185 protein-coding genes and 4 tRNA genes (2 of these 189 cut by a window edge) are annotated in these 230686 nt (G+C 71.3%); 74 read left to right on the top strand and 115 right to left on the bottom strand.

Annotated features, from left to right (window positions below; translation table 11 throughout):
• From ACFYPA_RS11980 to ACFYPA_RS11970, 3 genes are all read right to left on the bottom strand, one after another.
• On the bottom strand, positions 1 to 705 hold the 5' portion of the coding sequence (locus ACFYPA_RS11980) for a deoxyguanosinetriphosphate triphosphohydrolase (RefSeq protein ID WP_359081641.1). The gene continues 624 nt to the left of window position 1, outside the view; 705 of the gene's 1329 nt are visible here — the first part of the coding sequence; its start codon is at positions 703 to 705; its stop codon lies beyond the left edge, outside the window.
• Between the two features lie 36 nt (positions 706 to 741).
• The gene (locus ACFYPA_RS11975) at positions 742 to 1527 is read right to left on the bottom strand and encodes a sirohydrochlorin chelatase (RefSeq protein ID WP_359081643.1); all 786 of its coding nucleotides are present in this window, start codon (positions 1525 to 1527) and stop codon (positions 742 to 744) included.
• An 89-nt stretch (positions 1528 to 1616) separates the two neighbouring features.
• Entirely contained in the window at positions 1617 to 2435 is an 819-nt protein-coding gene (locus ACFYPA_RS11970; protein ID WP_359081670.1) for a Cof-type HAD-IIB family hydrolase, read from the bottom strand.
• A gap of 113 nt (positions 2436 to 2548) precedes the next feature.
• Between ACFYPA_RS11970 and ACFYPA_RS11965 the strand changes: the two genes are divergently transcribed.
• Entirely contained in the window at positions 2549 to 3280 is a 732-nt protein-coding gene (locus ACFYPA_RS11965) for an ElyC/SanA/YdcF family protein (protein ID WP_359081645.1), read from the top strand.
• A gap of 107 nt (positions 3281 to 3387) precedes the next feature.
• Complete coding sequence (locus ACFYPA_RS11960) at positions 3388 to 5508, top strand: molybdopterin oxidoreductase family protein (protein ID WP_359081647.1); 2121 nt, start codon at positions 3388 to 3390, stop codon at positions 5506 to 5508.
• Between the two features lie 132 nt (positions 5509 to 5640).
• Here ACFYPA_RS11960 and cutA read toward each other — a convergent pair whose 3' ends face one another.
• Together cutA and ACFYPA_RS11950 are read right to left on the bottom strand one after the other, a co-directional pair.
• Positions 5641 to 5973, bottom strand: coding sequence for a divalent-cation tolerance protein CutA (gene cutA, locus ACFYPA_RS11955; RefSeq protein WP_359086407.1), 333 nt, complete (start codon positions 5971 to 5973; stop codon positions 5641 to 5643).
• A 68-nt stretch (positions 5974 to 6041) separates the two neighbouring features.
• Positions 6042 to 6665 carry an NAD(P)H-dependent oxidoreductase gene (locus ACFYPA_RS11950; protein WP_359317626.1) on the bottom strand — a complete coding sequence of 208 codons (624 nt, stop codon included), beginning with the start codon at positions 6663 to 6665 and terminating at the stop codon, positions 6042 to 6044.
• A 76-nt stretch (positions 6666 to 6741) separates the two neighbouring features.
• Between ACFYPA_RS11950 and ACFYPA_RS11945 the strand changes: the two genes are divergently transcribed.
• The 4 genes from ACFYPA_RS11945 (at position 6742) to ACFYPA_RS11930 (ending at position 9984) form a co-directional block, all read left to right on the top strand.
• The gene (locus tag ACFYPA_RS11945; RefSeq protein ID WP_359317629.1) at positions 6742 to 7542 is read left to right on the top strand and encodes an aminotransferase class IV family protein; all 801 of its coding nucleotides are present in this window, start codon (positions 6742 to 6744) and stop codon (positions 7540 to 7542) included.
• Between the two features lie 73 nt (positions 7543 to 7615).
• A complete protein-coding gene (locus tag ACFYPA_RS11940; RefSeq protein ID WP_359086410.1) occupies positions 7616 to 8077 on the top strand; it encodes a DUF5990 family protein in 462 nt (153 codons plus the stop codon).
• Positions 8078 to 8475: 398 nt separating this feature from the next.
• Positions 8476 to 9261, top strand: coding sequence for a hypothetical protein (locus ACFYPA_RS11935; protein WP_389131718.1), 786 nt, complete (start codon positions 8476 to 8478; stop codon positions 9259 to 9261).
• A gap of 99 nt (positions 9262 to 9360) precedes the next feature.
• The gene (locus ACFYPA_RS11930; protein WP_389131350.1) at positions 9361 to 9984 is read left to right on the top strand and encodes a class F sortase; all 624 of its coding nucleotides are present in this window, start codon (positions 9361 to 9363) and stop codon (positions 9982 to 9984) included.
• 15 nt (positions 9985 to 9999) lie between these two features.
• On the opposite strand, the gene ACFYPA_RS11925 is transcribed toward ACFYPA_RS11930, so the two are convergent.
• The gene (locus ACFYPA_RS11925; RefSeq protein ID WP_359317632.1) at positions 10000 to 10788 is read right to left on the bottom strand and encodes a TSUP family transporter; all 789 of its coding nucleotides are present in this window, start codon (positions 10786 to 10788) and stop codon (positions 10000 to 10002) included.
• A 183-nt stretch (positions 10789 to 10971) separates the two neighbouring features.
• On the opposite strand from ACFYPA_RS11925, the gene ACFYPA_RS11920 reads away from it, so the two are divergent.
• The 10 genes from ACFYPA_RS11920 to ACFYPA_RS11875 all read left to right on the top strand — a co-directional run bounded on the left by ACFYPA_RS11920 (position 10972) and on the right by ACFYPA_RS11875 (position 22223).
• Entirely contained in the window at positions 10972 to 12186 is a 1215-nt protein-coding gene (locus ACFYPA_RS11920; RefSeq protein ID WP_359317635.1) for an FAD-dependent oxidoreductase, read from the top strand.
• A 1-nt stretch (position 12187) separates the two neighbouring features.
• Entirely contained in the window at positions 12188 to 14782 is a 2595-nt protein-coding gene (gene nirB / locus ACFYPA_RS11915; protein ID WP_389131347.1) for a nitrite reductase large subunit NirB, read from the top strand.
• The gene (gene nirD, locus ACFYPA_RS11910; RefSeq protein WP_389131344.1) at positions 14782 to 15153 is read left to right on the top strand and encodes a nitrite reductase small subunit NirD; all 372 of its coding nucleotides are present in this window, start codon (positions 14782 to 14784) and stop codon (positions 15151 to 15153) included. Before nirB ends, nirD begins: the two co-directional genes overlap by 1 nt.
• A gap of 603 nt (positions 15154 to 15756) precedes the next feature.
• On the top strand, positions 15757 to 16941 hold the full coding sequence (locus ACFYPA_RS11905) for an ATP-binding protein (protein WP_359086396.1): 1185 nt from the start codon (positions 15757 to 15759) through the stop codon (positions 16939 to 16941).
• A complete protein-coding gene (locus tag ACFYPA_RS11900) occupies positions 16938 to 17792 on the top strand; it encodes a roadblock/LC7 domain-containing protein (RefSeq protein WP_359351121.1) in 855 nt (284 codons plus the stop codon). The genes ACFYPA_RS11905 and ACFYPA_RS11900 overlap by 4 nt, the downstream gene beginning before the upstream one ends.
• Positions 17785 to 18168, top strand: a complete 384-nt coding sequence (locus ACFYPA_RS11895; protein ID WP_359086394.1) for a DUF742 domain-containing protein — start codon at positions 17785 to 17787, stop codon at positions 18166 to 18168. The genes ACFYPA_RS11900 and ACFYPA_RS11895 overlap by 8 nt, the downstream gene beginning before the upstream one ends.
• Before the next feature lie 3 nt (positions 18169 to 18171).
• Positions 18172 to 18732: an ATP/GTP-binding protein gene (locus tag ACFYPA_RS11890; protein WP_359086392.1), complete on the top strand. Its 561-nt coding sequence runs from the start codon at positions 18172 to 18174 to the stop codon at positions 18730 to 18732.
• 10 nt (positions 18733 to 18742) lie between these two features.
• Positions 18743 to 20116 carry a cytochrome P450 gene (locus ACFYPA_RS11885; RefSeq protein ID WP_389131340.1) on the top strand — a complete coding sequence of 458 codons (1374 nt, stop codon included), beginning with the start codon at positions 18743 to 18745 and terminating at the stop codon, positions 20114 to 20116.
• Between the two features lie 92 nt (positions 20117 to 20208).
• Complete coding sequence (locus ACFYPA_RS11880) at positions 20209 to 21456, top strand: cytochrome P450 (protein ID WP_389131337.1); 1248 nt, start codon at positions 20209 to 20211, stop codon at positions 21454 to 21456.
• Positions 21453 to 22223 carry an enoyl-CoA hydratase/isomerase family protein gene (locus ACFYPA_RS11875; RefSeq protein ID WP_359351132.1) on the top strand — a complete coding sequence of 257 codons (771 nt, stop codon included), beginning with the start codon at positions 21453 to 21455 and terminating at the stop codon, positions 22221 to 22223. The genes ACFYPA_RS11880 and ACFYPA_RS11875 overlap by 4 nt, the downstream gene beginning before the upstream one ends.
• Positions 22224 to 22310: 87 nt before the next feature.
• Here the strand turns inward: ACFYPA_RS11875 and ACFYPA_RS11870 are convergent, their stop codons facing one another.
• The 4 genes from ACFYPA_RS11870 to dusB form a co-directional block, all read right to left on the bottom strand.
• Positions 22311 to 22730 (bottom strand): VOC family protein, encoded by a 420-nt coding sequence (locus tag ACFYPA_RS11870; RefSeq protein ID WP_359086385.1) that lies wholly within the window; start codon positions 22728 to 22730, stop codon positions 22311 to 22313.
• A 156-nt stretch (positions 22731 to 22886) separates the two neighbouring features.
• Positions 22887 to 23903: an ArsR/SmtB family transcription factor gene (locus tag ACFYPA_RS11865; protein WP_389131334.1), complete on the bottom strand. Its 1017-nt coding sequence runs from the start codon at positions 23901 to 23903 to the stop codon at positions 22887 to 22889.
• A gap of 714 nt (positions 23904 to 24617) precedes the next feature.
• Entirely contained in the window at positions 24618 to 27329 is a 2712-nt protein-coding gene (ppdK, locus tag ACFYPA_RS11860; RefSeq protein ID WP_359086382.1) for a pyruvate, phosphate dikinase, read from the bottom strand.
• A gap of 552 nt (positions 27330 to 27881) precedes the next feature.
• Positions 27882 to 29030 (bottom strand): tRNA dihydrouridine synthase DusB, encoded by a 1149-nt coding sequence (gene dusB / locus ACFYPA_RS11855; RefSeq protein WP_359086381.1) that lies wholly within the window; start codon positions 29028 to 29030, stop codon positions 27882 to 27884.
• A gap of 130 nt (positions 29031 to 29160) precedes the next feature.
• On the opposite strand from dusB, the gene bla reads away from it, so the two are divergent.
• Both bla and ACFYPA_RS11845 read left to right on the top strand, forming a co-directional pair.
• On the top strand, positions 29161 to 30123 hold the full coding sequence (gene bla, locus ACFYPA_RS11850) for a class A beta-lactamase (protein WP_359086379.1): 963 nt from the start codon (positions 29161 to 29163) through the stop codon (positions 30121 to 30123).
• Between the two features lie 15 nt (positions 30124 to 30138).
• Complete coding sequence (locus ACFYPA_RS11845; protein WP_359086378.1) at positions 30139 to 31638, top strand: MFS transporter; 1500 nt, start codon at positions 30139 to 30141, stop codon at positions 31636 to 31638.
• A 131-nt stretch (positions 31639 to 31769) separates the two neighbouring features.
• On the opposite strand, the gene ACFYPA_RS11840 is transcribed toward ACFYPA_RS11845, so the two are convergent.
• From ACFYPA_RS11840 to ACFYPA_RS11830, 3 genes are all read right to left on the bottom strand, one after another.
• Positions 31770 to 32012, bottom strand: coding sequence for a DUF6243 family protein (locus ACFYPA_RS11840; RefSeq protein ID WP_359086377.1), 243 nt, complete (start codon positions 32010 to 32012; stop codon positions 31770 to 31772).
• Between the two features lie 179 nt (positions 32013 to 32191).
• Positions 32192 to 32398, bottom strand: coding sequence for a hypothetical protein (locus tag ACFYPA_RS11835; protein WP_359317654.1), 207 nt, complete (start codon positions 32396 to 32398; stop codon positions 32192 to 32194).
• Positions 32399 to 32507: 109 nt separating this feature from the next.
• Entirely contained in the window at positions 32508 to 33890 is a 1383-nt protein-coding gene (locus ACFYPA_RS11830) for a glycine--tRNA ligase (protein WP_359086373.1), read from the bottom strand.
• Positions 33891 to 34098: 208 nt separating this feature from the next.
• Between ACFYPA_RS11830 and ACFYPA_RS11825 the strand changes: the two genes are divergently transcribed.
• The 4 genes from ACFYPA_RS11825 (at position 34099) to ACFYPA_RS11810 (ending at position 37332) form a co-directional block, all read left to right on the top strand.
• Positions 34099 to 35052 carry a metal ABC transporter substrate-binding protein gene (locus ACFYPA_RS11825; RefSeq protein WP_389131327.1) on the top strand — a complete coding sequence of 318 codons (954 nt, stop codon included), beginning with the start codon at positions 34099 to 34101 and terminating at the stop codon, positions 35050 to 35052.
• A gap of 89 nt (positions 35053 to 35141) precedes the next feature.
• Positions 35142 to 35924 (top strand): metal ABC transporter ATP-binding protein, encoded by a 783-nt coding sequence (locus tag ACFYPA_RS11820; RefSeq protein WP_359086369.1) that lies wholly within the window; start codon positions 35142 to 35144, stop codon positions 35922 to 35924.
• A gap of 2 nt (positions 35925 to 35926) precedes the next feature.
• Complete coding sequence (locus ACFYPA_RS11815) at positions 35927 to 36832, top strand: metal ABC transporter permease (protein ID WP_359086367.1); 906 nt, start codon at positions 35927 to 35929, stop codon at positions 36830 to 36832.
• A gap of 65 nt (positions 36833 to 36897) precedes the next feature.
• Positions 36898 to 37332: a Fur family transcriptional regulator gene (locus ACFYPA_RS11810; RefSeq protein WP_359086365.1), complete on the top strand. Its 435-nt coding sequence runs from the start codon at positions 36898 to 36900 to the stop codon at positions 37330 to 37332.
• Positions 37333 to 37409: 77 nt separating this feature from the next.
• Here ACFYPA_RS11810 and ACFYPA_RS11805 read toward each other — a convergent pair whose 3' ends face one another.
• The 4 genes from ACFYPA_RS11805 to leuA form a co-directional block, all read right to left on the bottom strand.
• Complete coding sequence (locus tag ACFYPA_RS11805) at positions 37410 to 38237, bottom strand: isoprenyl transferase (RefSeq protein ID WP_359086363.1); 828 nt, start codon at positions 38235 to 38237, stop codon at positions 37410 to 37412.
• Between the two features lie 21 nt (positions 38238 to 38258).
• Positions 38259 to 39005 (bottom strand): DNA repair protein RecO, encoded by a 747-nt coding sequence (recO, locus tag ACFYPA_RS11800; protein ID WP_359086361.1) that lies wholly within the window; start codon positions 39003 to 39005, stop codon positions 38259 to 38261.
• Between the two features lie 231 nt (positions 39006 to 39236).
• Positions 39237 to 39941, bottom strand: coding sequence for a TerB family tellurite resistance protein (locus ACFYPA_RS11795; protein WP_359086359.1), 705 nt, complete (start codon positions 39939 to 39941; stop codon positions 39237 to 39239).
• A 215-nt stretch (positions 39942 to 40156) separates the two neighbouring features.
• Positions 40157 to 41953, bottom strand: a complete 1797-nt coding sequence (leuA, locus tag ACFYPA_RS11790; RefSeq protein WP_359086357.1) for a 2-isopropylmalate synthase — start codon at positions 41951 to 41953, stop codon at positions 40157 to 40159.
• 291 nt (positions 41954 to 42244) lie between these two features.
• On the opposite strand from leuA, the gene ACFYPA_RS11785 reads away from it, so the two are divergent.
• Together ACFYPA_RS11785 and ACFYPA_RS11780 are read left to right on the top strand one after the other, a co-directional pair.
• A complete protein-coding gene (locus tag ACFYPA_RS11785; RefSeq protein ID WP_359086355.1) occupies positions 42245 to 43321 on the top strand; it encodes a M4 family metallopeptidase in 1077 nt (358 codons plus the stop codon).
• A 43-nt stretch (positions 43322 to 43364) separates the two neighbouring features.
• Complete coding sequence (locus ACFYPA_RS11780; RefSeq protein WP_359086353.1) at positions 43365 to 43631, top strand: protealysin inhibitor emfourin; 267 nt, start codon at positions 43365 to 43367, stop codon at positions 43629 to 43631.
• 30 nt (positions 43632 to 43661) lie between these two features.
• Here the strand turns inward: ACFYPA_RS11780 and era are convergent, their stop codons facing one another.
• The 5 genes from era to ACFYPA_RS11755 all read right to left on the bottom strand — a co-directional run bounded on the left by era (position 43662) and on the right by ACFYPA_RS11755 (position 48685).
• Positions 43662 to 44636: a GTPase Era gene (gene era / locus ACFYPA_RS11775; protein WP_352121480.1), complete on the bottom strand. Its 975-nt coding sequence runs from the start codon at positions 44634 to 44636 to the stop codon at positions 43662 to 43664.
• Between the two features lie 62 nt (positions 44637 to 44698).
• The gene (locus ACFYPA_RS11770; protein WP_359086351.1) at positions 44699 to 45652 is read right to left on the bottom strand and encodes a WxL protein peptidoglycan domain-containing protein; all 954 of its coding nucleotides are present in this window, start codon (positions 45650 to 45652) and stop codon (positions 44699 to 44701) included.
• Between the two features lie 127 nt (positions 45653 to 45779).
• Positions 45780 to 47162 (bottom strand): beta-xylosidase, encoded by a 1383-nt coding sequence (locus ACFYPA_RS11765; RefSeq protein WP_389131320.1) that lies wholly within the window; start codon positions 47160 to 47162, stop codon positions 45780 to 45782.
• 221 nt (positions 47163 to 47383) lie between these two features.
• Positions 47384 to 47737, bottom strand: coding sequence for a cytidine deaminase (locus tag ACFYPA_RS11760; protein ID WP_359086349.1), 354 nt, complete (start codon positions 47735 to 47737; stop codon positions 47384 to 47386).
• A gap of 54 nt (positions 47738 to 47791) precedes the next feature.
• A complete protein-coding gene (locus ACFYPA_RS11755; RefSeq protein WP_359086347.1) occupies positions 47792 to 48685 on the bottom strand; it encodes a helix-turn-helix transcriptional regulator in 894 nt (297 codons plus the stop codon).
• Between the two features lie 105 nt (positions 48686 to 48790).
• Between ACFYPA_RS11755 and ACFYPA_RS11750 the strand changes: the two genes are divergently transcribed.
• Positions 48791 to 50221 (top strand): MFS transporter, encoded by a 1431-nt coding sequence (locus ACFYPA_RS11750; protein ID WP_389131316.1) that lies wholly within the window; start codon positions 48791 to 48793, stop codon positions 50219 to 50221.
• Between the two features lie 148 nt (positions 50222 to 50369).
• On the opposite strand, the gene ACFYPA_RS11745 is transcribed toward ACFYPA_RS11750, so the two are convergent.
• A complete protein-coding gene (locus tag ACFYPA_RS11745; RefSeq protein ID WP_359086344.1) occupies positions 50370 to 50912 on the bottom strand; it encodes a helix-turn-helix domain-containing protein in 543 nt (180 codons plus the stop codon).
• 57 nt (positions 50913 to 50969) lie between these two features.
• On the opposite strand from ACFYPA_RS11745, the gene ACFYPA_RS11740 reads away from it, so the two are divergent.
• The gene (locus ACFYPA_RS11740) at positions 50970 to 51617 is read left to right on the top strand and encodes a dihydrofolate reductase family protein (RefSeq protein WP_359317672.1); all 648 of its coding nucleotides are present in this window, start codon (positions 50970 to 50972) and stop codon (positions 51615 to 51617) included.
• A gap of 19 nt (positions 51618 to 51636) precedes the next feature.
• On the opposite strand, the gene ACFYPA_RS11735 is transcribed toward ACFYPA_RS11740, so the two are convergent.
• The 5 genes from ACFYPA_RS11735 to ACFYPA_RS11715 form a co-directional block, all read right to left on the bottom strand.
• Positions 51637 to 51990, bottom strand: coding sequence for an MmcQ/YjbR family DNA-binding protein (locus ACFYPA_RS11735; protein ID WP_359086341.1), 354 nt, complete (start codon positions 51988 to 51990; stop codon positions 51637 to 51639).
• Complete coding sequence (locus ACFYPA_RS11730; protein WP_359086339.1) at positions 51987 to 53279, bottom strand: hemolysin family protein; 1293 nt, start codon at positions 53277 to 53279, stop codon at positions 51987 to 51989. Before ACFYPA_RS11730 ends, ACFYPA_RS11735 begins: the two co-directional genes overlap by 4 nt.
• Positions 53276 to 53773 carry an rRNA maturation RNase YbeY gene (ybeY, locus tag ACFYPA_RS11725; protein ID WP_389131311.1) on the bottom strand — a complete coding sequence of 166 codons (498 nt, stop codon included), beginning with the start codon at positions 53771 to 53773 and terminating at the stop codon, positions 53276 to 53278. Before ybeY ends, ACFYPA_RS11730 begins: the two co-directional genes overlap by 4 nt.
• 9 nt (positions 53774 to 53782) lie before the next feature.
• Entirely contained in the window at positions 53783 to 54832 is a 1050-nt protein-coding gene (locus ACFYPA_RS11720) for a PhoH family protein (protein WP_359086336.1), read from the bottom strand.
• Positions 54833 to 54964: 132 nt separating this feature from the next.
• Positions 54965 to 56071: a PfkB family carbohydrate kinase gene (locus ACFYPA_RS11715; RefSeq protein ID WP_359086334.1), complete on the bottom strand. Its 1107-nt coding sequence runs from the start codon at positions 56069 to 56071 to the stop codon at positions 54965 to 54967.
• A gap of 368 nt (positions 56072 to 56439) precedes the next feature.
• Here ACFYPA_RS11715 and ACFYPA_RS11710 point away from each other — a divergent pair, with 368 nt between their 5' ends.
• Positions 56440 to 57795 (top strand): MFS transporter, encoded by a 1356-nt coding sequence (locus ACFYPA_RS11710; RefSeq protein WP_359086333.1) that lies wholly within the window; start codon positions 56440 to 56442, stop codon positions 57793 to 57795.
• Here ACFYPA_RS11710 and ACFYPA_RS11705 read toward each other — a convergent pair.
• The 9 genes from ACFYPA_RS11705 to hrcA form a co-directional block, all read right to left on the bottom strand.
• Positions 57759 to 58751 carry an adenosine deaminase gene (locus tag ACFYPA_RS11705; protein ID WP_359086331.1) on the bottom strand — a complete coding sequence of 331 codons (993 nt, stop codon included), beginning with the start codon at positions 58749 to 58751 and terminating at the stop codon, positions 57759 to 57761. The two genes, ACFYPA_RS11710 and ACFYPA_RS11705, sit on opposite strands and share 37 nt — an antisense overlap.
• Positions 58752 to 58790: 39 nt before the next feature.
• Positions 58791 to 59699 (bottom strand): ribonuclease Z, encoded by a 909-nt coding sequence (locus tag ACFYPA_RS11700; RefSeq protein WP_359351151.1) that lies wholly within the window; start codon positions 59697 to 59699, stop codon positions 58791 to 58793.
• A gap of 30 nt (positions 59700 to 59729) precedes the next feature.
• The gene (locus ACFYPA_RS11695; protein WP_359086327.1) at positions 59730 to 60089 is read right to left on the bottom strand and encodes a histidine triad nucleotide-binding protein; all 360 of its coding nucleotides are present in this window, start codon (positions 60087 to 60089) and stop codon (positions 59730 to 59732) included.
• A 145-nt stretch (positions 60090 to 60234) separates the two neighbouring features.
• Positions 60235 to 63450, bottom strand: a complete 3216-nt coding sequence (locus ACFYPA_RS11690) for a S41 family peptidase (protein WP_389131306.1) — start codon at positions 63448 to 63450, stop codon at positions 60235 to 60237.
• Between the two features lie 111 nt (positions 63451 to 63561).
• Entirely contained in the window at positions 63562 to 64125 is a 564-nt protein-coding gene (locus ACFYPA_RS11685; protein WP_359086324.1) for a hypothetical protein, read from the bottom strand.
• A gap of 72 nt (positions 64126 to 64197) precedes the next feature.
• Positions 64198 to 64944, bottom strand: a complete 747-nt coding sequence (locus ACFYPA_RS11680; protein ID WP_359086322.1) for a 16S rRNA (uracil(1498)-N(3))-methyltransferase — start codon at positions 64942 to 64944, stop codon at positions 64198 to 64200.
• Positions 64941 to 66014, bottom strand: coding sequence for a nitronate monooxygenase (locus ACFYPA_RS11675; protein WP_359086321.1), 1074 nt, complete (start codon positions 66012 to 66014; stop codon positions 64941 to 64943). The genes ACFYPA_RS11680 and ACFYPA_RS11675 overlap by 4 nt, the downstream gene beginning before the upstream one ends.
• A 111-nt stretch (positions 66015 to 66125) precedes the next feature.
• Positions 66126 to 67265: a molecular chaperone DnaJ gene (gene dnaJ, locus ACFYPA_RS11670; RefSeq protein WP_359086319.1), complete on the bottom strand. Its 1140-nt coding sequence runs from the start codon at positions 67263 to 67265 to the stop codon at positions 66126 to 66128.
• A complete protein-coding gene (gene hrcA, locus ACFYPA_RS11665; protein ID WP_359086318.1) occupies positions 67266 to 68282 on the bottom strand; it encodes a heat-inducible transcriptional repressor HrcA in 1017 nt (338 codons plus the stop codon).
• Between the two features lie 185 nt (positions 68283 to 68467).
• Between hrcA and ACFYPA_RS11660 the strand changes: the two genes are divergently transcribed.
• Positions 68468 to 69199 carry an MBL fold metallo-hydrolase gene (locus ACFYPA_RS11660; protein WP_359351157.1) on the top strand — a complete coding sequence of 244 codons (732 nt, stop codon included), beginning with the start codon at positions 68468 to 68470 and terminating at the stop codon, positions 69197 to 69199.
• A 25-nt stretch (positions 69200 to 69224) separates the two neighbouring features.
• Complete coding sequence (locus ACFYPA_RS11655; RefSeq protein WP_359351160.1) at positions 69225 to 70070, top strand: DUF3097 domain-containing protein; 846 nt, start codon at positions 69225 to 69227, stop codon at positions 70068 to 70070.
• A gap of 56 nt (positions 70071 to 70126) precedes the next feature.
• On the opposite strand, the gene hemW is transcribed toward ACFYPA_RS11655, so the two are convergent.
• The 4 genes from hemW to lepA all read right to left on the bottom strand — a co-directional run bounded on the left by hemW (position 70127) and on the right by lepA (position 77593).
• A complete protein-coding gene (gene hemW, locus ACFYPA_RS11650) occupies positions 70127 to 71359 on the bottom strand; it encodes a radical SAM family heme chaperone HemW (RefSeq protein ID WP_359351162.1) in 1233 nt (410 codons plus the stop codon).
• A gap of 67 nt (positions 71360 to 71426) precedes the next feature.
• On the bottom strand, positions 71427 to 73340 hold the full coding sequence (locus tag ACFYPA_RS11645) for an ATP-binding SpoIIE family protein phosphatase (protein ID WP_359086408.1): 1914 nt from the start codon (positions 73338 to 73340) through the stop codon (positions 71427 to 71429).
• A gap of 204 nt (positions 73341 to 73544) precedes the next feature.
• On the bottom strand, positions 73545 to 75434 hold the full coding sequence (locus ACFYPA_RS11640) for an AMP-binding protein (protein ID WP_359086314.1): 1890 nt from the start codon (positions 75432 to 75434) through the stop codon (positions 73545 to 73547).
• 284 nt (positions 75435 to 75718) lie between these two features.
• A complete protein-coding gene (gene lepA / locus ACFYPA_RS11635; RefSeq protein WP_359086313.1) occupies positions 75719 to 77593 on the bottom strand; it encodes a translation elongation factor 4 in 1875 nt (624 codons plus the stop codon).
• Between the two features lie 214 nt (positions 77594 to 77807).
• Between lepA and rpsT the strand changes: the two genes are divergently transcribed.
• Entirely contained in the window at positions 77808 to 78074 is a 267-nt protein-coding gene (gene rpsT / locus ACFYPA_RS11630; protein WP_266778644.1) for a 30S ribosomal protein S20, read from the top strand.
• Between the two features lie 350 nt (positions 78075 to 78424).
• On the opposite strand, the gene holA is transcribed toward rpsT, so the two are convergent.
• The gene (holA, locus tag ACFYPA_RS11625) at positions 78425 to 79411 is read right to left on the bottom strand and encodes a DNA polymerase III subunit delta (protein WP_359085141.1); all 987 of its coding nucleotides are present in this window, start codon (positions 79409 to 79411) and stop codon (positions 78425 to 78427) included.
• An 84-nt stretch (positions 79412 to 79495) separates the two neighbouring features.
• On the opposite strand from holA, the gene ACFYPA_RS11620 reads away from it, so the two are divergent.
• The gene (locus ACFYPA_RS11620; RefSeq protein WP_389131297.1) at positions 79496 to 79741 is read left to right on the top strand and encodes a hypothetical protein; all 246 of its coding nucleotides are present in this window, start codon (positions 79496 to 79498) and stop codon (positions 79739 to 79741) included.
• 58 nt (positions 79742 to 79799) lie between these two features.
• Here the strand turns inward: ACFYPA_RS11620 and ACFYPA_RS11615 are convergent, their stop codons facing one another.
• Together ACFYPA_RS11615 and ACFYPA_RS11610 are read right to left on the bottom strand one after the other, a co-directional pair.
• A complete protein-coding gene (locus ACFYPA_RS11615; protein ID WP_359085143.1) occupies positions 79800 to 80684 on the bottom strand; it encodes a YceI family protein in 885 nt (294 codons plus the stop codon).
• A 186-nt stretch (positions 80685 to 80870) separates the two neighbouring features.
• Positions 80871 to 81701 (bottom strand): arylamine N-acetyltransferase, encoded by an 831-nt coding sequence (locus ACFYPA_RS11610; RefSeq protein ID WP_389131294.1) that lies wholly within the window; start codon positions 81699 to 81701, stop codon positions 80871 to 80873.
• 101 nt (positions 81702 to 81802) lie between these two features.
• On the opposite strand from ACFYPA_RS11610, the gene ACFYPA_RS11605 reads away from it, so the two are divergent.
• Complete coding sequence (locus tag ACFYPA_RS11605) at positions 81803 to 82261, top strand: pyridoxamine 5'-phosphate oxidase family protein (protein WP_359319592.1); 459 nt, start codon at positions 81803 to 81805, stop codon at positions 82259 to 82261.
• 98 nt (positions 82262 to 82359) lie between these two features.
• Here the strand turns inward: ACFYPA_RS11605 and ACFYPA_RS11600 are convergent, their stop codons facing one another.
• The 5 genes from ACFYPA_RS11600 to leuS all read right to left on the bottom strand — a co-directional run bounded on the left by ACFYPA_RS11600 (position 82360) and on the right by leuS (position 91026).
• Positions 82360 to 84921 carry a ComEC/Rec2 family competence protein gene (locus ACFYPA_RS11600; protein ID WP_389131291.1) on the bottom strand — a complete coding sequence of 854 codons (2562 nt, stop codon included), beginning with the start codon at positions 84919 to 84921 and terminating at the stop codon, positions 82360 to 82362.
• Entirely contained in the window at positions 84918 to 85622 is a 705-nt protein-coding gene (locus ACFYPA_RS11595) for a helix-hairpin-helix domain-containing protein (RefSeq protein WP_389131288.1), read from the bottom strand. Before ACFYPA_RS11595 ends, ACFYPA_RS11600 begins: the two co-directional genes overlap by 4 nt.
• A gap of 726 nt (positions 85623 to 86348) precedes the next feature.
• Complete coding sequence (locus ACFYPA_RS11590; protein ID WP_389131285.1) at positions 86349 to 87194, bottom strand: DegV family protein; 846 nt, start codon at positions 87192 to 87194, stop codon at positions 86349 to 86351.
• Positions 87195 to 87288: 94 nt separating this feature from the next.
• A complete protein-coding gene (locus tag ACFYPA_RS11585; RefSeq protein ID WP_359085149.1) occupies positions 87289 to 87996 on the bottom strand; it encodes a hypothetical protein in 708 nt (235 codons plus the stop codon).
• A gap of 156 nt (positions 87997 to 88152) precedes the next feature.
• Positions 88153 to 91026 (bottom strand): leucine--tRNA ligase, encoded by a 2874-nt coding sequence (gene leuS, locus ACFYPA_RS11580; RefSeq protein WP_359319587.1) that lies wholly within the window; start codon positions 91024 to 91026, stop codon positions 88153 to 88155.
• 395 nt (positions 91027 to 91421) lie between these two features.
• Between leuS and ACFYPA_RS11575 the strand changes: the two genes are divergently transcribed.
• Complete coding sequence (locus tag ACFYPA_RS11575) at positions 91422 to 92807, top strand: hypothetical protein (RefSeq protein ID WP_359319586.1); 1386 nt, start codon at positions 91422 to 91424, stop codon at positions 92805 to 92807.
• Complete coding sequence (locus ACFYPA_RS11570) at positions 92804 to 94381, top strand: ferredoxin (RefSeq protein ID WP_359085152.1); 1578 nt, start codon at positions 92804 to 92806, stop codon at positions 94379 to 94381. Before ACFYPA_RS11575 ends, ACFYPA_RS11570 begins: the two co-directional genes overlap by 4 nt.
• A 60-nt stretch (positions 94382 to 94441) precedes the next feature.
• Here the strand turns inward: ACFYPA_RS11570 and ACFYPA_RS11565 are convergent.
• From ACFYPA_RS11565 to ACFYPA_RS11525, 9 genes are all read right to left on the bottom strand, one after another.
• Positions 94442 to 94514: transfer RNA gene (locus ACFYPA_RS11565), tRNA-Ala, on the bottom strand.
• Positions 94515 to 94644: 130 nt separating this feature from the next.
• Positions 94645 to 94878, bottom strand: a complete 234-nt coding sequence (locus ACFYPA_RS11560; protein ID WP_148018647.1) for a hypothetical protein — start codon at positions 94876 to 94878, stop codon at positions 94645 to 94647.
• A 291-nt stretch (positions 94879 to 95169) separates the two neighbouring features.
• Positions 95170 to 95242, bottom strand: a tRNA-Ala gene (locus tag ACFYPA_RS11555).
• A 128-nt stretch (positions 95243 to 95370) separates the two neighbouring features.
• Positions 95371 to 96024, bottom strand: coding sequence for a histidine phosphatase family protein (locus tag ACFYPA_RS11550; RefSeq protein WP_359085219.1), 654 nt, complete (start codon positions 96022 to 96024; stop codon positions 95371 to 95373).
• Complete coding sequence (rsfS, locus tag ACFYPA_RS11545; RefSeq protein ID WP_359085153.1) at positions 96021 to 96452, bottom strand: ribosome silencing factor; 432 nt, start codon at positions 96450 to 96452, stop codon at positions 96021 to 96023. The genes ACFYPA_RS11550 and rsfS overlap by 4 nt, the downstream gene beginning before the upstream one ends.
• Positions 96453 to 96728: 276 nt before the next feature.
• Complete coding sequence (locus tag ACFYPA_RS11540; RefSeq protein ID WP_389131281.1) at positions 96729 to 98516, bottom strand: LCP family protein; 1788 nt, start codon at positions 98514 to 98516, stop codon at positions 96729 to 96731.
• A gap of 19 nt (positions 98517 to 98535) precedes the next feature.
• Complete coding sequence (nadD, locus tag ACFYPA_RS11535) at positions 98536 to 99153, bottom strand: nicotinate-nucleotide adenylyltransferase (protein ID WP_359085155.1); 618 nt, start codon at positions 99151 to 99153, stop codon at positions 98536 to 98538.
• A 38-nt stretch (positions 99154 to 99191) separates the two neighbouring features.
• The gene (locus ACFYPA_RS11530) at positions 99192 to 99353 is read right to left on the bottom strand and encodes a hypothetical protein (protein ID WP_187285139.1); all 162 of its coding nucleotides are present in this window, start codon (positions 99351 to 99353) and stop codon (positions 99192 to 99194) included.
• Positions 99354 to 99437: 84 nt separating this feature from the next.
• Entirely contained in the window at positions 99438 to 99590 is a 153-nt protein-coding gene (locus ACFYPA_RS11525; protein WP_359085156.1) for a hypothetical protein, read from the bottom strand.
• 110 nt (positions 99591 to 99700) lie between these two features.
• Between ACFYPA_RS11525 and ACFYPA_RS11520 the strand changes: the two genes are divergently transcribed.
• Positions 99701 to 100849, top strand: a complete 1149-nt coding sequence (locus tag ACFYPA_RS11520; protein ID WP_389131277.1) for a M48 family metallopeptidase — start codon at positions 99701 to 99703, stop codon at positions 100847 to 100849.
• Here ACFYPA_RS11520 and ACFYPA_RS11515 read toward each other — a convergent pair.
• The 5 genes from ACFYPA_RS11515 to proB all read right to left on the bottom strand — a co-directional run bounded on the left by ACFYPA_RS11515 (position 100773) and on the right by proB (position 106070).
• Positions 100773 to 101903: a hypothetical protein gene (locus ACFYPA_RS11515; RefSeq protein ID WP_359085158.1), complete on the bottom strand. Its 1131-nt coding sequence runs from the start codon at positions 101901 to 101903 to the stop codon at positions 100773 to 100775. The genes ACFYPA_RS11520 and ACFYPA_RS11515 overlap by 77 nt on opposite strands.
• A gap of 401 nt (positions 101904 to 102304) precedes the next feature.
• Positions 102305 to 102895: a hypothetical protein gene (locus ACFYPA_RS11510; RefSeq protein ID WP_359319581.1), complete on the bottom strand. Its 591-nt coding sequence runs from the start codon at positions 102893 to 102895 to the stop codon at positions 102305 to 102307.
• 65 nt (positions 102896 to 102960) lie between these two features.
• Positions 102961 to 104244, bottom strand: a complete 1284-nt coding sequence (locus ACFYPA_RS11505) for a glutamate-5-semialdehyde dehydrogenase (RefSeq protein WP_359319579.1) — start codon at positions 104242 to 104244, stop codon at positions 102961 to 102963.
• Positions 104245 to 104341: 97 nt separating this feature from the next.
• Positions 104342 to 104842 (bottom strand): hypothetical protein, encoded by a 501-nt coding sequence (locus ACFYPA_RS11500; RefSeq protein ID WP_359085161.1) that lies wholly within the window; start codon positions 104840 to 104842, stop codon positions 104342 to 104344.
• Between the two features lie 142 nt (positions 104843 to 104984).
• Entirely contained in the window at positions 104985 to 106070 is a 1086-nt protein-coding gene (gene proB / locus ACFYPA_RS11495) for a glutamate 5-kinase (RefSeq protein ID WP_359085220.1), read from the bottom strand.
• A 241-nt stretch (positions 106071 to 106311) separates the two neighbouring features.
• Between proB and ACFYPA_RS11490 the strand changes: the two genes are divergently transcribed.
• Positions 106312 to 106935, top strand: coding sequence for a dTDP-4-dehydrorhamnose 3,5-epimerase (locus ACFYPA_RS11490; protein ID WP_359085162.1), 624 nt, complete (start codon positions 106312 to 106314; stop codon positions 106933 to 106935).
• On the opposite strand, the gene rfbD is transcribed toward ACFYPA_RS11490, so the two are convergent.
• From rfbD to galE, 4 genes are all read right to left on the bottom strand, one after another.
• Positions 106916 to 107785, bottom strand: a complete 870-nt coding sequence (rfbD, locus tag ACFYPA_RS11485) for a dTDP-4-dehydrorhamnose reductase (RefSeq protein ID WP_389131714.1) — start codon at positions 107783 to 107785, stop codon at positions 106916 to 106918. The genes ACFYPA_RS11490 and rfbD overlap by 20 nt on opposite strands.
• A gap of 32 nt (positions 107786 to 107817) precedes the next feature.
• The gene (rfbB, locus tag ACFYPA_RS11480) at positions 107818 to 108804 is read right to left on the bottom strand and encodes a dTDP-glucose 4,6-dehydratase (RefSeq protein ID WP_389131272.1); all 987 of its coding nucleotides are present in this window, start codon (positions 108802 to 108804) and stop codon (positions 107818 to 107820) included.
• Positions 108801 to 109871: a glucose-1-phosphate thymidylyltransferase gene (locus ACFYPA_RS11475; protein WP_359085164.1), complete on the bottom strand. Its 1071-nt coding sequence runs from the start codon at positions 109869 to 109871 to the stop codon at positions 108801 to 108803. Before ACFYPA_RS11475 ends, rfbB begins: the two co-directional genes overlap by 4 nt.
• A 275-nt stretch (positions 109872 to 110146) precedes the next feature.
• Positions 110147 to 111118 (bottom strand): UDP-glucose 4-epimerase GalE, encoded by a 972-nt coding sequence (gene galE / locus ACFYPA_RS11470; protein WP_389131269.1) that lies wholly within the window; start codon positions 111116 to 111118, stop codon positions 110147 to 110149.
• Between the two features lie 320 nt (positions 111119 to 111438).
• Here galE and ACFYPA_RS11465 point away from each other — a divergent pair, with 320 nt between their 5' ends.
• Together ACFYPA_RS11465 and ACFYPA_RS11460 are read left to right on the top strand one after the other, a co-directional pair.
• The gene (locus ACFYPA_RS11465) at positions 111439 to 113670 is read left to right on the top strand and encodes a bifunctional glycosyltransferase family 2 protein/CDP-glycerol:glycerophosphate glycerophosphotransferase (protein ID WP_359085166.1); all 2232 of its coding nucleotides are present in this window, start codon (positions 111439 to 111441) and stop codon (positions 113668 to 113670) included.
• Between the two features lie 22 nt (positions 113671 to 113692).
• Entirely contained in the window at positions 113693 to 117277 is a 3585-nt protein-coding gene (locus tag ACFYPA_RS11460; RefSeq protein ID WP_359319575.1) for a CDP-glycerol glycerophosphotransferase family protein, read from the top strand.
• Between the two features lie 69 nt (positions 117278 to 117346).
• Here the strand turns inward: ACFYPA_RS11460 and ACFYPA_RS11455 are convergent, their stop codons facing one another.
• From ACFYPA_RS11455 to ACFYPA_RS11355, 21 genes are all read right to left on the bottom strand, one after another.
• Positions 117347 to 119380 carry a glycosyltransferase family 4 protein gene (locus ACFYPA_RS11455; protein ID WP_359085168.1) on the bottom strand — a complete coding sequence of 678 codons (2034 nt, stop codon included), beginning with the start codon at positions 119378 to 119380 and terminating at the stop codon, positions 117347 to 117349.
• A 338-nt stretch (positions 119381 to 119718) separates the two neighbouring features.
• Positions 119719 to 121158: a GTPase ObgE gene (gene obgE, locus ACFYPA_RS11450; RefSeq protein WP_359085169.1), complete on the bottom strand. Its 1440-nt coding sequence runs from the start codon at positions 121156 to 121158 to the stop codon at positions 119719 to 119721.
• A gap of 141 nt (positions 121159 to 121299) precedes the next feature.
• Entirely contained in the window at positions 121300 to 121557 is a 258-nt protein-coding gene (rpmA, locus tag ACFYPA_RS11445) for a 50S ribosomal protein L27 (RefSeq protein WP_018103204.1), read from the bottom strand.
• Between the two features lie 14 nt (positions 121558 to 121571).
• Positions 121572 to 121892 (bottom strand): 50S ribosomal protein L21, encoded by a 321-nt coding sequence (gene rplU / locus ACFYPA_RS11440; protein ID WP_018551604.1) that lies wholly within the window; start codon positions 121890 to 121892, stop codon positions 121572 to 121574.
• A gap of 210 nt (positions 121893 to 122102) precedes the next feature.
• Positions 122103 to 123164: an iron-containing alcohol dehydrogenase family protein gene (locus ACFYPA_RS11435; protein WP_359085170.1), complete on the bottom strand. Its 1062-nt coding sequence runs from the start codon at positions 123162 to 123164 to the stop codon at positions 122103 to 122105.
• Positions 123152 to 123904, bottom strand: a complete 753-nt coding sequence (locus tag ACFYPA_RS11430; RefSeq protein ID WP_389131264.1) for a sugar phosphate nucleotidyltransferase — start codon at positions 123902 to 123904, stop codon at positions 123152 to 123154. Before ACFYPA_RS11430 ends, ACFYPA_RS11435 begins: the two co-directional genes overlap by 13 nt.
• 74 nt (positions 123905 to 123978) lie before the next feature.
• Positions 123979 to 124869 carry a UTP--glucose-1-phosphate uridylyltransferase GalU gene (gene galU, locus ACFYPA_RS11425; RefSeq protein ID WP_359085172.1) on the bottom strand — a complete coding sequence of 297 codons (891 nt, stop codon included), beginning with the start codon at positions 124867 to 124869 and terminating at the stop codon, positions 123979 to 123981.
• Between the two features lie 109 nt (positions 124870 to 124978).
• On the bottom strand, positions 124979 to 129025 hold the full coding sequence (locus ACFYPA_RS11420) for an Rne/Rng family ribonuclease (RefSeq protein WP_359085173.1): 4047 nt from the start codon (positions 129023 to 129025) through the stop codon (positions 124979 to 124981).
• A 232-nt stretch (positions 129026 to 129257) separates the two neighbouring features.
• The gene (locus ACFYPA_RS11415) at positions 129258 to 130040 is read right to left on the bottom strand and encodes a TIGR03936 family radical SAM-associated protein (RefSeq protein ID WP_359085174.1); all 783 of its coding nucleotides are present in this window, start codon (positions 130038 to 130040) and stop codon (positions 129258 to 129260) included.
• A gap of 123 nt (positions 130041 to 130163) precedes the next feature.
• The gene (locus tag ACFYPA_RS11410) at positions 130164 to 131354 is read right to left on the bottom strand and encodes a hypothetical protein (RefSeq protein ID WP_359085175.1); all 1191 of its coding nucleotides are present in this window, start codon (positions 131352 to 131354) and stop codon (positions 130164 to 130166) included.
• A 106-nt stretch (positions 131355 to 131460) separates the two neighbouring features.
• On the bottom strand, positions 131461 to 133386 hold the full coding sequence (locus tag ACFYPA_RS11405) for a TIGR03960 family B12-binding radical SAM protein (RefSeq protein ID WP_389131260.1): 1926 nt from the start codon (positions 133384 to 133386) through the stop codon (positions 131461 to 131463).
• A gap of 50 nt (positions 133387 to 133436) precedes the next feature.
• On the bottom strand, positions 133437 to 134957 hold the full coding sequence (locus ACFYPA_RS11400) for a CYTH and CHAD domain-containing protein (RefSeq protein WP_359085177.1): 1521 nt from the start codon (positions 134955 to 134957) through the stop codon (positions 133437 to 133439).
• Positions 134958 to 135008: 51 nt separating this feature from the next.
• A complete protein-coding gene (rodA, locus tag ACFYPA_RS11395; protein WP_359085178.1) occupies positions 135009 to 136199 on the bottom strand; it encodes a rod shape-determining protein RodA in 1191 nt (396 codons plus the stop codon).
• A complete protein-coding gene (gene mrdA / locus ACFYPA_RS11390; protein WP_359085179.1) occupies positions 136199 to 138364 on the bottom strand; it encodes a penicillin-binding protein 2 in 2166 nt (721 codons plus the stop codon). Before mrdA ends, rodA begins: the two co-directional genes overlap by 1 nt.
• Positions 138365 to 138422: 58 nt before the next feature.
• Entirely contained in the window at positions 138423 to 139088 is a 666-nt protein-coding gene (gene mreD / locus ACFYPA_RS11385) for a rod shape-determining protein MreD (protein WP_359085180.1), read from the bottom strand.
• Between the two features lie 11 nt (positions 139089 to 139099).
• Positions 139100 to 140152 carry a rod shape-determining protein MreC gene (mreC, locus tag ACFYPA_RS11380; RefSeq protein ID WP_359085181.1) on the bottom strand — a complete coding sequence of 351 codons (1053 nt, stop codon included), beginning with the start codon at positions 140150 to 140152 and terminating at the stop codon, positions 139100 to 139102.
• Positions 140153 to 140251: 99 nt separating this feature from the next.
• Entirely contained in the window at positions 140252 to 141271 is a 1020-nt protein-coding gene (locus ACFYPA_RS11375) for a rod shape-determining protein (RefSeq protein ID WP_073723157.1), read from the bottom strand.
• 290 nt (positions 141272 to 141561) lie between these two features.
• Positions 141562 to 141975, bottom strand: a complete 414-nt coding sequence (gene ndk / locus ACFYPA_RS11370; RefSeq protein ID WP_359085182.1) for a nucleoside-diphosphate kinase — start codon at positions 141973 to 141975, stop codon at positions 141562 to 141564.
• 108 nt (positions 141976 to 142083) lie between these two features.
• Complete coding sequence (locus ACFYPA_RS11365; RefSeq protein WP_359085183.1) at positions 142084 to 142440, bottom strand: DUF4233 domain-containing protein; 357 nt, start codon at positions 142438 to 142440, stop codon at positions 142084 to 142086.
• 3 nt (positions 142441 to 142443) lie between these two features.
• Complete coding sequence (locus tag ACFYPA_RS11360; RefSeq protein WP_359319563.1) at positions 142444 to 143967, bottom strand: folylpolyglutamate synthase/dihydrofolate synthase family protein; 1524 nt, start codon at positions 143965 to 143967, stop codon at positions 142444 to 142446.
• A gap of 114 nt (positions 143968 to 144081) precedes the next feature.
• Complete coding sequence (locus ACFYPA_RS11355; protein WP_359085185.1) at positions 144082 to 146703, bottom strand: valine--tRNA ligase; 2622 nt, start codon at positions 146701 to 146703, stop codon at positions 144082 to 144084.
• Positions 146704 to 146853: 150 nt separating this feature from the next.
• Between ACFYPA_RS11355 and ACFYPA_RS11350 the strand changes: the two genes are divergently transcribed.
• On the top strand, positions 146854 to 147831 hold the full coding sequence (locus tag ACFYPA_RS11350; RefSeq protein ID WP_389131253.1) for a hypothetical protein: 978 nt from the start codon (positions 146854 to 146856) through the stop codon (positions 147829 to 147831).
• Between the two features lie 1155 nt (positions 147832 to 148986).
• Here the strand turns inward: ACFYPA_RS11350 and clpX are convergent.
• The 5 genes from clpX to ACFYPA_RS11325 all read right to left on the bottom strand — a co-directional run bounded on the left by clpX (position 148987) and on the right by ACFYPA_RS11325 (position 153694).
• A complete protein-coding gene (gene clpX / locus ACFYPA_RS11345; protein ID WP_359085187.1) occupies positions 148987 to 150285 on the bottom strand; it encodes an ATP-dependent Clp protease ATP-binding subunit ClpX in 1299 nt (432 codons plus the stop codon).
• A gap of 157 nt (positions 150286 to 150442) precedes the next feature.
• Positions 150443 to 151126: an ATP-dependent Clp protease proteolytic subunit gene (locus ACFYPA_RS11340; protein WP_306070064.1), complete on the bottom strand. Its 684-nt coding sequence runs from the start codon at positions 151124 to 151126 to the stop codon at positions 150443 to 150445.
• 80 nt (positions 151127 to 151206) lie between these two features.
• Complete coding sequence (locus tag ACFYPA_RS11335; protein ID WP_168713553.1) at positions 151207 to 151812, bottom strand: ATP-dependent Clp protease proteolytic subunit; 606 nt, start codon at positions 151810 to 151812, stop codon at positions 151207 to 151209.
• A 265-nt stretch (positions 151813 to 152077) separates the two neighbouring features.
• Positions 152078 to 153466 carry a trigger factor gene (gene tig / locus ACFYPA_RS11330; protein WP_359085188.1) on the bottom strand — a complete coding sequence of 463 codons (1389 nt, stop codon included), beginning with the start codon at positions 153464 to 153466 and terminating at the stop codon, positions 152078 to 152080.
• A gap of 151 nt (positions 153467 to 153617) precedes the next feature.
• Positions 153618 to 153694, bottom strand: a tRNA-Pro gene (locus tag ACFYPA_RS11325).
• Positions 153695 to 153859: 165 nt separating this feature from the next.
• On the opposite strand from ACFYPA_RS11325, the gene ACFYPA_RS11320 reads away from it, so the two are divergent.
• A tRNA-Gly gene (locus ACFYPA_RS11320) sits at positions 153860 to 153933 on the top strand.
• Between the two features lie 114 nt (positions 153934 to 154047).
• On the opposite strand, the gene ACFYPA_RS11315 is transcribed toward ACFYPA_RS11320, so the two are convergent.
• Positions 154048 to 154242 carry a hypothetical protein gene (locus ACFYPA_RS11315; protein ID WP_359085189.1) on the bottom strand — a complete coding sequence of 65 codons (195 nt, stop codon included), beginning with the start codon at positions 154240 to 154242 and terminating at the stop codon, positions 154048 to 154050.
• Positions 154243 to 154728: 486 nt separating this feature from the next.
• On the opposite strand from ACFYPA_RS11315, the gene ACFYPA_RS11310 reads away from it, so the two are divergent.
• Positions 154729 to 155877 (top strand): acyltransferase family protein, encoded by a 1149-nt coding sequence (locus tag ACFYPA_RS11310; protein WP_359085190.1) that lies wholly within the window; start codon positions 154729 to 154731, stop codon positions 155875 to 155877.
• An 81-nt stretch (positions 155878 to 155958) separates the two neighbouring features.
• Here the strand turns inward: ACFYPA_RS11310 and ACFYPA_RS11305 are convergent, their stop codons facing one another.
• Entirely contained in the window at positions 155959 to 156444 is a 486-nt protein-coding gene (locus ACFYPA_RS11305) for an HD domain-containing protein (RefSeq protein WP_359085191.1), read from the bottom strand.
• Between the two features lie 161 nt (positions 156445 to 156605).
• On the opposite strand from ACFYPA_RS11305, the gene ACFYPA_RS11300 reads away from it, so the two are divergent.
• Complete coding sequence (locus tag ACFYPA_RS11300) at positions 156606 to 157769, top strand: cation:proton antiporter (protein ID WP_359085222.1); 1164 nt, start codon at positions 156606 to 156608, stop codon at positions 157767 to 157769.
• Positions 157770 to 157819: 50 nt separating this feature from the next.
• Here the strand turns inward: ACFYPA_RS11300 and ACFYPA_RS11295 are convergent, their stop codons facing one another.
• Positions 157820 to 158965, bottom strand: coding sequence for a PP2C family protein-serine/threonine phosphatase (locus ACFYPA_RS11295; protein ID WP_359085192.1), 1146 nt, complete (start codon positions 158963 to 158965; stop codon positions 157820 to 157822).
• Between the two features lie 106 nt (positions 158966 to 159071).
• On the opposite strand from ACFYPA_RS11295, the gene ACFYPA_RS11290 reads away from it, so the two are divergent.
• Positions 159072 to 160304, top strand: coding sequence for a GNAT family N-acetyltransferase (locus ACFYPA_RS11290; protein WP_359319555.1), 1233 nt, complete (start codon positions 159072 to 159074; stop codon positions 160302 to 160304).
• Between the two features lie 96 nt (positions 160305 to 160400).
• On the opposite strand, the gene ACFYPA_RS11285 is transcribed toward ACFYPA_RS11290, so the two are convergent.
• Together ACFYPA_RS11285 and ACFYPA_RS11280 are read right to left on the bottom strand one after the other, a co-directional pair.
• Positions 160401 to 161210, bottom strand: coding sequence for a DNA-formamidopyrimidine glycosylase family protein (locus tag ACFYPA_RS11285; RefSeq protein WP_359319554.1), 810 nt, complete (start codon positions 161208 to 161210; stop codon positions 160401 to 160403).
• A gap of 83 nt (positions 161211 to 161293) precedes the next feature.
• On the bottom strand, positions 161294 to 161782 hold the full coding sequence (locus ACFYPA_RS11280) for a ribose-5-phosphate isomerase (RefSeq protein ID WP_148018694.1): 489 nt from the start codon (positions 161780 to 161782) through the stop codon (positions 161294 to 161296).
• Between the two features lie 231 nt (positions 161783 to 162013).
• Here ACFYPA_RS11280 and ACFYPA_RS11275 point away from each other — a divergent pair, with 231 nt between their 5' ends.
• Together ACFYPA_RS11275 and ACFYPA_RS11270 are read left to right on the top strand one after the other, a co-directional pair.
• Positions 162014 to 163474 carry an amino acid permease gene (locus tag ACFYPA_RS11275; protein ID WP_359353578.1) on the top strand — a complete coding sequence of 487 codons (1461 nt, stop codon included), beginning with the start codon at positions 162014 to 162016 and terminating at the stop codon, positions 163472 to 163474.
• A 99-nt stretch (positions 163475 to 163573) separates the two neighbouring features.
• The gene (locus ACFYPA_RS11270; RefSeq protein WP_359085196.1) at positions 163574 to 164872 is read left to right on the top strand and encodes an FAD-binding oxidoreductase; all 1299 of its coding nucleotides are present in this window, start codon (positions 163574 to 163576) and stop codon (positions 164870 to 164872) included.
• Here the strand turns inward: ACFYPA_RS11270 and ACFYPA_RS11265 are convergent.
• The gene (locus ACFYPA_RS11265; protein WP_359085197.1) at positions 164853 to 165449 is read right to left on the bottom strand and encodes a biotin transporter BioY; all 597 of its coding nucleotides are present in this window, start codon (positions 165447 to 165449) and stop codon (positions 164853 to 164855) included. The genes ACFYPA_RS11270 and ACFYPA_RS11265 overlap by 20 nt on opposite strands.
• 390 nt (positions 165450 to 165839) lie before the next feature.
• Here ACFYPA_RS11265 and ACFYPA_RS11260 point away from each other — a divergent pair, with 390 nt between their 5' ends.
• The 3 genes from ACFYPA_RS11260 (at position 165840) to ACFYPA_RS11250 (ending at position 168915) form a co-directional block, all read left to right on the top strand.
• The gene (locus tag ACFYPA_RS11260; protein WP_359085198.1) at positions 165840 to 167261 is read left to right on the top strand and encodes an amino acid permease; all 1422 of its coding nucleotides are present in this window, start codon (positions 165840 to 165842) and stop codon (positions 167259 to 167261) included.
• Positions 167262 to 167462: 201 nt separating this feature from the next.
• Positions 167463 to 168104 (top strand): superoxide dismutase, encoded by a 642-nt coding sequence (locus ACFYPA_RS11255; protein WP_326736190.1) that lies wholly within the window; start codon positions 167463 to 167465, stop codon positions 168102 to 168104.
• Between the two features lie 277 nt (positions 168105 to 168381).
• On the top strand, positions 168382 to 168915 hold the full coding sequence (locus ACFYPA_RS11250; protein ID WP_359085199.1) for a DUF4240 domain-containing protein: 534 nt from the start codon (positions 168382 to 168384) through the stop codon (positions 168913 to 168915).
• A gap of 45 nt (positions 168916 to 168960) precedes the next feature.
• On the opposite strand, the gene ACFYPA_RS11245 is transcribed toward ACFYPA_RS11250, so the two are convergent.
• A complete protein-coding gene (locus ACFYPA_RS11245; RefSeq protein ID WP_359085200.1) occupies positions 168961 to 169611 on the bottom strand; it encodes a DsbA family protein in 651 nt (216 codons plus the stop codon).
• 132 nt (positions 169612 to 169743) lie between these two features.
• Here ACFYPA_RS11245 and pepN (ACFYPA_RS11240) point away from each other — a divergent pair, with 132 nt between their 5' ends.
• From pepN (ACFYPA_RS11240) to ACFYPA_RS11225, 4 genes are all read left to right on the top strand, one after another.
• Positions 169744 to 172341 carry an aminopeptidase N gene (pepN, locus tag ACFYPA_RS11240; protein ID WP_359085201.1) on the top strand — a complete coding sequence of 866 codons (2598 nt, stop codon included), beginning with the start codon at positions 169744 to 169746 and terminating at the stop codon, positions 172339 to 172341.
• A gap of 266 nt (positions 172342 to 172607) precedes the next feature.
• Positions 172608 to 173684: a hypothetical protein gene (locus ACFYPA_RS11235; protein ID WP_359085202.1), complete on the top strand. Its 1077-nt coding sequence runs from the start codon at positions 172608 to 172610 to the stop codon at positions 173682 to 173684.
• Positions 173685 to 173862: 178 nt separating this feature from the next.
• On the top strand, positions 173863 to 177174 hold the full coding sequence (locus tag ACFYPA_RS11230; RefSeq protein ID WP_359085203.1) for a S8 family serine peptidase: 3312 nt from the start codon (positions 173863 to 173865) through the stop codon (positions 177172 to 177174).
• A gap of 188 nt (positions 177175 to 177362) precedes the next feature.
• The gene (locus ACFYPA_RS11225; RefSeq protein WP_359085204.1) at positions 177363 to 178391 is read left to right on the top strand and encodes an aspartate-semialdehyde dehydrogenase; all 1029 of its coding nucleotides are present in this window, start codon (positions 177363 to 177365) and stop codon (positions 178389 to 178391) included.
• A gap of 54 nt (positions 178392 to 178445) precedes the next feature.
• On the opposite strand, the gene ACFYPA_RS11220 is transcribed toward ACFYPA_RS11225, so the two are convergent.
• Positions 178446 to 178946 (bottom strand): DUF1203 domain-containing protein, encoded by a 501-nt coding sequence (locus ACFYPA_RS11220; protein WP_359085205.1) that lies wholly within the window; start codon positions 178944 to 178946, stop codon positions 178446 to 178448.
• 113 nt (positions 178947 to 179059) lie between these two features.
• Here ACFYPA_RS11220 and pepN (ACFYPA_RS11215) point away from each other — a divergent pair, with 113 nt between their 5' ends.
• On the top strand, positions 179060 to 181636 hold the full coding sequence (gene pepN / locus ACFYPA_RS11215; protein ID WP_359085206.1) for an aminopeptidase N: 2577 nt from the start codon (positions 179060 to 179062) through the stop codon (positions 181634 to 181636).
• 174 nt (positions 181637 to 181810) lie between these two features.
• Positions 181811 to 183511 carry an FG-GAP repeat domain-containing protein gene (locus ACFYPA_RS11210; RefSeq protein ID WP_389131240.1) on the top strand — a complete coding sequence of 567 codons (1701 nt, stop codon included), beginning with the start codon at positions 181811 to 181813 and terminating at the stop codon, positions 183509 to 183511.
• 135 nt (positions 183512 to 183646) lie between these two features.
• Here the strand turns inward: ACFYPA_RS11210 and alc are convergent, their stop codons facing one another.
• The 5 genes from alc to ACFYPA_RS11185 form a co-directional block, all read right to left on the bottom strand.
• Entirely contained in the window at positions 183647 to 184786 is a 1140-nt protein-coding gene (gene alc / locus ACFYPA_RS11205; protein WP_389131237.1) for an allantoicase, read from the bottom strand.
• A gap of 58 nt (positions 184787 to 184844) precedes the next feature.
• Complete coding sequence (locus ACFYPA_RS11200; RefSeq protein WP_389131234.1) at positions 184845 to 185765, bottom strand: LysR family transcriptional regulator; 921 nt, start codon at positions 185763 to 185765, stop codon at positions 184845 to 184847.
• A 115-nt stretch (positions 185766 to 185880) separates the two neighbouring features.
• The gene (locus ACFYPA_RS11195; protein ID WP_328898272.1) at positions 185881 to 186093 is read right to left on the bottom strand and encodes a hypothetical protein; all 213 of its coding nucleotides are present in this window, start codon (positions 186091 to 186093) and stop codon (positions 185881 to 185883) included.
• Positions 186094 to 186131: 38 nt separating this feature from the next.
• On the bottom strand, positions 186132 to 188477 hold the full coding sequence (gene malQ / locus ACFYPA_RS11190; RefSeq protein WP_359320945.1) for a 4-alpha-glucanotransferase: 2346 nt from the start codon (positions 188475 to 188477) through the stop codon (positions 186132 to 186134).
• Complete coding sequence (locus ACFYPA_RS11185; protein ID WP_359085211.1) at positions 188478 to 188750, bottom strand: hypothetical protein; 273 nt, start codon at positions 188748 to 188750, stop codon at positions 188478 to 188480. It lies immediately after the preceding gene.
• A gap of 310 nt (positions 188751 to 189060) precedes the next feature.
• Here ACFYPA_RS11185 and ACFYPA_RS11180 point away from each other — a divergent pair, with 310 nt between their 5' ends.
• On the top strand, positions 189061 to 192060 hold the full coding sequence (locus ACFYPA_RS11180) for a beta-N-acetylglucosaminidase domain-containing protein (protein WP_389131231.1): 3000 nt from the start codon (positions 189061 to 189063) through the stop codon (positions 192058 to 192060).
• A 42-nt stretch (positions 192061 to 192102) separates the two neighbouring features.
• Here ACFYPA_RS11180 and ACFYPA_RS11175 read toward each other — a convergent pair whose 3' ends face one another.
• Positions 192103 to 192639, bottom strand: a complete 537-nt coding sequence (locus ACFYPA_RS11175) for an HNH endonuclease (protein ID WP_359085213.1) — start codon at positions 192637 to 192639, stop codon at positions 192103 to 192105.
• Positions 192640 to 193005: 366 nt separating this feature from the next.
• Between ACFYPA_RS11175 and ACFYPA_RS11170 the strand changes: the two genes are divergently transcribed.
• The 19 genes from ACFYPA_RS11170 to ACFYPA_RS11080 all read left to right on the top strand — a co-directional run bounded on the left by ACFYPA_RS11170 (position 193006) and on the right by ACFYPA_RS11080 (position 221464).
• Positions 193006 to 194076: a mechanosensitive ion channel family protein gene (locus ACFYPA_RS11170; protein ID WP_359085214.1), complete on the top strand. Its 1071-nt coding sequence runs from the start codon at positions 193006 to 193008 to the stop codon at positions 194074 to 194076.
• Between the two features lie 295 nt (positions 194077 to 194371).
• Complete coding sequence (locus tag ACFYPA_RS11165; protein WP_359085215.1) at positions 194372 to 195595, top strand: ROK family transcriptional regulator; 1224 nt, start codon at positions 194372 to 194374, stop codon at positions 195593 to 195595.
• 110 nt (positions 195596 to 195705) lie between these two features.
• Positions 195706 to 197043, top strand: coding sequence for an ABC transporter substrate-binding protein (locus ACFYPA_RS11160; RefSeq protein ID WP_389131227.1), 1338 nt, complete (start codon positions 195706 to 195708; stop codon positions 197041 to 197043).
• Between the two features lie 10 nt (positions 197044 to 197053).
• Positions 197054 to 197995 carry a carbohydrate ABC transporter permease gene (locus ACFYPA_RS11155; protein WP_389131225.1) on the top strand — a complete coding sequence of 314 codons (942 nt, stop codon included), beginning with the start codon at positions 197054 to 197056 and terminating at the stop codon, positions 197993 to 197995.
• A 1-nt stretch (position 197996) separates the two neighbouring features.
• Positions 197997 to 198899, top strand: coding sequence for a carbohydrate ABC transporter permease (locus ACFYPA_RS11150; RefSeq protein WP_359085218.1), 903 nt, complete (start codon positions 197997 to 197999; stop codon positions 198897 to 198899).
• A 3-nt stretch (positions 198900 to 198902) separates the two neighbouring features.
• Positions 198903 to 200168 carry a 6-phospho-beta-glucosidase gene (locus ACFYPA_RS11145; RefSeq protein WP_389131222.1) on the top strand — a complete coding sequence of 422 codons (1266 nt, stop codon included), beginning with the start codon at positions 198903 to 198905 and terminating at the stop codon, positions 200166 to 200168.
• Positions 200159 to 201133, top strand: a complete 975-nt coding sequence (locus tag ACFYPA_RS11140) for a BadF/BadG/BcrA/BcrD ATPase family protein (RefSeq protein WP_359085932.1) — start codon at positions 200159 to 200161, stop codon at positions 201131 to 201133. Before ACFYPA_RS11145 ends, ACFYPA_RS11140 begins: the two co-directional genes overlap by 10 nt.
• A 336-nt stretch (positions 201134 to 201469) precedes the next feature.
• Entirely contained in the window at positions 201470 to 202870 is a 1401-nt protein-coding gene (locus ACFYPA_RS11135; RefSeq protein WP_389131219.1) for a hypothetical protein, read from the top strand.
• Between the two features lie 11 nt (positions 202871 to 202881).
• Complete coding sequence (locus ACFYPA_RS11130) at positions 202882 to 203931, top strand: glutamate ABC transporter substrate-binding protein (protein WP_359319275.1); 1050 nt, start codon at positions 202882 to 202884, stop codon at positions 203929 to 203931.
• Between the two features lie 98 nt (positions 203932 to 204029).
• Positions 204030 to 205364, top strand: coding sequence for a hypothetical protein (locus ACFYPA_RS11125; RefSeq protein ID WP_359085930.1), 1335 nt, complete (start codon positions 204030 to 204032; stop codon positions 205362 to 205364).
• A 94-nt stretch (positions 205365 to 205458) separates the two neighbouring features.
• Positions 205459 to 208284 carry a tetratricopeptide repeat protein gene (locus tag ACFYPA_RS11120; protein ID WP_359085929.1) on the top strand — a complete coding sequence of 942 codons (2826 nt, stop codon included), beginning with the start codon at positions 205459 to 205461 and terminating at the stop codon, positions 208282 to 208284.
• Positions 208281 to 209579 (top strand): PP2C family serine/threonine-protein phosphatase, encoded by a 1299-nt coding sequence (locus ACFYPA_RS11115; protein ID WP_359085935.1) that lies wholly within the window; start codon positions 208281 to 208283, stop codon positions 209577 to 209579. Before ACFYPA_RS11120 ends, ACFYPA_RS11115 begins: the two co-directional genes overlap by 4 nt.
• A gap of 100 nt (positions 209580 to 209679) precedes the next feature.
• Entirely contained in the window at positions 209680 to 211032 is a 1353-nt protein-coding gene (locus ACFYPA_RS11110; protein WP_359085928.1) for a VWA domain-containing protein, read from the top strand.
• Positions 211033 to 211139: 107 nt separating this feature from the next.
• Positions 211140 to 212531: an FHA domain-containing protein gene (locus tag ACFYPA_RS11105; RefSeq protein ID WP_389131215.1), complete on the top strand. Its 1392-nt coding sequence runs from the start codon at positions 211140 to 211142 to the stop codon at positions 212529 to 212531.
• 123 nt (positions 212532 to 212654) lie between these two features.
• Complete coding sequence (locus ACFYPA_RS11100; protein WP_359085926.1) at positions 212655 to 213059, top strand: globin; 405 nt, start codon at positions 212655 to 212657, stop codon at positions 213057 to 213059.
• A gap of 184 nt (positions 213060 to 213243) precedes the next feature.
• Entirely contained in the window at positions 213244 to 216564 is a 3321-nt protein-coding gene (locus tag ACFYPA_RS11095; protein ID WP_389131212.1) for an FtsX-like permease family protein, read from the top strand.
• Position 216565: 1 nt separating this feature from the next.
• Complete coding sequence (locus ACFYPA_RS11090) at positions 216566 to 219379, top strand: FtsX-like permease family protein (protein ID WP_389131209.1); 2814 nt, start codon at positions 216566 to 216568, stop codon at positions 219377 to 219379.
• A complete protein-coding gene (locus ACFYPA_RS11085) occupies positions 219376 to 220362 on the top strand; it encodes an ABC transporter ATP-binding protein (protein ID WP_389131206.1) in 987 nt (328 codons plus the stop codon). The genes ACFYPA_RS11090 and ACFYPA_RS11085 overlap by 4 nt, the downstream gene beginning before the upstream one ends.
• Before the next feature lie 52 nt (positions 220363 to 220414).
• The gene (locus ACFYPA_RS11080; RefSeq protein ID WP_389131204.1) at positions 220415 to 221464 is read left to right on the top strand and encodes a DUF2804 domain-containing protein; all 1050 of its coding nucleotides are present in this window, start codon (positions 220415 to 220417) and stop codon (positions 221462 to 221464) included.
• A 16-nt stretch (positions 221465 to 221480) separates the two neighbouring features.
• Here ACFYPA_RS11080 and ACFYPA_RS11075 read toward each other — a convergent pair whose 3' ends face one another.
• From ACFYPA_RS11075 to ACFYPA_RS11040, 8 genes are all read right to left on the bottom strand, one after another.
• On the bottom strand, positions 221481 to 222164 hold the full coding sequence (locus ACFYPA_RS11075) for a hypothetical protein (protein WP_359085921.1): 684 nt from the start codon (positions 222162 to 222164) through the stop codon (positions 221481 to 221483).
• The gene (locus tag ACFYPA_RS11070) at positions 222161 to 222583 is read right to left on the bottom strand and encodes a thioesterase family protein (protein ID WP_359085920.1); all 423 of its coding nucleotides are present in this window, start codon (positions 222581 to 222583) and stop codon (positions 222161 to 222163) included. Before ACFYPA_RS11070 ends, ACFYPA_RS11075 begins: the two co-directional genes overlap by 4 nt.
• Before the next feature lie 5 nt (positions 222584 to 222588).
• On the bottom strand, positions 222589 to 224253 hold the full coding sequence (gene ettA / locus ACFYPA_RS11065) for an energy-dependent translational throttle protein EttA (protein ID WP_359085919.1): 1665 nt from the start codon (positions 224251 to 224253) through the stop codon (positions 222589 to 222591).
• Positions 224254 to 224466: 213 nt separating this feature from the next.
• Positions 224467 to 224988: a hypothetical protein gene (locus ACFYPA_RS11060; RefSeq protein ID WP_359085918.1), complete on the bottom strand. Its 522-nt coding sequence runs from the start codon at positions 224986 to 224988 to the stop codon at positions 224467 to 224469.
• A 316-nt stretch (positions 224989 to 225304) separates the two neighbouring features.
• Positions 225305 to 226717, bottom strand: a complete 1413-nt coding sequence (locus ACFYPA_RS11055; protein ID WP_389131200.1) for an LAETG motif-containing sortase-dependent surface protein — start codon at positions 226715 to 226717, stop codon at positions 225305 to 225307.
• A 270-nt stretch (positions 226718 to 226987) separates the two neighbouring features.
• Positions 226988 to 227584: a single-stranded DNA-binding protein gene (locus ACFYPA_RS11050; protein ID WP_389131197.1), complete on the bottom strand. Its 597-nt coding sequence runs from the start codon at positions 227582 to 227584 to the stop codon at positions 226988 to 226990.
• 103 nt (positions 227585 to 227687) lie between these two features.
• The gene (locus tag ACFYPA_RS11045; RefSeq protein ID WP_389131194.1) at positions 227688 to 229583 is read right to left on the bottom strand and encodes a GTPase; all 1896 of its coding nucleotides are present in this window, start codon (positions 229581 to 229583) and stop codon (positions 227688 to 227690) included.
• On the bottom strand, positions 229580 to 230686 hold the 3' portion of the coding sequence (locus tag ACFYPA_RS11040; RefSeq protein WP_359354363.1) for a dynamin family protein. The gene runs 546 nt beyond the window's last position; 1107 of the gene's 1653 nt are visible here — the last part of the coding sequence; the start codon falls outside the window, past its right edge — the gene reads right to left on this strand; its stop codon occupies positions 229580 to 229582. The genes ACFYPA_RS11045 and ACFYPA_RS11040 overlap by 4 nt, the downstream gene beginning before the upstream one ends.

The raw sequence follows: 230686 nt of genomic DNA, 5'->3' as shown, positions 1-230686 counted from the left end.
CGCCACGTCGTCGGACCAGTCCATCACCTGGGCCTCGAAGCACTTGCGGCCCTGCGGTGCGCCCTCACGGAACCAGTGGAAGACGGGCAGGTCGTCCTCGTACACCCCGAACTTCGGGGAGCCCGGGTCGGTGGGGTGGGCGCCCCTGGGCCAGGGGTACTTGGTGGCGGCGTCGAGCGCGGCGCGGGTCAGGTTGAGCCCGACGCTGACCAGGTCGCCGGTGCGGGTGTCGGGGACGAACCGCTTGGGTTCGAGACGGGTCAGCAGCCGCAGCGACTGGGCGTTCCCCTCGAAGCCGCCGCAGTCGGAGGCGAAGTCGTTGAGCGCCTGTTCGCCGTTGTGCCCGAAGGGCGGGTGGCCCATGTCGTGGGAGAGGCAGGCCGTCTCGACCAGGTCGGGGTCGCAGCCGAGCGCGGCGCCGAGTTCACGGCCGACCTGGGCGCACTCCAGCGAGTGTGTGAGCCGGGTCCGCGGGCTGGCGTCCCAGACGTGGCTGCGGGTGCCCGGGGTGACGACCTGGGTCTTCCCGGCGAGCCGGCGCAGGGCGGCGGAGTGCAGCACGCGGGCGCGGTCGCGCTGGAAGGCGGTGCGGCCGGGCCGTTTGTCCGGCTCGGTGTCCCAGCGCTCGGCGTCGGCGGCGCCGTAGGGGGCCGTGCCGGGGTCCTGTGTGGCGTACGCGTGGTCCGTGCCGTCTGTGCCTTCCATGGGGCCGACACTAATCCGCCGCGCTGACAGGGGGGCTCAGGCGGAGGCGAGGAAACGTGTGTTCAGCAGGGTTTCGTGCGCCGGTGCGCCGGCTGCCCGTGCCCGGTCGTAGCGGTGGAGCAGCAGGCGCGCCATGGCCGGGTGGGCGCCGAGCGGTGCGGCGGCGATCCAGGGCGCCTGGGCCGCCGCGGCCGAGGCGAAGCGGCCCGGGGCGGTGAAGTACGAGGCGACGGCGACCCTCCGGCGGCCGCGGGCGGCCAGCGCGCGCAGGGCGGCCGGGACGGTGGGCGTCGCGGCGGAGGCGTACGCGGGCACGACGGGCACCCCGCCAAGCCGTTCGCTGAGCAGGTGCGCGGTGCGGCGGGTACCGGCGGCCGATTCGGGGTCGCGCGAACCGGCGGCGGCCAGGACCACGGCGCTGTCGCGGTTCCCGTCGTCCTCGGGCCGCCAGCCGGCCTCGGTGAGCCGGCCGTGCAGCGCCTCGACCAGCAGGGGGTGCGGGCCGAGGGGCGCGGCGGTGCGGGTGCGCAGGGCGGCGGCTCCCGCGACGGCCTCCGGGATGTCCTGCTTCACGTGGTACCCGCGGCCCAGCAGGAGCGGTACGAGGACCGCCTCGCCGGTGCCGAGGGCGTCCAGGGTCCGCGGGAGGAGCGGTTCGTTGAGCTCGATGTGGCCGAGCCGGACATCGAGGCCGGGCCGCAGCTCCCGCACCCGGTGCAGGAGCTCGGTCACCGTCCGCAGGGCCCGCGGGTCCCGGCTGCCGTGCGCGACGGCGACGAGGGCGGGGGCGGCGGGTATCAGGGGGCTCACGGACTCCGTCATGGACCGATGGTGCCGGGCGCAGGTTGCCGCCTCGTTGCGTGCCGGTCACGGGCGTTTTCCGCCGGCTCACCGGGAGCCCACGCCCACTGTCAGACGGCGGCCTCCGGCTGGGCCCGCTGCCCGGCGAACAGCCGCTCGAGGACGTCGGCGACGCCGTCCTCCTCGTTGGTGGCGGTGTGCGTCGGCACGGCGGCCAGCACGGCCGGGTGGGCGTTGGCCATGGCGTAACCGGTGCCTGCCCAGGTGAGGACGGTGAGGTCGTTGGGCATGTCGCCGAACGCGATGACTTCGGCGGCGTCGATGCCGCGTGCGGCGCAGAGCACCGCCAGGGTGCCGGCCTTGGTGACGCCGGGCGCGCTGATCTCCAGCAGTCCGCGCCCGCCCGAGTGGGTGAGCTGCACCTCGTCGCCCGCGCCCTGCCGGGCGGCGGCCAGCAGGGTGTCGGCGTCGAGCCGGTCCGACCAGGCGAGCAGTTTGGTCACCGGGGCCTCGGTCGACCAGAGATCGGCGAGGGTCGGTACGGGGAGCTCGGCGCCGGCGTCCTCGGACATCCGCAGCCGGTAGGCCGGTTCGTACAGCACCTGGTTGCCGGTCTCCAGGGCGAAGCCCACCTCGGGCACGGCGGCCGCCAGGGCGGTGGCGACCCGCTGGGCGGTGACCAGGGAAAGGAGGTGGGAGGAGACGACCGTGCGGGTCGCGACGTCGTACACGAGCGCCCCGTTGCTGCACACCGCCGTGCCCACCATGCCGGTGGCCTCGGCGAGCCGGTCGACGAACCGGGGCGGCCGGGCGGTGACGATGACGATCTCCGTGCCGGCGTCGGCGGCCGTGCGCAGGGCGCGCAAGGTGCGCGGCGAGAGGGTGCCGTCGTTACGGAGCAGGGTGCCGTCGAGATCTGAGGCGATCAGCCGGGGAAGCAACATCGGCCGATGCTACCGACGGTCGCGGAGAACCGTTTTGGCCGTCCGCTCGTCAAGCGGTAGAGGGCTGGGCACGGCACGAGGGATGCGGGGGGTCTGCGATGCGGAGGAAGCCTTGGGGAGGACGGGCGGTCGGGGCGCTGCGGCGGGCCGCCGCCCGGCTGCGGCCCCGGCTGCCGCGGACCCGGCGGGGGCGGCGCCTGGCCGTGCAGGGGGCGATGGCCGCCTGTGTGCTGGCGCTGGCCCCGGCGACCTGGATGCACACGGTGGCCGACGCCCGGGTCAGGACGGCGGCGGACGTGCCCGCGCAGGACGTCGCGGTGGTGTTCGGCGCGGGGCTGTGGGACGGCAGGCCGTCCCCGTACCTCGCGAACCGGCTGACGACGGCGGCGGAGCTGTACCGGGACAAGAAGGTCAAGGTCGTGCTGGTGACCGGCGACAACAGCCGGGTGGAGTACGACGAACCGGACGCGATGCGCACGTACCTGGTCGCGCACGGGGTGCCGGAGAGCAGGATCGTCAGCGACTTCGCCGGCTTCGACACCTGGGACTCGTGCGTGCGGGCGCGGAAGATCTTCGGCGTCGAGCGGGCCGTCCTGGTGAGCCAGGGCTTCCACATCCGGCGGGCGATCGCGCTGTGCCGGGCTGCCGGGATCGACGCGTACGGCGTCGGGGTGGAAGCCGTACACGATGCGACCTGGTACTACGGCGGCACCCGGGAGGTGTTCGCGGCGGGGAAGGCGGCCCTGGACGCCCTGTTCGAGCCGGATCCGCACTTCCTGGGGCCCCAGGAGACGGGGGTGACCGAGGCCCTCACGGCCGACGAACGGTGATCGCGCGGCGCACCTCACCGTCGGCTGCCGGGCGGGCTGAGGTGGGCGTACCGGTGGCGTAACCGGGAGCGGGCGCCCGTGTAACACCCGGATCGCAGGCTGGGGCCATGACCAGCACCGCTACTGCCGCGACCGCGACCCACTGCCCGTACTGCGCACTGCAGTGCGGGATGAACCTGCGCCCGGTCGCCGGTGACGCGGTCGTCGAGGTCGAGGAGCGCACCTCCTTCCCCGTGAACCGGGGCGCCCTGTGCGGCAAGGGCCGCTCGGCTCCCGCCGTCCTGTCCTCCGCCGTCCGGCTGACCGGCCCGCTCGTTCGCGATGCGGTGAGCGGGCGGCTGAAGCCGGCCGGCTGGGACGAGGCGCTGGCCCGGATCGCCGAAGGGCTCCGGGGGACGCGCGCGGAGCACGGGGCCGACGCGGTGGGTGTGTTCGGCGGTGGCGGGCTGACCAACGAGAAGGCGTACGCGCTCGGGAAGTTCGCCCGGGTGGTGCTCGGCACCTCCCAGATCGACTACAACGGGCGGTTCTGCATGTCGTCGGCGGCCGCCGCGCACCAGCGGGCCTTCGGCCTCGACCGGGGGCTGCCGTTCCCGCTGGAGGACATCCCGCGCACCGGGTGCGTGATCCTCGTGGGGTCGAACCTCGCGGAGACGATGCCGCCCGCGCTGCGCTATCTCACCGAGCTGCGGGAGAACGGCGGCCGGCTGATCGTCATCGATCCGCGCCGCACCAGGACCGCCGAGCAGGCGGACCTCCACCTCGCCCCCCGGCCCGGCACCGATCTGGCGCTCGCGCTCGGCATGCTGCACCTGGTGGTGTCGCAGGGGCGGGTGGACGAGGAGTTCGTACGGGAGCGCACCAGCGGCTGGGACGAGGCGCGGGCCGGGGTGATGGCCCACTGGCCGGAGCTGGTGGAGCGGCTGACCGGCGTTCCGGTGCCCCAACTGCGGGCGGCCGTCGAGATGTTCTGTGATGCGGAGAGCGGCATGGTGCTGACCGCGCGCGGTCCCGAGCAGCAGTCGAAGGGTACGGACACCGTCGGGGCCTGGATCAACTTCGCGCTGGCCACCGGGCGCGCGGGCCGTCCGCTGTCCGGATACGGCTGTCTGACCGGGCAGGGCAACGGCCAGGGCGGGCGCGAACACGGCCAGAAGGCCGACCAGTTGCCCGGGTACCGCAAGCTCACCGACCCGGCGGCGCGCCACCATGTCGCCGGTGTGTGGGGGGTCGACCCCGACTCGCTCCCGGGGCCGGGGCGCAGTGCCTACGAGTTGCTGGACGCGCTGGGCACCGAGGTGCGGGCGCTGCTGGTGATGGGGTCGAATCCGGTGGTGTCCGCGCCGCACGCGGGGCATGTGGAGGAGCGGCTGCGCTCGCTGGACTTCCTGGCGGTCGCCGATGTGGTGCTGTCGGAGACGGCCGCGCTGGCCGATGTGGTACTGCCGGTGACGCAGTGGGCCGAGGAGACCGGGACGACGACCAATCTGGAGGGCCGGGTGCTGCTGCGCCGGCGTGCGGTCACCGCGCCCGGGGGTGTCCGCAGTGATCTGGACGTGCTGCACGCCCTGGCCGGTCTCCTCGGGCACGGGAAGGGGTTCCCGGCCGACCCGGAGGAGGTGTTCGACGAGCTGCGCCGGGCCTCGGCGGGCGGCCCGGCGGACTACGCGGGCATCACGTACGAGCGGATCGCGGCCGAGGACGGGGTCTTCTGGCCGTGCCCGGACACGGAGCACGCCGGTACGCCCCGGCTGTTCCTGGACCGGTTCGCGACGGACGACGGGCGGGCCCGGTTCGTCCCCGTGACGCACCGGCCGTCCGCAGAGGAGACGGACGCGGAGTATCCGGTGGTGCTGACGACCGGGCGGGTCGTCGCCCAGTACCAGTCGGGGGCCCAGACCCGCCGGGTGCCGGAGCTGAACGCCGCCGCCCCCGGCCCCTTCGTGGAGCTGCATCCGCGGCTCGCCGAGCGGATCGGGGTGGTGGAGGGCGGCGCGGTGGCGGTCACCTCACGGCGCGGGCGGGCGGTGGCGCCCGCCCGGATCACCGTGGCGATCCGGGAGGACACCGTGTTCATGCCGTTCCATTGGGCGGGTGAGGGCCGGGCCAACACGCTGACCAACCCGGCTCTGGACCCGGTGTCGAAGATGCCGGAGTTCAAGGTGTGCGCGGTGCGGGTGGAGGCGCTGGCCCCGCTAGTGCCGCGTCAGCCAAGGTTCGCCCGGTAAGGAGCGGCGTCCGGTGCGTGCTCTCGGCGTGCCGGCCGGAAGTCCTCGTACTGGACGTACTCGGGCTTTCGGCCGGTGCGGCGAGAGTGCGGGCCGGGCGTCGCGACGGGGCGAACCTTGGCTGACGCGGCACTAGGTGACCGGGGCCGTCTCCGCGGAGACCCAGCCCAGGTAGCGGGCGCTCCCCCGGATCACCGGCAGGGCGATGATCTCCGGGGTGTCGTAGTCGTGCGCCTCCTGGAGGTACGCCTCCAGCTCGTCGTACCGTTCGGCCGTCGTCTTGAAGAACAGCTGCCACTCCTCGGTGGAATCGATGGCGTTCTGCCACCGGTAGACCGAGGTGACGGGCGCGGAGATCTGTACGCAGGCGGCGAGCCGCGATTCCACCGCGTCCCGGGCCAGGCGCCGGGCCTTCTCCTCGCTGTCCGTCGTGGTCAGCACGGTCAGCCATGCGGACGATGTCACCTTCGGTCTCCTCGGGTCGGCGGCGTGGTCCTCCTCCCGATTGTCGGGCAGAGCGTGGCGCCGCGCAGTCAGCCTCCGTACGGATGCTGGGCCCTGGCACCCCTCAGTGCCCGGCCCCACCAGACCAGTTGGTCCAGCAGCGTCTTCGCCGCCGCGTCGGGGCCGGCCGGGTCGCGGTGCCTGCCCTCGTCGTCGAAGAGGGCACCGGCGTTGTGGAACGAGACGGTGTCGCGGATCGAGACGGCGTGCAGCTCGGCGAAGACCTGCCGCAGGTGCTCGACCGCGCGCAGGCCGCCGGAGACCCCGCCGTAGGAGACGAAGGCGACGGGCTTGGCCTGCCATTCGGTGAAGTGCCAGTCGATGAGGTTCTTGAGCGGGGCCGGGTAGGAGTGGTTGTACTCCGGGGTGATGACGACGAAGGCGTCGGCGGCCGCCAGCCGGTCCGAGAGCTCGGCCAGCCGCGCCCGGTCCTCGGGTCCGTGGCTGTAGGTGAGGGCGGTCGGGAGGTCGAGTGCGGCGACGTCGACCAGGTCGGTCTCGATGCCGGCGTGCTTGTCGGTACGGGAGCGGAACCAGTCGGCGACGACGGGCGCGAACCGGCCCTCGCGGTTGCTGGCGAGGATGACCGCGACCTTCAGGGGGGCGGTGGTGGGCAGAGCGGTGGCCGTGGATCCGGCTGTGGTGAGGTCCATGCGAAGAGACTCGTACGTCAACCATGGTTGAGGTCAAGCGGCCGCCCGCCGCGCGTGTGGGCATACGGTGGACGGCATGACGACTCCCGTGGCCGCACCACTCCCCTACGCCGAGTTCGACGGGCACCCGGCCACCGAGGACGACCTGCGTACGGCGGCCTTCTTCGGCTACGGCCACTTCACGGCCATGCAGGTCAGGGACGGCCGGGTGCGCGGCCTGGCACTCCATCTGGAGCGGCTCGACTCCGCGAACCGGGAGCTGTTCGAACTCCCCCTGGACGGCGGCCTGGTACGGGAACTGGTCCGGCACGCACTGCGGGGCGCGGGGACGGCGGACGCCTCGGTGCGGGTCCAGGGACTTCGGCCGCCGGGCGCCGCCGCGACGACCGTCATGGTCACGGTCCGCGGGCCGGTCGAAATGGACCCGCGGCCGGTGAGCCTGAAGTCGGTCCCGTACGCGCGCACCGCGCCGCACCTCAAGCGCCCCGGCGAATTCGGCCAGACGTACTACGGCGAGCTCGCCCGCCGCGCCGGCTTCGACGACGCGTTGCTGACCCTGCCGGAGGGCGAGGTGACCGAGGGTGCGATCACCAACATCGGCTTCTGGGACGGCGCTTCGGTCGTCCGGCCGCTGGCACCCGCACTGCGGGGCATCACGATGGCTCTGCTGGAACAGGAGTTGCCCGGCGCGGGCGTGCCGTCGCTGCGCCGGCCGGTGCACCTGAACGAACTGGGCCCCTACCGGTCCGCGTTCGTCACCAACTCGCAGGGCATGGCACCGGTCGCCCGGATCGACGACACGGTGTTCACGGTCGACGAGGAGCTGATGAAGCGGCTGGCGGCGGCGTACGGAGCCGCCTCCTGGGACACCGTCTGACGACACGCAGGCCCGGCCGCGAGGATGAACCATGGAACCCGTGCAGCACCCGACCGAAGGACCCCCGCCGCGCATGCAGATCCACATCGAGGGCTCCCATCTGCCCGGCCGCGACTGCGGGCCCGGCACCGACTTCGCCGGCCGCGAGAACATCCACGTGGGTGTCCAGCGCAAGGACCGGCCCGATGAGCTGCTCGGGCTGCACCCCGGCGACGCCGCCACCGCCCGCTGGACCCTGGACTGCACCACGGCCGCCGGGCCGGACGGCATCGAGGTGAGCGGGCCGTTCGTGCAGGACCGGCTCGGCGGACGGTTCGTCTACCTGTCGTGGGGCACGGTCGACGGGGACGGGCTCTTCTCCATGTTCCGGCGGGCCAAGCTGATGTTCTGCGACATCGACGCGGACGTCCTCGAAGCCGCCGCGCGCTCCGGGCACCTCACCGCACGGCTGCCGCTGTCCGATGCCAAGGGGCAGCCGCTCTGCGCCAGGGTCCGGCCGCCCGTCATCACATGGTCCGCCGCCGCGCCCGCCTGAGGAGCGCCTGCCGGACGGGGAACCGCCCCCACCGGGCCCAGGGGGGGTGGGCCGGGTGGGGGCGGTGGCCGGGGGCGGCTGTGCACACCGTCCCGTGGGGGGTGTGGTTCGTGTGCCCGCGAACAGCCGGCCCACGCATGTGACGTATGCCACTTTCCCGGTGGCGGGCATCACCCGATCGGCACCGGACCCCCCAGGACGGCCTCCGCGCCGCACCATCACCGCTGTGACCTGCGCGCATGCGCGGTGGCAAGGAGGCGGCGCCGGTCCGATCGGGTGAGTGCTGACTCGGTGTCAGCAGGCATGGATGGCGGGAGGGCCGTTAGCTCGGACCCAGGACACACCAGCCCGCGCCGTCCCTGCTCGGAGGAACCCCCATGCGCAGTCCTGCTCGCCTCGTGACCGGCACCGCCGCCGCGGCCCTCGCCGCTGCCGCGCTCGGCCTCAGCGCCGCCGCCCCGTCCGCGTACGGGGATGAGCTCGGGCCATTGGAGATCGCCCCCGCGAGTGCCGCCCCGGGCTCCACCGTCACCGTGAACACCACCGCCTGCGGCAGCGACTCCGGCGCGACCGGTGACGCGAGCGCCCTGGACGCCTCCGAGTTCGCGCTGGCGCCGGCCACCCTCAAGGAGGTCCTGGCCGGTTCGTTCCAGGTGCCGGGCAACATCGAGCCCGGGCCATACAGCATCGACGTGGCCTGCGCGAACGGCAAGCGGGCCACCGGGGAGATCGAGGTGAAGGGGGCCGGCACCGAGGGCAAGGACGACGCCGCCGGGTCCTCCGAGGAGGACGCCCCCGCCGGTGCCGGTCTGCCCTCGGACCCGTACGACTCCGAGGAGTACGACGCCACCGCGCTCGACGAGGCCGAGGCCTCCGGGGCGGCCCTCGTGCCGGACGCTCCCGCCCTCCCCGGGCGCGGCACGCCCACCGCACGCCCGACCCCCTCCGCGCACGAGAGTTCCGCCGGGCACGACAGCTCGTCCGGCGGCTACGAGCCCCCCTCCGGCCATCACACCTCGGCCGCGCCCACCGCCCCCACGGGGCACGTGAAGACCGGAGTCGGCGGCAGCGTCGGACCGGACACCACCCAGATCGCGGCGGGAGCCGGCGTTCTCGCCGCGACCGCCGTCGGCGGAGCCTGGCTCCTGCGTCGCCGGGCGAGCGGCACGCAGGACGGCAGCTGACGGAGACTTCCACCTCTCCGTACCGCCCGGTGTCCGTCCCGGTGGCCCCGCGCCACCGGGACGGGACCGTATCCACCTCTCGTCACCCGGAGGACGACCGTGTCCCAGAAGGCCAAGGGCTGGCTGCTCGTCGTCGCGGCGCTGGCAGGTCTCTGGCTGGTCAGGAACGGCGCCCACACCCAGCTGACCCCGCCGGCCCCGGCCTCCGCCGACGCCTTCGCCGCCGGTCCCGGCCTGCTGCCCGGATCGCCGGTCGCCGAGCCGCTGCGGCCCTCCGCGCCCGTCCGCCTCACGATCCCCGGCATCCGGGTCGACGCCCCGATGATGCGGCTGGGCCTCGGACCGGACGGCAGCCTCGACGTACCGCCGGCCGGGAACACCGACCTCGTCGGCTGGTACGAGGACGGCCCGCCGCCCGGCGCCAAGGGCACCGCGATCATCGCCGGTCACGTCGACAACGCCCAGGGCCCGTCCGTCTTCTACGACCTGGGGTCGATGAAGAAGGGCAGCACCGTCGAGGTGCTCCGCCGGGACGGCCGCACCGCCGTCTTCTCGGTCGACGCGATCGAGGTGTACGACAACGACGACTTCCCCGACCGGCGGGTCTACGGGGCCTCGCAGCACGCCTCGCTGCGTCTGATCACGTGCGGCGGCGGGTTCTCCCCGGCGACGGGCTACGAGGGCAACGTGGTCGCGTACGCCCACCTCACCGGCGTGCGCTGAGGGGCTCTGTGCCGTTCAGGCCTGCCACTGGTCGAAGGCGAGCTTGGCGACCAGCGAGAAGACGACCACCAGCAGCACCCCGCGGACGAACTCGCTGCCCCGGCTCAGCGCCATCCGCGCACCGAACAGGCCGCCCGCCAGGTTGAACACCGCCATCAGCGCGGCCAGCTGCCACATCACGTTGCCCTGGTAGGCGAACATCGCCAGGGCCCCGCCGTTGGTGCAGACGTTGACGATCTTGGCGGTGGCGGAGGCGGTCACCAGGTCGAGGTGCAGCACCGCGGTGAGCGCCAGCACGAGGAAGGTGCCGGTGCCCGGCCCGAACAGCCCGTCGTACAGGCCGATGCCGCCGCCCACCAGGACGATCGCGGTGACCGTACGGGCCCGCGTGACCCGGGGCGCCGTGCCGTCCTCGGCGGACCGGCCGAACTGGGGGCGCAGCATCACGAACGCGGCGACGGCCAGCAGCACCACCATGATCACCGGGCGCAGCACCTCGCTGCTGATCCCGGCGGCGAAGAAGGCACCGGTCATCGATCCGGCGAGTGCCGCAAGACCGATCCGCACCGCCGTGCCGATCTTCACCGGCGCCTTGCGCGCATAGGTGACGGCGGCGCCCGAGGTGCCGACGATGGCGACGGCCTTGTTCGTGCCGAGGATCTGGGCGGCCGGGAGGTGCGGCAGTCCGAGCAGCAGCGCGGGCAGCAGGAGCAGCCCGCCGCCGCCGACCACCGCGTCGATCCACCCGGCCGCGGCCGCGGCGAGGCACAGCACGACGAGGGTGGTCAGGGTTATGTCAGGCATGATCGCGACCCTAGGGAAACGGCATGTGCCGCGTCCAACCGCCGCCGGATTCTTGAGCCGGCTCTGAGCTTGCCGCCGTCGCCCGGGCCTCACAGACGACGTCCGCCGACGCTGAGCGCAAGGTTCCTCCCGGGAAACAGTGGGGATCCGGACGGGTAACACCCTCCCGGCACGCTTCCTGTCATGAGGACACGGACGGAGAACACGGCGCGGGTGGTGGTGATCGGCGCCGGGATGGCGGGCGCACGCCTGGCCGCCCGGGTGCCCGATGTCACCGTCATCGGCGAGGAGTCGCACGCCCCCTACAACCGGGTGCTGCTGGCCGAGGTGCTGGCCGGGCGGTATGCGCCGGACGTGATCGCGCTGCCCCCGGCCGAGGTCAGGCGCGGGGTGCGGGTGGTGCGGATCGACCGGGACGACCGGCTGGTGCACTGCGACGACGGAAGCGTCGTGCGGTACGGACGGCTGGTGCTGGCCACCGGATCCAACCCGGTGCTCCCGCCGCTGCGGGGGCTCGGGAACACGCTGCCGGACGGGGTGCACGCCTTCCGCACCCTCGACGACTGCATGGCGCTGCGCGCCTCGGTGCGGCCGGGGGTGAGCGCGGTCGTCATCGGCGGCGGCCTCCTGGGCGTGTCGGCGGCCCGGGCGCTGGCCGAGTGCGGCGCCCAGGTGGTGCTGGCCCACCAGGGCGAGCACCTCATGGAGCGGCAGCTGGACGCGGAGTCGGCCGCGCTGCTGCGCAGCCATCTGGAGTCCCTGGGCGTCGAGGTGCACACCGAGTGCCGCGTCCGCGGGCTGCGCTGCTCCGACGGTGCGGTCGGGGCCGTGGAGCTCGCCGACGGCTACGAGCTGGCGGCCGAGATCACCGTCCTGGCCTGCGGGGTGCGGCCCCGCACGGGGCTCGCGCAGGCGGCCGGCCTGGAGGTCCGCAAGGGTGTCGTCGTCGACGACGAGCTGCGCACCTCCGACCCGTACATCCACGCCGTGGGCGACTGCGCCGAGCACCGCTCCACCGTGTACGGGCTCGCGGGCCCGGCGCTGGAGCAGGCCGATGTGCTGGCCGAGGTGCTGGCCGGGCGGCCCGCCCGCTACGACGGCACGCGGGCCCTGACCCGGCTGACGCTGAACGGCCCGGCCGACCCCGCTTCCGGATCGCTCGACCTCGCCGCCTTCGGTGACTCCCGGCCGCTGCCCGGCGACGACGTGATCCGGCTGGCGGATGCCACCCGGGGCGCGTACCGGACGGTCGTCGTCCGTGGCGACCGGCTGGCGGGCGGTGTGCTGCTCGGCGATCTCGCCGCGGTCGGCACCCTGGCCCGCACCTGGCAGGACGACGCCCCGCTCCCCGCCGAAACGTCCCTGCTCCACCTGCTCACCAACGACGGAGGCTTCTGAGATGCCGGTGTCCACTTTCCCGACCGCCCACACCTCCACCGCAGCAGCCGCGCCGACCATCGTGGTCGTCGGGCACGGCATGGTCGGCCAGCGCTTCCTGGAGGCCCTCGCCGACCGCGGGCTGACGGCCACCGCGGGCACCGCCCGGGTCGTCGTCCTGTGCGAGGAGCCCCGCGCCGCCTACGACCGGGTGCAGCTGACCTCGTACTTCTCGGGGAAGACCCCCGAGGACCTGTCGCTGGTCGAGCAGGGCTTCATGGAGCGGCACGGCTTCGAGCTGCGGGTCGGCGACCCCGCCGAGTCCGTGGACCGCGAGGCGCGCACGGTCACCGCGCGCTCCGGCGAGACCTTCCGTTACGACACGCTGGTGCTGGCCACCGGCTCCTACCCCTTCGTTCCGCCGGTCCCCGGCAAGGACAGCGAGGGCTGTTTCGTCTACCGCACGATCGAGGACCTGCTCGCGATCGAGGAGTACGCGAAGACGGCGACGACCGGCGCGGTCGTCGGCGGCGGACTGCTCGGCCTGGAGGCCGCGGGCGCGCTGAAGGGTCTCGGCCTCGAGACGCACGTGGTGGAGTTCGCGCCGCGGCTGATGCCGGTCCAGGTGGACGAGGGCGGTGGCGCGGCGCTGCTGCGCACCATCGAGAACATGGGGCTGAGCGTCCACACGGGCGTCGGCACGCAGGAGGTCACCGCGGGCGAGGACGGCTCGGTGAACGGGATGTCCCTCTCCGACGGCTCCTCGCTCGCCACGGACCTGGTGGTCTTCTCGGCGGGCGTACGGCCCCGCGACCAGCTGGCCCGGGACTGCGGACTGGCGGTCGGCCAGCGCGGCGGCGTCATCGTCGACGACGCGTGCCGCACCTCCGACCCGGCCGTCTTCGCGATCGGCGAGTGCGCGCTCGCCTCGGACGGCCGGGTGTACGGCCTGGTGGCGCCCGGTTACGAGATGGCGCAGACGGCCGCCGAGGTCATCGCGGGCAAGGAGGCGGCTTTCACCGGCGCCGATCTGTCGACGAAGCTGAAGCTGCTGGGTGTGGACGTGGCGTCCTTCGGTGACGCCCACGGGACCTCCGAGGGCTGCCTGGACGTCGTGTACGCGGACTCCCGCTCCGGCGTCTACAAGAAGCTGGTGATCGGCCAGGACGGCACGCTGCTGGGCGGGGTGCTCGTCGGGGACGCCGACCAGTACGGCACGCTCCGCCCGATGACGGGTACGGTCCTGCCGGTCGCCCCGGAGCAGCTGGTGCTGCCGGCGGGTGTGGGCGCCCCGGTCACCCTCGGCCCCTCCTCGCTGCCCGACGAGGCCGTGATCTGCTCCTGCCACAACGTCACGAAGGGCGCGATCTGCGAGCACACCACGCTGCCCGAGGTGAAGAAGTGCACCAAGGCCGGCACGGGTTGCGGCAGTTGTGTCAAGGTCATCGGCCAGCTGCTCCCGCAGAGCCAGGACAAGGGCCTGTGCGGCTGCTTCTCGTACACCCGCAGCGAGCTGTACGAGATCGTCCGCACCCTGGAGATCACGTCGTACGCCGAGCTGCTCGACTCGCACGGCCGTGAGGCGGCGCGCGGGGGCGACGGCTGCGAGGTCTGCAAGCCGACGGTGGGTTCGGTCATCGCCTCGCTGGCGCCGACGGTCGGCGCGAGCGGCTATGTGCTGGACGGCGAGCAGGCGGCACTCCAGGACACCAACGACCACTTCCTGGCCAACCTCCAGCGCAACGGCTCGTACTCGATCGTGCCGCGCATCCCCGGCGGCGAGATCACTCCGGAGAAGCTGATCGTGATCGGCGAGGTGGCCCGGGACTTCGGCCTCTACACCAAGATCACCGGTGGTCAGCGGATCGACCTGTTCGGCGCCCGCGTCGACCAGCTGCCGCTGATCTGGACCCGGCTGGTCGACGCGGGCTTCGAGTCGGGGCACGCGTACGGGAAGTCGCTGCGGACGGTCAAGTCCTGTGTGGGTCAGACCTGGTGCCGCTACGGCGTCCAGGACTCCGTGAAAATGGCGATCGACCTGGAGCTGCGCTACCGGGGCCTGCGCTCCCCGCACAAGCTGAAGTCGGCGGTCTCCGGCTGCGCCCGCGAATGCGCCGAGGCCCGCGGCAAGGACTTCGGGATCATCGCCACGGCCGGCGGCTGGAACCTCTACGTGGGCGGCAACGGCGGCGCCACCCCGCGCCACGCGGACCTGCTGGCCCAGGACCTGTCGGACGCCGAACTGGTCCGGCTCATCGACCGCTTCCTGATGTTCTACATCCGCACGGCGGACCGGCTCGAGCGCACCTCGACCTGGCTGGACCGGATCGAGGGCGGCCTGGAGCACGTACGGGACGTCGTCGTCCACGACTCGCTGGGGCTCTGCGACGAGCTGGAGCGGCTGATGGCCGACCACGTGCGCGGCTACCGCGACGAGTGGGCCGAGACCATCAACGACCCGGAGCGGCTGCGCCGCTTCGTCACCTTCGTCAACGCACCCGACGCGCCCGACCCGTCGGTGAAGTTCGTCCCGGAACGCGACCAGGTCAAGCCCGACCTGGACATCCTCGCGGGCCCGGTTCTCGCCATCCGCACTCTTGAAGGGACCGCCTCCTGATGACGACCCAGACGATGAACGGGACGATGGAGACCGCGCAGGACACCCAGGTCATCCGGCTCGCCTCCGGCGGAGACTGGCTGACGGTCTGCGACCGCTCGCTGCTCACGCCGGGGCGCGGCGTCGCCGCCCTGCTCCCGGACGGCCGGCAGGTCGCGCTATTCGTGGACCGGGCGGGGCGTACGTACGCGATCGACAACCGCGACCCGTTCACCGGTGCGTACGTGCTCTCGCGCGGGCTGGTCGGTTCGGACGAGGGGCAGCCGTTCGTCGCCTCCCCGCTGCTGAAGCAGCGCTTCGACCTGGCGACGGGCGCGTGCCTGGACGACGACGAGGTGTCGGTTCCGGTCTTCGAGGTCCGCGCGGACTGAGCGCGGGGGCGCGGGCGCGGCGAGGCGGCCGACCACCGTTCGCGGCCCGTGCGACCAGGGGCACTCCAGGCCGACGCCGAGGGGCGGCCGTCCGAGCGACAGCGCTGGGGCGGCCGCCCCTCAGGCGTTCGGCAGGGGACGGCGGCCCGGCGACGTCACGAGGTCACCCGGCGGATGAGCGACGCGGCGTGACGGCCGCCGCTGATGCGGTGCCGCGCCCGGCCCGCCGGCACAGGTTGTTCACAGCATCCGCACAAGTGAGGAGTTGTCACATCCCTTGCGCGGATCCCCGGGCCCCTGGTGACCGACCGCGGGACGAATACCCGGGCCGACCGCGCCAGAACCGGGGCGGAGCCTTGAACGCGGCAGCACAGGCCGTGCGTTGCCCGCCTCCGCCGCTCCGGCGGCCGTCCGGCGGAACCGGGGCCCGGTGATAGCATCCCCGCATCTGTGATCTTGATCCAATAGGCTCAGATGCTGATGTGCGACCGGCCCCCCTGTCAATCCGCACAACAGTGGCCGCGCCGTGCCGAGCGGCTGCTCGCGGATCCCCGCCAGGTGTGTCCATCGCCGTCCGCACACCATGCGCCGGGAAAGGTTTCCATGACTCAAGACGCACTTGTGTGGTGCTTGGTTGCGGTGGCGGCGATAGCCGTTGTCGCAGCAGTGGTACTCACCGCCCGTAATAGAGCCCTTGGGGCGAAGAAGAAGCAGACCGAGGCCGAGCTGCGGCGCCAGCTGCACACGTCCGACAGTCACCTCCACGTCTCGCGAGCCGAGTTGCACAGGTTCATGAGTCAGCAGGACAGCACCCTGCGGGAGGCCAAGGAGGCCGCGGAGGAGAACACCAAGGCGGTCCTCAAGGGGGCCGCCAGCTTCCTGCAGAGTCTCGCGGCGGAGCAGACGACGCTCCTGGACGGCGTGCAGCGGAAGTACGGCGGTCACGCCGTGCTCAGTGACCTGCTGGAGGTCAACCACGCCAACGCGCAGATGGCGCGCAAGGCGCAGGGCATCGCGGTCATGTGCGGTGCGCCGCTCGGCCGCCGCAACAGGCCCGCCAGCGTCTACGACGTGGTGCGCAGCGCCCAGGGCCAGATCCGTAACTTCCACCGGGTCGCCATCATGCAGCAGACCGGTCTCGCGCTGAAGGCCTCGGCGGTCGCCCCCGTCGCCCTCGCCGTGGCCGAACTGCTTGACAACGCTGCCAGCTTCTCCCAGCAGGACGCACCGATCGAGGTGACGTTCCAGAGGGTCCAGAACAACCTGTGCATCGTCATCGACGACGCCGGTGTCAGCATGAACGACGAAGACCGGCAGCGAGCGACCGAGCTGCTCTCCGGTGATGTCGCCCCGCGTCTGTCGCAGCTCGGGAACCAACCGAAGTTCGGCTTCTCGGTGATCGGCCTGATCGCGCGTCAGTACGGCTTCAAGGTGGACGTCACAGGAGTCTCCCGGTACGGCGGCGTCCGCGCCGTCGTCCTGTTGCCCGAGGAGCTGTGGACCATGGAGGAGACACCGCCGGCCCAAGAGGCCCCCGTCAGCAGCATCCTGCGCAACGAGGCGCGGCCGCAGAGCGGGGCAGCGCGCACGATGCACGGTCTGCCGAAGCGCGGAGCGCGCCAGGCGCCCATCGCGAGTGTGCCCGACCCCGACGCCGACCGGTCTGCCGCACGGGCTGCCGAGGAGAGCGGCCGCACCTCGGGCCGCAGCCTGGGAGCGTTCCAACGCGGCACGCTCTCGGGCCGCAACCTTGACGCCACGTCGCTCGAAGGGTCTGAGGACGTATGAGCGCAGACCTGTCGTGGATGCTCGAGGACATCGTGCGGAACGTGCCCCGGGCGCGGCGCGCCGTCCTGCTGTCCGCGGACGGCCTTCCTCGCGGGGCCACGGAGGGCATGGGTGAGAAGGAACTGCGCACCATCTCCGCCGCCATGGCCGGGATGCAGTCGCTCAGCCGGGCCACGGCTCACTTCGCCGGAACGGAGAAGGACCGCCAGTGGAACCAGACGATCATCGAGTTCTCCCACGGGTGGAGCTTCCTGATCGGAGCGGGGCAGGGCGCCTACCTGGCTGCCGCGGCGGCACCCGATGTGGACATGCAGCAGATCTCCTTCCGCATGCACCGCCTCGTCGCGCGGCTGGGCAACAACCTCACCTCGCCGCCGCGGGTGAGCGCCGAGGAGGACGCCGGTACGCGCAACACCGGTGCGGCCCGGGGCGGAAGCGCGGGCCAGGCGAGTGACTCGGGATTCGTGCTCGCCGAGCTCGACCGGGTGGTCGCCGGTGTGCGCGGCGCCCGGCACGCCGTACTGCTGGGGTCCGACGGGCTGCCCCGGGGGGCGACCAGCGGAATGAGCAGGGACCTGGCGGACACGATCTCCGCCGCGATGACGGGCATTCACGCCTACAGCCGGGTCACCTCCCAGTTCGCGGGTGAGCTGGAGAGCGCCGAATGGCGGCAGACGGTCATCGAGTACCAGCACGGCTGGATCTTCCTGATGGCTGCCGGTTCCGGGGCCTTCCTGGCCGCCGCCGCCGAGCACGACTGCGACATCGAGGAGTTCACCACGCGCCTGCACGAGCTGGTGCCCGGACTGACCACACCGGCCGCACGGAGGGAGGGGGCCGACCATGTCTGACGAGCCGGAGCTGGATCTGGAGCTGACGTCCCCGTTAGTCCCTCTCTTCGTGATCACGAACGGGCGGGCCCTGCCACCGGACCACGAGTACGAACACACCACCCTCGTCATGGCGGCTCAGGACACGTCCGCCGCGTCGCGCACGCTCACCCCGGAGGCGGGTCAGGTCATGGACCTGGTCGCCGAGGGCTTCCTGTCCGTGGCCGAAGTGGCCGGTCACACCCACCTGCCGCTGGGCATCGTGCGCATTCTGCTGGCGCAGCTGGAGGAGGACAGCCTCATCCTGGTGCGAAGGCCCATACCGCGTGCCGAGCGTGTCGACAGAGAACTGGTCAGCGCCGTGCTCGAAGGCCTGAAGAATCGATTCGGAGCGTAACGCGTGCACCTGGATCCACACGTCTCCAACGCGGTGAAGATCCTCGTCGTGGGGCACTTCGGGGTCGGGAAGACCACCTGTATCGGAAGTCTCTCCGAGATCGAGCCGCTGCGGACCGAGGAGGAGATCACCGAGGCCAGCGAGGGCTTCGACGACCTCTCGGGCACACCGCACAAGAAGACCACCACCGTGGCCATGGACTTCGGACGCCTCACACTCAGTGACACGCTCGTGCTGTACCTCTTCGGGACGCCCGGTCAGGAGCGTTTCAAGGAGATGTGGGAGGAGCTGTCCCGGGGGGCGCTGGGCGCGCTGGTCCTGGTCGACCCCGAGCGGCTGCACGAGTCCTTCCCCGTCCTGGACCTGGTCGAGAGCTTCGGCCTGACGTACGCCATCGGGGTGAATCACTTCGAGGGCACCACGGACTACCCGCTCGACGAAGTCCGTGAGGCGCTGAACCTGACGGCCGAGACCCCCGTCGCCAAGTGCGACGTACGGGACGAGAACTCCTCGGCCCAGGCACTCATCACCCTCGTCACCCACCTCATGTCCCTACTCGGCTAGGAGTGCCGGAATGCAACAACCGCTTGGCGCACAGGAGATACCCCCTCCCGGATGCCCCGCCCACGGCAACGTCCCGCTGTACGGGCCCTCGTTCGGGGCCGACCCCGACGGCCACTACGCGTATCTGCGCTCGTTCGGCCTGAGCGCCCCGGTGGACATCGCCCCGGATGTCGAGGTGGAGCTGGTCACCAGCTACGACGCCGCGCTGTACGTACTGCAGAACCCCGCGTCCTTCGTCCGCGACTCGCGCCGCTGGAACGCGCTGAACGAGGGGCGCGTCCCGGCGGACAGCCCGGCGCTCCCCATGATGGGCTACCGCCCCAACGCGCTGTTCAGCGACGGCGCGGCGCACGCCCGGCTGCGCCAGGCGGTGACCGACAGTCTCGCCACGGTCAACGAGACCCAGCTCATCCGGCAGACACAGCAGTCCGCCGACTACCTGATCAGCCGCTTCGGCGCCGAGCCCCGGGGCCAGGCGGAGCTGATGGCCGAGTACGCGCAGCCGCTGCCGCTGCTGGTCTTCAGCAATCTGTTCGGCTGCCCGCCCGAGATCGGCGACCGCGTGATCGCCGGGATCAGCGGCATCTTCGAGGGCACCGCCGGCGCCGATGAGCTGCTGGGCGGGGCGCTCACCGAGCTGATCGCCCTCAAACGGCGGCGTCCGGCGGCTGACCTGACGACCCGCCTGATGGAGCACTCGGCCCAGCTGAGCGACGAGGAGGTGCTGCACCAGCTCGTGACCCTGCTCTCCGGCGGTACCGCACCGCTGACCGCCACCATCGCGACCAGCAGCGCGCTGTACCTCGGCGAGGAGTGGCAGACCGGCCTGCCGGTCGAGGAAGCGGTGGCCCAGACCCTCTGGAACTACGCGCCGATCGCCAACTACGCGGCCCATTACCCCACCCACGACGTCGAGCTCGGCGGCCGGGTGATCCGGGCCAACGACCCGGTCCTGGTCTCCTTCGCCGCGGCCAACACCGACCCCAAGCTGACCGAGCACCGCCAGCAGTTCAGCGCCAAGGCCCACCTGGCGTTCGGAGCGGGCCCGCACGCCTGCCCCGCCAAGGACCCGGCGTTCATGATCGCGGTCACCGCTGTCGAGAGCCTGCTCAACCGGCTGCCCGACATCGAGATGCGCGTCCCGTTCAAGACCCTCGCCTGGGCCCCCACCCCGTGGAGCCGCTCGTTGGTGACCCTTCCGGTCCGCTTCACTCCGCGCGTGGTCCTGTCGGTCGCCGATGCCGCCCATCCTCAGTCGGCGCAGAAGCCCGCCCCGGCCGAACAGCGCACCTCCGCACGGCCCTCGGGCTCGGCGGGCACGTCTGCGTCCCATCAGAAGGGGGGCCTGTTCAGCCGCTTCCTGGCATGGACGAGAGGGGAGTGACCTAAGTAACCTCCTGATTTCTCTGTGTTATTGAATGCTTGAACGATCTTGAGGGTATGCATGGCGGCTGGTTCTAGAAAGGAGCCGCCATCATGAGCGTTGTCACCACGTCGACTGACGAGCGCAGGATGTCTGCCTCGCTGTTCTCCCGCCTGCGGACGGCGGGAGGGCAGGCCGACCCCTTCCCCATATACGGGGAGTTGCTGTCGAGGGGCGAGGTCATCCCCGCCCCTTGGGGCGGCACCGTCGTCACGAGCTTCGCCATGTGCGACCAGGTGTTGCGCAGTCGGGACTGGCTGGAGCCCGACAAACAGTGGCGTGGCAGACAGCCTCCCGGGACGCGGTGGAACGCTTCCTCCTCGCAGGAGATGAGCAACACCCTGGCCGCGCTCAATCCCCCGGATCACACCCGGGCCCGCCGGGCCGCCGGTACGTTCGACCGGTCCACCGTGGAGCAGATCAGCCGGACGGTGACCGCCACGACCGCCCGGCTTCTGGACACCTTCTCGGAGCGGCTGCGCGACGGGGAGGCGGACTTCGCCGCCCTGGTGGGCGAGGAACTCCCGGTCGCCACCATCGGTGGCTGGCTCGGCCTGCCGGCTGCCGACTGGCCCCGCCTGCGGCACCTGACCCATGACCAGGTCTTCACGCAGGAACTGCTGCCCTCGGCCAGCCAGCTGGCCGCGTCGGACGCGGCCACCGCCGAACTGCGCGCCTACTTCACCGCTCTGGTGCGCGAGCGCCGCGCCCACCCGGGCGATGACCCCGTGTCCCGCTGGACAAGGACGTGGGACGCCATGGAACCCGACCGCGACAAGGCCGACGAGGCGGTCTACTTCCTGGTTCTGTTTGTCCTCCTGGCCGCCCTGGAGACCACGTCCCAGCTCCTCACGACCATGACGCTCCTGCTCGTCGAGCGCCCGGACCGCTGGGACATGGTCGCCGAACGGCCGGACTCGGTGCCCGCGTTCGTGGAGGAGACCCTGCGTTACGACCCGCCCACCCATGTGATCAGCAGGGTCGCCGCCGAGGACCGCGTCCTGGGCGGAAGGGAGATACGCAAGGACGAGATGGTCCACCTCATGGTGGGGGCCGCACACCGCGACCCGGCCCGGCACAGCGACCCCGACCGCTTCGACCTCCGGCGCAAACCCGCCCACCTGGCCTTCAGCGGAGGCATCCACTACTGCCTGGGCGCTCCGCTGGCCCGGCTGGAGGCCCAGATACTTCTCCGTCACATCGTTCGACGCCTTCCCCGCCTCGCTCTGGTGCGCCGCCCCTCCATGGCGCCCCGGGTGGCGTTCCGGCGCCTGCTGAACTTGGATGTCGCCCTCGCATGACCGAAACAGCCCGTACCCCCACCAGACCCTTCCGCAAGGCGATACGCGTCGACCAGGAAGGTCCCGTCCTCCATGTGCGCCTCAACCCCTACGAGCAGGACGACGTCCTGGGCGTCGCCGTTCTCGACGAGCTCCTCCTGCTCCTCGACGACCTGCATGAACGCCCGGACATCCGGATCCTGACCCTGTCCTCCCTGGGCAGGGACTTCTGCCTGGGCGCGGACCGCAACGAGTACCAGGCAGCGGTCACCGCGGATCCCAGCGGCGCAGGACTGCGGCGCATGGCGGACAAGGCCCACCGCCTGTGCCAGGCCCTGGAGAACACCCACGCGGTCACGATCGCCCGGCTGCACGGCCGCGTGATCGGCGCCGGGCTCGCCCTCGCCTCGTTCTGCGACCTGCGCGCTGGTGCGGACACCTGCCGCTTCCGCATGCCGGAGGTCGGCGTCGGGCTCCCGCCCGCCTGGGGAGGGGCGATGGGCCGCCTGGTCTCCGAGGCCGGGGCCGCCAGGATCCGCGAGCTCATGCTCACCTGCGACGTGTTCGACGCCCCCACCGCCCACCGCATCGGCCTCCTCCACAAGACCGCCCCGCTCGACCGGCTGGACGAGGTCGTCGCCGCGTGGACGCGGCCGCTCGTCCGCCGCTCCCCCGAGGCCCTGATCCTGACCAAACGCATGCTGGCGGGATACGCCCGGGCCGACCGGACGGCAGACGCCTCACTGCTCGACTCCCATCTGCTCGCCGCCCACATCAGCCCCCGCTGAGACCACGCCGGAAGCCGGGCAGGGAACCACCGCCTCCGTGCCCGGCCGCGCGGCCCCCGTACAGGCGCCGTGCGGCCTCCGCCGCCGTCAGTCGGACCGGCCACCGGCCTCCACCGCCGCCGGGTCCATCCACACGACCTCCCAGATGTGGTGGTCGGGGTCCTGGAAGGAGCGGCCGTACATGAAGCCGAGGTCCTGGGTCTCGTTGGCCGGCGACCCGCCGGAGGCGAGGGCCGTGTCCGCCAGCTCGTCCACCTTCTCGCGGCTGTCGGCGCTCAGCGCCAGGATCACCTCGGTGTGCGTCGAGGCGTCCGTGATCTCCTTCTTGGTGAAGTCCTTGAAGCGCGGCTCCTCCAGGAGCATGGCGAAGATCGTGTCGCTGATGACGAGGCAGGCGGTGTGCTCGTCGCTGAACTGGGGGTTGAAGGAGTAGCCCAGCTTGCCGAAGAAGCCCTTGGTCGTCTCCAGGTCCTTGACCGGCAGGTTCACGAAGATCATCTGAGGCATGGCCGTCTCGCTCTCTCGGTGGTGTCCTCCGTGCGCTTCTCGCACGCGCTTACGACGGGTAGACGCCGGGGCCGCCGGAAACTCATCGGCGCCGGACGACAAAGCCCTTCCGCGCGGCGCCGCGCGGAAAACCCTCCCGGTCCCCCGTCCAGCGGTTCAGGACACGGCGAGCGGCGCCCCGCCCCTCAGCAGCGAGCCGCCCAGCGGGGTGAGCGTGTGCAGGACCGAGCTGCCGTGGCGCAGGGTGTGCACCAGGCCCGCCTCGCGCAGCACGCAGGCGTGCTGGCTGGCCGATGCGAGGGACACCCCGGCGCGGCGGGCGAGCTCGCTGGTCGTGCAGCCGTCGCCTATGACCCTCAGCACCGTCGACCGGGTGTTCCCGAGCAGCCGGCCGAGCCAGGGGCCCGGTTCGGCGAAGGCCGGGGCCGCGGCGTGGGTGACCGGGTAGACGAGCACCGGTGGCAGCAGCGGGTCGCGGTAGACGACGGGGGTGCCCCGGCAGAAGAACGACGGCTGGAGGAGCAGGCCGCGGCCGTCCAGGTGGAGTTCGCGGTCGACCGGGTAGTCGGCCTCCAGTACGGGCGCCCGCCAGCGGATCACGGGCGGGAGCGAGGCCAGCAGTTCCTCGGCGCCGCCGTCCAGGAGGGCGCGCCCGCGAAGGGCGCGGTCGGCCTCGACGCTGGCCTGGACGTGCGGCCAGTACGGCTCGACGGCGGCCCGGTGGTAGGCGCGCAGGGCCCCGATGAGCCGGCCCAGGGGCTCGGCGCGCCCCTCCCCCAGTGCCTCCAGCGCCACGGGCCGGACCGCCCGCCTCGCCACGCCGCGGCCGCCGGCCGCCGCCTGGGCGCCCAGCACCGCCAGATCGGCCCGCAGGCGGTCGGGCGGGGTGTCGCGCAGGGCTTCCATTGCCGTGGTGAGGTCCATCGGTTCGGCGCCTTCCTGAGAAGGCGTCAGGAAGTCCGGGAAATAGCCGCGCGGTGGAACCACGGAGGACAGCAGGCGTACTTCACCATTCAACCGCGACCGCGCTTCGGAGCGCCATTTCCCGAACACCATGGAGGCCCGCCGGTCTCTCAGCCGGTGAAAGCTGAGAATGGTCTCCCATAAGGCGTCCGGCCCGGTGGCCATCCGCACCTTGGAAAGGTCCCATCCGGAGACATGGATACGCAGCACCGAACCCCCACTCCTTGCACCTGCAATTGCCCCCGCGACAGAGTATGCGAAGGGTAACTGCACGTCACCACGGAGTTTCGGCCAGAGGTGAAACGTCTCGCCCCGACCCACCGTCACCCGAAAGGCTGTACGACGTCGGGTGCGATTCCGGAGCCACCGGAAGAGCGGGTGAAGGCCGTGGGGGGTTTTGCTCGCTCGGCGGCGGTTGGTGACGGTGCGGCTCCGCACTCGACGGGGTATGAGGGCCCGGTCATTGGGGGGTGGGTGAAGGAGCGGCGCCGGGTGCGTGCAGCTGCAAGGCGGAGGATTGAAGCATGGCGGAGCCATGGTGATTGACGACAACGCCACAGATGCGCGTGCCCGGCACCGCGACGCCACCCCCCAATGGCCGGGCCCTCCAAGCCGGGTGCGGCCCATGGGTGGGGATCCATGGGCCGCACCCCGGTCCCGTCCCCCTCCATCTCTTTGCGTATTAAACGAAGCAATGGACTGCCGGGCATGAACTGCCGGTGAATGCAGAAAGCGCTCACATTCCGGCGATCGCCCTGCGGGAGGTGCCACTCCCGTGAAGCGGTTACGGCAACCCGTGAACATGACAAGGCGGCGGCACCCCCGCACAGGGTGCCGCCGCCTCAGGGAATTCCGGGGCCGCCGCCGGACCGATGAGGGTCGTCCGGTCCTGCGGCAGCCCGCGGAATCAGTGGTCCTCCCGCCTCAGCGGCTGTCGCTGCCCCGCGACTCCGCGGCCGCCCTGCCTGCTTCCAGGCGGGCCACCGGAATGCGGAACGGCGAGCAGGAGACGTAGTCCAGGCCCACCTCGTGGAAGAAGTGCACCGACTCGGGGTCTCCGCCGTGCTCGCCGCAGACGCCGAGCTTCAGGTCGGGACGGGTCGCCTTGCCGGCCGCGACCGCGCTGCGTACCAGCGAGCCCACGCCGTCCTTGTCGATCGTCTCGAACGGCGACACCCCGAAGATGCCCTTCTCCAGGTACGCGGTGAAGAACGAGGCCTCCACGTCGTCGCGGGAGAAGCCCCACACCGTCTGGGTCAGGTCGTTGGTGCCGAAGGAGAAGAACTCCGCGGCCTCGGCGATCTGACCGGCGGTCAGCGCGGCGCGCGGCAGCTCGATCATCGTGCCGATCTTCAGCTTGAGGTTCGTGCCGGTGGCGGCCTGGACCTCGGCGATGACGCGGTCGGCCTCCTCGCGGACGATCTCCAGCTCCTGGACCGTACCGACGAGCGGGATCATGATCTCCGCGCGCGGGTCGCCCTTGGCGTTCTTGCGCTCGGCGGCGGCCTCGGCGATCGCCCGCACCTGCATGGCGAACAGACCGGGGATGACCAGGCCGAGCCGGACCCCGCGCAGACCGAGCATCGGGTTCTGCTCGTGCAGCTTGTGCACGGCCTGCAGCAGGCGCAGGTCGTTCTCGTTGGCGTCCTTGCGGGACTCCGCGAGCGCCACCCGGACCGAGAGCTCGGTGATGTCCGGCAGGAACTCGTGCAGCGGCGGGTCCAGCAGCCGTACGGTGACGGGCAGTCCGTCCATCGCCTCGAAGAGCTCGATGAAGTCGGCCTTCTGGAGCGGCAGCAGCTGCTCCAGGGCCGTCTCGCGCTCCTGGTCGGTGTCGGCCAGGATCAGTTTCTCGACCATCTCGCGGCGCTCACCGAGGAACATGTGCTCGGTGCGGCACAGCCCGATGCCCTGGGCGCCGAAGCGGCGGGCCCGCAGGGCGTCCTCCGCGTTGTCCGCGTTGGCCCGTACCCGCAGCCGGCGCACCCGGTCCGCGTACGCCATGATCCGGTGCACGGCGGCGACCAGCTCGTCGGCGTCGTCGGCGCCCGCGTGCATCCGGCCCTCGAAGTACTCGACGACCGGCGACGGCACGACGGGGACCTCGCCGAGGTACACCTTGCCGGTCGAACCGTCGATGGAGACGACGTCACCCTCCTCGATGACCCGCCCGCCCACCGTCATCCGGCGGCGCTTGGTGTCGACCTCCAGATCCTCCGCGCCGCAGACACAGGTCTTGCCCATGCCGCGGGCGACGACGGCCGCGTGCGAGGTCTTGCCGCCGCGCGAGGTCAGGATGCCCTCGGCGGCGATCATGCCGTCCAGGTCGTCCGGGTTGGTCTCACGGCGGATGAGGATGACCTTCTCGCCGGAGCGGGACCACTTGACCGCGGTGTACGAGTCGAAGACGGCCTTGCCGACCGCGGCGCCCGGCGACGCGGCGATGCCGCGGCCGATCCGCTCGGTCTTCGCCTCGTCGTCGAAGCGCGGGAACATCAGCTGCGCGAGCTGCGCGCCGTTGACGCGCTGGAGCGCCTCGGCCTCGTCGATGAGCCCCTGGTCGACTAGCTGGGTGGCGATCCGGAAGGCGGCACCCGCGGTGCGCTTGCCGACCCGGGTCTGGAGCATCCACAGCTGGCCGCGCTCGATCGTGAACTCGATGTCGCAGAGGTCCTTGTAGTGGGTCTCCAGCGTTTCCATGATCTGCATCAGCTGGTCGTACGACTTCTTGTCGATGGACTCCAGCTCGGCGAGCGGCACGGTGTTGCGGATGCCGGCCACCACGTCCTCGCCCTGCGCGTTCTGCAGGTAGTCGCCGTACACGCCCTGGTGGCCGCTGGCCGGGTCACGGGTGAACGCGACACCCGTACCGGAGTCGGGGCCGAGGTTGCCGAAGACCATGGAGCAGACGTTGACCGCGGTGCCGAGGTCGCCGGGGATGCGCTCCTGGCGGCGGTAGAGCTTGGCCCGGTCGGTGTTCCACGAGTCGAAGACCGCCTTTATGGCCAGGTCCATCTGCTCGCGCGGGTCCTGCGGGAAGTCGCGTCCGGCGTCCCGGGTGACGATCTTCTTGAACTGCTTGACCAGCTTCTTCAGGTCGGCCGCGTCGAGGTCCACGTCGACGGTGACGCCCTTGGCGTCCTTCGCGCCCTCCAGCGCCTCCTCGAAGAGGTCGCCGTCGACCCCGAGGACGGTCTTGCCGAACATCTGGATCAGACGGCGGTAGGAGTCCCACGCGAACCGCTCGTCGCCGGACTGGGCGACGAGACCGACGACCGAGGCGTCGGAGAGGCCGATGTTGAGGACCGTGTCCATCATGCCGGGCATCGAGAACTTGGCGCCGGAGCGGACGGAGACCAGCAGCGGGTCGTCGGCCTGGCCGAGCTTCTTGCCCATCCGGGCCTCGAGGGCGTCGAGGTGCGCACTCACCTCGTCGCGCAGCGCGGCCGGCTCCTCACCGCTGTCGAGGTAGACCTTGCAGGCCTCGGTGGTGATGGTGAAACCCGGAGGGACGGGGAGGCCGAGGTTGGTCATCTCGGCGAGGTTGGCACCCTTCCCGCCGAGAAGGTCCTTCAGTTCCTTGTTGCCCTCGGTGAAGTCGTAGACGAACTTCTGAAGGTCTTCGTTTTCCGACACGAGTCTCGACTCCTCGACGACGCGGTGGCTGCCCTGACGGCGAGGAACATACCCAGATCGAAGGTGCCTGGGGAGGTCCACTTGCGCGTCATGCGGCCTCAACCACCCGTCCGCCAGCAGATCGAAAGTATCCCCGGGGCGCGCCCGCTTCTGGGGCATGTTCAAGTCCTGTACGCATGACTACGGAGAGCGCGCACGGGGCGGACACTCGGAGACGGTGAGTAGCGGAAATGATCGATCGATCAAAGTGAGGGCACCTGGCACGCAGTGCCATCATTTGAGAAGTGCAGCCTGCTTTTTTGCGCTCATGTGAGCAAGATGTGGCTCAAGGTGGCGAGAATCACGCCGCAGACGCCGCTCAGATGTCACCATCCGGACGCCTCCCAGGTGGCTGGCGGTGGCCCATCGCTCACACAGGGGCAGCGAATCACGCCATGCGGATGCACCGAACGTCACTTCTCGGCCCGACGAGGCCGATTTTCGCTTGATTTCACGCTCAAATGAGCACGCCTGCCGAGGGGCACCGAGTGCCCCTCCCGGCGGGGAGGGCTGTCAGCCGCCCGAGGTGTCCAGTTCCGCGTCGGCACTGACGCCCGCGCAGTCGTACGGGTCCTTCAGCCAGCCGTCCGGGAGGACCACCCGGTTGTTGCCGGAGGTGCGCCCGCGGGGGCCGTCGGCGCCGTCCGGCCACGGCTGGTCCAGCTCCAGCTCGTGCAGCTGGGAACCGAGCTGCTCCAGCGACGAGGTGATCGCCAGCTTCTTGCGCATCTCTGAGCCGACCGCGAAGCCCTTCAGGTACCAGGCCACGTGCTTGCGGAAGTCGATCACGCCGCGGGTCTCGTCACCGATCCACTCCCCCAGCAGCGTCGCGTGCCGCAGCATGACGTCCGCGACGGTGCGCAGGGTGGGCGCCTGCCTCGTCCCCGTACCCTCGAACGCGCTCACCAGGTCGGCGAAGAGCCAGGGGCGGCCCAGGCAGCCGCGGCCCACGACCACGCCGTCGCAGCCGGTCTCGCGCATCATCCGCAGGGCGTCGTCCGCGCACCAGATGTCGCCGTTGCCGAGGACGGGGATCTCGGGGACGTGCTCCTTGAGCCGGGCGATGGCGTCCCAGTCGGCGGTGCCGCCGTAGTGCTGGGCGGCCGTCCTGCCGTGCAGGGCGACGGCCGTGACGCCCTCCTCCACGGCGATCCGTCCGGCGTCGAGGAAGGTGATGTGGTCGTCGTCGATGCCCTTGCGCATCTTGATGGTGACGGGCAGGTCACCGGCGTTCGAGACGGCCTGGTTGAGGATCGCGCGCAGCAGCGGCCTCTTGTACGGGAGCGCCGAGCCGCCGCCCTTGCGGGTGACCTTGGGGACCGGGCAGCCGAAGTTCAGGTCGATGTGGTCGGCGAGGTCCTCGTCGACGATCATGCGGACGGCCTTGCCGACCGTGACCGGGTCCACTCCGTACAGCTGGATCGAGCGCGGGGTCTCGCTCGCGTCGAAGCGGATGAGCTGCATGGTCTTCTCGTTGCGCTCGACCAGGGCCCGCGTCGTGATCATCTCGCTGACGAACAGCCCCTTGCCGCCCGAGAACTCCCGGCACAGGGTGCGGAAGGGCGCGTTGGTGATGCCGGCCATGGGGGCCAGGACCACCGGCGGCTGCACGGTGTGCGGGCCGATGCGGAGCAACTGGGGCGAGGGAGCGAGCGTGGTCATTCCCCCATTGTCGCGTACCCCGGGAACTGCTCCGGTGGCGCGGGCCGCCCGGGGGTGCGGGCCCGTTGTCGGACCGGCCACGTAGCGTGAGGAGCTCGTACCTCTCCAGCGAACGAAGGACACGATGACCATGAACTCCACCCGCCGCTTAGGCCGGACCGCATCGACGGCCTCGACGACCGCCCCGTCCCCCACCCGCCGCACCCTGCTCTCGATGGGCACCGCGGGCGCCGCCGGTGCGCTGCTCGTCGCCGCCGCGGGCCCCTCACGGGCCGCGTCGCGGACACCGGGGCCCGGGTCCGCCACCGCCCGGCTGCGTGAGCTGGAGCGCCTCCACGGCGCCCGGGTCGGCGCCTTCGCGTACAACCTGGCCACCGGGGTCGCCGTGCGGCACCGGGCCGATGAGCGGTTCCCCGTGCTCTCCACGTTCAAGACGCTCGCCGCGGCAGCGGTGCTGCGGGATCTGGACCGGGACGGCGAGGTGCTCGGCCGCCTCATCCGCTACACGAAGGAGGACTGCGTCTCCGATTCCCGGGTCACCGACACCCCGGAATGCCTCGCGAGCGGGCTGACCATCGCGCAGCTCTGCGACGCGGCGATCTGCGACAGCGACAACACCGCGGCCAACCTGCTCCTGCGCGAGCTCGGAGGCCCCCACGCCATCACCCGCTTCAGCCGCTCGATCGGCGACCCGGTGACGCGGCTCGACCGCTGGGAGCCCAAGCTCAATTCGGCCGAACCCGGGCGGCGTACGGACACCACCACGCCGGCCGCCATCGCGCGCGACTACGCCCGGCTCGTGCTCGGGGACGTGCTGGAATCCGGCGACCGCGAGCGGCTGACCGGCTGGCTGCTGAACTGCCGGACCAGCGGAACCCGTTTCCGGGCCGGGCTGCCTCCCGAGTGGACCGTCGCGGACAAGACCGGCGGCGGCTCGTACGGCAGTTGCAACGACGTGGGCATCGCCTGGACGCAGGAGGGGGTTCCCGTGGTGCTGGCGGTGCTGACCACCAAACCCGACGCGGACGCGCCGGGGGACCACCCGCTGGTGGCCGGGGTGGCGAAGGTACTGGCAGCGGAAGTCGTTAGTTAGCCGTACTATCCATGCATGCCCGAGCTCAGCCACCGGCGACGGATGCTCGTACTGGCGATCTGCTGCATGAGCCTGCTGATCGTCAGTCTCGACAACACCGTCCTCAACGTTGCCCTGCCCGCCATGCGCCATGACCTGGACGCGAGCGTCGCGGGGATGCAGTGGACGATCGACGCGTACACGCTCGTCCTTGCCTCCCTGCTGATGCTCGCGGGCTCCACCGCCGACCGCATCGGCAGACGCAAGGTCTTCATGGCCGGCCTCGTCCTGTTCACCGTGGGGTCGGCCCTCTGTTCTCTGGCACCCAGCCTGGAGGCGCTCATCGCGTTCCGGATGGTGCAGGCCGTCGGTGGCTCGATGCTCAACCCGGTGGCGATGTCGATCATCACCAACACCTTCACCGATCCCCGCGAACGCGCGCGGGCGATCGGTGTCTGGGGCGCGGTCGTGGGCATCTCCATGGCCGCGGGCCCGGTGGTCGGCGGCCTCCTGGTCGATTCCGTCGGCTGGCGGTCGATCTTCTGGATCAACCTGCCCGTCGGCATCGCCGCACTGCTGCTGACGTGGCGGTACATCTCCGAGTCCCGCGCCCCGAAGGCACGCCGCCCCGACCCGGTGGGCCAGCTGCTGGTGATCACGCTGCTGGGCTCGCTGACGTACGCGATCATCGAGGCGCCGCAGAAGGGCTGGACCTCGGTGGAGATTCTGCTCTTCGCCGCACTCGCGGCGGCCTCGCTGGCCGGTCTGCTGGTGTACGAGTCCCGGCGCACCGACCCGCTGATCGAGCTGCGCTTCTTCCGCAGCGCCCCCTTCAGCGGGGCCACGATCATCGCGGTCACCGCCTTCGCCGCCCTCGGCGGCTTCCTCTTCCTCAACACCCTCTATCTGCAGGACGTACGAGGTCTCAGCGCACTCGACGCCGGTCTCTACATGCTGCCGATGGCCGCTGTGGTGTGTGTCCTGTCGCCGCTCTCGGGCCGCATCGTCGCCAGTCGCGGGCCGCGCATCCCGCTGCTGGTCGCGGGCGGCTCGATCGCCGTGAGCGGGCTGATGTTCGCGGCGTTCGACGCGGAGACCGGCACGGCCTCGATGTTCACCGCCTACGTGCTGTTCGGCCTGGGCTTCGGCGCGGTGAACGCGCCCATCACCAACACCGCCGTCTCCGGCATGCCGCGCGCCCAGGCGGGCGTCGCCGCCGCGGTCGCGTCGACCAGCCGCCAGATCGGCCAGACGCTGGGCGTCGCCGTGATCGGGGCGGTGCTCGCGGCGGGGGTGGCCGACGCCGGTTCCTCGTACGGCACCGGGGCGGCGGACGACTTCGTCGCGGCGAGCAGGGCCGCCTGGTGGATCATCACCGGCTGCGGGGTGTGCGTCCTGCTGGTCGGCGCGGTGAGCAGCGGGCCCTGGGCCCGCAGCACCGCTCGCCGGACCGCGGAACGGCTGGAGGAGCCCGCGGCCGTGGCCCCGTCCGGGGCTCCCGCGGGTCAGTCCTCGGCGTCGGGCACCAAGGCCTGAGAGGCTGCCGGGTGACGTCGGGTGGCGTCCGGCCGTGAAGCGGACGCGGTGGGCCCGGAACACCTGAGGTGTTCCGGGCCCACGGTCGTACGGGTGGTGCGAACCGCTCTGTGCGATTCCTCAGCGAGGCGTCAGCTCTGCGCGGGCGCGTCCTGCTCCGGCGCGTCCTGCTCCGGGGCGTCCTGCTCGGCGATGGCGTCCGACGTCTCGCCGCCGGCGGCGCGCTCGCGCATCTTGCGCAGCAGCTCCGCCTTCTGCTCGGCGGCCGACTTCAGGTCGGCGTTGCGCTCGGGGCCGACGCCCTGCTGCTCGGCGCGGGACATCTTCTTGCGCTGTCCGCCGACGCCGAGGAGGTTGTTACGGCTCTTGGCCACGGGGTTCTCCCATTCGTGGTGAAAGTGAGGTCTGAAAAGACCTGGGACCGGTCCGGTGGGCGGCGGGTGGTCGAACCCGCCGCACTCTCACTCGTAGATCTGGAAGAACGAATACATGCGCAAACGGTACCCCGGCCCGTGCGGCCGCGGCACCGGGTTTTCTCCCCGCCGGGGGACCCCTACCCGGCCGTCGGGTCGACCGTCGCCTGATGGGCTTCGGCGAGGTGCTCCTCGGCCTTGAGCCAGGGCAGGAACTGCACCGCCCTGCGCCAGTCGCAGGTGTCGCAGCTCAGCTGCCGCCGGCCTCCCGACTTCCGCACGTGAACGACGTGTTCACGGCCGTGCTGGTCCCATCTGCTGACCTTGCTCGTGGTCATGGACGGCATCCGAGCCTCCTGAGGGCGAGTGTGCCCAGTCTGCACGAAGCCCCCGGTTCCGTACGGGAGTACGGGGAACCGGGGGCTTCGTCCAGCGGGTGCCGGCGGGTGCGACGTGTCAGCAGCCGAGCAGGCGGGCGCCGAGGTACGCCTGGATCTGGTCCAGCGAGACGCGCTCCTGCTTCATCGTGTCGCGCTCGCGCACGGTCACCGCGTTGTCGTCGAGGGTGTCGAAGTCGACGGTGACGCAGAACGGCGTGCCGATCTCGTCCTGGCGACGGTAGCGGCGGCCGATGGCGCCCGCGTCGTCGAACTCGATGTTCCAGTTCTGCCGCAGGTCGGCCGCGAGGCCCTTGGCCTTCGGCGAGAGCTGCGGGTTGCGGGACAGCGGCAGGACCGCGACCTTGACCGGCGCCAGGCGCGGGTCGAGGCGCATCACGGTGCGCTTCTCCATGACGCCCTTGGCGTTGGGCGCCTCGTCCTCGATGTAGGCGTCCAGCAGGAAGGCCAGCATCGAGCGGCCGACACCGGCCGCGGGCTCGATGACGTAGGGGGTCCAGCGCTCGCCGGCCTCCTGGTCGTAGAACTGCAGGTCGGTGCCGGACGCCTTGGAGTGCGCCTTGAGGTCGTAGTCCGTGCGGTTGGCGACGCCCTCCAGCTCGCCCCACTCGCTGCCGCCGAAGCGGAAGCGGTACTCGATGTCAGCGGTGCGCTTGGAGTAGTGGGAGAGCTTCTCCGCGGGGTGCTCGAACCACCGCATGTTCTCCTCGCGCATGCCGAGGCCGGTGTACCAGTTCCAGCGCTGCTCCATCCAGTACTCCTGCCACTGCTCGTCCTCGCCCGGCTTGACGAAGAACTCCATCTCCATCTGCTCGAACTCGCGCGTGCGGAAGATGAAGTTGCCCGGAGTGATCTCGTTCCGGAAGGACTTGCCCATCTGCGCGATGCCGAACGGCGGCTTCTTGCGCGAGGTCTGCTGCACCTGGCCGAAGTTGGTGAAGATGCCCTGGGCGGTCTCGGGGCGCAGGTAGGCGACCGAGCCGGAGTCCTGGGTCGGGCCGAGGTGCGTGGAGAGGAGGCCGGAGAACGCCTTGGGCTCGGTGAAGGTGCCCTTGTTGCCGCAGTTGGGGCAGTTGAGGTCGGCGAGGCCGTTGACCGGCGGCTTGCCGTGCTTCTCCTCGTACGCCTCCTCCAGGTGGTCCGCGCGGTAGCGCTTGTGGCAGGAGGTGCACTCGGTCAGCGGGTCGGAGAACGTGGCGACGTGGCCGGAGGCCACCCACACCTCGGGCGCCAGGATGACCGACGAGTCGAGTCCGACCACGTCCTCGCGCGAGGTGACCATGTAGCGCCACCACTGACGCTTCAGGTTCTCCTTGAGCTCGACACCCAGCGGCCCGTAGTCCCAGGCGGCACGCTGACCACCGTAGATCTCACTGCAGGGGTAGACGAAGCCACGGCGCTTGCTCAGGCTGACGATGGAGTCGATCTTGTCGGCGGCCACGGTGCTCTCTTCATTACGACGACGGGATGGGACAAGGCTGACGCGTAGCGCCTCGGTGGGGCGTGGTGGTCGGGAGACGGGTGCGCGGATGCCTCAGATTACCGGCGGGCACGCCCCTTCGATCAAATCGGTATCGGGACAGCCGCTTCCGAAGGCATCTCATCTGCCTTGTTGACAATCGTTTCCACTTTTGTTGAAAATGACTGTCATGAACGTACGCCGCCTCATACCCACGACCGCCGTCGCCGGAGCAGTCGTCCTCGGCCTCACCGCCCTCTCCGCCTGCTCGACCTCGGACGCCGCCGACCGCAGGAGCGGTGACAAACTGAACGTGGTGGCGTCGTTCTACCCGATGCAGTTCCTGGCCGAGCAGATCGGCGGGAACCACGTCTCCGTCTCCACGCTGACCAAGCCGGGCGTGGAGCCGCACGACCTGGAGCTCAGCCCGCGGGAGGTCGGCGGCCTCAGCGACGCGGACTACATCCTCTACCTCAAGGGCCTCCAGCCGGCCGTCGACGACGCGATCGAGCAGTCCGAGTCCAAGCACGGCGTCAACGCCGCGGCGCTCACCACGCTGGAGGACCACGGCGCCGAGGTCGGCGGCGAGGAGCACGCCCACGAGCACGAGGGCGAGGAGGCCGGCGCCGACCCGCACATCTGGCTGGACCCGGTGAAGTACGCCCAGGTCGCCAAGGGCGTGGGTGCGTCCCTGGCGAAGACCGACCCGGACCACGCCGCGGACTACCGCAAGAACACCGACGCCCTGGTCACCAAGCTCGACGCGCTCGACACCGCGTACGAAAAGGGGCTGAAGAACACCGCCACCAAGACGTTCATCACCACCCACTCCGCCTTCGGGTACCTCGCCGAGCGCTACGGCCTCACCCAGGAGGGCATCGCCGGCATCGACCCCGAGGCCGAGCCCAGCCCCGCCCGGATCAGTGCCCTGCACGCGATCGCGCGGGAGAAGAAGGTCACCACCGTCTTCTTCGAGACGCTCGCCAGCGACAAGACGGCGAAGACCGTCGCCCGGGACACCGGCCTGAAGACCGACGTCCTGGACCCGCTGGAGGGAATCACCGGCAAGTCCAAGGGCGATGACTACATCGGGGTCATGGAGTCCAACCTCGCCGCGCTCCAGAAGGCGCTCGGCGCGAAGTGAGCGCTCCCTCGGACCCCGCAGACCCCTCAGACCCCGCAGACCCCGCAGACCCGGTCGACCCGCACCGCGCAGCAGCACCGGAGGCGCTCATGCCCGAGCCCCATGGCTCCACACCCGAACCCGTGATCGTCGTACGCGACGCCGCGGCCGTCCTCGGCGCGCGCCCCGTGCTGCGCGGCATCGACCTGACCGTGCGCCGCGGCGAGGTCGTCGCGCTGCTCGGCGCCAACGGTTCCGGCAAGTCGACCGCCGTACGCTCCGTCATCGGCCAGGTCCCGCTCACGGGCGGCACCGTCGAACTCTTCGGCACCCCGCTGCGCCGCTTCCGCGACTGGGCCCGGGTCGGTTACGTACCGCAGCGCACCACGGCGGCCGGCGGCGTGCCCGCCACGATCCGCGAGGTCGTCGCCTCCGGGCGGCTGTCGCGCACCAAGCTGGGGCTCCCCCGCAAGGCCGACCGGGCCGCCGTCGACCGCGCCATCGCGCTCGTCGGCCTCGCCGACCGGGCCAAGGACTCGGTGGACGCCCTCTCCGGGGGTCAGCACCAGCGCGTACTGATCGCCCGCGCGCTCGCTTCCGAACCCGAGCTGCTGATCATGGACGAGCCGATGGCCGGCGTCGACCTGGCCAGCCAGGAGATCCTCGCCGAGACGTTGCGCGAGCAGGTCGCGGCCGGCACCACCGTGCTGCTCGTCCTGCACGAGCTCGGCCCGCTGGAGCCCCTGATCGACCGGGCGGTCGTGCTGCGCGACGGCTGCGTGATGCACGACGGCCCGCCCCCGAAGGCCCTGGGGCAGCACGCCCTGCCCGGCCACGACCACGTACACCCCCACGCGGCCTCCGAGCCCGTCCGGACGGGACTGCTGAGCTGATCATGGAATTCCTCACCCCTCCCTTCATGCAGCGGGCCCTGATCGCCGCCGTGCTGGTCGGCGTCATCGCCCCCGCCGTCGGCATCTACCTGGTGCAACGCCGGCAGGCCCTGATGGGCGACGGCATCGGCCACATCGCGATGACCGGCGTCGGCCTCGGCTTCCTGCTCTCCACCAGCCCGGTCTGGATGGCCACGGCCGTCGCCGTCGTCGGCGCCGTCACCATGGAACTGATCCGCTGGTACGGACGCACCCGCGGCGACATCGCCCTGGCGATGCTCTTCTACGGCGGCATGGCGGGCGGTGTCCTGCTGATCAATCTCTCCGACACCGGCTCCAACGCCAACCTCACCTCGTACCTCTTCGGCTCGCTGTCCACGGTCTCCTCCGAGGACATCACCGCGATCGCCCTGCTGGCCGCGTTCGTGCTGCTGGTGACGGTGGGGCTGCGACGGCAGCTGTTCGCCGTCAGCCAGGACGAGGAGTTCGCCCGGGTCACCGGGCTGCCCGTGCGCGTACTGAACCTGCTGATCGCGGTCACCGCCGCGGTCACCGTCACCGTCGCGATGCGGGTCGTCGGGCTGCTGCTGGTCAGCGCCCTGATGGTGGTCCCGGTGGCCGCCGCGCAGCAGATCACCCGCTCGTTCAAGGTGACGTTCGTGCTGTCGGTCGCCGTGGGGGTCGCGGTGACCCTGGCCGGCACCATCACGTCGTACTACCAGGACGTCCCGCCGGGCGCGACGATCGTGCTGCTGGCCATCGGGGTGTTCATCGCCCTGACGCTGCTCGCCACCCCGCTGGCCCGGGTCCGCGCCCGCCGCCGCCGCGAAACGGCGGACGAGCGGTGCACCCTGGAAGTACCGGCCACCCGCCGGGCCGGGGACGACGTACCCGTGAGGTCGGCCTGACCCCGCCGCCGGTGCGGACTGGCACAATGGCCCGACATACGTACGGGCGACACGAGGAGGCTCCTGTGGCGACGGCGCCGATCAGTGGAACGAACGCGGCACCGGTACGCGGCCGGTCGACCCGGCAACGGGCAGCGGTGGCGGCGGCGCTCGACGAGGTGGACGAGTTCCGCAGCGCCCAGGACCTGCACGACGTGCTCAAGCACCGGGGCGACTCGGTCGGGCTGACCACGGTCTACCGCACCCTGCAGTCCCTCGCGGACGCGGGCGAGGTCGACGTGCTGCGCACCACCGAGGGCGAGTCCGTCTACCGCCGGTGTTCGACCGGTGACCACCACCACCATCTGGTCTGCCGGATGTGCGGCAAGGCCGTCGAGGTCGAGGGCCCGGCGGTGGAGCAGTGGGCCGAGACCATCGCGGCGCAGCACGGCTTCGTGAACGTGGCGCACACGGTCGAGGTCTTCGGTACGTGTATGGAGTGCGCGAGCGCCAAGGGGTGACACCCCGGCCCCCGCCCCTCGCCCGCGAGGCGAAGGGGCGGGGGGCGAAAGGGCGGGGTGATCGTACCGGCGAGGGTTCAGGCCGTGGGCTCCGCCTCCTGGGCCGCCTCCACCGCACCGCCGAAGCGCCGGTCGCGCTGGGCGAACTCCAGGCAGGCCCGCCACAGGTCGCGGCGGTCGAAGTCCGGCCACAGCACGTCCTGGAAGACCATCTCGGCGTACGCGCTCTGCCAGATCAGGTAGTTGGACGTGCGCTGCTCGCCGCTGGGGCGGACGAAGAGGTCGACGTCCGGCATGTCCGGGTAGTAGGTGTACTTCGCGAACGTCTTCTCGTTGACCTTCGACGGGTCGAGCTTCCCGGCGGCGACGTCCTGGGCGATCCGCTGCGCGGCGTCCGCGATCTCGGCGCGGCCGCCGTAGTTGACGCAGAAGTACAGCGTCATCTTGTCGTTGTCCTTGGTCTGCTCCTGGGCGACCTGGAGTTCCTGGACGACGGACTTCCACAGCTTCGGCATGCGGCCGACCCAGCGGATGCGGATGCCGAGTTCGTCCATCTCGTCGCGCCGGCGGCGGATGACGTCCCGGTTGAAGTTCATGAGGAACTTCACCTCCTCCGGGGACCGCTTCCAGTTCTCCGTCGAGAACGCGTACAGCGAGAGGTTCTTGACGCCCATCTCGATGCAGCCCTTGAGCACGTCCATCACGACGCCCTCGCCGACCTTGTGGCCCTCGGTGCGCGGCAGACCGCGCTCCTTGGCCCAGCGGCCGTTGCCGTCCATGACGACGGCGACGTGCTTGGGCACCAGCTCACCGGGGATCTTCGGGGGCACGGCACCGGACGGGTGCGGCTCCGGGGTCTTGTGGTCGCGCCGGTTACGGCCGCCGAGGAATCCGCGTACTGCCATGAGCTTCTCAGTCTCCCTGTGTCACTTCTCTACGTACCGCAGTGAGCGCAGCCCGCGCTCCAGATGCCAGTGCAGATAGGCGGACACCAGCCCGCTCCCCTCCCTGACGTGACGCGGCTCGCACGCGTCCGCCGTCTCCCAGTCGCCGGAGAGCAGTGCGCTCAGCAGGGTGACGGCCTCAGCCGAGGGTACGACGCTGCCGGGCACCCGGCAGTCACCGCATATGACGCCGCCCGCCGCGACGGAGAAGAACCGGTTCGGACCGGGCATTCCGCACCGGGCGCAGTCGACGAAGCTGGGGGCGTAGCCGTTGACCGCGAGGGAGCGCAGCAGGAAGGCGTCGAGGATGAGGTGGGGCTCGTGCTCCCCCCGGGCCAGGGTGCGCAGGCCGCCCACCAGCAGCAGGTACTGCTGGACCGCGGGTTCGCCCTCGTGGTCGGTGAAGCGTTCGGCGGTCTCCAGCATCGCGGTGCCCGCGGTGTAGCGCCCGTAGTCGGTGACGATTCCGCCGCCGTACGGGGCGATGGTCTCGCTCTGGGTGCAGAGCGGCAGTCCGCGCCCGATCAGCTCGCTGCCGCGTGCGAAGAACTGCACGTCCACGTGGGAGAACGGCTCCAGCCGGGCCCCGAACTTCGACTTCGTGCGCCGCACACCGCGCGCGACGGCCCGTACCCGGCCGTGGCCGCGGGTCAGGATCGTGATGATCCGGTCGGCCTCGCCCAGCTTCTGCGTGCGGAGCACCACGCCGTCGTCCCGGAACAAGCTCATGGCTCCATTGTCCGGTACGCGGGGGGCCCGGCGTGCCCGCCCCCGGAACCCGGTGCGGTCGGTTCCCGTCCGCGCCGCCGCCCGCGGGCACGACGAGCCCCGATTCGTGGGCGACGATCACCGGCTGGGCCCGGTCGCGGGCACCCGGCTTGCCCATGATCCGGCTGACGTGGGTACGCGTCGCACCGGGGGCCGACTTCTCCGCTGCCGCCGGGAAGGGTACGGCGGCGTTCAGGAGGGCGTGCGCGCCGCCGCCGCGAGCAACCGTGCGGTGTCCTCGTCGCGCAGGCGCAGCGCGCCGCCGATCGTGGTCAGCACCTCGCGCTCGGCGGGGCTGTACGGGCCGTCGGCGAGGGCGATCCGGGCGCCCTGGAGCAGAATCGATTCGCGGCCCGCGGGCGCCAGGTGCGGGGCGAGGGGCTCCAGCGCCTCGTGGAGTTCGATGGCGAGGGCCGCGCCGCAGGCCTCTGCCGCGGGGTCGAACGGGGAGCCGTGGCCGATGTCGGCGGAGAGGATCTCGACGACGGTGGCGAGCTGCTCCCGCGTGCAGTCGTCGAAGCCGGCGCCGCGCACGGTGTCGACGGCCGTCTCCAGGACCGTACGGGAGGTGCTGCCGCCTGCGGCGAGGACTCCGAGGGTCGTGGTGTGGACGGCGTCCCTGAGCATCGCGGAGAACCGCGTCGTGGTGGGGTGGTCGAGCGCCTCGGTGTCGAAGTGGGCGTGGCAGGCGGCGCATTCGACGACCGGGCCCACGGTGCCGCGCCGCAGCAGCGGCACACCGAGGACGGTGAAGCGGCGGCGGCCGGTCAGCCGGCGGTAGTTGCGGTCGCCCCCGCAGCCCGGACAGAAGAACTCGCCGTCACCGACGGTGTCCCACCACGTACGGATGCCGCAGATACGCAGCTTTGTGGCGCTTTGTCCCAGGGCTGACCGCACGTCGCACACCTCCGTAATTCCCCCGTAGCCGGAAGGGCACGGGAGGCGCCCCCCTCGGCAACATTGCCGTGTTGGACGTGATGTTAACCACATCCATGAAGCGGCGTCAGCACCTCGATCGTCACAACCGCCCGGAGATGGCCGAACCCCGCCCCCCGGACGTGGGGGACGGGGCTCTCGGACCGTACGACTTCATGCCCTTCCGGGCGCCCGGGTCAGCGGGTGGCGCGGTTGACCGCGGAGACGACCGCCTTCAGTGAGGCCCGCGTGGTGTTGGGGTCGATGCCGATGCCCCACAGGACCTTCCCGTCGATGGCGCACTCGATGTACGAGGCGGCCTGCGCGCTCGCGCCCTCGCTCATCGTGTGCTCGGTGTAGTCCAGCAGCCGCGCGTCGATGCCGATGGCCTGCAGCGCTTCGAAGAACGCGGAGATCGGGCCGTTGCCGGTGCCGGTGAGCACGGTGTCCGCGCCGTCCACCGTCGCCTCGACGGTGATCGTGTCCCGGCCGTCCGAACCGGTCGTGCTCTGCCCGGAGCGGATCTGTACGCGCCCCCACTGAGCCGCGGTGTCCTCCGGGTTGGGCAGGTACTCGTCCTGGAACGCGGTCCAGATCTGCGCCGGCGTGACCTCGCCGCCCTCGGCGTCGGTCTTGGCCTGAATGATCCGGGAGAACTCGATCTGCATCCGGCGCGGCAGGTCCAGCTTGTGGTCGTTCTTCAGGACGTACGCGATCCCGCCCTTGCCGGACTGCGAGTTGACCCGGATGACGGCCTCGTAGGAGCGGCCGACGTCCTTCGGGTCGATCGGCAGGTACGGCACCGCCCACTCGATGTCGTCGACGGTCTTGCCCTGGGCGGCCGCGTCGGCCTCCATGGCGTCGAAGCCCTTCTTGATGGCGTCCTGGTGGGAGCCGGAGAAGGACGTGTAGACCAGGTCGCCCGCGTAGGGGTGGCGCGGGTGGACCTCCATCTGGTTGCAGTACTCGCTGGTGCGGCGGATCTCGTCGATCTGCGAGAAGTCGATCTGCGGGTCCACGCCCTGGGAGAACAGGTTCATGCCCAGCGTCACCAGGTCGACGTTTCCGGTGCGCTCGCCCTGGCCGAACAGGCAGCCCTCGATCCGGTCCGCCCCGGCCATCAGGGCCAGTTCGGCGGCGGCGACGGCGGTGCCGCGGTCGTTGTGCGGGTGGACGGACAGGCAGACGAACGCGCGGCGCGACAGGTTGCGCGACATCCACTCGAACCGGTCCGCGTGCGTGGACGGCGTCGAACGCTCCACGGTGGCGGGCAGGTTGAGGATGATCTCGCGGCCCTCCTCGGGCTGCCAGACGTCACAGACCGCCTCGCAGACCTCCAGGGCGAAGTCCAGCTCGGTGTCGGTGAAGATCTCCGGGCTGTACTGGTAGCCGAAGATCGTCTCCTCGCCCAGGATCTTCTCGGCGTACTCCATGACCAGCCGGGTGCCGTCCACCGCGATCTGCTTGACCTGCTCCTTCGAGCCGCGGAAGACCACGCGGCGGAAGGTGGGTGCGGTCGCGTTGTACAGGTGCACGGTGGCGCGGTGGGCGCCGACCAGTGATTCGATGGTGCGCTCGATCAGTTCCTCGCGGGCCTGCGTCAGGACGGAGATCGTCACGTCCTCGGGGATCGCGCCCTCTTCGATGATGGAGCGCACGAAGGCGAAGTCGGTCTCGCCGGAGGACGGGAAGCCGACCTCGATCTCCTTGTAGCCCATGCGCACCAGCAGGTCGAACATCTCGCGCTTGCGGGCCGGCGACATCGGGTCGATCAGGGCCTGGTTGCCGTCACGCAGGTCGGTGGAGAGCCAGCGGGGCGCGGTGGTGACCCGCTTACCGGGCCAGGTGCGGTCGGGGATCTCGACGGCCTCGTAGCGCCCGTACTTGTGGACCGGCATCCCGGACGGCTTCTGCAGGCCCGTGGCGTTGGTGATCGGCGTGGGGCGGCCCACGGCGTTCACGGCGGGGGTCTGCGCGGGGTTCACTTCGGTCATGGCGTACGGCTCCTCGGGGTCCTGCGGGGGACGGCCGACTGTGTTGCTGCAACACCAGACTCCGCGGGGAGGGGGTCGGCCTACGACTACAGGCCCTCGCCGCGGCAGCTAAGAAGAAGCAGCCCGAAACGCATGATGCGAAGAGACTAACCGAGGGGCGCCCGAGACGTCGGTGCCGTATCAGTATGCGGGATCGGACCCGCTAACCGTCGAACAGTGAGGGATCACTCTATTTCGTCAATCCTGGTAGCAACCAGTGACAAGGTGGTCACGCACTGCCACAGTCGATGTATGCAGCCTCGATCTCAGCACGAACCCCGTCCTGTCTTCTGCACCATCGTGCCGCCCCACGTCCTCGACAAGCTGTCGCAGTCCGACGATCCCGTCCTGGCGGGCCCGGCCCGCCGCACCCTGGAGGCCGACGCCGCCCGGCGCACCCGCCGCCAGGTGACCACCGTCGTCCGGCCCCCCGCCGCGCCCGCGCCGGAGAAGGACCGGTCCGGCAAACCCGACCGCACGCTCTACGACTGCCGCCACGGCACGGACCTGCCGGGCACGAAGGTCCGCTCCGAGGGCGAGGAGCCCACGTCCGACGCCAGCGTCAACCGCGCCTACGCGGGACTCGGCGCCACCTTCGAACTGCTGCTCACCGCCTACGGCCGGCGTTCGATCGACGGCAACGGGCTGCCGCTGATCGGCTCCGTGCACTACGACGAGAAGTACAACAACGCCTTCTTCGACGGCGAGCAGATGGTCTTCGGCGACGGGGACGGGGAGATCTTCCTGGACTTCACCGTCGCCATCGACGTGATCGCGCACGAGCTGGCGCACGGCCTGACCCAGTACACGGCCAACCTGAACTACTACGGCCAGCCCGGCGCGCTCAACGAGTCGGTGTCGGACGTGTTCGGCTCCCTGGTCAAGCAGTACTCACTGGGCCAGACCGCGGCGCAGGCCGACTGGCTGATCGGTGCCGGCCTCCTGGCGCCTCGCGTCCAGGGCGTGGCGCTGCGCTCGATGAAGGCCCCCGGGACCGCGTACGACGACGACGTGCTCGGCAAGGACCCGCAGCCCGCCTCGATGGACGACTACATCCACACCGGCGACGACAACGGCGGGGTGCACCTCAACTCCGGCATCCCCAACCGCGCGTTCTACCTGCTGGCCACGGCGCTCGGCGGCAGTTCCTGGGAACGGGCGGGCCAGCTCTGGTTCGATGTGCTCACGGGTGGTGAACTGACGGTGGACGCGGACTTCGCGTCCTTCGCCCGGCTGACCGTGGCTGCGGCCCGCAGCCGCTTCGGCGAGGGTGACGAGGTGGAGGCGGTCCTCAAGGCCTGGTCGGAGGTGGGCGTGCCGACCGCGTAACCGGCCTGGCCCGAAGGGCAGGCCCGTCGAGGAGGGACACCGTATGCGGATCCAGGTGAGCAGGACCGGCGGCTTCGCCGGTATCGCGCGCCACCGCGAGATCGACACCTCGGGACGGGCGGATGCCCCCGAATGGGAGGCCCTGGCCGAATCGGCGCTCGCCGAGGGCCGGGAGGCGTCGGGGACGGGCGTCCCGGACGGCTTCAGCTATCGCATCACGGTCGGCGACCGGTCCGTGCACTGCGCGGACCCTCGGCTGACCGACGCCCAGCGCTCGCTCGTCTCACGCGTCCTGAAGGAGGGCGCGTGAGACGGGCGGCGTACGTCTGACGGGTTCCGCTCAGAAACCCAGCTTGCGCAGCTGCTTGGGATCGCGCTGCCAGTCCTTGGCGACCTTCACGTGCAGGTCGAGGAAGACCGGCGTGCCCAGCAGCGCCTCGATGTGCTTGCGCGACTTCGTGCCGACATCCTTCAGCCGCTTGCCCTTCGGGCCGATGATGATGCCCTTCTGGCTGGGCCGCTCGATGTAGACGTTGGCGTGGATGTCGAGCAGCGGCTTGTCCGCCGGACGGTCCTCGCGCGGCAGCATCTCCTCGACGACGACCGCGATGGAGTGCGGCAGCTCGTCCCGTACGCCTTCGAGCGCGGCCTCCCGGATCAGCTCCGCGACCATGACCATCTCGGGCTCGTCGGTGAGGTCGCCCTCCGGGTACAGCGGCGGGCTCTCGGGGAGCAGCGGGGCGATCAGGTCGGCCAGCAGGCCGACCTGATCGTCCTTGACCGCCGAGACCGGGATGATCTCCGCCCATTCGAAGCCGAGCTCCTCGCCGAGGCGGGAGACGGCCAGCAGCTGTTCGGCGAGCTGCTTGGACTCGACCAGGTCGGACTTGGTGATGATCGCGATCTTGGGCGTCTTCTTGATGCCCGCGAGTTCCTTGATGATGTACTTGTCGCCGGGGCCGAGCTTCTGGTCGGCGGGCAGGCAGAAGCCGATGACGTCGACCTCGGCCCAGGTGGTGCGTACGACGTCGTTGAGACGCTCGCCCAGCAGGGTGCGCGGCTTGTGGAGGCCGGGGGTGTCGACCAGGATCAACTGTGCGTCCGGCCGGTGCACGATGCCGCGCACGGTGTGCCGGGTCGTCTGGGGCCGGTTGGACGTGATCGCCACCTTCTGGCCGACCAGAGCGTTCGTAAGGGTGGACTTGCCCGCGTTGGGACGGCCCACGAAGCAGGCGAAACCGGCCCGGTGGGGGGCGGTGTTCTCAGCCTGCTGCGCAGCAGCTTCTGGGTTAGGTCGAGCGCTCATGGCGCCCATTGTCCCCGATCCCGGCAGCCGCGGGGCACCAAGGAGCCCATCGCGGCCACCGGACCGGCTGATCAGGCCGTGCGGCGACGGTTGCGGCGTGACCGGATCCACAGTGCCGCACCCCCGGCGAGCGCGGCGAGGAGTACCCCGGCGACCAGCCAGGGCAGGGCGAAGTACGACACGGAGGCGGACTCGCGGGTGTCGCGGGCACTCGCGGTCAGCTTGATCTCGCCCCACTCCACCTGCGGCGCGCCCGCCCACTCCTCGGTGAGCCGGACTTCCTGGCGGGGCAGCAGTTCGGACGGGATGCGCTTGAGGTCGCGCGCGAGCAGGGTGCGGCCGAAGAGCCCCTCGGCCTTGAGGGCGACCTCGGGGCTGAGGGTGACGTTGCCGCGGTTGCGGAGCGTGTACGAGATGACGGCCCGGGACTTACCGGTGCCCGGGACCAGGGGCGCGGTGTGCTCGACCTCGACGTCCTCGACGGAGAGCGCGGGCATCGTCGGGCCGTTGACCCTCAGATAGATCCGGGCGCCGACCGCCTTCTGGATGCCCACGGCGACGGCCCCCGCGTCGGCGGGGTCGATGCGCTCGTCGAGGGCGACGAGCGCGCCGGGGTGGTCGCCCGGTTCGGCGTCCTCGGGCACCTTGATGGTGACGGGCACGGTGACCGAGCCGTGCGGCTTCACGGTGACCCGGTCGCGGTCGGCCTTCGCCCAGGCTCCGACGGAGCGCTGTTTCTCGTTCTGCGCCCGGACCGCGAAGCCGCCGTCGCGTGCGGTGTTGTAGGCGTCGGCCGCGTACAGCCGGAAGGTCAGGGGTTCACCGGTCTTGTTGGTGACGGTGACCTTGTCGTCGAGGGTGGCGCCAGGGTCGGCGGAGAGGTAGAAGTACGGCCGCGCGCCCGCGTCGGCGGTGGCGGGGAAGACCGACCAGCTGCCGTTGTCGGCGGCGCCGGCCGGGGGCGCGCCGATCAGGAGCAGGGCTCCGGACAGCAGGGTCGGCAGGAGTACGGAGAGTTTGCGCACGGTGCGGGCTCCCAGGTGCACGCTCGGGCGGGGTGGGCCGGCCGGGTGCGCGCCCGGCCCACCGGTTGACCGGTGGTACTCGCTCACGTGATCCGTCGTGCTCGCTCACGTGATCACTGGTGCTCGCTCACGTGAGGGTGAGCGTGAGCACGCCGGTGTACGCCCCGGGAGCGGTGAACGCCGGTACGTCCAGCGACAGCTGGGCGTCGACGGTGAACTCACCGCCGGTGAACGCGCCGTCCGGCGTGGACGCCAGGGTGGCTCCCGCACTGCCGACCGTTCCGTCGGACCCGGCCGCGCAGGTGCTCGGGCTGCCGGACTTCGTCGTGCAGGCCGGGCTCCAGCCGAGCGCGGACGCGCCGATCGTCGCTCCTTGCGGGCCCGTGAAGTCGGTGACCTTGCCGGTCAGGGACCAGCCCGCGGGTCCGCCGCGGAAGTCCTGGACCGTCACGGTCCGCAGGGCGCCGGTGGAGGCGCCGCCCTGCCCGAAGTCGACCGCCGACAGGGCGACGGAGTCCCCGGCCTGGGCCATGGTGAGCGTTCCCGGCTTGATGGACGAGGTCAGCTTCTGGCTGCCGTCCGGGATTTCGCCGCCGCCTGTGGTGACGGTGTAGGCCTGGGGCCCCGCCCCCTTGGCGGCGTCCCAGTCGGCGCCCTCGTAGGCGACGATGCCGGTGGTGGCCGGATCGTTGACGGTGAGCTGCCCGGTGAAGGAGCCCGCGCCGTCCGCCGTGACCGTGGCGGTGTCGCCGGTCGGGGCGTTCCCGGCCCGGCCGGCGAGCGTGACGGGCGCGCCCGCGGTGAACTTCGACCCGGTCACGGTGACCTGGTCACCGGCCGCGCCGGAGGCCGTACCGAGCTGGATGGCGCGTTCGTTGACCTGGCCGCCGCCGTCCGTGGCGATGATCGTCTGGGAGACGGGGGCGGGCGGATCGGTGACCGTGCAGGGCGTGTCCAGCTCCATGATGTAGCTGGTGTGGATGTTGTAGTCGCCGGGCGAGAGGGTGATCTCACCGGGCGCGGTGACGGTGAAGGTGCCGGTCATGGAGAACGAGGGGAAGGCACCCTTGCCGGGCACCGGTTCGTTCTTCTTCGGCCCCGCCACCGTGACGTCGGCGGACTGCGCACCGCCGACGGTGACCTTGCCGGTCGGCGTCATGATGTCGGCGGGCAGGGCCAGGTCGACCGGGTTGCTCGCGGCCGCCTCGACGACGGTGTACGTCACCGTGACCGTGTCGCCGGCCTTGGGCGCGGCGTTGTCGACGGTGATCTCGGCCGAGGTCGTCCCGTCGATCGGCGGGAGGCCGGCGATGGCGGGCGGGATGCAGTGGGTGGGGAAGTCCACCGCGGCCGAGGCCGTCGCACTGGCCTGGGCGGGCCCGGCGAGCAGCCCTCCCCCGGTGACGACGAGCGCACCGACGCCCAGCGCGGCGGCCCAGCGGCGGCCGCGGTCCGGACGGGCCCGGCCCCCGTATCTTCGACTGTCGGATCTTCGTACGGCTGAACGCATGGAGCCCCCTCCTGCGGGTTCCGGCGCGCGGCTCTCGCGCCGGCAGGGGGCCATTGATGACTGCGGTCCGGAAGAAGTCAATGGCGGCGAAACGCACCGACTGATGGGCCATCAGATGGTGTCAAGATCCGCGCTTTCCGGTGATCCGCAGCCTTACGCGCGGACGCCCCGCACCGGAGGGGCGCGGGGCGTTCGTACCCACGGTGGCGCTCCTGCCGGGTTCAGCCCGCCGTCACGGTGAGCCGCAGCGCCCCGTCGGGCCCCGCGAGCAGCACGGGCGTGTCCGCCCCGCCCAGGTCCCGTACCGCGGCCCGGTCCTCGTCGGACGGGGTCTGCGCCTCGGAGACGACCGCGGCCGCCTCCAGTGAGGTGGCCCCGCTGGCCACGGCCATCGCGACGGCCGTCCGCAGCGCGCTGAGCTTCAGCGACTCCAGCTCCACGGTGCCCGCCACGTACGTACGTCCGGTCTCGTCCCGCACGGCCGCGCCCTCGGGCACACCGTTGCGGGCGCGGGCGCTGCGCGCCAGCGTGACGATCTTGCGGTCCTCGGCGCCGAGGTCGGTGCTATCGGTCATGGGTCGAGCATACGAAGGCCGGCGAGGGACGCGGCACGCGGGCGTCCCGTCCCCTCAGGCCCGCACCTGGCGCATGGAGCCCCGCCGGCCCTCCGGCGAGGCCAGCCACCGCAGCTTCTCCTCGGTTCCGGTGCCCGGCCACGGGTTGTGCAGCACGACCGCGAGATCCGGACGGGCCGGGATGCGCAGCTGGGTCGCTTCCATGACCAGCGCGCCCACGGCCGGATGCGACATCTCCTTGCGCATCTGCCCGCCCGGCGCGACGTCCCGCCGGGCCCACAGCTCGGCGAACTCGGGGCTGCGCCCGGCCGCCTCGGCCACGATCGCGCGGAACCCCTCGTCGTCGGGACACTCCGAGCACGCGGCCCGGAACTGGGCGACGACCCGGGCAGCGGTTTCCCACCACTGCTTCTCACCGCCCCGGTGGACGGGCTCGGTGAAGAACGCGATCACACAGTTCTGCGGCCGTTCGGGCCCCAGACCCATCACCGTCGAGGCCGCGTCGTTGTAGAGGATGACGTTCCAGTACGCGTCCATGATGTGTGCCGGGAACGGCATCCAGCCGTCGAGCAGCCGTTGCAGCCCCTCACACATGTCCGTGTGTGCCGGATCGACCTCGGGGGCGGGCGGGTTGAGCCCCGCCAGTACATAGAGGTGACGGCGTTCGGCGCTGCTGAGCCGCAGCACCCGGGCGACGGAGTCCAGCACCTGGGGCGACACGGTGATGTCGCGGCCCTGCTCCAGCCACTGGTACCAGGAGACGCCCACCCCCGCGAGGACAGCGACCTCTTCGCGGCGCAGCCCGGGGGTTCTCCGCCGGGCCCCGCCGTCCGGCAGGCCCGCCTCGGCCGGGCTGACGCGCGCCCGCCTGCTCATCAGGAACTCCCGCAGCTCGCCGAGGCGGTGCGACTTGCCGGCGTCCGCCGCTGTCCGGGCCGGTGTGCCCACGTACGTGTTCCCCCTGGTGTCCGGGTCCGCGCCTGCCTGGTGGTGCGGCCAACAGGATAAGTACCGGCTCCCCATGGATATTCCGGCGGCCGCAGGCTCATGTCCATGGCGATCGATTCATCCTCCCCAGCAGCTGTCACCGCACCCGTCCCCACACCTCCCGCCCCGGACCGGCTCTCCGGCCGGGCCCGGCTCGTGCTCCTCGTGCTGTGCGCCGCCCAGTTCATGGTGTCGCTCGACTTCTCCGTGCTGAACGTGGCGCTGCCCGTCCTCGGCGACGATCTCGGCCTGAGCCGCTCCGGCCTCCAGTGGGCGATCACCGCCTTCGCCCTGCCGTCCGGCGGCTTCCTGCTGCTCTTCGGCCGGATCGCCGACCTCTACGGCCGGCGCCGGCTGTTCCTCACCGGCCTCGTGGTCTTCGGCGCGGCCTCGCTGCTGGCCACGCTCGCCTGGAACCCTGCCGTCTTCCTCACCGGTCGTGCGCTCCAGGGACTCGGTGCCGCGGCCATCGTGCCGACCGGGATGTCCCTGCTCACCACCACGTTCCCGGAGGGGCCGCTGCGGGACCGGGCTCTCGGCATCAGCGGCACCCTGCTCTCCCTCGGCTTCACGGTCGGCATGGTGGCCGGCGGCACCCTCACGGACACCCTCGGCTGGCGCTCCACGATGGGGCTGCTGACTCTGGCAGCGGTTGCCGTCCTCTCGGCGGCGCCCGCACTGCTCACCGAGTCCCGTACGCCCGACCGGCCGCGACTGGACATACCGGGCGCCGTGACCGTCACCGGTGGGCTCCTCGCGGTGATCTACGCCCTCTCCACCGCGGCCGAGCACGGCTTCGGGCGCCTGGACGTGCAGGTCTCACTGGCAGCCGGTGTCGTCCTGCTCGCCGCCTTCGTGGTCGTCGAGTCGCGTGCGTCCGCCCCGCTGGTCTCGCTGCCGATGCTGCGCCGGCGCACGGTGGCCTTCGGCAATCTGGGCGGGCTGCTCACCTTCTCGATGATGAGCACCATCGTCTTCGTCCTGACCCTGTACCTGCAGGAGGTCCTGCACCTGTCCGCCTTCGGGACCGGGCTGGTCTTCGGGGTACAGGGCGTCGCCTCGGTGGCGGCGGGTGTGTACGCCCCGAAGGTCATCGGGCGGTTCGGTGCCAGGCGCACCCTTGCCGCCTCCCTGCTGGGCCAGGGCCTGTTCATCGCGGCACTGCTGGGCCTCGGTACGGGTTCGGGGATCTGGCTGGCCACGGCCGCGGTCTCGCTCGCCAGCATGTGCCACCTCGGCGCGATCATCGCGTACGGCCTCACTGTCACGTCGGGGGTGCCGAACGAGGAGCAGGGACTGGCGACGGGCCTGGTCACCACGACCCAGCAGGTCGGACTCACGATCGGTATCCCGCTCCTCGGCGTGCTGGCGACGACCCACGGATCACTGTTCGACGGGGTGCGGACCGTGGTCGCGGTGGCCGCGGGTCTGCTGGTCCTCGCCGCGGGCGTGGTGGGCGCGGGTCTGCGGCGGGCCCAGCGCCCTTCTCAGGCGTAGTGGCGGAGTCCGGGCCACATCGTGGCCCAGGGGTGGCGGGGGCCGGTGCAGAGGCAGATGTGGCCGCCCGTTCCACGTGGTGAACGCCGTAGGGGCTGGAAATACACGGCCCGGGCATAGTGATCACCCGCGTCAACAGCCCTGCGGGTCAGTACGCCTGGGAAATCCGCGCTTCCCGGGCGGCCGCTTCCTCGTAGGCGGCGGTCAGTTCCGCCAGTACGCCGTCCGGGCGGGCGGGCGCGCCGGCCAGGTGGGTGGCGCGGAGTTCGGCCATGAACCGCTCCCACATCGGGGGGCCGCCGGCGGCCAGCAGTTCGGCCCGCACCGTCAGCTCCGGCGCCGTGTCCAGCCAGCGGGCACCCCAGGCGCCCAGCTGGGCCATCACCGGGACGAGTTGCACCGCCGCCTCGGTGAGGTGGTACGCGACCTTCTGGCGGTGGCTGGGGTCGTCGTCGCGGGTGAGCAGCCCCGCAGCGACGAGTTTCGCGAGCCGGTTGGCCAGGATGTTCGAGGCGATGCCTTCCATGGAGGCGTTGAGCAGTTCACGGAAGTGGGTGAGGCCTCCGAACATGATGTCGCGCAGCACGATCAGGCTCCAGCGGTCCCCGAGGAGCTCGACCGTCATGTTGATCGGGCACCCGGACCGGCCCGGCGACACGGGCAGCTTTCCGGCGGGAACTGGTTGCAACATGGGAGCAGCCTAGATAGCTTGCGGACCAGTTGCAGATTGCAACCGGAGAGGGTTTCGATGAAACAGCTGGTCCGCGTCCAGAACTTCTGTGTCTCCCGGGACGGTTACGGCGCCGGGGAGAACCAGACGCTCGACCGCCCGTTCGGCAACGTCGACCCCGGCGTGCTCGTCTCCTGGGCCGGTGCCACCGCCCACTGGCCCAACCGGACCGACCCCGGGGGCACCCTCGGTCTGGACGACTACTTCACCCGCGACTTCTCCCACAACATCGGCGCCGAGATCATGGGGCGCAACAAGTTCGGCCCGCAGCGCGGTCCGTGGGAGAACCACGACTGGGAGGGCTGGTGGGGCGAGGAACCCCCGTTCCACACCCCGGTGTTCGTCCTCACCCACCACGAACGCCCGTCGATCACGCTCGGGGACACCACGTTCCACTTCCTCGACGCGTCCCCCGAGGACGCGCTCGCCCGGGCCTTCGAGGCCGCCGAGGGCAAGGACGTACGCATCGGCGGCGGCGTCGCCACGGTCAGGGAGTTCCTCGACGCCGATCTCATCGACTCGATGCACGTCGCCGTCGCACCGGTCGACCTCGGCGCCGGCGAACAGCTGTGGAAGAGCCCCGACGAACTGACCGGCCGGTTCCATCTGGAGCGGATCCCGAGCCCGAGCAGTGACGTGGTGCACCACCTGCTCTGGCGCAAGTGATCGTCTGCCCGGACGGGCCCTACGCCCGGTCGAGCCGCAGCCGCTCCGCCCGCGGCAGCTTCGCCACCACGAGGTCGTAACTGTCCTCGATCAGTTCACGCAGCTTCGCGTCCGGCAGGCCGGACACCGTCACGGTGTTCCAGTGCCGCTTGTTCATGTGCCACCCCGGCGCCACGGCCTCGTACTCCTCGCGGAGCCGCACCGCGTCGTCGGGGTCGCACTTGAGGTTCACCGTCAGCGGCTTCCCGTCCAGCGCGGTCAGCGCGAACATCCTGCCGAGCACCTTGAAGACGGATGCCTCCGGCCCGAACGGGAACTCCTCCACGCTCGCGTTGAACCCCAGGCAGAACGTCCTCAGCTGCTGCGGTGTCATGCCGTCGCCTCCTCCTCGGGAGCCACCGGCTCCACCAGCACCGTGACGATCTTGTTCCGCCGGCCCGCCGGGGACTCCGCGGTCAGCCGCAGCCGTCGCCCGTCGGGCAGCTCCACCTCCGACGAGGCGCCGGCGATGGGAACCCGCCCCAGCGCCTTCGCGAGCAGCCCGCCCACGGTCTCCACGTCCTCGTCGTCGTACTCGTCGAGCCCGAACAGCTCGCCGAGGTCGCCGATGTCCAGCCGCGCGGTCACCCGGAAGCAGTCGTTCGCCAACGGCTCGACCGGCGGCAGCTCCCGGTCGTACTCGTCGGTGATCTCGCCGACGATCTCCTCCAGGATGTCCTCGATGGTGACGATGCCCGCCGTGCCGCCGTACTCGTCGATGACGACGGCGACGTGGCTGCGGTCCTGCTGCATCTCCCGCAGCAGATCACCGGCGTTCTTCGTGTCGGGCACGAAAGCCGCCGGACGCATCGCCGTGGAGACCAGATCGGCCTCGGAGTCCCGGTTGATGTGCGTCTTGCGGACCAGGTCCTTGAGGTAGACGATCCCGACGATGTCGTCCTCGTTCTCCCCGGTGACGGGGATCCGCGAGAAACCGGACCGCAGCGCCAGGGTCAGCGCCTGCCGGATCGTCTTGTAGCGCTCGATGCAGACGAGGTCGGTGCGCGGCACCATCACCTCGCGCACGAGCGTGTCACCGAGCTCGAAGACGGAGTGCACCATGCGGCGCTCCTCGTCCTCGATCAGCGACTCCTGCTCGGCGAGGTCGACCATCGCCCGCAGCTCGGCCTCGCTGGCGAACGGGCCCTTGCGGAACCCCTTGCCCGGCGTCAGCGCGTTGCCGATGAGGATCAGCAGCTGAGGGATCGGCCCCATGATCCGGGCCAGCGGAAGCAGCACGTACGCCGCCGCGGTGGCCGTGTTCAGCGGGTGCTGGCGGCCGATGGTGCGCGGCGAGACGCCGATGGCGACGTACGAGACGAGGACCATCACGCCCATGGCGACGGCCAGCGCCTCCCAGGTCTCCGGGAGCTCCTTCAGGCAGGCGTACGTGACGAGCACCCCGGCCGCCATCTCGCAGGCGACCCGCACCAGCAGGGCGACGTTGAGATAGCGCGTCGGATCGGCCGCGACCTGTTCCAGCTTGTCGCTGCCGCGCCGCCCCGAGCGGACCGCCTCGGCGGCCCGGAAGCTCGACGTACGCGCGATGCCGGCCTCGGCGCAGGCGGCGAGCCAGCCGACGACGAGCAGCAGGACGACCCCGAAGACGAGCGGCAGGCTCACGAGACGGTGGGGGCGGGGGACGGACCGGTGAGCCCGTGCTCGCCGCGCCAGCCGTCCACGATGGCCGCCTGGAGACCGAACATCTCGGCCTTCTCGTCGGGCTCCTCGTGGTCGTAGCCGAGCAGGTGCAGCACCCCGTGGACGGTGAGGAGCTGGAGCTCCTCGTCCATGGAGTGCTGCGTCTCGGCGTCCTCGCCCTGCTTCTTGGCGACCTCGGGACAGAGCACGATGTCACCGAGGAGCCCCTGCAGGGGCTCCTCCTCGTCCTTGGCCGGCGGACGCAGCTCGTCCATCGGGAAGGACATGACGTCCGTCGGGCCCGGCAGGTCCATCCACTGGATGTGGAGCTGTTCCATGGCGGCGGAGTCCACCACGATCACCGAGAGTTCGGAGAGCGGGTGGATCCTCATCCGCGCGAGCGCGTAGCGGGCGATGTCGAGGATCGCCTGCTCGTCGACCTCGGTTCCGGACTCGTTGTTGACGTCGATCGACATGGTGCGCTGCTACTGCTTCCCGTTGCGGCGGCCCCGGCCCTTGTCGGCCGGACCGTCCTGGTCGCCCTGGTTGTCGTACTTCTCGTACGCGTCGACGATACGGCCGACCAGCTTGTGCCGGACGACATCCTGGGACGTGAGCCGGGAGAAGTGCACGTCGTCGATGCCTTCGAGGATGTCCTGCACCTGACGCAGACCGCTCTTGGTGCCGTTCGGCAGGTCGACCTGGGTGACGTCACCGGTGACGACGATCTTCGAGTCGAAGCCGAGCCGGGTCAGGAACATCTTCATCTGCTCGGCGCTGGTGTTCTGCGCCTCGTCCAGGATGATGAAGGCGTCATTGAGGGTACGACCCCGCATATAGGCCAGCGGTGCCACCTCGATCGTCCCCGCGGCCATCAGCCGCGGGATCGAGTCGGGGTCGAGCATGTCGTGCAGGGCGTCGTAGAGCGGGCGCAGATACGGGTCGATCTTGTCGAAGAGCGTGCCGGGCAGGAAGCCGAGCCGCTCACCGGCCTCGACCGCCGGGCGGGTCAGGATGATCCGGCTGACCTGCTTGGACTGCAGGGCCTGGACCGCCTTGGCCATGGCGAGGTACGTCTTGCCGGTACCGGCGGGGCCGATGCCGAAGACGATCGTGTGCTTGTCGATCGCGTCGACGTACCGCTTCTGGTTGAGCGTCTTGGGGCGGATCGTGCGGCCGCGGCTGGAGAGGATGTTCTGCGTGAGTACCTCGGCCGGGGTCTCGGTGCCGTCCGCCTGGCCGTTCTCGCTGGCCTTGAGCATCGCGATCGAACGTTCCACAGCGTCCTCCGTCATCGGCTGACCGGTGCGGAGCACCAGCACCATCTCGTCGAACAGGCGCTGGATCAGGGCGATGTCCGCCGCGTCACCCGTCGCGCTGATGTCATTGCCCCGGACGTGGATGTCGGCCGCCGGGAACGCCGCTTCGATCACGCGCAGCAGCGAGTCGCCCGCTCCCAGGAGCATCACCATGGGGTGTGCGGCCGGGATGCTGATGTGGGCACGCGCGTGCGGCTGTGTGGGTGTCTGAGTCATGGGCCGGCCCTCGGGCCTGCACATACCTCCCGTTGCAGGGTTCTCGCTGCTCGAAAACCTCAGGTGTACCCAGCCTACGACCCCGTGCTGACAACACCGAGAGGTTTTCGCGGGTGAAAGGAAGACGCGGGGTTACGGACGGAAGCCGATCGTCGGGACGGCCCGGCGCAGCGGCCAGGGGCGGGCGGCTGCCGGGAGCAGGTCCTGGAGGAAGGCGTAGCGCTGGAGCGCGGCCGGGTCCTGGCCGGTGAGGGTGCGGATACGCTGCCACCAGGCGGCGATCTCCGCCCAGCCGGGGGCCGAGAGCGAGCCGCCGAACTCCTGGACCGAGAGGGCCGCGGTGAGGCCGGCGAAGGCGAGGCGGTCGGCGAGCGGCCAGTTGGCGAGGGTGCCGGTGACGAAGCCGGCCACGAAGACGTCGCCCGCACCGGTCGGGTCCAGGGCCTCGACCGCGATCGCGGGGACCTCGGCGGTGGCTCCGGTGGCCGCGTCGACCGCGTACGCCCCCTCCGCTCCGAGGGTGACGACGGCGAGCGGGACCCGCTCGGCAAGCGCGTGCGCGGCGGCCCGGGGGCAGTCGGTGCGGGTGTAGCGCATGGCCTCCTCGGCGTTGGGGAGGAAGGCCTGGCAGTGCTCCAGGTCGGTCAGGCCGTCGAGGTCCCAGCGGCCGGTCTCGTCCCAGCCGACATCGGCGAAGACCAGGGCGCCCCTGCGGGCCGCCGTGGCGACCCAGGGCTCGCTGCGACCGGGGGCGAGCGAGGCGATGGCGGCCCGGGCCCGCGGCGGACACCGGGGCGTGGCGGTGGCCCCGGTGGGTGCGAACGCGGGCGGGGGCGGGGCCTCGTGGCCGTGCGAGACCATCGTCCGCTCGCCCTCGTACGCCATGGAGACGGTCACCGGGGAGTGCCAGCCGCGGACGGTGTGCGACAGGGACAGGTCGATGCCCTCGCCCTGCTCGAGGGCGTCCCAGCAGTACTCGCCGTAGTGGTCGTCGCCGAACGCCGCCGCGAGCGAGGTGTGGAGGCCGAGGCGGGCGAGCGCGGTGGCCATGTTGGCGACACCGCCGGGGCTGGAGCCCATGCCGCGGGCCCAGGACTCGGTGCCGCGCACCGGGGCGCTGTCCAGGCCGGTGAAGATGATGTCGAGGAAGACCGTGCCGGTGAGGAAGACGTCGCAGTCGGGGTCCTGCGGTGCGCGCAGCCCGTCCAGTGGGTCGATGGCTGGAATCTCGGTGCTCACCCTGCGCTCCCCGGTCGTGGCGGTTCCGGCCAGTGTGCCCGATTCCCGTCCGCCGGTGCGGGGTCCGCGCCGGGCCTGCGACGGGTCTCCGTACACAGAGGCTGACCTGCATAAACATGCGCTGTTACCCGCATAGAAACACGGTAAACGCATAAGTGGCCCAGATCACAGCGTGGCGACTTTCGGTCGACCGGGAGCACTTGATACAAATTGGCCCGCGACCACCGTCGGGAATGCAACCGACGAGTGTGCCGAACCCCCGCGTTTTCAGCGTTTCACGTAGTTCTCGCAGTTCCTCATTCTTCGCATTTCTCGCCTTGCCCCCCCTCTGCCTTCCCGCCTCTTCTGGCATGTCTTCAGGAACGCCCATGTCCTCGCGCCCTGGCGCCGCGTGGCCTCTGGTCGCCGTGTTCACCGCCGGCTACCTCGCCTCCTACCTCCTCCCCACCATCGTGGGACGGCTCTCCGTCTATCTGGGCCTCACCACGGCACAGGCCGGCCTGGTCGGCAGCGCCCTGCTGCTGAGTTCGGCCTCGGCCGGCTTCTGCCTGGCAGGCCGCGTCGAAACGTACGGGCCACGCAGACCGGCGCGGCTCGGGCTGGCGCTGGCCGTGCTGGGGTACGGCTGCGCCGCGCTGGCGGGCTCCGTGCCGCTGGTGATCCTGGGCGCCGTGGTCGGCGGATTCGGTTCCGGTACGGCGACCGCGGTGGCCGCCGCCGGCATCGCCGCCCAGCGTGACCCGCACCGGTCGTCGTCCCTGGGGCTGTTGAGCGTGTCGGCGACCGCCGGCGCCCTGTATCTGACGATCCCGCACCTGGGCGGCGGCCACCGGCTGCCGTTCGCGTCGATCGCGCTGGTCGCGCTGCTCGTCTGGCCGGCCACGTCCCGGCTCGGCAGTCCGGTCCCGGCCGGTCCTGCCGTCCCGGCTTCGGGACGGCTGCCGCGGCGCCGCTCGGGGCTGGTGCTGGCGGGCGGCATGCTCGTCTGGTCGATGGCGCAGAACGCGCTGTGGGGGGTCAGCAGCCGCATCGGCGTGGACCAGGTCGGCCTCTCCGAGGTCACCATAGGTGCGGTGTTCGCCGCCGCGCTGGGCGCCGGTCTCCTCGGTGTGATGGGCGCCGGGGTGCTCGGGGCCCGCCTCGGGCGGGCGGTGCCGATCGGCCTGGGCACCGTGATCATCGCGGCGAGCATCGTGCTCAGCTCGTCGGCCGGGAGCCTCGGCTCGTTCGCGACCGGCGAGATCCTGTGGAACACCGTCTACCCGGTGGTCCTGTCGTACCTGATCGGCCTCGCCGCGTCCCTGGACGTGCGCGGGCGCTGGGCGGTCCTGGCGGGCTCGGCCTCGTCGGTCGGCGTGGCCTGCGGTCCGGTGCTCGGCAGTGTGCTGTCCGAGGGGGCCGGTTTCCCGGTGATGGGGCTGGTGCTGGGCGCCGTGACGCTGCTGGTCGCGGTCCCGGTGACGGGGGTGGCCCTGCACACCGGTGGCCGTCCGCTGGTGCCGGGTTCGGTGCGCCGCAGGGGCGGCGCTCCGGCGGCCCTGCTCGCGGTCACCACCGGTGCGGTGCCGGGCGCGGTGCCGAAGCTGGGCGCGCCCGAGCAGGCCGTCACGGAGATCAGCCTGCCCGCGCTGCGCCGCCGGCGCCTGGTCAGGAGTGCGTTCCGGACGGCCGGCCCCTCGGGCGGCGGTCAGTCGAACGCGTACGCCTCGACCTCGGACAGGTAACGGGCCCTGCGCTCCTCGTCGTGGTCGAGGAAGGCCGCCTCGAAGGAGTTGCGGGCCAGGGTGCGCAGCTGCTCGCGCTCCAGCCCGAGCGCCTCGTGTACGGCGTGGAAGGTGTCCCCGACGTACCCGCCGAAGTAGGCGGGATCGTCGGAGTTCACCGTGCAGAGCAGTCCGGCGTCCATCATGGCTCGCAGAGGGTGCTCCTCCAGCGTGTCGATGGCGCGCAGCCGTACGTTGGACAGCGGGCACAGGGTGAGCGGCACCCGGTCGGCGACCAGCCGCTTCACCAGGTCCGGGTCCTCCATGCAGCGCAGTCCGTGGTCGATGCGCTCCACGCCCAGTACGTCGAGCGCCTCGGTGATGTACGCGGGCGGCCCCTCCTCGCCCGCGTGGGCGACCTTGCGCAGTCCGAGCGCGTCGGCCGCCGCGTACACCTCGCGGAACTTGGCGGGCGGGTGGCCGACCTCGGCGGAGTCGAGGCCGACGGCGCTGATCCGGTGCAGATGCGGCTTGGCGGCCTCCAGCGTCTCCAGCGCGGACTCGGCGGACTCGTCGCGCAGGAAGCACATGATCAGCTGGGTGGAGATGCCGTGCTTCTCCTCGCTGCGCTCCAGCGCCCGGCCGAGTCCCTCGATGACGGCGGCGATGGGGACACCGCGGGCGATGTGGGCCTGCGGATCGAAGAAGATCTCCGCGTGGCGCACGCCCTGGGCGGCGGCGCGGGTGAGGTAGGCGTCGGCGAGTTCGGCGAAGTCGTCCTCGGTCCGCAGGACCGCCATCAGCGCGTAGTACAGGTTGAGGAAGCTCTGCAGGTCGTCGAAGAGGTAGGCGGTGCGCAGTTCCTCGGTGTCCGCGTAGGGCAGCGGCACGCCGTTGCGAGCGGCGAGCGCGAAGGCCAGTTCGGGTTCGAGGGTTCCTTCGATGTGGAGGTGGAGTTCGGCTTTGGGGAGGTGCACGGGTTTCTCACTTACGCAGGGGGTGCTGCTGTCAGGTCGTCAAGGGTGACGGCTCGGTACCGGGATCCGCGTCAGGTCCTGGGCAACGGTCAGTTCGCCCTCGAACCCCGCCGCCCGGGCCTGGATCCCGAAGGCTTCCGGGTCCGGGTAGCGCTGGGAGAAGTGCGTGAGCACGAGGTGCCGTACGCCCGCGTCCCGCGCGGCCCGGGCCGCCTGCCCGGCGGTCAGATGGCCGTGGTCGGTGGCCAGCCGTTCGTCCTCGTCGAGGAAGGTCGACTCGATGACCAGCATGTCGCAGCCCTCGGCGAGCGCGTGCACGCCGTCGCACAGTCTCGTGTCCATGATGAACGCGAACCGCTGCCCGCGCCTGCGCTCGGAGACGTCGTCGAGGGTGACCCCGCCGAGGGAGCCCTCGCGCTGGAGCCGGCCGACGTCCGGCCCGGCGATGCCGTGCTCGGCGAGCTTCGCGGGCAGCATGCGCCGCCCGTCGGGCTCGACCAGGCGGTAGCCGTACGACTCGACGGGGTGCGACAGCTTGTGGCTGCTGAGGGTGTACGTGTCCGTGGTGGCCAGCGGCCCGTCGGCGGCGACCGGGGCCTCGGTCAGCTCGACGGACTCGCGGTAGGCGGTGGCGTACCGGAGCCGTTCGAAGAAATGCTGTCCGCTCGCCGGGTAGTGCGCGGTGACGGGGTGCGGAACCCGGTCGAGGTTGATCCGCTGGATCACCCCGGCGAGGCCCAGCGAGTGGTCGCCGTGGAAGTGCGTGACGCAGATCCGGTCGATGTCGTGCGCGGCGACACCGGCCCGCAGCATCTGGCGCTGGGTGCCCTCGCCGGGATCGAAGAGGATGCCCTCGCCGTCCCAGCGGAGCAGGTAGCCGTTGTGGTTGCGGTGGCGGGTCGGGACCTGGCTGGCGGTGCCGAGGACGACGAGTTCACGTGACGACACGGGGTGCTGATTCCTCGTTCCGGACAGGACCTATCCGGGGGGCCACTGGAGGCCGCGGCCGCCCATGACGTGGGCGTGCGCGTGGAAGACGGTCTGCCCGGCTCCGGCGCCGGTGTTGAACACGACCCGGTACCCGGTCCCGTCGACCTTCTCGTCCGCGGCGACGTTCCCGGCCTCGCGGAGCATGTCGGCGAGGACCTGCGGCTCGGCGGCGGCGAGGGAGGCGGCGTCGGGGTGGTGGACGCGGGGGATGACCAGGACGTGGGTGGGGGCCTGGGGGTTGATGTCGCGGAAGGCGACGGTGGTGTCGGTCTCCCGGACGATGGTGGCCGGGATCTCACCCGAGACGATCTTGCAGAACAGGCAGTCGGCCTGCGGTTCTCCTGCCATGGGGTGCGCTCCTCTGTCTCGGTGATCCGTTGGGGGCAGCCTATCGGGGCACCCGGCCCCTCCGGCGTTCGAGGCGCGGGTCCGGGGTTCAGCGGGGCGCTGCCCCGCTGAACCCCGCTCCTCGATCACCGGAGGGGCCGGCAGGTCACTCCGGCAGCGGCGGCGCCTCCTTGGCCGGGGTTCCGGCCAGCGACTCCAGCGCGATCCGGATCGCCTCGTCCAGCTGCGGATCCCGGCCCGCCGCATGGTCCTGCGGGGTCATGACGACCTCGACGTCGGGGTCGACACCGTGGTTCTCGACGCCCCACCCGTACCCCTCCAGCCAGAAGGCGTACTTGGGCTGGGTGACCAGCGTGCCGTCGACGAGCCGGTACCGGCTGTCGATGCCCACCACGCCGCCCCACGTGCGCACGCCGACCACGGGGCCGATGTCGAGCGCCTTGATCGCCGCGTTCACGATGTCGCCGTCCGAGCCGGAGAACTCGTTCGCGACCGCCACGACGGGTCCGCGGGGCGCGTCGCCCGGATAGCTGGAGGGCCGCATCCCTCGGGGCAGGTCCCAGCCGACGATGCGGCGGGCCAGCTTCTCGACGACCAGCTGCGAGGTGTGACCGCCGCGGTTCTCCCGTACGTCCACCACCAGGCCCTCGCGGGCGACCTCGGTGCGCAGGTCGCGGTGGATCTGGGCCCAGCCCGAGCCGACCATGTCGGGGACGTGGAGGTAGCCCAGGCGCCCGCCCGACCGCTCGTGCACGTACGCGCGCCGGCCGGAGACCCACGCGTGGTAGCGCAGCGCCTCCTCGTCGGCGATCGGCACGACGACGACATGGCGCGGGTCGCCGCCGTCGACCGGCGAGACGGTCAGCTCGACGGGCTTGCCGGCCGAGCCGGTGAGCAGCGGCGCGGGGCCGGTGAGCGGGTCCACGGGGTGTCCGTCGACGGCCAGGACCGTGTCGCCGGGGCGGACGGCGACGCCGGGCGCGGCGAGCGGGGCCCGGGCGGCGGGGTCGGAGGTCTCGGACGGCAGGATGCGGTCGATGCGCCAGCTCCCGTCGTCCGCCCGGGAGAGGTCGGCGCCGAGCAGTCCCTGCCGGGCGGAGTCGTCGCGCCAGCCGCCCGCCGGCGTCACATAGGCGTGCGAGGTGCCGAGTTCGCCCTGGACTTCCCACAGGAGGTCGATGAGGTCGTCGTGGGTGGCGACGCGCTCCAGGACGGGCCGGTAGCGGTCCAGGACGCCGTCCCAGTCGAGGCCGCCCATGTCGGGGCGCCAGAAGTTGTCCCGCATGATGCGGCCGGCCTCGTCGTACATCTGGCGCCATTCGGCGGCCGGGTCGAGGGTGCGGCGGACGCGGGAGAGGTCGACGGTGATGTTGCCGTCGTCGCTGTCGTCGTCGGAGCTCGCGGACACCCGGCTGTCGGACGGGACGGCGCGCAGTTTGCCGTGGCTGTGCAGGACGAGGCGCTTGCCGTCTCCGCTGACCGCGAACCGGTCGACGTCGGAGGCGAGTTCCTCGCAGCGCAGCTTCTCCAGGTCGTACCGCTCCAGGACGGGTTCGGGCCCGTGGGCGTCGGGGGTGGCCGCGCTCGTACCGAGCACCCCGGTCACCGGGTGGCGCAGCCACAGCAGGCCGTCCTTCGCGGCCCGCAGCGAGGAGTAGCTGCCGGCCTCGACGGGCAGCGGCACGATCCGGTCGGCGAGGCCGTCCAGGTCGATGCGGGTGACCGGGAGCGCCGTGGGGTTGTCCTCGCCGTCGCCGGCCTTCTCCTTCTCGGTCGGGCGGCCGTGGAGCTGCGGCCCGAACGGGGAGGGGGTGTGGGCGGCGAGCGTCAGCAGGTGCGGCCGGCAGGCGCCGATGAACGCCATGTCGAACACGTGCGCGTCGTAGATGGGGTCGAAGGCCCGCTCGGAGAGGAAGGCCAGGTGCTTTCCGTCGGCGGTGAAGGCGGGGGCGAAGTCCCGGAACCGCAGCGGGGTCGCCTCGGAGACCGACAGGTCGGCCAGGTGCGCGAGCTTGAGCTGACTCAGCGGCTCGGGGCCGGGGTGCGACCAGGCGAGCCAGGCGGAGTCGGGCGAGAAGACGAGCCCGGAGGCGTCGCCGTGCTCGCTGCGGTCCACCTCGTGGACCTCGCCGCTCTCCCGCTCGACGATCAGGACGCGCCCGTCGTGGGCGGCGACGGCGAACCGGCTGCCGTCCGGTGCCGGGGCGAGGTCGAGGACGCGGCCGATCCGTCCGGCGGCGAGGCGGCGCGGGACGGCTCCTGGGCCGGTCCCGGTGGCGGGGGCGCACTCCAGCGCGTCGTCGCCCTCGGCGTCGGTGACCCAGACGACGTGCTGGTCGCCGTCGGCCTGGAAGGTGTGCGGCAGCCTGGCGCGTACGCCCGGTTCGACGGCGAGCGCGCGGGCCGGGCCCTCGCGGTGGGTGACCCAGTGGACGGCGCCGCGGGAGCCGACGGCGCTGCCGCGGCCGGTGCGGTCGGGGGACGCGGCGCTCAGGTGGCTGCCGGCGTGCACGGGGTGCGGCTGGAGGTCGGCGCGCTGGCCGCCGAGCCGGATGTCGAGGCGGCGGGGGGCGTCGCTCTCCAGGCTGTCCAGGAGCTGGAGTTCACCGGCGGACGCGTAGGTGACGCGCGTGCCGTCGGTGGTGGCGTGCCGGGCGTAGAAGCCTTCGATGCCGGTGTGCCGGCGCAGGTCCGTGCCGTCGGGGAGGGAGGAGTACAGCGCTCCGACGCCTTCGTGGTCGGAGAGGAAGGCGATACGGTCACCGACCCACATCGGGCACTCGATGTTGCCGTCGAGTGCCGCGTGGACGCGTACGAACTCCGCCGGGTCCCCCTCGGCCGCGATCCAGAGCTTGCCGGCCGTGCCGCCCCGGTAGCGCTTCCAGGTGGCGGCCTCGCGCCCCATGGTGGCCGAGAGCAGCAGGACGCGCTCGCCGGGGCCGTACGCGAGTGAGCCCACCGGTCCGTACGGAAGGGTCCGTGCGGGTCCGCCGTCGACCGGGACGGCGCGGGCCCAGGAGCGCCGGAGCGAGACCTGGCCCTGGGTGCTGGTGACCAGCACGTCGCCGTCGGGGGTCCAGCCGCGTACGGCGGTCCGTGCGTCGCCCCAGTGGGTCAGCCGCCGGGAGGGGCCGCCGTCGACGGGGGCGAGGTGCACCTCGGGTGCCCCGTCCCGGGTGGACGTCCAGGCGACGAGGGTGCCGTCGGGAGATATCCGGGGCTGGGTGACGGGACGGTTGTCGGCGCTGACACGCCAGGCTCGACCACCGTCGAGCGGCGCGAGCCAGACATCGTCCTCGGCGGTGAAGGCGATCGAGTCGCCCTGGACATGGGGATACCGGAGGTAGGAAGGCTGTGTCACAACGATCAGCCTAGGCCGCGGCCGTGGCCGGCGGAACGGAGTTGGCCGGAGTCCGCCGTACGGCCGGTGCCCGGCACACGTGAAGGGCTCGTCATCTCGAGGCGGAGCCTCTCACTTGCCCGGCTGTTCGGTCACGGTGACGGTCACCGTCACCGTGGGCCGGGCTCCTCCCCCGCCGTCGCCCTTGCCGTCGTCCCTGCCGCCGTCCGGGGCCGGGGTGGAGGCGGGCGCGTCGCAGTTGCCGAGCAGGCTGGCCCGGAACACGGTCCGGCCGTCGGCCTTCGCGGTCAGGTCACCGCGCACGCACCGGCCGTCGACCGCCTGCCGCACCTCGCCGGCGACCGTGACGTCCCGGCCCTCCTTCGTCCGGCCGCTGCACTCGACGTCGGCGACGCGGCGTGTGGCGGCGGTGGCCGAACCCGCCCGCGCGGACGACGACTTCGCGCCGTCCCCCTCCCCGTCGACGTTCGCCGTGCAGGTGAGCCACCGCACGTGCACGCCTTCGTGTTCCAGGGCGCGGGTGGCGGTGCGGTCGGTGGTCACGGCGATGGACGCGGTGTTCAGTCCGTCCGCCGGTTCGCAGGCGACGAGGCCCGCGACGGCGAAGGCCGCGAGACAGATCGCGGCCGGAAAGCGACGGGTCGCCCGGCGACCCCATGCCCTTGATGTCCCCATACGGGCAGCTTCCCACCACTCCTGACGCAGCGGTAGTCCGCTTGCGGCCACAACCGCACCGCGATAACGGGACTACGACCAGCGGCCCGTGCGCCCCAGCAGCAGCGCTGTCGCCGCGGTGCCGGCCGTCGAGGTGCGCAGGACCGTCGGTCCGAGCCGGCAGGTGCGGGCGCCGGCGGCGGCGAAGACGGCCAGTTCCTCGGGCGAGACGCCTCCTTCGGGGCCCACGACCAGCACGATCTCGCCCTCGTCGGGCAGGGCGACGGTGGCCAGCGGCTCACTGTCGTACCCCCGGTCCTCGTGCAGCACGGCCGCGAAGTCGGCCGTGGCCAGAAGTGCGGCAACCTGTTTCGTCGTGGCCGCGTCCGCCACGTCCGGGAACCGGACCCGGCGCGACTGCTTGCCGGCCTCGCGGGCCGTGTTGCGCCACTTCGCCAGGGACTTGAGGCCGCGCTCGCCCTTCCACTGGGTGATGCAGCGCGCGGCCTGCCACGGCACGATGGTGTCGACACCGGTCTCCGTCATGGTCTCGACGGCGACTTCACCCCGGTCGCCCTTGGGCAGCGCCTGGACGACGGTGATGCGGACGTCGGGGCGGGGTTCCTCGTGGACGGACTCCAGACCGGTGATCACCAGCCGGTCCTTGCCCTCGGCCGCGCTCACGACCCCCTCGGCCCAGCGGCCGCCGCCGTCCGTCAGGACGACGTCCTCACCGGCGCGCAGCCGCTTCACCGAGACGGCGTGCCGCCCCTCGGGGCCGTCCAGGACGAACCCGGGCCCGTCCGGCATCTGTTCGACGACGAAAACGGGTGCCGTCACTGTGTACTCCTCGTGCTCAGTGCCGTCCGTGCGGCGTCCAGTTCCTCGGCGAGCAGCCTGACCAGCCGGCCCGCGGGCAGTTCGCGTGCCAGCCGGTGCCCCTGCCCCGCCCACAGTGCCATGCCCTGCGCGTCCCCCGCCTTGGCCGCCGCCTTGCGCAGCGCGGCCGTCAGATGGTGCACCTGCGGGTAGGCGGCGGGGGCGTACGGCCCGTGCTCGCGCACGAAGCGGTTGACCAGACCGCGGGCCGGCCGGCCGGAGAACGCCCGGGTCAGCGTGGTGCGGACGAACAGCGGGTTGGTCAGGGCCTGTTTGTGCAGCAGATGGGCGCCCGACTCGGGGCAGACCAGGAAGGCGGTGCCGAGCTGGGCGGCGTCGGCGCCCGCCGCCAGCACCGCGGCGATCTGGGAGCCGCGCATCAGGCCGCCCGCGGCGATGACCGGTATCTGCACGGTCTCGCGGACCTGGGCGACCAGACAGAGGAGTCCGGTGCCGCAGCCGTCGGTCTGCGGGTCGTCGCGGAACGTCGACTGGTGGCCGCCCGCCTCGACGCCCTGGGCGCAGACGGCGTCGGCACCCGCCCACTGGGCGGCCTGGGCCTCCTCGGGCGAGGTGACCGTGACGACGGTGTACGTGCCCGCCGCGGCGAACGCGTCGAGGGTGTCGCGGGAGGGGCAGCCGAAGGTGAACGAGACGACCGGGACGGGGTCCTCTAGCAGGATGGCGAGCTTGGCCTCGTAGCCGTCGTCGCCGCAGACGTCGGCGTCGCCGAGCGGGGTCTCGTACCAGGTGGTCTCACCCGCGAGCTGGTGCCGGTACACCTCGATGGCTGCCGGGTCGGCGAGGACCGGCTGCGGCATGAAGAGGTTGACGCCGAAGGGCCGGGCGGTGAGCCCGCGCACCTCTTTGATCTCGTTGTACATGCCGTCCGCCGTCTTGTACCCGGCGGCCAGGAAACCGAGTCCGCCGGCCTCGGCGACGGCCCCGGCGAGCTGTGGCCCGGAGGGTCCACCCGCCATCGGGGCCTGCACGATCGGATACCGGCAGAGATCGGTCAACGCGGATGACATGACCGCATCGTGTCATGTCGCCCCTGTCCCGTGATGCGCACCCCGCTGCCATGTTTGTCCGCAATGCGGTACGGGCCCGGAGACCGGGCCCGTACGCATGCTCAAGCGGATCTAGCGGCCGTTGAACGCGTCCTTCAGCCGCGAGAACAGGCCCTGCTGGCCCGGCTGGAACTGCCCGGTGGGCCGCTCCTCGCCGCGCAGCTTCGACAGCTCGCGCAGAAGCCGTTCCTGCTCCGGGTCCATCTTCGTCGGGGTCAGCACCTCGACGTGCACGATCAGGTCACCGCGCCCGCCACCACGCAGATGCGTGATGCCGCGCCCGTGCAGCGGGACGGACTGGCCGGACTGGGTGCCCGGCCGGATGTCGACCTCCTCCAGTCCGTCGAGCGTCTCCAGCGGCACCTTGGTGCCGAGGGCCGCCGCCGTCATCGGGATGGTGACCGTGCAGTGCAGATCGTCCCCGCGCCGCTGGAACACGGCGTGCGGCAGCTCGTGGATCTCGACGTAGAGATCGCCGGCCGGGCCGCCGCCGGGGCCGACCTCACCCTCGCCCGCGAGCTGGATGCGGGTGCCGTTGTCGACACCTGCGGGGATCTTCACGGTGAGCGTGCGCCGCGAACGGATGCGGCCGTCACCGGCGCACTCCGGGCACGGGGTCGGCACGACCGTACCGAAGCCCTGGCACTGGGGGCAGGGCCGCGAGGTCATGACCTGGCCGAGGAACGACCGGGTGACCTGGGAGACCTCGCCGCGGCCGCGGCACATGTCACAGGTCTGGGCGGAGGTGCCGGGTGCGGCGCCCTCGCCACTGCAGGTCGTACAGACGACGGCCGTGTCGACCTGGATGTCCTTGGTCGTGCCGAAGGCCGACTCGGAGAGGTCGATCTCCAGCCGGATCATGGCGTCCTGGCCGCGGCGCGTGCGCGAACGGGGTCCGCGCTGCGACGACGTGCCGAAGAACGCGTCCATGATGTCGGAGAAGTTGCCGAAGCCGCCCTGTCCGAATCCGCCCGCGCCACCACCGCCTCCGGAGGCGGACAGCGGGTCGCCGCCGAGGTCGTAGACCTGCTTCTTCTGGGCGTCCGACAACACCTCGTAAGCGGCGTTGATCTCCTTGAACCGCTCCTGGGTCTTCGGATCGGGGTTCACATCCGGGTGCAGCTCGCGGGCGAGCCTCCGGAAGGCCTTCTTGATCTCGTCCTGTGAAGCGTCGCGGCGCACGCCGAGTACGGCGTAGTAGTCCGTGGCCACTTACGACTCCGCCAGGATCTGTCCGACGTAACGTGCCACTGCGCGTACCGCTCCCATCGTTCCGGGGTAGTCCATGCGGGTCGGTCCGACCACGCCGAGTTTGGCGACTGCCTCGTCGCCCGAACCGTAGCCGACCGCGACGACGGACGTGGAGTTGAGCCCCTCGTGGGCGTTCTCGTGCCCGATACGTACGGTCATGCCCGAGTCCGTGGCCTCGCCGAGCAGCTTCAGCAGCACGACCTGTTCCTCCAATGCCTCCAGCACCGGCCGGATCATCACAGGGAAGTCGTGCCCGAAGCGGGTGAGGTTGGAGGTGCCGCCGATCATCAGCCGCTCCTCCGTCTCCTCGACGAGGCATTCGAGGAGGATCGAGAGCACGGTGGACACGGTTCCCCGGTCCTCGCTCTCGAAGGCTTCCGGCAGGTCCTGCACCAGCTGCGGGACGTCCGCGAAACGGCGTCCCACGACCCGGCTGTTGAGCCGGGCCCGCAGATCGGCGAGAGAGGTCTCACCGAACGGCGCGGGGCAGTCGACCAGCCGCTGTTCGACCCGGCCGGTGTCCGTGATCAGCACCAGCATCAGCCGGGCGGGGGCCAGGGACAGCAGTTCCACGTGCCGCACCGTCGAGCGGGTCAGCGAGGGGTACTGCACGACGGCGACCTGCCGGGTCAGCTGCGCGAGCAGCCGTACGGTCCGTCCCACGACATCGTCGAGGTCGACCGCGCCGTCGAGGAAATTCTGAATGGCACGGCGCTCCGGCGACGAGAGGGGCTTGACGCCCGCGAGCTTGTCGACGAAGAGCCGGTAACCCTTGTCCGTCGGGATGCGTCCCGCGCTGGTGTGCGGTTGGGCGATGAAGCCCTCGTCCTCCAGCACCGCCATGTCGTTACGGACGGTGGCCGGGGATACCCCCAGCTTGTGCCGCTCCGTGAGCGCCTTGGAGCCGACGGGCTCCTCGGTGCCGACGTAGTCCTGGACGATGGCGCGCAGCACTTCGAGTCTGCGTTCGCTGAGCATCGCGCACACCTCCAGCTGTGTACCTCGGTGGTTCTCGGGCCGTTCCCGGGACTTCCCCTGGCACTCTGTACGTACGAGTGCCAGCAATCCCCCGGCCAGTGTACGGCGACGGGGTGGCCCCCTAGCAAGGGCGACCGGCCACGCTACCGCGAGACTGCGCAGGTCGTTGCCGATAGCGTCGTCGTATGGACGCCTCTTGGGAAGAGCTCGGGTGGGAGCGACTCGGACACGGGGTGGGCCGTCGACGCCTTCCGGTGTGGGACGCCACGGTCGCCCTGGTGGCCGGGACGGACGGAGTGCTGCTCTGTGACACCGGGTCGTCACTCCGTGAAGCGGTCGAAGTGCGCCGCCAGGCGCAGTCCCTGCTCGGTACGAGGGTGACGCATGTCGCACTCAGCCACCCCCACTTCGACCATGTGCTGGGCACGGCAGCCTTCGCCGGGGCACAGGTGTACGGCACGGCCGGCCTGGCGGATCTGCTGCGGGGCGGGGCGGACGAGATGTACGCCGACGCGGTGCGGCAAGGTCTGCCCGAGCACGATGCCGCCGAGGCCGCCGATGTGCTGGTGGCGCCCCGTCATGAGGTGTGCGGCGCATGGACGCTCGACCTGGGCGGCGGGCGTGAGGTGCTGCTCGTGAACGCCGGTCCGGGGCACAGCGGCCACGATCTGGCGGTGCTGGTGCCCGGCGTCTCCGGTTCGCCCGCGATCGTGTTCTGCGGCGACCTGGTCGAGGAGTCCGGGGAGCCGCAGGCGGGCCCGGACGCCTTCCCCGCGCGCTGGCCGGCGGCCCTGGACCGGCTGCTGGCGCTGGGCGGCGAGGACGCGCTGTACGTGCCGGGGCACGGGGCGGTGGTGGACGCGGCGTTCGTACGGGCCCAGCGCGATCAGTTGGCTGCCCGGTTCGGCGTGTCGTAGCCCGCTCGCCGCTTATCGTCGTCCGATGCGCAGCTACCAGCCGGACCTGACCCCGCCGTGGAAGAAAACCGCCCCCGCTCCCGAGGTCCCCGCCGATCCCGATCTGGTCGTGGAGGAGGCCGTCACCGGTTTCTGCGGTGCGGTGATCCGGTGCGAGAAGACGGCCGAGGGTCCGACGGTGACCCTGGAGGACCGCTTCGGCAAGCACCGGGTCTTCCCGATGACGCCGCGCGGCTTCCTGCTGGAGGGCCGGGTCGTCACGCTGGTGCGCCCGTCGGCGGGCGGCCCGGCTGCGGGGCGCGCCGCCCGTACGGCCTCCGGCTCGGTGGCGGTACCCGGGGCGCGGGCCCGGGTGGCCAGGGCCGGGCGGATCTATGTGGAGGGCCGGCACGACGCCGAGCTGGTGGAGCGGGTCTGGGGCGACGACCTGCGCATCGAGGGCGTGGTCGTGGAGTACCTGGAGGGCATCGACGATCTGCCCGCGATCGTGCGGGAGTTCTCGCCGGGTCCGGACGCGCGGCTCGGGGTGCTGGTCGACCATCTCGTACCGGGCTCCAAGGAGTCCCGGATCGCGGCGCGGATCTCGGACGGGAACGTCCTGGTGGTCGGCCACCCGTACATCGACGTGTGGGAGGCCGTGAAGCCGTCCTCCGTCGGGATCTCCGGGTGGCCGGTGGTGCCGCGCGGCCAGGACTGGAAGACGGGTGTGTGCCGGTCGCTGGGGTGGCCGGAGAACACGGGAGCGGCCTGGCAGCACATCCTGTCCCGGGTGCGGTCCTACAAGGACCTGGAGCCGGTCCTGCTGGGCCGGGTGGAGGAGCTGATCGACTTCGTGACGGCGCCCCCCACGTCCAGCGCCTCCGGCGTGTGAGGAGCGGAGCCCCGGTTCGGGGCAGGGGGCGGGGAGGAGGCGCGCCGCACCACCCCTCAGTCCACCAGGTCCCGCACCACCGCGTCCGCCAGCAGCCGCCCGCGCAGGGTCAGCACCGCCCTGCCGTCCGCGTACGGCTCCGGCTCCAGCAGCCCGTCCGCCACCGCCCGCCCGGCCGCCGCGAGCCCGGCCGGGGCGAGCAGCGACAGCGGGCAGCCGTCGACGAGCCGCAGCTCCAGCAGGATGCGCTCGACCCGCCGGTCCTCGGCGGAGAGGATCTCGCGGCCCGCGCCGGGCGAGCGCCCCTCGGCCAGCGCCTGCGCGTACGCCCCCGGGTGCTTCACGTTCCACCAGCGCACGCCGCCGACGTGGCTGTGCGCGCCGGGCCCGGCGCCCCACCAGTCGGCCCCGCGCCAGTACAGCTCGTTGTGCAGGCAGCGGCCCTCGGGGGTCCGGGCCCAGTTCGACACCTCGTACCAGGAGAAGCCGGCGGCGGCCATCGCCTCGTCCGCGATGAGGTAACGGTCGGCGTGCGCGTCGTCGTCCGTCATCGGGATCTCGCCGCGCTTGATGCGGCGGGCCAGCTGGGTGCCCTCCTCGACGATCAGGGCGTACGCCGACACGTGGTCGGGGCCGGCGCCGATCGCCGCGTCGAGGGAGGCGCGCCAGTCGTCGTCGGACTCGCCGGGGGTGCCGTAGATCAGGTCGAGGTTGACGTGCTCGAAGCCGGCCGCCCTTGCCTCGGCGACACAGGCCTCGGGCCGGCCGGGGGTGTGGGTGCGGTCGAGGATCTTCAGGACGTGCTGCCGGGCGCTCTGCATGCCGAAGGAGATCCGGTTGAAGCCGCCTTCGCGCAGCTCGGCCAGGTACGCGGGTCCGACGGACTCGGGGTTGGCCTCGGTGGTGATCTCGGCGTCGTCCGCGAGGCCGAACTCCTCGCGGATCGCGGCCAGCATCCGGACCAGGTCGGCGGCGGCCAGCAGCGTCGGCGTACCGCCCCCGACGAAGACCGTACGGACCTCGCGGGGGTCGTCGCCGAGGACCTTGCGGGCCTGGCGGACCTCGCCGATGAGGTGGGAGGCGTAGTTGTCCCGGGAGGCCAGCGCACCGCCGGAGCCGCGCAGCTCGGTCGCGGTGTAGGTGTTGAAGTCGCAGTAGCCGCAGCGGGTCGCGCAGTACGGCACGTGGAGGTAGAAGCCGAGCGGCCGGTCCGCGGCGCCTTCCAGGGCGTGGCGGGGCAGCGCCCCGTCGTCGGGCACGGGCTCACCATCGGGCAGTACGGAAGGCATACCGTCCATTGTCGCGCGCCGCCCGGCAACCGGACGCCACGCCCGGGGCGCCCCGTCCTGGGCGGCGCTACTCGGCCTGGAGGACCAGCAGCGCCAGGTCGTCGTCCGGCGGGCGCTCGGCGAAGGCGTGCACGGCGTGCTTGATGCGGTCCGCGATCCCTTCCGCACTCAGCCCGGCGCAGCCGGAGAGCGCCTCGGCCAGCCCGTCCCCGTCGTCGAACATCAGCGGCCCCGAGCGCCGCTCGGTCACGCCGTCGGTGACGCACAGGAGGCTGTCGCCGGGGGCCAGGTCGAAGCTCTGGGTCTCGTACACGGCATCGTCCATGACGCCGAGGAGCAGTTGCGGTTCGGCGGCCGGGCGCACCGTGCCGTCGGGGCGCAGGAGCAGCGGCAGCGGGTGTCCGGCGCTGGCCAGGGTGCAGCGGGCGCCGCCGCCGGGCAGCGGCACGAGCTCCCCGTACAGCAGGGAGAGGAACCGGGACTGTCCGCTGTCCGCCGAGTGCTGGCCGCCGGCGGCGGCGACCATGAGCGCGGCGGCTTCGGCGGCCTCCATCGCGTCGTCGAGGAGGAGCCGGTTGAGGCGGACCAGGACCTCGCCGGCCTGGAAGCCCTCGCGGGCCAGCAGCCGGAGCCAGGGGCGGGCGAGTCCGGTGACGACGGCCGCTTCGGGGCCACTGCCCTGGACGTCGCCGAGGACGAAGCACCACCGGTCGCCGGGGCACGGGAAGATGTCGTAGAAGTCACCTCCGACCACGCCGTCGTCGCTGGGTTCGTAGACGAGGGAGCTGGCGACGCCCGGTATGTCGGCGACCTTGCTGGGCAGCAGTCCGCGCTGGAGGATGCGGCTGATGGTGGCCTGCCGGGTGTAGGCGCGGGCCGCGCCGACGGCGAGGCCGACCCGGCGGACGAAGTCCTCGATGAGCGCGGTGACCTCGTCGGGGACGCGCGCGATGCCTTCGCGGCCCAGGAGTACGGCTCCGAGGGTGCGGCCCCCCGAGGTGATCCGGTAGGCGAGCGTGACGCCTTCGAGCCCGTCCGGCTGCCCGCCGACCTCGGCGCTGCCGGGCCACGGCATCGAGACGGGTCCGGTGCCGACCCGTTCGGGGAGCCGGAGCGGGTCACCCTCCAGCAGCGTGCGCAGGGGCTGGATGCGGGTCTCGTCGACGTGCCAGACCTTGGCGAGGCGGGGGACGGCGGCGCGGCCGGCGGTCTCGGGTTCCAGCCAGATCGCGCACCAGTCGGCGAGCCGGGGCACGAGTAACTGTCCGGCGAGGGCGGCCACGATGTCCTCGTCGAGCTGTCCGGCCAGCAGGTCCGATGCCTCGGCGAGGAACGACAGGGCGCCGCGGCCCGCCCAGTCGGCGTCGTCGCGCAGGGCGCGGCGGGCGGTGGGGGCGAGCAGTTCGGCGGCGCGCAGTCCGTGCTGGAAGCCGGGCTCCGGGTGGGCGTCGGGGAAGGGGTTCCAGTCGTCGACGGGGAGCCGGGCCCAGACGGTCTTGAGGCCGGTGCGGTAGGTGATGCCCCAGCGTTCGGCGAGGGTGGCGACGAGCTCCAGGCCGCGCCCGTACTCGGCGGGCTGCCCCGGCGCGTCCGCGTCCCCGGGGCCCTCGGAGCCGTTCTCGGGACGGTCGCTGCGCACGGCGCGGGCCGGGTGGTGGTCGGAGACCTCCAGGACCAGGGCGGAGCTCTCGTCCTCGGTCGCCTCCTCCAGCCGGAAGAGCAGTTCGACGTTGGTCCCGGCATGCACGACGGCGTTGGTGACGAGTTCGCTGACGATGACCGCCGCGTCGTCGGACAGCCGCTCGCTGAAGCCGACGGCCGCGGGCAGCCCGAGCCCGCTCCACTCGGCCAGCGCCGCGGCGACGAACCGCCGGGCCGCGGAGGGCGCGAGCAGATTGCCGGGCAGACTCGTCCGGGCGACGGGCTGTGCGCCCGTGGACGCGCCAGTGGTTCCGGGACGCTGCACGATGTCCCGCTGCAAGGGAATGGACCCCACAGGGCGGCTCCTGACCTGTTCTCGCTCTGCCTGTTCTCCGCCTGGACGGACCCTCTAAGCGCCGCTGACGACACGGACAGAGTGACAGATCGGCCACTCGCATACGCGTCGAGTTACCGAAGTGAGGGCAGAACGACGCCCCGGCCCCCGTGCGCGGTGAGCGCGGGGGCCGGGGCGTCGTTCTGCCGGCTACGCCTCGCGGGAGCCCGCGTACATGTCGTCGATCAGGTACTTGTACGCCCGCTCGACGACCGGCCGCTTCAGCTTGAGACTGGGCGTGACCTCGCCGTGCTCGATGTCGAGGTCGCGCGGGAGCAGCCGGAACTTCTTGATGGTCTGCCAGCGCTGCAGTCCCTCGTTGAGGCGCTTCACGTACCCGTCGATGAGCTCGACGGTCTTCGGGGACGCCATGACGTCCGCGTACGACTTGCCCTCCATGCCGTTCTCGGCGGCCCAGCCGAGAATGGTCGGCTCGTCGAGGGCGATGAGCGCGGTGCAGAAGTTACGGTCCGCCCCGTGCACCAGGATGTTGGAGACGAACGGGCAGACCGCCTTGAACTGGCCCTCGACCTCGGCCGGCGCGATGTACTTGCCGCCGGACGTCTTGATCAGGTCCTTCTTGCGGTCGGTGATCCGCAGGTAGCCGTCCACGGACAGTTCGCCGATGTCGCCGGTGTGGAACCAGCCGTCCGCCTCCAGCACCTCGGCGGTCTTGTCCGGCAGCCCCTGGTAGCCCTGCATCAGTCCGGGGCCGCGCAGGAGGATCTCGCCGTCGTCGGCGATCCGGACCTCGGTGCCGGGGAGCGGCTTGCCGACGGTGCCGGTGCGGTAGGCCTCGCCCGGGTTGACGAAGGAGGCCGCGCTCGACTCGGTGAGGCCGTAGCCCTCCAGGATGTGGATGCCGGCGCCGGCGAAGAAGAAGCCGATCTCGGGGGCGAGCGCGGCGGAGCCGGAGACGCAGGCGCGGAGCCGGCCGCCGAACGCCTCGCGGATCTTGGCGAAGACGAGGGTGTCGGCGACCTTGTGCTTGGCGCCGAGCGCGAAGGGCACGGAGGCGGTGCCGGTGCGCCGGAAGTTGTCCTGGGAGACCTTCGCGTACTCGCGGGCGACCCCGGCGGCCCAGAGGAAGATCTTGTACTTGGCCCCGCCACCGGCACGGGCCTTGGCCGCGACGCCGTTGTAGACCTTCTCGAAGATCCGGGGGACGGCGGCCATGTACGTCGGCTGGACGATCGGCAGGTTCTCGATGATCTTGTCGACCCGGCCGTCGACGGCGGTGACGTGCCCGACCTCGATCTGCCCGGAGGTCAGGACCTTGCCGAAGACGTGCGCGAGCGGCAGCCAGAGGTACTGGACGTCGTCCTTGGTGATCAGGCCGGTGGAGACGGTGGCCTTGGCCATGTACGACCAGTTGTCGTGCGGCAGCCGTACGCCCTTGGGGCGGCCGGTGGTGCCCGAGGTGTAGATGAGGGTGGCGAGCTGATCGGGGGTGATCGCGTCGACCCGCTCGGTGATGGCGGACGGGTTCTTGGCCAGGTGCTCGGCGCCCAGGGCCTCCAGGTCGGCCAGCGAGAGCACCCAGCCCTCCGGGTCACCCTCGGCCGGTCCGGCGCCCTCGGCGTCGATGACGACGACGTGCGCGAGGTTCGGCAGCTCGGCGCGGCGCGCACGGGCCTTGGCCAGCTGCGCGGCGTCCTCGGCGATCAGCACCCGGCTCTCGGAGTCGGCGAGGATGAACGCCGACTCCTCGACGTTCGTCGAGGGGTAGATCGTGGTGGTCGCGGCGCCCGCGCACATGACCCCGAGGTCGACGAGGATCCACTCGACGCGGGTGCTCGCGGCGAGCGCGACGCGCTCCTCCGGCTGCACGCCCAGCGCGATCAGCCCGGCTGCCACGGCATGGACCCGCTCGGCGGCCTGCGCCCAGCTGAGCGACTTCCACTCGTCGGGACCCCGGCCGGAGGCCGCGGGGACGGGGTAGCGGTAGGCCTCCCCGTCCGGGGTGGCCGCCACCCGGTCGATGAAGAGGGTCGCCACGGAGGGCGGACGGTTCTCGATCATGGTCTGTGTGTCGCTCACGACATCCTCCGGGCCTGCGGCAGTGCTTCACGACGGGCTGCTGGTTGGGGTGTGCTCTCCGCTTACGTCTACGTGCTCAATGGTGCTTGTTTAACTGGCGAGTAACTACGAAGCCGTGATCAGAGTAAGGCGCACGCGCGCCCCGCGTAAGAGGCAACAGGACCCCGCTTCATAACGAACGGGCCCCCGCGGCGCAGCCTTCTGCGATGCGGGGGCCCGATGGTCTACCGGTCGGTAGGAGTGGAGGGCGGCGCTCCGTGCCGACCCCGCCCCACACCTCCGTACTACTTCTTGGCCTTGGTCTCCCCGGCGGACTCGTCGGTCGACAGCACGGAGATGAACGCGTCCTGCGGCACCTCCACGTTGCCGACCATCTTCATCCGCTTCTTGCCTTCCTTCTGCTTCTCCAGCAGCTTCCGCTTACGGGAGATGTCACCGCCGTAGCACTTGGCGAGGACGTCCTTGCGGATGGCACGGACGGTCTCACGGGCGATGACCCGGGAGCCGATGGCCGCCTGGATCGGCACCTCGAAGTTCTGCCGCGGGATGAGCTTCTGCAGCTTGGCGACGAGCCGGACGCCGTACGCGTACGCCTTGTCCTTGTGCGTGACCGCGGAGAACGCGTCGACCTTGTCGCCGTGCAGCAGGATGTCGACCTTGACGAGCTCGGCGGACTGCTCGCCGGTGGGCTCGTAGTCGAGCGAGGCGTAGCCGCGCGTCTTGGACTTCAGCTGGTCGAAGAAGTCGAAGACGATCTCGGCGAGCGGCAGGGTGTAGCGGATCTCGACCCGGTCCTCGGAGAGGTAGTCCATGCCGAGGAGCGTGCCGCGGCGCTGCTGGCAGAGCTCCATGATCGCGCCGATGAACTCGCTGGGCGCCAGGACCGTGGCCCGGACGACCGGCTCGTGCACCTTGTCGATCTTGCCCTCGGGAAATTCACTCGGGTTGGTGACGGTGTGCTCGCTGCCGTCCTCCATCTCGACGCGGTAGACCACGTTCGGGGCGGTGGCGATGAGCTCGAGACCGAACTCGCGCTCCAGCCGCTCGCGGACCACGTCGAGGTGGAGCAGGCCGAGGAAGCCGACGCGGAAACCGAAGCCGAGCGCGGCGGAGGTCTCCGGCTCGTACACCAGGGCGGCGTCGTTGAGCTGGAGCTTGTCCAGGGCCTCGCGCAGGTCCGGGTAGTCCGAACCGTCCAGCGGGTACAGACCCGAGAACACCATCGGCTTGGGGTCCTTGTAGCCGCCCAGCGCCTCGGTCGCCCCCTTGTTCAGGGAGGTGATCGTGTCACCGACCTTGGACTGCCGGACGTCCTTCACACCGGTGATGATGTAGCCGACCTCACCGACGCCGATGCCGTCGGACGGGGTCATCTCCGGGGAGGAGACGCCGATCTCCAGCAGTTCGTGGGTGGCTCCGGTCGACATCATCCGGATGCGCTCGCGCTTGTTCAGCTGGCCGTCGACGACCCGGACGTACGTGACGACGCCGCGGTACGCGTCGTAGACCGAGTCGAAGATCATCGCGCGGGCCGGGGCGTCCGCCTTGCCGACGGGCGCGGGGACGTCCCTGACCACCCGGTCGAGCAGCGCGTCCACGCCGACGCCGGTCTTCGCAGAGACCTTGAGGACGTCCTCGGGCTGGCAGCCGATGAGGTTGGCCAGCTCCTCGGAGAACTTCTCGGGCTGGGCGGCCGGCAGGTCGATCTTGTTGAGGACCGGGACGATGGTGAGGTCGTTCTCCATCGCCAGGTAGAGGTTGGCCAGCGTCTGGGCCTCGATGCCCTGCGCGGCGTCGACCAGCAGGACCGTGCCCTCACAGGCGGCGAGCGACCGGGAGACCTCGTAGGTGAAGTCGACGTGCCCCGGGGTGTCGATCATGTTGAGGACGTGGGTGCTGCCCTGGCCCTCACCGGTCGTGGGCGCCCAGGGCAGTCGCACCGCCTGGGACTTGATGGTGATGCCACGCTCGCGCTCGATGTCCATCCGGTCGAGGTACTGAGCGCGCATCTGCCGCACGTCGACCACACCGGTCAGCTGGAGCATCCGGTCGGCAAGGGTCGACTTGCCGTGGTCGATGTGCGCGATGATGCAGAAGTTGCGGATCAGCGCCGGGTCGGTACGGCTCGGCTCGGGCACGTGGAGAGGAGTCGCGGGCACGCAGGGTCCTGATTCTTGAGACGCCGAACGCCGTGTCTCGGGTCGATGTCGGGTCGGTCGGATCTGTACGTAGCCTCCATCGTCCCACGCCTGCGGGGCGAGGACCGGTTTGGGCCGGTCGGAGGGTGGCTGGTACCGTGGACAGCTGTGCCTCGTGGCTCTCGGGCCGCAAGGACACACATCGAAGATCCAACGAACCTGCAAAGGCTCTTTCGTGGCGAACATCAAGTCCCAGATCAAGCGGAACAAGACGAACGAGAAGGCGCGCCTGCGTAACAAGGCCGTCAAGTCCTCGCTCAAGACCGCGATCCGCAAGGCCCGCGAGGCCGTCGTTGCGGGCGACGTCGAGAAGGCCACCGTGGCCGTTCGCGACGCTTCGCGTGCCCTCGACAAGGCTGTCTCGAAGGGTGTCATCCACAAGAACGCCGCCGCCAACAAGAAGTCGGCGCTGGCCACCAAGGTTGCCACCCTCCAGGGCTGAGCATTCTGATGTGATCGCCGGAACGGACCAGGTGGGCCCTCTCTCCCGCCCCTGACCGGCACCCCGCGCCGCACACCGAACCTGCGTTCGCCACGCGGGTGCGGCGCACCAAGCGCACAACGAAGACCCCCGCCATTCCCCTCCCCAGGGGAACGGCGGGGGTCTTCGTCATGCTCGCGCGGAGGGCTGGAGCTGTGGTCTCTCATGGGCTGGGTTTGGCCGGGCGCATCGCGCCCGGCCAAACCCAGCCCGTCCGGCGATTGAGGACGCCCGAACAGCAAGTTCAAGCCCGTCCGGCGATTGAGGACACCACGACCCGCCGCACCCGCCGCCCACCACCCCGCCGGGGCCTACCGCCCCGCCCGCGCGGCCCGCGCCACGGCGACCACGGCCTTCTCCAACGCGTACTCCGGGTCGTCGCCCCCGCCCTTGACCCCCGCGTCCGCGTCCGCGACCGCGCGGAGCGCCACCGCGACCCCGTCCGGCGTCCAACCCCGCATCTGCTGACGCACCCGGTCGATCTTCCAGGGGGGCATGCCCAGCTCCCGGGCGAGATCCGCCGGCCGTCCCCCGCGCGCGGAGGAGAGCTTGCCGATCGCCCGTACGCCTTGGGCCAGCGCGCTGGTGATCAGGACGGGAGCAACCCCGGTCGACAGCGACCAGCGCAGCGCCTCCAGGGCCTCCGCCGCCCGGCCCTCGACCGCCCGGTCGGCGACCGTGAAGCTCGACGCCTCGGCGCGCCCCGTGTAGTAGCGCCCGACGACGGCTTCGTCGATCGTGCCCTCGACGTCCGCGACGAGCTGCGACGCCGCGCTCGCCAGCTCCCGCAGATCGCTGCCGATGGAGTCGACCAGCGCCTGGCACGCCTCGGGCGTGGCGGAGCGTCCCAGCGTCCGGAACTCGCCCCGCACGAAGGAGAGGCGTTCGGCGGGCTTGGTGGTCTTCGGGCACGCGACCTCCCGTGCCCCGGCCTTGCGCGCCGCGTCGAGCAGCGCCTTGCCCTTGGCACCGCCCGCGTGGAGCAGGATGAGAATGATCTCCTCGACCGGATCGTCGAGGTACTTCTTGACGTCCTTGACCGTGTCGGCGGAGAGATCCTGCGCGTTGCGCACGATCACCACCTTGCGCTCGGCGAAGAGCGAAGGGCTCGTCAGCTCGGCCAGCGTGCCCGGCTGGAGCTGGTCGGACGTGAGGTCCCGGACGTCCGTGTCGGCGTCGGAGGCCCGGGCCGCCGCCACCACCTGCTGCACGGCGCGGTCCAGGAGCAGGTCCTCCTGCCCCACGGCGAGCGTGAGGGGAGCGAGCGGGTCGTCGGTGGAATTCCTTCTGGTGGCCATCGCCGTCCAGCATCCCACGGGCTACTGACAGCCCGGCTGCGACCGCCGGTCGGGAGGACGCGACCCGTGGCCGAGAATGGGCGGGTGAGCGATGTGAGACATGTACTGGTGCTGCCCGACCGTGATGCCGCGGAGGAGGCGGGCGGAGAGCTGGCCGACCGGTTCGGCGTCACCGAGGAGCCGCAGCTCGTACGGGACGCGCTGGCCGGGGAGGACGACGCCGAGGACGCGCAGTGGCTGCTGGTCGTGGAGGACCCCGACCGGCGCCTGGACCCGGCGGCGCTCGACGCGTTCGCCGCGGAGTACGAGGGCTGGCTGGAAGCCCCGTAGCGGACTGTGCCCCGGGGCTGCCCCAGGGCTGCGGCTGCGGCGGGCCCCCCGCCCCGGGTCAGCTCTTCGGGACGATCTGGATGTCCATGTCGATCGAGATGCTGGAGCCGACCGCGGCGATGCCACGGGCCAGCATCGTCTGCCAGGTGAGGGTGAAGTCCTCGCGGTGCAGTTCGGTGGTGGCGCGGCAGGCGGCGCGGGTCTCGCCCTCCAGGCCGTTGCCGAGGCCGAGGTACTGGGTGTCCAGCGTCACCGTGCGGCTCACTCCGTGCAGGGTGAGCGCACCGCTGACACCCCATCGGGTGCCGCCCCGGTGGACGAAGCGCTCGCTGTAGAACTCCAGCGTGGGGTAGCGGCCTACGTCGAGGAAGTCGCCCGAGCGCAGGTGGTCGTCGCGCATCTGGACGTTCGTGTCGATCGACGCGGCGTCGATGACCACGTGCATGGCGGAGTCCTCCATGCGGTCGGCGATCCGGACCGCCCCGGCGAAGGTGTTGAACCGGCCGTGAATACGGGCCATCCCGATGTGCCGGGCCGTGAAACCGATCTGGGAGTGCATCGGCTCGATCTCCCACTCGCCGGGGGCGGGCAGCTGCGGGGGCGCGGAGACCTGAAGCGTCACCTCGCCCAGGGCCGCGTGACCGCCCTCGGCGACTGTGGCTGAGCCGTGAAACGGGGTGAACCCCTCGGCCGTGACGGCCAGTCGGTACTCCCCCGCCGGCACCGTGGCGAGGACATTGCCGAACGGGTCCGTCTCCCCGCCGAGCACCTTGCGTCCCGCCGCGTCCGTCACGACGAACTCGGCCTGCCGCACCGCCTCGTCGACCGGGTCGAGCACCCGGCAGCTGAGGACACCCGCGGAGTCCGGTACGGCGAGTCCGGCGAGGGCGTTGCCGCGGGCGGCACCCGTCGCTCCCTTGTTTCCGAGCCAACGGCCGAACATCTTTCGCGCACTCCCGGGGGCGGTTTCACCTCGGGCCGAAGGACTGGACGTCGTTGTCGGAGCAGCGGCCCGCCGACGATCATGCATTCGATCACCCTTGTGGCGTTCGAGGCAAACAGCGCAGCTCGCCAGGGCTTGGGTGGAGGTGTTACCGAAGGTCCGAATTGATTGTTCCGTTTGTGTGTGTCACGCATTCGACGCAGAAACGCCGACCCCGTCCTCGGGGGGAAGGCGGTCGAGGCGCATTCCGAAGTGCTCGTGGTAGGCGGCGAACACCTCCCCGTCGCTCTCCAGCCGCGTCTCGTGGCGCTGCGCGCCCACCGTCGTGAGGAGCCGGTGGCCCTTGAGCGTGATCCGGCCGGTGGTGGTGAAGCGTGAGCAGACCGGCGACCGGGTGAAGCCGGAATCGGGCGAGGTCCGGTGGTACCAGGCACCACCCCGGAAGTCGGCCAGTGCCCGGGGCCGTGGGTCCAGACGGAACTGGGGTGCGCCCTCCCGCAGCACCTCGAGGTCCCCGTAGTCGCCGCCCCCCTCTGCGGGGGCCTGAGCGATGCGGAAGCCGCCGCGCGGGTCCTGCTGGTCCGTACGGTCGTCGAGCGCGAGCGGGTTCTGGGCGTGGTCGCCGAAGCCGACGTCCGCGAGCCACGGCCCGGTGCCGTCGTCCGTCTCCACCCGCAGCGCCATGTGGTCGTACGGGATGCCGAGCCGCCCGCCGTCACCGTGAACCCGCGCCTGGAGCAGCGTGACGCGGAAGCCGAGCGCCCGCAGCAGGACCGCGAAGGCGCCGTTGAGTTCGTAGCAGAAGCCGCCGCGACGGTCGGTGACGATCTTGTCGAGGAGCGCCGCCTCCTCCAGGACGATGTCCTCACCGAGGTGGATCGAGAGGTTCTCGAAGGGGACGGTGGTGAGATGACGCAGTTGCAGATCGCGCAGCGCCACGGCGTCGGGGCGGGCGGGCCGGGCGGCGCCGATGCGCTCCAGGTAGGCGTCGATGGTCTGCGGCAGGTGCGGGTCCATGAGAGCAGTGTGTCGTGGCGCGTGGCACCGCGCCCTGAGCCGATGGTCCTAGGACCGGCGGCGGAGGTGCGATGCGGGGCGCGTTCACTAGCGTGCGGAGCATGACGAATCGGGAGCCGGCGCGCAGCCGCGAACAGCGCAAGCAGGATGTGCTCGATCATCTGGAGAAGGACACGGACGCGTGGGTGTCGACCGCCTCCGCCGACGGCGTCCCGACTCTGGTGCCGCTGTCGTTCGTATGGGACAGGGGAACTCTTCTGATGGCCACCCGCCGCGCCAACCCGACGGCGGTCAACCTGGCCCCGGCCGGGCAGGCCCGGATCGCACTGGGCCCGACCCGGGACGTGGTCCTCATCGAAGCGACGGCGGAACTCATCGAGGGCGCGGACCTTCCCGCGGAATCGGCTGACGCCTTCGCCGCGAAGCTCAACGGCTGGGACCTGCGGGGCCGTTCCGCCTGGGTGTACCTGCGTTTCACGCCGTACGCGGTCAAGGCATGGCGGGAGGTGAACGAACTGGCCGACCGTGAACTGATGGCCGAGGGCCGGTGGCTGGAGTGAGCGCGTCGTGCATTGATGGCCGAAGGCCGGCGGCTGGAGTGAACGCGCCGTGCGTCGATGGCCGAAGGCCGGGGGCTGGAGTGAGCGGGTACGCGCCGTCATGACCGCCCCACCGCCCGCAGACCCGACCCTGCGCCCGTCACCGCGATCGCACCGTCCCTGTCCGTACGGAGCACCACCGCTCCCCCGGACCGGAGCGCCTCGACCGTCCGCGCGGCCGGATGCCCGTACGGGTTGTCCCGGCCCACGCTGACCAGAGCGAACCTCGGGCGGGCGCTGTGCAGCAGCGCGGCGTCCTGATGCGCGGACCCGTGGTGGGCGACCTTGAGCACGTCCACTCGCCGCAGCGCCGGGTGGCTTCGCAACAAGCCCTGCTGGGCCGGAGGTTCGAGGTCGCCGAGAAGCAGCAGCGTCAGTCCTGCGGCCCGTACGAGCAGGGTGACGCTGGCATCGTTCGGATCCTCCGGTACGGGTCCGGCGGCCGGGCCCGTCGCGGTGGCCGGGCCACCCGGCGGCCACAGCACCTGCCAGGCGAGCGTCCCGATATGGCGCCGCTCACCAGGGGCGGTGCGCACCATGGGGATGCCCGCCGCCGCGGCCGTTCTCCTGACGAACGCGGCCTGCTCCGGGGGCTCGTCCAGGCTCGTCGTCTGGATCGCGCCCACCGACCTGCCCCGCAGCACCCCGGGCAGTCCACGCACGTGGTCGGCGTGGAAGTGGGTGAGGAGCAACAGCGGGACGCGGGTGATGCCCAGGTCGCGCAGGCACCGGTCGGCGAGCCGGGGATCGGGTCCGGCGTCCACCAGCACCCCCGTGCCCGGTCCGGCCGCGAGCACCAGGGCATCCCCCTGACCGACGTCGCACATCGCGAACGCCCATCCGGGCGGCGGCCATCCGGTCAGTACCCGGGTCAGTGGTACGGGCCGGAGCACCGCGAGGACGAGCAGCAGCGCGGCGGCCGAGCAGATCCAGGGGTGGCGTCCGATGCGCCGCGCGCACACCACCAGCACCACTGTCAGCGCGGCCAGCAGCAGCGCCCCCGGCCGGCCGTCGGGCCAGTCCACTTCCGCCCCGGGGAGGGCGGCTCCCGTCCGGGCCACGGAGGCGATCCATCCCGCCGGCCACCCCGCCAGCCATGCGAGCGGTCCGGCCACCGGCATGGCCACCGGAGCCAGCGCCAGCGCGGCGAACCCGAGCACCGTGGCAGGTGCCACCGCGAACTCGGCCAGCAGATTGCACGGGATCGCCACGAGACTCACCCGGGAGGCGAGCAGCACCACGACGGGCGAGCACACCGCCTGCGCCGCGGCCGCGGCCGCCAGCGCCTCCGCCAACCGCGGTGGCACCCGCCGCCGTCGCAGCGCTTCGCTCCATCGCGGGGCCAGGGTCAGGAGCGCGCCGGTGGCCAGCACGGACAGCACGAAGCCGTAACTGCGCGCCAGCCACGGGTCGTAGAGCACCAGCAGCAGAACGGCGGCGGCCAGGGCCGGAATCAGTGTTCTGCGCCGTCCGGTGCCGATGGCCAGCAGCGTGATGAGACCGCAGGCCGCGGCCCGCAGCACGCTCGGTTCCGGCCGGCAGACGAGCACGAAGGCGAGGGTGAGCCCGCCGCCGAGCACGGCCGTTCCCCGCAGGGAGATCCCCCATGCGGGAGCCAGCCCGCGGCGTTCGGCGCGCAGGGCTCTGCCGGGCGGTCCGATGAGCAGGACGAGCAGGATCGCCAGGTTGGCGCCCGAGACCGCCATGAGGTGGGTGAGGTCCGTCGCCCGGAACGCCTCGCGCAGTTCGGGTGTGACGCGCGTGGTGTCGCCGACGACCAGCCCGGGCAGCAGCGCCCGGGCATCGGGGCCCAGGTCTTCCGTCGCCGCGCGCAGGCCGGCGCGCAACCCGCCCGCGGTGCGCTGGAGCCGGGTCGGCGAACCGATGACAAGGGGTGAGCCTTCCCCCTCGGCACGCAGCGCGGCGGTGGCACGCTCCCCGCCGTGCAGCGGCGGGGCGAGTCGGCCGCTCACGCGCAGCCGGGTGGACGGAAGCAGTTGCTGCCACCGGGCGGCCCCCGCACCTGGCGTGACGATGACCAGCACCGGTGTGCGCAGCCGGACGGCCGCGCCGCCGGGCCTCGTCAGCCGCACGATCTCGGCGTCCAGGAGCAGGGAGACGGGGGTGCTGTGGTCGCCGCGTACCCGGGGAGCCGTGCGGCGGACGTCCGAGGTCAGAATGATCTCCGCGTCGATGCGCGCGAACTGCCCGGCCAGCCCCGGCACGGGCCCCTGCCGCGCGTCCGCCCGGTGCAGACCGGCGGAGGCCGCCCCCGCCGCCGCGCAGAGCAGCACCGCCGCGGCAGCCGTGGTGTGCAGCCTGACGTGCGGACGCCATCGGCCACCGGCGCCGCTCCCCTCGCGGTGCACACGGGCCGCGCGCACCGTGAGGGCCGCGCGGAGGGGCGGGAAGCCGGGTACGGCCAGGAGGATCATGGCCGCACCGAGGCAGAACACCACGCCCAAGGCCACCCAGCGGCCGGGCGCGTCCAGGGCCGGTGCGGCACCGGCCCAGGCCGCCAGGGCCGGCGGAACCAGCCGCAGATCGACGGGGCCCTCCTGCCGCGGGTCGGCGGACCCCAGGCGACCGCCCGACGCCGTGTGGACGTCCTCGGTGTTCACGGCCGCACCAGCGGCCGGAGATCGGCGAACCGGCGGTCACCGATCCCGTTGACCTCGCGCAGTTCGTCGACGGACCGGAACCCTCCGTGCTGGGCGCGGTAGTCGACGATGTGCTGGGCGAGGACGGGGCCGACGCCGGGCAGGGTGTCGAGCTGGTCCACCGTCGCGGTGTTCAGGCTCACCGGCCCGGCGGGCGCGGTCGGGCCGGGGCCTCCTCCCGTACCGCCGCCTGCCGTGCCGACTGCGGGGACCTGGCCGGGCGGGGCGCCCACGATGATCTGTTCCCCGTCCGTCAGGACCCGGGCCCGGTTGAGGTTGTCGAGGTTCACGCCCGGCCTGGCCCCGCCCGCCACGCGCAGCGCGTCGGCGACCCTGGCTCCGGTCGGCAGCCGGTGGATCCCGGGCCGTCGCACCTTCCCGCTGACGTCCACCACGACCTGCCCGCCCGGCCCGGCGGCGGGCGGGGCCCCGGGCGAGGGCTCCGGCGTACCGGCGCCGCCACCCGTACGCGCGTCCGCGACGTCCGCGTCCGTCTCCGCCACGGGCACGTGCACGGCCTCGTCGACGCGCTCCGGAGCGCGTACGGAGCCGGGGCGCGCGGACCAGAAGTGCGTCGCGGCGAACACCGCTGCCGCGACCAGGACGACGGTGAGCGCGGCCAGGGCCCTCGGCTCCAGGCCGCACCTGAGCTGGAGCCACACCGGAAGCCGCTCCCGCAACGCGGGCAGGACCGCCCCCGTTCCCCGTCGGTCCGCCGCATCCGGTGCCGGAGGCGGTACCGGGCCTCCCGGAGCCGCGACCGATACCGGTCCGCCCGGAGCCGGTACCGGGCCCACAGCGGCCCCCCGCCCCACCGCTGGGGCGGGCGCGTCCGTGACCGACGTCGTGGAACGAGCCGATGGGGCATGCGCCTCCGTGACCACCGCCGCGTAACGAGCCGCTGACACAGGCGCGTCCGTGACCGCCGCCGAGGGCGGAGCCGCCGTCAAGGGGTGAGAGGCCGTGGCCGGACCAACGGCCCCCAAGGCCACCCCCACCACCGGCCGCGCGACGCGCCCCCCGTAGCCGCCCGCCATGAGCGCGTCCGCGCGGGTGCGCGCGGCCGCCGCCGCTGCCGCCGCCGCGACAGTGCGCCCCCTTGCCCGCCCCCGCCGGCCGGGCCCGGTGCCCGCCCCGCTCCGGAGACGGGCGTCCGATGCCGGAACTCGCCCCGGCCCGCTACCGGGTCCGGATGCGCTGCCGTACCCGGTGGAGCGGCCGACGCGGCCGACGCGGTCGGTATGACCGTCGGCACGATGGGTGACGCGTGGTGATCGGGAAGCCATGCCACAAGACGCTAGGCAGGTCCGCGGAATCTCGCTGAGCCCACCCGATTCCGGTGGAAAACCGGCCCGTTGTGCATAACTCCACCACTCCGGGGAGTGACGTCAGCGCGGCGAGACCACCGCTCCCAGCAGCCCGGGTCCGGTGTGCGCGCCGATCACCGCGCCCACCTCACTGACATGGAGATCGACCAGGCCCGGAACCCGGTCGCGCAGCCGCTCGGCGAGCCGCTCCGCCCGCTCCGGGGCCGCGAGGTGGTGCACCGCGATGTCCACCCGCTCGCTGCCCGCCCGATCGGCGACGATCTCCTCCAGCCGGGCGATGGCCTTGGAGGCCGTCCGCACCTTCTCCAGCAGTTCGATCCGGCCGTCGTCCAGCTGGAGGAGCGGTTTCACGGCGAGGGCCGAACCGAGCAGTGCCTGCGCGGCGCCGATCCGGCCGCCCCTGCGCAGGTAGTCCAGGGTGTCGACGTAGAAGTAGGTCGACGTGCCCGCCGCCCGCTTCTCGGCGGCGGACACCGCCTCGTCCTGGCTGCCGCCCGCCTCGGCCGTCTCCGCGGCGGCCAGCGCGCAGAACCCGAGGGCCATGGCGACCATTCCGGTGTCCACCACGCGCACCGGCACCGGGGCGTCCTTCGCGGCGAGGACAGCGGCGTCGTACGTGCCGGAGAACTCCGCCGACAGGTGCAGGGAGACGATGGCGCTCGCACCCGCGTCGGCAGCCGCGCGGTAGGCGGCGGCGAAGACCTCGGGGCTGGGCCGTGACGTCGTCACGGAACGGCGCTTCTGCAGGGCCAGCGCGAGGGAGCGGGCCGAGATCTCGGTGCCCTCCTCCAGCGCCTGGTCGCCTAGTACGACGGTCAGCGGCACTGCGGTGATGCCATGCCGTTCCATCGCCTGGGGCGGCAGGTAGGCCGTGGAATCGGTGACGATCGCGACATGGCGGGACATGAGCGGGAGGTTACCTGCCGGGGAGGGGGCTCGGCAGTCCGACCCCGACCGAATGATCAGTTCCCCTCACTTCGGGCCCCTGTCCCGCCCGCTCTCAGTTCGTGGTCTCCGGCCGTGCGCTCTTCTGCCAGGGATATCCGCTCTGCAGCCGGGGATCCGGGGCTGTGATGGCCGCCTGCGAGGGCCCCTCGCCGCCTGCGGGCTCCGTCCGGGGCCGCTCGTGACCGCCGTCCGCCGGACGTCCCACTGCCGGCTCCTCCGTCGTCCAGTGCCGCAGCGCGCCTGCCTCCACGTCGATCTGCGCGTTCAGCGCCGCCAGATCGTCGTCGGCGAACTGCCGGGCCCGGTCCCTGGCGGCCCAACGCAGGGACTCGGCGGCGCGCGTGATCCGCTCGGTGCGCTTCTTCAGGTCCGGCAGCAGCGAGGCGACCGTCGCCTTGTCCGGCTCGCGCTCCAGCCGCTTCAGGTCCTCGTCCAGCTCGCGGCCGTGCACCCCGAGGCGCTCGAACAGACCCAGCGACTCCGAGAGCGAGGCGTCCTCGGCCACACCCGAACGCAGCGCCTCCTGCGTGGCCCGCATCGAGGTGCGCAGCGAGAGGCGGAGCTGCGCCAGCTCACCGCCGACGCCCAGTTGCCCGTAGCTCTTGGCCCGCAGCGTGGTGTCCTCCACGGTCCGGCGGGCCTGCGTGAGCGTGCGGTCCACACCGCGTTTGGCCGCTCCGACGGCCTTGACGGTCGCGTAGACGCCCAGGGCCATGAAGGCGACGACGAGCAGCCCCAGGATCAGGATGACGGCTTCCATGAGCGCCCCTCGGATGGTGTGACGGCTTACGGCACGGTTTCACCCGCCCCTCCACCGTAAACGGAACGGGCAGGCGGAGGGTTCCATCGGAACCCCCAACCTGCCCGTAGGGGAAAGCCCTCACACCGTCACGGCGACGGCTGTCGCCCGGACCGCCTAGGCCGGAACGATGTTCACCAGCTTCGGCGCCCGCACGATCACCTTCCGGATGCCCGCCCCGCCCAGTGCCGCGACGACGGCCGGGTCCGCCAGGGCCAGGGCCTCCAGCTCCGTGTCCGTGATCGACGGGGAGATCTCCAGGCGCGCCCTGACCTTGCCCTTGACCTGCACGACGCAGGTCACGGTCTCGTCCACGACGTACGCCGGGTCGGCGACCGGGAAGTCCTGGTGCACGACCGACGCGGTGTGACCCAGCCGGCGCCACAGCTCCTCGGCGATGTGCGGCGCCAGCGGCGCCACCAGCAGCACCAGGGCCTCGGCGACGGAGCGCGGCAGCGGGCCGCCGGCCTTGGTCAGGTGGTTGTTCAGCTCGGTGACCTTGGCGATGGCCGTGTTGAAGCGCATCCCGGCCATGTCCCCGCCGACGCCGTCGATCGCCTTGTGCAGCGCGCGCAGCGTGTCCTCGGCGGGCTCGGTGTCGACGACGGTGACCTCGCCGCTCTCCTCGTCGACGATGTTGCGCCACAGACGCTGCAGCAGTCGGTACTGGCCGACGACGGCCCGCGTGTCCCAGGGGCGCGACACGTCCAGGGGGCCCATCGCCATCTCGTACAGACGCAGCGTGTCCGCGCCGTACTCGCCGCAGATCTCGTCGGGCGTCACGGCGTTCTTCAGGGACTTGCCCATCTTGCCCAGGACGCGGGAGACCTTCTCGCCCTCGTAGTAGTACGCCCCGTCACGCTCCTCGACCTCGGCCGCCGGGACCGCGATGCCGCGGCTGTCCCGGTAGACGAACGCCTGGATCATGCCCTGGTTGTACAGCTTGTGGAACGGCTCGGCGGAGGAGACGTGGCCCAGGTCGTGCAGCACCTTGGACCAGAAGCGGGCGTACAGCAGGTGCAGTACGGCGTGCTCCGCGCCGCCGACGTACAGGTCGACACCCCCGGTCGGCTGCCCTTCCCGCGGGCCCATCCAGTACTGCTCGATGGCCGGGTCGACCAGCTTCTCGCTGTTGTTCGGGTCCAGGTAGCGCAGCTCGTACCAGCAGGAGCCCGCCCAGTTGGGCATGGTGTTGGTCTCGCGGCGGTACTTCTTCGGGCCGGCGCCGTCGCCCAGGTCCAGCGTGACGTTGACCCAGTCGGCGTTGCGCGACAGCGGGGTCTCGGGCTGGGTGTCGGCGTCGTCCGGGTCGAAGGTGCGCGGCGAGTAGTCGTCGACCTCCGGCAGCTCCAGCGGCAGCATCGACTCGGGCAGCGGGTGGGCGATGCCCTCCTCGTCGTACACGATCGGGAAGGGCTCGCCCCAGTAGCGCTGGCGGCTGAACAGCCAGTCGCGCAGCCGGAAGTTGATGGTGCCCTCGCCGACACCGTGCTCCTTCAGCCACTCGGTGATCCGGGCCTTCGCGTCGACGACGCCCAGGCCGTCCAGCGAGATCTCGTCGTTCGCGGAGTTGACCAGCTTCGCCTCGTACGAGCCGAAGGCGTCCTCCCACGTCGAGGGGTCCGTGCCGCGGCCGTCCGACGGCTCGACGACGCAGCGCATCGGCAGCTCGAAGGCGCGCGCGAAGGCGAAGTCGCGTCCGTCGTGCGCCGGCACGGCCATGATCGCGCCGGTGCCGTAACCCATCAGGACGTAGTCGGCGATGAAGACGGGGACCTGCTCGCCGCTGACCGGGTTGGTCGCGTACGCGCCGGTGAAGACGCCCGTCTTGTCCTTCGCCTCGGCCTGCCGCTCCACGTCGGACTTGGCGGCGGCCTGCTTGCGGTACGCCGTGACGGCTTCCGCCGGGGTGGCGTGTCCGCCGGTCCAGACCGGGTGGGTGCCGTCCGGCCAGGCGGCGGGGATGATCCGCTCGACCAGCTCGTGCTCCGGCGCCAGCACCATGTACGTGGCGCCGAACAGGGTGTCCTGGCGGGTGGTGAAGACCGTGATGCTGCCGGCTCCGTCGACGGGGAAGTCCACGCGCGCGCCCTCGGAGCGGCCGATCCAGTTGCGCTGCTGCAGCTTGATGGCCTCGGGCCAGTCCAGCCCGTCCAGGTCGTTCAGCAGCCGGTCGGCGTAGGCCGTGATGCGCATGTTCCACTGGCGCAGCTTGGCCTTGAAGACGGGGAAGTTGCCGCGCTCGGAGCGGCCGTCGGCGGTGACCTCCTCGTTGGCCAGGACGGTGCCCAGGCCGGGCGACCAGTTGACGGGCGCGTCGGAGGCGTAGGCCAGCCGGTACTCGCTCAGGACGTCGGCGTGCTCGGCGGCGCTCAGCGCACTCCAGTCACGGCCGTCGGGCGTCGCACGCTCACCGGACTCGAACTGGGCGACCAGTTCCGCGATGGGCCTGGCGCGGTCCGCGTCGGTGTCGTACCAGGAGTTGAAGATCTGCAGGAAGATCCACTGGGTCCACTTGTAGTACTCGGACTCGATCGTGGCGAACGAGCGGCGCTTGTCGTGACCCAGTCCCAGCCGGCGCAGCTGCGCCGTCATGTTCTCGATGTTGGCCTCGGTCGAGATCCGCGGGTGCGTGCCGGTCTGTACGGCGTACTGCTCCGCGGGCAGACCGAAGGCGTCGAAGCCCAGGGTGTGCAGGACGTTGTGGCCGCTCATCCGCTGGTGACGGGCGAAGACGTCGGTGGCGATGTAGCCCAGCGGGTGGCCCACGTGCAGCCCCGCACCCGAGGGGTACGGGAACATGTCCATGATGAACTTCTTCGGCTTGGCGGCCAGCTCCGGGTCGCCCGCCAGGTCACCGGTCGGGTTCGGGGCCTCGTAGGTGCCCTCGGCGTCCCAGAAGTCCTGCCAGCGTGCCTCGATGTCGGCGGCCATCGCTGCCGTATAGCGGTGCGGCGCAGCAACGTCGGCTGCGGAATTCGTCTCGCTCATGATCCTCAAAGCTCCATCGATCGTCATCTGCCGGGCGCCCACGTCTACGGACACGCGTCTACGGAAACGAAAAAGCCCCTCGCACAGGAGGGGACGCCGCGCCGATGCCGACCAGGCATTCTCACCGGTCGGGACTGATCAGCGCGGCTCGCTAAGCAGAAGGCGTACGGCACGCATGGCGTCAGGGTACCGCACAGGCCCGGGGCCTCTCCGGGTGCCGCCGATCCGTGGACACGGCAGGGGGCGAACCCCGCGGCAGAACGTCCGGGAAGCGGGGGTTACTCCGCGTAATGCCCTCTATCGGGGCAACCATCCAAACCTCGTACCGGCCGGTATGGGGCGACTTAGCATGCGGCAACGGGACCGCTTTGCCGAACCATTCGGAGTCGCCCCCCATGAACCCTCATCGCAAGATCCGCTCATCGGCCACCCCGCTGCGGGGGCCGAGCCGTCACGTACAGGGCGGGCTGACCGTCGCTGTGCTGGTTCTCCTTCCGCTGCTCGCCGTGGCGGGCAGCGACGGTCTGCGCGCCACGCTCGACTTCACGACCGGTGTCCTCTCGCTGGTCTCGCTCACCGCCGCGGTGGGCTGGGGCCTGCTCGCGACCGACCGGCTGTTCCTCTCCTCACGCCAGCGGCTGGTCGGCCAGGCCGTCCACCGCACCGCCGCGGCCGCCTCGCTGGGTTTCCTGCTGCTCCACGTCACGGTGAAGGTCTCGCTGGGGCATGTGGCGCTGCTCGGCGCCCTCATACCTTTCGGCCTCGGATTCAGTGGTACGGCGGGGCTCATCGGCTTCGGCGCGCTGGCCGGGCTGCTGATGGTGGTGGCCGCCGCGACGGGCGCGCTGCGCAGCGCCTTCGCCTCCCCCGGCAAGGTCGCCGGGCGCTGGCGTGCGCTGCACGCGCTGTCCTACCCGGCCTGGTGCGCCGCGCTGGTGCACGGCCTGTACGCGGGCCGGCCGCCCGCGGTCTGGGTCGTCGTGATGTACGGCCTGAGCCTGGTCGCCGTGGCGGCCGCGCTGTGCCTGCGCACGCTGCCCCCGCCGGTGAAGCGGCGGATCGCCGGACTGATCACCGCTCTGGTCAAGCCGGACGCCCTTCCCGCCGAACCGGATCAGGTGACGCGCGAGGCTCCGCTGCCCGGTGCCGACACCACGGCCCTGCCGACGGCGTACGGAACGGAGGCGGCGTACGGAGCCGGCACCACGGCCCTGTCCGGGGCCTACGGAGCGGACGCCGACGGCGCCGGCCGGGGCGGACTCGGCAGCCAGGTGCGGGGCACCCCGCTGCCGGCGTCCTTCGCGCATCCACGGACCACGCTCCCGGCCCCCGCCCCTCCGCTGTACGAGGCCCCGCCCCGCAGCTCCGACCGCCTCGCCGATCCGCTCCCGCGCACGCCCGGCGGCCTCACCGGCCCGGGGCCGGGGATCGCCGCCGGGTACCGCGCGGTCTCGCCGACCGCCGGAGCCGCCGCGGGGAGGGAGCCGTCCGGGCGCTGGCCGGCCCCGTCGCCCTCTCCGCCCACCCAGGCGCTGCGCCCGCCGCCCGGACCCGTGGGCCCGCCGCACCCCCCGTACACGGCGTACGAGCCCCCCGCACCGTCCTTCGAACCCGTGCCGACGCCCGCCACCCCCTACGTCCCCGCCCAGGAACCTCCGTACGCCGCCGGAGCAGCGACCGCACCGCTGCCCGCCGTCGGCGACACCGCACCGCTCCCGGGGCCGTTCTACCCGCCCCCGGCCGGAGAACCCTGGACCGCACCCGCAGGAGACCGACCGTGAACATCCCCCTCCCCGACGTCCCCGAAGTCCGCGTCGTCGGCCTCCCCCAACTGACCAGCGGCTTCGACCTGGTGGAGCGGCTGGACCTCGGCATGCACCTGAAGGTGCACGGGCCGCTGGAGCCGATGACCGGCGAACGCCTGGCGGAACTCGCCGAGGCCATCTCGCTGAACGGCCGCGGCGGCGCCGGCTTCCCCTTCGGCAGGAAACTGCGGGCCGTCGCCAAGGCATCGATCCGGCGGGGCGTGCGACCGGTCGTCGTGATCAACGGCAGCGAGGGCGAGCCGGCCTGCCGCAAGGACACGGTGCTGCTCAACCGCGCTCCGCACCTCATCCTGGACGGCGCCCTGCTGGCCGCCGAAGCACTCGGTGCGCGGACGCTGATCGTCGCCGTCACCCGTAACTCCACGGAGATCTCGGTACGCTCCGCACTCGCCGAACGAGGGCTGTCCGACCGGCGCGGGCAGCCATTGCGCGCCCGGGTGGTGCGCACGCCCGAGCGCATGGTCTCGGGGGAGGCATCCGCGGTCATCCGGGCCGCGTCCGGTGGCCCCGCCCTGCCGCCGGGGCGCCGCGAACGGGCCGCCGAGTCGGGGGTAGGCGGCGCGCCCACCCTGCTGTCGAACGCGGAGACGTACGCCCAACTCGCCGTCGCCGCCCGCACGGGCGCCCGCCGCTACGGGCACACCGGCCTTCCCGACGAGCCGGGGACCGTGCTCCTCACCCTCTCCGGCGCGGTCGCGCGTCCGATGGTCATCGAGGTGCCCACGGGGGTGCCCCTGCGGTACGTACTCCAGCTGGCCGGCGCGCCCCCGTTGCCTCAGGGCGTGCTGACGGGCGGCTATCACGGCAATTGGATCACCGCGAACGCCCTGCACGACGCCGTCGTCTCCCGGGAGTCGCTGGCCGCGGCGGGCGGTGCGCTGGGAGCGGGCGCGATCCTGCCGATCGGGCCGGAGACCTGTCCGCTCGGCGAGTCCCTGCGCGTGGCGAACTGGCTGGCCGCCGAGACCGCGGGCCAGTGCGGTCCGTGCAAGCTCGGGCTGCCGGCCGCCGCGGGCGGGCTCTCCGACGTACTGAACGGGGGCGGGCCGGCCGCGCTGGAGGCGCTGCGCGAGGTGACCCTGGCGGTGAAGGGGCGGGGCGCGTGCAAGCACCCGGACGGTTCGGCGCGCTTCCTGTCCTCCACGCTCTCCGCGTTCACCGACGACCTGGCCGCGCACGTACTGGACGGCGGCTGCGGCCGGGAGACGCTCGGGGTCCTTCCCCTTCCCGCTCCTGGTTACCAGGATGCGGAGGAGTCCATTCCGAGCGGCGAGAAACTGGCCGTGGACTGGACGCTCTGCCGGGGCCACGGCCTGTGCGCCGACATCGTCCCGGAGCTGATCAGACTGGGCCCCGACGGATACCCGGCGCTCGCGGACGCCGCGGTTCCGATGCATCTGCGAGGACGCGCGCAGCGTGCCGTACGGCGTTGTCCCGCCCTGGCGCTCCGGATCGAACAACCGGCTCCCGAGCGGCCCGCGCTGCCTCCGGGCACCGGGCGGAAGGCCCTGGGCAGCGGCCGGAGTTGACGGGACAAAAAAGACTGGCGGGCCATCCGATTCGGATGGCCCGCCAGTCGATCTTCACTGTGGAGCTAAGGAGAATTGAACTCCTGACCTCCTGCATGCCATGCAGGCGCTCTACCAACTGAGCTATAGCCCCGCGTTCTGCCGCCCGGTCTCCCCTGGCGACATCGAGAACATTACCGGTCACCCCGGCCGTCCACCAAATCGTTTGCCGTCAGCCGCTCCCCGGCTCCACTTCGGCGCCTCCCGGCCGATCGCCGGGCGGGTCAGGCCGTGGCGAAGGAGTAGAAGCGCTTCAGCGTGCAGTGCTCCTCCAGCAGCCGTCCGTAGATCGGCTCCCCTTCCAGCTCCCGGTAGGTCTCGATGGGGTCGCCCTTTATGACGAGGGCCCGCGCGCATTCCTCGCACCAGTACTGGTAGTCCACGTTGACCGGGTCCATGTCCCTGACGATGGGCGTACCGCTGCCGCACCAGTCGCATTTCCGCCTGTGCGCGCCCATGGATCAGCTCCGGCTGCGGCCGCGGGCCGTGCACAGGGGGAGGATTCCGGTGTGACCACCGGGCGTTCGGGCCACCGGGGGACGACTCGGGTCAGGTCCTGGGGGCAGCTCCGGGATCTCGTGGCGGCTCGCAGGCATCGCTCACTCCTCCCCGTTCGGTCCGTCTCCCCTCCGGCGGTCCGATTCTGCCATGGCCCCGCAAGGGGGGCAGCCCGCCGGGAATCCTTCGGTGACCGGGCGGGGGCAACAAGCAAGGATCCCGCCCCCTGGGAGGGGACGGGATCCTGATTGTGGAGCTAAGGAGAATTGAACTCCTGACCTCCTGCATGCCATGCAGGCGCTCTACCAACTGAGCTATAGCCCCGCTGTTCGCTGTGTTTCCCTGCGTTTCCGCGCTGCGAACAAGAAGAACTTTAGCCTGTGACCAGCCGGAAAGTGAAATCCGGCCGATGCTTCCCGCAGACGCCCTGTGGGCACCGTGCGGGAACCAGGTCAGGCGTCGTCGCCGAGCACCGGTTCGGGCAGCGTGCCCGCGTTGTGCTCCAGCAGACGCCAGCCGCGGGCGCCCTCGCCCAGCACCGACCAGCAGCAGTTGGTGAGTCCGCCGAGCCCTTCCCAGTGATGCGCTTCCAGGCCCAGCAGCCGGCCGATGGTGGTCCGGATGGTGCCACCGTGGCTGACGACGACGAGCGTGCCGTCGTCCGGCAGCTTGTCGGCGTGCGCGAGCACGACGGGGGCCGCCCGGTCGGCGACCTCGGTCTCCAGCTCACCGCCGCCGCGCCGCACGGGCTCGCCGCGCTTCCAGGCCGCGTACTGCTCGCCGTACAGTCCCACGATCTCCTCGTGGGTGAGGCCCTGCCAGGCGCCGGCGTAGGTCTCGCGCAGGCCCGGGTCGTACGCGACACCGAGCCCGGTGACTGCGACGAGCTCGCCCGCCGTGGCCGCGGCGCGCCGCAGATCGGATGCGACGATCGCGTCCGGCTTCAGCCCGGCGAGCAGCCGGGCGGCCCGCCGGGCCTGCCCGACGCCCTCCTCGGTGAGCTCGATGTCCGTGGAGCCCTGGAACCTGCGCTCCAGGTTCCACGCCGTCTGGCCGTGTCGCCAGAGGACGATCCTGCGGCCCCTGCCGCTTCCGCTGCCGTTCAGCTCTGCTCACCTTCCGTGCTGCCGGTGAGCTGTGCGTGCTCCTCGGCCTTGCCGCGGGTCTTCACCGCGTCCTCGGGAAGAGGGATCTCGGGGCAGTCCTTCCACAGGCGCTCGAGCGCGTAGAAGACGCGCTCCTCGCTGTGCTGGACGTGGATGACGATGTCGACGTAGTCGAGGAGGATCCAGCGTGCGTCGCGGTCGCCCTCACGGCGGACCGGCTTGGCGCCGAGCTTCTCCTGAAGCTGCTCCTCGATCTCGTCGACGATCGACTTGACCTGGCGGTCGTTGGGGGCCGAGGCCAGCAGGAAGGCGTCCGTGATCGACAGCACGTCGCTGACGTCGTACGCGATGATGTCGTGCGCGAGCCGGTCGGCGGCCGCCTGAGCGGCGGCGTTGATGAGCTCGATGGAGCGGTCCGTGGCGGTCACATGCAGGCTTTCGTAGGCGGTCAGATCAACCTCTAGGGTCTCACGGACCGCCGACAGCCCACGCAGTCATCCTCCGAGGACCGTTCAGGAGTCGTCCGGCGCCGCCCGGAGCAGCGGTGGAACCGCCCGCCCCGGCCCACAGACAGGCCCGGAAGCCGCCCCCGGACGGCCCGGGAACGACGGCGGGGCGGCCCCGGAACCGTCCGGAGCCGCCCCTGACCGGACCGGACGAACCCTGGGCCCGTGGACCCGTGGGACGGTCGGCCGCACCGCGGGCTACTTGATCTTGTAGTCCTGGCCGATGACGACCGACACGTCCGCGTTGCCGGCCGGCTTGCCCTGCTTCGTCGCGCTCGCGGGCAGCCCGAGGGTCGAGGCGACCTCGGTCGCCTTCTTCTTGTCCGCAGCGTCCTCGTAGACGACCTCGGAGGAGGCCACCGCGTCGGACTTCCCCGCATTGACGACGGTGTAGCCGCCGTTGACCAGCTCGATCCGGGCGGACTCCGTACCGCGGTCGCTGCCCGTGGCGTCCTTGACGCCGACCCGCACCGCCGCCTCCGCCGCCGGGGCCTTGACCGAGCCGCCCAGGATGTCCTTGACGACGCTCTCGGTGGCGGCGTCGGTGAGGGTGCCGTCGTCCTGGACCGGCAGCAGCGCCGTCTTGTAGTCGCCTATCTTGGCGTGCTCGGCAAGCTTCGCCAGGGAGGCGCCGAGGTCCTGCTCGGGCAGTGACGGGTCGAGGATCTGCGCCAGCGTCTGGATGGTGACCGTGGCGGCCTTCGGATCGTCGGAGATCTTCCGCAGCACTCCGCGCATGACCTGCCCGAACCGCATCAGCTGCTTGGCCTCGGCCTCCCCAGGCCCCCGGTACGTGGCGTAGGCGACGGCCATCGGCCCGCCGAGGGTCTGCGCCTTGCCCTCCTTCACCAGGGGCGGGTTCCCCTTCTTGGCGTCGGGAACAGCGGTGTCGGTGTCGACCTCGATGTTGCCGACCAGGTCGACGAGGTTCTCCAGATACGGGGTGTCCAGCCGCCAGGTGCCGCTGATCTCGGTGCCGAGCAGGGTGTCGATGGACTCACGGGTTCCGGAGGTGCCGTCGTCGTCGACCGACTTGCCGAGCGTGGTGGTGGCACCGTCCTCGTCGGAGACGGCCAGCGAGTTGGGCAGCAGAACCGTCGTGCCCTGCTTGGTGGTCACGTTGTCGACGAGCAGGGCCGTGGACGTACCGCCGCCCTTGGTGTTGTGGAGGTGGACCACGATGACGTCCCGCCGCTGCGGACCGGTCGCCGTGGTGGTCTCCTTCTCCGACGCGGAGAAGCCGGGAAGCTTGTCCGCGGACCACAGGTAACCCACGCCACCGACCACGACGAGGGCGGCGACGACGATCAGCGCGACCATCCGGTTGTGACCGCGCCGGCGAGCCTCCTCGCGGCGCTCGCTGCGGCTCTCGGTGAACTTCAGCCAGTCGATGACGTCTTCGGAGTCCTCGTCGGGCTCCTCGATGAAGGAGAACTGCTCCGTGCGGTAGTCACGGTCCCCCCGGCGCGGCCCCGGGACGCCCGCCTCCGGCTCCGCGGCCGGCTGCGTTTCGGGAGTCCGCCGAGTTTCGGGGGCCCGCTGCGCGGCCGGGGCTTCGGGCGCCGGGGCCTGCTGCGGGATGCTCCACTGCTGCGAGGTGTCGACCGCGGCGGGCTGCTGGCCCGTGTCATAGCCGTAGCCGCCGTCGTAGCCGTAACCCTGCTGCGGGTGTTGCTGCTGTGGGTGCTGCTGGGTGGCGTACGGGTCGTACTGCTGCGGGGGCACGGCGGGCTGTTGCTGTTGCTGCTGGGCGTACGGGTCGTAGCCGTATCCCTGCCCGGACTGCGGCGCCTGCTGCTGCGGCTGCTGGGCCTGGTGCGGCGGCTGCGGCTGCTGCTGCGCGTACGGGTCGTACTGCTGCTCGTACTGCTGCTGTCCCGGCTGCTGCTGTCCGGGCTGCTGGTACACCGGCTGACCGTACTCGTCGTAGCCGATGATCTGCGGCTGCTGGTAGTACGGGTCGTACGGGTTCTGACGGTCGTTCACCGGTGCCCCTCTCCGTGGCTCATTCGCCGCGGTACAGCTGGCGCTTGTCGATGTAGCGGACCACGCCGTCCGGCACCAGGTACCAGACCGGATCCCCCTGGGCGACCCTCTCGCGGCAGTCCGTGGAGGAGATCGCCAGCGCGGGGACCTCCACGAGGGAGACGCCCCCCTCCGGCAGCCCGGCGTCCGTGAGCACGTGCCCCGGCCTCGTCACACCGATGAAGTGGGAGAGCGAGAAGAGTTCCTCGGCATCCCGCCAGGTGAGGATCTGGGAGAGGGCGTCGGCACCCGTGATGAAGAAGAGGTCCGCGTCACCGTGGACCGCGCGCAGGTCCCGCAGGGTGTCGATCGTGTACGTCGGCCCCTTGCGGTCGACGTCGCTCCGGCTGACCGAGAACTGCGGGTTGGACGCCGTCGCGATGACGGTCATCAGATAGCGGTCCTCGGCCGGGGACACCTGCTTCTGGCTCTTCTGCCACGGCTGCCCGGTGGGGACGAAGATCACCTCGTCGAGGTGGAACAGGGCGGCCACTTCACTGGCCGCCACCAGGTGTCCATGATGGATCGGGTCAAACGTCCCGCCCATCACGCCGAGGCGGCGCTTTCCGCGGCCGGTAGGCACTTCCTGCTCTCCCATGCGTGCAGAGCCTACTGGCACAGCTGTACGCCTCGGCCTCAGCGGTCGCGGTTGAAGCGCGTGGTGATCCACAGAAGGAGGAGAAGCGCGACAAACGCACCGCCACCGGTGAGGAGCGGGCTGAGACTTTCGTGGTTTCCACCGTGCTCGCCCTCGGCGGCGACGGTGACCAGCTGGTGTGCGGTGCTCGTGAGGCTCATCTTCGGCAGGACCTATCGATCGGGAGTCGGAGGGAAGACGTCGCTGACATCGTATGCGGGGGCCCCGGGCACGCCCACGCCGACTCAGTCGTTGTTGTCGTCGTTGCGGTATCCGCGGAGCAGGAACCAGGCCATCAGGGCCGCTCCGACGAGCGAGGCGATCAGCACGATGCGGATCGTGTTGCCGGGCCCCTGGTCCTCGGACGCGGCAGCGAGCAGAGCAACGGTGTGCGGCATGTCGGGCGTCTCCTCAGTTATCCACAGCCCCCCGCACACCGTAGCCCCAGCACCTACGCTGGGATTTGTCAGGGGGCGAGCGACGTCTCGTACGAACAGGGGGCCCATTCATGACCGACGGCAGCCACGAGAGCCATGGCCAGGTGCCGAGCAGGCAGCGCAGGCGTTTCCCGGGAATCTCCTCCCGGGCGTACGAACACCCGGCGGACCGCTCGGCCCTGGTGGCCCTGCGCAAGCTGAGCGGTTTTGACACTGTCTTCAAGGCGCTGAGCGGACTGCTGCCGGAGCGCAGTCTGCGACTGCTCTTCCTGTCCGACTCCGTCCGGGTGAGCGACGCGCAGTTCAGCCACCTCAACGACATGCTGCGGGACGCTTGTTACATCCTGGACCTGGAGAAGGTCCCTCCGATGTACGTCAGCCAGAATCCCCAGCCCAACGCCATGTGCATCGGCCTGGACGAGCCGATCATCGTGGTGACGACGGGCCTGGTGGAGCTGCTCGACGAGGAGGAGATGCGGGCCGTCGTCGGACACGAGGTGGGGCACGCCCTCTCCGGCCATGCCGTGTACCGCACGATCCTGCTCTTCCTCACCAATCTCGCGCTCAAGGTGGCGTGGATCCCTCTCGGCAATGTCGCGATCATGGCGATCGTCACCGCGCTGCGCGAGTGGTTCCGCAAGTCCGAGCTGTCCGCCGACCGGGCCGGACTGCTGGTCGGCCAGGATCTTCGGGCCTCGATGCGCGGACTGATGAAGATCGCCGGCGGCAACCACCTCCACGAGATGAACGTGGACGCCTTCCTCGCCCAGGCCGACGAGTACGAGAAGGCCGGCGACCTGCGCGATTCCGTCCTCAAGATCCTCAACGTGCTCCCCCGCTCGCACCCGTTCACCACCGTGCGCGCGGCCGAGCTGAAGAAGTGGTCCGAAACCCGCGACTACCAGCGGATCATGGACGGCCACTACCCGCGGCGCGACGAGGACAAGGACACCTCGGTCACGGACGCCTTCAAGGAATCCGCCTCCCACTACGCCGATTCGGTGCGCAGCAGCAAGGACCCGCTGATGAAGCTGGTCGGCGACATAGCGGGGGGCGCCGGGGACCTGGGCGGCAAGCTCCGGGACAAGTTCACCGGAGCGGGCGGCAGCGGCGCCAAGGGGGCCGGGACGGCCACGGGTGACGCTACGGACGGCTCGGAGCAGTCCCCGGGGCCCGAGGACCCTGAGGGGCCGTCTGCTCCCGGGACGGCGGGGAGCTGACCTCCAGCGTCCCGCACAGCGCCGCGGCGGGGAGGCCCGTCGCGTACGGGTCGGTGCCCGCCGGGCCGCGGTCGACCGCTCGTCCGCCCGCGAGCAGTGGCCGCAGGGCACCGGTGGTGTCGGCCGAGCAGGACTGCGGTCCGGCCTGGACGTAGCTGGTCTGCACCTCCAGCCGGTGCAGCCGCAGATCGTCCCGGTCGAACCGGAAGCGCATCTCCCGCCGTACGGTGAACAGCGAGGCTCCGTCCGCCTGTTGGGGCCCGGAGACGGTCGGGCGGAGCGCATAGGCGAAGGTGTGGTCCGACAGCACCTCCAGGGTGTCGGCCCCCACCTCGGCGTACCGCAGGGTGCCCCGGACCCGGATCTCCGGGTCGAGGGTGACCCGGGCCGGGTCGAATCGCACCAGCCAGCCGGTCACCGCGTGCTGCCCGTCGTCGCGCGGGGCCCTCACGCTCCGCTCGAACTGCTCCATCTGGTCCGGGTCGAGCAGGGACTCCACGGGGCGCACCGCGTTCCCGCCGAGGACGTCGAGGTCGAGCGAGGAGGCCACCAGGTAGTCCTTGACCGTGGCCAGCGCCGTGTACACCTGGTTCTCGGAGAAGCTGTCCGTCCGCCGGCTGACCGGGAGGCTGATGCCGGCGGCCCCCTCGGGGAACGAGGCGGCGGGGCTGCCCGCGAAAAGACCGGCCGGGGTGCCGGCGGGCACGGTTCCGCGCGGCGCCAGCGGGACGACGGTCATCCGCAGCGGCTCGGCCCGGCGGGTGACGGGGTTCTGGTAGGGGTGGCGGAAGCCCATGAAGACGGCGGCGCCGAAGGCCAGGGCGATCAGGACGACCAGGGCGAGTGCGGCCCGTGAGCCGTTGCGGACGGCTCGGCCCGGCAGGCTCCGGACGGCGCGGGCGTGCTCTCCCATGCGCTCCTGGGCGGAGAATTCCTGGAGCCGGGCAGCCCGGACGAAGGACTCGTCGAAGACGAGTGAGCGGTACTCGTCCTCGCTGCCGCCGCTCGCCCCGTTCTCCGACGGGCCTTCGGGTGGATCTCCGCGGTCTGCCATGACTTCTCCCGACTTCACGTCACCGACCGACTCCACGCCACCGGCCGGGGCCGAAACGGTGCGCCCCTTCCGGCCGGAAGGCTCCGGACAGGGTCTGCCCGCCATACGTGGGCATGGCCGGACAAGTGAGAAGCCCCCTCTTCGAACGGGTGAGGGGTCATATCTTCAGAGTAGGTCGATTACAGCGGAGGTAAACGCGGTGACGGGCGGGAACTGCCCCGGGATTCCCCCGGTCGGGTGGATCCGGGCCGGGGAAACGGCAGCGGCCCGCCCGGCCACCCCGGGGCATCGTCGGCGGCCCGTAACGGGCACGTCGGGGCGGCGGCGCACCGGCAACCGGTGCGCCCGGTACGCCCGGGAACAGGCGGCCGGGACACGGTCGGGACGGCGCTTCGGCGGGATCAGGGAGTGCGGGGAACGGCGGAAACCATCGGGCGGGAGTAGCCGTCCGCGGCGGACGGGGCCGAGGTCGGCCCCGGCGCACTGTCCACCCCGCTCGTGGCCGGGGGCGGGACCTGGTCCTGGCGGTCGCCGGAGGTGTTGCGGAAGACGGCGCTGAAGGCGAGCGCGATCATGCCGACCCCCATCAGCAGCGCGAGCAGCCAGGCCACCGGCCGGTGCCAGCGGGCCGATCCCCGATAGGGCCGCAGAGCGCCGCCGTGGCGCCCGTACGGGCCGCTGGCGCGGTCGTCGTCGTCCGGCCCGTCGTCGTAGCCACTCCCGTGGCCGTACGCGCCGCCCGGCCCGTACCCGTCGTCGTAGGGGTCGTCGTCCAGCGGCCCACCGCCGCCCCTGAACCGGAAGGCATCCGCCTCGGCGCGCGCCTCGGCAGCGGCCAACAGCCGCTCGACAGCGGTCGGTTCGTGGAATTCGGCTGCCCGCACGAAGTCCTCGTCGAACACCACGGAGGCGAAGTCCTCGTCCGCGCCCCCGCGGTCGTCGTCGGGCTCCCAGCCGTTCGGGAACGGCCTGCCCCCCACGTCGTCCGGCACGGCTTCAGCCTAGACCCGTGGGGTGGTTTTGGGCAGGGAGACGGCACATTCGCCGCGTCACACCGTCACCTGACGTGGCCGTCGCCGGTCACGATGTACTTCGTCGACGTCAGCTCCGGCAGCCCCATGGGCCCCCTGGCGTGCAGCTTCTGCGTGGAGATGCCGATCTCGGCGCCGAAGCCGAACTGGCCGCCGTCCGTGAAGCGCGTCGAGGCGTTCACGGCCACCGTCGCCGAATCCACCAACTGGGTGAAACGCCGTGCCGCCGCCTGCGACGTCGTCACGATCGCCTCGGTGTGACCGGACGACCAGAGCCGGATGTGTGCCACGGCCGCGTCCAGCGACTCCACGACGGCCGCCGCGATGTCGTACGAGAGGTACTCGGTCTCCCAGTCGTCCGGCGTCGCCGCCACCGCGGTGACCTTGGAGTTCTCCGCATACTCCAGCACCCGTTCGTCACCGTGCACGGTCACGCCGGCCTCCGCGAGGGCCTCCAGGGCGCGCGGCAGGAACGCGTCGGCGATGTCCCGGTGGACCAGCAGCGTCTCCGCGGAGTTGCAGACACTCGGGCGCTGCGCCTTGGAGTTGACCAGGATGGCGACAGCCATGTCGAGGTCGGTCTGCGCGTCGACGTACACATGACAGTTGCCGGTGCCGGTCTCGATCACCGGGACGGTGGACTCCTCGACGACGGTGCGGATCAGTGACGCGCCGCCGCGCGGGATGAGCACGTCGACCAGGCCGCGCGCCCGCATGAGCTCGCGGACGGAGTCACGGTTCTCGCCGGGCACCAACTGCACCGCGTCGGCCGGCAGACCCGAGCCGCCGACCGCGTCACGCAGCACCCGGACGAGTGCGCTGTTGGAGGCGTGGGCGGAGGACGAACCGCGCAGCAGCACGGCGTTGCCCGACTTGAGGCAGAGCGCCGCGGCGTCCACCGTCACATTGGGCCGCGCCTCGTAGATGATGCCGACCACGCCGAGGGGCACCCGGACCTGGCGCAGATCGATGCCGTTGGGCAGCGTCGAACCGCGCACCACCTCGCCGACCGGGTCGGGCAGCGCCGCCACGTCCCGCACGTCGGCCGCGATGGCGCGGATCCGCTCGGGGGTGAGGGTCAGCCGGTCGACGACCGACTCGCTGGTCCCGGCCTCGCGGGCGCGCGCCACGTCCTCGGCGTTGGCCGCGAGGATGTCGCTGGTCCGCACTTCGAGCGCGTCCGCGATCGCCAGCAGCGCGTCGTCCTTCGCCGCACGCGGAAGTGGCGCGATATCGGCGGCCGCGGAGCGGGCCCGGTAGGCGGCCTGGGCGACCGGGGACATGTTGTCGTACGGCGAAAGGGTGGTCATGCCCGCAGAATAATGCGCACGCTGCGGGCATCCGTCACGTATCCCGTGATGCGAGACGGCCGTCCGAGGGATGGCGGCCTCCCTCTGCCGGCCGGTCTCAGTACGGATGCACGCCGACCGGGGCGGCCGGGGGCGGCCCGTAGCCCTCGGCGATGCGCTGGTGGTACGTCTCGCGGTCGATGACCTCCAGGCCGACGATCTCCCAGGGCGGCAGCCCCGCACTGGAACGGTGCTCGCCCCACAGCCGCAGCGCCACCGCCGCCGCGTCGTGCAGGTCGCGGGCCTCTTCCCAGTAGCGGATCTCCGCGTGGTCGTTGGCGTAACGGCTGGTCAGCAGGAAGGGGTGGTCGTGGGCCAGCTGTTCGAGGCCTCGTCTGACCTCCTTCAGCGGGATCTCGGAGCCGGAGACGCAGAGCGTGATGTGCCACAGCTTCGACTGCGTGCGCTCCTGGCCGGCCACCGTCGGTTCCGGCCCGGTGGTCCGTTCGTCCCTCCGGTCCGTGGTCCTGCTTCCGTCGAAGCCGGTCCCTGCTCCGACGCTGGTCAGGGCGCGGCCACCCGTTCCTCGGGGCGGCGCCCCCGGGCGCGCTCGTCTCACCGGCGGCCTCCTGTGAATGTGTTGCTGTGCCGTAACCCGCAGTGTCCCTGCTACAAAGTGGACCAGTCCGCGGCCCGGCTTGGGGCGGTTTTCGTGAAGGTCTCTGCCCGGAGGCTGGACTTTCAGCCGTTTCAGGGGTCGGTCAGGTGCCGAGAACGACAAGATCGTCCCTGTGTACGACCTCCCGCTCGTACGCGGGACCGAGTTCGCGGGCGAGGTCGCGGGTGGAGCGGCCGAGGAGCTGCGGGATCTCCTTGGCGTCGAAGTTGACGAGCCCGCGGGCCACCGGCCGGCCCCGCAGGTCGCGCAGTTCCACCGGGTCGCCGGCGCTGAACTCGCCCTCGACCGCGGCGATCCCGGCCGGCAGCAGCGAGCTGTGGCGCTCCACGACCGCCTGCACGGCGCCGTCGTCCAGGGTCAGCGCACCCTGCGGGGTGGAGGCGTGGGCGAGCCACAGCAGCCGGTCCGCCGAGCGGCGTCCGGTGCGGTGGAAATAGGTGCCCGTGTCGCGGCCGGCCAGCGCGTCGGCCGCGTGGCTCGCCGAGGTCAGGACGACGGGGACACCGGCCGCGGTGGCGATCCGGGCGGCCTCGACCTTGGTGACCATGCCGCCGGTCCCGACACCCGCCTTGCCGGCGCTGCCGATGCTGACCCCGGCCAGATCGGCGGGGCCGGTGATCTCCGCGATGCGGGTGGTGCCGGGGATGCTCGGGTCGCCGTCGTAGAGGCCGTCCACGTCCGAGAGGAGGATCAGCAGATCGGCGCGGACCAGGTGGGCGACGAGCGCGGCGAGCCGGTCGTTGTCGCCGAAACGGATCTCGTCCGTGGCCACGGTGTCGTTCTCGTTGACGATCGGCAGCGCGCCCATGTCCAGGAGCTGGTCCAGGGTGCGGTAGGCGTTGCGGTAGTGGGCGCGGCGGCTGGTGTCGTTGCTGGTGAGCAGGACCTGGCCGACGCGGACGCCGTAGCGGGCGAAGGAGGCGGTGTAGCGGGCGACGAGGAGCCCCTGGCCGACGCTGGCGGCGGCCTGCTGCCTGGCGAGGTCCTTGGGCCTGCGGTGCAGTCCGAGCGGGGCGAGTCCGGCCGCGATGGCGCCGCTGGAGACGAGGACGACCTCCCGCTCACCGCCGCTGCGCACCTTGGCGAGCACGTCGACGAGTGCGTCGACCCGGTCGGCGTCGAGGCCCCCGGAGGCCGTGGTGAGGGAGGAGGAACCGACCTTGACCACGATCCTGCGGGCCTCCGTGACGCCCTGCCTGGCCCCTGACACGTGTAGCCCCCATGGTTCGCCTCGCTGGACCCCGCAATCTACGCGAGCACGGGAATCGGCGCCTTCGCGTTCCGCACCGTGGACCCTGTTTCGTCCGTATCCGTACCGTTCCGTATCCCTTTCCTGCCGCGACTCGTTGCAGGAGACGTCGGCTCCACCGCCGGAACGTTCGGCGAATCCAGGAACAGGACGTGATCGCATGCGCCAGCTCTCCCTCCCCGGGTCCTGGGTGCACGAGCCCGAGGTCATCCCCGACTCCCGCGGCAGCTTCCACGAGTGGTTCAGGGCCCCGGACCTCGCAGAGGCCGCGGGACATGCGCTGGGGCTCGCGCAGGCCAACTTCTCCACGTCCCGCCGGGGCACGCTGCGCGGGATCCACTTCGCCGACGTGCCGCCGGGCCAGGCGAAGTACGTGAAGTGCGTGCGCGGCGCCGTGCTCGACGTGATCGTGGACGTCCGGGCGGGCTCGCCCACGTACGGGCGGTGGGAGGCGGTCCGTCTCGACGACACCGCTCACCGGGCGGTCTACATCGCCGAGGGGCTCGGCCACGCCTTCATGGCACTGACCGATGACGCGGGCGTCCTCTATCTCTGTTCCGAGGGCTATGCGCCCGGACGCGAGCACGGCATCGATCCGCTCGACGCGGAGCTGGGCATCGAGTGGCCTGCGGACATCGCGCCGCTGCTGTCCGGGAAGGACGCCGGGGCGCCTTCGCTGGCCGAGGCGGAGCGGCAGGGGCTGCTTCCGTCGTACGCCGCGTGCGAGGCGTACTACGCGCGGCTGCGGGCGGGTGAACCCGCGCTCAGTTCGGCCGGCCGCTGAGCAGGGGGCGTTCCGCGGCGAGCAGGGCCGGGAAGGCCTCCTCCAGTGCGGCGCGCCAGTCCCGGATCGGTTCGATCCCGGCCGCCCGGAACCGGTCGTGCGCGAGCACGCCGAACGCGGGCCGCGGGGCCGGGCGGGGATACGCGGCACTGGTGGTGGGCCGGACCCGGGCGGGGTCCGCGCCGAGCAGCCGGAAGATCTCCCGGGCGAAGCCGCACCACGTCGTCCCGCCGGCGCTGGTGCCGTGGTAGACGCCCGCCGGGGCGGTGCCGTCCAGGGCGGCCTGCCCGAGCCGCACGAGCCGGCCGGCCAGATCGACGGTCCAGGTGGGCTGGCCGCGCTGGTCGTCCACCACGTCGAGGGTGTCCTTGACGCCCTCCAGCCTGATCATCGTGCGGACGAAGTTGGCGCCGCCCGCGCCGTAGAGCCAGGCGGTGCGCACGACGTAGCCGGTGTCGGGGAGGGTCTCCAGCACGGCGCGTTCGCCGGCCAGTTTGGTGCGGCCGTACGCGCTGCGCGGGGCGGTGGGAGCGTCCTCGGCGTACGGCAGAGCGGCGTCCCCGGCGAACACGTAGTCGGTGGAGACGTGGAGCAGGACGGCGCCGTGCTCGCGGCAGGCGGCGGCGAGCACCGCGGGGCCGGTGCCGTTGATCCGCAGGGCGGCGTCCTCCTGGCTCTCGGCGTCGTCGACGGCGGTCCAGGCCGCGCAGTTGACCACGACGGCGGGGCGGTGGGCGACGAACGCCGCGCGGACGCGGCCGGGGTCGGTGATGTCCAGGACCGTGCGGTCCGCGGGGACGGCGGTGACGCTTTCGTGGGCGAGGGCGGCCGTGAGGTCCTGCCCGAGCATTCCGGCGGCTCCGGTGACCAGCCAGACCGCGCTCACAGGGCGGCCCTCTCCTTGAGCGGCTCCCACCAGGAGCGGTTCTCGCGGTACCACCGCACTGTTTCGGCGAGCCCGGTGCGGAAGTCCTTGCGGGGCTCGTAACCGAGCTCCTCACGGATCCGGGTGCAGTCGACGGAGTAGCGCCGGTCGTGACCCTTGCGGTCCTCGACGTGGACGACGTCGGTGTCCCAGTCGGCACCGCAGGCCTCCAGGAGCAGTCCGGTGAGCTCCTTATTGGAGAGTTCGGTGCCGCCGCCGATGTTGTAGACCCGGCCCGCGCGGCCCTTGGTGCGGACGAGTTCGATGGCCTGGACGTGGTCGTCGATGTGCAGCCAGTCGCGGACGTGGGCGCCGTCGCCGTACAGCGGGACCGGCCGGCCCTCCAGCAGATGGGTGACGAAGAGGGGGATGACCTTCTCGGGGAAGTGGTGGTGCCCGTAGTTGTTGGAGCAGCGGGTCACCCGCACGTCGAGTCCGTGGGTGCGGTGGTAGGAGAGCGCGATGAGGTCGCTCGACGCCTTGGACGCGGAGTACGGGGAGTTGGGCGCGAGTGGTTCGTTCTCGGTCCAGGAGCCCTCGTCGATTGACCCGTAGACCTCGTCGGTGGAGATGTGGACGAAGGTCCGGACGCCCGACAGGTGCGCGGCGTGGACGAGGGTGTGGGTGCCCAGGACGTTGGTACGGACGAACTCGGCGCCGCCGTCGATGGAGCGGTCCACATGCGATTCGGCGGCGAAGTGCACCACCTGGTCGTGCCCGGCCATGAGGCCGCCGACCAGTTCCGTGTCGCAGATGTCGCCCTGCACGAACGAGAACCCCGGGTGGTCGCGCACCTCGTCGAGGTTGGCCGGGCTGCCCGCGTAGGTGAGCTTGTCGAGCACGGTGACGACGAGGTCACCGGGGCCGTCCGGGCCCAGCAGGGTGCGGACGTAATGGGATCCGATGAAGCCGGCACCGCCGGTCACCAGGAGACGGGTCGTCATGAGGAGATCTGCACCTTGCTGTGGTCGCCGAGGACGAGTCGGTGGGCGGACGGGCTCCGGGGCGCGGGAGTCACCTCGACCTCGTGGCCGATGAGGGAGGCCTCGACGCGGCGGACGCCGTCGATCGAGGCGCCGCGCAGGACGATGGAGTACTCGATCTCGCTGTCCTCGATCCGGCAGTCGTGGGCGACCGAGGTGAACGGTCCGACGTAGGCGTCACTGATCACCGAGCGGGCGCCGATGATGGCGGGGCCGACGATCCGGCTGCGGGTGACCCGGGCGCCCGGCTCGATCCGGACCCGGCCGATGATCTCGCTCTCGTCGTCGACGTGGGCGCCCTGGGTGCACGGCTCGACGGTCTCCAGCACGGTGCGGTTGACCTCCAGCATGTCGGTGACGTTGCCGGTGTCCTTCCAGTAGCCGCGGATCGTGGTGGAGCGGACGTCGCGCTCCTGGTCGATCAGCCACTGGATGGCGTGGGTGATCTCCAGTTCGCCGCGCCAGGACGGGCGGATGGAGCGGACGGCCTCGTGGATGACCCGGGTGAAGAGGTAGACGCCGACGAGCGCCAGGTCGCTCTTGGGCTCCTTCGGCTTCTCCTCCAGGGCCACGACCCTGCCGTCCCCGTCGAGCTCGGCGACGCCGAACGAGGTCGGGTCGGGCACCCGCGTCAGGAGGATCTGGGCGTCGGGACGGTCCGCGCAGAACCCTTCGACCAGGCCCGCGATCCCGCCGACGATGAAGTTGTCGCCGAGGTACATGACGAAGTCGTCGTCGCCCAGGAAGCGCTGGGCGATCAGGACGGCGTGGGCGAGGCCGAGCGGCTCGGACTGCGGGATGTAGGTGACGTCGATGCCGAACCGGGAGCCGTCGCCGACCGCTGCGCGGATCTCCTCCTCGGTGTCGCCCACGATGATGCCGACCTCGGTGATGCCGGCTTCCGCGATGGCTTCGAGCCCGTAGAACAGCACCGGTTTGTTCGCCACCGGTACCAGCTGTTTGGCCGAGGTATGAGTAATGGGACGAAGCCGGGTGCCTGCCCCACCGGAAAGTACGAGAGCCTTCACAGTTCTGCCCCCACGATGAGTCGGCGTTCCTGTCGCAGCTGCGACCTACCGGGTGACCTTAGTCAGATCCCGCCACTCATCCGCGGCGAAACAGCACCGCCGACCCGCTTACCGACTCATCCGGAGGAAAAGCGGCGGCCCCCCGTAACCATTCGACTTCGGTTTCGCCTCGAACCGTCCTCAGGAAACCGCCGCACATGCGCACGATGTCGAACTCGATATCGAATTGCACGAATGCGCACGCCCGGGCCGCGACCCGGGCGTGCGCGAGGCCCCTACGGGTGCCGCAGGCGCCAGCCCTGCCAGGCGGACTCGATCATCTCGTCCACGCCGTACCGGGCCGACCAGCCCAGCTCCGCGCGGATCCGGTCGGCGCCCGCGACCACGCGCGCCGGGTCGCCGGGGCGGCGGGCGGTCACCTCGGGGGCGACGTCCCCGCAGTCGGTCACCTTGAGGATGCGGTCGACCATCTCGCGTACCGAGCTTCCCTCGCCGCGGCCGATGTTCAGCGTGAGGTCCGTGCCGGGCCCGGCCTCCTCCAGCCGGCGTGCGGCCGCGAGGTGGGCGGAGGCGATGTCCTCCACATGGATGTAGTCGCGGACGCAGGTGCCGTCGGGCGTCGCGTAGTCGTCGCCGAAGATCCGCGGACCCTCGCCGGCCTCCAGGCGCTCGAAGACCATCGGGATGAGGTTGAACACCCCGGCGTCGGCGAGCTCCGGCGAGGCCGCACCGGCGACGTTGAAGTACCGCAGGGAGGCGCAGCGCAGTCCGTGGGCCCGGGCGGAGGCGTGGATCAGCCATTCGCCGACGAGCTTGGTCTCCCCGTACGGGCTCATCGGCGCGCAGGGGGTGTCCTCCGTGACGAGGTCCACGTCGGGCATGCCGTAGACGGCGGCCGACGAGGAGAACACCAGCCGGTCGACTCCGGCCGCGACCATGCTCTCCAGCAGCACTTCCAGACCGGTCACGTTCTCCCGGTAGTAGTGGAGGGGGCGCTCGACGGACTCGCCGACCTGCTTCTTGCCTGCGACATGCACCACACCTGTCACGGTGTGGTCACGGATCGCCGCGTCCAGGGCCTTCCGGTCCAGCACGCTGCCGGTGACCAGCGGCACCCCGTCGGGCACACTCGCGGCGTTCCCCGTGGAGAGGTCGTCGTACACGACCACCCGCAGACCGCCGGCGAGCATCGCCCGCACGACGTGCGCACCTATGTATCCGGCCCCGCCCGTAACCATCCAGGTCATTCTGTGCGTCTCACTCTCTGTGCAAGGTCCTGCCGTCCGGTCCTGCGGACGGGTCCACCCTACGTCCACGGAAAATCGAATCAGACAAAGAGGTATCAACCGTATTATCGTGCGATATGAAGCTGCGTACGGATGACACCCGGCGAACAGCACGGGCCAAGCCGGGCGGCCCCGGATGAAGCCGGGGCAAACACAAGGCCACAGTGGGCGGATGTCAATCAATTACGCTGTTCAGGTGCTCAGGCGCTCCCCCATGATTCCGCGGTGCGAATCGGTGCCTGCGCACGGACCCTGCGAACAGCTCTCTGGACTGGTGAAGGATGCCTCGACTGACACTCATCGTGCCTGCGTACAACGTGCAGGGGTATGTTCGGGAGTGCCTCGACTCCGTACTGCAGCAGGACTTCACCGACTTCGAGGTCGTCGCCGTGGACGACTGTTCGCCGGACGGCTCGGGCGCCATCCTCGACGAGTACGCGGAGCGCGACCCCCGGGTGCGGGTCCTCCACCTGAGCGAGAACGTGGGGCTGGGCCACGCCCGTAACGCCGGGGTCGCGCAGGCGACCGGCGACTACCTGGTCTTCCTCGACAGTGACGACACCCTGACGCCCGGCTCGCTGAGCGGCATCGCCGGGCGCCTCGACGCGACCGACGACCCCGACATCCTGATCTACGACTACGCGCGCAGCTACTGGGACGGGCGGCTGCTGCCCAACCAGCGGGCCGCTCTGCTCGGCGCCGGCGAGCCCGCGGTCTTCCCGCTGTCGGAGCGGCCCGGGCTGCTCGACCTGCTGCAGATCGTCTGGAACAAGGCCTACCGCCGCGACTTCGTCGAAGCGCACGGGTTCCGGTTCCCGGCCGGGTACTACGAGGACGCCCCCTGGACGTACACCACCCTGGTCACGGCGGAGAGCATCGCGGTGCTCGACCGCGTCTGCGTGCTCTACCGGCAGCGGCGCGAGGGCGGAAACATACTCCGCACCGTCAGCCGTAAGCATTTCGATGTATTCGACCAGTACGACCGCGTATTCGCCTACCTGGACGAACACCCGGAATTCGATTCCTGGCGCCCCGCGCTCTTCCGTAAAATGGTCGACCACTACCTCACGGTATTGGAGAAGCCGGGCCGCCTTCCCAAGAATGCGCGGTCCGAATTCTTCCACCGGGCAGCCGCCGACTACAGCCGCCGGCTGCCCGAAGGATTCGAGCGGCCGGCCGGTGGCCGCGGTTACAAGTACGCGCTGCTCGGCATGGACTCCTACCCGGCCCTGACCGGTGTCACCCGGGCCAACCGGGTGCGCAACCGGGCGCGGGTGCGCAACACCCAGCGCGTCAACCGGGCCAAGCGCGCCGCGATGCGCCTGATCTACCAGTCCCAGCTGCGGCTGCCGGTGGACGAGAACCTCGCGGTCTTCTCCGCCTACTGGAGCCGGGGCTACGCGTGCAATCCCGCGGCCATCGACGCCGAGCTGGCCCGGCTGGCGCCGCACATCCGCCGGGTCTGGGCGGTGCGCGCGGAGCACGTGAGCCGGGTGCCCAAGGGCGTCGAGGTGGCCGTCGTCGGCTCCCGCGAGTACTGGACGGCACTGGCCCGGGGCAAGTACTTCATCAACAACGTGAACTTCGCGGACTCGCTGATCAAGCGCGAGGGCCAGATCCACCTGCAGACCCATCACGGCACCCCGCTGAAGACGATGGGGCTCGACCAGGCCAAGTACCCGGCCTCCACGAGCATGTCCATGGAGGACCTGCTCCGGCGCTGCGACCGCTGGGACTACAGCATCTCGTCCAACCGCCACTCCACCACCGTGTGGGAGCGGGTCTATCCGTGCTCCTACACCTCACTGGAGACCGGCTACCCGCGCAACGACGTGCTGATCAACTCCGGCGCCCGTGAGGTCGCCCGGGCCCGCCACGAACTCGGCGCGGCGGACGGCTCCAAGGTCTTCCTGTACATGCCGACCCACCGTGAGTACCAGAAGGAATTCACCCCGCGGATCGACCTGGCGAAGCTGGCCGAGGAACTGGGCCCGGACGTCACCCTGCTGGTACGCGGCCACTACTTCTACAAGCCCACCGGCCGGCTCGCCGAACTCCAGGCCAAGGGCCGCGTCATCGACGTCTCCGCACACGAGTGCGTGGAGCAGCTCTACCTCGCGGCCGACGCCCTGATCACCGACTACTCGTCGGCGATGTTCGACTACGCCAACCTCGACCGGCCGATCGTGATCTTCGCCGACGACTGGGACACGTACAAGGTGGTCCGGGGCAGCTACTTCGACCTCATGGCCGAGCCCCCCGGCGCCGTCGCCACCAGCCAGGCGCAGCTCACCGAGATCCTCCGGTCCGACGCATGGCGCAGCGAGGAGGCCGCGGCCTTCCGCAGGGCGTTCCGTGAGCGCTTCTGCGACTTCGACGACGGCCATGCGGCCGAGCGCGTCGTGCGTTCCGTCTTCCTCGCCGAGGAGAACGTCCTTCCTGTCGTTCCGCTTGCCGCACGCAAGCCGGCACCATCCCCTGCCCAGGCGCTCGAACTGGTCGAGCGGGTCTGACCCGAAAGGAATGCCGAAAAACATGACCCCCCGGCTCAGTGTCATCGTGCCCGTGTACAACGTCGAGGCGTACCTCGAAGCCTGCCTCGACTCGGTGGAGGCTCAGACCTTCACCGAGCTCGAAGTCGTCATGGTCGACGACGGCTCGACCGACGGCTCGGCGGCCATAGCCGCCGCCTACGCCGAGCGCGACCCGCGCTTCCGGCTGGTGACCAAGGAGAACGGCGGCCTCGGCTCGGCCCGTAACGCGGGTCTGGCCAACATGTCGCCGGAGAGCGAGTACTTCGCCTTCCTCGACAGCGACGACGTCATCCCGCCGGACGGCTACCGCATGATGGTCGCCAGCCTCGACGACACCGGCTCCGACTTCGCCACCGGCAACGTGTTCCACGTCAAGGGCGAACGCTCCTGGCAGGTGCCGCTCCTGAAGATGCTGGCCGGCGAGGCCCGCAAGCGCACGCACATCTCCGAGTACCCGAAGCTCGTCGCGGACCGCATCTCGTGCAACAAGGTCTGGCGGCGCACCTTCTGGGAGAAGAACGGCTTCACCTTCCCCGAGGGCGTGCTCTACGAGGACAGCGCCGTGGTGCTGCGCGCCCACTACCTGGCCGACGCCATCGACCTGATCGGCGAGCCCGTCTACTACTGGCGGCTGCGCGAGGGCGAGGCCGCACCGTCGATCACCCAGCGCCGCACGGACCCGCAGGGCGTTCGCGACCGGGTCGCCGCCTGTGAGACCGTGGCCCAGTTCCTCGCCGACCGCCCCGGCCCCAAGTGGGCGCAGTTCAAGCGGGAGTACGACGCCCGTGTGCTCCGGGACGACCTGCGCATCTTCCTCAACGTCGTGCCGGACGGCGACGCGGAGTACCACGAGGCCTTCCTCATCGCCGCCAACCGCTACCTCGACCAGGTCGACGCGCACGTCCTGGACGAGCTTCCCGCCGTACTGCGCGTGCAGTACGCGCTGGTGCGCCGCGGCGCCATCTCCGAGCTGATCGACCTCCTCGCCGACCAGCGACGCCGTGAGCCGGTCGAGGTCAGCGGCTTCCTGCGCAAGTACGCCGGGTTCAAGGCCCTGGACCGCAGCGGTGTCACGCTCTCCCGCAAGACCCTGCGCATCGACAAGGACCTGGAGCTCAGGACTCCGCTGGTCGGTGTGGAGTGGCAGCAGGGCAAGCTCCTGCTGAGCGGCGACGCCTGGATAGACAAGATCGACATCCCGAACCGGCGCAGCACCGCCAAGTTCATCCAGATCAAGAAGGGCGGCTCGCGCCGCCGTCTGATCTTCCCGGCGAAGAACGTGTTCCGTCCGGGCCGGACGTCCGACACCTGGCAGAAGCGCTACAACTACGACTGGTGCGGCTGGGAGTTCTCGTTCGACCCCGCCAAGCTCCGCCGCAACGGGCAGTGGGAGGAGGGCATCTGGCACATCGGCGTGATCGTCACAAGTTCCGGTCTGCTGCGCCGGCGGGGCATCCAGTCGAACGGCGGCAGCGCCGCCAACTTCCCGCCCTACCAGTGGCTCGACAAAGACTTCCGGATGCTTCCGAGCGTCGAGGGCGCCGCGCTCAAGCTGCGCGTCGAGCGGGTCAACGCGCTGGTGACCGGAAGGGAACTGGACGGCGACCGGATCGTGGTCCGGGGGGAGATCCGGACGGCGCTGGCGAGCGACGAGTCCGTCACCCTCCAGGTCTCCAACCAGTCCAGCGGTGAGGTCCGGCGCTACCCGGTCACCGTCGAGCCCGAGCAGAACGGCGTCCGCGCGTTCCGCGTCGAGGTGCCGCTCGCCGAGGTGGCACTGGTCACCGCAGAGAGCACCGAGGGTCATGCCCAGCCCCGGGTCCGCAGCTGGTCCACCGCCCTGATGGTCGCCGGCCCCGACGAGACCGCGGAACCGCGCCGGCTGAGCCCTGTCGTCCAGGAGGGCATCTCGGACGCGCGCTTCCCGCTGCCCGCGAGCATGGGCCGGCAGTCGGGTCGTCACGAGCTGGCGGTCATCGCCGGTCACAACGGCTACCTCAAGTTCCGCGGCCAGACCGAGCGTGCCGTGATGACCCAGGTGTCCGAGCGGGACGGCAAGCTCGTCCTGTCCGGTCACGCCCCCCTGCACCTGGTCGGCTCCGAGCTGCTGCTGAAGGCGAAGGGCCGATTCGACGAGCGGCTGGTCCCGATCAGCTGGACCGCCGACGGCTCGTACGAGACGGCTTTCGACCCGTCGACGCTGGGTGGTGGCGTCCAGGGCACCCTCCCGCTCAAGGCGGGCCGGTGGAACTTCTACCTCCGCCAGGCCGACGGTCCGGACGTCGAGTTCGTCATCGACCGGCTCGCCTCGGACCAGTTCCCGCTGCACACCACGCTGAAGGGCCGCCGGTACTGGCTCGAGGCCCGCTGGCACGACTTCCCGCAGCTCAACTGCCGTTCGGAGCTGGCCGATGTGGAGCGCGGGCCGTTCCGCCAGGCCCAGCTTCGCCGTGATGTGTACGAGGCCAAGTGCCTGGAGCCGCTGCGTGACCAGGTGTTCTACCTGAGCTACAACGGCAAGCAGTACTCGGACAGCCCGCGTGCCATGCACGAGGAGCTGGTGCGCCGGGGTGCCGATCTCAAGCACCTGTGGGCGGTCCGCGACGGTCAGGTGGAGCTGCCGCCGACGGCCGAGAAGGTCCGGATGTGGGGCACCGAGTGGTTCGACGCACTGGCCTCCAGCAAGTACATCGTGACCAACGCGCACCTTCCCGAGTGGGTCGTCCGGCGTCCCGGGCAGGTCATCGTCCAGACCTGGCACGGCACGATGCTGAAGAAGATCGGCCATGACATCGACACGCTCCACTTCGACAAGGAGTACCAGAAGCGTCTGGAACTCGAAGCGAAGAACTGGAGCATGCTCGTCTCCTCCAACCGCTTCAGCACACCGATCCTGAAGCGGGCCTTCTCGTACGACGGCGAGATCCTGGAGGCCGGTTACCCGCGCAACGACTACCTGTACTCCGACGAGCGGGTCAAGCTCGCCGACGAGATCAAGAAGCGGATCGGACTGCCCGAGGGCAAGAAGGTCGTTCTGTACGCACCCACGTGGCGCGACGACCAGTCGCACCGGGCCGGTCAGTACTCGTTCGACCTGCGGCTCGACCTGGAGGACGCCCGCCGCCGCCTCGGCGACGACCACGTTCTGCTGATCCGGCGCCACTCCAACGTCGTCGACCAGGTGCCGGGCGCCGGTAACGGCTTCGTCTGGGACGTCTCCGAGTACCCGGACATCGCCGATCTGTACCTGGCGTCGGACATCATGATCACCGACTACTCGTCCGTGATGTTCGACTACGCCCACCTCAAGCGGCCGATGCTCTTCTTCACGTACGACCTGGAGCACTACCGCGACACGCTGCGCGGGTTCTACTTCGACTTCGAGAAGGACTCGCCCGGCCCGCTGGTCCGTACGTCCTCCGAGCTGATCGACTCGATCCGCGACATCGACGCGGTGTGGCCCGAGTACGGCGAGCGCTTCGACCGCTTCCACCACCTGTTCTGCGATCTGGACGACGGACAGGCCTCGAAGCGCGTCGTGGACCGCATGATCGAGCAGGCGACGGAACTCACCGGAGAGAACTAGCCGCATACGCCGAAGGGGCGGGCCCGGAGAGCTGCTCTCCGGGCCCGCCCCTTCGGCGTATGCGCCGCCCTACGGCTCGATGTCCACCGTCTTGAAGGCGAGCTGCGACAGAGCCGTGTAGTACGGCCGGATCTCGATCTTCGAGACCGGGCGCGGCGCCGGCTTGCCACCGTTCAGCGTTCGGGTCACCCGGCGCCCCACCTTCGCCAGGAGCGTCCTACTGGGCTCGGGCAGGATCCGGATCACCGGCCGCGGGAAGGTGAACACCCCTATGGGCGCCAGGACGTCGGTGGCGAGCTTGCCGACCTGGACGCGGTCCGCGCCCGCGGCCGGGCGCACCCACACGTCCCAGATCTGCTCGGGCCCCTCGTGCTCGGCCACCAGCGCGGCGCAGTCGACCGGGGCGGTGACCCGGTGGCCTTCGAGGGCCACTGCCGGGAACGACAGCACCCGGTCCTTGTCCTTGCGGTGCACGGCCTCCAGTACCGCTCCCGGGCCGAGGGTCACGCCCCAAGCAGCGGCTTCCACGTCGATGGTCCCGGTGTCGACCGCGAGCGCCTCGACCTCCACATGGGCGTTCCGCACCACGCTGCGGATCCGCAGACGGTCCATCTCACCCCGGTGCGGGAGCAGCAGTTCCAGCGCCGGAGCGCCGTTTTCCCGGGGCAGCGAGACATTGAGCAGATCGCGTACGTCGCAGCCGTAGCCGTCCACCGTGAGCGGGACCTCGTTGCCGTCCGGGGTGCACACGGACAGTTCCCAGGTTCCCTCGGGCAGCCCGTCGTGCCAGGGCACCACCGTGCTGCCGTCGGGCGCGATCACGAACCGCTCCTCGGCCGGGTTGCGCCCGACCCGGCGGCAGGCGATCTCGGCGCCGTGGGCCTCCGCGGGCAACGTACCGACCTCGATGCGGACCGAGCCCTGTGGGTCCACCTGTGCCGTGGCGGTCTTGGGCAGCGCCCGGCGGGCGGACGCGTCGTGCAGGATCGCCTCGAAGCGCGCACAGCTGGCCGGTTCGTGGAAGCGCTCGGCGTTGCGCACCGCCGCCTCGCCCATACGCTTGCGGCGCTCGTCGTCCTCGACGAGTTCGAGGATGGCGTCTGCCATCGCGCCGGTGTCGCCGCGCGGGACGATGAGCCCGTCCTCGCCGTGGGTGATGATGTTGCGCGGGCCGTGGTCGGCGTCGGTGCTGACGACGGGGAGGCCCGCCGCCATCGCCTCGACGATCACATTACCGAACGCCTCCCGCTTGGAGGGGAGCACGAAGATCGAGCCCTTGCTGAACTCCGGCGCGACCGGGGCTGCCGGTCCCATCAGCGTCACGGTGTTGTGCAGGCCGAGCCTCTCGATCTGCTTGCGCAGATTGGCCTTCTCGGTGCCTCCCCCGTAGATCCGCAGCCGCCAGTCGGGGCGCTTGGCGACCACCGTGGCGAAGGCGTCGACGACCGCCGCGAAGTTCTTGTTCTCCTTGAGGAGGCCCGCCGCGATGATGACCTTGTTGGTGCTCTTGGACTGCACGGGAGCGGCGGGAACACAGTTCGGCATGACGGCCAGGCGGTTGCGCACCCCGGGAACCTGCTTGCCGATGCTCACCACCTCTTCCGGCGTGAGCGCGGTGAGCGCGTCCAGCGAGTGGTACGCCTTGAACAGCCGGCCCTGGTAGTACTTCGCGTAGATCGAGGGCATCGAGTGCTCCTGCGTGACCCGCAGGTAGTCGCCCTCGGCGTACGACAGCATGATCGTGTTCCGCGGGCTGGAGCTCACCACGACGTCGGAGTCCGTGGTCGCGAGGAATTCGAGCAGCCGCAGCTCTGCCAGTCGACTGACGACCGGCTTCTTCTCGGCCGGGTCGACCGGGTAGACCTTGGGGAAGACCTCGATCAGCGGATCGTCCAGATCCGATGTCGGCGAGTGCTTGCGCAGATCGGTCAGAGCACGCACGGAGACCCGCGGGTCGAGCGGGAAATATGACTCGTCCCGTACCTTGCGGAGCGCGATGATCTCTACCTCGTGCCGGGCGGCGAGCGCACCCGCCAGATTCTGCGTCGCGCTGACCACTCCGCCCATGTGGCAGAGGTCGCGCACCAGAAATGAAATCTTCACTTGCGTCTTTCGGCTGGGCCGCTACGCGCGGCGATCCCCGGGCGGCCTCGCGTGACGTGCTCCACGCTGCCACTGCCCCCTGGACTGTGCGAGGGCAAGCCCTGTCCCCGCACAAGAGAGACGGACAGGAGAGGCACAGGGTTGTGCACGGAGTGAAATTTTATCGAACTCGTTAATCTAGCGTACCGGGCACGGTGATCGCACCCGGCATCAGTTCACATGCACACACGCACGCGATGAAGGGCCCGGAGCAGCAGGACCCTGCCCCGGCAGCGGAGAAGGGGCGTGTCCCCGTACCGGGCCTCCCGGTACGGGGACACGCCCCTCACACACCCGCTCTACGCGAACGGATCGAACTCCTGGTACTCCTTGCTGACGTCGTCGCGCTCGTCCTCGCGGTCACGACGACGCTGAGCCGCCGGACGCGGCTCCTCCAGACGGTGGTCCTCACCGCGGCGGCCGAGCATCTCCGCACCGGCCGTCACCGTCGGCTCCCAGTCGAAGACCACGGCGTTGTCCTCGGCGCCGATGGCCACACCGTCACCGGCCGTGGCCCCGGCCTTGCGCAGCGCGTCCTCGACCCCGAGCCGGTTCAGCCGGTCCGCGAGGTAGCCGACGGCCTCGTCGTTGTTGAAGTCGGTCTGGCGCACCCAGCGCTCCGGCTTCTCGCCGCGCACCCGGTAGATGCCGTCGTCCTCCAGCTTCACGGTGAAGCCGGCGTCGTCCACGGCCTTGGGCCGGATGACGATACGGGTCGCCTCCTCCACCGGCTTGGCGGCACGCGCCTCGGCGATGACGCCGGCCAGCGCGAAGGAGAGCTCCTTGAGGCCGGTACGGGCGACCGCCGACGCCTCGAAGACGCGGTAGCCGCGGGCTTCCAGCTCCGGGCGGATCATGTCCGCGAGGTCCTGGCCGTCCGGGATGTCGATCTTGTTCAGGACGACGATGCGGGGCCGGTCGTCCAGACCCCCGTAGAGCCCCAGCTCTTCCTCGATCATGTCGAGGTCGGAGACCGGGTCACGGTCGGACTCCAGCGTCGCCGTGTCCAGTACGTGTACGAGGACCGAGCAGCGCTCGACGTGCCGCAGGAACTCCAGGCCGAGGCCCTTGCCCTGGCTGGCGCCCGGGATCAGGCCCGGGACGTCGGCGATGGTGTAGACGGTGCTGCCCGCGGTGACCACGCCCAGGTTCGGCACGAGGGTCGTGAACGGGTAGTCGGCGATCTTCGGCTTGGCGGCCGACAGGACCGAGATCAGCGAGGACTTGCCCGCGCTCGGGTAGCCGACGAGCGCGACATCGGCGACGGTCTTCAGCTCCAGGACGATGTCCCGGGCCTCACCGGGCTCGCCGAGCAGCGCGAAGCCGGGGGCCTTGCGCCGGGCCGAGGCCAGCGCGCCGTTGCCGAGGCCGCCGCGGCCGCCCTGGCCTGCGACGAACATGGTGCCCTGACCGACGAGGTCGGCCAGGACGTTGCCCGCGCCGTCGAGGACGACAGTGCCGTCCGGCACGGGCAGGACCAGGTCCTGGCCCTCCTTGCCGGTGCGGTTGTCGCCCGCGCCGGGCTGGCCGTTGGTGGCCTTGCGGTGGGGGTGGTGGTGGTAGTCGAGGAGCGTGGTGACCGCCTGATCGACGATCAGGGTCACGTCGCCGCCACGGCCGCCGTTACCGCCGTCCGGGCCGCCGAGCGGCTTGAACTTCTCACGGTGAACGGAGGCACAGCCGTGGCCTCCGTTACCCGCGGCGACATGCAGTTCGACGCGGTCCACGAAGGTGGTCATGGGTGGAACCTCCAGTTACATACGTGCAGAAATGTCTCGCTCGTGCGCCCCTGTAGGAGCAACACGCGAAAGGCGGACCCACTTCCCGTAACAGGAAGTGAGGTCCGCCTCCACGTCATACCGCTCGACGAGCGCCGAAAATCAGCCGGCGATCGGAACGATGTTCACGACCTTGCGGCCGCGGTGCGTGCCGAACTCGACCGCACCGGCGGCGAGGGCGAACAGCGTGTCGTCGCCGCCACGGCCGACGCCCGTGCCCGGGTGGAAGTGGGTGCCGCGCTGGCGGACCAGGATCTCACCGGCGTTGACGGCCTGACCGCCGAAGCGCTTCACGCCGAGCCGCTGAGCATTGGAATCGCGCCCGTTCCGGGTGGACGATGCGCCCTTCTTGTGTGCCATGTCTCCTCAGTCCCTTACTTCGCAGCCGCGGGGATACCGGTGACCTTGATCGCCGTGTACTGCTGGCGGTGACCCTGGCGACGGCGGTAGCCGGTCTTGTTCTTGTAGCGAAGGATGTCGATCTTCGCGCCCTTGTGGTGGTCCACAATCTCGGCCTGGACCTTGATGCCGTCAAGCACCCACGGGTCGCTGGTCACGGCGTCGCCGTCGACAACGAGCAGGGTAGAGAGCTCTACCGTGTCGCCAACCTTGGCGGTGGGAATCTTGTCAACCTCAACGATGTCGCCGACAGCAACCTTGTGCTGGCGACCACCGCTGCGCACGATGGCGTACACGCGGATCTCACTCTCACTCGAAGACGGAAACCCCTGATGCCAGCCGCTCACACGGGTCCGGAGACCCGTGACGATCCGGATTGGACGAGCGGCCTCTCCCGTACGAGCGGGAGGTCAGTGCTCAGAGGTGTGGCGAACAAACGCCGACGGTCAAGATTACGGGGCCCTGGACAGCCGGGTCAAACCGGCCCCCGTTCCCCCGCCCCGGTTTCAGGCCCCGGTGGCCCTGACGTAGTCGGCGTAGGCGTCCCTGATCCGGTCCGTGGACAGGTTCAGGTGTTCCAGGATCGTGTAGCGGCCCGGCCTGGTCCGGGGGGCGAACTCGACCACCTGGACGAACTCTTCCGCGCTGAACCCGATGTCCTCCGCGGTGACCGGCAGACCGTGGCGCCGCAGCGCCTCGGTCATCCGTACGGACTCCCGGTGCGCGCCGCGCAGGTGCATCGCGAACGCCGCGCCCAGACCGCACTGCTCCCCGTGGCTCGCCGCGCGCTTGGGGAAGAGCAGGTCGAAGGCGTGGTTGATCTCGTGGCACGCACCGGAGGCGGGACGGCTGTCCCCCGCCACCGACATCGAGATGCCGGTCAGCACCAGCCCCTCGGCGAGCACCTGGAGGAAGCTGTCGTCCCCCAGGGCCCCGGGGTGGCGCAGCACCGCCTCCCCGGCCTGCCGGGCCATCGCGGCGGCCAAGCCGTCGATGTCCTCGCCGTTGACCCGGTGGGCCAGCTCCCAGTCCGCCACGGCGGAGATGTTCGAGAGCGCGTCACCGATCCCGGACCGCACGAAGCGGACCGGGGCCTCACGGATGACGTCGAGGTCGATCACGACGGCGATCGGGTTCGGGACACCGTACGAGCCGCGGCCCGCGTCGTTGTCCAGCGTGGCCACCGGCGAGCACAGACCGTCGTGCGACAGGTTCGTCGCCACGGCGACCAGCGGCAGCCCGACGCGCGCGGCGGCGAACTTCGCACAGTCGATGATCTTGCCGCCACCGAGACCGACGACGGCGTCGTACCGGCCGGACTTCATGGCCTCGGCGAGCTTGACGGCATCGTCCAGCGTGCCGCCGCCCACCTCGAACCAGGAAGCACCCGGCAGGCTGTCCGAGAGCCGCTCCCGCAGCGCCCGGCCGGAACCCCCGCTGATCGCGACGGCCAGTTTGCCCGAGCCGGAGATCCGCTGATCGGCGAGGACGCCCGCCAGGTCGGCCAGAGCGCCGGCCCGGATGTCGACGACGACCGGTGCGGGGATCAGCCGGGTCAGTACTGGCACGCGATGGTCCTCCCCTTGGCCAGGTCCTCGTGGTTGTCGATCTCGACCCACTTGATGTCGCCGATCGGCTCCACGTCGATCTTGAAGCCCCGGTTGACGAGCTCCTGGTAGCCGTCCTCGTAGTAGAGGTCCGGGTCGCGCAGATACGTCGTCTTCAGCGCGTCGGCCAGCTCCTCGGCAGCGTCGCCCTCGATGAGCGTGACACCGATGTACTCGCCGGTGGCCTCGGAGGGGTCCATCAGCTTCGTGATCCGCTGAACGCCCTTCTCCGGGTCGACGACGACCTTCATCTCCTCGTCGGCCAGCTGCTTCACCGTGTCGAGGGCGAGGATGATCTTCTTGCCCTCTCCGCGGGCGGCGAGCAGCGTCTTCTCGACGGAGACGGGGTGCACGGTGTCGCCGTTGGCGAGGATCACGCCGTCCTTGAGGGCGTCACGGCCGCACCAGAGGGAGTAGGCGTTGTTCCACTCCTCGGCCTTGTCGTTGTCGATCAGCGTGAGGGTGACGCCGTACTTCGCCTCAAGGGCGGCCTTGCGCTCGTACAGGGCCTCCTTGCGGTAGCCCACGATGATCGCGACGTCGGTCAGACCGACCTCGGCGAAGTTGCCGAGCGTCAGGTCGACGACGGTCAGGCTCTCCTCGTTCCCCTCGGGACCGACCGGCACCAGGGCCTTGGGAAGCGTGTCGGTGTAGGGGCGCAGACGACGGCCTGCGCCGGCCGCCAGAATCATGCCGATCATGAGGTTCTCCTTGGTCCGTGGTGCGGATGTCCCGGGTGGGCTGGGGGGTCTTGGGGTGGGTGCGGGGCGGGCGCTCAGAGCTCGGTGGCCACGAACTCGCGCAGCCAGGTCCGGAAGTCCGGGCCCAGGTCCTCGCGCTCGCAGGCGAGCCGGACGATGGCCCGCAGGTAGGCGCCGCGGTCGCCGGTGTCGTAGCGGCGGCCGCGGAAGACGACGCCGTGCACCGGACCGCCGATCTTCTCGTCGGCGGCCAGTTGCTGCAGCGCGTCGGTCAGCTGGATCTCGCCGCCCCGGCCCGGTTCGGTCTCCCGGAGCACCCCGAAGACGGCCGGGTCCAGGACGTACCGTCCGATGACCGCGAGACTGCTGGGGGCGTCGCCGGCGTCCGGCTTCTCGACCAGTCCGGTGACCCGGACGACGTCGTCCTCGGGCGTGGACTCCACCGCGGCGCATCCGTACAGGTGGATCTGGTCGGGCGCGACCTCCATCAGCGCGACGACGCTGCCGCCCTCGCGCTCCTGGATCTCGGCCATGCGGGCCAGCAACGGGTCGCGCGGGTCGATCAGGTCGTCGCCGAGCAGGACCGCGAACGGCTCGTCGCCCACATGCGGTTCGGCGCACAGGACCGCGTGGCCGAGGCCCCTCGGGTCGCCCTGGCGGACGTAGTGCATGGTCGCCAGTTCGCTGGACTCCTGGACCCGGACCAGCCGTTCGTCGTCGCCCTTGCGGGTGAGCGCCGACTCCAGCTCGTAGTTCCGGTCGAAGTGGTCCTCCAGGGCGCGCTTGTTGCGCCCGGTGATCATCAGCACGTCGTTCAGTCCCGCGGCGGCGGCCTCCTCCACGACGTACTGGATGGCCGGCTTGTCGACGACCGGCAGCATCTCCTTGGGAGTCGCCTTCGTCGCCGGCAGGAACCGGGTTCCGAGCCCGGCGGCAGGTATGACTGCCTTCTGGATCTTGTGCATGTACGGAGCGCTTTCGTGTCAGGGTGCGGGGCCGGCCGGGCGCAGGAACGCAGCCGGCCGGCCCCGGGGAGGGACCGGCCCGACTGCGTCGCGCGCGGTGCGAGGTGGGTCAGACCTCGTCGGCCGACGCCGTGACGGTGGTCGACGACTGCTCGGCCGCCACCGTCTTCTTCGCCGCCGCCTTCTTGGCCGTCGTCTTCTTCGCGACGGTCTTCTTGGCCGCCGTCTTCTTGACGGCCGCCTTCTTGGCCGTGACCTTCTTCGCGGTCTTGCGGGCCGCCTTCTTGGCCGGTGCCGTTTCGGCCTCGGTCTCGGACTCGCCCGTGGCGGACTCCGGCTCGGCGGCCGTCACCACGACGACCTCGGCGTCCTCGGCGCCTGCGGGGGAACCCGCGGGCGCGGTGGCCTTGCGGGTCGCCCGGCGCCGGGCACGCGGCGGTGCGGCAGGCTCCTCGGCGGGAGCCTCGACGGGCGGCGCCTCGACGACCGGGTCCTCCGCGGCGACCGGGTCGGCGTCGGACACCGGCTCCTCGGCGACGGCGGCGGACTCGGCGGCCGGGGTGGGCTCGACGACCGGGACAGGCTCGGCGGCCGGGGCCGGCGAACCCGCCGGGGCGGTCGCCTTCCGGGTCGCCCGACGGCGCGTACGGCCCTGCGGGGCCTCGGCCTGAGCCTCGGCGACCGGGGTCTCGGCAACCGGCTCGGGCTCCACCACGGGCTCCGGCGCCACGACCGGCTCGGCCACCGGGGCCGGGGCGGACGCGGACCTCGGGGCACCGGCCGGGGCCGTCGCCTTACGGGTGGCCCGGCGACGGCCACGGCCACGCCCGGCTGCCGCCTCGGCCTCGGCCGGGCTGCTGTACAGCTCCTCGTCCGGGACGAACTCCGGCTCGGGGAGCGCCAGCGGGGCGGCGACCTCCGCGGCCACCTCGGCCTCGGTCTCGGCCTCGTGGTCCTGCTCGTGCTCGTGACCGTGCTCGTGCTCGTGGTCCTGGCCGGAACCGCCGCGGCGCTTCTTCGACCGCTTGCCGCCACCACCACCGACCGAGGTGGGCTGCTCCATGTGCACGATCACGCCGCGCCCGTTGCAGTGGACGCAGGTCTCGGAGAAGGACTCCAGCAGACCCTGACCGACCCGCTTGCGGGTCATCTGGACCAGGCCCAGCGAGGTGACCTCGGCGACCTGGTGCTTCGTACGGTCGCGTCCCAGGCACTCCAGCAGACGCCGCAGCACCAGGTCCCGGTTGGACTCCAGCACCATGTCGATGAAGTCGACGACGACGATGCCACCGAGGTCGCGCAGCCGCAGCTGACGCACGATCTCCTCGGCCGCCTCCAGGTTGTTCTTGGTGACCGTCTCCTCGAGGTTGCCGCCCTGACCGGTGAACTTGCCGGTGTTGACGTCGACGACGACCATCGCCTCGGTCTTGTCGATCACCAGCGAGCCGCCGCTCGGCAGGTAGACCTTGCGGTCCAGCGCCTTCATGAGCTGCTCGTCGATCCGGTACGTCGCGAAGATGTCGACCTCGGAGGTCCACCGCGACAGCCGGTCCGTCAGGTCGGGCGCCACGTGCGAGACGTAACCGTAGATCGTCTCCCACGCGTCGTCACCGCTCACGATGACCTTGGAGAAGTCCTCGTTGAAGATGTCGCGCACGACCCGGACCGTCATGTCCGGCTCGCCGTAGAGCAGCGTCGGCGCGTTGGAGCTGCCGCTGCTCTTCGACTTCTTCTGGATGTCCTCCCACTGCTGCTGCAGCCGCTCGACGTCGCGGCGCAGCTCGTCCTCGCTCGCGCCCTCCGCGGCGGTACGGACGATGACGCCCGCGTCCTCGGGGACGATCTTCTTGAGGATGGTCTTGAGCCGGGCGCGCTCGGTGTCGGGCAGCTTGCGGCTGATCCCCGTCATCGAGCCCTCGGGCACGTAGACCAGGTAGCGGCCGGGCAGCGAGACCTGGCTGGTCAGGCGGGCACCCTTGTGGCCGATCGGGTCCTTCGTCACCTGGACGAGGACGGACTGGCCGGACTTGAGCGCGGTCTCGATGCGGCGCGGCCCGTGGGCCATGCCGAGCGCCTCGAAGTTGACCTCGCCTGCGTACAGGACGGCGTTGCGGCCCTTGCCGATGTCGACGAAGGCGGCCTCCATGGACGGCAGGACGTTCTGGACCTTGCCCAGGTAGACGTTGCCGACGTAGCTGCTGGCCTGCTCCTTGTTGACGTAGTGCTCGACGAGCACGTCGTCCTCGAGGACGCCGATCTGGGTGCGCTCGCCGTTCTGGCGGACGACCATCACGCGCTCGACTGCCTCGCGACGGGCGAGGAACTCCGCCTCGGTGATGATCGGCACCCGGCGGCGGCCCTGCTCGCGGCCCTCGCGGCGGCGCTGCTTCTTGGCCTCCATACGGGTCGAGCCCTTGATGGACTGGACCTCGTCGAAGCCGGTGCCGGGCTCACGCTCGGCTTCCTTCTTACGCGGTTCGCGGACCTTGACGACCGTGCGCTCCGGGTCGTCCGTGCCGTTCTCGGCGTCGGACGAGGAGTCACCGCTGCGACGACGACGGCGACGGCGCCGACGGCTGCTGCTGGATCCGGAAGCGGAGTCGTGGTCGTCCTCGTCGTCGCCCTCGTCCTCGGACTCCTGAGCACGCTCGGGCTCGTCGTCGGAACGCTCGGCGGCATCGTCCGCGTGCTGCTCGGCGGCGTCGTCCTCGGCGGAATCGCCACGACGGCGGCGACGGCCACCGCGACGGCGACGGCGCGACGGGCGGTCGCCGTACTCGTCGGTCTCCTCCCCGTCCTGCTCGGCGTCACTCTCGTTCGAGGGCTCGTCCTCGTCCTCGGCCTGCTCCTGAACCGGGGCGGCGGCCGGTGCGGCGACGGACTCGACCTCAGCGGCCTCACCGCGACGGCGGCGACGACGGCGCGAACCACCCTGCGGCGCGGACTCGGCGGGGGCGGCCGTCTCGGCGGGGGCGGCCTGCTCCTCCACCGTCACGGTCGCGTCCTCGGGCTCCTCCTCGATCGAGGCGGAAGGCTGCGCCGCGGCGGCGGCCGCGGCCGTCTCCGGGGTCTGGAACATCGGCTCGGCGAAGACCGGCGCCTGGAACACGGCGACGGCGGGGCGCGTCGCCCCGCGGCTCTTGCGGGCGGGCTCCTCGACCTTGCCCGTGAACTCGGGGCGGCCCGCGGCGGCGGTGGCCCGGCGGCGCTGACGCCCGCGCGGGGCGGCCTCCTCGACCTCGACGGTCTCGGCGGCCAGCTCCTCCACCGCTGCCTCGGGCAGGCTCTCACCCGTCTGGGCCTCGGCGGCCTCCGTCACCTGCGGGGAACCCGCGGGGGAGGTCGCCTTGCGGGACGCACGACGACGGCCACGCGGGGCCTCGGCCGGCGCGGCCTCTTCCTCGGCTGCGGCCGGGGCCTCTTCCTCGGCCGGCGCCGCGACCGGCTCGGCGGCGGCTTCGGTCCTGGCGGCCTGCGGCGCACCGGCGGGGGCGGAGGCCCTGCGCCGGGTACGGCCACGCGGCGCCTCGGTGACGACGGGCTCGGCCGCGGTGGGCTCGACGGCCTCGGCCGCGACGGCCTCCTCGACGATCTCGGCCACCTCGGCGGCCTGCGGGGCACCGGCGGGCGCGGTCGCCTTACGGGAGGCACGACGACGCGCACGCGGCGCCTCGACCGGCTCCACGGGCTCCTCCTCGACCGGCGCGGCGGTCACGACCGGCTCCACGGCCTCGGCGGCCTGCGGCGCACCGGCGGGGGCGGTTGCCTTACGGGAGGCACGACGACGCGCACGCGGCGCCTCGACCGGCTCCACGGGCTCCTCCTCGACCGGCGCCGCGACCGCTACGACCGGCTCCACGACCTCCACGGTCTCGGCGGCCTGCGGCGCACCGGCGGGGGCGGTCGCCTTGCGGACGGCGCGGCGGCGCGCCCGGACGGGCGGCGCGGCCTCGGTGGTGTTCTCGGTGCTGGCTTCCGACTCTCCGGCGTCAACGGCCGGTATGGCCGAAGCCTCGGCTCCGGCCTGTGCGCCCGAGGTGGGCGGGCCGGCCGGGCGGGATGCCGCGCGGCGCCTGCGGCGCGGCGGCAGCTTGTCCCCGGGGGTGTTGTTGTCTTCTGCGTTCCCGGCCGTGCCGGGTTCGGTGGGCTGAGGCATGCGGGCGGTTCTCCCGTCGGGCCCCCGGGCGCCGCGCCTGATTCCGGTCCGGCACGGTCCGCCTGGTGTACGCGGTACCGCCGTCCGGGGCGCGGGCGCCGCACGGGGGCTGAATGTCTGGCTCGCCGGTTCCCTACGCGGTGTGCGTACGGCCTGGCGAAAGTCTTATGGGTCAGCGCGCGGCCCGGCCCAGGTGGCTCCCGAGTCCGAGGGCTGCGCTACAACGACCGCCTTACGCGGAACCTGCACCTTCAGGCGTCGTCGCGACGGCGGTCCCGGTGGCCGTGGGTAGAACGGCCGGGGCTGCCTCGCGGTCAGGCGCGAGCGGGTCGGTCACCGTGCCGGACTCCTCGTCGAAGAGCCCCTGCGCCAGCCTGGTCACCGCTGCGGGGACCGGCGGCGCCAGGTCGGCCACAACGCGGAGACCGGACAGGACGTCGTCAGGCCGAACGGCAGGTGTCACGTGCCGAACAACCAGCCGCAGTATCGCACAGGCCGTGTCCCCGGGCCTATCAGGCTGATGATCAAGGGCCTGCAGGTCGACGACGGCGGACCGTGCGTCGAAGCTCCGCATGCCGTTCTTCGTACGGCGCTCGACCTCGACGGTCTCGGCCGCGTTGAAGGCGGCGACCGCCTTCTCGGCGTCCTCCACGGCGACCCCGTTCAGCCGCATCTCCCAGATGGAGGCGGTGAGCCGGTCGGCGAGGCCCGAGGTGCGGGCCTCGACGGCGTCGGTGATGTCGAGGCCGTCCGGCAGCGAGTCGTTGAGCAGCTCCCGCAGGGTGCCCGGGTCTCGGGCCTCGGTGAGAGCGATCTCGAGGAACTCGGCCTCGCTGCCCGTGCCGGTGGGTGCGGCGTTGGCGTACGACACCTTGGGGTGCGGGGTGAAGCCCGCCGAGTAGGCCATGGGCACCTCGGAGCGGCGCAGCGCCCGCTCGAAGGCACGCTGGAAGTCTCGATGGCTGGTGAACCGGAGGCGGCCGCGCTTGGTGTAGCGCAGTCGGATGCGCTGCACTGCCGGTGCGGGCGGCGGGCCTTCGGGCTGTCGCTTGCCCAGTGGTTCTTCTCCTCGGTGCGGAGCGGACGCGGTGGAACGCCGCCCTCGAAGTACGGGTGGCCCGGGGGTGCCCGGTCCGGCTCACCCCTGCTGGACGGATTGCTCCTTCAGCAGGGAGATCTCTGGTTCGGGCGCCGCGCTGGGCACGATCGTTGTACTACCCAGAGTACGCGCAGACAGGCTTCCCGGTTCCCGGGGCTCGGATTCCCGTGGCCCGCCGACCAGTGCTCGCCACGCGTCACGCCTGGCCCGCCGTACGGTCTCGCGTGCCGTGCGCAGCGTCTCCCGGGCCGTCCGGCCCACCGCCAGGGCGGCCCGCCCGGCCGGTGCGAGCACGGCGTCGCGCAGGAAGTGCCCCACCGGGGTGCACACCGCACGGTAGGCCCAGGCCGCCGGCGCCCCGACGAGGTGCCACGCCAGCCGGGCCAGGGCCCGGCCGACGGCCCGCGAGACGAACCCGGCGACACGCCAGCCGACAGCGAACGCGGCGGCGATCTCCCGGCCGACGGGGGTCAGGATCCGCCGGTACACCCAGACCACCGGAAGGACGAGCAGCACCGTGACCAGCCACCGGACGCCGGCCCACAGCCCCCGGCAGCCGGCCCCGACGCCGCGGACCAGCAGATCGAGGAGCCGGGCGATGCCGTGACCCATCGGGGTGAGCAGTACCCGGTACGTCCACCCGAGCGGCAGCACGATCAGGTGCTCCACCAGCCAGGCGACGGCCTGCCCCAGTGGCTTGAGGACGTACCGCCACAGCAGGACCACCGGCATGACGAGGACGGCGGTCAGCAGCCACTCCACGGCAGCGGCGATCCCGCGTGCGGCCGGGAGCAGCAGCGCCCGCCCGAGCCACCGCAGTCCGTGCCCGAGCGGGGTGAGCACTCGCTCGTACATCCACGTGACCGGTACCACGAGCCCGTAGCGCACCCCGGGCACCACCACGTACCGCCACAGCGCGACCCACGGCCACACGAACACCGCCACGGCCACCCACCGCAGCCCGTGCCCGAGCGGGGTCAGTACCCACGCGTACAGCCAGCGGGCCGGGATCGCGACCAGCACCTCGAACAGCCACGCCAGCGCCCGCCCCAGCGGGCGCAGCAGAATCCGGTCGGCGGCACGGGCGCCCACGACGAGGGCGTCCCAGACCATACGCACCGGCAGGACGAGGACGAGGACGACGATCCTCACCGGAATCCTGACGAGCGTGGTGAGGCAGCCGTCGCCGCTCTCGTACCGCGCGGGTGCCTGGTGCTTTCCGTATTCCATGCACCTCATGACGCAAAGGTCCGGCCGGGAGTTTCCCGCGGCCGGACCTTCGTCACCAAGCTGTCACCCGTCAGGAGCCGGGCGGTGTCGGTTCACTGACGGTTTCTCACTTCACGACCGTCAGCGGCAGGAGCTTCTTGCCCGTCGGGCCGATCTGAATGCTCGTGTCCATCTGAGGACACACTCCGCAATCGAAGCACGGCGTCCAGCGGCAGTCCTCGACCTCGGTCTCGTCGAGCGAGTCCTGCCAGTCCTCCCAGAGCCATTCCTTGTCGAGGCCGGAGTCCAAGTGGTCCCAGGGCAGGACCTCCTCGTACGTCCGCTCGCGGGTGGTGTACCAGTCGACGTCGACGCCGAAGTCGGGCAGCGTCTTCTCCGCGCTCTTCATCCACAGGTCGTAGCTGAAGTACTCGCGCCAGCCGTCGAAGCGGCCGCCCGCCTCGTAGACGGCGCGGATGACGGAGCCGACGCGGCGGTCGCCGCGGGAGAGCAGGCCCTCGACGATGCCGGGCTTGCCGTCGTGGTAGCGGAAGCCGATCGAGCGGCCGTACTTCTTGTCGCCGCGGATCTTGTCGCGGAGCTTGGTCAGCCGGGCGTCCGTCTCGTCGGCGCTGAGCTGCGGGGCCCACTGGAAGGGGGTGTGCGGCTTGGGGACGAAGCCGCCGATCGAGACGGTGCAGCGGATGTCGTTCTGCCCGGAGACCTCGCGGCCCTTGGCGATCACCTTGACCGCCATGTCACCGATCTGCAGGACGTCCTCATCGGTCTCGGTGGGCAGGCCGCACATGAAGTACAGCTTCACCTGACGCCAGCCGTTGCCGTACGCGGTGGAGACCGTACGGATCAGGTCCTCCTCCGAGACCATCTTGTTGATGACCTTGCGCAGGCGCTCGGAGCCGCCCTCGGGGGCGAAGGTGAGACCGGAGCGGCGGCCGTTGCGTGTCAGCTCGTTGGCCAGGTCCACGTTGAACGCGTCGACGCGGGTGGAGGGCAGCGAGAGGCCGATCTTGTCCTCGGTGTAGCGGTCCGCGAGGCCCTTGGCGATCTCACCGATCTCGGTGTGGTCCGCGGAGGAGAGCGAGAGCAGGCCCACTTCCTCGAAGCCCGTCGCCTTGAGGCCCTTCTCCACCATGTCGCCGATGCCGGTGATGCTTCGCTCCCGTACGGGGCGCGTGATCATGCCGGCCTGGCAGAAACGGCAGCCGCGGGTGCAGCCGCGGAAGATCTCCACGGACATCCGCTCGTGGACGGTCTCGGCGAGCGGGACGAGGGGCTGCTTGGGGTAGGGCCACTCGTCGAGGTCCATGACGGTGTGCTTGGACACGCGCCACGGCACGCCCGACTTGTTCGGGACGACGCGGCCGATGCGGCCGTCCGGGAGGTACTCGACGTCGTAGAAGCCGGGGACGTAGACGCCTCCGGTCTTCGCGAGGCGGAAGAGCACCTCCTCGCGGCCGCCGGGGCGGCCCTCGGCCTTCCAGACGCGGATGATCTCGGTGATCTCCAGGACCGCCTGCTCGCCGTCGCCGATGACCGCGCAGTCGATGAACTCCGCGATCGGCTCGGGGTTGAACGCGGCGTGGCCGCCCGCGAGGACGATCGGGTCGTCGAGGCCGCGGTCCTTGGCGGAGAGGGGGATGCCGGCCAGGTCCAGGGCGGTGAGCATGTTGGTGTAGCCGAGCTCGGTGGAGAAGCTCAGCCCGAAGACGTCGAACGCCTTGACCGGGCGGTGGCCGTCCACGGTGAACTGCGGCACCTCGTGCTCGCGCATCAGCGCTTCGAGGTCCGGCCAGACGCTGTACGTGCGCTCCGCGAGGACGCCCTGGCGCTCGTTGAGTACCTCGTACAGGATCATGACGCCCTGGTTGGGGAGCCCGACCTCGTACGCGTCCGGGTACATGAGGGCCCAGCGGACGTCGCATTCGTCCCACGGTTTGACGGTGGAGTTCAGCTCACCGCCGACGTACTGGATGGGCTTCTGCACATGCGGGAGCAGAGCTTCGAGCTGTGGGAAGACCGAATCGACAGACATCGCGAACTTTCGAGAGCTGGCAGGGGTGACCATCCAGCGTACCGCGCTGCTCAGCTTCCGGACGCCGCCCGGATCTCCGCCCGGGAAGCCCGGGCCCAGGCCTGCGGCAGCTCACGCTCGCGCGCCGCGGCCTTAGCCTCCTCCTGTCCGTGCAGCAGCCCCCAGGTGAACGAGGACTCCCCCGCCGCGTGGGCCTGGACGGCGAGGGTGCGCAGGGCGTCGCGGGCGACGACGCTGTCCTGGTGGTCGCCCAGGAGGCTCTGGACGGCCTTGAGTCGCTTGACGGCCTTCCTGGCCGGTTTCCCGAGGGCGGGGCGGGCAGCCTCCGCCGCGTACCGTGCGCGTTTCGCCGCCTTGCGGGCGTCGTGGAGAGCGGCGTCGCGGCCGGGGCCCGGCGGGAGCTCCAGGGCGTGCGCGACCCGCGCGGTGAGGCGCTTGTGGTCCTTGTGCGCGGCGCGGGCGAGCGCCTTGCCGGGCGGGCCGGCGGCAGCGGGCAGCAGGGGCGGGTCGGCGAGGAGCGCGTGCAGCGTGCCCAGCAGGGCGAGGTAGCGGGTGCCGTCGAGGACCGCGAGGGTACGGCGGCGGGTGCCGATGCGGCGGGCCGTGGACCAGATCCGCAGTCGGGCGCGGACGGGGCCGAGGGCAAGGGTGCGGGGCAGGGCTTCGAGCCGGGTGCGCAGGCGGGCGTCGAGGACCTCCTGGTCGCGGTCGACGCCGAGTTCCGCCGCGAGCCACTTCAGCTCCGCGCCGACGGGGTCGGTGACCGTCCGGTCGAGGACCTTGCGGTGCGTGCGGAGGGCGCTGCGGAGTCTGCGGGTGGCGACGCGCATCCGGTGGACGGCGTCGGGCAGGCCGCGGCGGACGGCCGGGTCCTGGGCGACGATCTCGGTGATCTGGTGGCGTACGTAGGCGAGGACGTGGTCGCCCGCGGTGTGCGGCGGCGTGGGGGACTCGGGCCGCTCCTTCTTCTTCGGCGTGGTCTCCGCCAGGGCGCGGGAGAGTTTGGAGGGGGCCGTGGAGGGCCGTATCCCGGCCTTGCGCAGCCGCTTCTCGACGGCGTCGAGGAAGGCGGGGTCGCCGTCGTCGGCGAGTTCGACCTCGATCTCGGTCCACGCGGTGGTGCCGCTGCCGCCGTGCAGCCGCTCGGCCCGGACCTCGTCGACGCTGAGTTCGGCCAGGGGCGCGCCGTCCGCCCCGGTGAGCAGGTGGATGTCGCGGGCGGAGCGGAGCCGGACCACGGGGACGACGGGGGTGTCCCGGGCCCGGGAGCGGATCAGCGCGGCGAGGGCGGGGGGCAGGGTGTCGGAGAGCGGGGCGCCGATTTCGTCCCGGATACCGGAGGAGACCGGGAACTTGAGGTGCCAGCCGGCGTCGTCGCCGCCGGTCCGGCGGCGCAGGGTGAGGGAGTCGGCGGCGAGCCGGAGGTCCTCGGTGTCGTAGTAGACGGCGTCGAGTTCCATGACGCCCCGGTGGTCGACGGCCGCCACGCCGGCCACCCGGCCGAGGTCGGGCAGCCGGGTGGCGCCGGTGGCTTCGTACTTCCGCTCGATCTCGCGCTTCGAGTCCGCCATGCATCGAATCTAGACGGGATGGCCGCGGATGGGCAGTGGGCCCGCGACGGCTCAGGCCGTTATCGGCCGCTGCACCCGGATCGACTGGAGCAGCCCGATGGCCACCCAGACGGCGAACATCGACGAGCCTCCGTAGGAGACGAACGGCAGGGGCAGTCCGGCGACCGGCATGATGCCGAGCGTCATGCCGATGTTCTCGAAGGCCTGGAAGGCGAACCAGGCGATGATTCCGGCGGCGACGATGGTGCCGTAGAGCTCGGTGGTCTCGCGGGCGATGCGGCAGGCGCGCCACAGGACGATGCCGAGGAGGACGAGGATCAGTCCGGCGCCGAGGAAGCCGAGTTCCTCGCCGGCGACGGTGAAGACGAAGTCGGTCTGCTGCTCGGGGACGAACTGGCCGGTGGTCTGGGTGCCCTGGAAGAGGCCGGTGCCGGAGAGGCCGCCGGAGCCGATCGCGATCCGGGCCTGGTTGGTGTTGTAGCCGACGCCGGCCGGGTCGAGGGCGGGGTTGGCGAAGGCGGCGAACCGGGCGATCTGGTAGTCGTCGAGGAGCCCGAGCTGCCAGATGGCGACGGCTCCGGCGACGCCCGCTCCGAGGATGCCGAAGACCCAGCGGTTCGACGCCCCCGAGGCCAGCAGCACGCCGAGCACGATGACGACCATGACCATCACGGAGCCGAGGTCCGGCATTCCCATGACGACGGCCATGGGGAGCGCGGCCAGGCCGAGTGCCTTGGCGACGGTCCGGTGGTCGGGGTGGAGTTGGTCACCCGCGTCGACGCGGGCGGCGAGCAGCATCGCCATGCCGAGGATGATCGTGATCTTGGTGAACTCGGAGGGCTGCAGGGAGAAGCCGCCGGGCAGGAGGATCCAGGCGTGGGCGCCGTTGACGGTGGCGCCCAGCGGGGTGAGGACCGCCATCACGAGGAGCACGGACAGGCCGTACAGGATCGGCACCGCGCCGCGCAGGGTCCGGTGGCCGAGCCAGATCGTCCCGATCATCAGGGCGAAGCCGATGCCGGTGTTGAGGGCGTGGCGGAAGAGGAAGTAGTACGGGTCGCCGTGGGTGAGCGAGTCGCGTCCCCGGGTCGCCGACCAGACGAGCAGCGAGCCGATGAAGGAGAGCGCGATCGCGGAGCCGAGCAGCGGCCAGTCGAGGCGGCGCGCCACGGAGTCGCGGGCGGTGATCCTGCCCCAGGCCCCGCGGTCGGGCGCGTACCGCTGGACGGAGAAGCCTGCCATCAGTCACGCCTCCCCAGTACCGCGGCGAGCGTCTGCTCGGTGGGCGGCTTCTGCGACTCGGGGTTGTACGGCAGAACCGTCGGGGCGTCGATGGTGCCGTCCGTCTGGATCTTCGGCAGGGACTTCTGCGGCGTGGGCAGCAACGCCTTCTTGAGGTCCTGCTTGCCGGTGGCGTCGAGGCCGTAGAGCGCGTTGTAGATGTTGCGGACGGCGGGCCCGGATGCTCCGGAACCCGTACCGCCCTGGGAGATCGTCATGACGATCGAGTAGTCCTTGGTGTACGTGGCGAACCAGGAGGTCGTCTGCTTGCCGTAGACCTCGGCCGTGCCCGTCTTGGCGTGCATCGGGATCTTGTCCTGCGGCCAGCCGCCGAATCGCCAGGCGGCGGAGCCGCGGGTCGCGACACCCGCGAGGGCTTGGTCTATTTCGTTGCGCGTCTTCTTGGTGAAGGGGAGCTTGCCGTGCGACGTCGGCTCGATCGCCTGGACGGTCCGTCCGTCGCCGCTGACGATCGCCTTGCCGACGGTGGGGTCGTAGAGGGTGCCTCCGTTGGAGATGGCCGCGTAGATGGTGGCCATCTGGATCGGGGTGACGAGGGTGTCGCCCTGGCCGATCGAGTAGTTGACGGAGTCACCGGCGCGCATCTTGTCGCCTTCGAGGCAGTTCTCGTAGGCGATCTTCTCGACGTACGTGCCGTCCTTCTTGCCCTGCTTGCACCAGGCGTCGTGGTTGGCCTTGGCGAAGTTCTTCTTCCACTCGCGGTCCGGGACGCGGCCGCTGACCTCGTTGGGGAGGTCGATGCCGGTCTCCTTGCCGAGGCCGAACTGGTGGGCGGTCTTGTAGAACCAGTCGTTCGGGTTCTTCTTGGGGTTGTTCCCGCCGTCCTTCTGCCACTCCTTGTGCGCGAGGCCGTAGTACACGGTGTCGCAGGAGACTTCGAGGGCGCGGCCGATGGAGATGCTGCCGTAGCCCTGGGACTCGAAGTTCTTGAAGGTCTGGCCACCGATGGAGTACGAGCTGGGGCAGGGGTAGTTGCCGTCGAAGGGGTAGCCGGCGTTGACGGCGGCGGTGGAGGAGATGACCTTGAAGATGGAGCCGGGGGCGGCCTGGCCCTGGATGGCCCGGTTCAGCAGCGGGAAGTTGGAGTTCTTGCCCGTCAGCTTGGCGTAGTCCTTGCCGGAGATGCCGCCGACCCAGGCGTTGGGGTCGTAGTTGGGCAGGGAGGCCATGGAGACGACCCGGCCGGTCTTGGCCTCCATGACGACGACGGCGCCGGAGTCGGCCTTGTAGTTCTCGCCGGTGTTCTTGTCGAACTCGGTCCGGGCCGTCTTCATGGCCTGGTTGAGCTCGTACTCGGCGACGGCCTGGACGCGGGCGTCGATGGAGGTGACGACGCTCGCGCCGGCCTCCGCCTCGTCGTTCTTGGCCTCGCCGATGACGCGGCCGAGGTTGTCGACCTCGTAGCGGGTGACGCCCGCCTTGCCGCGCAGCTCCTTGTCGTACGTGCGCTCCAGGCCGGAGCGGCCGACCATGTCGGAGCGCAGGTAGGGCGATTCGGTGTCCTGGGCCTTGGTGATCTCGTCGTCGGTGACGGGTGAGAGGTAGCCGAGGACCTGGGCGGTGTTGGCCTTGCCGGGGGCGGCGTAGCGGCGGACGGCGGTGGGCTCGGCGGTGATGCCGGGGAAGTCCTCGGCGCGTTCGCGGATCTGGAGGGCCTGCTGGGTGGTGGCCTCGTCGGTGACCGGGATCGGCTGGTAGGGCGAGCCGTTCCAGCAGGGCTGCGGGGTCTTCGCGTCGCAGAGCCGGACCTTGTCGATGACGTCCTTGGGCTTCAGGTCGAGGACGCCGGCGAGCCGGGTCAGTACGCCCTTGCCGTCGTCGTCCATCTTCAGCAGCTCGGTGCGGCTGGCGGAGACGACGAGGCGGGTCTCGTTGTCGGCCAGCGGTACGCCGCGGGCGTCGAGAATGGAGCCGCGGGCGGCGGGCTGGACGACCTGCTGGACGTGGTTGTTCTTCGCCTCGTCGGAGTACTCCTGGCCGTTGCGGATCTGGAGGTACCAGAGGCGGCCGCCGAGGGTGAGCAGCAGGGAGAAGACGAGCACCTGGATGACGATGAGGCGGATCTGGACCCGCTGGGTCCGGCCCGTCTCGGGGATGTTGGTCACGGGGCGCCCCCGGTGGTGGTCGGGCTGGGGGTGGGGTTGCCCCCGGAGGAATGCGGCCTCACAGTCGCTTGACTCCCTTGATCCGTCCGGCGCGTGCGGCCCGGTTGCGGGCGGCCTTGACGCGCAGTCCGCCGCGCTGGCTGCCGATCCGCAGTCCGGTGCCCGCGGCGAGCCAGCCGGCCGCCGCGTCGCCGCGGCCGGAGGAGGACTCGGTCAGCGGGTCGTTCACCGTGCGTCTGGCGATGGCCATGATCAGCGGCACGGTGAACGGTGCGAGGAGCAGGTCGTAGACGGCCGCGGTGAACAGAAGGCTGCCGAGGCCCACGTGGCGGGCGGCCGTGTCGCCGACGAGAGCGCCGACGCCCGCGTAGAGCAGGGTCGATCCGATCGCGGCCGCGACGACCACGGCCATCGGGAGGAAGGCGGACTTGAGCTGTCCGTTCTCGGGCCTGGCCAGTCCGGCGAGGTAGCCGATGACGCAGAGCACCAGGGCGTAGCGTCCGGCGGCGTGGTCGGCCGGGGGTGCCAGGTCGGCGAGGAGGCCCGCGCCGAAGCCGATGAGGGCCCCGCTGACGTGCCCGTAGACGAAGGCCAGTCCGAGGACGACCATGAGCAGCAGATCGGGTACGGCGCCGGGGAGCTGGAGCCGGGCGAGTACGGACACCTGGACGACGAGGGCGACCACGACCAGAACGATGGAGAGCAGAGTCCGGTTGACGTGCATGGGGATCAGCTCTACCTCTGTTCGTTTACCGCGTTGCCGGCGTTCGGTGTCGCGTTCCCGCTGGGGTCGGGGCTCGGGTTGCCGCTGGGGGTCGCGCTCTGGTGGATGTTGCCCACGACTTTGCCGTTGGTGTCGACGACGTCGCCGTTGGGCGAGATGGTGACGGTGACGGTCGGGGTGGGCTTCGGCTTGGCCGCCTTGACGGGCTTCTTCGGCAGGACCGCGTCGCGCGGGTCCTCGCGGGGTGCCTGGACGACGATGCCGACGATGTCGAGCTTGGTGAAGCCGACGTACGGGCGGACGTAGACCGTACGGGTCAGGTCGCCGCCGGACGGGTCGACCCGGACGACCTCGCCGACCGGGACGCCGGGCACGAAGGGCTTGTCCTTGCTGGAGCCGAACGTGACGAGGCGGTCGCCCTTCTTGACCTTGGCCTTGCCGTTCAGGAACTGGACGGACAGCGGGCGCGAGCCCTGGCCGGTGGCGAAACCGAGTTCGTCGGTGGACTCCATCCGGGTGCCGACGGTGAAGTCGGGGTCGTTGGCCAGGAGCACCGTGGCGGTGTCCGGGCCGACGGTGGTGACGCGTCCGACAAGTCCGTCACCGTTGAGGACGGTCATGTCGCGCTTGAGGCCGTCCTTGGAGCCGGCGTCGATGGTGACCGTCCAGGAGAAGCCCTGGGCCGCTCCTATGGCGATGACTTCGGCGGCCTTGATGCCGTACTGGCCGGCGTCCGACTTCTTGAGCATCTTGTCGAGCTCGCGGACCCGGCTGCGGTTGCGGTCGTCGCTGCCCAGCTTCACCTTGAGCGCGGCGTTCTCCTGCTCCAGCGCGGTGATCTTGTCGTGGCGGGTGCCGGAGGCGCGTACGGCCCCTATGGCGTTGCCCACCGGGTCGACCGCTGACGCCACGCCGTTCTCCACCGGTCCGAAGACGGTGGCGGCGGCCTGCCGGGCGCCGTCCACCGGTGACGCCTCGCCGCCGCGGATGTCCACCGTGATCAGTGCGAATGCGATGGCGATCAGCAGCACCAGGAGCAGCCGGCTCTCTCGTGTGTCCCTCACGTGCGGCGGCCGTGCCTTCCTCGTAGGAATGTTCGTGCCTGTATATCAACGATCCTCCGTGCGGAGCGGCAGCGTCCGCACGGAGGGCCGATGGGGTTTCTACCGTCGGGGCTGGGCGTCCAGCACCTGCTGGAGCGCCTCGAACTCCTCGACGCACTTGCCGGATCCGAGCGCGACGGAGTCCAGCGGGTCCTCGGCGATGTGGATCGGCATGCCCGTCTCGTGGCGCAGCCGCTCGTCCAGTCCGCGCAGCAGCGCGCCGCCGCCGGTCAGGACGATGCCGCGGTCCATGACGTCGCCGGACAGCTCCGGCGGGCACTTGTCCAGCGTCGTCTTGACCGCGTCGACGATCGCGTTGACCGGCTCCTCGATCGCCTTGCGGACCTCGGTGGCGGAGATGACCACGGTCTTGGGCAGGCCCGAGACGAGGTCGCGGCCGCGGATCTCGGTGTGCTCGTCCTTCTCCAGCTCGAAGGCCGAACCGATGGTGATCTTGATCTGCTCGGCGGTGCGCTCACCGAGGAGGAGCGAGTACTCCTTCTTGATGTGCTGGATGATCGCGTTGTCCAGTTCGTCACCGGCGACCCGGATCGACTGGGCGGTGACGATTCCGCCGAGCGAGATGACCGCGACCTCGGTGGTGCCGCCACCGATGTCGACGACCATGTTGCCGGTGGCCTCGTGGACCGGCAGGCCGGAGCCGATGGCCGCCGCCATGGGCTCCTCGATGATGTGCACCTGGCGCGCGCCGGCCTGCGTCGACGCCTCGATGACGGCGCGTCGCTCGACCCCGGTGATGCCGGAGGGCACACAGACGACGACCCGCGGGCGGGCCAGGTAGCGGCGCTTGTGGATCTTCAGGATGAAGTAGCGGAGCATCCGCTCCGTGATCTCGAAGTCGGCGATCACGCCGTCCTTCAGGGGCCGTACGGCAACGATGTTGCCCGGTGTACGGCCGATCATCTTCTTGGCCTCGGAACCGACCGCCAGGATGCCGCCGGTGTTGGTGTTGATGGCCACGACGGACGGCTCGTTCAAAACGATGCCGCGCCCCCTGACGTACACCAGCGTGTTGGCAGTCCCGAGGTCGATAGCCATGTCACGGCCGATGAACGACATTGAGTTCCCCTTGTTCCCCATGAGGATGCGTCGGGCCTTCCCAAGCGAAAGCGATGGCTTGTTTTGGTAGGCGAGATGAGCGCTGCGGGCGTGGAAGCTTCCATCGTAGTGCCGGACACGCCGACACAGCGCGAGGGTCCTTCGCCATGCTGAGCAGAACGGGTGGCCGTTCCACTCATGGTGACGTTACGTCGGGGGGATGCGTTCCCGCGAGCGGGGACCCTATGCCGAAGGGCGACCGAATTACTTCGGTCGCCCCAGGTCATGAGCGCTGTTCGGCTGATCCGAGGTCAGGAAAGTCCCGGAAAGAACAGCTTCATTTCCCGCTCCGCGGACTCCTCGGAGTCCGAGGCGTGGATGAGGTTCTCCCGGGTGATGGTGCCGAAGTCGCCACGAATCGATCCGGGCGCGGCGGCGATCGGGTCGGTGGGGCCGGCCAGGGCGCGTACGCCCTCGATGACCCGCTCGCCCTCGGCCACCAGGGCGACGATCGGACCGGACTGCATGAACTCGACGAGCGGCTCGTAGAACGGGCGGCCGACGTGTTCGGCGTAGTGCTGCTCCAGCGTGGCGCGGTCGAGGGTACGGAGCTCCAGCGCCGTGATCTTCCAGCCGGCCTTGCGCTCGATGCGGCCGACGACTTCGCCGACCAGACCGCGACGGACGGCGTCGGGCTTGAGAAGAACGAGGGTGCGCTGGGTCATGTGCGGCTCCTTGCAGGCATGCGGGTGCGGTGAGGCGAGGTTACAGGGGTGCGGTGACGGGCCGGCGGCCGGGTTTGACCGCTCGATCGCGGACGGCCCGGCAGCCTCTCAGCTGCCGGCCGCGGCCTGTGCCGCTTCCTGCGCGGCCCACCGGGCCTTCACCTCGTCGATCTTGCGGCCGTAGTGCACGGAGGCCCACCACAGGCCGCCGAAGACCACGCCGAGGACGAACATCATCGGGACGACGAAGCCGCTGGCGACCAGCGCGATCTGGAGCGCCCAGCCGAGCTGTATGCCGCCCGGACGGGTGAGCATCCCGCAGAGCAGCACGGAGAGCAGCATGCCGATGCCACAGACCGTCCAGACCGTCGCGGACGTCAGGTCGTCGGACTTCATGGCGACGAGTCCGGCGAACCCGATCACGAAGAACTCACCGATCAGCGTCGACGCGCAGAGCGTACGCACGGGTCAGCCCCTTCCCAGAAGCAGCCGGGCCTCGCCGACCGTGATCACGGATCCGGTCACCAGCACCCCGGCGCCCGCGTACTCGTCCTCTTCCTCGGCGAGGGTGATCGCCGCCTCCAGCGCGTCGTCGAGCCGGGGTTCGACCTGCACCCGGTCGTTGCCGAAGACCTCGACGGCGACCGCCGCGAGCTCGTCGGCGTCCATCGCGCGTGCGCTGGAGTTCTGCGTGACGACGACCTCGGCGAAGATCGGCTCGAAGGCCTCCAGGAGGCCCCGCACGTCCTTGTCGGCGCTGGCGCCGACCACACCGATGAGCCGGGAGAAGCCGAACGCCTCGGAGAGCCCCTCGGCGCTCGCCAGGGCGCCCGCCGGGTTGTGCGCGGCGTCCAGGACGACGGTGGGGCTGGATCGGACCACTTCGAGGCGGCCCGGCGAGATCACCGAGGCGAAGGCCTTGCGGACGATGTCGGCGTCGAGCGATCCGGTCTGCTCGGCGCCGATGCCGAAGAACGCCTCGACCGCACAGAGCGCCACCACGGCGTTCCGCGCCTGGTGGGCGCCGTACAGCGGAAGGAAGACGTCTGTGTACTCGCCGCCGAGGCCGCGCAGGGTCAGCAGCTGGCCGCCGACCGCGATCTCGCGCGAGGCGACGCCGAACTCCATGCCCTCGCGGGCCACGGTGGCGTCGACCTCGACGGCCTTCTTCAGCATCACCTGAGCGGCGTCGACGGGCTGCTGGGAGAGGATGACCGTCGCGCCCTGCTTGATGATCCCGGCCTTCTCCCCCGCGATCTCGCCCCGCGTGGAGCCCAGCCGGTCGGTGTGGTCCAGCGAGATGGGGGTGACGACGGCGACCGTGGAGTCGATCACGTTGGTCGCGTCCCAGGTGCCGCCCATGCCGACCTCGACGACGGCGACATCGACCGGCGCGTCGGCGAAGGCCGCGTACGCCATGCCGGTGAGCACCTCGAAGAAGGAGAGGCGGTAGGGCTGCTGCGCGTCGACCATCTCGACGTACGGCTTGATGTCCTCGTAGGTCTCGACGAACCGCTCGGGGTCCATCGGGGAGCCGTCCAGGCTGATCCGCTCGGTGATCGACTGGACGTGCGGCGAGGTGTAGCGGCCGGTGCGCAGGTCGAACGCACCGAGCAGGGCCTCGATCATGCGGGCCGTGCTCGTCTTGCCGTTGGTTCCCGTGATGTGGATGGAGGGGTAGGCGCGCTGCGGCTCGCCGAGCACGTCCATCAGCGCGGCGATGCGCGTCACGGACGGCTCCAGCTTGGTCTCGCCCCAGCGCCCGGCGAGCTCCTGCTCCACCGCGCGCAGCGCCTTGTCCACCTCCGGGTCGGCGGGGCGGGTGGGGACTTCGTCGCCCGTCGGCGGTCCGGAGGCGGCGCGCAGCGTACGGCTGCCGGCCTCGATCACCGCCAGGTCGGGGTCGCGCTGGGTCGCTTCGTCGACGATCTCCGCGAAGGTCTCGTCGGAGTCGGACGCGTCGTGCCGGTCGGAAGGGCGGGGCTCACTCACGGGGCCAGTCTACGGACCGGCACGGACATCGCGCGCAGCGCCCGGCGACGGGGACACGGGGAGGCCCCCGTCCCCCTGGTGAAAGGGGTACGGGGGCCTCCCCGGGTTCCGGTCTCAGCCCTGCGGCAGGGCCTCGAGCTGACCGGCGATCCGCTCGATGTCGGCCTCGGCCTTGGCGAGCCTGCCGCGGATCTTGTCGACCACGTTGTCCGGGGCCTTGGCCAGGAACGCCTCGTTGCCGAGCTTGCCCGTGGCCTGCGCCTTCTCCTTCCGCGCCGCCTCCAGGTCCTTCGTGAGGCGCTTACGCTCGGCGTCGATGTCGATCGTGCCGGACAGGTCGAGGGCGACGGTGGCGCCCGCGACCGGCAGCGACGCGGTGGCGTGGAAGCCGTCCTGGGCGGGCTGCAGACGCAGCAGCTGGCGGATGGCCGCCTCGTGCGGGGCGAGCGCGGTCCCGGTCAGGGTGAGCTCGGCCGGAACCTTCTGGCCGGGCTGCAGGCCCTGGTCGGAGCGGAAGCGGCGGACCTCGGTGACGACCTGCTGGACGAGCTCGATCTCCTTCTCGGCCGCGTCGTCACGGAAGCCGCTGTCCTTCGGCCAGTCGGCGATGACGACGGACTCACGGCCGGTGAGCGCGGTCCAGAGGGTCTCGGTGACGAACGGGACGACCGGGTGCAGCAGGCGCAGCATCACGTCGAGGACCTCGCCGAGGACCCGGCCCGAGACCTCGGCCGGACGGCCGCCGCCGAAGAACGTGGTCTTGGACAGCTCGACGTACCAGTCGAAGACCTCGTCCCAGGCGAAGTGCCGGAGCGCCTCGCTGAGCTTGGAGAACTGGTAGTCGTCGTAGTACGCGTCGACTTCGGCGACCGTCTTGTTGAGGCGGGACAGGATCCAGCGGTCGGTCACCGACATCTCGTCGGCGGACGGCAGTTCGCCCTCGATCGTCGCGCCGTTCATCAGCGCGAAGCGGGTGGCGTTCCAGATCTTGTTGGAGAACTTGGCGGAACCCTGGACCCACTCCTCGCCGATCGGGACGTCGGTGCCGGGGTTGGCGCCGCGCGCGAGGGTGAAACGGAGCGCGTCGGAGCCGTACTTGTCCATCCAGTCCAGCGGGTTGACCACGTTGCCGTAGGACTTCGACATCTTCTTGCCGTGCTCGTCGCGGACCATGCCGTGCAGGACGATCGTCCCGAACGGCGGGACGCCGTCGTTGACGTACAGGCCGAACATCATCATCCGGGCGACCCAGAAGAAGAGGAGGTCGTAGCCGGTGACCATGACGGCGTTCGGGTAGAACTTCTCGAGGCTGCCGGTCCGTTCGGGCCAGCCCAGCGTGGAGAACGGCCACAGGCCGGAGGAGAACCAGGTGTCCAGGACATCGCTGTCCTGGGTCCAGCCCTCGCCGGTGGGCGCCTCGTCGTCCGGTCCGACGCAGACGACCTCGCCGTTCGGGCCGTACCAGACGGGGATGCGGTGGCCCCACCAGAGCTGGCGCGAGATGCACCAGTCGTGGAGGTTGTCGACCCAGTCGAAGTACCGCTTCTCCATCTCCTGCGGGTGGATCTTGACCTTGCCGTCGCGGACGGCGTCACCGGCCGCCTTGGCGAGCGATTCGACCTTGACCCACCACTGGAGGGACAGGCGCGGCTCGATGGTCGTCCTGCAGCGCGAGCAGTGCCCGACGGAGTGGACGTACGGGCGCTTCTCGGCGACGATCCGGCCGTCGGCGCGCAGGGCGGCGACGATGGCGGAGCGGGCCTCCAGGCGGTCCAGGCCCTGGAAGGGGCCGGGGGCGGTGATGACGGCGCGCTCGTCGAGGACCGAGAGGAACGGCAGGTCGTGGCGCTTGCCGATCTCGAAGTCGTTCGGGTCGTGCGCCGGGGTCACCTTGACGGCGCCGGTACCGAACTCGGGGTCGACGTGGTGGTCGGCGACGACCGGGATCGTACGGTCGGTCAGCGGCAGCTTGATCTGCTTGCCGACCAGGTGCTTGTAACGCTCGTCGTCGGGGTGGACGGCGACGGCGGTGTCACCGAGCATCGTCTCGGCGCGGGTGGTGGCGACGACGATGGTCTCGTCACCCTCGCCGTACCGCATGGAGACGAGCTCGCCGTCGTCCTCCTGGTAGTCGACCTCGATGTCGGAGATCGCCGTGAGACAGCGCGGGCACCAGTTGATGATGCGCTCGGCGCGGTAGATCAGCTCGTCGTCGTACATCCGCTTGAAGACGGTCTGGACGGCCTCGGACAGGCCCTCGTCCATGGTGAAGCGCTCGCGGGACCAGGCGACGCCCTCGCCGAGACGGCGCATCTGGCCGGAGATCTGGCCGCCGGACTCGTTCTTCCACTTCCAGACGCGCTCGACGAAGGCCTCACGGCCCAGGTCGTGGCGGGACTTGCCCTCCTTGGCGAGCTCCCGCTCGACGACGTTCTGGGTGGCGATGCCGGCGTGGTCCAGACCGGGTTGGTACAGCGCCTCGAACCCCTGCATCCGCTTGCGGCGGACGAGCGCGTCGATCAGCGTGTGCTCGAAGGCGTGCCCCAGGTGCAAGGACCCGGTGACGTTCGGCGGCGGGATGACGACGGAGTACGACGGCTTGCCGCTGTGCTCGTCGGCCTCGAAGTAACCGCGTTCTACCCAGCGCTCATACAGCTTCCCCTCCACCTCGGCCGGCGTGTACTGGGTCGGCAGTTCGGGGTTGCTGGCTGGCTGCTGCGCTGCGTTCTCGGTCACGTCGGACAGTTTAGGGCCGTCACAGGCCTGCACTGAAACCGGTTTGTTCAGTAACGGTGTGCCTCCCGGTGCCCCACGCCCGCAGGCCGTCCGTCAGGATGTTGGGAACGCATAAGCACGCATGGGCATGACGAACAGGGGACACCGCAGATGAGCTACAACCAGCCGGGCCCGTACGGTGACCAGCCGCCGCAGGGCCAGCCCGGTCCGTACGGCCAGCAGCCGGGCCCCTACGGCGGCCAGCCGCAGGGCCAGCCGCAGGGCCAGCCCGGCTACGGCTACCCGCAGCAGGCCCCCCAGGGCGTACCGCCCCAGCAGCAGCCCCCGCAGCCGGGCTACGGCTACCCGCAGGCCCAGCAGCCCGGCCCGTACGGCCAGCAGCCCCCCACTCCCCCGTACGGCGGCCAGCCGGCCTACGGCCAGCAGCCGGGCTTCCCGCCGGCCCAGCCGCCGAAGAAGAAGACGGGCCTGATCGTGGGTGCCGTCATCGTGGCGCTGGCGGTCATCGGCGGCGGCGTGTACTTCCTGACGTCGGGCGGCGGCGGCAGCTCCGTCGCGGACGACGGCAAGACCTACAAGCTGACGGCACCCGCGACGGTGCTCGATGGCAAGTACACGAAGTCAGCCGATCAGGGCGACAACTCCGAGATGTCGTCCAGCGACGTCGCGGAGGCCGAGAAATGGGGAGTGAAGAACCCCAAGGACGTCACCGGAAGCTACAAGACCGGTGACGGGCTCACTCAAAAGATGCTGCAGTTCAACGGGGTCTACGGAGACATCGCCGACCCCGAGAAGGTCGTCGACGCCATGTTCGCCAATGCCAAGGAAGAGGCGGGCAAGGACAAGGAGGACGGCGGCGAGTTCGTCGGCAGCCCGAAGACCTTCACCCCGGCCGGATTCGAGAACGGCGTCCTGAAGTGCCAGGAGGTCAAGTCCGAGGCAGGCAGCGGGGCCAGCGCCAAGTCGTTCACCATGCCTGTCTGCATCTGGGGTGACCACAGCACGCTCAGCCTCGTCCTGGACATGGACATGGCCTCTCTGATGACCGGCAAGGGCGGTGTGACGCTGGAAGAGGCAGCCAATACGGCGGCCAAGCTCCGCAACGACGTCCGCGTCGAGGTCAAGTAGCAGCCGGGCCACAGCAACAGGGGCGCCCCGTCGGCCGAACCGGTGGGGCGCCCCTTCACGTACGTATGAAACGAACCGCGGCTACGCAGACTTCTCCTGTCGCCCGTCGTCGTGCTTGCCGATCCATGTGCGAGTCGCGCAGGAAAGTGTTGAATTGCCGGGCAAGCCGTCACGGTCAGCGTATGGCAATTCATCCCGACTCCCCCTGCCGCACGACCCCCCACGCCCGCATTTCACCACAGGATGGACCTTCGTTAGAGAATGACGACAGGCGGGGCGGCAGCGACCGAATAGCCTCGCTTAGCTACGATCAGTTCCTATGCCTAGCAAGCTGGCAAGCTTCATTAACATGAGAGTTAGTGCTTATCAGTGCATCAAGTTGAATGAGGCACCATGGAGTTGTCACAAAGGTGTCATTACTACAGGCGGCCTTCACCTTCGCACCCACGACATAGCCCTTGCTCGCCAGGTATCTCTCACACTGCCACGCAGTAGCACTCGCAGTCTGAGCCGTCGCCAGCGGGATTAGCACGGCCGCTGCAGTTACCCCCACCGCCGTGAGCGTACGCTGCATCTTCGGAAACTTCACGATGACCTCCCATGGAAGATAAAAGCATAACAAATAAATAGGATCATTATTTGGGGTCAACGGGAGGGAGTCGCGGCTAAATTTGTCTCGATACCGTCCCTCATCATCGATAAATGGCGCGAAATGCAATCCCCACCGGCCCGCCCAGAACGCACTCCTAGTGCGTCAAGTCGCCCCTCGGGTAGCAGGCTACCCACCCCGGCCCGCTCGCCTTGCCCCCAGCAAGAGGGACACCGCCCGTCGCGCCGAATCAAATACAAAGAGCATCCGGATGTTGGACGAGGCTCACGCATATTGCGACACAGGCTGTCTTCGGTGGTGACCCCACCTCTTGGCGCCGTAACGCAGAACCGACCTGAAGGCGGTCCCGAGCCGACGTGATGGCTACTATCCGGACCCTCCTTGGTTAATACATGAATCCAGTCCAGGACATCTGCGAATAATTTGATTTCGCACGGACCGTCCACAACGAGAAATATGTGTCCCGGCTAGTGTTCGAGGTACGCGAAGGGGCGCCCCGCCGACTGAACCGGCGGGGCGCCCCTTCGCGTACGGAGGAACCGCGGCTACGCGGACTTCTCGTGCCGCCCCTCGTCGCCCTTGCCGATCGTCCGCGGCTCGCGCGGGACCAGCGTCGGGTTGACGTTGTTGCGGACCACGTCCGCCGTGATGACGACCCGGGCCACGTCCTTGCGGGACGGGACCTCGTACATCACCGACTGGAGGACCTCCTCCATGATCGCGCGCAGGCCGCGCGCGCCGGTCTGGCGCAGGATCGCCTGGTCCGCGATGGCCTCCAGCGCCTCGCGCTCGAAGTCCAGCTCCACACCGTCGAGTTCGAACAGCCGCTGGTACTGCTTCACCAGGGCGTTGCGCGGCTCGATGAGGATCTGGAGCAGCGCCTCGCGGTCCAGGTTGTGGACCGAGGTGAGGACCGGGAGGCGGCCGATGAACTCGGGGATCATCCCGAACTTCACCAGGTCCTCCGGCATGACCTCCTGGAACTGGTCGCTCGCCTGGATCTCCCGCTTGGAGCGGATCGTGGCGCCGAAGCCGATGCCCTTGGCGCCGGCCCGGGACTCGATGATCTTCTCAAGGCCGGAGAAGGCGCCGCCCACGATGAACAGCACGTTCGTCGTGTCGATCTGGATGAACTCCTGGTGGGGGTGCTTCCGGCCGCCCTGCGGCGGTACGGAGGCGGTGGTGCCCTCCAGGATCTTCAGCAGGGCCTGCTGGACGCCCTCGCCGGAGACATCGCGGGTGATCGACGGGTTCTCGCTCTTGCGGGCGACCTTGTCGATCTCGTCGATGTAGATGATCCCGGTCTCGGCCTTCTTGACGTCGTAGTCCGCGGCCTGGATCAGCTTCAGCAGGATGTTCTCGACGTCCTCGCCGACGTAGCCGGCCTCCGTCAGCGCCGTCGCGTCGGCGATGGCGAACGGCACGTTGAGCATGCGGGCCAGTGTCTGCGCGAGGAGTGTCTTGCCCGAGCCCGTGGGGCCGAGCAGCAGGATGTTGGACTTCGCGAGTTCGATCGCGTCGTCGCGGTTCGAACCGCCGCCGTTCTCTCCGGCCTGGACCCGCTTGTAGTGGTTGTACACAGCGACCGAGAGGGCCTTCTTCGCGGGCTCCTGCCCGACGACGTACCCCTCGAGGAACTCGTAGATCTCGCGAGGCTTGGGGAGTTCCTCCCACCGCACCTCGGAGGTCTCCGCGAGCTCCTCCTCGATGATCTCGTTGCAGAGATCGATGCACTCATCGCAGATGTACACACCGGGTCCCGCGATGAGCTTCTTCACCTGCTTCTGGCTCTTTCCGCAGAACGAGCACTTGAGCAGGTCGCCGCCATCACCGATGCGTGCCACGAGGTGCTTCCCCTTCGCCTGGGAGACGCCTGGTTCAGCGGCTCCTGGTGCCTCTATCCGACGGTACCTTGCCTGGGCCCCCGTTCGGGCCCCCCTTGGCACGGTTCACACGGCCGGGGCCGGGTGACCCTGCCGTACCAAGGGGTAAAGGCCGACGTCAGGCGGCCGCTCCGGCCGCGCTTTTGCGGGTCGCGACGATCTGGTCGACCAGGCCGTAGGCCAGGGCGTCATCGGCGGTCAGGATCTTGTCGCGCTCGATGTCGTCACGGATCTTCTCGATCGGCGTGGTGGAGTGCTTGGCCAGCAACTCCTCCAGCTGGGCCCGCATCCGCAGGATCTCGTTGGCCGCGATCTCCAGGTCGGAGAGCTGCTCACGGCCGGTCTGCGAGGACGGCTGGTGGATCAGGACGCGCGCGTTGGGCAGCGCCAGGCGCTTGCCCGGCGTTCCCGCGGCGAGCAGCACGGCCGCGGCGGAGGCCGCCTGGCCCATGCAGACCGTCTGGATGTCCGGCTTGACGAACTGCATCGTGTCGTAGATCGCGGTGAGCGCCGTGAACGAGCCGCCGGGGCTGTTGATGTAGATCGAGATGTCCCGGTCCGGGTCCATCGACTCCAGGCACAGCAGCTGCGCCATGACGTCGTTGGCGGAGGCGTCGTCGATCTGCACACCGAGGAAGATCACGCGCTCCTCGAAGAGCTTCGCGTACGGGTCGTACTCACGCACGCCCTGCGAGGTGCGCTCCACGAAGCGGGGGACGATGTAGCGGTTGTCCACCTGCGGGCCGGTGTAGAGGCCGTTAGCGGACGCGCCGGGGAAGTTGTTCATGTGGGTGTTCACCATCCTGGTGGCGTTCTGTGGCTGGGTGTCTCGGCGTACGAGAGAAAAGCGGTGCGGCGCGGCGCGATCCGGTACTGGCCGGATCAGGCGCCGGTGCCGCCGCCGCCCGGAACGCCCGATGCGACGGTGATGATCTCGTCGATGAGGCCGTACTCCTTGGCCTCTTCCGCGGTGTACCAGCGGTCGCGGTCGCCGTCGCGGATGATCGTCTCCACGGTCTGGCCGGAGTGGCGGGCGGTGATCTCCGCCATCCGCTGCTTGGTGCGCAGCAGGTACTGGGCCTGGATCTTGATGTCCGAGGCCGTACCGCCGATGCCGGCCGAGCCCTGGTGCATGAGGATGTCGGTGTTCGGGAGCGCGAAGCGCTTGCCGGCGGCGCCGCCGGTGAGCAGGAACTGGCCCATCGAGGCCGCCATGCCCATACCGATGGTGACGACGTCGTTCGGGATGTACTGCATGGTGTCGTAGACCGCCATGCCGGCCGTCACCGAGCCACCGGGGCTGTTGATGTAGAGGTAGATGTCCTTGTCCGGCTCCGCGGCAAGGAGAAGCAGCTGTGCGGTGATCTTGTTGGCGATGTCATCGTCGACCTGCTGACCGAGGAAGATGATGCGCTCGCCGAGCAGTCGGCTGTAGACCTGGTCACCGAGGCCTCCACCGAGGGACGGCTCTCCGGCGGCGTAGGGCATCAGATTCGTCACGTATCCACCTGCTCGTCTCTGACGGCTCCGGCCGTCTCAGCGTCTTCGTACCGGGTGGGCCGGGACTCCCCGACCCTTCCTCTTCATGGACCCTAACGCGCAGGTGGGACAACGCCATCCCGCTTCCGCAACTGTTCGCTGGGAGCGCAAGCTCCGCAGTCCGCACACGGGTTGTGGGGGGCCTGCGCCGATACGACGACGGGCTCCGGACGCGGTGGCGTCCGGAGCCCGTCGTGCGGGTTCAGCGCGAGGCTCAGGCCTCGGTCTTCTCCTCGGCGGCGGCCTCCGTGGTGCCCTCGGCACCCTCGGTGGTCTCCTCCGTCACGTCTTCGTCGTCCTCCAGCTCGACGACCTCACCGTTGGTGTCGACGACCTTGGCGGCCTCGACGACGACGGCGAGCGCCTTGCCGCGGGCGACCTCGCCGACGAGCATCGGCACCTGGCCGCCTTCGACGACGGCCTGGGCGAACTGGTCCGGGCTCATGCCGGAGGACTGCGCGCGCCGCATGAGGTGCTCGGTGAGCTCCTCCTGGTTGACGTTCAGCTTCTCCTTGTTGACGAGCTCGTCCAGGATGAACTGGGTCTTGATGCCCTTGACGGCCTGCTCGGACGTCTCGGCCTCGAACTCCTCGAGGGTCTTGCCCTGGATCTCCAGGTACTTCTCGAGGTCGAGACCCATCTGGCCGAGCTGGTGGTGCTCGAGGTTGTGCTTGCGGGTCTGGACCTCGTCCGCGAGCAGCTTCTCGGGGATCGGGACCTCGGCGAGCTTCAGCAGCTCCTCGAGGACGCGCTCCTGGGCCTGGGTGGCCTGCTCGTACTGCTTGGTCTCCTCGAGGCGCTTGCGGCTGTCCGCCTTCAGCTCGTCCAGCGTGTCGAACTCGCTGGACATCTGGGCGAACTCGTCGTCCAGCTCGGGGAGCTCACGGGCGGCGACGGCGGTGACCTTGACGGTGACCTCGGCGTCCTTGCCCTCGGCGGAGCCGCCCTTCAGCTGGGAGGTGAAGGTGGCCTCGCCACCCGCCTCCAGGCCGGTGACGGCGTCGTCGATGCCTTCGAGGAGCTCGCCGGAACCGATGGTGTACGAGACACCCTCGGCCACGCCGTCCTCGAGGACCTCGCCCTCGACCTTGGCCTGCAGGTCGATCGTCACGACGTCGCCCTCGGCGGCGGCACGCTCGACCGGGTTGGTCGAGGCGAAGCGCTCGCGCAGCTGCTCCACGGCCTTGTCGACGTCCTCGTCGCTGACCTCAAGCGCGTCGACGGTGACCTCGATGCCGGAGTAGTCCGGGATCTCGATCTCGGGGCGTACGTCAACCTCGGCGGTGAAGGACAGCAGCTCGCCGTCCTTCAGCTCCGTGATGTCGACCTCCGGCTGGCCGAGGACGTTGAGCTCACCCTCGTTGACGGCCTCGGTGTAGAACTTCGGGAGGGCGTCGTTGACGGCCTCCTCCAGCACTGCGCCACGGCCGAACCGCTGGTCGATGACCCGGTTGGGGATCTTGCCCTTGCGGAACCCCTTCACCGTGACCTGCTGGTTGATCTTCTTGTACGCCGCGTCGAGGCTGTCCTTGAGCTCCTCGAAGGGCACCTCGATGCTGAGCCGAACCCGGGTCGGGTTCAGGGTCTCCACGGCGCTCTTCACGGTTCGGTCTCCTTGGTGGCTGACTTCTTGGGGTTCTGCTCCACCGCACAGGAGGCGGCTTCGCGGACCGAGCCCGGTACATCAGACACACGGGCACGCATTTTGCATAGTAACGGCAAGGGGGAGAACTCCCACAATGCGATCTTGCCGGTGGTCGGGGTGGCCGGATTCGAACCGACGACCTTCCGCTCCCAAAGCGGACGCGCTACCAAGCTGCGCCACACCCCGTCGGTGCGACACGTAGGGTACATGCAGACGGGCGGTGCACCGGACGCTTTACGCGGGCCTCGCCGGACTCGACGCCGTTCGCCGCGATCGGGTGTGCGGGCAGCGCCCGCGACCCGCTACGATGCTTCTCGTGCCGCGGTCCCCGTGACCTGCGGTGCGCTGCATGCGGGCGTAGCTCAATGGTAGAGCCCTAGTCTTCCAAACTAGCTACGCGGGTTCGATTCCCGTCGCCCGCTCCATGCTTCGGGCCCGGCCCGGCGGTTCCCCTCGGGGATGTCCGCCGGACCGGGCCCTTCGCGTTTCCCGGGGCGCGGCCTGCGGGGCGGCGTGTCGCCGCCCCGCAGCCGCGGGCCTCAGAAACTGATCTGGTTGATGCTCTGCGCTATCGAGTCCATGAATCTCTGGATCGACGGCGCCATGCCGGTCGACGCCAGGAAGAAGCCGAAGAGCACCGCGACGAGCGCGGGTCCGGCCTTGATGGAGCCGCCTCGGATCAGGACCACCAGGATGATCGCCAAAAGAAGCACCACAGACAGCGAAATGGCCACGACTGCTCACACCCTCGGTCGGTCCGCCTTGCCGGCCCGGAGGCGTGCGGCCGCGCACTCCTCCGTTGTGCCCATCGTGCCACCAACTCGCCCGTGGTCGCTGCCAGGTGACGAATCAACCTGTCGATATCACGCCATCTTGCGCCCCCTGCGCCCCCTGTGCGCCGGGGACTTGACGGAGCCGGGCCGGTCGCCGGTCACGCGATCGTGGGGCGGCGCCGGCACGTCCACCAGCGGTCATCCCCTGCGCGAAGCAATTGCGACGGCGATCGTTTCGGCATCCACACAGTTTATCCACAGGGATTACCGACACCCGGGCGAGGCGTAATTCACTTTCCTCAACTGCCCACCGATATGCACCATTTAAGCGGGATTAACGCGGGCATAGTGGACAGGTTTCATTGGTTTGGCATTTCATCGGACGGGAACACCCGATATCCGACAGCGGTTTTACGAATGCCAATAGAGACGTCTAGGGTGCCTGAGATGTCCCACGCTCCGAACGCATTTCAGAGGGCCACGCTCCCACCGGCGACCCGGGAGTCGGAGCCCAGACCCCAAGCACCGGAGACGGCGGGGGGCGGACTCGCGGCGGCCCAGGAGCGGCCACCGCGGGCGGCTCCCACGAAGAGGCGTGACGCCTACTTCGACAACGCCAAGTACCTGGCCATCGTGCTGGTCGCGGTGGCCCACTCATGGGTGCCGGTCATGGACGGGAGCAGGGCCGCCCGCGCGCTGTACATGGTGACGTACACCTTCCACATGCCGGCCTTCATCATCATCTCCGGCTATTTCTCCCGCTCGTTCGACATGAGTCCGGCCAAGGTCAAACGGCTGGTGACGGGCGTCGCGGTGCCGTACGTGGTCTTCGAGACGGCGTACTCGCTGTTCCGGCGGTACGCGGACCAACCCGGCGCGCCGATCAGCCTGACCGAGCCCTGGTACCTCACCTGGTTCCTGGCCGCCCTGTTCGTCTGGCGGCTCACCACACCGCTGTGGCGCAATCTGCAGCATCCGCTGGCGGTCTCGCTCGTCATCGCCTGCCTCGCCTCGCTCGCCCCCGGCATCGGCAACGACCTCGACCTGCCCCGCGTGTTCCAGTTCCTGCCGTTCTTCGTGCTCGGCCTCCAACTCAAGCCAGAGCACTTCCAGTTGGTCCGCCGCCGCGAGGTGCGGAGGCTGGCCCTGCCACTGTTCGCGGTCGCGGTCCTCTTCGCCTACTGGGCCGCGCCCCGGATGGAGCTGGGCTGGTTCCTGCGCGACTCGGCCGCCCAGGACATGGGCGCACCCTGGTGGGCGGGCGCGGTGATGACGCTCGCGCTCTTCGGCTGCGCGACGCTGCTCACAGCCGCCTTCCTGTCCTTGGTCCCCCGGCGCCACACGTGGTTCACGGTGCTCGGGGCCGGGACGATCTGCGGCTACCTGCTGCACGGGTTCATGGTGAAGGGCGCCACGTACTCCGGCCTCTTCGACCGGAACGAGTGGCTGATCTCGCCGATCGGCCTGGTGCTGGTCACCGTCGTCGCCTCGGCCGGGGTGACGCTGCTGTGCACGCCGCCGGTGCAACGCGCCCTGCGGTGCGTGACCGAGCCGGACATGAACTGGGCCTTCCGGCGGGACTCCGGAAAGCTCTGAGAACGGGGCGACGCCGCCGCACACCCGCACCGGACACGTCGGAGCCCGGCCCGCTCACGGGCAGGGCTCCGACGTGTTGGCTCAATCCCGTTGCTCGACGGGCGATTGCGGGGTGGTGAGCCCGAGCAGGCCCCGTACCAGCGCATACTTCTCGCTCAGCCGGGTACGGGTGGCCGGGTCCAGGACCGCGAGGCGGGCCGGGTCGGCGTTGTGTGCGAGGTCGGCCTCCTTGATCAGCCGGGCGCCGGGCGTGTCCAGGATGCGCCGGGCGTACGCCGGCAGCTCCTCGCCGTCCCGCTTGGTGACGGCGAGCACCATGTCCTTGACCTGCGGCGGCAGGGCGGCATCGGCCAGCCACCGCTCCGACAGGGCGTCGTCCTCGACCGCGTCGTGCAGCCAGGCGGCGGCGATCTGCTCGTCGCTCCCGCCCCGGGCCCGCACCCCCTCGGCGACGGCCGCGAGGTGCTCGCCGTACGGCCTGCCCGCCTTGTCCCGCTGCGCGGCATGGGCCCGGCGGGCGACGGCCTCGACTTCGGCCAGGGTCAGCTGTGTTCGTGGTGCGGTCATGACCCGACCCTAGGGCGCGCCCCTCCCCTTCGTCGCGAGTCGGCCGGGGAGTCAGAGTTGCAGTGTCAATCGTTCGGTAAACTAATTACTGACGATTTCTTGACACTCTCTTGACCCGACGAAGGATCAAGCTCATCGGACACGCAGACACGCTCATCGCCATGGGCGGCGCCTTCCTCGCCGCCGCAGTCCTCGCCCGCGTCGGCAGCCGCATCGGACTGCCGACCATCCCGCTGTTCATCCTGGCCGGCATCCTGCTCGGCCCCCACACCCCCGGCATCGTTCTCGTCGCCGACCCGCACGACCTGGAGATGCTCTCCGCACTCGGTCTGGTGCTGCTGCTCTTCTACCTCGGCCTGGAATTCCACCTCGACGACCTCAAAGCGGGCGGCCGCAAGATGGCCCTCGCGGGCGGTGCCTACCTCGCCCTGAACGTCGGCGCAGGACTCGGCTTCGGCTTCGCGCTCGGCTGGGGCACCTCGGAGGCCCTGGTCCTCGCCGGGGTGCTCGGCATCTCGTCGTCGGCGATCGTCACCAAGGTCCTGGTGGACCTCGGCCGCATCGGCAATCCGGAGACCAAGCCGATCCTCGGCATCATCGTCGTCGAGGACGTGTTCCTCGCCCTGTACCTGGCGGCCCTCCAGCCCATTCTCTCGGGCGCCGACAGCCTCGCCGCGGCCGCGGTCGACGGTGGCAAGGCCTTCGGCTTCCTGCTGCTCCTCGCGCTGGCCGCCCGGTTCGGCACCAAGGTCATCGGCAAGCTCATCAACACCCGGGACGACGAACTGCTCGTCATCTCCTTCCTCGGCGCCGCTGTCCTGGTGGCCGGCATCTCGGAGTGGTTCGGGGTCGCGGACGCCATCGGCGCCTTCATGGTGGGCCTGATGCTCGGCAGCACCACCTCGGGGGAACGCATCCTCAAGCTGGTCCACCCGCTGCGCGACGCCTTCGGAGCGATCTTCTTCTTCGCGTTCGGCCTCTCCATCAACCCCGGCGATCTGCCGACCGTGCTGTGGCCGGTGCTGGCCGCCGTCGCGGTGACCCTCGCCATGAACGTCGTCGCGGGACTCGCCGCCGCAAAGGTGTACGCGTTCGGCCCGCAGGCCACGGCGAACATCTCCACGACCCTGGTGGCACGCGGTGAGTTCGCCCTGATCCTCGCCACGATGGCGGCGGGCGCGGGGCTCGACGAGCGGCTCTCCCCGTTCATCGCGGGCTATGTGCTCGTACTCGCGGTCCTGGCCCCCCTGGCCGCGGGCCGCTCACACTGGCTGGCCCGGTTCCTGCCCCGCGGGCGCGAGACGATTCCGCTCCCGATCCGGTGACGGGCATACCTGTGTTGACGTACGTCCGGTTCGAACCGGTTGTGCACGGTTCAGGATCTGCGTGACAGCAGCAGCAGTGCCCGGTCGTCGTTGACGTCCTTGGCGCAGGCCTCGATGAGATGCCAGGCCGCGCCCTCGAAGCCCGTGGTGACATAGCGGTCGGCCTCGCCCGTCAGCCGGTCGATGCCTTCCGCGATGTCCCGGTCCGAGGCCTCCACGAGCCCGTCGGTGAACAGCATCAGGACGTCGCCGGGCGCCAGATGCCCCTTGACGGCGTCGAACTCCGCCCCGTCGTACACACCGAGCAGCGGGCCCTCCGCCGCCTTCTCCTCCCACTGGCCGCTGCCGGCGTGGAGCTGGAGGGCGGGTGGATGGCCGGCCGAGAGGAGTTCGTAGTCACCCGAATCCAGGTCCAGCACCAGATGGATCGAGGTCGCGAATCCCTCGTCCCAGTCCTGCCGCAGAAGGTATCCGTTGGCCGCCGGCAGGAAGCCGTGCGGCGGCAGCGATCCGAGGAGCCCGCCGAAGGCGCCGGAGAGCAGCAGAGCCCGGGAGCCGGCGTCCATGCCCTTGCCGGAGACATCGGTGAGCACGGCCTCCAGCGTGCGGCCGCCGTTGGTGCGGGCCGCGACGACGAAGTCCCCGGAGAACGACTGGCCGCCGGCCGGGCGCAGCGACATCTCGCGGTGCCAGCCCTGCGGGAGGCGGGGCAGCGCGCTCTGGACCCGGATGCGTTCGCGCAGGTCGAAGAGCATGGTGCCGCCGCGCCGCCACGGCACGCCGACCCTGGCCCGGAACTGGGCGAGGATCAGGCCGAGGAACCCGCAGGCGGCGACCGTGAGCACGGTGCCGGGGGTGACCCGGCCCGGGCCGTCCTCGTACGGACCGAGCCAGAGGGCCTCCACGATCAGGGCCGCGGCGGCGGTGGCGTACAGACCGAGCAGGCTGGCGGGCCTCAGCAGCAGGCCGCCCGCGACGATCGGCAGGACGAGCACGGTCGGCGAGCACCACACCGGGTTGAGCAGGGTGCCGCAGGTGATCGCCGGAATGGTCAGCAGCAGCGCGGCCAGAGCGATCCAGTCCGAGCCGTCCCCCCGGAAGTAGTCGACCCCCGATTTGCGCAGCGTGGTGCGTACCCGGTGCGCCGATTTCCTCAATCGGGCCGGGTACGTCTCTGCTCCTGCGCGTCGGGCCATTGCGGGGACCTTATCCACCCTGCGGCCTCCGGTGCAGGGGGACCCCTGTGACCATTCGTTCGAAAACGGCTCGCCCGGCTCCGGGAAGCCCTGGTAGGCATGGCGTATGACTACAGAGCTCCGTGTATTGCGGCCGGCCGAATGGAACGAGTGGTTCGAGGCTCTGGAGCTCGCGTTCGGCGGGGACCCGGAGTCTCCCCTGCAGCGGGAGCTGGAGCAGGAGCTGACCGAGTGCGAGCGGTCGATCGGGGTCTGGGACGGCGACGACGTCGTCGCGACGGCGGGGGCGTTCAGCTTCCGGGTGGCCGTGCCCGGTGGGGCGCTGGTGCCGGCGGCCGGGGTCACGATGGTGAGCGTCGCGTCCACGCACCGCAGGCGCGGTCTACTGACGTCCATGATGCGCCGCCAGCTCGACGACGTGCGGGCGCTGGGTGAGCCGATCGCCGTGCTGACCGCGTCGGAACCCGCGATCTACGGCCGGTTCGGGTACGGGGCGGCGACCCGCCAGATGTCCCTGGCGATCGACACGGACCGGGTGCGGCTGGCCGTGCCGGAGGGCACGGACGGGGTCCGGCTGCGGTACGCGAAGAAGGACGAGGCGGTCGCGGCGTGCGAGAGCGTGTACGCGCGGCTGGTGGCGGGGCGTCCCGGCACCCCGGCCCACGGCCCCGGCTGGGAGCGCAAGCCGCTGGTCGATCCGGTGAGTGCGCGCCGGGGCGGCTCGGTGCTGCAGTGCCTGCTGGCGGAGCGGGACGGCGAGATCGTCGGCTACACGAACTACCACCTCAAGCCGGAATGGGACACGGCGGGGCCCAAGGGGCGCGTCCTGGTGAGTGATCTGGCGGCGCTGGACCCGGCGGCGTACGCGGCGCTGTGGTGGTTCCTGTTCGGGATCGACCTGACGTCGACGGTCGAGGCGCGGAACCGGCCGGTGGACGACGCGGTGCTGCACCTGGTGTCGGATGTGCGGCGGTGCGACATCCGGCAGCGTGACTCGCTCCATGTGCGGCTGGTGGACGTCGGCGCGGCGCTGGAGGCGCGGGCCTACCGGGGGCCGCTGGACGTGGTGTTCGAGGTCGAGGACGCGTTCTGCCCCTGGAACGCCGGGCGTTGGAGGCTCACTGCCGACGCGAAGGGCGGCGCGTCGTGCAAGCGGACCCAGGACGCGGCGGATCTGGCGCTTTCGGTACGGGAGTTGGGCTCCGCGTATCTGGGTGGTGAGGCGTTGAGCTCGCTGGCGCTGGCCGGCCGGGTGCGGGAGCTGCGGCCCGGAGCGGTGGCGGAGGCGTCGTCGGCGTTCCTGTCCGACGTGGCGCCGTGGCTGCCGCGCGGGTTCTAGACGGGGAGGGCTACGTCCGGCGACGGGCCTTGTCCTCAATCGCCGGGCGGGCTGGATGTGCCGGGCGGGCTGGATGTGCCGGACGGCCTTGCCGCGTCAGCGGGACTGGCAGCCCGGGCACCAGAACAGGTTGCGGGCCGCCAGGTCCGCCGTGCGGATCTCCGTACCGCAGATGTGGCAGGCCTGGCGGGCGCGGCGGTAGACGTACACCTCGCCGCCGTGGTCGTCCACACGCGGCGGGCGGCCCATCGCCCCGGGCAGGTGCTCGGGGCGCACGGTGTCGATGCGGTTGTTCCGTACGCCCTCGCGCATCAGCGCGCCCAGGTCCGTCCAGATCGCGTCCCACTCGCGGCGGGTGAGGTCCCTGCCCGCCCGGTAGGGGTCGATGCCGTGCCGGAACAGCACCTCCGCGCGGTACACGTTGCCCACGCCCGCGACGACCTTCTGGTCCATCAGCAGGGCGGCCACGGTGATCCGGCTGCGGGAGATCCGCTGCCAGGCCCGCTCCCCGTCGTCGGCGGGGCGCAGCGGGTCGGGGCCGAGGCGGTCGTGTATCGCCCGCTTCTCGGCGTCGGTGATCAGGGCGCAGGTGGTGGGGCCGCGCAGGTCCGCGTGGTGTGCGTCGTTCAGGAGGCGCAGGCGGACCGTGTCGGTGGGCGGCGGGGCCGGGACCGTACCGAATCCGAGCTTGCCGAAGAGGCCGAGGTGGATGTGGACCCAGCCGGTGTCCTCGAAGCCGAGGAAGAGGTGTTTGCCGTGGGCGTCCGCGCCGTCCAGTACCCGGCCGTCGAGCAGGGCGGCGCTGTCGGAGAACTTTCCCTGCGGGCTGCTCACCCGTGCGGGCCGTCCGGCGAAGCGGTCCCGGTGGTCGTCCGCGAGGCGGTGGATGGTGTGTCCCTCGGGCACGGCTGCGGTTCTCCTCGGTGCGGCGCGGGCGGACATGGCTGTGCCGCCGGGGGCACCGGCGGCACGGTTCAGGACAGGGGCGGTCAGCCCTGCTGCGGGTGGTGGGCCGGGATCGGGGGGAGCTCGCCGGTGTTCTCGTACGCCGTGAGCATCTCGATGCGGCGGGTGTGCCGCTCCTCGCCCGAGTACGGGGTGGAGAGGAAGATCTCGACGAACTTGGTGGACTCCTCGGCGGTGTGCATCCGGCCGCCGATGGAGATCACGTTGGCGTTGTTGTGCTCGCGGCCCAGCGCGGCGGTCTGCTCGCTCCAGGCGAGTGCGGCGCGGACGCCCTTGACCTTGTTCGCGGCCATCTGCTCACCGTTGCCGGAGCCGCCGATCACGATGCCGAGGCTGTCCGGGTCCGCGGCCGTCTTCTCTGCGGCACGCAGGCAGAACGGCGGGTAGTCGTCCTGGGCGTCGTAGATGTGGGGACCGCAGTCGACGACTTCGTGGCCCTGTGCCTTGAGCCACTCGACGAGGTGGTTCTTGAGTTCGTAACCGGCATGGTCGGATCCGAGGTACACGCGCATGGGAGGAGTGTGGCACGAGCTACGCCGGGTAACCGACGACGGGGTGCGGTGTGGCCCCGATGTGCGGGCCCGGTGTGTGCGATGCCACTGAGGCAACGATCCGGTCAAGGAACCGGAGGGAAGGGTTCCGCTTTCGGGGTGCGCCGGGCTTCAATGCATCGCTTGCCGCTCCGCCACCGCGGTGCGGCGGGCCACGCAACCGAGTGATCCGGAAACGTAAGGATTCGATCCATGACGTCGCAGACGACTCTGGCAGGGCCGGGCCACGAGCCCGACGGGCCGGACCGTTCGGACCGGACGGAGTCCGGGGACGGACTCCAGGCCGGCCTCAAGAACCGTCACCTCTCGATGATCGCGATCGGCGGTGTGATCGGCGCGGGCCTGTTCGTGGGCTCCGGGGCCGGCATCGCCGCCGCCGGACCGGCCATCCTGCTGTCGTACGCCCTGGTCGGCCTGATGGTCGTCTTCGTGATGCGGATGCTCGGCGAGATGGCGGCCGCCCGCCCCGCCTCGGGCTCCTTCTCCACCTACGCCGACCAGGCGCTGGGCCGCTGGGCCGGGTTCTCGATCGGCTGGCTGTACTGGTTCTTCTGGGTCGTGGTGCTCGCCGTCGAGGCGACGGCGGGTGCCAAGATCCTGGAGAACTGGGTGCCGGGCGTGCCCCAGTGGGGCTGGGCACTGATCGTGATGCTGGTCCTGACCGCGACGAACCTGGTGTCCGTCGGTTCGTACGGCGAGTTCGAGTTCTGGTTCGCCGGCATCAAGGTCGTCGCGATCGGCGCCTTCGTGATCGTCGGCCTGCTCGCAGTCTTCGGTGTGCTGCCCGGATCGGACCACGCCGGATCCGGACTGGCCCACCTCACCGACACCGGCGGCTTCTTCCCCGAGGGCCCGGGCGCCATCCTCACCGGGGTGCTGATGGTCGTCTTCTCCTTCATGGGCAGCGAGATCGTGACCCTGGCGGCCGGCGAGTCGGAGAACCCGCAGCGCGCCGTCCAGAAGGCCACCAACAGCGTCATCTGGCGGATCGCCGTCTTCTACCTGGGCTCGATCTTCATCGTGCTGACGCTCCTGCCGTGGAACGACCCGTCGATCCTGGAGAAGGGCAGTTACGTCGCGGCGCTCGACGTCATCGGCATCCCCCACGCCGGCCAGGTGATGGACGTCATCGTGCTGACGGCCGTGCTCTCCTGCCTCAACTCCGGCCTCTACACGGCCTCCCGGATGGCGTTCTCGCTCGGCGGCCGCGGGGACGCCCCCAAGGCGTTCGCCCGGACCAACAAGCGGGGCGTGCCGCAGGCGGCGATCCTCTCGTCCGTCGTCTTCGGCTTCGTCGCCGTCTTCTTCAACTACCAGTGGCCCGACACCGTCTTCGCGTTCCTCCTGAACTCGTCCGGCGCGGTCGCCCTCTTCGTCTGGCTGGTCATCTGCTTCACGCAGCTGCGGATGCGCGGCATCATCCTGCGCGAGTCGCCCGAGAAGCTGGTCGTACGGATGTGGCTCTTCCCGTACCTGACCTGGGCGACCATCGCGATGATCTCTTTCGTGCTGGTCTACATGCTGACCGACGACGCCGGGCGCGAGCAGGTGCTGCTCTCGCTGCTGGTCGCGGTGCTGGTGGTGGCCGTCTCGCTGGTGCGTGAGGCGCGTAGGCGCCGGAGCGGAGCGCCGGCCGTGACCGTCGAGAAGTGATCATCCATACCTGACGGTCGTTGTCAGGTATACCGGGGAGGCTCTCCGTCGCAAGCGCGCGAGCAAGCGCGTCGAGCGAGCGACTGGAGAGCCTCCGCCATGACTGCCGTTCCCACCGGTTACCAGACCGGATTCGCGATCCGCCCGGACCTCGTCGTCGAGGCCGCCGACGCCGAGGACGTACGCACCGCGGTGGCCCGGGCCGCCCGGGACGGGCTGCGGGTGGGCGTCCACGCCACGGGCCACGGGCTGGCCGGGCCCGTCGAGGGCGGCGTCCTGATCAGCACCCGCCGAATGGACTCGGTCGTGGTCGACCCGGTCGCCCGCACCGCCCGGATCGGCGCGGGCGTCACCTGGGGCCAGGTGATCGAGGCCGCCGCCCCGCACGGACTCGCCCCGCTGAACGGCTCCTCCCCCGGGGTCGGCGCCGTCTCGTACACGCTCGGCGGCGGGCTGGGCGTGCTGGCCCGGGAGTTCGGGTACGCCGCCGACCTGGTCCGCTCGTTCGACGTGGTGACCGGGGACGGTGTGCCGCGCCAGGTCACCGCCGGGGACGAGCCCGAGTTGTTCTGGGGGCTGCGCGGCGGCGGGCACCGGCTGGGCGTGGTCACCGCGATGGAGACCGGTCTGGTCCCGGTGGCCCGGCTGTACGGCGGGTCGGTCGCCTTCGACGGGGACGGGGAGGCCGGTGCGCAGGTGCTCCGGCGCTACCTGGAGTGGACCCGGACCGTGCCCGTATCGCTGACCTCCTCGGTCGGCGCACTCGTGTACCCGGACATCCCGCAGGTGCCGCGGGAGCTGCGCGGCCGGTACGTGGTCTCGGTACGGGTCGCGTACACCGGCCCGGCGGCCGAGGGTGAACGCCTCGTCGCGCCGCTGCGGGCGATCGGCCCGGTACTGGCGGACTCGCTGCGGGAGATGCCGTACACCGACAGCCACACCATCCACAGCGATCCGCCGTTCCCGCACGCCTACTACGGGGACGGGCTGATGCTGAGCGGGATCGATCCCGGGCGGGCCGCCCGGGTGCTGGAACTGACCGGGCGGAAGGCGCCCATGATGACCGTGGTGCAGCTCAACCACCTGGGCGGCGCCCTGGCCACCGCACCGGAGCCGGACAGCGCGGTGCCCCACCGGGGGGCCGGCTTCCTGCTGCGGCTGCTGTCGCCGCTCGACGGTACGGACGTGGCGTCGGTCCGGGCGCTGTACGAGGAGGTGGCGGCGGTCCTGGGACCGCTGGTCGTCGGCCGTTCGCTGAACTTCTCCTTCGGCGGCGGGGACCGCACCGGGGGCTTCCACGATCCGGGGACGCACAAGAGGCTCGCCGGTCTGGTGTCGCGATACGACCCGGCGAGCCTCTTCGGAGGGAGCTACGGCATCAGCCGCGACGGCCGATGAGCTTCCAGGACGCGGGCAGCGCGCCCATGGCGAGCACGGCCTTCAGCGCGTCGCCGAGCAGGAACGGCGTCAGGCCGGCCGCGATCGCGGCGCTCGCCGACATGCCGGTGGACAGCGCCAGGTAGGGCACGCCGACCGCGTAGATGATCGCCGAGCCGAGCACCATCGTGCCCGCGGTGCGCAGCACGGAGCGGTCGCCGCCGCGGCGGGCCAGGCCGCCGACCACGGTGGCGGCGAGCAGCATGCCGAGCACGTAGCCGAAGGACGCGCCGCCCGCGCCGGAGCTGCCGGCCGAGAACCACGGCATGCCGGCCATGCCGACGAGCGCGTACACGGCGAGCGCGAGGAAGCCGCGGCGGGCGCCGAGCGCGGTGCCGACCAGGAGCGCGGCGAAGGTCTGACCGGTGACCGGGACCGGGGAGCCGGGGACCGGGACGGCGATCTGCGCCGCTATGCCGGTCAGCGCGGCACCGCCGAGTACCAGGGCGGTGTCCACGGCGTAGCGGTGCCGGACGGCGGGCAGCAGGTCGGCGAGGACCGCTCCGGTGCGGACGGGGGCGGCGGCAGCAGTGCTCATCGGGACTCCGCGGGGTGAGGGCAGGTGGGGACAGACTGGGGCTGACGTTAGCCGACGGAGTACGGCCGGATCACCATCAGTGGCCCACAAAGGGACGGTTGAGGGATTGGTGGGGTTCGCACAAACGAGGGCACGCAATCTCGCCGGGGCGTGATGCTCGTCACGGAGGTGGGGGCGGATACCGCGGCCACCGATCGGGAAGCCTTTCGACGTGGGGACTGTGAATTCCCTCTAAAACGACGGTCCGTGACGGAGCGGGACCCCGCGCGGCCGGGTGTGCGCGGTGTGTGAGCCTGGTGCCCGTATAGCGGACGGCCGTTCCCCGTGAGCGGGGCACGTGTTCAGACTGGAGACTCGTCCCCCGTCTCACCGACCGAACAGAGCTCGTCCATGCCTCGGACCTCCGCGCCTCCCCCCACAGGCTCTCCGGCCGTCGCCTCCGACAGCGGAAGCGAATCGGCCCTCACCCAAGGACTCAAGCAGCGCCACCTGTCGATGATCGCCCTCGGCGGTGTCATCGGCGCCGGTCTGTTCGTCGGCTCCGGCGCGGGCATCGCCGCCGCGGGGCCGTCGATCGTCATCGCCTACGCGGTCTCCGGACTGCTGGTCATGCTGGTGATGCGCATGCTCGGCGAGATGTCGGCGGCCAACCCGGCCTCCGGTTCGTTCTCCGTGCACGCCGAGCGGGCGATCGGACCGTGGGCGGGCTTCACGGCGGGCTGGGCGTTCTGGGTGCTGCTCTGCGTCGCCGTGGGCCTGGAGGGCATCGGCGCCGCGCAGATCATCAGCGGCTGGCTGCCCGGCACTCCGGAGTGGGCCTGGGTGGCGCTGTTCATGGTGGTGTTCCTGGGGACGAACCTGGCCTCGGTGACGAAGTTCGGCGAGTTCGAGTTCTGGTTCGCGGCGCTCAAGGTCGCCGCGATCACGTTGTTCCTGGTGCTGGGCGTCCTGGCGATCCTCGGCGTGCTCCCGGGCACGGACGCCCCGGGCACGGCCAACCTCAGCGGCGAGGGCGGCTTCATGCCGAACGGCTCCGAGGGCCTGGTCATCGGGCTGCTCGCCTCCGTCTTCGCGTACGGCGGCCTGGAGACGGTCACGATCGCCGCGGCGGAGTCCGAGAACCCGGTGCGGGGGGTCGCGAAGGCCGTGCGGACGGCGATGTGGCGGATCGCGCTGTTCTACGTCGGCTCGATGGCGGTCATCGTCACGCTGGTGCCGTGGGACGACGCGGAGGTGGTGGAGGTGGGCCCGTTCTACGCGGCCCTGGACCACCTCGGCATCAGCGGTGCGGCGGAGATCATGAACGTGGTCATCCTGGTGGCGCTGCTCTCGGCGATGAACGCCAACATCTACGGCGCCTCGCGCATGGCCTGCTCGCTGGTCGCGCGCGGCCAGGGCCCGAAGCGGCTCGGCCGGGTCACCTCGGGCGTGCCGCGCACGGCGGTCCTGGTCTCGTCGGTGTTCGGCTTCCTGTGCGTGCTGCTCAGCTACTGGCGCCCGGACGACGTGTTCCCGTGGCTGCTCAACATGATCGGCGCGGTGATCCTGGTCGTGTGGATCTTCATCGCGGTCTCCCAGCTGATCCTGCGCACCCGGCTGGAGCGCGAGGCGCCCGGGAAGCTGGTGGTGCGGATGTGGCTGTTCCCGGGCCTGACGGTGGTGGCGCTCCTGGCCATGGCCGGCATCTTCCTCCTGATGCTCCGCCAGCCCGACACCCGTGACCAGCTGCTGGCCACGGGCGCGCTGACGGTGGTCCTGATCGTGATCGGCGTCGTACGGCAGCGGCGCGCCGCGCCGGCACCGAGCGAGTAACCCCCGGTACGCGAAGACGCCGGGCGGGCCCGAGGGATCGGGCCCGCCCGGCGTTTTCGTGCGCGCCGGGAGTCTGCGCGCGGCGTTGATCCTCGGTGGTCCTACGCCGAATGGCCGATCACACCCCGCCCCTTCCTGCTGTTAGCCTGCTCTTGCATATATGTTGCAATAACAACTGTTCAGCAGCTGGAGGGTTCGACCATGGCCACGTACACGCTCCCGGAACTCCCGTACGACTACGCGGCGCTCGAACCGGTCATCAATCCGCAGATCATCGAGCTCCACCACGACAAGCACCACGCGGCGTACGTGAAGGGCGCGAACGACACCCTGGAGCAGCTGGCGGAGGCACGGGACAAGGAGGCCTGGGGAGCGGTCAACGGGCTCCAGAAGAGCCTCGCGTTCCACCTCTCCGGCCACATCCTGCACTCGATCTACTGGCACAACATGACCGGCGACGGCGGCGGCGAGCCCCTCGCCGCGGACGGTGTGGGTGACCTCGCGGACGCGATCACCGACTCGTTCGGCTCCTTCGCGGGCTTCAAGTCCCAGCTGACGAAGGCCGCGGCCACCACGCAGGGCTCCGGCTGGGGCGTCCTCGCGTACGAGCCGGTCAGCGGCAAGCTGATCGTCGAGCAGGTCTACGACCACCAGGGCAACGTGGGCCAGGGCTCGGTCCCCGTCCTGGTCTTCGACGCCTGGGAGCACGCCTTCTACCTCCAGTACAAGAACCAGAAGGTCGACTTCATCGAGGCGATGTGGCGCGTCGTCAACTGGCAGGACGTCGCCAAGCGTTACGCGGCCGCCAAGGAGCGGGCGGACGTGCTGCTGCTCGCGCCCTGACCGCCGGGCCGGAAGACACGGCGCGCCGAGAACGTCCTGCCTCGTGATCGTCTTCTCAACCGTCGCCGGGCAGGCGGATGAAGGAAGGCCCCCCGCGAGGACATGACTCGCGGGGGGCCTTCTGTATAACGGGGCGGCCCGGCATCGGGCCTCCGAGGGACGGCATGGGGATACGCACGAGCCGGCCGCTCCCATCGAGCCGGGCCTCCGCGTGGACGGGTGCCAACGCCCCCGCCTCCTCCGGTCGTTGTCATACCCCTGCCGCATGCTTCGTTCCATGGACACCAAGGACTTCTGGAAGCTCATCGACGACGCGCGCACCCTGGTCGTCGACCCCGCCGACGCCGAGGCCGTGGCCGAGCGGGTGGCGGCGCTGCTCGCCGAGCGGCCGGCGGACGACATCCTCGCCGCGCAGCAGCTGTTGTGGGACCTGATGGCGGCTTCCTACCGGGCCCCGCTCTGGGCCGCGGCGTACACGATCAACGGCGGCTGTTCGGACGACGGTTTCGACTACTTCCGGGGCTGGCTGATAGCGCAGGGCCGCGATGTGTTCGAGCGGGTGGTGGCCGATCCGGACGCGCTGGCCGGCCTGCCGGTGGTCAGGGCCGCGGCGGCCGAGGGCGCCGATCTGGAGTGCGAGGGGGTGCTCGCGGTCGCGTGGGACGCGTACCGGGAGGCGACGGGCGAGCAGCTGCCCCAGGGCGCGTTCACCATCGACTACCCCGACCTGGACCCGGAGTGGGACTTCGACTTCGACGACGCGGAGCGGGTCGCGCTGCGGCTGCCCGAGCTGGACGCGCTGTACGGATGAGGCGCTGGGGCGCGGGGCCGGCGTGCCCCGCACCCCTCCTCGGGGTCAGTCGAAGACCGGGCCCTGGGTGCGGGTCCGCTTGATCTCGTAGAAGCCCGGGATCGACGCGACCAGCAGCGTGCCGTCCCACAGCTTCGCCGCGTCCTCGCCCTTGGGGGCGGGGGTGACGACCGGGCCGAAGAAGGCGATCTGCTCGCCGTCCGCGCCGGGCACCGCGATCACCGGGGTGCCGACGTCCTGGCCGACCTTGTCGATGCCCTCCTGGTGGGAGGCGCGCAGCTCGGTGTCGTACGCGTCGGAGTCGGCGTACTCCGCGAGCTCGACGGGCAGGCCGACGTCCTTCAGCGCGCCCTCGACCGCCTCGCGGGTGGGGCCCTCGCCCTGGTTGTGGAAGCGGGTGCCGAGCGCGGTGTACAGCGGGCCGACGATGTCGTCGCCGTGCTTCTGCTGGGCGGCGATCACCACGCGGACGGGGCCCCAGGCCTTGTTCTCCAGCATGTCGCGGTACTCGTCGGGGAGCTCGTCCAGCCGGTTCTCGTTGAGCACGGCCAGGCTCATCACGTGCCAGCGGACCTCGACGTCGCGGACCTTCTCCACCTCCAGCATCCAGCGGGAGGTCATCCAGGCCCACGGGCAGAGCGGGTCGAACCAGAAGTCGGCGGGGGTCTTGCCGGTCACCGTGCTGTTGTCAGACATCTCTCTCCTCATGAGGACCGATCGCATCCTGTGCCCGAGAACACCGCCGGGCGCGTCAGCCATTCCCGCATGCCTGGCCGGAAGGCGGCATGGGAGGATCAAAGTATTCGAACGTGACACAAAGGAGTGCTCGTGCCCGGTGAAAACCTGTCCCGCGACGAGGCCCATGAGCGGGCCGAGCTGCTGAGCGTCGACGGTTACGACGTCGCCCTCGACGTGCGGTCCGCGATCGGCGGGCCCGACGGAGAAGGTGAGCAGGGCGCCGGTCCGCGGACCTTCCGCTCAGTGACGACGATCCGGTTCCGCTCGGCGCGCGCCGGTGCGACGACCTTCGCCGACCTGATCGCCCCGTCCGTGAACGCGGTGACGCTGGACGGCACGGCGCTGGACCCGGCCACCGTCTTCGACGGGGTGCGCGTGATGCTGGCGGACCTGCCGGCGGGCGAGCACGTCCTGGTGGTCGACGCGCAGTGCGCGTACAGCAGGACCGGTGAGGGCATGCACCGCTTCGTCGACCCGGAGGACGGCGAGGTCTACCTCTACACCCAGTACGAGCCGGCGGACTCGCGGCGCGTCTTCGCCAACTTCGAGCAGCCCGACCTCAAGGCCCCCTTCCGCTTCCGGGTGACGGCCCCCGAGGAGTGGACGGTCTGGAGCAACGGGGCCGAGGAGTCCCGCGAGGGCGGGGTGTGGCGGTTCGCCGAGACGAAGCCGATCTCGACGTACATCACCGCGGTCGTCGCCGGTCCGTACCACTACGTGACCGACTCCTACAGCCGTACGCTCGATGACGGCACGACGCTGGACATCCCGCTCGGCGCGATGTGCCGCAAGGGGCTCGCCCGGCACTTCGACGCCGACGACGTCTTCCTGATCACCAAGCAGGGCCTGGACTTCTTCCACGACAACTTCGACTACCCGTACCCGTTCGGCAAGTACGACCAGGCCTTCGTGCCCGAGTACAACCTCGGCGCGATGGAGAACCCGGGCTGTGTCACGTTCCGCGAGGAGTACATCTACCGCGGGAAGGTGACGCAGGCGGCGTACGAGCGCCGGGCCAACGTCATCCTGCACGAGATGGCCCACATGTGGTTCGGCGACCTCGTCACCATGCAGTGGTGGGACGACCTGTGGCTCAAGGAGTCCTTCGCCGACTTCATGGGCGTCTTCGCGATGGTGGAGGCCACCCGGTTCGACAACGGCTGGATCACCTTCGCCAACAACCGCAAGGCGTGGGCCTACCGTGCCGATCAGCTGCCCTCCACGCACCCGGTCACGGCCGACATCCGTGACCTGGAGGACGCCAAGCTCAACTTCGACGGCATCACCTATGCCAAGGGCGCCTCGGTCCTGAAGCAGTTGGTGGCGTACGTGGGGCGGGAGGCGTTCCTGGAGGGCGCACGGCGCTACTTCAAGAAGCACGCGTACGGCAACACGCGGCTGGGCGACCTGCTGTCGGTGCTGGCCGAGACGTCCGGCCGGGACATGACCTCCTGGTCGCGCTCCTGGCTGCAGACCGCCGGCGTCAACACGCTGACCCCGGTGGCGACCTACGACGCCTCGGACCGGATCACGGAACTGGCGGTCCTCCAGGAGGCGGCCGAGTCCCACCCGGAGCTGCGGCCGCACCGGGTCGCGGTCGGTCTGTACCGGCGCACGCCCGACGGTGACCTGGTGCGGTACGCCCGGGCCGAGGCGGACGTGGCGGGCCCGCGCACCGTGATCACGGAGCTGGCCGGGGCCGAGCGGCCCGAGCTGATCCTCGTCAACGACGACGACCTGACGTACTGCAAGGTCCGCTTCGACGAGGTGTCGCTGGCCACGCTCCGGGCGCACCTGGGCGACATCACGGACCCGCTCGCGCGCGCCCTGTGCTGGTCCGCACTGTGGAGCCTCACCCGGGACGGACTGATGCCGGCCCGTGACTTCGTCTCGCTGGTCCTGGACTTCTCCGGCCGGGAGACCGACATCGGCGTCCTGCAGATGCTGCACGCCTGGACCGGGACGGCCCTGGTGCACTACGCGGCCCCGTCGTGGCGCGAGGAGGGCGGCCGGGCGCTGGCCGAGGGCGCGCTGCGCGAGCTGCGGCTCGCGGCTCCGGGCAGTGAGCCCCAGCTGGCGTGGGCCCGCTTCTTCGCCGGGGTGGCCTCCTCCGACACGGACTTCCAGCTGCTGACCGGGCTGCTCGACGGCACGGCCCGGATCGACGGGCTCGACGTCGACCAGGAGCTCCGGTGGGCGTTCCTGTCGCCGCTGGCCTCGCACGGCGTGGCCGACGAGGCGGCCATCGGCGCCGAGCTGGCCCGTGACGACACGGCGTCCGGCAAGCGGCACCAGGTGCGGTGTCTGGCCTCGCGGCCCTCGGCCGCGGTCAAGGCGCAGGCGTGGGCGGGCGTCGTGGAGTCGGACGCGCTGTCCAACGCGCTGGTGGAGGCCACGATCCTGGGCTTCTCGCAGTCCTCGCAGCGGGAGTTGCTGGCGCCGTACGCGGCCAAGTACTTCGAGGCGATCGAGCGGGTGTGGGCCGAGCGGTCCATCCAGATCGGGATGGCCGTGGTGAGGGGCCTGTTCCCCGATCTCCAGGACGATCCCGCGACCCTGAAGGCGACGGACGCGTGGCTGACGGAGCACGCGGACGCGGCGCCGGCGCTGCGACGGCTCGTGCTGGAGGCGCGGGACGACCTTGCGCGGGCGTTGCGGGCCCAGGCGTGTGACGGCCCGGCGGTCTGAGGGCTGTCCCGCGTGAGCCCTCGCCCGGGGTACCGCTCACACCGGTGAGGGTTCCGTCGTCGAACGCAGGAGGGGCCGGGTTCGCGGGGCGTGCGCGTGCGGCGCGCGGGGGCGCCGGTGCGCCCCCGCCGACCGGCTCATAATCCCTGGCGGGTCGGCCCTTTTCGGCACTCGAACGGCCGTGCTTCAGGACGGCGTTGTCCTGGAATGTCGACGGGCCTGTAACAGGGGTTAAGGTCCCGGCCGCCGACGGGATACACCGGAGCATGAACCCGAACACCCCGCTCTCCCCCTGCCACCTCCGCCTCCCCTCCGATGTCCGGCAACGCGTCGTTTCCGCCGCCCAGTTGAAGGCCCGTGGGGTCTCCCCCGCACAGGCCGCCGCGCAGTGCGGGACCGGCGGTCCGTGGCAGCAGCCGCTGCCCGGCGTCTTCGTGCTGCACCCGGGGCCGATCGGAGGCCGGGAGCGGTGGCGGTCGGCCCTGCTGTACGCGGGACGGCCACCGGCCTCCGGGCGGCGGGCCGTGCCGGCGCAGGCCGGTGGCGGCACCGACCCCGGGTACGGCGAGGCGATGATCACCGGGCTGGCCGCGCTCTCGCTGTACGGCTTCGCCGCCGCGCCCCCCACCGTCGCCACGGATCGCGGGCGCGTCGACGTACTGGTGCCCCGCGTCCGCCGGCTGCGGTCGGTCCGGTACGTCCGTCTGGTGCGCAGTTCCGATCTGCCGGCCCCGGAGCAACTGGACGGACTGCCGGTGGCGCCGGTGGCCCGTGCCCTCGCGGACGCCGTGGCGGGGCTGCGGGACGCCCATGCGGTACGCCGGCTGCTCACCGAGGCGGTCCGCGGCGGCCACTGCGAACCCGCGGTCGTGGTCGGTGAGCTGAACCGCGCCAAGGTGCTCGACCGCCCCCAGGTGGTGAACGCCGTGGACTCACTGCTCGCCGAGGGCCGGGCGCTCGCGGAGGAGCGGCTGTACGACATGGTGCGCGCGCACGGGCTTCCGGAGCCGCTGTGGAACGTGGACCTGCGCCTGCCCGGCGGCCCGCACCTGGGCGCGGTCGACGCCTACTGGCCCGAGGAGGCGGTCGCCGTGGAGCTGGACACCAGGGCCCCGCGCCACAGCCGGCTCGACGGCGGCCACCGCCAGGAGGAGCACGAGGCCGAGTGGTCCGCGTACGCCGCCCGGCGCGAGCACCTGGAGCGGCTCGGCGTCACCGTCGTCCACCTCACTCCGGGGAAGCTGCGGGACTCACGGGAGCAGCAGGCGACCGTGGTCCGCACGGCGCTGATGGCGGCGGCCGACCGCGAACCGGCCGCGTACGTGATGATCCTGCCCCGGTGAGGGGCCTGTGCCCGTCACGTATCGGCCGTTTCGTCCCGTGTGACGCTTCGGCCCCACTGGCGGAATTCCGCCATGTACACAACTCGCCCCTCGCAACTCTCCACAAACCCCTGTCATTTACGAAAGGGTGAGCGGTCATCCGGTACCGATTTCCGGACTCTCTCTTTCACATACAGGGATGCTGATGACCTCCGAATCCCCCAGCTCCATACCCGGGGCGAGACGCGTGGCCCGCGTCGCGGCCGCCGCCGGACTGGTGGCCGCACTGGCCGCCACCGGTGCCGCCCCCGTCTTCGCGGCCGACGACCCGGCCACCGCCCCCGTCAAGGCCGCCGCCGGCAACGCCTCGGCGGACAAGCTCGGCACGGCCGACGCCGATGTTCTCGCCAAGGCCAAGGCCAAGGGCGAGAAGAACATCACGATGATGGTCGCCACCGCCCCCGGTGCGACCGAGCAGGTCACCGAGCAACTGGACGCCGTCAAGGGCTCCGTGCTGGGGCGTGCGTACGACAAGCTCGGCTACGTACGGGTCACCGTGCCCACCGCGGCCGCCGAGTCCACCATCAAGGCGGCCTCGAAGCTGACCTCCGTCCAGGGCATCGATCTCAAGCAGGAGATCGTGCTGGACGACCCGACGCCCGCGGCCGACCGGGCGACCGGCGCCAAGGCGTCGGTGAAGTCGACGGGCACCTACCCGGCGCCCGGGAAGAAGACCCCGGCGAAGAACCCGTACAACCCGTCCTTCGAGACGGGTGCGGTCGACTTCGTCAAGCAGCACCCGAAGGCCGACGGGCGCGGCGTGACCATCGGCATCCTCGACTCGGGTGTCGACCTCGGCCACCCCGCGCTGCAGAAGACCACCACCGGTGAGCGCAAGATCACCGACTGGGTGACGGCCACCGACCCGGTCAGCGACGGCGACGGCACCTGGCTGCGGATGACCGCCTCGGTGACCGGCCCGGTCTTCACGATCGGCGGCCGCACCTACTCGGCACCGGCCGGCCAGTACAAGATCCAGCTCTTCTCCGAGGCCGCCACCAAGGGCGGCGACATGGCGGGCGACCTCAACCGCGACGGTGACACCACCGACGTGTGGGCCGTCCTGTACGACCCGGTCACCGGCACCACCCGGGTGGACCTGAACAACAACGCGGACTTCTCCGACGACGCCGTCCTCCTGCCCTACAAGGACAAGCACCAGGTCTCCTACTTCGGTACGGACGACCCGCGGACCGACGTCGTCGAACGCATCCCGTTCGTCGTGGAGACCCGCAAGAACGTCGTGTACAACGCGGCGGGCAACACGTCCGACTACGTCAACATCGGCGTCATCGAGTCCGAGCACGGCACGCACGTCGCGGGCATCACCTCCGCGAACGGCCTGTTCGGCGGCCAGATGGACGGGGCCGCGCCCGGCGCGAAGATCGTCTCCTCGCGCGCCTGCACCTGGTCCGGCGGCTGCACCAACATCGCGCTCACCGAGGGCATGATCGACCTCGTCGTGAACCGCGGTGTCGACGTCGTCAACATGTCGATCGGCGGACTGCCGCCGCTCAACGACGGAAACAACGCCCGCGCGGAGCTCTACAAGCGCCTCGTCGACATCTACGGCGTCCAGCTGGTCATCTCGGCCGGCAACGACGGTCCGGGCGTCAACACCATCGGTGACCCCGGCCTCGCCGACCACGTCATCTCGGTCGGCGCGTCCATCTCCAAGGAGACCTGGGCCGCGAACTACGGCTCCGGCGTCACCAAGAAGTACGACATGCTCCCCTTCTCCTCGCGCGGTCCGCGTGAGGACGGCGGCTTCACGCCGACCCTGACGGCACCCGGCGCGTCGATCAACTCGACGCAGACCTGGCTGCCCGGCGGCCCGGTCAAGGAGGCGGGCTACTCCCTCCCGGCCGGCTACTCCATGCTCCAGGGCACGTCGATGGCCTCCCCGCAGGCCGCCGGCGCGACCGCGCTGCTGCTGTCCGCCGCGAAGCAGAAGCACATCGAGCTGCCCCCGGCCGATCTGCGCACCGCACTGACCAGCACCGCCACCCAGATCAAGGGAGTGCCCGCGCACGCCCAGGGTGCCGGTCTGATCAACATCGTCGGCGCCTGGAAGCAGATCCAGAAGCAGGGCGCCCCGGCGCACGAGTACGCGGTCAAGGCGCCGGTCGACACCGCGATCGACTACGCGCTGAAGACGCCCGGCTTCGGGACCGGCCTGTACGACCGCGAGGGCGGCCTCAAGACCGGCCAGAAGAAGTCGTACGACGTCACCGTCACCCGCACCACGGGCCCGGACAAGGACGTCAGGCACAAGCTGTCCTGGAAGTACAACGACGGCACCTTCAAGCTGACCGGCCCGAGCACCGTCTCGCTGCCGCTCGGCAAGCCGGTGACGGTCAAGGTCCAGGCGAAGCCGGGCAGCGCGGGCGTGCACAGCGCGATCCTGCAGGTCGACGACGCGAAGACCTCCGGCGTGGACCAGCAGATCCTCGCCACGGTCGTCGTCTCGAAGGAGCTCGTGAAGCCGGGTTACGCCTACACGGCGTCCGGCTCGGTGCAGCGCAACGGCACCACCTCGTACTTCGTGACCGTGCCGGAGGGGTCCAAGACCCTCGAGGTCGCCATGAGCGCCCTGCGCTCGGGCAGCCAGACCCGCTTCATCTCCATCCACCCGTACGGGGTCGCGGTGGAGGACAGCGGGACGCCGTTCTGCTACCCGAACTACGACAACCCGGCCAACACCTGCCGCCCCGACGTGCGCTCGTACGCCGACCCGCAGGCCGGTGTCTGGGAGATCGAGGTCGAGGCCCGGCGTACGTCGCCGCTGCTCGACAACCCGTACAAGCTGGATGTCTCGCTGCTCGGCGCGACCTTCGACCCGGCGGTGCAGACCATCGCCGAGGCGAAGATCGGCACCCCGGCCGCGGTGGACTGGACGGTCACCAACAACGCCGGTGACCTGACGGGCCGGCTCAAGGGCGGCTCGCTGGGCTCGGCCGACGTCGAGCGTCCGTCGATCTCCACGGGCGGCGAGTACGTCAAGGAGGTGACCATCGGTGCGGGCGTCGAGAAGCTGGACGTCGCCATCGGCGGCACCTCGGACGCGAACGCCGACCTCGACCTGTACGTCTACAAGGGCACGGCCGAGGTGGGCGCCTCCACCACGGCCGGTTCCGAGGAGGCCGTCAGTCTGGTGAAGCCCGCCGCGGGCACGTACACGGTCGTCATCCAGGGCTACGACGTCCCGGCCGGCACCACCGAGTACGACTACCGCGACGTGTACTACTCGCCGTCGCTCGGCGCGATCAACGTCGACGAGTCGAAGGCCGTCAACCTGGCCTCCGGCGCGTCGGCCCAGGTCGGTGCCGAGGTCGCGGTCGCCGGGGCGGCCCCCGAGGGCCGGCAGTTCTTCGGCGAGGTCCAGCTGGTGAACGCACGCGGCACCGCCGCGGGCACCGGCAGCGTCGTGATCGAGAAGGTCACGCCGTAACCGCGTCGCCGTAGGCATGTGATCCGTACGACAGTGGGGCGGGCGCCGAGCGGGCGCCCGCCCCACCGCGCTGTCCGGCTCTCCCAGCCCTCAGTCCGCAGGCCGGACAATGGATTGGACAAGGAAGCCGTGGACAGACGCATCATGGAGCGGCAACCGTGCCCGTTCGTACGTTTGAAGGAGTCCCCGTGAAGGTCGGAATCGTCGGCGCCACCGGTCAGGTCGGCACAGTCATGCGCAGCATCCTGGCCGAGCGGAAGTTCCCCGTCGCCGAACTGCGGCTCTTCGCCTCCGCACGCTCCGCGGGCTCCACGATCGCCTACGAGGGCACCGACATCACCGTCGAGGACGCCTCCACGGCCGACTACACGGGCCTGGACATCGTGCTGTTCTCGGCCGGTGGCGCGACGTCGAAGGCGCTCGCCGAGAAGGTGGCCTCGCAGGGCGCCGTCGTGATCGACAACTCCTCCGCCTGGCGCAAGGACCCCGAGGTCCCGCTGGTCGTCTCCGAGGTCAACGCGCACGCGATCGCGAACCGCCCCAAGGGCATCATCGCCAACCCGAACTGCACCACGATGGCCGCCATGCCCGTGCTGCGCCCGCTGCACGACGAGGCCGGTCTCCGGACGCTGACCGTCGCCACGTACCAGGCGGTGTCCGGCTCCGGAGTGGCCGGCGTCGCCGAGCTGCACGGCCAGGCCTCCAAGGTCGTCGCCGACGCCGACAAGCTGACCCACGACGGCGGCGCCGTCGACTTCCCCGAGCCGGGCGTCTACAAGCGCCCCATCGCCTTCAACGTGCTGCCGCTGGCCGGTGCCATCGTGGACGACGGTTCCTTCGAGACGGACGAGGAGCAGAAGCTCCGCAACGAGTCCCGCAAGATCCTGGAGATCCCGGAGCTGAAGGTGTCCGGCACCTGCGTCCGCGTCCCGGTCTTCTCCGGTCACTCGCTCCAGATCAACGCCCGTTTCGCCCGTCCGATCAGCGTGGAGCGCGCGTACGAGCTCCTGAAGGACGCCCCCGGCGTCGAGCTCTCGGAGATCCCGACCCCGCTCCAGGCGGCCGGGCAGGACGCGTCCTTCGTCGGGCGCATCCGGGCCGACGAGACCGTGGAGCACGGTCTGGCGCTGTTCGTCTCCAACGACAACCTGCGCAAGGGCGCCGCGCTGAACGCGGTGCAGATCGCGGAGCTGGTCGCCTCGGAGCTCGCGGGCTGACCCTGTTCAGCCCCGCCGGCGAGTGAGGAGCGGGGCCCGGGGCGGAGCCCCGGGTCAGGCTCGGCGTACCTCGAAGTGCCAGCACCCGTACTCCACGGCGCGCACGTGCACCAGCGCCACCTCCGGATCGGCGAAGGCCTCCGTGAAGGCCTCGTCGTAGCCCCGCTCCTCGTCCGCCGGGATCTCCATCAGCCGGCCGCCGACGATGTGCCCGTCCGCGTCGTACCGCCGCACGGTGCGCAACGCGCCCGCCCGTGAGAACGGGTAGCCGGGCCGGTCGGCCGCCGGCCCCTCGCACTCCCGCGCGTGGATGAACACCGGCCCCTGCTCGTCGTACGCCCCCGGCCGGGCCCACGTGGCCGCCGCCCAGCGCCGCAGCGGCGCGTACGACACGAGGGCGATCTCCTCCCCCACCTCGTTGCCCCGCAGGCAGCAGCGCAGCGGGCTGCCCGCGTCCGTGGCGGTGTACGCGACGCACGGGCGCCCCGCGTCGTCGGTGTCCCGGAGTTCCTTGAGCGCGGCCGGGTCGATCGCGCGTGCCTCGTAACTGGTCATATGACGAGAATGGCCCGCGCCGCCGCCGCGGTCCGGCGGAAAATGGACATCGCCCTGGGCACGGGTGACGTGGAAGGATGACCGGAAACATCGCATATCAAGGAGATGACCGCGTGCCTGGCACGAATCTGACCCGCGAAGAGGCACAGGAGCGGGCGCGCCTGCTGACCGTGGACGCGTACGAGATCGATCTCGACCTCTCCGGAGCGCAGGAGGGCGGGACCTACCGGTCCGTCACCACCGTGCGCTTCGACTCCGCCGAAGCCGGTGCGGAGACCTTCATCGACCTGGTCGCCCCGGCGGTGCACGAGGTCGAGCTGAACGGCAGGGCCCTGGACGTCGCGGCCGTGTTCCGTGACTCCCGGATCACGCTGGCGCACCTGGTGGCGGGTTCCAACGAGCTGAAGGTCGTCGCCGACTGCTCGTACACGAACACGGGTGAGGGCCTGCACCGCTTCGTCGACCCGGTCGACGAGCAGGCCTACCTGTACACCCAGTTCGAGGTTCCGGACGCGCGCCGCGTCTTCGCGAGCTTCGAGCAGCCGGACCTGAAGGCGACCTTCCGGTTCACCGTGAAGGCCCCCTCCGGCTGGACCGTGATCTCCAACTCGCCGACGCCGGAGCCCAAGGACGACGTGTGGTCGTTCGAGCCGACGCCGCGCATCTCCACGTACATCACCGCCCTGATCGCCGGTCCGTACCACTCGGTGCACAGCAGCTACGAGAAGGACGGCCAGTCCGTCCCCCTCGGCATCTACTGCCGCCCCTCGCTCGCCGAGTACCTCGACGCGGACGCGATCTTCGACGTGACCCGGCTGGGCTTCGACTGGTTCCAGGAGAAGTTCGACTACGCGTACCCCTTCGCCAAGTACGACCAGCTCTTCGTCCCGGAGTTCAACGCGGGCGCGATGGAGAACGCGGGCGCGGTCACCATCCGTGACCAGTACGTCTTCCGCTCCAAGGTGACGGACGCGGCGTACGAGACGCGGGCCGAGACGATCCTGCACGAGCTCGCCCACATGTGGTTCGGCGACCTCGTCACCATGGAGTGGTGGAACGACCTGTGGCTGAACGAGTCGTTCGCCACCTACACGTCGATCGCCTGTCTGGCGTACGCCGACGGATCACAGTGGCCGCACTCCTGGACCACGTTCGCCAACTCCATGAAGACGTGGGCGTACCGCCAGGACCAGCTGCCCTCGACCCACCCGATCATGGCGGACATCCGTGACCTGGACGACGTCCTGGTCAACTTCGACGGCATCACCTACGCCAAGGGCGCCTCGGTCCTGAAGCAGCTGGTGGCGTACGTCGGCGTGGACGCGTTCTTCCAGGGCGTGCAGGCGTACTTCAAGGCGCACGCGTTCGGCAACACGCGCCTGTCGGACCTGCTGGGCGCGCTGGAGAAGACCTCCGGGCGCGACCTGAAGACCTGGTCGAAGGCGTGGCTGGAGACCGCGGGCATCAACATCCTGCGCCCGGAGATCGAGACGGACGGAGACGGTCACGTCACCTCGTTCACCGTCCTCCAGGAGGCGCCGGCGCTGCCGGCGGGCGCGAAGGGCGAGCCGACGCTGCGGCCGCACCGGATCGCCATCGGCTTCTACGACCTCGACGCGGCCGGCAAGCTGGTGCGTACGGACCGGATCGAGCTGGACGTCGACGGCGAGCGCACCACCGTGCCGTTCCCGGCCGGCACCGCGCGTCCCGCCGTCGTCCTCCTCAACGACGACGACCTCTCGTACGCGAAGGTCCGCCTCGACGAGGAGTCGCTGCGGGTCGTCACGGAGCACCTGGGCGACTTCACCGAGTCGCTGCCGCGCGCCCTGTCCTGGGCGTCCGCCTGGGACATGACCCGCGACGGCGAGCTGGCCACGCGCGACTACCTCTCGCTCGTCCTGTCCGGGGTGGGCAAGGAGACGGACATCGGTGTCGTCCAGTCGCTGCACCGTCAGGTGAAGCTGGCGCTGGACCTGTACGCGGCGCCGGAGTGGCGCGAGGCGGGTCTGACCCAGTGGACCGAGGCGACGCTCGCGCACCTGCGCGCGGCGGAGCCGGGCAGCGACCACCAGCTGGCCTGGGCCCGCGCGTTCGCGGCCACGGCCCGCAACCCGCAGCAGCTCGATCTGCTGCAGGCGCTGCTCGACGGCACCGAGGCGATCGAGGGCCTGGCCGTCGACACCGAGCTGCGCTGGGCCTTCGTCGAGCGGCTGGCCGCCACCGGTCTGCTCGACGACGAGGAGATCGACGCCGAGTACGCGCGCGACCGGACCGCGGCGGGTGAGCGCCACGCGGCGGCCGCCCGTGCGGCACGGCCCTCCGCGGAGGCGAAGGCGGAGGCGTGGGCCTCGGTCGTCGAGTCCGACAAGTTGCCGAACTCCCTCCAGGAGGCGGTCATCGACGGGTTCGTCCAGACGGATCAGCGTGAGCTGCTGGCCCCGTACGCCGAGAAGTTCTTCGCCTCGGTGAAGGACGTCTGGGAGTCGCGGAGCCACGAGATGGCCCAGCAGGTCGCCATCGGCCTCTACCCGGCGCTCCACGTCTCGCAGGAGACCCTGGACGCCACGGACGCCTGGCTGGCCTCGGCCGAGCCGGGTGCCGCACTGCGCCGGCTGATGTCGGAGTCGCGCTCGGGTGTGGAGCGGGCACTGACGGCCCGGGCCGCGGACGCCGCGGCGGCGACCGCGTAGGCGTGATCCGAGGGCGGGGGCGGGCGTCCTGGACACCCGCCCCCGCCGTGCGTTGGACCGAAGAGGCCCCGGTGAAGGCGATGTGACCCTGTGGTGTAGGTTCCGGGCACGCCATGGGGGTACCTGGCGTTGCGCGGCAGCAAGCGCTGTCGCCGTCATTCGGGGGGATGTTGCATGCGAAGAATCCTGGCCGTTTCGGGTGCGGTGGCGCTTCTTGCCACCGGCGCCCTCGCGGGGGCCGTGCCCGCCGCTGCGGCCGACTATTTCGCCTTCGAGATGGGGCGCGACTGGACGCTCATGCCCGGCGAGGGCCGGGCCGAGATCGGTCCGACCGGGTGGTACGACGAGGCCGACGGAACCATGGTCTACGCCCTGAGCAAGAAGCAGTTGAACGACCCGGCCTGGGCCGCCGGGGGTGTGCCCGCGGGGCTGGAGGTCTCGCTCGACCCGGACTGCAGGAAGGCGAGCACCGTCGGCGTCTATCTCTGTGACGCCCACGGCAGTGTCTCCTATCCGGAGGTTTCGGCGACGGCCACGGCCACACACGGCACCACGGCCTATGTGGGGCTGGCGTACGCGCCGGACGGCAGCAACGTCGACAAGGCGGTCAAGGAGGCCCAGACCGCGGCGACGTTCTCCGAGGACGGTCTGCACGCCGCCCGCACCATCACCGTCAAGTCGGCCGAGCACGTCGCGCAGAACACGCTCACGTTGAACACACCGGCGCTGAAGGCGGGCGACTCGGTCACCCAGTCGATCACCGTGCACGCGGTGGACGCGGGGCATCTCTCGATCACGTTCGACCCGTCGGAGGGCCAGCGCGGCTGGGAGGAGTCCGAGGCCGACATCACGATCGACTCGGTCTCGCGAGGCGACAACACGACCTGTGACCACACACTGGGATCGGTGGCGTACGGCGGAGAGGTCCGCTGCGATGTCACGCCGGGCGATGTCACGGTCGAGTACACGCTGACCGCCGGCGCGAAGGTGGCGGCGTGGAAGGTCGCCGCCTCCGCGGTGTACGAGGTCTACAACTGGGGCACCCACAACCCCGAGACGTCGAGCCAGTTCGCGATCGACAGCCCGTACCCGGTCAGGCCGCACCACCTGCTCCTGGCCCGTGGCAAGGACGGGCTGCTCCGCTCCCACTACGGGACCGGTAGCGCCTCGCAGCCCTTCCGGGACTTCGAGGAGGTCGTCGGCCGCGGCTGGAACATCTACAACCAGCTCACCAAGCTCGCCCCGGTCACCGTGCAGGCGGGCGGCGGCGGCCTGGTGGGCCGCGACACGTCCGGTGTGCTGTGGCACTACCGCACGACCGGCGACTGGAACACCCTGGCGGGGCGGACCAAGGTCGGTGGCGGCTGGAACGCCTACAACAAGCTGGCGGGTGTCACGGACGTGACGGCCGACGGCAAGGCTGACCTGCTGGCCCGCGACGTGTCGGGCGTGCTGTGGCTCTACAAGGGCACCGGCACCAACACGGCCCCGTTCGCCGCGCGGACGAAGGTCGGCGCCGGCTGGAGCGTCTACAACGAGCTCACCGGCGCGGGTGACGTGACGGGCGACGGCAGGGCGGATCTGCTGGCCCGCGACTCCTCGGGTGTGCTCTGGCTGTACAAGGGCACGGGCAAGGCCGCGACGCCGTTCGCTGCCAGGACCAGGGTCGGCGGTGGCTGGAGTGCGTACCGCTCGATGTCCTCCCCCGGCGACCTGACTGACGACGGCAGGGCCGACCTGGTCGTCCAGGACAAGTCCGGCGTGCTGTGGCTGTACCGGGCGACGGGCAGCACGACGGCTCCGTACGCGGCGCGCGTCAAGGTCACCGGCGCGGGCGAGACGTCGACGATCAGCGGGTACAACACCCTGCTCTGACGGGCTCGCGGGAACACCGAGCGCCCGGACCGGCATCGCCGGTCCGGGCGCTCTCGCGTGACCGGACGCCTGGTGAAGCCGCCCGGCGACGGGGCACGAGGCGCAGCCGTTCGCCGGGCGGTGGTTCCGGAGGGCCTACGAACCCGACTCCTCGTACCGGCGGGCCAGTTCGGCCGTGCCGGACTCCGTCAGCGAGCCGTGCAGGCGCATCCTGGCCACCCCGCCGTCGGGGAAGGCGTCGAGGCGGACGTGGGTCACCACGGCCTGGGCGCGGAGCGGGAATCGGTGCAGGGTGTCGGGCTGGAGCCTCGTGCGCGGGATGATCTCGAACCACTCGCCCGTCTCGCCGTTGCGGCCCTGGAGGGCGATCCAGCCGGCCGCGTTGCCCTTGAGGTAGGCCGTGTCGATCTCGACCGCGCGGACCGCGCCCTGGGCGGGCAGCCGGAAGCGGACCCAGTCGTTGGTGTCGCGGACGCGGCGGCGGCGGTTCTCCCAGCCGTCGTCCATCTTGCGGGAGGTGCCGGGCAGGATGATCTGGGTCGGCGAGGAGTAGAAGCGGTCCGAGGCGTCCTCGTAACTGCCGCCGTTCAGGACCGAGATGAGATCGAAGGTGCCGAGCGTGGCGAGCCAGGACGGGTCGGGGAGCACCTCGCCGTGCACCCGGAGTCGGGCGATGCCGCCGTCGGGGTGCTGGCACAGGCGCAGGTGCGTGTAGCGGCGCCCGCCGGTGATCTCGAAGCCGTTGGCGGCGTGGCCGCGTACGGCGGTCGGCGGGACGATCTCCTCCCACTTCACGTCGTCGGCGAGGAGCTCGGCGGGGCCGGGCGAACCCGCGACGGAGGCCGCCTGGACCGAGACGCGCTGCGGGTAGTTGCCGCGGAAGTGCGCGGTGTCGACGACGATGCCGCGGATGACGCCGGGGGCGCCGAGGCGGATCAGGGCCCAGTCGTGCTCGTCCGGGGCGGGGAAAGGGTGGGCGGCGTCCGCGCCGCGCCGGCGGCGGGTCTCCCAGCCGTCCATGATCTTGCCCTTGTGGCCGAAGTGCTCGGGATCGAAGACGGCGCGCTCCCGGACCAGGAGGTTCTCGCGCTGGGCGAAGAACTCGTCGTTGGCGGCGATCACGCCCGCGCCGAGACGGCGGTCGGCGAGGTCGACGAGTTCGGTGAAGGGGAGCTCGGTGGTGCGGTAGTCGGCGTACGGGTCGCCACCGCCGTAGGGGGCCGCGTCGTTGGCGTGGGGATCCTCGTGGTGGTTCTCATTCTGTTCGAAGGTCATGCGTTCACTGTCGTACGACGGAAGCCATTAGGTCCATCGAAAGTTTCCGCATGAAACGTTAAGGCAAGCTGAACGGTTTGGCCGCCTCGCGCAACGCCGCGAGCACCCGGGCCACCGCCGGACCGTCCTTCGCCCCCTGCCGGACCGCGGCCACGACATGGCGGCGCGGCCGGTCCGCTTCGAGGACGCGCAGCACCACCCCGTCCCGGCCCTGCCGCTCCGCCGACGCCATGCGCGGGATCAGCGCGACCCCCATGTCCGCCTCGACCATGGCGAGGATCGCGGTCCAGCCGGAGGCGCTGTGCGCCTGTTCCGGGACGAAGCCCGCGGCCTCGCACGCGGCCGTGGTGATCTCGGACCAGGGACCCGAGCCGCCGAAGATCCACGGCTCGGCGGACAGGTCCGCCAGCCGCAGCCCTGGTGCTCCGGCGAGCCGGTGGCCGGCCGGAAGGGCCACGTCCAGCGGGTCCGCGAGCAGGGGCAGCACGGCGAACCTGGGGTCGCGGGCGGTCGGGGCGTGGGCGGCCAGCGAGAGCGCCAGGTCCACCTCGCCGGCGACGAGGAGTTCGTACGCCTGCGCCGCCTCGGCCTCCCGGACCCGTACGTCGGGCCCCGGGCGGTCCTGGCCACGCAGCGTCTGTACGGCGGGCACGACCAGGGCCGGCACGGCGGTGGCGAACGCCGCGATCCGCACCTCGCCCGCCTCGCCGTGCAGATAGCCGGTCAGTTCCGCGTCGGCCCGCTCCAGTTGGGCGAAGACCGCCTCGGCGTGGCGGAGTACGAGGTGGGCGGCGTCGGTCAGGCGGACGCGTCGGCCCTTCGCCTCCAGCAGCGGTACGCCGAGCTGCCTGGAGAGGTTGGAGAGCTGCTGGGAGACGGCCGACGGGGTCATCAGCAGCGCCTCGGCGGCCGCGGTGACGGTGCCCCGGTCGCGCAGGGTGCGCAGGATGCGGAGCTTCTTGACGTCCCACTCGATCATGGCCGCAACCTACCGGGACGCCCGGGGCCGTGTCCGGGTCCGGACATGCGAATGCGCCGCGCGGTACGTAGGTACCGGCGGCGCACCCGGGATGACCGGGGTGTCCCGAGAGGGACTAGGCCTGCTTCTTGGACTTGTCGAGGACCATGACCAGGCCCGCGATGACCGCGAACAGGACGATGGGCGCCACGACGAACAGACCGATCGTGTCGATCACGCTCAGGCCGGGACCCGGGTCGTCACCGTCGTCGCGGGTGAGCGCGAGCGCGGGGGACGACATCAGCAGCATCATCAGCGTCGTTCCGGCAGCGACGGCGCCGGCGCGCATAGCGTTCTTCTTGTCCACGGTGCAAACGTAGCGAACGCCTACGAGGGCCGCGCGCCCGGGGGTGCCGTACGGGTCCTCGGCGGCTCCGGACGTGGCCGCAGGACATCCATCAGCCGGTGCAGCCGCGGTGAGGCGGCGAGTTCCTCCAGGGTGACCGGGTGGCCCTCGGCGTCGGCGATGGGCAGCCGCCAGTTGGGGTACTCGTCCCAGGTGCCCGGCAGGTTCTGCGGGCGGCGGTCGCCGATGGTGTCCGGGAGCCAGACCCCCGCCATGCGGGCGGGGGTGCGCAGCAGGAAGCGGTGGACGGCGCGGACGGCGGCCTCCTCGTCGCCGCCGCCCTCGGGGAGCATGCCGAGGCGCGAGAGGAGGCCGAGCCACTCCGCTGTGTCGGTGCCGTCCTCGGTGCGTTCCTCCTCCAGCGAGCGGGTGAGCAGGCCGAGGCGGTGGCGCAGCGACACATGGTCGCCGGTGAGCCGGGCGGCGGTGGACGGCAGGTCGTGGGTGGTGGCGGTGGCCAGGCAGTCCTCGCGCCACTGTTCGGGGGCGAGCGGGCGGCCGGTGCCCTCCCAGTCGCGCTCGAACCAGAGCACGGAGGTGCCGAGGACGCCGCGGCGGGCGAGCGCCTCGCGGACGCCCGGTTCCACGGTGCCGAGGTCCTCCCCTATGACGACGGTGCCGGCGCGGTGGGCCTCCAGGACGAGGACGGCGAGCATCGCCTCCGCGTCGTGACTGACGTAGGTGCCTTCGGTGGGCGGGCGCCCCTCGGGCACCCACCAGAGCCGGAAGAGGCCCATGACGTGATCGATGCGCAGGGCCCCGGCGTGGGCGAGGAGCCCCCGCAGCAGCCCTCGGTACGGGGCGTAGCCGGACGCGGCGAGCGCGTCGGGTCTCCAGGGCGGCAGCCCCCAGTCCTGGCCGCGGGCGTTGAAGGCGTCCGGGGGCGCTCCGACGGACATGCCGTGCGCGAAGGCGTCCTGCTGGGCCCAGGTGTCGGCGCCGCCGGGGTGCACGCCCACGGCGAGGTCGTGGACGATGCCGACGGCCATCCCCGCGTCCTTCGCGGCGCGCTGGGCGGCGGCGAGCTGAGCGTCGGTCAGCCAGGCGAGACGGCAGTGGAAGTCGACCCTGTCCAGCAGTTCGGCGCGGGCGCGGGCGGTCTCCTTGGAGCGGGGGTCGCGCAGCCCGGCCGGCCAGGTGTGCCAGTCGGAGCCGTGCACCTCGGCGAGGGCGCACCACAGCGCGTGGTCCTCCAGGGCCTGCCCCTGCTCGGCGAGGAAGTCGCAGTAGGCGGCGCGGCGGCCGGGGGTGAGGGGTACGCCGACGAGGATGCCGAGGGCCTGCCGCTTGAGCGCCCAGACGGCGTCCCGGTCGATCAGGGCGCCCTTGCTCAGCACCGCCTCGCTGAGCTCTCCGGCCCGGCGGCGCAGTTCGGCGAGGGCGGCGGGGTCGGGGGCGTGCCCGTACTCCGGGACGGACTCGATGCGCAGGTGCACGGGGTCGGGGAACCGCCGCGAGGACGGGCGGTAGGGCGAGGGGTCGGTGGGGTCGCCCAGGACCGCGGCGTGCAGCGGGTTGACCTGGACGAAGCCGGCTCCGAGGCAGCGCCCGGACCAGGAGGCGAGGTCGGCGAGGTCCCCGAGGTCCCCCATGCCCCAGGAGCGGGCGGAGAGCAGGGAGTAGAGCTGGACGAGGAAGCCGTGGCTGCGCTCGGGCGGCTGCGGGACCCGGGCGGGGGCGACCACGAGCGTGCAGGTCTCGGCGGGCGCGCCCGGTGGCCGGACGGTCAGCCGGTGCACGCCCAGCGGCGGCTCGGCCCACCAGCGGGGCGCGGCGGGGGCCTCGGGAGGCGCGGGGGCGGCCGCGGGGGCGGCGGGGGCCTGCCTCGCTGTCGCAGTCACCGTGGGTGCCGTTGCCGTAGTCGCCATCGGTGGCGGTGCCGTTGCCGTTGCCGTTGCCGTTGAGGGCGTCGCTGTCGTTGCCGCCATCACTTTCGCGGGGCCCTCGACGCTGAGGACGGCTCGCACAGGATCCTGGCCGGAAACGGCCGGAATCGTACCCCCGGCGGGCACGCGCATCGGGGCCGGCGGGGCCGCGGTGTGCTCCTCCGGCCGGACGGTCAGTTCCGTGCCGGGCGGCAACGCGGTCAGGGCCGGCGGCGGCGGCTCCCCGCTCCACACCACCAGCGTGGCCGGGAGCAGCCGTGAGGCGGCCGCGGACTCGGCGGCGGCAAGCGCCTCCCGTACCGCTTCCGGCGTGGCGGCGTCGACACCGAGGGCGGCGAGCACCGCGACGACCGTGCCGTCGGGGACGGGCACCGTGACGTCGGCGGACGGGGAGAAGGAGGTGGCGACGCCGTGCAGTGCGGCGAGCCGGGACAAACCCATTCAGACTCCTGGGGACACCATGCCCCGAGCGCTGCCGGAAGAAGCCGGCTCGCTGGTCAGCGGGGCGAGGACGGCGAGCGGGGGTTCGCTGGTCAGAGGTGTGGCATCGGCGAGCGGGGGCTCGCTGGTCAGGGGTATGGCGTCGGCCAGCGGCGCCTCGCTCGTGAGCGGGCCGGGCGTGCTGAGGGTGGCCGGGGACGCGCTGATGAACGGGGCGGGACCCGGTACCTGTTTGGACAGGGCGGAGAGCAGAAGCTGCGCTGCGGCGGGCATGGTGGCCTCCTGGCCGTGGGGAACAGGACACAGCAGACCTACCCAGCGGACGCGGCCGCAGACGTAGGCGTTATGACAACGAGTTCAACGTGCTTCGGGTCACAATCCGTTCCCCTGGGGCCGGTTATCCGTAAGACGTCCGCCGATTTCGGCCATTCGGCGTCGTCTTTCGCGTGTGTGGACGGCCGTCGCGAACGCTCCGCCACGATCGTCATATCGGGCATTCACCCCACAGCTACCATGCACATTGACACCCTCGCGCGCGGGTGGTGGGCTCGGAGCCCACCGGTGGGCGCGAGGGAGGACAGGCATGCGGCTCAGGCGCAGGAAGCACGCGACGGCCGTCGCCGTGGCCGTGCTCGGCGGGCTGCTCTCCGCGGGAGCTCCGGCCGCCGTCGCGGCCCCCTCGGCGCCCGGCACCCCGGCCGTCACCACACCGGACCGCAGCGACGACGCCGCGCCGCCCGCCGTGTGGCCGCGGCCGCAGAGCATCACGGCGTCCGGGTCCCCTGTCCCGCTCGCCGGCGAGGTGACGCTCGTCGCCGACGACCTCGCCGACCCGTACGCGCTCGAGGCGCTCCGCCAGGTGCTGCGCGACGCGGGCGTACGGACCGTCCACGCGTCGCTGCCCGGTGGCGGGCCCGTCATCCGCTTCGGCGGGGAAGGCGCCCTGGACGCGCTGCGTACGCTGCGCGCGCCGGAGCGCGCCGACCTCCCGTCCGGCGGGTACCGGATCGCGGTCGGCCGGGTCGCGGGCCGGGACACCGTCGCCCTGGACGGCCTCGGCGACGACGGTCTGTTCCACGCGGTGCAGACGCTGCGTCAGCTGACCGACGGCGGCCGCATCGCCGGTGTCACCGTCCGGGACTGGCCGGCCGGTGCCGTACGCGGGATGACGGAGGGCTTCTACGGACAGCCCTGGTCCCACGAGGAACGGCTCGCCCAGCTGGACTTCATGGGCCGCACCAAGCAGAACCGCTACCTCTACGCGGCCGGTGACGACCCGTACCGGCAGGCCCGGTGGCGCGATCCGTACCCCGCCGAGCGCCGTACCGAATTCCGCGCGCTGGCCGAACGGGCCGCCGCCCGGCACGTGACGCTCGGCTGGGCCGTGGCTCCGGGCCAGTCCATGTGTATGTCGTCGGAACGTGACGTGAAGGCGCTGACGAAGAAGATCGACGCGATGTGGGCGCTGGGGGTGGGGGTCTTCCAGGTGCAGTTCCAGGACGTCAGCTACAGCGAGTGGCACTGCTCGGCCGACGCCGACACCTTCGGCAGCGGCCCCGAGGCGGCGGCCAGGGCCCAGGCCCGGGTCGTGAGCGAGGTGGCGCGCCATCTCGCGGACCGCCACCCGGGGTCGGAGCCACTGTCGATGATGCCGACGGAGTTCTACCAGGACGGGGCGACGGACTACCGCACGGCGCTCGCCGGGGAGCTCGACGAGCGGGTGCAGGTGGCCTGGACCGGCGTCGGGGTCGTACCGAGGACCATCACCGGTGGCGAACTGGCCGGCGCCCGCACCACGTTCCGCCATCCGCTGGTCACGATGGACAACTACCCGGTCAACGACTACGCGCAGGACCGGATCTTCCTCGGCCCCTACACGGGCCGGGATCCGGCGGTCGCCATCGGTTCGGCGGCCCTCCTGGCCAACGCGATGGAGCAGCCGTCCGCGTCCCGGATCCCGCTGTTCACCGCCGCCGACTTCGCGTGGAACCCGAAGGCATACCAGCCGCAGGAGTCCTGGCAGGCGGCCCTGGACGATCTCGCGGGCGGTGACACCCGCGGCCGGGACGCGTTGCGCGCGTTGGCGGGCAACAGCACGGGTTCCGTGCTGGGTGGCGACGAATCGGCGTATCTGCGGCCCCTGTTGGCCGCGTTCTGGAAGTCCCGTACGGCCGACGGCGCCCCGGCGGGCGACGAGGCGGCACGGCGGCTGCGGGCCGCGTTCACGCTGATGCGCGAGACCCCGCAGCGGCTGAGCGGACTGGCCGACGGGCGACTCGACGACGAAGTGCGTCCTTGGAGCGAGCAGTTGGCCCGCTACGGCCGGGCGGGCGAACTGGCCGTCGATCTCCTCCAGGCGCAGGCGCGCGACGACGGGGCGGCCGCCTGGGAGGCCTCGCTGGCCCTGGAGCCGGCACTGAAGGCCGTGAAGACGGGCGGTGCGACGGTCGGCAAGGGGGTGCTCGGCCCGTTCCTCGACCGGGTGCGCAAGGAGGCCGACGCCTGGGAGGGGTCGGACCGCGACAACGGCACGGTGACCGAGGCCCCGGGTAGCTACACGGTGCGGTTCGGCCGGACGCGCCCACTGGAGGCGGTCACCGCGATGACGGTCCCCGGCGGCGACTCGGCCGCGTCTGGGGCGACGGTCCAGGCCCATGTGCCCGGCGAGGGCTGGCGGAGCCTCGGCGCCCTTTCGGCGCGGGGCTGGACCCAGTCACCGGGCCAGGGTGTGCGGGCGGACGCCGTCCGGATCAGCTGGCCGACCGCCACCCCCGCGGTCACCGGCGCACCGCCCCTGATCATCCCCCCGCTCGCGGGCACCTCCCCCTCCACCGGAACGGCGCCCCGGGTTCGCGCGCTGGTGCCGTGGTTCGGTGACGAGCCGGCCGCCCGGCTCGCCCTCGCACGCGGGGAGACGGACGCCGTGATCGGCGGCGGGCCGCTGCAGATCGGGGCGCGGCTCTCCGCACGCCGCCCGGCCGAGGTGCGCGGCGCGCTCACCGCGAAGGCGCCCAAGGGCATCAAGGTCCGGGTGCCGAAGCGGACGACCGTGCCGCGCGGCTCCCGTACGGAGGTGCCCGTGGAGATCACCGTCGCCGCGGACACGCCCGCGGGTGAGTACCGGGTGCCGTTCTCCTTCGGTACCGAGGAGACCACCCTGACCGTCCGGGCCTTCCCCCGCACGGCCGGCCCGGATCTGCTGCGCACGGCCACCGCGTCCTCGTCCGGCGACGAGACCGCGGACTTCCCGGCCTCCGCCGCCTCGGACGGCGACCCGGAGACCCGCTGGTCCTCACCGGCCGAGGACGGCGCCTGGTGGCAGGCCGAACTGCCGGCCCCGGCCCGGATCGGCCAGGTGGTGCTGGACTGGCAGGACGCGTACGCCTCCCGCTACCGCGTACAGGTCTCCGCGGACGGGCGCACCTGGCGCACGGCCGCCACCGTCAGCAACGGCGGGGGCGGGCACGAAGCGGTCCGGATGGACGCGAAGGACACCCGCTTCATCAGGGTCCAGGGCGACGCGCGGGCGACCGAGTACGGCTACTCGCTCTGGTCGGTCCAGGCGTACGCCGTGGCGGAGTAGCCCGGCCGGCGGACGCCGGTACGACGGCAGAGGCCCGGGTTCTCAGGCTGAGATGCCGTCGATCCGGGCCATCGCGTCGTCCGCGCCGAACGGTTGCAAGTAGGGCAGCCAGCGCGGATCCCGGTGGCCCGTGCCGATGATCCGCCAGGCCAGCCCGGTCGGCGGTGCGGGCTGCTGGTTCAGCCGCCAGCCGAGCTCGGGCAGGTGGCGGTCGGCCTTGACGTGGTTGCAGCGGCGACAGGCCGCCACGACGTTGTCCCAGGCGTGCTGTCCGCCGCGGCTGCGCGGGATGACGTGGTCGACGCTGGTCGCGGCGGCGCCGCAGTACATGCAGCGCCCGCCGTCCCGGGCGAAGAGCGCCCGCCGGGTCAGCGGGACGGGCCCCCGGTAGGGGACGCGCACGAACCGTTTCAGGCGGACGACGCTGGGTGCCGGGACCGCACGGGTGGCACTGTGCATGAAGGCGCCGGACTCCTCGAGGCAGATGGCCTTGTTCTCGAGGACGAGGACGAGCGCGCGGCGGAGCGGTACGACGCCGAGCGGCTCGTACGACGCGTTGAGAACCAGGACATGCGGCACGTGGACGCCTCCTTGTACGCCGGCGGCGCGTGGCTCGCGCCGGGACGATCCGGTCTCAGTCTCCCCTCCTGCCTGGTCATAGCGCCACCACGTGCGGGTAACGGGCCGGAAGGATTTTTCTCCGGCTGCCGTGGCGCCCGTACGACGGCACGCGCCGGAACTGGCCCTTTCGGGGGCCTGCCGCCGCGCTCATGCCCGGTGTGCGATCGGCCACAGGCCGCCCGCCCACCGCCCTGGCCGGGTGGGCCCCTTACCCCTCCCATATCCCCGGGTGAGACGCGTCTCTCCCCTCGATCACGGCAACGGAGCATTCCGGATGCCCCGTTAGTGTGGTTGTTCAGCGCTCGCCCAACTGGAGGTTTCGCCGTGTCCCTGTCCGCCCTGTTGGCCGCAGCACCGTCGCCCGAGCCGGGTGGCTCGCTGGACGAAGCCGCGAAGCAGGCCGGCAACGCCGCGAGCTGGGTCGAGGAGAACTGGTCCACCTGGCTGAACACCGGTCTGCGGATCGTGCTCATCGCCGCCATCGCGATCGCTTTGCGCATCGCCGTCCGCCGGACGCTGACCAAGCTCATCGAGCGCATGAACCGCAGCGCCCAGGCCGTGGAGGGCACCGCGCTCGGCGGCCTGCTGGTCAACGCGGAACGGCGCCGGCAGCGCTCGGAGGCGATCGGCTCCGTACTCCGTTCGGTGGCCTCGTTCCTGATCCTCGGCACGGCCGCCCTGATGATCCTGGGCGCGTTCGAAATCAATCTGGCCCCGCTGCTGGCCTCCGCGGGGGTCGCCGGTGTGGCGCTCGGCTTCGGTGCGCGCAACCTGGTCACCGACTTCCTGTCCGGTGTCTTCATGATCCTTGAGGACCAGTACGGCGTCGGCGACTCGATCGACGCGGGCGTCGCCTCCGGCGAGGTCATCGAGGTCGGCCTGCGGGTCACCAAGCTGCGCGGTGACAACGGCGAGATCTGGTACGTCCGCAACGGCGAGGTGAAGCGGATCGGCAACCTCAGCCAGGGCTGGTCCACCGCCGGCGTCGACGTCCAGGTACGCCCCACGGAGGACCTCGACCGGGTCCGTACGGTGATCACCGAGGCCGCCCAGCTGATGGCCAAGGACGACCCGTGGACCGAGCGCCTGTGGGGCCCGGTGGAGATCCTGGGCCTCGACAGCGTCCTGCTGGACTCGATGACGGTCCGGGTGACGGCGAAGACGATGCCGGGCAAGGCGCTGGGCGTGGAGCGCGAGCTGCGCTGGCGCATCAAGCGCGCCTTCGACGAGGCGGGCATCCGCATGGTCGGCGGCATCCCGGCCCAGCCGGACGAACCCTCGGCCGCCGACCCGACGGCGGGGATGGCCGCCCCGTCGGCGTACGCCTCCGCCACCTCGCCCCAGTCCCTGGCGGCGACCCCGATACCTCCGGTGACGCCGAGCATCACGAAGTAGCGCGCGGCCGCACACCGCACGTATGAGGGGCACCCTGGTCCTCGTGGGGTGCCCCTCATACGCGTGGCGGGCGAAGTGACGTAGGTGTCCCCGATGGTGGTCCCCCCACGCCCGAAGAGTTCACCCACAAGTGGAATCGGGGGCACCGGCACGGTTGCCGGCCGTCGCCACCGCCCCGCCCAGGTAACGCTTTGGCTTCCACCGCGGCGCAGGCCATTGACGCCCCGGTGACGCGCGCCCTACGGTCCTCCCACCGAATAGGAAACTTTCCTAACAGAGGGTTGGTGCAGTGACCATGGCCGGAACCACACCGGGCACCCCCCGCGTTCTGCGCGCCATGAACGACCGCGCCGCCCTCGATCTGCTCCTGGAGCACGGGCCCCTGTCGCGGACCCGGATCGGGAAGCTGACCGGGCTCTCCAAGCCCACCGCCTCCCAGCTGTTGGCCCGGCTGGAGGCGGCCGGGCTGGTCGTCGCGACCGGGACCGCCGCCGGGCGGCCGGGGCCCAACGCGCAGTTGTACGCCGTCAACGCGTCCGCCGCCCATGTCGCGGGGCTCGACGTGAACGCCCAGCGGATCGTCGCCGCCGTCGCCGATGTGACGGGCGCGACCGTCGGGGAGTTCGAGCTGCGGACCCCCGGGCGGCGCGCCGACAGTGTGGTGCGCCAGGTGGCGGACGCGCTGGACGGGGCCGTCAAGGAGGCCGGGCTGACCCGGTCCGATGTGCACCGGGTCGTCATCGGCACACCGGGCGCGTTCGACCCGGGCACGGGCCGGCTGCGGTACGCCTCGCACCTGCCCGGCTGGCACTCCCCCACCCTGCTGGACGAGCTGGCGGCCTTCCTGCCGATGCCGGTGGAGTACGAGAACGACGTGAACCTCGTCGCGGTGGCCGAGCAGCGGCTCGGCGCGGCGCGGGGGCACGAGGACTTCGTGCTGCTGTGGAACGAGGAGGGCCTCGGCGCCGCCCTCGTCATCAACGGCCGGCTGCACCGCGGCTTCACCGGCGGTGCCGGCGAGGTCGGCTTCCTCCCGGTGCCCGGCGCCCCGCTGGTCCGCCAGGTCACCAAGGCGAACGCGGGCGGCTTCCAGGAGTTGGCGGGTGCCCAGGTCCTGGCGAGGCTCGCCCGTGAGCTCGGCATCGACGACGAGGCGGTGCGCGGTCCGGGCACCCATCACGAGATCGCGGCCGAACTGGTGGGCCGGGCGGCCGCGGCCGTGGAGCGGGGCGAGGGCGGGCCGTACGGCCGGCTGCTCGATCTGTTCGCCACCGGTCTGGCCACCGGTCTCGCCTCCATGGTCGCCGTCCTGGACCCCGAGGTCGTCGTGCTGTCCGGTGAACTGATCGCGCGCGGCGGAGAACCGCTGCGCGGCCGGGTGGCGGCCGAGCTCGCCGAACTGGCGGCGTCCCGGCCACGGCTGATCACCGGCCGGGTGACACACCGGCCCGTCCTGCGCGGAGCGCTGGAGAGCGCGCTCGCCACCACCCGCGACGAAGTCTTCGACACCTCGCGCTGATCCCCGCACGCCCACGTACCGCACCGAGCCCCGCGTGCACGTACACGCGACCCCGCACGCCCCCGTGCACCCCCTTTCCCCGTCCCAACCCTTCATCGGGAGACATCGCCATGTCCGGAAACCGCCGGAAGCCGGCCGTCGCACTCGCCGCGACCGCCGCGATAGCCCTGTTCGCCTCCGCCTGTACCGGGCAGAGCAGTTCCGGTGCCAGTGATGACGCGTCCAAGGAGACGACCATCAACTTCTGGCACGGCTGGAGTGCCCCGGGCGAGGTCAAGGGCATTCAGGCCACCATCGACGCCTTCGAGAAGGCACACCCCAACATTCATGTGAAGGTCGTCGGCAACATGACCGACGACAAGATCAACCAGGCGCTCCGCGCGGGTGGTTCCAAGGCGCCGGACGTCGTCTCGTCGTTCACCACGAACAACGTGGGCAAGTTCTGCGAGTCGAAGGCCTTCGTCGACCTCAACCCGTTCCTGAAGAAGGACGGGATCGACGCGGACGCGACCTTCCCGAAGGCGATGAACGAGTACACGCAGTTCGACGGGGTGCGCTGCACGGTGCCGCTGCTGGGTGACGCGTACGGGCTCTACTACAACAAGGACGCCTTCGAGGACGCGGGCATCACGAGCCCTCCGAAGACCTGGTCCGAGTTCGCCGCCGACGCCGAGAAGCTGACGAAGGCCAAGGGCGACTCGTACGAGCAGCTCGGCGTCATGCCGAACTACCACGGCTACGAGTCGACGACCGAGCACTACCTCGGTGGCTGGAATCCGACGTACTTCGACGCGGACGGCAAGTCGAACATCGCCAAGGACCCCGCGTTCGCCGCGATGCTCAGCAACCAGAAGAAGCTGGTCGACTCGCTCGGCGGTTACCGGAAGCTGGAGAAGTTCCGTACGGGATTCGGTGACGAGTGGGGCGCGAAGCACCCGTTCCACACCGGTCAGGTGGCCATGCAGCTGGACGGCGAGTGGCGGCTGGGCATGGCCGAGGACAGCAAGCCGGAGTTCGAGATCGGCGTGGCCCCCATGCCTGTCGCCGACGACGAGGCCGACACGTACGGCAAGGGCTATCTGACCGGCACCATCGCCGGAATCGCCGCCACCTCCGAGAAGCAGAACGCCGCATGGGAGCTGGTGAAGTTCATGACGACCGACACCGACGCGGTGGTGAACTTCGCCAACGCCATCCACAACGTGCCGTCCACGCTGGCAGCGCTGAAGTCGCCGAAGCTGAAGTACGACCCGCGCTTCAAGACCTTCCTGGACATCGCCGCCAACCCGGAGTCCACCACCACCCCGCCCTCGGTGAACGGCGGCGCGTACCTGACGTCCCTGCAGAACCTCGGCTTCGAAGTCGAGAAGGGCACCCAGAAGGACATCGCGGCAGGCCTGGAGAAGACCGCGAAGGAAATCGACGCAGCCATCGCACAGGCGAAGTAGAGCCGACGCGATGAGCACGTACACACTCCGTTCGAAGCGCCGCCGCTCGGCGCTCCGGACAGCGGCCTTCATGTCGCCGTGGCTGATCGGGTTCTGCGTCTTCTTCGCCTACCCGCTGATCTCCACGCTCTACTTCTCCTTCACCAGCTACGACGGCTTCAGCGCCCCGGAGTTCAGCGGGCTGAAGAACTGGTCGTTCGTCTTCAACGACTACCCGCTGTTCTGGCCGGCCCTGCGCAACACGCTCTGGCTGGTCTTGGTCATGGTCACCTGCCGGGTCGTGTTCGGACTCGGCGTCGGCCTGCTGATCACCAAGATCAAGACGGGTGCCGGCGTCTTCCGGACGCTCTTCTACCTGCCCTACCTGGCCCCGCCGGTCGCCGCCACGCTGGGCTTCGTCTTCCTGCTCAACCCGGGTACGGGACCGGTGAACTCGATCCTCGGCGACCTCGGGATGGGGACCCCCGGCTGGTTCACCGACGCCACCTGGTCCAAGCCGGCGCTCACGGCCCTCGCGGTATGGGGGGTGGGCGACCTGATGGTGATCTTCATGGCCGCGCTCCTCGACGTACCGAAGGAGCAGTACGAGGCGGCGGAGCTGGACGGGGCGAACCCGTACCAGCGGTTCCGCTTCGTCACGCTGCCGAACATCTCGCCGATCATCATGTTCGCCGTGGTCACCGGCATCATCCAGACGATGCAGTACTACACCCAGCCACTCGTGGCCGGGAAGGTCGCCTCCGGTGTCATGGGCGGCTCCGGGCAGCAGTTCGAGCCGGGCTATCCCGACAAGTCGACACTGACGCTTCCGCAGCTGGTCTACAACCTCGGTTTCCAGCGCTTCGACTACGGCTCCGCCTGTGTGGTCGCGCTCGTTCTCTTCGTCCTCGCCATGGCGTTCACCGCACTGCTGATGCGGCGCCGCGGCGGACTGATCCAGGCAGGTGAGTGACGTGGCGCAGGTTCTCGACACCCCGAATGCCGCGGGCCCGGTGAGTGACCCCGTCACCCCGGCGGAGCGGATCGCACGACGCAAGTCACTGCTGCACTGGATCGCCGTGCACTCGCTCGGCGTCGCGGCCGCGCTCTTCTTCGTGCTGCCGTTCGTCTTCCTCTTCCTCACCTCGCTGATGAGCGACCAGCAGGCACTGACGCGTGACCTGTGGCCGCACCCCTTCGAGTGGAGCAACTACAAGGACGTGTTCCACACCCCGGGCTTTCTGACCTGGTGGAGGAACACCCTGCTGTACGCGGGTCTGGGCACCGTTCTCACGGTGGTGTCCTCGCTGCCCGTGGCGTACGCGCTCGCCAAGTTCCGCTTCCGCGGCCGGCACCTGTCGCTGATGCTCGTCATCTCGATGATGATGCTGCCGCCGCAGGTCGTCGTCATCCCGATGTACCTGTTCTGGGCCAAGCAGCTGGACATGTCCGGCACGCTCTGGCCACTGATCATCCCGATGGCGTTCGGCGACGCGTTCTCCATCTTCCTGCTGCGGCAGTTCCTGCTGACCATCCCCAACGAGTACCTGGACGCGGCGAAGGTCGACGGCTGCGGCGAGTTCCGCACCCTGCTGCGCGTCGTGATCCCGATGGCCAAGCCGGGTATCGCCGCCGTCGCCCTCTTCCAGTTCTTCTACGCCTGGAACGACTACTTCGGCCCGCAGATCTACGCCTCCGAGAACCCGGCGGCCTGGACCCTGAGTTACGGACTGGAGTCCTTCAAGGGCGCACACCACACCGACTGGAACCTGACCATGGCCGCGACCGTTCTGGTCATGGCCCCTGTGATCGTCGTCTTCTTCTTCGCACAGAAGGCCTTCGTCGAAGGCGTCACACTCACCGGAGTAAAGGGCTGATTGATGAAGCTCGCAGTAGTGGGTGGCGGGTCCACCTACACACCTGAACTGATCGATGGTTTCGCACGGCTGCGGGACACCCTGCCGGTCGAGGAGCTCGTGCTCGTCGACCCGGCGGCCGACCGGCTCGAACTCGTCGGCGGCCTCGCCCGGCGGATCTTCGCCAAACAGGGCCACCCGGGCAGGATCGTCACCACCTCGGACATCGACGCGGGCGTCGCCGACGCCGACGCGGTCCTGCTCCAGCTGCGCGTGGGCGGCCAGGCCGCCCGCAACCAGGACGAGACCTGGCCGCTGGAGTGCGGCTGCGTCGGCCAGGAGACCACCGGAGCCGGCGGCCTCGCCAAGGCCCTGCGCACCGTCCCCGTCGTCCTCGACATCGCCGAACGCGTCCGGCGCGCCAACCCGGACGCCTGGATCATCGACTTCACCAACCCGGTCGGCATCGTCACCCGGGCACTGCTCCAGGCCGGCCACAAGGCCGTCGGCCTGTGCAACGTGGCGATCGGCCTCCAGCGCAAATTCGCAGCTCTGCTCGACGTGACCCCCGGCGAGGTGCACCTCGACCACGTCGGCCTCAACCACCTCACCTGGGAGCTCGGGGTACGCCTCGGCGGCCCCGCGGGCGAGAACGTACTGCCGCGCCTCATCGCCGAACACGGCGACGCCATCGCGGACGACCTGCACATGCCGCGGGCGGTCGTCGACCGGCTCGGCGTCGTCCCCTCGTACTACCTGCGGTACTTCTACGCACACGACGAGGTCGTACGGGAACTCGCCACCAAGCCGTCCCGGGCGGCCCAGGTCGCCGCGATGGAGAAGGAACTCCTCGCCATGTACGGAGACCCGGCACTGGACGAGAAGCCCGCACTGCTCGCCAGACGCGGCGGCGCCTTCTACTCCGAGGCAGCCGTCGACCTGGCGGCCTCGCTGCTCGGCGGCGGCGGCTCCACGCACCAGGTGGTCAACACGTACAACAACGGCACGCTGCCGTTCCTGCCGGACGACGCGGTCATCGAGGTGCAGGCGAAGGTCGACGGGACGGGCGCGACGCCTCTGGCCGTGCCGGAGCTCGACCCGCTGTACGCCGGTCTGATCGCCAACGTGACGGCGTACGAGGACCTGGCGTTGGAGGCCGCTCTGCGCGGCGGCCGCGACCGGGTGTTCAAGGCACTGCTCGCGCACCCCCTGATCGGCCAGTTCGAGTACGCCGAAGCTCTCACCGACAAGCTTCTCGCGCACAACCGGGAGCACCTCGCGTGGGCATGAACGGTTCGGTCCTCGCGATCGACGCGGGGAACAGCAAGACCGATGTGGCACTAATCGGTGAGGACGGCAGCGTGCTGTCCACGGCCCGCGGCGGCGGCTTCCAGCCGCCGGTGGTCGGTATCGGTACGGCCGTGGACGTGCTCGGCGCGGCGGTGGAACAGGTGCTGGACGCGGCCGGTGCGGACGCCGGGTCCGTCGCCCATGTGTCCGCCTGCCTGGCCAACGCCGATCTGCCGGTCGAGGAGGAACAGTTGACCGAGGCCCTGTACGCCCGGGGCTGGGGCCGCACGGTGGAGGTGCGCAACGACACCTTCGCGATCCTGCGGGCCGGGGCGGACGAGCCGCGCGGGGTGGCCGTGGTGTGTGGTGCGGGGATCAACTGCGTCGGCATGGTGCCGGACGGGCGGACCGCTCGCTTCCCCGCGATCGGCCGGATATCGGGCGACTGGGGCGGCGGTTCGGGGCTCTCCGAGGAGGCGATGTGGTTCGCCTCGCGCGCCGAGGACGGCCGCGGTGAGCCGACGGAGCTGGCCCGTACGCTGCCGGCGCACTTCGGTCTCGCCTCGATGTACGCGCTGATCGAGGCGCTGCACCTGGGCCGGATCGCCCCGGAGCGGCGGCATGAGCTGTCACCGGTGCTGTTCGCGACCGCCGCGGCCGGTGACGCGGTGTCGCGCGGGCTGGTGGACCGGCTGGCCGAGGAGGTCGTGGCGCTGTCCTCGGTCGCGCTGTCCCGCCTCGGACTGCTCGGGGAGGAGACGCCGGTGGTACTGGGCGGCAGCGTGCTGGCCGCCGGGCACCCGCAGTTGGACGACCGGATCACCGAACTCCTCGCCGTACGCGCCCCCAAGGCCGTGGCGCGGGTGATGCGCGAGTCCCCGGTGCTGGGCGCCGGGCTGCTGGGCCTGGACCACACCGGCGCGGCGCCCCGGGTGCACGCAAGGCTGCGGGCGCAGTACGTCTGAGGGTTGGACGCACGGGGGTGTCAGAGGCGTCCCGTAGCCTTCGGGTTACGGGACGCCTTCCGCGTACGGGAACCGATCAGTTGTCCCGAACGTGTTCATGAGGGGGGAGATCGATTCGCTCGGGGGATTGCGCGGTCGATCGTCTTGATCGGCGGCGTCGGTCTTGATCGAATGCTGTGTGACTGCGGCTGATCACGGTGGCTGCTTCATGGACCGGTGCAGGATCCGGGCGTTCGCCATGTGGACGCCGGTCCCTGCGGCCATACTTCTGGCCGGGCGCCCATTCCTCGATCGGCCGGGGGGCGGGCCACCGTCAGTGACCGAGGGGGAGGTCAAGTGACATACCCGCCGAATGTGGGCCCGGCGCCGCACCATGCGCCGGAGCGGCAGCCCGTGCCGGTGGCCGTACCCGCGCCGTCGCCGCCCAGCACCCGGGCGGTCGTGACGGAGCGGCTGCGTGCCGCGGCGACCACCGAGCCGGGTCGGCTCCAGATCATCGGGGCCGTGCTCGCCCTGCTCGTCGTCGCGTTCGGGGCGGTGACGGCGTTCGAGATCAACGACCGCGCGGCGGCGGCGAACGACGTGGTGGAGCACAGCCAGCCGCTCAGCGCTACGGCGGCGAACATCTACCGCTCACTGGCCGATGCCGACGCGGCGGCCGCGAGCGGCTTCCTGGCCGGGCCGCAGGAACCGCGCCCGGTGCACGACCAGTACGTGAAGGACATCGACGACGCCTCCCGGCTGCTGGTGGAGGCCGCCGCCAACACGGACGCCTCGACGAAGTCCGGCCACGAGATCACCACGCTCAACGAGGGACTCCCGCGCTACACCGGCCTGATCGAGCGCGCCCGCGCCGCCAACCGGCAGGGCCTGCCGCTCGGCGGCGCCTATCTCCGGTACGCGAACCAGCAGATGACGAACGAGCTGCTGCCGGCCGCCGAGCGGCTGTACACGGCGGAGACGGACCGGCTCGACCAGGACTACCGGTCCGCACGGACATGGCCGTTCTTCTCCCTCCTCGTCGGCGTCATCGCGCTGGCCGTGCTGTTCTGGGCGCAGCGGCACAACTACCGCAGGACGAACCGGGTGTTCAACCACGGCCTGCTCGCGGCGACCGCGGCGGCGACCGTGGTGCTGCTGTGGCTGGCGGTGGGGCACACGGTGGCCCGGGCCGATCTGGCCGAGGCCAACACGCACGGGCAGCAGTCCCTGGACGTGCTCAACCGGGCGCGCATCGACTCGCTGAAGGCGCGCTCCAGCGAGAACCTCACGGTGGTCGCCCGCGGTGCGGTGCTGACCGCGGACGGCAAGAGCGACAAGTACGAGACCGATTACGGCACGGGCATGAAGGCGCTCGGCGAAGAGCTGGGCAAGGCCGCGAAGCTCGCCGAGGACACCCACGACGCCGAGGGCGGCAAGCCGGTGGCCGATGCCATCGAGGCCGTCACCGAGTGGCAGGGCCGCCACCGGACCGCCCGCAAGACCGACGACGGCGGCGACTACGACACCGCGCTGGAGCAGATCATCGGGTCGGAGAACTCGACGGGTGAGTCCTTCAGCCGCGTGGACGAGGCTCTGCGGACGGCACTCGCCCACGAGCAGCGTGAGTTCACCCGGGCCGCCGAGGACGGGCGCGGGGCCCTGGGCGGGCTGCCGATCGGCGCCGCGGTCCTCGCGGTGCTGGGCGCGGTGGCGGCGATCCTCGGGGTCAACCGCAGGCTCTCGGAGTTCCGGTGACAGGGGGAGCGATGACAGCGAAGGACCCGAGGACGGGCCGCGGAGGCCGGCTGCGCGGCTGGGGCGGGGTGACCGCCATGGCCGCTGCCTGCGCGGTGACGGCGTCGCTGACCCTGCTGCCGCTCTCCCACGCCGGCAAGGACGGCTACGACGCGGAGGGGGCCGGGCCCGGGACGGCCCACGCCGTCCAGGCACGGGCCGACGACTGCGAGAACCCGGAGGCCAGCCTGCTGCCCGGCCTGGCGGAGGGCGACGCGATCAAGCGCATCAAGGACCGCGGCAAGCTGATCGCCGGCGTCGACCAGAACAGCTTCCAGTGGGGCTTCCGCAACCCGGCCTCCGGAAATCTCGAAGGCTTCGACATCGACCTGGTGCGGGCCATCGCCAAGGACATCCTGGGCAGCCCGGACAAGGTGATCTTCCGGGCGATCCCCACCAACCAGCGCATCGCCGCACTGGAGAACGACAAGGTCGACGTCGTCGTGCGGACGATGACGATCAACTGCTCCCGCCTGGACCAGGTGTCTTTCTCCACGGCCTACTTCCAGGCAGGTCAGCAGGTCCTCGCACCGAAGGGGGGCCCGCAGGAGGGGAAGGCGATCACCGGCTTCAACTCCTCGCTGGCCGGCAAGCGGGTCTGCACCGCCGAGGGCTCCACCGCCTACGAGGCACTGCAGAAGGAGTCGTTCGGCTCCGTGTTCAAGGACGAGCACGACGGCAGCGCGGCCGACGAGGACAGGCTCACCGTCCCCAACCAGCTGGACTGCCTGGTGCGGCTCCAGATGGGCGAGGTCGACGCGATCGTCACGGACAACGCCCTCGCGGCCGGCCAGGCCGCCCAGGACCCGGCCGTGGAGCTCAAGGGCGCCCCGTTCACCACCGAGTTCTACGGCGTGGCCACGAAGAAGGGCGCCGCCGACCTGGTGTCCCGGGTCAACAAGGTGCTGGTCGACTACCGCGCCGGTGGTGCGGACAGTCCGTGGATGCAGTCGTACCGGAAGTGGCTGGAGGACGGACTGCCCGGGATATCGGCGCCACCGGCGCCCAAGTACCGGAGCTAGAGCCTGTTCCCGGCCGGCGAGCAACTGATGACCGGCCGGCGGTCGACAGCACTGATCCTGCCGGGCCCCGCCCGGCAGGAAGAGCGGAGAGGTGATCGATGGGCGTCGCGGGCCCCTTCCCCAGCTACGCGGCCCGGCCGCCCGGCCCCGTCATGGACCGGGACGAGGCCGACCGTGCGCTGGCCCGGCTCGGCGCGGAGCACGAGGCGATCGAGACCTCGCTCCTCGCCCTGCAGGACCACGCCGGGCGCCGGCTGCTCGAGGGCGCCGACCTCACGGGTGTCACCAAGGAGCGCTGGAGCGCCACGGAGCAGTCCATCACGCTGTTGTGGTCCTATTTCGACGCGTACGCGGGGGCCCTGAACCGCGCACGTGAGGTGCGGGCCCGGCGCCGTCAGCCCAACCGCGAGGACCTGGTGGCGCTCACCGAGCTGCTGCGCGGCCAGGGGGTGACGGTGGCGCACGCGGCCGCCGCCCACGATCCCTCGATCACCGGCCCGGCCCGGCTCTCGGAGCGCTTCACGCTGGAGGAGCTGGTCCACCGGATGAACGAGCTGTACGCGCGCTCGCTCGACATGGTCGTCGCCTCCGACTCCGTGTGGTCGGCGATGCCCGCCCGGATAGATCTGCTCGCCGCCGAGCTGCGCCGCACCCACTCGCTGGCGCACTCGGTGGGCGTACGGCCCGGGGAGCACCCGGCGGGCGACGACCTGGAGTCGATCGTCCAGGAGCTGGCCACGCTGCGCGTGCAGGTGATCTCGGACCCGCTGGCGTTCTGGCTGCCGGGGCCCGGCAGCTCGGCGCCGGGCGGCGGCCGCCCGGACACGACGCGCTACGACCGGGCGGCACGGGCGCTGGACGACGTGCGGCGGGAGGTCGAGGCGGTGCTCGCGGTCCGGCAGGACGCCGAGCAGCGCCTCGTCCAGCTGCGCGATGTCCTGTCCCGGGCGGACCGGACCCTGGCCGAGGCCAGGGCGGCGCGCGGTGAGGTGCTGGCGAAGATCGCCGCGTCCGAGGTGCCCGCGGTCAACGGGCCGCCGACGGCGCTCCAGGAGCGGCTGGCAGCCGCGTCGGAGTACCGCAGGCATGCCCAGTGGCACCGGCTCTCGCCGCTCCTGGAGTCCCTGGAGCTGCAGGCCGAGGAGGAGTTGCTGCGGGCCCGGGAGCAGTTGACGGCGGTCACGGCACCGTTGGCCGTCCGGGCGGAGCTGCGGGGCCGGCTCGACGCGTACAAGGCGAAGGTGGCCCGGCACGGCCTGGCGGAGGACCCGTTCCTCATCGAGCGGTACGACGCGGCGCGCCGGATGCTGTGGAGCGCGCCGTGTGATCTGCGGGTCGCCGCGCTGGCGGTGCAGCGCTATCAGGACGCGGCACTGGACCTGCTGGCCGGGCGCGGGCCGTCGGGCCCCGAGGACCGGTGGGGGCGACCGTGAGACGACCGGGGACCTCGGGTCACAGGGTGTGCGGGACGGGTAGTGACGGAGCATCGTGGCCGCCGCGGCGGCGGGGCGAACAGGGGGAATGACCATGAGTACGCAGTGCCAGCGCCCCGCGTGCGAGGGCAGTTACGAGGACATGGGCGGCGGTGAGCTGTACTGCGACACCTGCGGTCTGGCGCCGGTCGTCTCGCCGATGGGGTCTCCCCTGTCCGAGCGCGGCCGAGAACCCGGGAATGGCATGGTGAGCTCGCCGCCGACCGGGATCGCGGCCGGCGGCCGGGGCGGCAGGGGCAGCGACAGCGCTTCGGCGCGCAGCAGTTCGCAGGCGTCGTCGAGGGCCTCCTCGCGGTCCTCGTCGCGTTCGTCGACGTCGCGGCGGTCGGTGTCGGGGCGGCTCTCGCGCGCGCTGTCCGGGAGCGCCACGTCGCGTTCGGTCTCGGTGCGTTCCTCCGCAAGGTCGACCGGGTCCTCGGGCCGCAACCGGCTGGGCGCCGGGCTGGTGCTCGTACCGGATGTGCCGCGTCCCGATCCGCGCACCGCCGTGATGGAGAACCCGGAGGTGCCGGAGCGCAAGCGGTTCTGCTCGCGTTCGGACTGCGGGGCGCCGGTGGGCCGGGCGCGGGGCGAGCGGGCGGGGCGTACGGAGGGGTTCTGCACGAAGTGCGGCCACCCGTACTCCTTCGTGCCCAAGCTCCAGGGGGGCGACATCGTCCACGGCCAGTACGAGGTCGCGGGCTGTCTGGCGCACGGCGGGCTCGGCTGGGTCTACCTCGCGGTGGACCGGGCCGTGTCCGACCGGTGGGTGGTGCTCAAGGGCCTGCTCGACACCGGTGACCAGGACGCCATGGCGGCGGCCATCTCCGAGCGCCGCTTCCTCGCCGAGATCGAGCACTCCAACATCGTCCGGATCTACAACTTCGTCGAGCACCTCGACCAGCGGACCGGTTCGCTCGACGGTTACATCGTCATGGAGTACGTGGGGGGCAAGGCGCTCAAGGAGATCGCCAACGAGCGCCGTACCCCGGCCGGGAAGCGGGATCCGCTGCCGGTCGAGCAGGCGTGCGCGTTCGGCATCGAGGCGCTGGAGGCGCTGGGGCACCTGCACAGCCGCAACCTGCTGTACTGCGACTTCAAGGTCGACAACGCGATCCAGACCGAGGACCAGCTGAAGCTGATCGACATGGGCGCGGTGCGCAGGATGGACGACGAGGAGTCGGCCATCTACGGCACGGTGGGGTACCAGGCGCCGGAGGTCGCGGAGGCGGGCCCGTCGGTGGCCTCCGACCTGTACACGGTCGCGCGGACGCTTGCGGTGCTCACCTTCGACTTCCAGGGGTACACGAACGTCTTCGTGGACTCGCTGCCGGACCCGGACAACATCGAGGTGTTCCGTACCTACGAGTCGTTCTACCGGCTGCTGGTGCGGGCGACCGACCCCGATCCGGCGCGGCGGTTCGCGTCCGCCGCGGAGATGGCGGAACAGCTGACGGGTGTGTTGCGGGAGGTGGTGTCCCTGCAGACCGGGCGTCCGCGCCCGGCGCTGTCGACACTGTTCGGCGCGGAGCTGCGGGTCACCGACACGGAGCTGTTCACCCGCCGGACGGGTGAGGTCTCGCGTCTGGGGGCCAGATCGCCGGAGCCCGGCCGGGCCGGGCTCTTCGGGCGGCGGCGGAGCGGCAGAGCGCCCGCGGCGCCTCCTCCGCCCCCGCCGGCCGCGGTGGCGCCCCCCGGCGGTGTCCCGGGCGCCCTGCCCGCCGGTCCGCCCGCCGGATTCGCCGCGGGGGCCGGGCCGTTGCCCTCCACCACCACACACGTCCGCGGCGGCGCCCAGGGCGGCGCGGGGAACGGCACCCCGCTCCCGTACGCGCAGACCCCGGCGGCCATTCCGGCCCCCCGGGCCCCGCTCGCGAACCCGGGAGCCGTGCCGGGGCCGTACAACGCCAACGGCCCCCGGCCGGCCGGGCTCGATGTGCGAGCGACCTCGCTCGCGCTGCCCGTCCCCCGGGTCGACGCGAACGACCCCAACGCGGGTTTCCTCGCCGGGGTGATGGCGTCGGCACCCGCCGAACTGATCGCCGCACTGCAGGCCGTGCCGGCCGCCTCGCTGGAGACCCGGCTGCGGGAGCTGCGGGCCGCCCTGGAGATGAACGACCTCGGCGGCGCGACGCAGACCCTGACCGCGCTGGAGGCGAAGCACCCGGACGACTGGCGGGTGGTCTGGTACCGCGGGCTCACCTCCCTGGTGTCCGGGGACAAGGAGAACGCGGCGCTGTCCTTCGACGCGGTCTACGACGCCTTCCCCGGGGAGCCCGCGCCGAAGCTGGCGCTCGGCATCTGCGCGGAGGTCCTCGGGCAGCTGGACAACGCCGCCGAGTACTACCGGCTGGTGTGGATGACCGACCCGAGCTTCGTGAGCGCGGCGTTCGGCCTGGCCCGGGTGCAGCTCGCGGCCGGGGACCGGGTGGGCGCCGTCAGGACCCTGGAGTCGGTGCCGGAGGCGTCGATCCACTTCACGGCGGCCCGCGTCGCCGCGGTGCGGGCCCGGCTGCGGGAGCGGTCGCCGGACGAGCCCCTGATCACCGATCTGATGGCCGCCTCGGCGCAGATCTCCGGGCTGGCCGGACTGGGTTTGGACGCGGTGCGCCGCGAGCAGTTGTCGACCGAGGTGCTGGGGACGGCGCTGGACTGGGTACTCTCCGGTAGTCCCACGGCTCGCCCCTCGGACCCGCAGTCGGTTCCGTACGCGGGAGCGCAGGGGCCGAAGACGCTGCTCGGCAGTGAGCTGGACGAGCGCGGCCTGCGTTTCGGGCTGGAGCGGTCGTACCGGATGCTCGCCCGGCTCGCGGAGCCCGGTGACGAGAGGATCGAACTGGTGGAGCGGGCCAACCGCTTCCGCCCCCGAACGTGGGTGTGAACATGTCGCAGAAGCCACAGGAGACCGCCTTGTCCAGGTGTCCCAGCTGCGAGGAGCCGCTGGAGCCGGGGGATCTGTTCTGCGGTGCGTGCGGGTACGACCTGTCGGCCGTGCCCGAGCCGCCGCAGGACCGCCCGACGGTCGCCATCGCCACCCCGCCTGCGGAGTCCGCGCCGGGCACCGGCTTCGGGCAGGCCCCGGGCTCTCCCGCAGGCGCGGAGGCGTCGCCACCGCCGCCCGTCGGCGCCGTGCCGGCCACCCGGTCCGACGGGCCCGACGCGTCGGGCGACTTCGAGCTGGCCGCCCCCGCGGCCGCGGGGGCGGCGCCCGACCCCCGTACCTCACCCGACCCGGCTCCGGGCCCGTCGGCCGGTGCCAAGGTGTGTGTGGCCTGCCGGGCCGGCCGGGTCGACGACGACGGGTACTGCGAGAACTGCGGGCACGCCCAGCCCCGCGAGCGGGACCACATGGAGCAGGAGCTCGGTTCGGTCGCCGCCGTCAGCGACCGCGGGCTGCGCCACCACCGCAACGAGGACTCGTTCGCCGTGTCGACCACCGCGTTGCCGGACGGTTCGCCGGCCGTCGTCGCGATCGTCTGCGACGGGGTGTCGTCGGCCAGCCGGCCCGACGAGGCCTCGGCCGCCGCCACCCACGCCGCCAACGAGGCGCTGCTGGAGTCACTGCCGCGCGGTACGCACCCGCAGCAGGCGATGCACGAGGCGATCGTCGCCGCCGCCGAGTCGGTCAACCGGCTGGCGCAGGACCCCGCTCAGGCTCAGGAACCCGATCCGCACCGCCATCAGAACGCCCCGGCCTGCACCCTGGTCGGCGCCATCATGGCGAGCGGTCTCCTGGTCGTCGGCTGGGTCGGCGACAGCCGGGTGTACTGGGTGCCGGAGGACCGCACCAGCCCGCCGGCCCGGCTCACCGAGGACGACTCCTGGGCCGCGCAGATGGTCGCGGCCGGCCTGATGAACGAGGCGGAGGCGTACGCCGACGAGCGTGCCCACGCCATCACGGGCTGGCTCGGGGCGGACGCCTACGAACTGGAGCCGCACACCGCGTCGTTCAAACCGGACCGGTCCGGCATCGTCGTGGTCTGCACGGACGGCTTGTGGAACTACGCGGAGTCCGCGGCCGAAATGGCCGCCGCGGTGCCCGAGGACGCGTACGAACGGCCGCTGCACGGTGCCCAGGTGCTGGTGGGTCACGCGCTCGACGGCGGGGGCCACGACAACGTAACAGTGGCCCTGGTGCCGTTCGCCGTACCACCACAAGGGGCAGGATCCGCCTGAAGCGGCGGATGACTCCCGTTCCGTCCGTCCCCGCACCTCCGATGCCTTTGTCCGCACATCTGTCTTCATCTGACATGTGGAGCCTCAAGGAGCCGATCAGATGGCCAACTTCTCCAAGTCGAACGTGCCGCAGTTCTCCGTCGAGGTGTACCAGAACGAATACCTGCCCGAGGGCGGCCGTGAGGTCAACGGCATCATCACGGTCACCTCGACCGGGGGCGGCACCACCGGCGGCGTTCCGCTGACGGGTGCGGCTCCCTCTCACCTGCCGGGCGGGGCCACCGGAGCGGCGGTGGTGATCATGGTGGACTGCTCGGGCTCCATGGACTACCCGCCGACGAAGATGCGCAACGCCCGCGACGCGACGGCGGCGGCCATCGACACCCTGCGCGACGGCACCTCCTTCGCCGTGGTGGGCGGCACGCACGTGGCCAGGGAGGTCTATCCGGGCAACGGGCGGCTCGCCGTCGCCGACGCGCAGACCAAGGCCCAGGCGAAGGAGGCCCTGCGCCGGCTCAGCGCGGGCGGCGGTACGGCGATCGGGACCTGGCTGCGGCTGGCCGACCGGCTGCTCGGCGCCGCCGACGTGGAGATCCGGCACGGGATCCTGCTGACGGACGGGCGCAACGAGCACGAGGCCCCGGAGGACCTGCGGGCCGCGCTCGACGCGTGCGCGGGCCGGTTCACGTGTGACGCCCGCGGGGTCGGCACCGACTGGGAAGTGAAAGAGGTCACAGCGGTCGCCTCGGCACTGCTCGGTACGGCCGACATCGTCGCCGATCCTTCGGGGCTGGCCGCGGACTTCACGCAGATGATGGAGAACGCGATGGGCAAGGAGGTCGCGGACGTCGCGCTGCGGCTCTGGACCCCGGTCGGCGTGGAGATCAAGTTCGTGAAGCAGGTCGCGCCGACGGTGGCCGAGCTGACCGACCGCCGTACCGAGGCCGGGCCGCGCGCGGGCGACTATCCCACCGGTTCCTGGGGGGACGAGTCCCGCGACTACCACGTGTGCGTGCGGGTGCCGGAGGCCGCCGTCGGGCAGGAGATGCTGGCCGCGCGCGTCTCACTGATCCTCCCCGACCCGGCCGGCGGGGCGCCCCAGACGCTTTCGCAGGGCCTGGTACGGGCGGTGTGGACGGACGACATGGTGGCGTCGACCTCGATCAATCCGCAGGTCGCGCACTACACGGGACAGGCGGAACTGGCACAAGTCATCCAGCAGGGGCTCGATGCACGCAAGTCGGGAGACTTCGACGGCGCGACGGCCAAACTCGGCCGCGCGGTGCAGTTGGCATCGGCGTCCGGGAACGAGGACACTGCGAAACTGCTTTCGAAGGTGGTAGACGTCGTCGACGCGGCGACCGGTACTGTGCGACTGAAGGCGAAGGTCGCGGAAGCGGACGAGATGACACTCGAAACGCGCTCCACGAAGACGGTTCGCGTCAAGAAATAACCACATGTTCGCACTGATGAGCCGCCCGACCGGCCAGGTCCGCCGGGCGGCGACGCAAGAAAAATGACGGCCCCCGGGGCCGGACGAGGAGAGGGGGAAGCGCCGACATGCCGACCTGCCCGAACGGACACCAGTCGGGTTCCGAGGACTGGTGCGAGGTCTGCGGCCACCGCATGGCCGGGCCGGGCGCGCCTGCGGGCGCCGTTCCCCCGCCGCCTCCCCCGCCCCCCGCGCCCGGCTACGGATACCCGCAGGGCCACGGCCCCGACGCGACCCAGCAGGCCGAGCTCTGCCCCCAGTGCCGCACCCCGCGGGAGGCCATGGCGCCGTTCTGCGAGGAGTGCCGCTGGAACTTCCTCACGAACACCGCCACGTCGTACACGCCGCTGGCCCCGCAGCACGGCGCTCCGGGCGGCCCCGTCCCCGGGCTCAACCTGCCGCCGGGCTTCCAGGCCCAGCAGCCGCCCGGCCCCCCGCAGCCGCGTGAGCCGCGCGACCCGTTCGAGTACCAGAGCTCGCGCCCCTCGCAGATGAACCGCTCGGCCGAGCCGCTCTCCACGGGCCCGGGTGCGCAGCCCCCTCACCCGTTCCAGCAGCAGGGACAGCAGCAGGGCCCGCCGCCCCCGCCTCCGTTCCAGCAGGGACAGCAGGGACAGCAGGGACAGCACGGACAGCAGGCCGGTCCGCAGGGCGGCCCGCAAGGTTTCCCGCAGGGGCAGCACGCCCAGCAGCAGCATGCGCCGCAGGGCTCCCCTCCGCCTCCGTTCCAGCAGCAGAACTCACCCCAGGGCCCGCCCCCGCCGCCGTTCCAGCAGCAGAGCGCGGCACCGCCGTTCCAGCAGACGGCTCCCCCGGTCTTCGAGCAGCCCGGACCGCCCGCCCCGCCGCAGCCGCAGGCGCCGCAGACCGGCGGTGACGACTGGTTGCTGTCGCCGCCCTCGCAGGCCCAGGGCCCGCAGACACCGATGCAGCAGCAGTACCCGGGCCAGCAGAACCACGGCCCCGCGCAGGGTCAGGGGCCGGGCCAGAACCAGGGACCGGGCCAGAACCAGGGCCCCGGGCAGGGACCGGGCCAGAACCGGCCCCCGCTGTCCATGAACTGGACCGCGGTCATCGCGCCCGACCGTGAGTACTTCCTGGCGATGATGCAGCGCAGCGGCCCCGAGGCCACCGGGCTCAACCTCCCGGCGTACTCCCCGGAGCAGCAGCTGCCGCTCACCGGCAACCAGATCACCATCGGCCGCCGTCGCCACAGCACCGGCGAGTCCCCCGACATCGACCTGTCCGTACCCCCGGAGGACCCGGGCGTCTCGCACCAGCACGCGGTGCTGGTGCAGCAGCCGGACAGCAGCTGGGCGGTGGTCGACCAGAACTCGACGAACGGCACCACGCTCAACGGCGCCGAGGAGCCGATCCAGCCCTACGTCCCCGTGCCCCTCCAGGACGGCGACCAGGTGCATGTCGGGGCGTGGACGACGATCACGATCCGCCGGGACTGACGCAGTCGCGAACACCACCTACGGCCGGCGAGGGAGCGCTCCTCGCCGGCCGTCGTGCTGCCCGCACGGGCCGGCTTCGGCCGGCGCCCCGTGGCCGGCCGGCGCGTCTGCGACCATGGACGGGTGACTGAGAATCCGCGCGACACGCTGCAGGAGCTGACCTTCTACGAGCTGGTCGGCGGCGAGGACACCTTCCGGCGCCTGGTCCACCGCTTCTACCAGGGCGTGGCCGGGGATCCGCTGCTGCGGCCGATGTACCCGGAGGAGGATCTGGGTCCGGCCGAGGAGCGGTTCACGCTCTTCCTGATGCAGTACTGGGGCGGCCCCCGCACCTACAGCGACGAGCGCGGTCACCCCAGGCTGCGGATGCGGCACGCGCCGTTCAAGGTCGACCGCGCCGCGCACGACGCCTGGCTGAGCCACATGCGGGTGGCCCTGGACGAACTGGGCCTCGCCCCGGAGCACGAACGGCAGCTGTGGGAATACCTCACCTACGCGGCCGCGTCGATGATCAACACCGAGGGCTGAATCCGGCCGGAGAACGCGTGCCCCACCCGGACAGAAAGTGTGCGGAATGCGGTACTCCGTCTTCGGATATCGATCACAATCCCATCAAGGTCTGTCTGTAAGCGGTTTCGGTAGTCGCTGGTGTCTGAAAGCATCCGATACGACGCGCCGGGGGGCGAAGCGTGCGCGGTGACTAGGGGGCCAGGTGACGGGGTTCGTCCTTCTGCGGGTGAGGGCCCATCGGCTCCTCCTCGCCGCGGCGGTGCTGGCCGTCCTCCTCACCACCTCGGTCCTGGCCGCTCTCACCGCCTTCTCCGGTTCCATCGGTGATGCCGCGCTGCGGCACACGCTGACCCACCGGTCCGCGGCGCCCGCCTCCCTCGTCATATCCGCGCAGGTGGAGCGCGACCGGCGGGACGCCGCCGACGCGGCCGCACGCCGGGCCGCCCGCACCACGTTCGACGGACTCCCGGTGACCGTACGGAAACTGGAGTCCTCCGGTCCGTACGCGCTGCCGCGCAGCCTGCAGGACTCCGCCGCCCGTCGCGGCGATCCGGACCTCACGCACTTCGCCACCCTCGACCGCAGCCGGGTCCGGCTCACAGCGGGCCGGATGCCGGTCGCCGGCGCGGGAGGGGCCGGCGCCCCCGTCCAGGTCGCGCTCCCCGTCACGGCCGCCGACACCCTCGGACTGAAGCCCGGAGCCCGGCTCGAGCTCGCCGACCGGCTCGGCGGCAAACCCGTACAGGCCCTGGTCACCGGCCTCTACAGGGCCGCGGACCAGTCCGATCCGTACTGGCAGCTGGACGCGCTCGGGGGGCGCGGCATCCGCAAGGTCGTCTTCACGACGTACGGTCCGCTGCTCACCGATCCGGCCGTGCTCGGCTCCGGCCGGATCAGTACCGGCGAGGTGTCCTGGCTGGCCTCCGCCGACTTCCGGACCGTCACCACGGACCGGATGCCCGCACTGCACGACGCGGCGACCACCGGCCCGAAGGCGCTGCTCGCCGCTCCCGACTTCAAGGACGGGGCCAGTGCGCAGACTTCGCTGCCCACCGTTCTCGACCAGGTCGACCGGGCCCTGCTGGTCTCCCGCTCGACGCTGATGATCGTGGCGGTGCAGCTGGTCCTGCTCGCCGGGTACGCCCTGCTGCTGGTGGCACGACTGCTCAGCAGCGAACGCGGCGGCGAGACCGAACTGCTGCGGGCCCGTGGTGGGTCGCGCGCCCGGATCACCTCGCTCGCGGCGGTCGAGGCGCTGCTGCTCGCGCTGCCGGCCGCAGTCGTCGCCCCGCTGCTCTCCGGACCGCTGACCCGCCTCCTGGCGGACCGCTCCTCGCTCCACCGGATCGGTCTGCGACTCGACGGGGGCGTCACCGGCCAGGTGTGGCTGATCGCGGCCGTCACGGCGCTGGCCTGCGCACTCGCCGTCGTCGCACCGGCGCTCGCCGCCAGTGCCGGGGGCCGGCGCTCCACCCGTTCCGCCGCGCTGCCCGCACCGGTGCGGGCGGGGGCGGACATCGCTCTGCTGGTGATCGCCGCGGTCGCGTACTGGCAACTGGACCGGCAGACCAGGGGTTCGGGCGGTGGCGCGCTCAGCGGCGACCGCGAGGGCGATCTCGGCATCGATCCGCTGCTGGTGGCCGCACCCGCGCTGGCGCTGCTCGCCGGCACCGTGCTGACGCTGCGCCTGCTGCCGCCCGCCGCGAGGCTCGCGGAACGCCGGGCGGCGGGTGGCCGCGGACTGGCGACGGCGCTGGCGGGCTGGCAGTTCAGCCGCCGCCCGCTGCGGGGGGCCGGGCCGGTGCTGCTGCTGGTGCTCGCCGTGGCGATGGGGATGCTGGCGATCGGGCAGAGCGCCTCCTGGAACCGTTCGCAGAGCGACCAGGCGGACTTCAGGTCCGGTGCGTCGGTGCGCATGACGGGGGCTGTCAGCGCGGACCCGGCGAAATCCGGCGCGTACGCGAAGCTGCCGGGCGTACGGGACGCCGCGCCCGCGTTCCGCGCGTCCGTGGACCTCTCCGACGAACGCACCGCCGAGGTGCTCGCGCTGGACACCGCGCACGCCGACGAGCGGATGCTGATGCGCGACGACCTCGGCGACGGCTCCGTGGACCGGCTGTTCGACACGCTCTCCCCGACCGAGGCCGCCCGCCCGGGACTGCTGCTGCCGAAGAACAGCACGCGACTCCGCTTCGACGTGCGGATCTCCGCGGTGACCGCGCCCGGCAAGGTCTCGCCGTCCGGCATGGGCCCCCTGGTCACCGTGGGTCTCGAGGACCGCTACGGCATCCCGTACCAGGTGGTCGTGGGCTCCGTACCCGTCGACGGCAAGGCGCACCCGGTCTCGGTCGACGTGGCCGCCGCCGGTGAACTGGCCGTCACCGGGATCGAGCTGGACGGCAAGCAGCCCGTCGGCCGGGGGGAGGCGCACCGGCTCACGGTGAGTGCCCTGCGGACCGTCGGGCCGGGCGGCGCCGAACGGCCGGTGCCCGTACCGGACGGCTTCCGCTGGCAGGCGACGGTGACCGCCGACGCGTTCGGTGAGGTGCGGCCCGGTGCGCCGGTCTCCCCGACCGCCTCGGCGAACGCCCCGCTGGCCCTCGACTACGCCACGGGAGCGGTCACGGCCGAGGACGCGGTGTGGGCGATCCCGGCCCTCGACGTGCGGGTCACGGCGGTCCGCCCCAAGGCGCCGGCCCTGAACGCCGTGGCCACGGACGCCTATCTGAAGGCGACCGGGGCCAAGCCGGGGCAGGACGTCGACGTCACGCTGGCCGGTGAGACGGTCCGGGTGAAGATCGCGCGGACGGTGCACCGGCTGCCGACCACCGGGCCCGGCTCGGGCTCGTCCTCCACCACGGGGGAATCGCAGCAGGCGCGGGACGGCGGGGCCCTGCTCCTCGACCTCCGCGCCCTCGGCCAGGTCTTCGCCGAACGCCCCAACGCCCGGCTCACCGCCACCGAGTGGTGGCTGGACACCGAACCGGGCCGGGCCGCGGACGTCGCGGCCGCGCTGCGCAAGCAGCCGGACACCGACCCCGTACAGGTCCAGGTGCGCGACGAGGTGGCCGCGGACCTGACCGGTGACCCGCTGGGGGCCGGCCCGCAGTCCGCCCTGCTCGCGGTGGCCGTCATCGCCGCCGCGCTGGCCGCGGTGGGCTTCGCGGTGGCCTCCGTCGGCTCTCAGCGGGAACGTTCCGCCGAGTTCGCCGTGCTGCGGGCACTCGGCGCCCCCCGCCGCCGGCTGGCCCGGATGATCGCCGCCGAACAGGGCGTACTGATCGCGATCGGACTGCTGGTCGGGGCCGCGCTCGGAGCCCTGCTCACCAGGGCGGTCGTGCCGCTGATCGTGCTGACCGGGCAGGCCGCCCAGCCGGTGCCCCGGGTACTGGTGCAATTGCCGCCCGGGCAGGTGGCCGCGCTGCTCGCCGGAGTGGCCGCGCTGCCGCTGCTCATCGTCGCGGTCCTCACACTGCGCCGCGCCGATCCGGCGACATCGCTGCGCACCCAGGGGGACAACTGACATGAGTCCGCGATCGAGGACCCCCCGGACCGCCGCCGCCTGCGCCCCCTGGGTGCGCACCCGGTTGCGCACGGCCCCCGGCGCCGCCTGCGCGTTCGCCCTCCTGGTGGTGGTGACGGCCTTCCTCGCCGCCGCCTTCCCCCGGGCCGTCGACAACTACGAGAACAAGGGGCTGCGCCACGACCTCGGCAACGTGGACGCCACCCGCAGCGTCCTGGAGGTGAGCGGACCCCAGCCGGGACTGGAACTGCCCGTCGCGGCACGCGAGTCGGCCGTGCGCGGGGCCACGCTGGGTTCCGTGCAGCGCAGCATCCTGGCCGGGCTGCCCGACCCGGTGCGGGCCGATGCCTCCCAGTCCGCGTACGGAGTGCGCACCTCGGAGCCGATCCTGGCGGGTGAGCCGTTCTTCCCCCGTCCGTACGGCCTCGACCCGGCGCTGACGTACGTCACCCAGTCCGCGCTGCCCGACCACGCCTCCCTGCGCACGGGGAGGTGGCCGGCCGTCCGCGGCGAGGTCACCCTCGCGACGGACGAGGTCGAGGCAGCCGTCACCGAGGAGACCGCGAAGGCGCTGCACATCAGGGCCGGAGCGACCGTCTCCGTCCCGACCCGCGGCGGTGAGCCACTGACGGTACGGATCACCGGCATCGTCGCCCCGCGGGACCCCGGGGGCTCCTACTGGTCGGCCGAACCGCTGCTCCGCAGCCCGTCCCTGGTCGCCCGGCCCACGAAGGACACGCCGCGCTACTACTGGATCGCCGCGCTGCTGCTCCCGCCGGACGCCGCACCGGCCCTGCTCGCCACCACCGGCCAGCCCGAGCTGTACTGGCGGATCGCCCCCGACGCCTCGCGCCTCACCGCGCTCGACGTGCCGCGGCTGCGGACCGCGGTGGCGTCCCTGGAGGGCGGCCCGGAGCTGCTGAGGATGCGCGGTGTGGCAGGGGACACGGTCACGGCGACGACCGACCTGGACGAGGTGCTGACGGGGTACGACGGGATGCGTGCCGCGATCCAGCCGGTCGTCACGGTCGCCGCCGTCGGCATCGGGGCCGTCGCCGCCGTCATCCTGCTGATGGCGGGCGGTCTGCTGGCCGGCCGCCGCCACGCCGAACTGGCCCTGCTCCGGGCCCGCGGCGGTTCCCTGGCGGGCATCGGGCGCCGGCTGCTGGCCGAGACCGCGGTGACGTCCGTGCCCGCCGGGGCCGTGGGCCTGCTGCTCGCGGTCCTGGCCGTCGGTGAGGCCCGGCTGTGGCCCGCCGTGACCGGCGCCGCGGGGGTCGTCGTCCTCGTCTGCGCGACGCTCCCGCTGCGTACGGCACTGCCGCACCGCACGCCGCGACTGCACGGCGGCCGCGACGACCTGGTCGCCGCCCGCCCGTCCCGGCGGCGTACCGTCGCCGAACTCACCCTGCTGGTACTGGCCGTCGGCGCGGTCACCGCTCTGCGCCGGCGCGGAACGGACGGCGCCGAGGGCACCGACCTGCTGATCAGCGCGGCCCCGGTACTGGTCGGGCTGATCGCCGCCGTGGTCCTCGTCCGGCTCTACCCGCTGCCGCTGCGGCTCGCCCTGCGGTCCGTGGCCCGGCTGCGCGGCGCGGTGGGCTTCCTGTCGCTGGCCCGTGCCGGACGCTCCTCGGCGGCCGGCACCCTGCCCCTGCTCGCGTTGCTGGTGGCGCTGACGACGGCGGCGTTCGGCGGCTCGGTGCTCGCCGGGGTCGCGGACGCCCGGGACGGCGCGGCGGTGCGTTCCGTCGGCGCGGACGCCCGGATCAGCGGCCAGGCCGACTCCGCACCCCTGTCGGACGGTCTGATCCGTGCGGCGGCGAAAGCGGACGGCGTACGGGAGGTGGCGCGCGTCCAGATCGAGTACGGGGTCGCCCTGCCGGCGCCCGAGCACGGATTCGAGGACGCCAAGGGGGCGACCTTGATCGGCGTCGACCCGGTCACCTACGCCCGGCTGACCCGCTCCACCGGCATCGGCACCTTCTCCGCCGACCGGCTGAAGGCCACCGGACCGGCGACGCCGAAGGGCACGATGCCGTCGAAGGACCGGGTGCTGCCGGTCCTCGTCTCGCCGTCCGTGGCCGAGCGGCTCGGTGACCGGCCGCGTGATCTCCAGTCGCTGGCCGGGGACTTCAAGGTCCAGGTGGCGGGCACCGTGGCAGCCACGCCCGCCGTCAACGACGCCTCCTTCATCGTCGTCGACTCCGCCGCGCTCACCCATCGGCAGACCACCGCGCTGCTGCTCACCGGCGACCGGCTCGACGCCGGGGCGCTGCGCGCGGCGGCCGGGCATGGGGACGAGGAGGCCACCGTACGGATGCGCACCGAGGCGCGGGCCGCATACGTCGACACCCCGATGCAGACGGGGGCCGAACGGATCTACCGGGCGGCGATCGCGGCCGGCGCGGGATACGCCCTGCTCGCCGTACTCCTCTCCCTGCTGCAGACCGCTCCCGAACGCACGACGTTGCTGGCCCGGCTGCGCACCATGGGCCTCACCTCCCGGCAGGGCGGGCGGCTCCTCGGCTTCGAGGCGATGCCCCAGGCCCTGCTGGCCGCCGGGGGCGGACTGCTCGTCGGCTGGGCGACCATCGCACTGCTCTCACCGGGCATCGACCTGGTGCGCCTGGCACTCTCGTCCGGCTCCGGCTCCGGCCTGCTGGACACCGCACCGCTGCGGACCGATCCCTGGTCGCTCGTCCTCCCGGCACTGGGCGTGATCGCCCTCACCGCGGTGGTGGCCGGCGTCCAGGCATGGTGGGCCACCCGCCGTGGATCGGTCACCGAACTCAGGGCAGGAGACTCCCGATGACGACGCCGTCGACCGATTCCACGCTGGCGGAGCTCGAACAGCGGGCCACCGCCCGCCGCGACCGGCCCTCCTACGGGCACGACGCCCTGATCGCCTGCGACCGGCTGGTCCGTATCTTCACGACGGACGGTGTGGAGGTGCAGGCCCTCCAGGGCCTCGACCTGCTGGTCACCGAGGGCGAGTTGCTGGCCCTGGTCGGCGCGTCGGGCAGCGGCAAGTCGACGTTGATGAACATCCTGGCGGGTCTTGACGAGCCCACGGCGGGTGCGGCGAAGGTCGCGGGCTGCGATCTCCTCTCCATGGGGCAGAAGGAGCGGCTGCGCTACCGACGGGACGTCGTCGGCTTCGTCTGGCAGCAGACGTCCCGCAACCTCCTCCCCTATCTGACGGCCATCCAGAACGTCACGCTGCCGATGCAGCTGCGCGGCCGCGGCCGCAACCGTGAACGGACCGCGCGCGCGGAGTCGTTGCTGAAGATGCTGGAAGTGGCCGACTGCCGCGACCGGCGCCCGCAGCAGATGTCGGGCGGTCAGCAGCAGCGGGTGGCGATCGCGGTCTCGCTGGCCAACTCGCCCTCGGTGCTGCTCGCCGACGAGCCGACCGGGGAACTGGACTCGGCCACCGGCGAGCAGGTGTTCGCCGCCTTCCGTCGCGCGAACGAGGAGCTCGGCACGACGATCGTGATCGTCACCCACGACCAGGCGGTCGCGAACGAGGTCCGCCGCACGGTGGCGATCCGGGACGGCCGCACCTCGTTCGAGGTGCTGCGCCGCACGGAGGTCGACGCGGCGACGGGCCAGGAGTCTCAAGTGGCGCGCGAGTACGCGATGCTCGACCGGGCGGGCCGGCTGCAACTGCCCGCGGACTACACGGAGGCGCTGGGCATGGAGCACCGCGTGATGCTGGAACTGGAGCAGGACCACATCGGGGTGTGGCCGGACGGCACCGGCCCCGGGCCCACCCAAGGGCGGGACAGCCCTTAGCGGGCGCCGGCCGAGCCGGAGCGCCCGGGCGGGGCCCTTATAGGATCCGCGCATGACGACGTCCGAACGCGAGATCACCGAGCCGGTCGACCTCTGCCTGCCCGACGGCACTCTCGATCCGGCCGCGGTCGGCTGGTCCCGGACGCCTCTGCACCGCGCCAATCTGCGCGGCTGGGGCCGCACCAAGCGCTGGGAGTACTGGTGCGTGACGACACCCACCCATCTGGTGGCGCTGACCGTCAGTGACCTGGACTTCCTCGCGCTGAACACCGTCTACCTGCTCGAGTACGCCCCGGGCGGCCTCGAACTGGAACGGACCGCGATCATCCCCGGCGGCTTCGGCGTCGAGCTCCCCGACAGCATCGCGGGCGCCCCCGGCTCCCGGGACGTGGTGGTCGGACCCGAGCGGCCGTCCGGCGGCAAGGTGCGCGTCGAGATCCGCGACGAGAACGCCGGCACCCGGCTGAGGGCCCGCTGCCTGACGCCGGAGCGGTTGCCGCTGGAGGTCGACCTCCTGGTCGCCCGGCCGCCGGAGCACGAATCGCTCTCGGTCGTGGTGCCGTGGAGCGAACGCCGCTTCCAGTACACGTCCAAGCACACCGCGCTCCCCGCGTCCGGCCGGGTCAGGATCGGCACGGAGTACCTGGAGTTCGACGGGGACGACATCTGGGCGGTCCTGGACCACGGCCGGGGACGCTGGCCGCGCACGGTCGACTGGAACTGGGGCGCCGCGTCGGGACGCACCGGCGGGCACACGGTGGGCCTGCAGTTCGGCGGGCGCTGGACGGCCGGCACCGGCTCCACGGAGAACGCGCTCTGTGTGGACGGCCGGCTCACCAAGATCGGTGAGGAGCTGGACTGGCGGTGGTCCACGACCGACTTCCTCGCGCCCTGGACCATCCGTACGCCGTCGTCCGGCCAGGTCGACCTGACGTTCACCCCGTTCCACAACCGGTCGACGCGCACGGAGACCGGCCTGATCGACAACCGCACCGACCAGTGCTTCGGCCACTACGACGGCCTGATCCGCACGGACGACGGCACGGAGATCCCCGTGGAACGCCTGCTGGGCTGGGCCGAGGACGTCCACATGCGCTGGTGACGCGCTTCCTCCGGCGCTACCCGCCCACGGAGAAGGCGAGCGACCCGAGACCCCCGGCCGCACCCGCCCGCCGCAGGGCGATCGCCCCGTACGGGGTACGCAGCCGCAGCCAGGCGCTCGTGGCCAGCAGGGCCACGGGGAAGTCGGGCGCGGCACGCAGGAATCCGAGGGACTGCGCCGCGTGGACGGCGCGCAGCGCGAGCTCCGTACCGCCGACGGTCCGCGACCAGATGTCCCGTCCGATGAGATCCCGCTCGGCCCGCGTACGCCGTTCCTCGGGCAGTGCCGCGTCCCGCGTACGGAATTCGGCGACGGCCTCGTCCAGCGCCGCGCGCAGCGCGAGCGGCCCCGGCAGCCCCGGCAGTTCCTGCCAGCCGCCGCGCGGAGGCAGCACACCGGTCCAGGGGGGCCCGGTCACCGGTGCGGGGACGGCCCCGGAGCCGGTCGACTCCTCCAGCGATTCGAGGAGCTCACCGGCGGAAACGGTCACGTCGAACTGGTGCGTGTCCGCCAGCCGTACCGCCCGAACGGCCAGGACCTCGAACGACGGCGGCCGGCCGAACACGGCCAGCGCGCCGCCGCCCGCCTGCAGCCGTACCGCTGCGGCACGGTCGTAGTGCAGCAGCCGGCCGAGGAAGGCCGCGAGATCCGCGGCCTCCCTCGTGTCGGCGAACCGCAGCGTCTGTACGGGCGCGGTCATACCGCCGCGGGCTCCTCGGCCAGGTACTCCTGGAGGAAGAGCTTCTCCTCCGCGGAGATCCGCCGGGGCCGCTCCTCGGCCAGGTTGTACGGGACGACGATGGTCGACGCCCGTACGTACACCTGGTCCGGGTCCTTGATCTCGTACGCGATGGTGAGCGAAGCGGCACCTATCTTCGTCACCCACGACTCGACGGTCACCGGCGTGTGCCGGTGCACCAGCGGGCGCACGTAGTCGATCTCGTGCCGGGCCACGACGGAGCCGCCCGCGAAGGACGGCGAGCCGTCCCCCGGCGCCAGCCGGAACATGAAGTCGATGCGCGCCTCCTCCAGGTAGCGGAGGAAGACCACGTTGTTGACGTGCCCGAAGGCGTCCATGTCCGACCAGCGCAGCGGGCAGCTGTAGATGTGACGAGCCAAGACGATCAGCCTCGCGTGAGCTTCTTGTACGTGGCACGGTGCGGGCGGGCGGCGTCCGCACCGAGGCGCTCGACCTTGTTCTTCTCGTACGACTCGAAGTTGCCCTCGAACCAGTACCACTTGGAGTCGCCCTCGTACGCCAGGATGTGCGTGGCGACGCGGTCCAGGAACCAGCGGTCGTGGGAGATGACCACGGCCGCACCGGGGAACTCCAGCAGCGCGTTCTCGAGCGAGGAGAGGGTCTCGACGTCGAGGTCGTTGGTGGGCTCGTCGAGGAGCAGCAGGTTGCCGCCCTCCTTGAGCGTCAGCGCCAGGTTGAGGCGGTTGCGCTCACCACCGGAGAGGACACCGGCCGGCTTCTGCTGGTCCGGGCCCTTGAAGCCGAACGCGGAGACGTACGCCCGCGACGGCATCTCGACCTGGCCGACGTTGATGTAGTCCAGCTCGTCCGAGACGACGGCCCACAGCGTCTTCTTCGGGTCGATGTTGGCGCGGGACTGGTCGACGTAACTGATCTTGACCGTGTCGCCGACCTTGATGGCGCCGCTGTCCGGCGTCTCCAGGCCCTGGATCATCTTGAACAGCGTGGTCTTGCCCGCGCCGTTCGGACCGATGATGCCGACGATGCCGTTGCGCGGCAGCGTGAACGACAGGTCGTCGATGAGGACCTTGTCGCCGAAGGCCTTCGAGAGGTTCTCGACCTCGACGACGATGGAACCGAGCCGCGGGCCCGGCGGAATCTGGATCTCCTCGAAGTCCAGCTTCCGCATCTTGTCCGCCTCGGCCGCCATCTCCTCGTACCGGGCGAGACGGGCCTTGGACTTGGTCTGGCGCCCCTTGGCGTTCGACCGCACCCACTCCAGCTCTTCCTTGAGCCGCTTCTGGCGCTTCTCGTCCTTGCGGCCCTCGACCTTGAGGCGGGTGGCCTTCTTCTCCAGGTACGTGGAGTAGTTGCCCTCGTAGGGGATGGCGCGGCCGCGGTCGAGTTCGAGGATCCACTCGGCGACGTTGTTCAGGAAGTACCGGTCGTGGGTGACGGCGACCACGGCGCCCGCGTACTTCGAGAGGTGCTGCTCCAGCCAGTTCACCGACTCGGCGTCGAGGTGGTTGGTGGGCTCGTCGAGCAGCAGCAGGTCGGGCGCCTCGATGAGGAGCTTGCAGAGCGCGACGCGGCGCTTCTCACCACCGGACAGGTTGGTGACGGCCCAGTCACCGGGCGGGCAGCCCAGCGCGTCCATGGCCTGCTCCAGCTGAGCGTCCAGGTCCCACGCGTTGGCGTGGTCCAGGTCCTCCTGGAGCTTGCCCATCTCGTCCATGAGCGCGTCGGAGTAGTCGGTCGCCATGAGCTCGGCGACCTCGTTGAAGCGCTTGAGCTTGCCCATGATCTCGGCGGCGCCGTCCTGGACGTTCTCCAGAACGGTCTTCGACTCGTCGAGGTGGGGCTCCTGCATGAGGATGCCCACGCTGAACCCGGGCGACAGGAAGGCGTCACCGTTGGACGGCTGCTCCAGGCCCGCCATGATCTTCAGCACCGTGGACTTACCGGCACCGTTTGGACCCACCACACCGATCTTCGCGCCGGGCAGGAAGCTCAGCGTCACGTCGTCAAGGATGACCTTGTCGCCGTGCGCCTTGCGTGTCTTGCGCATCGTGTAGATGTACTCAGCCAAGAGAAACCGTCCGGCAATCGATGAGTGGGCAGATACACCCCATCTTGCCTGACGGCCACCTCTTGACGGAAACCCGTATCGGCTGGTGGCCGTGACCTGGCCGTACGCCGGTCCGTGTGGGTGAGCGCTCTGCCACTGACCGTCGCGCTCGATCACTGCCGCGCCGTCCCCGGGACGCGGGCGGGCCGCCCGTGACCGAGATGCGCCGCGCTCCTAGCTGACCTGCTGCAATGCCCAGAAGTGCGGGTCGATGGGGGCCCGCCTCACCACGATGCGACCGATGACACCGGGATCGTCCACCAGCTTCCCCCAGGAGGCGGAACCGTCGCTGGGGGTGTGCTCGATGTCGGCCCACACCGCGCTGCCGGGTCCGGCGGAGCCGATGTCGACGGTCCACTCGGCGTACTTGCCCGCACAGCCGTTGGCCGACACTCGGTAATTGTCGTTCAAGATCAGGCAGGTGCGGGGGTTCGAGCCCTGCGTGGAGACTTCCATCGTTCCGTTGGGGCGTTGACGTACCTGCCAGTTCGCCGAGGTGTTCGCGTTGTCCGTACAGTCGCCCAATTCCAACGTGCCCCTGTTCCCGGCCGTCTTGGGCCAGATCAGACACTTGCCGTCCTGGAGGGCCGCGAACCGGTAGACCCCGTCGACGAGCGGGGCGGCGTGGGCGGGTTGGGCGAGTACCGCAGTGGCCGCAGCCGCGGCGGCCATGACAGCGATGACGCGTGAACGCATGGATCTGACTCCTCGAACAGCCTCGGCCGCGCCGCTCGCACGGCACGGACCCGGTCGACGCACATTCCGCCGGAGCCGGCGGCGGCACCGATCCTGGAACACCGGCCTGCCCGGCAGCGGCCCGTGGGTGGCCGCTGTCACCCGCCTGGCTGCGACACATCACCCGATGGCGTGGCGGCTCGGCGCTGCGCGGCTCGCCGTTTCGAGGGCGTGGTCCGGCCCCGGCCCGTGGCACCCCGGATATGCCACGGCCCCGGTCGGCCGAAGCCGTACCGGGGCCGTGATCAGGGCGTGGTGACCGTGCGCCCGGTGTTCGTCACTCGCCCGCCGTCCGGTCCTTGCGGCGACGGAGGAGGAAGATCGAGCCGCCGCCGATGACGACCAGGGCGATCGCGATGCCCGCGATCATCGGGGTGGCGTCGGAGCTGCCGGTCTCGGCGAGGTTGCCCTCGGCGCCGGTCGTGCTGCCGCCGGCCGTGGCGGTGATCGTGGTGGGCTGCTCGGCGGTCTGCGTGGTGAGGCCGTCGTTGCCGCCGCCCGTGGTCAGGCAGTCCAGGACGCCCTTGAAGGTGCGGGTGAATCCGCCGGGGCCGGTCACCGTGACGTCGTACGCCTGGTCCTCGGCGACCGGCACGGTCACCGTCTCGGTCCTGCCGGGCTCGACGGTGTGCTCCACCCCGGCCAGGTCGTACGTGAACGCCGCGTCGCCCTTGTTGCTCGTGGTGACGTCGACGCCGCCCCTGGCGCAGTTCTTCTTCGCGGTGACCGCCGGGATCGCGCCCTTGCCGGCCCAGGTCGCGGTGGCGCTCGCGGAGACCGTGGACTCGCTGGAGCCGGCCAGGATCTGGGTCTGGCTCTTGGTGGCACCGGCGAAGGCCCGGCCGACGGGGACGGAGGTGGTGGCCTGCACGGTCAGGGAGGCGGAGCCGTCGGCGGCATCGGCCGGGACGTCGAACCAGAGCTGGGAGCCGTTGGCGGCCGTGGTGACCGCCTTGCCCTTCTTGTCGGTGATCCTGACACCGCTCGCGGCATCGGCGGGCGGGGTCACCGAGACCTGGCCGGCGTTGGTGTGGACGGTGACGGGCCCGACGCGCTCACCGGGGTGACCGGACACCGCGACCGGGTCCAGGGCGAGGGACGCCTTGGGCTCGGCGGTGTCCGTCGCGGACTTCTCCAGCCAGTCGGCGAGCTTCTCCGCCTGGGCGTCGGATGCCGTGACGTCGGCCTGGTCCGAGTAGCGCCAGATGGCGACCTGGGTGCCGGCCGCCGCGGTCTCCACGGTGAGCGGGCCCGTGCCGGCCTCGTCGGCGAGTACCTGGAGGTCGTCGATCTTCGGGTAGGAGTGCTCCAGGATCCAGCGGATCCTGCCGGCGTTCTTGTTCGTGCCGAGCGAGGTCTGGGTCCAGGGAGTCTCCAGGTACTTCGCCTGGTCCTGGGTGGGGTTGTGGATGTCGATGCAGTACGTCTTGAACTTGCCGCCGCCGTCGACCGTCATCTCGAAGAGCCCGGCGGGCAGCTGCTGGTTCTGGCCGTCCGCGTGGAGGACCGCGGTGTCGAACGTCTTCAGTCCGTCGAGGGTCGCGGTGGCGCCGCCCTGGTGCGGGGGAGCCTCGTCGGCGACCGCGCCGCCCGCACCGGTGAGGGCGCCGGCCATGACCAGGCCGGAAGCCACGATCGAGGCAGCCAGCCGGGCCATGCCCCGGTTCCGACGGGGGTTGGCCGTCGTCATGGATGACGAGACGGTCGCTGAAGAAGCAGAAAACACAGAATTCCCCTCCGGGCGAGACCCTCGCGTCCGTTACGCGTGTGGGGAATGTCCCGCCAGCCGACTCAAGTGTCCTGTGAGTACTGAGGAATCCTAAGGACCGAGTGAAGCCCGGTCCCCCGTCATACCGTCCGACAACCATTCCGAATCGGAATCGTTATCCCGGGTAACGTCCTTGACGAGGAGAGGACTCGGGCCGGAATGCGGTCCTCGCCCCCTCCGCCAAGTGTTCCGTCAGGGCGCCGACACCAGTTCCGCGCGAGCCTTCTGACGTGCCGTCCGGCGCTTTGTGACCGGGCGTTCCGCCCGTTCCCCGGCGGCCGGTTCACACGCCGCGTCCCGTGCTTCCGTCCGCTCCGGCGGGTGTTCGCGGTCCGCCGGAGGTTCGCGGTCCGCCGGCCGCTCCCGTACGGCCCACCGGTCCTGGTCGTCGGCCGTACGAGCGCCGGCCCGCACAGTCAGGGCCGGATCACCCCTGACCACGCGCCGGAAGGCCGACGTCCCCCGGGTCAGGTCGTGCCCCACCGCCACCGCCTCGATGTCCACGAAGGTCCTGCGCTGCCCCTCCCGTTCCTCCTCACGCACCTTCAGCCTGCCGTGCACCACCAACGGCTCCCCCACCGCCACGGAACCCGTCAGGTTCGACGCCAGGGTGCGCCAGGCCCACACGGTGTAGAAGCTCGTGTGCCCGTCCGTCCAGGCCTGTTTCTCGCGGTCCCAGCGCCGCGGCGTCACCGCGAACCGGAATCGCGCCATTCCGCCGCTCGCGGTGTCCCGGAACTCCACACCGGTCGCCGCGTTCCCCACCAGTGTCACCAAGGTCTCGTTCATGACTCCGCCTCCCCTTCGGTCCGGATACCGGTGACCGTGCTCCTGCGTGCGGTCACTGATCCCATGCTGAAGGGGAGGCGGAATTCCTGCTGAAGCCTGTGGACTAACGGCCCGTTGTGGAAAACTCCGTCACCGCCACGAACCGCTCGCGCACCTCCCGGTAGCGCACCAGCTCCGCCGACACCGGATCGAGCACCCGGGCCCGCCCGCAGCCGGCCGCCGCCTCGCGCAGCCTTCGCTCGGCCTCCTGGCCGTACCGCCGCGCCGGCCCCCGGGCTGCCGCCGCGCACGACCACTCCACCAACGGGCCGCCGATGATGCCCGCGAGCATCACCAGGACGGGCGTCAGCAGCCCCGGTTGCAGCACTCCGATGATCTGGCCGGCCAGCCACAGTCCGCCGAGGATCTGCAGCAACGTCATGGCCACCTGCGCCAGTACGGCGGCGGGCCACCAGGCCGGCCTCGGCGGCCTCGCGCCCGCGCGCCCGCCGTGCTCCGGCTCCGTAGCGCCACGGGCGCCGGTCCCGGCCGTGGCGCTGCCCGTTTCCGTTTCCCCGTCCTCCGTCCCCGCGGCCCGCCCGGCCAGTTCGTCGAGCGCCTCGGGCAGCCCCTGCGCCCCGTGCACCGCGGCCTCGCGCACCGCCTGCGCCCACGGCCCCGGCAGTCCGGCGGCGGCGTCGTCGGCCACCGTGCGCACCGCTTGTTCGACGCGTTGGCGTGCGGTGAGCTGTTCCTCGGGCGGCGCGGTGAACGCCCCCCGGTCCAGGCCTCCCGGCTGCCGGGTGGATTCGTACCAGCGCCACAGCCGCAGCCACGGCGTCCCGCACGCCCGGCCTGCGTTGCGGCGCCATTCGCGTTCGGCTGCCTGCCCGGCGGCGGCGGCGCCGACGGCTTCCGCCAACCGGTCCGCGAACTCCTCACGGGCCCGCTCCCCCAGTCCCGGCCGCCCCTCGGCGACGTACACCGGGCGGAGCCTGGCCGCCGCCGCGTCCACGTCCGCGGAGAGCCGGCGGGTGGCCGCCGTACGGTCCTGGACGAAGCGGCCCAGCAGTGCACGCAGTTCGCCCACTCCCTCGCCGGTGAGCGCGGACAGGGACAGGACGGTGGCGCCGGGTTCGCCGTGTTCGCCGAGCGCCATGCCGTCCTCGTCGAGGAGGCGGCGCAGATCGTCCAGGACCTGGTCGGCGGCCTCGCCGGGCAGCCGGTCGATCTGGTTGAGGACCACGAAGGTGACCTCCGCGTGTCCGGCGAGTGGCCGCAGGTATCGCTCGTGCAGGGCCGCGTCGGCGTACTTCTCCGGGTCCACCACCCAGATCACCGCGTCGACGAGCGCCAGCACCCGGTCCACCTGGTCGCGGTGCCCCCTCGCCGCCGAGTCGTGGTCGGGCAGATCGACCAGGACGAGTCCCTGGAGCGCCTCGTCGGCCGCCGTGCCGCCGGCCTGCGGCCTGCGCCTGAGCCGTCCGGGGATCGCGAGACGGTCCAGAAGTCCCGCGGCGCCGTCCGTCCAGGAGCAGGCGAGCGGCGCGCCGGTGGTGGGCCTGCGCAGTCCGGTCTCGGAGATCTGGGCGCCCGCGAGGGAGTTGAAGAGGGTCGATTTTCCGCTGCCGCTCGCTCCGGCGATGGCGACGACGGTGTGGCGCGAGGAGAGCCGCTGGCGGGCCGCGGCCTCGTCGAGGACCCGCCCCGCCTCGGCGAGGTCGCTCCGCTCCAGCCGGGCCCTGGAAAGGCCGACGAGTTCGCGCAGCGCGTCCAGGCGGGGGCTGAGGGGGCTTCCGGAGGGCACGTACGCCTCGACCTGCGGCCGTACGTCGTCGTCCTGCACCGCCGCGGGGGTCTCGTCGGCCGTCGTCTCCTCGGTTGCGGCGGCGGCCCGGCGGGCGATGAGTCCGTCGTCCCAGCCCCCGGGCGGCGTGTCCAGGTCCCGCGCGGTGCCCGGCTCCTGGGCCCGGGTCCGTCCCCGGCCCTGTCCCGGACCTTCGTCAGTGACGGCAGTCATCGCTGCCACCTCTCCTTCTGCAGTACGGACAACGCGGCAATCAGTTCGGCCTGCGGCTCGGGGGCCACGTCGAGCGCGTCCAGCGGGGCGAGCCGGCGGTCGCGTTCGCCGCCGAGCACCTGGTCGAGATAGCTGGTGAGCAGCGCACCGCCCTTGTCGCGCAGGCGCAGGGCGCCCTGGGCACCGATGCGTTCGGCCAGTTGCTCGCCGGCGATACGGGCCCTGCGGCCGCCGAGGAGGGCGGCGGCGAGGAGGACGGCGACGGTCTCGGGGTCGGGTGCGGTGTTGCGTTCCAGGAGGCGCACCTCCTCCTCGGCCAGTTCCTCCAGGACCCGGCGCCATCTCCGTACGGCCATGGCGATCCGGCCACGGATGTCCTCGGCCGGGCCCCAGCCGCCGTCCTCCCGGCCCGCCGCCTCGAAGGTGAAGAGTCCGGCCGCGGGCTCGCGCCGCCAGGTGGCGCGGACCGTCTCGTCGGCGGCGGCCACCGCGCACTCCAGGAGTGCGGCGAGGGACTCCACGAGTGCGTCGAGCACCTCCTCCGAGGTGCTGTAGAGCGGGTAGCCGCGCCACCGGGTCCGGGCGTCCCCGGCGAGCGCCCCGCCGTTCTGGAGGCGTCGCCTGACGCGTGCGCCTTCCTTGCGGTAAGCGTCCTCCACCACACCGGTCAGCCGTACGGCGGCCGCGTACTGCGCGGCGACCGCTCCGGCCAGGGCCGGCATCCGGACATCCAGGGAGTCGATCACCCCGGCCGCCGTCCGTCCGACGGCCTGCTGACGGGCCGCCGGGTCCTGCGCGCGGTGGGTGAGCCAGGCGCGCAGTGGGGCGACGGCGGTGGTGGGGAGCAGTCCGCTGCCGCCGCCGGCCGATTCGGGCAGTTCGGGGATGGTGAAGCGCGGCACCTCGCCGAGCCCGGCCTTGGTGAGCAGCGCGCCGTACTGCCGCGACACCTCGGCGATCACCTGGTGCGGTACGCGGTCGAGGACGATGACGAGGGAGGCGTCGTACTCCTTGGCCGTACGCAGCAGGTGCCACGGCACGGCGTCGGCGTAGCGGGAGGCGGTGGTCACCATGACCCAGACGTCCGCGGCGCAGATGAGTTC

This window comes from Streptomyces sp. NPDC005775, assembly GCF_042871565.1.
GTDB lineage: Bacteria > Actinomycetota > Actinomycetes > Streptomycetales > Streptomycetaceae > Streptomyces.
Note: the sequence above shows the minus strand (reverse complement) of the source record. Positions and strands in the feature narration are given on the sequence as shown.

Excerpts from the sequence above, each read along its gene's own strand:
- ACFYPA_RS11975 (WP_359081643.1), bottom strand. The coding sequence starts at position 1,527 with ATGACGGAGTCCGTGAGCCCCCTGATACCCGCCGCCCCCGCCCTCGTC.
- rfbD (WP_389131714.1), bottom strand. The coding sequence starts at position 107,785 with ATGCTCGGGCAGGACCTCACGGCCGCCCTCGCCCACGAAAGCGTCACC.
- ACFYPA_RS11195 (WP_328898272.1), bottom strand. The coding sequence starts at position 186,093 with ATGCGCGCCGGCGCCGTCGCTGCCGGAACGACGCTGATGATGCTGCTG.
- ACFYPA_RS11230 (WP_359085203.1), top strand. The coding sequence starts at position 173,863 with ATGCTGATGACCTCCGAATCCCCCAGCTCCATACCCGGGGCGAGACGC.
- ACFYPA_RS11300 (WP_359085222.1), top strand. The coding sequence starts at position 156,606 with ATGGGCGGCGCCTTCCTCGCCGCCGCAGTCCTCGCCCGCGTCGGCAGC.
- ACFYPA_RS11085 (WP_389131206.1), top strand. The coding sequence starts at position 219,376 with ATGACGACGCCGTCGACCGATTCCACGCTGGCGGAGCTCGAACAGCGG.
- ACFYPA_RS11815 (WP_359086367.1), top strand. The coding sequence starts at position 35,927 with ATGGAATTCCTCACCCCTCCCTTCATGCAGCGGGCCCTGATCGCCGCC.
- rodA (WP_359085178.1), bottom strand. The coding sequence starts at position 136,199 with ATGGCAGGCTTCTCCGTCCAGCGGTACGCGCCCGACCGCGGGGCCTGG.
- ACFYPA_RS11745 (WP_359086344.1), bottom strand. The coding sequence starts at position 50,912 with ATGTTGCAACCAGTTCCCGCCGGAAAGCTGCCCGTGTCGCCGGGCCGG.
- ACFYPA_RS11610 (WP_389131294.1), bottom strand. The coding sequence starts at position 81,701 with ATGGACCCGCACCTGCCGCAGACCATCGACGCCTACCTGGAGCGCATC.
- ACFYPA_RS11375 (WP_073723157.1), bottom strand. The coding sequence starts at position 141,271 with ATGTCGTTCATCGGCCGTGACATGGCTATCGACCTCGGGACTGCCAAC.
- ACFYPA_RS11045 (WP_389131194.1), bottom strand. The coding sequence starts at position 229,583 with ATGACTGCCGTCACTGACGAAGGTCCGGGACAGGGCCGGGGACGGACC.
- hrcA (WP_359086318.1), bottom strand. The coding sequence starts at position 68,282 with ATGCTCAGCGAACGCAGACTCGAAGTGCTGCGCGCCATCGTCCAGGAC.
- ACFYPA_RS11075 (WP_359085921.1), bottom strand. The coding sequence starts at position 222,164 with ATGACCGCGCCCGTACAGACGCTGCGGTTCGCCGACACGAGGGAGGCC.
- ACFYPA_RS11185 (WP_359085211.1), bottom strand. The coding sequence starts at position 188,750 with ATGCCCGCCGCAGCGCAGCTTCTGCTCTCCGCCCTGTCCAAACAGGTA.
- ACFYPA_RS11055 (WP_389131200.1), bottom strand. The coding sequence starts at position 226,717 with ATGACGACGGCCAACCCCCGTCGGAACCGGGGCATGGCCCGGCTGGCT.
- ACFYPA_RS11220 (WP_359085205.1), bottom strand. The coding sequence starts at position 178,946 with ATGACCAGTTACGAGGCACGCGCGATCGACCCGGCCGCGCTCAAGGAA.
- ACFYPA_RS11265 (WP_359085197.1), bottom strand. The coding sequence starts at position 165,449 with ATGAGCACTGCTGCCGCCGCCCCCGTCCGCACCGGAGCGGTCCTCGCC.
- ACFYPA_RS11080 (WP_389131204.1), top strand. The coding sequence starts at position 220,415 with ATGACGACGTCCGAACGCGAGATCACCGAGCCGGTCGACCTCTGCCTG.
- ACFYPA_RS11660 (WP_359351157.1), top strand. The coding sequence starts at position 68,468 with ATGGACGCCTCTTGGGAAGAGCTCGGGTGGGAGCGACTCGGACACGGG.
- ACFYPA_RS11820 (WP_359086369.1), top strand. The coding sequence starts at position 35,142 with ATGCCCGAGCCCCATGGCTCCACACCCGAACCCGTGATCGTCGTACGC.
- ACFYPA_RS11685 (WP_359086324.1), bottom strand. The coding sequence starts at position 64,125 with ATGGGGACATCAAGGGCATGGGGTCGCCGGGCGACCCGTCGCTTTCCG.
- ACFYPA_RS11835 (WP_359317654.1), bottom strand. The coding sequence starts at position 32,398 with ATGCCGTCCATGACCACGAGCAAGGTCAGCAGATGGGACCAGCACGGC.
- ACFYPA_RS11120 (WP_359085929.1), top strand. The coding sequence starts at position 205,459 with ATGAGTACGCAGTGCCAGCGCCCCGCGTGCGAGGGCAGTTACGAGGAC.
- ACFYPA_RS11290 (WP_359319555.1), top strand. The coding sequence starts at position 159,072 with ATGACTACAGAGCTCCGTGTATTGCGGCCGGCCGAATGGAACGAGTGG.
- ACFYPA_RS11340 (WP_306070064.1), bottom strand. The coding sequence starts at position 151,126 with ATGGTGAACACCCACATGAACAACTTCCCCGGCGCGTCCGCTAACGGC.
- ACFYPA_RS11710 (WP_359086333.1), top strand. The coding sequence starts at position 56,440 with ATGTCCTCGCGCCCTGGCGCCGCGTGGCCTCTGGTCGCCGTGTTCACC.
- rpmA (WP_018103204.1), bottom strand. The coding sequence starts at position 121,557 with ATGGCACACAAGAAGGGCGCATCGTCCACCCGGAACGGGCGCGATTCC.
- obgE (WP_359085169.1), bottom strand. The coding sequence starts at position 121,158 with ATGACCACCTTCGTGGACCGCGTCGAACTGCATGTCGCCGCGGGTAAC.
- ACFYPA_RS11050 (WP_389131197.1), bottom strand. The coding sequence starts at position 227,584 with ATGAACGAGACCTTGGTGACACTGGTGGGGAACGCGGCGACCGGTGTG.
- ACFYPA_RS11825 (WP_389131327.1), top strand. The coding sequence starts at position 34,099 with ATGAACGTACGCCGCCTCATACCCACGACCGCCGTCGCCGGAGCAGTC.
- recO (WP_359086361.1), bottom strand. The coding sequence starts at position 39,005 with ATGAGCTTGTTCCGGGACGACGGCGTGGTGCTCCGCACGCAGAAGCTG.
- ACFYPA_RS11520 (WP_389131277.1), top strand. The coding sequence starts at position 99,701 with ATGACCGACGGCAGCCACGAGAGCCATGGCCAGGTGCCGAGCAGGCAG.
- ACFYPA_RS11245 (WP_359085200.1), bottom strand. The coding sequence starts at position 169,611 with ATGTCTGACAACAGCACGGTGACCGGCAAGACCCCCGCCGACTTCTGG.
- ACFYPA_RS11780 (WP_359086353.1), top strand. The coding sequence starts at position 43,365 with ATGCGGATCCAGGTGAGCAGGACCGGCGGCTTCGCCGGTATCGCGCGC.
- ACFYPA_RS11905 (WP_359086396.1), top strand. The coding sequence starts at position 15,757 with ATGACTCAAGACGCACTTGTGTGGTGCTTGGTTGCGGTGGCGGCGATA.
- ACFYPA_RS11885 (WP_389131340.1), top strand. The coding sequence starts at position 18,743 with ATGCAACAACCGCTTGGCGCACAGGAGATACCCCCTCCCGGATGCCCC.
- ACFYPA_RS11945 (WP_359317629.1), top strand. The coding sequence starts at position 6,742 with ATGACGACTCCCGTGGCCGCACCACTCCCCTACGCCGAGTTCGACGGG.
- ACFYPA_RS11605 (WP_359319592.1), top strand. The coding sequence starts at position 81,803 with ATGACGAATCGGGAGCCGGCGCGCAGCCGCGAACAGCGCAAGCAGGAT.
- ACFYPA_RS11805 (WP_359086363.1), bottom strand. The coding sequence starts at position 38,237 with ATGGCAGTACGCGGATTCCTCGGCGGCCGTAACCGGCGCGACCACAAG.
- ACFYPA_RS11940 (WP_359086410.1), top strand. The coding sequence starts at position 7,616 with ATGCAGATCCACATCGAGGGCTCCCATCTGCCCGGCCGCGACTGCGGG.
- ACFYPA_RS11925 (WP_359317632.1), bottom strand. The coding sequence starts at position 10,788 with ATGCCTGACATAACCCTGACCACCCTCGTCGTGCTGTGCCTCGCCGCG.
- ACFYPA_RS11505 (WP_359319579.1), bottom strand. The coding sequence starts at position 104,244 with ATGACCACCCTTTCGCCGTACGACAACATGTCCCCGGTCGCCCAGGCC.
- ACFYPA_RS11260 (WP_359085198.1), top strand. The coding sequence starts at position 165,840 with ATGCCTCGGACCTCCGCGCCTCCCCCCACAGGCTCTCCGGCCGTCGCC.
- ACFYPA_RS11560 (WP_148018647.1), bottom strand. The coding sequence starts at position 94,878 with ATGGGCGCGCACAGGCGGAAATGCGACTGGTGCGGCAGCGGTACGCCC.
- ACFYPA_RS11160 (WP_389131227.1), top strand. The coding sequence starts at position 195,706 with ATGTCCGGAAACCGCCGGAAGCCGGCCGTCGCACTCGCCGCGACCGCC.
- ACFYPA_RS11720 (WP_359086336.1), bottom strand. The coding sequence starts at position 54,832 with ATGACTCAGACACCCACACAGCCGCACGCGCGTGCCCACATCAGCATC.
- hemW (WP_359351162.1), bottom strand. The coding sequence starts at position 71,359 with ATGCCTTCCGTACTGCCCGATGGTGAGCCCGTGCCCGACGACGGGGCG.
- ACFYPA_RS11280 (WP_148018694.1), bottom strand. The coding sequence starts at position 161,782 with ATGCGCGTGTACCTCGGATCCGACCATGCCGGTTACGAACTCAAGAAC.
- ACFYPA_RS11460 (WP_359319575.1), top strand. The coding sequence starts at position 113,693 with ATGACCCCCCGGCTCAGTGTCATCGTGCCCGTGTACAACGTCGAGGCG.
- ACFYPA_RS11870 (WP_359086385.1), bottom strand. The coding sequence starts at position 22,730 with ATGCCTCAGATGATCTTCGTGAACCTGCCGGTCAAGGACCTGGAGACG.
- ACFYPA_RS11920 (WP_359317635.1), top strand. The coding sequence starts at position 10,972 with ATGAGGACACGGACGGAGAACACGGCGCGGGTGGTGGTGATCGGCGCC.
- ACFYPA_RS11110 (WP_359085928.1), top strand. The coding sequence starts at position 209,680 with ATGGCCAACTTCTCCAAGTCGAACGTGCCGCAGTTCTCCGTCGAGGTG.
- malQ (WP_359320945.1), bottom strand. The coding sequence starts at position 188,477 with ATGGGTTTGTCCCGGCTCGCCGCACTGCACGGCGTCGCCACCTCCTTC.
- ACFYPA_RS11255 (WP_326736190.1), top strand. The coding sequence starts at position 167,463 with ATGGCCACGTACACGCTCCCGGAACTCCCGTACGACTACGCGGCGCTC.
- ACFYPA_RS11235 (WP_359085202.1), top strand. The coding sequence starts at position 172,608 with ATGAACCCGAACACCCCGCTCTCCCCCTGCCACCTCCGCCTCCCCTCC.
- ACFYPA_RS11760 (WP_359086349.1), bottom strand. The coding sequence starts at position 47,737 with ATGACCGATAGCACCGACCTCGGCGCCGAGGACCGCAAGATCGTCACG.
- ACFYPA_RS11900 (WP_359351121.1), top strand. The coding sequence starts at position 16,938 with ATGAGCGCAGACCTGTCGTGGATGCTCGAGGACATCGTGCGGAACGTG.
- rfbB (WP_389131272.1), bottom strand. The coding sequence starts at position 108,804 with ATGACGACCCGTCTCCTGGTGACCGGCGGTGCCGGCTTCATCGGATCC.
- era (WP_352121480.1), bottom strand. The coding sequence starts at position 44,636 with ATGGGCGCCATGAGCGCTCGACCTAACCCAGAAGCTGCTGCGCAGCAG.
- ACFYPA_RS11530 (WP_187285139.1), bottom strand. The coding sequence starts at position 99,353 with ATGAGCCTCACGAGCACCGCACACCAGCTGGTCACCGTCGCCGCCGAG.
- ACFYPA_RS11090 (WP_389131209.1), top strand. The coding sequence starts at position 216,566 with ATGAGTCCGCGATCGAGGACCCCCCGGACCGCCGCCGCCTGCGCCCCC.
- ACFYPA_RS11515 (WP_359085158.1), bottom strand. The coding sequence starts at position 101,903 with ATGGCAGACCGCGGAGATCCACCCGAAGGCCCGTCGGAGAACGGGGCG.
- ACFYPA_RS11750 (WP_389131316.1), top strand. The coding sequence starts at position 48,791 with ATGGCGATCGATTCATCCTCCCCAGCAGCTGTCACCGCACCCGTCCCC.
- ACFYPA_RS11145 (WP_389131222.1), top strand. The coding sequence starts at position 198,903 with ATGAAGCTCGCAGTAGTGGGTGGCGGGTCCACCTACACACCTGAACTG.
- ACFYPA_RS11275 (WP_359353578.1), top strand. The coding sequence starts at position 162,014 with ATGACGTCGCAGACGACTCTGGCAGGGCCGGGCCACGAGCCCGACGGG.
- alc (WP_389131237.1), bottom strand. The coding sequence starts at position 184,786 with ATGACCTTCGAACAGAATGAGAACCACCACGAGGATCCCCACGCCAAC.
- ACFYPA_RS11575 (WP_359319586.1), top strand. The coding sequence starts at position 91,422 with ATGAACCCTCATCGCAAGATCCGCTCATCGGCCACCCCGCTGCGGGGG.
- ACFYPA_RS11895 (WP_359086394.1), top strand. The coding sequence starts at position 17,785 with ATGTCTGACGAGCCGGAGCTGGATCTGGAGCTGACGTCCCCGTTAGTC.
- holA (WP_359085141.1), bottom strand. The coding sequence starts at position 79,411 with ATGGCCACCAGAAGGAATTCCACCGACGACCCGCTCGCTCCCCTCACG.
- ACFYPA_RS11615 (WP_359085143.1), bottom strand. The coding sequence starts at position 80,684 with ATGTTCGGCCGTTGGCTCGGAAACAAGGGAGCGACGGGTGCCGCCCGC.
- ACFYPA_RS11735 (WP_359086341.1), bottom strand. The coding sequence starts at position 51,990 with ATGACACCGCAGCAGCTGAGGACGTTCTGCCTGGGGTTCAACGCGAGC.
- ybeY (WP_389131311.1), bottom strand. The coding sequence starts at position 53,773 with ATGTCGATCGACGTCAACAACGAGTCCGGAACCGAGGTCGACGAGCAG.
- bla (WP_359086379.1), top strand. The coding sequence starts at position 29,161 with ATGAACTCCACCCGCCGCTTAGGCCGGACCGCATCGACGGCCTCGACG.
- ACFYPA_RS11465 (WP_359085166.1), top strand. The coding sequence starts at position 111,439 with ATGCCTCGACTGACACTCATCGTGCCTGCGTACAACGTGCAGGGGTAT.
- ACFYPA_RS11210 (WP_389131240.1), top strand. The coding sequence starts at position 181,811 with ATGCGAAGAATCCTGGCCGTTTCGGGTGCGGTGGCGCTTCTTGCCACC.
- ACFYPA_RS11785 (WP_359086355.1), top strand. The coding sequence starts at position 42,245 with ATGCAGCCTCGATCTCAGCACGAACCCCGTCCTGTCTTCTGCACCATC.
- ACFYPA_RS11200 (WP_389131234.1), bottom strand. The coding sequence starts at position 185,765 with ATGATCGAGTGGGACGTCAAGAAGCTCCGCATCCTGCGCACCCTGCGC.
- leuS (WP_359319587.1), bottom strand. The coding sequence starts at position 91,026 with ATGAGCGAGACGAATTCCGCAGCCGACGTTGCTGCGCCGCACCGCTAT.
- ACFYPA_RS11765 (WP_389131320.1), bottom strand. The coding sequence starts at position 47,162 with ATGCGTTCAGCCGTACGAAGATCCGACAGTCGAAGATACGGGGGCCGG.
- ACFYPA_RS11335 (WP_168713553.1), bottom strand. The coding sequence starts at position 151,812 with ATGCCCTACGCCGCCGGAGAGCCGTCCCTCGGTGGAGGCCTCGGTGAC.
- ACFYPA_RS11270 (WP_359085196.1), top strand. The coding sequence starts at position 163,574 with ATGACTGCCGTTCCCACCGGTTACCAGACCGGATTCGCGATCCGCCCG.
- ACFYPA_RS11060 (WP_359085918.1), bottom strand. The coding sequence starts at position 224,988 with ATGCGTTCACGCGTCATCGCTGTCATGGCCGCCGCGGCTGCGGCCACT.
- ACFYPA_RS11155 (WP_389131225.1), top strand. The coding sequence starts at position 197,054 with ATGAGCACGTACACACTCCGTTCGAAGCGCCGCCGCTCGGCGCTCCGG.
- ACFYPA_RS11655 (WP_359351160.1), top strand. The coding sequence starts at position 69,225 with ATGCGCAGCTACCAGCCGGACCTGACCCCGCCGTGGAAGAAAACCGCC.
- leuA (WP_359086357.1), bottom strand. The coding sequence starts at position 41,953 with ATGACCGAAGTGAACCCCGCGCAGACCCCCGCCGTGAACGCCGTGGGC.
- ACFYPA_RS11965 (WP_359081645.1), top strand. The coding sequence starts at position 2,549 with ATGCGGAGGAAGCCTTGGGGAGGACGGGCGGTCGGGGCGCTGCGGCGG.
- ACFYPA_RS11490 (WP_359085162.1), top strand. The coding sequence starts at position 106,312 with ATGCGCCAGCTCTCCCTCCCCGGGTCCTGGGTGCACGAGCCCGAGGTC.
- ACFYPA_RS11880 (WP_389131337.1), top strand. The coding sequence starts at position 20,209 with ATGAGCGTTGTCACCACGTCGACTGACGAGCGCAGGATGTCTGCCTCG.
- ACFYPA_RS11105 (WP_389131215.1), top strand. The coding sequence starts at position 211,140 with ATGCCGACCTGCCCGAACGGACACCAGTCGGGTTCCGAGGACTGGTGC.
- ACFYPA_RS11960 (WP_359081647.1), top strand. The coding sequence starts at position 3,388 with ATGACCAGCACCGCTACTGCCGCGACCGCGACCCACTGCCCGTACTGC.
- ACFYPA_RS11130 (WP_359319275.1), top strand. The coding sequence starts at position 202,882 with ATGACAGCGAAGGACCCGAGGACGGGCCGCGGAGGCCGGCTGCGCGGC.
- galE (WP_389131269.1), bottom strand. The coding sequence starts at position 111,118 with ATGACCTGGATGGTTACGGGCGGGGCCGGATACATAGGTGCGCACGTC.
- ACFYPA_RS11305 (WP_359085191.1), bottom strand. The coding sequence starts at position 156,444 with ATGACCGCACCACGAACACAGCTGACCCTGGCCGAAGTCGAGGCCGTC.
- nadD (WP_359085155.1), bottom strand. The coding sequence starts at position 99,153 with ATGGGAGAGCAGGAAGTGCCTACCGGCCGCGGAAAGCGCCGCCTCGGC.
- ACFYPA_RS11400 (WP_359085177.1), bottom strand. The coding sequence starts at position 134,957 with ATGGCGGACTCGAAGCGCGAGATCGAGCGGAAGTACGAAGCCACCGGC.
- ACFYPA_RS11250 (WP_359085199.1), top strand. The coding sequence starts at position 168,382 with ATGGACACCAAGGACTTCTGGAAGCTCATCGACGACGCGCGCACCCTG.
- ACFYPA_RS11410 (WP_359085175.1), bottom strand. The coding sequence starts at position 131,354 with ATGGAATACGGAAAGCACCAGGCACCCGCGCGGTACGAGAGCGGCGAC.
- ACFYPA_RS11310 (WP_359085190.1), top strand. The coding sequence starts at position 154,729 with ATGTCCCACGCTCCGAACGCATTTCAGAGGGCCACGCTCCCACCGGCG.
- ACFYPA_RS11525 (WP_359085156.1), bottom strand. The coding sequence starts at position 99,590 with ATGCCGCACACCGTTGCTCTGCTCGCTGCCGCGTCCGAGGACCAGGGG.
- ACFYPA_RS11590 (WP_389131285.1), bottom strand. The coding sequence starts at position 87,194 with ATGTCCCGCCATGTCGCGATCGTCACCGATTCCACGGCCTACCTGCCG.
- nirD (WP_389131344.1), top strand. The coding sequence starts at position 14,782 with ATGACGACCCAGACGATGAACGGGACGATGGAGACCGCGCAGGACACC.
- ndk (WP_359085182.1), bottom strand. The coding sequence starts at position 141,975 with ATGACCCAGCGCACCCTCGTTCTTCTCAAGCCCGACGCCGTCCGTCGC.
- ACFYPA_RS11740 (WP_359317672.1), top strand. The coding sequence starts at position 50,970 with ATGAAACAGCTGGTCCGCGTCCAGAACTTCTGTGTCTCCCGGGACGGT.
- ACFYPA_RS11165 (WP_359085215.1), top strand. The coding sequence starts at position 194,372 with ATGGCCGGAACCACACCGGGCACCCCCCGCGTTCTGCGCGCCATGAAC.
- ACFYPA_RS11675 (WP_359086321.1), bottom strand. The coding sequence starts at position 66,014 with ATGTCATCCGCGTTGACCGATCTCTGCCGGTATCCGATCGTGCAGGCC.
- ACFYPA_RS11585 (WP_359085149.1), bottom strand. The coding sequence starts at position 87,996 with ATGGAAGCCGTCATCCTGATCCTGGGGCTGCTCGTCGTCGCCTTCATG.
- dusB (WP_359086381.1), bottom strand. The coding sequence starts at position 29,030 with ATGACCACGCTCGCTCCCTCGCCCCAGTTGCTCCGCATCGGCCCGCAC.
- ACFYPA_RS11295 (WP_359085192.1), bottom strand. The coding sequence starts at position 158,965 with ATGGCCCGACGCGCAGGAGCAGAGACGTACCCGGCCCGATTGAGGAAA.
- ACFYPA_RS11875 (WP_359351132.1), top strand. The coding sequence starts at position 21,453 with ATGACCGAAACAGCCCGTACCCCCACCAGACCCTTCCGCAAGGCGATA.
- ACFYPA_RS11420 (WP_359085173.1), bottom strand. The coding sequence starts at position 129,025 with ATGCCTCAGCCCACCGAACCCGGCACGGCCGGGAACGCAGAAGACAAC.
- nirB (WP_389131347.1), top strand. The coding sequence starts at position 12,188 with ATGCCGGTGTCCACTTTCCCGACCGCCCACACCTCCACCGCAGCAGCC.
- ACFYPA_RS11695 (WP_359086327.1), bottom strand. The coding sequence starts at position 60,089 with ATGGCAGGAGAACCGCAGGCCGACTGCCTGTTCTGCAAGATCGTCTCG.
- ACFYPA_RS11180 (WP_389131231.1), top strand. The coding sequence starts at position 189,061 with ATGCGGCTCAGGCGCAGGAAGCACGCGACGGCCGTCGCCGTGGCCGTG.
- mreD (WP_359085180.1), bottom strand. The coding sequence starts at position 139,088 with ATGCACGTCAACCGGACTCTGCTCTCCATCGTTCTGGTCGTGGTCGCC.
- ACFYPA_RS11845 (WP_359086378.1), top strand. The coding sequence starts at position 30,139 with ATGCCCGAGCTCAGCCACCGGCGACGGATGCTCGTACTGGCGATCTGC.
- ACFYPA_RS11125 (WP_359085930.1), top strand. The coding sequence starts at position 204,030 with ATGGGCGTCGCGGGCCCCTTCCCCAGCTACGCGGCCCGGCCGCCCGGC.
- ACFYPA_RS11430 (WP_389131264.1), bottom strand. The coding sequence starts at position 123,904 with ATGATCGGCATGATTCTGGCGGCCGGCGCAGGCCGTCGTCTGCGCCCC.
- ACFYPA_RS11405 (WP_389131260.1), bottom strand. The coding sequence starts at position 133,386 with ATGTCTGTCGATTCGGTCTTCCCACAGCTCGAAGCTCTGCTCCCGCAT.
- galU (WP_359085172.1), bottom strand. The coding sequence starts at position 124,869 with ATGCACAAGATCCAGAAGGCAGTCATACCTGCCGCCGGGCTCGGAACC.
- ACFYPA_RS11950 (WP_359317626.1), bottom strand. The coding sequence starts at position 6,665 with ATGGACCTCACCACAGCCGGATCCACGGCCACCGCTCTGCCCACCACC.
- ACFYPA_RS11350 (WP_389131253.1), top strand. The coding sequence starts at position 146,854 with ATGAGCTACAACCAGCCGGGCCCGTACGGTGACCAGCCGCCGCAGGGC.